The organism is Polaribacter aquimarinus, from assembly GCF_003129485.1.
Lineage (GTDB): Bacteria > Bacteroidota > Bacteroidia > Flavobacteriales > Flavobacteriaceae > Polaribacter > Polaribacter aquimarinus.
Window position 1 is genome coordinate 1 of record NZ_QFFG01000007.1, and the last position, 176,494, is coordinate 176,494.

A 176,494-nucleotide genomic window follows, 5' to 3' on the forward strand; every position below is an offset into this window, starting at 1 on the left:
AATTTTGTCCGTTTAAAGTAGTAAAATCTGAAGAAGTTGCTAAACCTTGAGAATATAATGCTGGATTAGTATCTATTTCATCTGTAAAATTACATTTATTTTCTTCTGTGTCTAAAATTCCATCATTGTCATCATCTAAGTCATCAGCATCTACAATACCATCGTTATCAGTATCAACACCTGGTACATCTCTATAATCTACATCACCACCAGTATTTATATCTCCATCTGAATCTGTAAAGTTGTCTGTTTGTGTGTTATCAAAAGATCCATTAGGGTCTGTATAATCATCTCCGTTGTCTAAAGAATTCACTAATCCATTTGTGCCAACAATAGTACCTCCTCCTAAATCGACTCTACCGTCTGCACCACCCGCTGTATCTGTTAATCCAGAACCAGATTCTGTAATATCAAAAATACCATCGTTATCAGAGTCTAAATCTAAATAATCTGGATTGTCTGTGTTGTCTGAATTTTGAGGTGTAATACCAATTGAACCTGTACCCGTAACTCCTCCAGTAGGAGTAGAGTCATAAGCATTATCTAAACCATCTTTATCTGAATCTAAACCTGTTGGGGCAACATAACCAGTTGTAGATTGTGCTTCGATGTTGTCTGGAATACCATCATTATCTGAATCTAAATCTAAATAATCGGGAACACCATCTCCATCTGTATCTCTTGAGGTAACACAATTTAAATCTACTGTATACTCTAAAGCAAAAGCTCCACTACCATCACTACAAAAATTACCCACACCAGCAGCTGTGGTTGCTTGTACGGTAATACCAGGTGTACCACCCCCTATATCTATAACAGTAAGATTTCTCTGTACAAAAGGGAAAGCGGCATCTAAAGTTGTATTACATTGTGTGCTCCTAACATAAAGACCACTATCTGTAGTGCTACCGTTAAAAGTTAAACTAAATGTTTCATTGGAAGCTGCACCTCCATCTATATCTCCTCTTGCTCGTACGTTACTTACAGAAACTAAGTCTCCAACAGAAAGTCCTAAAGATGAAACATCTATATTTTGAAGAGTTCCTGTAGCTCCATCAGCTACAGTAATTCTATCTGGAGTAGTTGTTAAAGCTACACCTGGACAAGCACCTTCTGTGATGTCTAAAATACCATCATTATCATTATCTATATCTACATTATCTGGTACTCCATCTCCATCTACATCATCAAAATTTTCGCAAAAGGTAAATCCAATCATTCCAGAACCATGTACACTTCCTACTGTACAAATATTACAATCTTGCCATTTAATGGTGATAGATTTTATTTTATCAGTATCAGAAAAATTAACCCCTACATTATCATCATCACCGGCAGTAGAGCCATTAGAAGCAGAATCTATAACTCCGGTAGCTTCATCTACAGTATACGTAGGATTTGGAGAAGTTGTAAATGTTGGGAAAATAGTGTTATTAAAGTTATCTGTAGCTGTTATTGTATATTTATCTCCACTACTCCCGTTACCATTTACATGAAATAAATCAAACCCAACAGAAAATACGGGTGAACTAAAGCTAATTGTTAAAGTAACACCATCTCCCGTAGAAAAACCACTTGTATAAAATTGTAAAACTTCTCCTGGGTCAGCATCTGTTCCTACTGCAGGTGAGTCTGTTGTACTAGTACTACTAGGCCATTGGGCTAAAGTACCTGTTTCTCCCGAGAAAGTATAAGTTATGTTAACACCGCTACCATCTACATTAGACATCGTTTTTGTAAGATCACCGTCCGTCCAATCAAAGTCGTTATTACTAGAGGGTGTTGTACTCCAAATAAAACTTGCAGCACCGTTGTCGCAACTGCTATGTAGATATTGCGAATAAGTATTAATTGAACACAGAAATATTAGTATATAACTAATATTTGTCAAACGAATTATTTCCCCAAATAAGTTCGTTTTTTTTTGACTTTTAATCATAAAAAAACATTTTAATTCCGGCAAAGATAAAAATTATTGCCAGTCATTCTGTAGTTTAAGACACAACTATCATTTAAAAGTCACATTTTTTAAAAGAACCTTTTCTTTGTAAAAACCATCATGATTACTTTTATTTGTAAACCTAAATAGTATAACTACTGCAAAAGAATTTTAAAGTTATCTAAAGTTGGAATTTTTGAACTTGTAGTTACTTTTGTCAGTAGAGATTCTGTAAAACGACAGGTAGTAGAATTATGTTGCTTTTTATAGGTTTATTGATAAGAAAGGGACTTTTTTAAACATTCTTTTTCTTATTTAAATAAGATGCAAGAATTCGCTGAACATCTCTATTGTCTTTTTTAGGTTGAACAAAAAACTGGTAATCTTCAGGAGAAGATAATTGTTCATCTTGAGAAGTGTCTAAGTATCCAAATCCTTTATAAATGCCATCTAAAATTAAGGCAAAACCAATTTCATATTTGATTCTTCCTTTTTCTTTGATGACTAAATTTTCTGCTCCAATTCCTATTGATTTTATTGCTTCTTTAACTCGTTTATTATAATCTTCTACAGATTCTTTATCACAACAAACTCCTTTACATTCTTTAATTTGATAATGAAAACAACTAGAAACATTGGTTTGTAAATGACAATATTTGGGGCATAACTCAAACTCTTTACACAAATATTCTAAGTGGTTTCTAACTTCAGCAACAGAATAATATTTGGTTAAAGCATTTGGGACAAGTTTTAATCTATTATATGCTAAATGTAAAATTCCTTTTTGGTCTTCATAAGAAAATAACCCTACTGCTTCTCCAGCTCTTCTTTGAGCTCTATTATATTTAGGGTAAATGTGTTTTATTTCTGAAGATTCTAACAACAAAGCCAGTAATTCACTACCAGTTTCCGTGTAAGAAATATCTGCAGTTTCCAAGCACATATTTTGCTCTTTTTTCTTTTTGTCGTAAAAATGACTGATAACTCGTTGTTTGATGTTGTTGGCTTTACCTACATAAATAACTTCTTTTGCTATGTTTTTAAAATAATACACACCAAAAGTTTCTGGTAAATTATCCACTACTTTTTTATCTAAAAGTGGAGGTAAAGTAGCTTGTCTAGAGCGTGGATTTAAAAATGAATTGATAATAAAATTATCATCTCTTTCAATTAATCTTCTAAATAGTTCTGTGGTTGCCTCTGCATCGCCTTTTGCTCTGTGTCTTCCATTTATAGGAATGTTTTCAAAAGTGCAAATATTACCTAAACTATAAGATTTTAAACCGGGAATAATTTTTCTAGACAAACGAACGGTACAGAGTTTTTTGCGTTTAAAATCAAACCCTAAACTTTTAAATTCATCTTTAATAATGTTGTAATCAAAGTTTACATTATGAGCTACAAAAATAGTGTCAGTGGTAATTTCTTCAATCTTTCTTGCTATCTCATAAAACTTTGGAGCATTTCTTACCATAGCATTTGTAATACCAGTAAGATTTGTAATAAAAGGAGGAATGTTTTGCTCTGGGTTTACTAAAGAAGTAAACTCATCAATAACAGTTTTTCCATCAAAAACAAAAATGGATATTTCGGTTATTTTCTGACCTCTATATCCATTTCCTGTGGTTTCTATGTCTACTACGCTGTACAATTATCCAACAATACTTTTTAAATCAGCAATAGTTGCAGTTGGATCTTCTGCACCAAAAACAAAACTACCAGCCACTAATACATTGGCACCTGCTTCTATTAAAGTATTGGCATTTTTGCTGGTTACACCTCCATCAATTTCTATTTGACAATCAGACTTAGCAAACTCAATTAAATGTCTTAATTGACTTACTTTCTTGTAGGTGTTTTCAATAAACGATTGTCCTCCAAAACCTGGATTTACACTCATAAGACAAACCATATCTAAATCTGCAATAATATCTTCTAAAACAGCAATAGGTGTGTGCGGATTTAATGCAACCCCAGCTTTCATTCCTGCTGCTTTTATGGCTTGGACAGTTCTGTGCAAATGAGTACAAGCCTCATAATGTACAGTTAAAATATCTGCACCTAAATCTGCAAATGTTTGAATGTATTGATCTGGATTTACAATCATTAAATGCACATCAATTGTTTTTTTTGCATGTTTTGTTATTGCTTTTAAAACGGGCATTCCAAAAGAAATATTGGGTACAAAAACACCATCCATAATATCAATATGAAACCAATCTGCTTCACTATTGTTTACCATTTCTACGTCTCTTTGTAAATTGGCAAAATCTGCCGCTAAAATTGATGGTGCAATTAAATTACTCATTTGTATGAAGTTGTGTTTTATTTTGATGCAAAAATAGGTATATAAAACAAAAAACTCTCGAAATTGTTTCGAGAGTTTTTATATTTTTATTTACAAATTCTTATCCAAGATAAGTCATTAAAATTTTACTCCTAGAAGTATGCTTTAATCTTCTAATTGCTTTTTCTTTAATTTGACGAACACGCTCTCTAGTTAAATCGAAAGTTTCTCCAATTTCTTCTAAAGTCATTGGTTGGTGTTCACCTAAACCAAAGTATAATTTTACAACATCAGCTTCACGTGGTGTTAATGTTTCTAGAGCTCTGTTGATTTCAATTCTTAAAGATTCGTGTAATAAAACACGATCGGGATTTGGAGATTCTCCAGAATTTAATACGTCGTATAAATTAGAATCTTCACCTTCTATTAATGGCGCATCCATAGATACGTGACGTCCAGAATTTTTCATAGATTCTTTTACGTCATTTACAGTCATATCTAATTTCTTAGCAATTTCTTCAGCACTTGGAGGGCGCTCATTTTCTTGCTCTAAGAAAGCATACATTTTATTGATTTTATTGATAGAACCAATTTTATTCAATGGCAAACGTACAATACGAGATTGTTCTGCTAAGGCTTGTAAGATAGATTGACGAATCCACCATACAGCGTAGGATATAAATTTAAAACCTCTAGTTTCATCAAAACGTTTTGCTGCTTTGATTAATCCTAAGTTTCCTTCGTTAATTAGGTCTGGTAGAGTTAATCCTTGATTTTGGTACTGTTTTGCAACCGATACAACAAATCTTAAATTGGCTTTTGTTAATTTTTCTAATGCTCTTTGATCGCCTGCTTTTATAAGCTGCGCTAATTCTACTTCTTCATCAGCTGTAATTAAGTCTACTTTTCCAATTTCTTGTAAGTATTTGTCTAACGATGCAGTTTCTCTGTTAGTAACCTGCTTTGTAATTTTAAGTTGTCTCATCTAATTCTATGTGAATTTTAAAGGATTAATTGTATTGCTACATTTTATTATACGCAAGAAAGTATGTTTATGTTACAAAAAGTTTTAATTTTTTTTAAAAGTGAATTTTTTACCACTCATCGACTAAAAATAACAACTAGTCTTTTTTTTTAATTTATGTGTGACTTATCAAGTTAATTTGTGTCAAAACAATAACTGAATTGAAAACAATTGATGTTAAATTTTTAAGTGATGAAGATTTAGTCTTTAAAATAGCAGAAACAAATAATACACATTTGTTCGCTGTTTTATATGACCGATTTTCTAAAGTTGTTTACAACAAGTGCTATGGTTTCTCAAAAAGTAAAGAAGAAGCCGAAGATTTAACTCACGATGTTTTTATCAGGTTATTTGTAAAATTAAAGACCTTTAAAGGTAACTCTAAGTTTTCTACTTGGTTGTATTCTTTTACTTATAATTTCTGTGTAAATTATGTACAAAGAAACACACATAAAAAGAAAGAAAAAGTTACGGTTGTTACAGATAATATAAAAGATGATGATTTTACGCAAGAAATTGATGATGCAACTCTTTTTGAGTTAAAATCGGAAAAATTAGCGAAAGCATTATCTTTAATTGATCCGGCAGACAAAATGATTCTTTTAATGAAATATCAAGACGATATGAGTATTAAAGAGATTCAGCAAGTTTTAGAAGTCGGAGAAAGTGCTGTTAAAATGCGCATTAAAAGAGCAAAACAGAAAGTTGTAAGAACGTATGAAGAGTTATAATTATGAACAATCCTTTCAAAAAAATCCTCATTAATCAAGAGGTGCCTAATACTCTTAAGAGTAAAGTTCTTGATGATATTGGTATGATAAAATTAACTTATGATATAGCCGATTTCTTTCTATTGAAATTCCCTGGAACTCTTTCCGACTTTTATATAAGAGAAGAATTGTTAAATGGTAAAAGTTAAATAATATATTTAGGATTGATAGAGAGTTGGGGGACAATCTGTCAAAGTGTGATTTAGCACACAAAGAAAGAGACCGTATTTACGGTCTCTTTTATTTTTAAGAATTTTATATTTTGTTAGAATAGACCATTTATCTGAGCATCTATTCTATCTATGATATATCCTAAATCTTCTTGATTGTCTACAAAATCTAGATTGTCAACATCGATAATTAATAGTTTTCCTTTTGTGTATTTAGAAATCCAAGCTTCATAACGTTCGTTTAACCTGCTCAGATAATCAATACTAATAGAGTTTTCATAATCTCTTCCTCTTTTGTGAATTTGTCCTACCAAAGTAGAAATATCTGCACGTAAATAAATTAATAGATCTGGTGGGGTTACCAGGTTTTCCATCAATTCAAACAAAGAACTATAATTGTTAAAATCTCTATTAGTCATTAAACCCATTGCGTGAAGGTTTGGTGCAAAAATATGAGCGTCTTCGTAAATGGTTCTATCTTGAATAATATTTTTGCCAGATTCTCTCAATTCTAAAATCTGTCGAAACCTGCTGTTTAAAAAATACACTTGAAGATTAAAAGACCAACGCTCCATTTCTGTATAAAAATCGTCTAAATATGGATTTTCATCAACAGATTCAAAATGTGGTTTCCATTTGTAATGTTTAGCTAATAATTTGGTTAGTGTGGTTTTACCAGCACCAATGTTTCCTGCAATTGCAACGTGCATATATTAATATTAAGAAGATTAAAAAGGATGCTAAAGGTAATAAAAAAACTAAAAACAGAAAGTAGTTAACAAATCAATTTATAACCAAAACCTCTACTGTTAATAATTTTGATGTTTGTGTCCTTTTTTAATTTTTTTCGAAGCTTACTAATAAAAACATCCATACTTCTTGCATTAAAAAAATCATCATTTCCCCATAGTTTATTTAAAATAAAGCTTCTATCTAAGATACTATTTTTCTTTTCAAAAAGATGATATAATAATTGCGATTCTCTATGTGTTAATTGCTGTGTGTATTCTAAAAAAGTAAGTGTTTGTTTTGTGTAATCAAAAAAATAATTACCTATTTGAATTTTCTCAAGATTTGGTTTTATTTCTATTCTATTGAGTAAAGATTTTATTCGAACAATCAATTCTTCCATAGAAAATGGTTTTTTTAAATAATCATTACCACCATTGTTAAAACCTTCTAATACATCACTTGTTTGAGATTTTGCTGTGAGAAAAATGATTGGAATATCCTTGTTTTTAATACGGATTTCTTTTGCTAAAGTAAATCCATCTTTAATTGGCATCATTACATCTAAGACTAAAATATCTGGTTTTTCGTTATCAAAAATAGTAAATGCCTCTTCACCATTTTTTGCATGAAGAACCATAAAATTTCTCGATTCTAAACTTTCTTTAACGATCATTCCTAAACTTTCTTCATCTTCAGCTAGAAGCACTTTTATCTTATTCATTAGGTATATCTATTTTAAAAACAGTTTTGTTTTTTGTTGATGATAGTTCTATGTTTCCTTGATGTTTTTCAATGATTTTTTTACAATAGTACAAGCCAATTCCAAAACCTTTTACATTATGAGTATTTCCTTTTTGTACTCGGTAAAATTTATCAAAAATCATTTCTTGTTGATTTTTTTCGATGCCAATTCCATTATCAGTAACCGTAATTTCTACTGCATTTGAAATTGAATTAATATTTACTTCTATATGATTTCCACCGTACTTTATAGCATTATCAATTAAATTAGAAATACAGTTTTCAAAGTGAAAAACATCTATATTTAAGAATATAGGTTTTAAATTATTAAGGAAAATAATTTCCTTACCTGTTTTTAATAATTGATGCTTTTGTACAATTTTAAAAATTATCTCAACAATATCTGTGCTTTCTTTTTTAAGCAATAAATCTTCGCTATCTAATGTGGCGGTTTCTAATAATTTTTCAACCATTAAGTGTAATTTTTTTAACTGAATAGTTGACATTGATAAATATTTTTTTGTTTTTTCTTTATCCTCTAAAACATTAAAGTTTTCGATAGCTTCGATAGCTGTAGATACTGTTGCTATTGGTGTTTTAAATTCGTGAGTTATGTTACTAATTAAATCGTTTTTAATATTTGCTAAATCTTTTTGTTGATTGATTATTTTTAATAAATAGAGTAAGCTAGAAATAACAACTAATGATAAAAAAAGTGATAATAATATCCCAAAATAACTTCTTTTTAAAGCTTCTGTTTTTGGATTGCTATAGTATAATTTAAAAGCTTCGTTTTTCTTAACATAGGTAGATTTTGAATTTAAATGATAGTTGCTTTTATCTAGTAAAGTATCTTTAATTCGGTGAAAAAGTGTATCGTTTTTTAAGTGATGAAAATTTGTTTTTAAGTTTAATTTCTTTCTGTTTAATTCATTCTTAATTAGAGAATCTATTTTTGAATATTCTATAGAATGATCTAAAAAAGAAATGAAAATTGGTTTTAAATTAGCGATTAATTTTAGACTATCTGCTGCTTTTTTTCCATTAAAAAACTTTATTCTAGTTTTAGTTCCATCGTTATTAAAAGTTTGGGTTTCTTTTTTGTTAGTATACTGAGTTACTAATTTTGTGTGATTAAAGATTGTTTTTTTTGCACTGTCTTGTTTTAATTTAAAGTCTCGTACAAATTTTTTAGTAGATTTTAATAGAGAATCTCTAGCTTCTTCAGAAATACTTTCGTCTGAAGTAATTTTAATATTATTTATTGTAACTCTAGAATTTTGATTTTTATCATTTATTAAAAATTTTCCTTGAGTTTTTGCATCAACAATTGTTATAAAATTACTTTTGGCAAGAGAGGTGTAATATTTTTCTATTGCGTTATCTAAACTTATTTGAATTTCATTAGTTACAAGCCTTTTGTTTTCTTCGTAATTTTTATAATTCCAATAGCACTGAATACTTATTGTTGCAAGTATAGTGGTAATTATAAAATAGAAAATCCATTTATGCTTTTGAATATCCATATCTCAAAAATAGTTTCTTTTTTTAACAAAATGTATTGGTTAACAAACGTTAACACAAGTTAACTAAGAAGAATATTAAATTATTTGATATTTGTAGTGAATCAAAATCATCAAAAATGAAAGTCAAATTATTTATTACAGTTTTCTTTTTCTCATTAATAAGTTATGCGCAAAATTTCTCAGGAAAAGCTACTTACAAAACCATTAGAAAAAGTAATTTTAAAATTAATTCCAAAAACTCAGATATTACTGAAAAGCAAGCAGAAGAGATTCAAAAAAGAATTCAGAAAATGAATCAAAAAACCTACATACTTCAGTTTGATAAAAATTCATCAATTTATAAACTAGATGCTAAAATAAATACTCCTAAACCTAAAATGGGCAACGGTAATAGGGTAATGGTAATGTCTTTTGGAGGTTCAGGAAATGGAGATGTTTATTACAAAAATATACAAGACAAAAGATTTGTAAATAAAACAGAAATTATGGGAAAATTATTTTTAGTTAAAGATTCTCTCAGAAATTTTGATTGGAAATTAACTTCAGAAACCAAAAATATAGGAGAATATACTTGTTATAAGGCAACTTTCGAAAATGAAGTGACAAATACAAAAGTGTCTATGGTTAATGGAGAATTAAAAGAACAAACAGAGCAAGTTAAAGTTGTAACTAATGCTTGGTATACACCACAAGTACCGATAAGTAATGGTCCAAAAGATTATTATGGTTTACCTGGATTAATTTTAGAAATAAATGATGGAACTAATACCATTGTTTGTACAGAAATTGTAATTGATCCTTCTCAAACTAAGGAAATTAAAGAACCAGTTAAAGGGAAAATTGTTAGTCAAAGAGAGTATCAAGAAATCAGTAGAAAAAAATCTAAAGAAATGATGGAACGTTTTAAAAGCAGAAAAGGGGTAAATATGGGCAATGGTGCCACAATTAAAATAGGTGGGTAATTGTTTTGTTTATTTTAAAATTAAACTTTTAAGTTTTTTTTAAGTCCAATAAGAAGTATTTAAGATTATTTTTGGATTTAAATTACAACTTATGAAATTAATATTTACCTTTCTAATCACTTTTTTTTTCCTGAGTATATCGGCTCAAAGTAATTTTCAGGGCAAAGCAACATATATGTCTAAAACTTCGATGGATATAAGTCGTTTTGGAAATAAAATGTCTGAGCAGCAAAAAAAACAGATGATGGCTCGTTTTAAAAATGCTTTAGAAAAGACCTACACACTAAATTTTAATAAAATTGAATCTTCTTTTAAAGAAAATGTAAAGTTAGATGCACCAGGAACTTCAGGTCCAAGATGGGCAAGAAGTAATGGTCAAGGTTCTGTTTATAAGAACCTAAAGGAAAAAGAGATGATTGAAGATGTAGAACAATTCAGTAAAAGATTTTTAATAAAAGAGAAAATGAATCAGCCCAAGTGGCAATTGGGTTCTGAGTCTAAGAAAATTGGAAAATATACTGCATACAAAGCGACTCTAGTTAAAATTGATAACACTATAGACTGGGCTAGTATTTTTAGAAGAAGGGGAGGAGAAAATAATAAAAAGAAAGATTCTGTCAGTCAGAATAAAAAGCAAAAGGTAACTACAAAAGAGATTAAAACGAAGTTAGTAACCGCATGGTATACACCACAAATTCCAGTAAGTTCTGGGCCAGCCGATTATTGGGGACTACCAGGTTTAATATTAGAAATCAATTCAGGAAGAACTACAATGTTGTGTACAGAAATTATCATTAATCCTGACGAGAAAGTAGAAATTAAGAAACCTAAAAAAGGAAAAGAAGTTACAAGAGAAGAATATACAAAAATTGTAAACGAAAAAACAGAAGAATTAAAAGAACGCTTTAAAAATAGAAGAAGAGGAAATAGAAGAGGCTTCTAATTGTATTTACATCTAATCAAATTTTAAATATGAAAAAAACATTACTTGTTGCCATTTTTTTAGCGACTTGGGTATCCAATGCGCAAATTAAATATTCAGGAACCATAAAAGATTCTATTGCTACTCCGCTTGAAATGGCAAATGTAATAGCCATAGATACCTTAACTAAAAGTATCGGCTCTTATGGTTTTTCTAATTCGAAAGGGGTGTTTAAATTAAACTTAAAAGCAAATACTACTTACAATATTCAAATTAGTTACATAGGCTTTAAAACTATCAGTAAATTTATTAAAACGAAACAAGGAGATATTTTAGAAAATTTTACAATGTTAGAAGATAAAATGCTCGATGAAATTCAAATTGTATCTAAAATGCCCGTAACCGTAAAAGGAGATACAATTATTTATAATGCAGATTCTTTTAAAAACGGAACAGAACGAAAGTTAGAAGATGTCGTTAAAAAAATTCCGGGAATGGAAATAAATGAAGCCGGAGAAATAGAAGTAGAAGGGCAAAAGGTAGAAAAAGTTATGATAGATGGAAAAGACTTTTTTGATGGTGATACAAAATTGGCGACCAAGAATATTCCGGCAAATGCAGTCGATAAAATTCAAGTTCTAAGAAATTATGGAGATATAAATCAATTAAAAAGTGTTCAAAATAATCAAGATAGAGTAGCTATAAATATCAAATTAAAAGAAGGAAAAAAGAATTTTTGGTTTGGAGATGTTACAGCAGGTGGAGGCTCTTCGCCAGATCAAGGTTTATATTTGTTTCAACCTAAATTATTTTATTACAGTCCAAAATACACTATAAATGTTATTGGAGATTTAAATAATTTAGGAGATGTTGTATTAAATAGAAGAGATGTCAGAAATTTTAGTGGAGGTTTTCGAAGCCAGAGTCCTTCTAATGGAACAAATTTGAGTATAGCAAGTGCTGGAATAGGATTTTTAAATGCTACTGCAAGAAATGCCAATAGAATAGAAACAAAATTATCGGCTTTTAACTTTAGTTATGCTCCAAATAAAAAGCTTGATTTAAGTGGTTTTTTAATTTGGTCCAGTAATAGCAATGGTCAAAGAAATGTAAACCAATTAGATTATAATGATCCAAATATTCCAGATGATGTTACAGATAATAGAACAGACCAAACCAGTAATACTGGGTTGTTTAAATTTAGTTCTATTTACAAGAAAGACTTTAATAATCAAATGAATTATGATGTTATTGGTCGTTTTTCTAATGAATTTAGAACGGATAATGCTAGCTCGCAGGTAATTGGAAATAATATTACAGAAGGAGAAAGAGCAACTCCTTTCAGAATTAATCAAAACTTAAGCTATTTTTATACTGCTAATGAAAACAATATTTTTGCGCTAGAAATGCAACACTTATTGCAAGATGAAGATCCTTTTTATGTAGCTTCTTTAGAAAACAATCCTAATAGCAATAATGATGGGTTTGATGATGCAGCCGATGTTTTAGGTTTAGATAAAACAGTAAATCAATATTTTTTAGAACAAGATAGGCGAGTAAAATCTAATCAGTTAGATGCAAAGTTAGATTATTACTATATTTTGAATCAGAAAAGTAATTTAAATTTTGTTGGAGGTACCATTTTAAGTAGACAAAATTTTGATTCGAGATTTTTTCAAATTTTAGACCCTAATACAGGAGCAACTTTAGATCCAAATCCTAATATTCAGGGAATTTCTAATCCAAGTACTACAAACGATACAGAATATAATTTTTCTGATGTTTATGCAGGAGTGAGGTACAGATTAAAATCTGGAATTTTTACATTTACTCCAGGTTTTACAGCGCATTCTTATGTTTCTAAAAATACTCAATTTGGAAATGAGTTTTTTAAAGATGCATTCCAAAAAATTCTACCAGAATTTGAAATGATTATGCAGTTTAAAAGAAGTGAAAGCTTAACTTTTTCATACAGACAAAGGGTTAATTTTACCGATGTAAATCAAATTGCTAGAGGAATTGTAGCAAACAGCTACCGCTCTTTCTTTACTGGAAATAATGATTTGTTAAACGGAACCATAGAAAACCTTAATTTAAGATATTCTAGTTTTAATCTATTTAATTATACAAATGTTTTTGCTAGAGTAAGTTATTCTAAAACAATGGATCCAATTGCAGGTGTAGCTAACTTTATACCAGGGTCTGTTGTTTCTACAAGAACAAATTTAAATGCTCCTTTTGATAACGAGAGTTTTAATGCTTTTGGAAGAATAGAGAAAACATTTAAAAAAATTAGGACTTCATATTTTAGCAGTTTTAATTATAGAAATGTTTATCAGTTTTTTAGCAATAATACCACTAGAAGCAAAACTAATTCTCATTCTCATAGAATTAGTGTAGGTACCAATTTTAACACAGCTCCTAATATAAGTCTAAGATATCAAGTTGCTTTTTCTGATCAAACAAATACAGATATTAATACAAATGTATCTAGAGAATTTAAAGGAGTAACACAAAGTCCATCTATTAATTTTGATGCCTATATTTGGAACTCTTTAACTTTTAAAACTAACTTTTCTTATACAGAGGTTAGACAAAATAGTAAGTTACAGAATTTATTTAAAATTTGGGACGCTACTTTTGCGTATCGAAAAAATAAAGATGCAAAGTGGGAGTATGAGTTAGAAGCAAGTAATTTGTTAGGAACTGGTTCTAGAGCATCAGTAAATACAGGGAATGTAGTAAATTCTATAAACGAAACTTTTATCTTACCTAGGTTAATTAGTTTTAGAGTTCGTTATCAATTATAATTTATTAAATTATTAATATAGAAATTCTCATGAAAAATTTTGGAGTTTTTTTATTTTAGCGGCATGAGTTTATTAGCATCAAAGTCTCCTTTATATGCAACAGGAAAAAGTTTGGGTCTGTTATTTCTATATCTTATTACTGGTCTATGGTTAGATAGTTATTATTTTATTAAATATACTGATAATGCACAATGGTATGCAAATATTGTAATGTTTATCATGTTTAGCATTGTGTTTATTAAAGTGACTAAAAGAGCTAGAGAGCAGATGATAACTGCAGTTTTAATAGCAATTATAGGCGAGTATTTATTTTCTATTGTTCTGGGGATGTACACTTATAGGTTAGGAAATGTACCTCATTATGTCCCTCCTGGTCACGCATTGGTTTATATTGCTGTTTTATATTTTTCTAAAGCTTCTTCGATTATAAAACACAAAGTTTCTGTAGAAAAGTTTTTTACAATTTTTATACTCATTTATGCGTTAGTATTTTTGATTGTTAAAAATGACATTTTTGGCTTTGTGATGACAGTAGCCACATTACTTATTTTAAGAAATAAACCTAGAGAAAGACTATTTTATTTAACTATGTACCTTACTGTTGCGTATTTAGAAATAGTAGGGACAAATTATTTATGTTGGAAATGGCCTTCTATAGCTTGGGGAGTTTTTGATTTTTTACCAAGTCATAATCCTCCAAGTGGTATTAGTTTTTTTTATTTCGGATTAGATTTAGGGAGTCTTTGGTTATACAAACAACGACATAAATTAACTTGGTCTAGAATGAAAAGTATTCGCAAAATTAGACAAGAAAAACAACTTACGGTAAACTAAAAAAAAGTATATTAGTTACAAATTGCATTCTGTAAAAATTAATAAATGTCTTTAAAAGTTTCATCGGTTTCTAAAAACTACAATACTCAAAAAGCTCTAAGTGAAGTTTCTTTTACTGTAGAAAGAGGACAAATCATTGGGTTTTTGGGACCAAATGGGGCAGGAAAGTCTACCATGATGAAAATCTTAACAGGATTTTTAAAACCAAACTCTGGAGATGTTTTTGTTGATAATATTGATGTATTAGAAAACGCTATAGAAGCTAAACAAAACATTGGTTATTTACCAGAACATAACCCTTTGTATCTAGATATGTATGTACGAGAATATTTGCAGTTTCAAGCAGGTATTTTTAAAGTTGATAAAGACCAAATAGAAACCTGTATTGTACAAGTTGGTTTACAATCTGAAGCGCATAAGAAAATCAATCAACTGTCCAAAGGATATCAGCAGAGAGTAGGTTTAGCTGCTGCTATTTTGCATAACCCTAAAGTTTTGATTTTAGATGAACCCACAACAGGTTTAGATCCTAATCAATTAGTAGAAATAAGAGAATTGATAAAAGAGTTAGGCAAAGACAAAACTGTATTATTCTCAACACACATTATGCAAGAAGTAGAAGCAGTTTGTGATCGAGTTATTATCATTAAAAAAGGTAAGATTTTAGTTGATAAAAAGCTGTCTGAACTCAAAGAGAATAATATACAAAACATAGAAGTTACGTTTGATTATAAAATTGAAGAACAATTTATAAAAAGACTACCAAATGTAGTCTCTTTTAAAAATAATTACGATACAACTTGGTATATCACATTTGAAAGTGAAGAAGATATGCGCCCAAAAATCTTCGATTTTGCGCAAGAAAATGGCCTAAAAATTCTTGGCTTAAATACACAAAATAAAAATTTAGAAACTTTATTTAGAGAAGTTACTGCTTAATACTTTTTAAATATTGATATGCTTCTAAAAGAGTTGGAAAAACAAATTGACTTCCAGCAGCTTTTAATTCTTCTTTAGAGTATTGTGTTAAAATTCCAATAGGAATCATACCTGCTAAATTTGCGGCATGAGTTCCCGTTAAACTGTCTTCGAAAACCCAAATATTATTAAAATCTTTTTTGGTGAAACCTAGTGCTTTTGCCAAAGTGATGTAAGCCTCTGGAGCAGGTTTTGGTTTTTTATAATCTTGAACTCCAAAGACTATTGGAAAATTTAAATTTAATTGTTGAATACTGTTTTTTAAAAATAATTTTGTAGCGTTGCTTGCTATTCCATATTTAATATTTTTGTCTGATAGAAAATTTGTAATATCTAAAACACCGGGTAAAATTTTGGGTTTTGTAAAGTAGATATCTAAATGTTTATCCTTTAGAAAAAATAATTCTTCAGCTTTATTTACTTTACCAATTACACTACAAAAATAATTTGCAATTATCATTGGAGATTTTCCTGCATAACTTTTAGGAAATGGAGCTATTTCCTTATCGAATAATTCTTTGAAAGCAGATGTCCAAGCTGAATAATGACTTATAAAACTATCTACAACTACGCCGTCAAAATCAAATAAAAAACCTTTAGGCAATTTCATTTACTACAACCTTTGCATTAACTAATTCGGTTAAATATGGATTTAAGAATTTATTAGTAGGATCTAATTTTTCTCTTAATTCTTTAAAGGCTTCCCATTTAGGATAAACTTTAGACAATTGGGGATCTTTTGCTGTAAAGCGTTTTCCCCAATGTGGTCGTCCTCCGTGTTTGATAAATATTTTTTCTACACTTTTAAAGGCTTCATAGGTATCTGCCGTAGCCGCATTTCGAGAAACACAACCCATAGTTACAGTATCTTGCCCATAAGCATAACTTAACCAACTTTTATCTTCATATACAAATCTGATATCCATTGGTATATGAATAAAAGACTTATTGCTCCATTTGTTGATTTCTGTTTTTAATTCTTGGAAAACTTTCGGAAATTTATCAAGTGCTATAGTCCATTCTGCCAATTCTAATGTAGAACCTCTAGATTTGGTAACTGTTGCCTGATACAAACTTCCTTTATGCTCTTTTTTAGAATTAAAAAATGCTTTTGCAATAATTTTATTGGCAATTGCCGTAATCCAAGGAAATTTGTGAGAATATTTATACAATATTTTAGAAACAGTTCTTCTATGTTTAAGATATTTTGGACCTTGATTTTCAACAATCTCTTTATTTGAATCTATTTTATCTCCAGTAATAACATATCCTGTATCTGTATGAGGTAACCATAAAATTCTTAAAAAATTGTGTTCTTTTAGCCTGCTTTTAATTTTAGGTAACCATTCTTTATCATTTTCAGGTTTTTCTTTAACATGTAAAATATATTCAGGTTCGCATTGGAACGTAACGGTAGACATCACTCCTAACATTCCTAAGGAAACTCTTACAGCATCCATTAATTTATTGTCTTTATCAATTGTTTTAATGCTTCCATCAGCGAGTATTAACCTACATTCAGTCATATATTCGCATAACAACTTTCCACTTGTACCATGTGTCCCAGTTGCTAAAGCGCCACCTATGGTAATGGTGTTAATATCTGGTAAACATGGTATACACCAACCTACAGATTCAATTGCTTCTAATAATTCGCTTAAAATTATACCCGCTTGAACTGTTATTGTTCTTCTATTGTAATCATATGAAACAATTTTGTTGTAAGAAGTCATATCAATCAGGGCATCTGTGCCAGCAGCAATATCTGCTGATGATTGTTTACTCCCAAAAAAACGAATCTTTTCATTACTTGCAATTACTTCTCGAAGTTCTTCTTCAGTACTAACACTATATATCTTTTCGTAATTATGCTTTAAATTTTCATTCCAGCTAATCCAAGTATTATTGTTATTTTGTTTCATGTAGTTTAATTTTTCTTAAACAAAATTAACAAATGATATTTACTGCTTAACCATTAAAAGTGTTAAGAAAAACCAAAATAGAGTTTCTGTAAAAAAGGATGTTAATTTTTAAGAATTTGATATTTAAAGAGGATTAAAAAGAGAATATAATATTTTTATGAAAAGCAACCTGTTATTTAAAGTTTGTTTAGTCTATGTTAAATGCAATACCAACTCCAGTTCTTAGACCAGACCAGCCTGTTTTTACGTCTTCTCCTGAATTATTTATAAGATGAGCTTCATTATTGTCTTTGAATTTTAATTTCCCACCCAAGACCACATCAAACCCAATATTAGCTCTTATAATAAAAAATGATAGTGGATATTCATAATTTAATTGAGCTCCGATACCAAAATCAAATGATTGAAAATCAATATTATCTTGTTGTATATTAGTTCCAATTTCTGAATAACTATTTAGATTTAAACTAGAATACATACCAAAACCTTTAAAGCCAATTTTAAAATCTTGTTTTTCTTTATTAAGATTTACATAGTAAATACCACCAAATGTAATTCCATTTAAAGATTCTTCTAATCTAACGATACCAGAATAATCTGAATAAGATAGTTTGCCTCCGCTTGAATTATAACTCAAAAATAAAGCAGTGTTTGAATCTAAAATCTCATAACCTAAAGTAAATCCAATATTTGCAGGAAAGTCATCTACAGTTTTAACAGGAATTGGGGCAATATCAGTTTTAAATTCTTCTTGAAAATTAGATAAAGAAGTATGCGAAAAAGTGTTGTAATTTGTTTCAAAAAAGATTTTTCCTTGTTGGGTGAAAACATTTATTGTACAAAAAAGTAATAAGATTATAGTATTTGTTTTCATTCTAAAAAAAATCTTTAATTAAAAATCCATATGGAGAAATTAAATAATTTTTTTCTGCTATATAAAGGTATTTATTATCTAATATTTCAATTTTTTTTTCAATTTTTTGTCCAGTCTTATAATCATATAAAACAAGAGGTAGGAATCTCCCATAGATTAAAATTTTATCAAGTATATCTATGTAACAAATATTTTTAATATTAGCAAAATCTTTATATGATTTTTCATTAAGGGTCAATAAATCTAATTCTCCAACAGTATAACCTCTTGCAAAAAAGATTTTATTTTTTGCAATAGCAAAATCGCTATGTAAATTTCTATAATACGGATCTTCATAAATTTTTTGTAATTCTATTCCAGTTTTTTTATAAATTTTATCTTGGATGACCATAAATTGACCATTCATAGAAATATTAAAATTTTTCAGGTTTTGTTCATATTTTAGTCTTTTTCTTGTAGGGATATCAAATATTTTAACAAAAGAAAAATTACTTAAGTTTTCAATTACAAATGTGTTTTTCCTAAATCTTACAATATTATTTAGATTAGTGGTCGATATATCAAAATCATTAATGTTATATTCTTCTATAATGTTAAATGAATTCTTATCAACTAAAATAGACTTTGAGTTTAAATCTATTATAATATTATTATTGTCATTAAAAGTAAAATCACCGTTTGAATTAGAAGAACGTGTAATGAAAATTTTGTTTTCTGAAGATAAGGTGTTAATATTTAATTTGTTAATATAAACATTGTTGTTGCTGTCAATTTCTAATGCATAGATTTGATTATTAGGTTTGTTGTAAGCAATTTTTTTATAATTGTCAGTTTCAAATTTTTGACCTAAATGAAAATCATCTGAGGAACTAATAATTTCTCCATAAGAAAAATTGTTATTATCATTACCCATTTGCACAGAATAGGAATAATTCTTACCAAAAACAACTGTTTTATATGGGATGATTTTTTCTTTATTATTATAATCTAAATTATATTGAGTAACATTACTGTTAAATCCATTTAGTCTAATAGACATTTTTGTAATATTATTGTAAAGAGGGTAATCAGTCCAATTAATTTTTAAAAAACCTTCGTTACTTAATGTCGCATATATCTTAAAGGTGTTTGTTACCTTAACTTTTTTTATGTCAGATTCTATTGATTGAAAATCATTTTTAATTTTTGTTCTATAATTAAAGTCAAGTGAAAGTGCATTTACATCGTTATAAACACCATTTTCAATTGATTCTTTTGTTAAAATAATCTCACGGTATAAAGTACGATTGTTTGATACTAATAATTTTGCTGATATAGATTCATCTATAAAACTTGTAAGTGAATAAGGTTTAAAATATATATAAATTGTTCCATTAGTATGTTCCACTCTATCTATTTCAAGTTTTAAAATAGATTTATCAACAGAAAAGTTAAATTCTTCAATTACCTTATAAGATTCACTTCCACTTATCTCAGCTAAACTGCCAGAGCTTGTTTTAAAAAAATACTCAACTTTTAAAATATGATTAGTATCTGATAGATTTGAGATGTCTAATAAAAAAGTATCATTAGAGTTTGTAAAACTTTCTACCAATTGATCATCAATAAAAAAGTTAATTTCATATAATCTATTTTTATTTGATGCTTGATAATTAAATTTAATACCCTTAGATTGCCTTATTGTTTCTCCATCAATAAAGTTTGTTAAACTTAAACTAACATTAGGTTTGCTAGTTACAATATCCTTATAATAGTCTTCAGAAAACTCAAAACCGCAAGTAGAAAAGATAATAATTGCCAAAAAAGGCAATAGATTAAAAAGCTTTTTCATTAATTCTTTTTTCTTGGCAAATATACTAATTCAATTTATACTGAATCTGCTGACTTTCTAAAGTTGCCAATAGTTCATTTGTAATATGAATTTTAGTATTCCTACTTGGTAAACTGACTTCTATTTTTTCTTTTTCGTCCCAAACTGTAAAATTTAGAGACTGTTTACCAGGTGAATTTTTTAATATGGTTTCTAAGTTTAAAATAGTATTTGCTGTAACTTCTTGTAAAGGAATTTGGATGGTTACTTTTTTACACAATTCGTCCATAATATCATGCAAGAGTTTCATTTCTGTAAATTTTAATCTTGGCTCACCAGTTACCCCTTCTTTATTTGTCCAACCAGGTTGTATTGTACAACGCACAAATAAGAATGAATTTGGTACTAAAAAGTGTTTCATTTTTAGGTAATCTTCACCAAAAATTCGAAACTCATTACTATCTCCATAATCTTCAATTGTAAACATTGCCCAACCTTTTCCAGCTTTAGAGACTCTATGTTGAACGTCGGTTATAATTCCCGCAAAAGCTAAATTCATACCCACATATTTTGCAAGATCACCTTTAAAATGCTTTAAAGTTGCGTTGCAAAACTTCAATTCATTTTTAAAATCGTCTAAAGGATGCGCAGAAATATAAATTCCGATAACTTCTTTTTCTTGAGATAATAACTCCATAGTTCCCCAAGTTTCACATTCAGGAATATCAGGTTCTGGAAATTGAACAGTTGATGCTTCTCCAAACATAGAAACTTGTGCAGAATTTTGGTTTTCTTGATGTTTGCTACCAAATTTCATAGCGCGTTCTAAAAAGGTCAAACCTTTTTCATCAGTAGCGAAGTATTGAGCTCTATGGGTATCCGTAAAAGAATCAAAAGCACCTGCTTTTATCAAGCTATCAAACGATTTTTTATTTGCAGCTCTTAAATCAACACGTTTTGCCAAATCAAAAATGGAAGAATAATTTCCATTTTCTTTTCGTTCTTTAATAATGGCTCTTACGGCTGCAGCCCCAACTCCTTTTACTGCTGCCATTCCAAAACGAACAGCACCTTCTTTATTTACAGAGAATTTTAAATAAGATTCATTTAAATCTGGCCCTAAAACTTCTAGTCCCATTCGTTTACATTCTTCCATAAAAAATGAAACTGATTTGATATCATTCATATTATTAGAAAGCACAGAAGCCATATACTCTGCAGGATAATGCGCTTTTAAATATGCTGTTTGGTAGGCGATCCACGCATAACAAGTAGAATGCGATTTGTTAAAAGCATAACTTGCAAAAGCTTCCCAGTCTTTCCAGATTTTTTCTAATTTATCAGCATCGTGACCATTTGCGGCAGCTTGTTCTATAAATTTTGGTTTCATTTTATCTAAAACCGCAATTTGCTTTTTACCCATTGCTTTACGTAAAACATCGGCTTCACCTTTGGTAAAATCTGCCAACTTTTGCGAGAGTAACATTACCTGCTCTTGGTAAACTGTAATTCCGTAAGTTTCTGCTAAATACTCTTCCATTGCTGGTAAATCGTATTCAATATCTTCTGTTCCGTGTTTTCTGTTGATAAAACTCGGAATGTATTCCATAGGTCCAGGTCTGTACAATGCATTCATTGCAATTAAATCTGCAAAAACCGTTGGTTTTAGAGAACGCATATGTTTTTGCATTCCTGGAGATTCATATTGAAAAATACCCACTGTTTCTCCTCTTTGGAATAACTCATATGTTTTTACATCATCTAAAGGAAAATTCTCTGGGTCTAAGGTTATATTGTGTCGTGCTTTTACAATTTTAACAGTGTCTTTAATTAAGGTTAAGGTTTTTAATCCTAAGAAATCCATTTTTAACAATCCTGCAGATTCTACAACAGAGTTGTCAAACTGAGTCACGTACATATCAGAATCCTTTGCCAAAGCAACAGGAACGTAATTGGTGATATCCCCAGGAGTAATGATAACTCCACAGGCGTGAATACCAGTGTTCCTAACAGAACCTTCTAAAATAGTAGCTTTATTAATGGTTTCTGAAGTCAAGTCTGTTCCATTAGCCATTGTTTGCAGCTCCTCAACCATTACTTTTTCTTCCGCTCGTAAACCTGCAATCTTACCTTTGCTTTTAGGATCATCACCAAAGATATTTTTCAGTTTTACCCCAGGAATTAATTTCGCAATTCTATCAGCTTCAAAAAGTGGTAAATCTAAAACTCTTGCAGTATCTCTAATGGATGATTTTGCGGCCATTGTTCCGTAAGTAATGATTTGCGCAACTTGATTCGCACCATATTTATCAATTACATAATCCATAACTCGACCACGACCTTCATCATCAAAATCGATGTCGATATCTGGCATAGAAACTCTTTCAGGATTTAAGAAACGCTCAAAAAGTAAATCGTATTTAATAGGGTCAATATTGGTAATCCAAAGACAGTAAGCAACTACAGAACCTGCTGCAGAACCACGACCGGGACCCACTGCAACATCCATATTTCTAGCTTCTCTGATAAAATCTTCTACAATTAAGAAGTAACCAGGATATCCTGTTTTTTCAATTACTTCTAATTCAAAATCAAGTCTTTCCTTTATAGATTCAGTGATTTCTCCGTAGCGTTTTTTAGCACCTTCATAAGTTAAATGACGTAAGAAATTGTTTTCTCCTCTTTTTCCTCCATCTTCTTCATCTTTTGGGTCTTTAAATTCATCAGGTATATCAAAAGCAGGTAATAAAACATCTCTTGCTAAAGTGAAAATCTCAATTTTATCTACAATTTCTTGAATGTTGATGATGGCTTCAGGCAAATCAGCAAATATGGTTTTCATTTCATCTGAAGATTTGAAATAATATTCCTCATTGGGTAAACCATATCGATATCCACGCCCTTTTCCTTTTGGTGTGGCTTGTTTTTCACCATCTTTTACACAGAGTAAAATATCGTGAGCATTAGCATCTTTTTTCTCTAAATAAAATGTGTTATTTGTAGCAACGATTTTAATATCGTGCTTTTTTGAAAATTTTAATAAAGTTTCATTTACAATAGTTTCATCTTGTTGATTGTGACGCATCAACTCAATGTAAAAATCATCTTGAAATTCCTCTTTCCACCATAACAACGCTTCTTCTGCTTGTTTTTCTCCAAGATTTAAAATTTTGCTTGGTACTTCACCATATAAATTACCCGTTAGAACGATAATGTCTTCCTTGTATTTTTTGATGACTTCTTTGTCAATTCTGGGTACATAATAGAAACCGTCAACAAAAGCAATCGAAGACATTTTTGCTAAATTGTGATATCCTTTTTTGTTTTTTGCCAATAAAACTACTTGATAACCATTGTCTTTTTGAGACTTATTGGTATGATCTTCACAAACATTAAATTCGCAACCAATAATTGGTTTTATTGGTGTTTCAGCATTTTTATTATGATTTAAAACGGCACTTACAAAATGGAACGAAGCCATCATATTTGCAGTATCTGTCATTGCCACAGCAGGCATATTATCTTTAGCTGCAGCTTTTACAATATTGCCAATTTGCATTGTAGATTGTAAAACAGAGAATTGAGTATGATTGTGTAAATGAGCAAATTTTACATCTTTTAATTCAGCTAAACCTTCAGAAGTTGATTTGGTTTCTTGTACGTCTTTTAATTTATCTAGACGTTTACGAATTTTATCACTTTCTTTTTTTAGGTTGATGTGTTTTAAACCAATTACCTGAATTGGTTTTGGGTTAGCTTCTGAGAAATTTTTAAAATAATCAGCATCAACATCTAATTCTTCTTTGGTAAATTCTCTTAATCTGATTAACTCTAAAAAACAACGTGTTGTTGCCTCGACATCTGCAGTTGCATTATGGGCTTCACCAAAGCCAACACCAAAAAGATGATTGTGTAACTCTGTTAAAGTGGGTAGTTTAAACTTTCCTCCACGACCTCCAGGAATTTGACATAATAAAGCTGTTTTTTCCGTACAAGTGTCTAAAAGTGGGAGAGAGGTCAAGTTGTTTTCTACACCTAATCTATGGAATTCACATCCCATAATATTAATATCGAAACCAACATTTTGACCCACTATAAATTTAGTTTTTTTAAGTGCTTCATTAAACAACTCCAAACCTTTGTTTAAAGCAATTCCTTGTTCTTGGGCTAATTCTGTAGAAATTCCGTGAATTCTTTCTGCGTCAAAAGGAATGTTAAATCCATCTGGTTGAATTAGAAAATCGTTATGTTCTAAAACAGTACCCATTTCATCATGCAATTGCCACGCAATCTGAATACACCTTGGCCAGTTGTCAGTATCTGTTATTGGTGCATTCCAGCTTTTGGGTAAACCTGTAGTTTCTGTATCGAAAATTAAGTACATAAATGGGTGTAAATGTTGAAGTGTTTATTATTCAAACGTGTTGTAAAAATACTTTTTTTTGATGAACTTTTCTATGGAAGTTATTAACTGAATGTTGACTTTTTTTAGTTTCAGAGTTTCAGAGTTTCAGAGTTTCAGAGTTTCAGAGTTTCAGAGTTATAGAGTTTTAGAGTATGAAGTAGGAAGATTGAAGTATGAAGTTTTTTTATTTTTGCTAACTGCTAACTGCTAACTGCTAACTGCTAACTGCTAACTGCTAACTGCTAACTGCTAACTGCTAACTGCTAATTGCTAACTGCTAACTGCTAATTGCTAACTGCTAACTGCGTTAGGGATTGAATGGTTTGTTTGAGCTCTTTTTGAAGAATGAAAAAAAGCGAGTAATGAAAGCCCGTTAAAACGCCATAAAAAATATTGAAAAAGAGTGTTTTAGATTGAAAAAGGTTTTGTATTTTTGCGCCCACTTATCACGAGATGATAAGATTTTTAATAACCAAGGTCGAGAACCTTAAAAAATTAACAAATTATGTCTGTAAAAATCAGATTACAAAGACACGGTAAAAAAGGGAAACCATTCTATTGGATTGTTGCCGCTGATGCACGTGCAAAAAGAGACGGTCGTTATTTAGAAAAAATAGGAACGTACAACCCAAATGTTAACCCTGCAGTTATTGATTTAGATGTTGATAAAGCTGTAGAATGGTTGCAAAATGGTGCACAACCTACTGATACGGCTAAAAATATCTTATCTTATAAAGGTGCTTTATTAAAGAATCATTTAGCTGGTGGTGTACGTAAAGGAGCTTTAACTCAAGAACAAGCAGATGCAAAATTTGCGGCTTGGTTAGAAGAAAAAGCAGGTAAAGTATCTACTAAAGAAGAAAAATTAGCAAAAGCTGATGCAGAAGCTAAAGCAAAAGCTTTAGAGGCTGAAAAAGCGGTTAACGAAGCAAGAATTGAAGCAGCTAAACCAGTTGTAGAAGAGGTTGCTGAAGAAGCTACAGAAGAAGTTGAAGCAGCAGCTGAAACTATTGATGAAGCAGCAGAAAAAGCAGCTGAATAAATTATAACTTTATTCGATTATGCGTAAAGAAGATTGTTTTTATTTAGGCAAAATCGTAACGAAATATAGTTTTAAGGGTGAGGTAGTTATCAAATTAGATACTGACGAGCCTGAGTTGTATAAAAATATGGAATCAGTTTATGTCGAATTTGGCAGTAATCTGGTTCCATTTTTTATTGAAAAAAGTTCACTTCATAAAGGAAATCAATTAAGAGTTCAGTTTGAAGATGTCTATTCTGAAGAGGAAGCAGATTCAATACTAAAATCTAATATATACTTGCCTTTAGATTTACTGCCAAAACTAGAAGGAGATAAATTTTATTTTCATGAAGTAATTGGTTTTACTGTTGTTGATGTTAATTTTGGTGAAGTTGGAGCAATTGTTCATATAAATGATAAAGCTGCTCAACCACTTTTTGAAATTGATAGAGAAGGTAAAGAAATCTTTATCCCAATGATAGATGATTTTATCAAAAAAGTGGATAGAAAAAATAAACAAATATACGTTGAAACCCCAGAAGGGTTGATAGAGTTGTATTTATAAAGAAAGGTGTCTGAGTGGTCGAAAGAGCTACCCTGGAAAGGTAGTATACTGGCAACGGTATCGAGGGTTCGAATCCCTTCCTTTCTGCAAAAAAAAATCCTTTGAAATTCTCAAAGGATTTTTTATTAGTTGACAATCAGTTTTTTTAGAATGGTTTTGTTTCTAGAAAAGATTTTTATAAAATACATACCTTTAGAAAGATTTTCTACATCGATAGTTTGGTTGGGTGTATAGTTTTTAGAAAATGTCTTTTGCCCTATATTGTTAAACAACTCTATTTTTTCTATTTTTTCGGTTGATTTTATTCTGAAAGATGTATTAGCAGGGTTAGGAAATAAGGAAAATTTATTACTAAAATTTTCATCTAAACCTGCAGTACTTGTATTTTGATATACTCTTACATAATCGATTACCATACTACTTTCGGTAAAACTACTACTAGGTGTTCCTGAAAAACCACCAATAGCTACATTTAATAATAAAAACTGTTCTTTGTTAAAGGGCCATGTTGCATCATTTTTTACTGAAGGTTTGTAAGTGTAATACACAACATTATCAATTAAAAAAGTAATTTGATTCGGAGACCAATTCATTGAGTAAATATGAAAATTATTAGTAACATCAGATAATAATTTTGTTGCCGTATTAACTGTAGCACCAGAACTTGAAGGTGTGTGTAATGCAGATGAAACCTCATTAGTTGCGTGTAACCCATGTTCCATAATATCTATTTCTCCACAAGCAGGCCAACCAGTTGTTCCATAACCTTGAGTTTGCCAATATGCTCCAGTTTCGCTAATGTTTTTTCCTAAGGTCCAAATTGCAGGCCAAGTACCATTTCCAAAAGGTAGTTTAGCTCTAACATCTACCCTTCCATAAGTAAATGCATATTTAGAGTTTAATCTTGCTGAGGTAAAATCTCTAGATACTCCATTTAAGACTTTAGTTTCTCTTTTTGCTACAATATGTAAATTCCCACCATCTGCAAAAGAATTTTTTTGATTATTTGTGTAATGTTGTAATTCTCCATTAAACCATCCACCACCATTTGGTCCAAAAGTTTGATGATGCCATTTGCTACCATCTACACTACCATTGCTATCAAATTCATCTGACCAAACCAAATCTTTATAAACCACATCTAGTTGGTTTGGATCAGTTGGTGTACTTCCATCGTTTATATTATTAAATAAGAAAGTACCAGGTGGTTTGTTAGCAACTCCTCCATCAATAAATATAGTAACTCTATTGTAGCTTCCATTTGCATTTATGGGTGATCCATCAGTACTTTTTTTGGCATTAGTATAATCAAATTGTATGTTGGTAATCCATTTTTGTGTAGTACTTGGGCCGTTATCAATGTTAAAAGAGACCTCTACATCTGGTTTGCTTCCTCCTTGTTCTAATTTTACTATAATTGTATGTGGTTTCCCATCGTATTTATAAAAATCAAGTGTAATAATTTTATTGTTATTGTCTAAATTTATTGGTTTTATTAAATCAATGTAAAAACCCTGCCAAGGATTTGAGTTTTTACCGTCAATAAAGAACCTTCCTACCATATCTGAACTATTTTCAGGGTTATTAAATATATCAAATTTATTAGGTGGATTATTATTGTTTATTTCACCAAAAACAATAAAATTATCTCTATTGTCTTCAAAATCTAATGGCATTTCTTGAGAGAAGCTGTTTGAAAAAATAAGTGTTACTAATAAAATTGTGAAGAATTTTTGAGTCATAATATTATTTTTCTCAAAAGTAATTGTATTGTATTTATAAATCGAAAATTTTACCAATACATAAACCATACAGTTTGTTAAAATGGAATTTTTTAATTGTATTTTTGGCATATGTCAAAAAAATTTCAGTTTAAAGAATTTACCATTCATCAAGAGAAAACTGCTATGAAAGTAGGTACAGATGGAGTTTTATTAGGAGCTTGGTGCTCTGTTGATGGTTTTCCTGATACGATTTTAGATATTGGTTCAGGAACAGGAGTAATTTCGTTAATGTTAGCTCAACGTTCTGATGCAATGACTATAGATGCTGTTGAACTTGATGAAAATGCTTACGAACAAACGGTTGAGAATTTTGAACAATCAGATTGGGGAGATCGTTTGTATTGCTATAATTCAAGTTTCCAAGAATTTGCAGTTGAAATAGCAGAAGAGGAGGAAGCTTATGATTTAATCGTTTCTAATCCACCTTTTTATACTGATGATTTTGAAACAGACGATTCAGCAAGGAACAAAGCACGTTTTACATCGTCATTATCATTTGAAGAATTGCTAGTTGGAGTTACTAAAATCTTATCAAAAAACGGAAGTTTTGCTGTTGTTGTTCCGTTTAAGGAAGAGCAAAATTTTGTTGATTTAGCAAATCAACAGCAATTATTTTTGAACAGCGTTTGTAGAGTTCAAGGCAATCCATCTTCAGAAATAAAAAGAAGTTTATTAGCTTTTTCTTTTATTCAAACAGAAATTAAAGAAGAGCATTTAGTTATTGAAACTTCACGTCATAATTATACTGACGAATACATCAATTTGACCAAAGATTTTTATATAAAAATGTAACTATCCAATTACGTTATTTGGATTATATCCGAAATACGGAACTTTCTTTTCAGTAAATTTAATTCCATATTCCTCTAATTCTTTTAAGATAGGTTCATATACTTCTTTAGAAATTGGTATTTGAACTCCAGGAGTTTTAATTTCTCCTGTTAGAATTTTTAAAGCTGCAATTCCAACTGGTAAACCCACTGTTTTTGCCATAGCTGTGTAAGTTTGATTTTCTCCAATAACCACTAAGCTACTTTCAATTTGATGTTTTTCTCCATTAATTTCATAACCAAAAAGGTGCTGCATCACAATCATATCTTTATCATTTTCTTGTAAAGTCCAAGAATCTGATAATATTTTTTGAAGTGCCTGTGCAGGTGTCGCATTTATAATTCCAATTTTCTTTTTATTGCTAAAAATATCTAACTCAATTAATTTTTCCCACATTACATCATCTTGGTCAATTTTTAAATAAGAACGTAATTTTAATTCTACAGAATCTGAAGGAGAATAGGCCAAAAATAGGTTTACAAAATCACGATAACTCATATGTTCTGAATTTTCGATGGTGTAAGAATCATCAGTCATTCCCAGTTGCACAAAAATGTTCCAAGCTCTAGAAAAGCCTACTTTTCTAATTGTACCTCTGTACATTGTAGGTATATCATCTAAACCATAAACGCTTCTGTATTTTAAGGAATCTCTGTTGGCATAGGCTTCAAATTTTCCACTTCCGTCGATTGTTAAAAACTCTGTTCTACGGAATAATTTATGATAAGGAATGTATTTATAAGTGCCTTCTTGAATAAACATTGCAGCTCCACCTTGTCCTGCTAATACTACGTTTCTTGGATTCCAAGTAAATTTGTAATTCCAAAGATTATCATCACTTTCAGGGGCAATTAATCCGCCAGTAAAAGATTCGAATAATAATATTTTTGCTTTATTATCTCGAATTTTATCAATTACTTGCATTGCACTCATATGGTCGATTCCAGGATCTACACCAATTTCGTTCATCAATATTAAACCTTTTTTTTTGGCGGCTTTATCCAAAGATTTCATCTCTTGAGAAACATATGAAGCGGTGACCATATTTTTATGATAAGTGATACAATCTTTTGCAACTTCTATATGCAATCTAGCTGGTAACATAGAAATTACAATATCAGATTTTTTGATAAACTTTTGACGTTTATCAGCGTTAAAAACATCCAAAACAACACTTTCTGCATTTGTATGATTATTAATGAGTTTATCTGTATTGTCTGTTGAAATATCACCAATAATTAGATGTAAATTTTCTTTGTCAGATTTATCTAAAAGATATTTAATCAAATAAGAACTTGATTTTCCAGCACCAATAATTAGAATGTTTTTCATTGATATTAATGTATTTTTGCAATGATACGAATATACTATTTTTGTTTAAAATTTAACAAAAAGCATAAAAAATGTTTAAAAATTTAATAGCTACTTGTTTTTTAGGATTGTCAGCAATTATTTTAGGGGCTTTTGGAGCACACGCTTTAAAAGAAGTTTTAACACCCCAAGAATTATTGAGCTTCGAAACAGGTGTGCGTTATCAAATGTATCATGTAATAGTATTGTTATTTGTTAATATTTATGATGGATTTACAAGAGCACAAAAAAATAGAATTAGTTATATTTTCTTCTTAGGGATTTTTCTCTTTTCAGGGTCAATTTTTGCAATTCATTTAACAGCAATAACAGCCAAAAATATTTGGTTTATAACACCTATTGGTGGAATAACATTGATAATTGGATGGTTATACATGGTTGCTGTATTCTTAAAAAAGATTGCTAATAATTAAATAAATCATAAAAATTAATCAAATTTAAGGCAGTTTTAAATTATTGTTTAATTTTGTCAGATATAAAACATCAAAAATATTGATATGGTAGATACAAATACGAAATCGATTTCGTTAAATAGTCTAGGAATCAAAAATGCCATAATTCGTTATCAACTAAGTTCAGACGAATTACATGGTGAAATTTTAAAAAAAGAACAAGGAATTGAATCAGATTTAGGTGCAATTGCAGTGAACACAGGTGAGTTTACAGGTAGATCTCCAAAAGATCGTTTTATTGTAAAAGATGAAGTAACAAAAAACAAGGTTTGGTGGAGTGATATCAACATTCCATTTGACCCTAATAAATTTGATGATTTATATGGTAAGGTAGTTGATTACTTGTCTGAAAAAGAAATTTTTGTAAGAGATAGTTATGCTTGTGCTGATGAAAATTATAAGTTAAACATTAGAGTTGTAAACGAATATCCTTGGAGCAATATGTTTGCTTACAATATGTTTTTACGTCCAACAGAAAAAGAATTAGAATCTTTTTCTCCAGAATGGACTGTTATAAACGCTCCTGGATTTATGGCAAATCCTGAAGTAGATGGAACTCGTCAACACAATTTTGCAATTTTAAATTTCAGTAAAAAGATTGCTTTGATAGGTGGAACAGGTTATACTGGAGAAATAAAAAAAGGAATTTTTTCTGCTTTAAATTTTATACTTCCTGTTTACAAAAAAACTTTACCAATGCATTGTTCTGCCAATGTAGGTAGAGAAGGTGATACAGCAATTTTCTTTGGATTATCGGGTACAGGTAAAACTACATTGTCTACAGACCCTGATAGAAGTTTAATTGGAGATGATGAACATGGTTGGACTGTAGAAAATACCGTGTTTAATTTTGAAGGAGGTTGTTATGCAAAAGTGATTAATTTATCACAAGAACAAGAGCCAGAAATTTTTGCAGCCATAAAAAAAGGAGCGATTCTTGAAAATGTAATTATGAATGAAAATGGAGTTGTTGATTTTTCTGATACCTCTATCACACAGAATACAAGAGTGAGTTATCCAATTCATCATATTGAGAATATAAAAGAGCCTTCAATAGGAAGAGATCCGAAGAATATTTTCTTTTTAACGGCAGATGCATTTGGGGTATTGCCTCCTATATCAAAGCTTACAGCAAGTCAAGCAGCATATCATTTTATTTCTGGTTATACAGCAAAAGTAGCAGGAACTGAAGCTGGTGTAACAGAACCAATGCCAAGTTTTTCAGCTTGCTTTGGTGCACCTTTTATGCCGCTACATCCTACAAGGTATGCTGAAATGTTGAGTAAAAAAATTACAAATGCAAAAGTAAATGTTTGGTTAATTAATACAGGTTGGTCTGGTGGTAGATATGGTGTTGGAAGAAGAATGCCATTAAAATATACTAGGGCAATGATTAATGCTGTTTTAGAAGGTAAATTAGGAGATTATACCTACGAAGATTATCATATTCATTCTGTGTTTGGAGTTGCACAACCAAGAACTTGTCCGGGTGTACCGTCTGAATTGCTAAGTCCAAGAGCAACTTGGAATAATGATGAAGCTTATTACTGTGAAGCTTTTAAATTATCCAATGCCTTTAGACATAATTTTAAAAAATATGAAGAGTTTGCTAGCGAGGAAATTCGAAGAGGAGGTCCACAACGTTATGCATTTTAGTAGTTTTTTGTTTTAATGAAAACACCTCTTTTTGAGGTGTTTTTTTGTTTAAAAAAAGTATCTTTATTCGAGGATTCTAAAAAATTCGTTTTTTATGATTAAAAGATGGTTTCAAAATATTGGTCCAGGAACTTTAGTGGCAGCTGCTTTTATTGGCCCAGGAACAGTTACGTTATGTACTTTGGCAGGAGTAAATTTTGGCTTTAATTTACTTTGGGCTATGTTACTTTCGGTAATTGCAACCATTGTTTTACAAGAAATGGCAGCTAGGTTAGGTGTCATCTCTCAAAAAGGACTTTCAGAGGTAATTAGAGAAGAAATTAAAAATCCTTTCTTTAAACAATTTATTACTTTTTTAATTTTAGCAGCCGTAGTTGTTGGAAATGCTTCTTATGAAGCTGGTAATATAAGTGGAGGAATTTTAGGGTTAGAAACTATTTTAGGAAAATTGATAGTAGAAATTGGCTCAATTTCTATTAATTTAATGAGTTTATTAATAGGAGTAATCGCCTTTATTCTGCTTTATATTGGTAATTACAAGTTTTTAGAAAAAGCATTGGTTACTTTAGTTTTATTGATGAGTGTCTCATTTTTAATCACAGCAATTGTTACAAAACCCAATATAATAGGTGTTTTAAAAGGAATGTTTGTTCCTAGATTTCCTGAAAAAAGTTTACTGACAATTATTGGTTTAATTGGTACAACAGTAGTTCCCTACAATTTGTTTTTACACGCTTCGTTAGTGAAAGAACGTTGGAATAAAAAAGAAGATTTATTATCTGCTAAAAAGGATACAATAATCTCTATTATTTTAGGTGGATTGGTTTCTATGGCAATTATTATTTCTGCAGCAGCTATTCAAATTCCAAATATTACCAATGCTGCTGATTTGGCAAAAGGATTAGCGCCTTTGTATGGTGAATTTGCGAAATACTTTTTAGCATTGGGTTTGTTTGCAGCAGGAATCACATCAGCAATAACAGCACCTTTGGCAGCAGCATATGTAGCAAAAGGGTGTTTAGGCTGGAAAATTGATTTAAAATCTAAAAAGTTTAGGTTGGTCTGGATAGTCATTTTGTTTTTAGGTGTTTTGTTTTCATCTATTGGAATAAAGCCTATTGAAATCATCAAATTTGCGCAAGTGGCTAACGGAATGTTGTTGCCAGTAATTGCAGGAATTTTATTGTGGATTATGAATAAAAAGTCGGTTTTAGGGAAGTTTGTGAATACTAAAACTCAAAATATGATTGGTTTTTTCATTTTAGCAATCACTATTTTTTTAGGTGCAAAAGGAATTTTAAAAGTTTTTAATTTGATTTAAAATGAAGATAGATATCAATTGTGATGTAGGCGAAGGTGTTATAAATGAACATTTATTAATGCCCTATATTTCTTCATGCAATATTGCTTGCGGAGGTCATTTTGGAGATGAAAGAACCATTGATAATACGATTAAATTAGCAATTACTAATGATGTAAAGATAGGCGTGCATCCCTCTTTTCCTGATAAAGAAAATTTTGGGAGAAAAGTCATGAATATTTCAAAAGATGAACTCCAGAAAAGTATTAGAAATCAAATGGATCTATTTTTAGAGAGATTAGAGAAATTTGACTGTAAGTTGCATCATGTTAAACCACACGGTGCTTTATATAACTTAATGTCTAAAGACGAAGTTGCTGCAGAAAACTTTGTAGAAGTTATTCAAGAATATACAAATAATGTGTTTTTGTATGTGCCTTATCGTTCAGAAATTGAACAAGTTGCACTGTGTAATAATATAAATATACAATACGAAGCTTTTGCAGATAGAAATTATAATGAAGATTTAAGTTTGGTTTCACGACAGTGTAAAAATGCCTTGATAAACAATCCTAACGAGGTTTATAAGCATATTTGCAAAATGGTATTTGAAGGGAAAGTTAAAACAATTAATGGAAATCAAAAAGAAATGACAGCTGATACATTTTGTATACATGGAGACAATGTTAATTCTTTGAAAATTTTAGAATTTTTGCATCAAGAATTAACTAAAAAAGGAGTTATAATTGGATAGAAATATTACTTACAAAGCTATCGGTAATAAGGTAATCTTAGTTGAATGGAAACCTATTATTAGTAAAAATATCTTAAACGATATTTTGCAGTTCAAATATAAGATAGAGTACCAAAAAGAAATTCAATGTGATGATATAATTGTTGCATATAATTCCTTAATGATCAAATACACTAAACCATTTTATAATTTTGACGTAGAAAAAGATTTTTTACAATTAGTTTACTTATCTAAAATTGAAGTTGAAAAACAGCAACGATTTTTATGGGAAATTCCTGTTTGTTATGATGAGAAATATGGATTAGATTTAAAAGAGATAGCATCAATAAAAGGAATGTCTAGTGCTAAAATTATTGAACTTCATGAAGAAACTATATATACTGTTTTTTTTATTGGGTTTTTACCTGGTTTCTTATACTTAGGAGGGTTAGATAAACAACTTTTTATAGATAGAAAACCAAAACCTAGATTAAGAGTAGAAACAGGTTCTGTTGCTATTGGTGGACAACAAACAGGGGTATACCCAATTGGTTCTCCAGGAGGTTGGAATATTATCGGCAAAACTCCTGTTCTTTTTTTTGATGCAAATACTAATAATCCATGTTTTGCAAAATCTGGAGATAAAGTCAGATTTAAGTCAATTTCTTTAAGCGAATACAAAGAAATTCAGAGAAAAGTTGAAAGAAAGTCATATCAAATCTCTAAAACTTTAATTGAATGATTAAAGTTTTAAAAGCTGGATTTTATACAACTGTTCAAGATATGGGCAGAATAGGTTTTGCTTCATTTGGAGTTCCTGTTTCAGGAGTAATGGATTCGTATTCTGCAAATATTGCCAATAGTATTTTAGATAATTCTATAGATAGTGCGTTATTAGAAATAACTTTTGGAGGAACTAAAATCCAATTTTTAGCTGATACTTTCATTGCAATTTCTGGAGCTGATTTTAGCCCAGTTTTAAATCAACAAAAAATAAAACATAATACAAGAATAAAAATTAATTCAGGAGATGTTTTATCTTTTGGTAAGTTGAATTTTGGGGTTCGAAGTTATTTGGCTGTAAAAGGCGGTATCCAAACACCAAAAGTTTTAAATAGTAGAAGTCAATATCAAAGTATTACTAAAAATTTTAGATTACAAAAAGGTGATATTTTAAAAATTGTGCCTTGTGTTGATGATACAAAATCAACAAATGCAACTGTAAAATTAAACCTACCCTACTTTACATCAACTGATGTAGAGTGTTTTGAAGGTCCAGAGTTTTATTTACTTTCTTTACAACAAAAAAAACAATTACTTAAAACTATGTTCAGAGTTTCTTCTGAAAATAGTAGAATGGGGTATCATTTAAAAGAAACTATTCGAAATAATTTTCCTTCCATTCTAACCTCGGGAGTTGTACCAGGAACTGTGCAGCTGACACCTTCAGGAAAACTAATTGTTTTAATGAGAGATTGCCAGGTTACAGGTGGGTATCCTAGAATTTTACAACTTACTGAAAAAGCAATCAATAAAATGGCACAAAAAACTTTAAACGCTCAATTTAAATTTAGGTTGATTAATGCTTAAGTTAAATTTTGGTCAAATTACTTTTTCGGTAAAAAAAAAGTTAACGTTATCACGCTAACTTTTTGTTTTATTTTTCTTGTTTTAGTTGCCATTTCCAAGCGGCTTCCAAAGCTTCATCTAAAGTTTTTTTAGTTTTCCAGCCCAATTCTTTATTGGCAATTGTAGTGTCCGCATAAGCAGCAGTTACATCTCCTTCTCTTCTACCAACAATTTTATATTTTAGAGGTTTTCCAGAAGCCTTTTCAAATGCTTTTATTACTTCTAAAACTGTGCTTCCAGTTCCGGAACCAACATTAAAAAACTCAAAGTTTATTTTATTTTTTTTATTAATTAGTCTTTTTAAAGCAGCGATATGAGCTTTAGCTAAATCTACAACATGAATATAATCACGAACAGCAGTACCATCTTTAGTTGGGTAATCATTTCCAAAAACAGATAACTCTTTTCTAATTCCGGCAGCAGTTTGAGTCACAAAAGGAATTAAATTTTGAGGAACACCTAGAGGTAATTCTCCAATTTTTACACTTTCATGTGCTCCAATTGGATTAAAATACCGCAGAGCTATAGCATTTAAGCCATAAGCTTTACAACTTTCTTGAATAATTTCTTCTCCAATTTGTTTTGTATTTCCGTAGGGAGATTCAGCTTTTTTTATTGGTGCATTTTCAGTGATTGGTAATTCATCAGCTTGTCCATAAACCGTACAAGAAGAAGAGAAAATAAAATTGTCTATATTTCGATTTCTCATTTCTTGTAAAAGGTAAATTAAACTGCCAATATTGTTCTCATAATAGTCAAGGGGTTTTCCAACACTTTCTCCAACTGCTTTATAAGCTGCAAAATGAATTATTCCATCTATAGTATTAGTATCAAAAAAGTGTTTTACCTCTTTTTTAATTTTTAAATCAATTTGATGGAAATCTGGTTTTATTCCAGTAATTTCTGTAATATTATCTAAAACATTAATTCTTGTATTAGATAAGTCGTCTATGATAACTACATCAAAACCTTCATTTTGTAATTCAACAACGGTATGAGAGCCTATAAATCCTAATCCTCCTGTTACTAATATTCTTTTCAAAGTTTTAATTTAAATATTCTAAAAGAGAGCTAGTAATGTGTTTTAATTGATCTTGAGTTAGTTCGGTTTGCATAGGTAAAGAAATTACGCTTGCGCATAGTTTTTCTGTCACAGGGAAATCTCCTTCTTTGTAGCGAGGATCAGTATATGCCTCTTGTAAGTGCAAAGGAATTGGGTAATATATCATTGCAGGAACCCCTTTTTCGGATAAAAAAGCTCTTAATTCATCTCTATTAACTCCATTTAACTGAAGTGTATATTGATGAAAAACATGATTTGAGTGAGAAACTCTTTTTGGAGTTTTCACTTTTGGATGATTAGCAAAAGCATTATCATAAAAATCAGCAGCTTTATTTCTTTCTGCAGAATAAGTGTCTAAATGCCTTAGTTTTATTCTTAAAATAGCAGCTTGGATAGAATCTAAACGAGAGTTAACACCAACTCTATCGTGAATATATTGTCTTGACTGTCCGTGGTTTGCTGTTTGCTTTAATTTTAGTGCTAGATCGTCATCATTGGTAAAAATTGCTCCTCCGTCACCATAACAACCTAAGTTTTTAGAAGGGAAAAAAGAAGTGCAACCAATAGTGCCAATTGTACCTACTTTTTGTGTTGATCCGTCTTTAAAAGTATAATCACATCCTATAGCCTGGGCAGTATCCTCAATGACATGTAAATTATGTTTTCGAGCCACCTCTGTTATAGCTTCCATATTTGCTGCCTGTCCGAATAAATGAACAGGAACAATCGCTTTGGTTTTAGGTGTAATGGCTCTTTCTATTGCCTCTATATCGATATCAAAAGTGTCTTCATAAACATCAACTAAAACAGGTTTTAATTTTAAAAGAGCAATAACTTCGGCCGTAGCTACATAAGTAAAATCAGCAGTGATAACCTCGTCTCCAGGTTGTAAATCTAAAGCCATCATAGCAATTTGAAGAGCATCAGTTCCATTAGCACATGGTATTACATGCTTAACGCCTAAGTAGTTTTCTAACTCTTTTTGAAAATTCTTAACTTCTGGGCCATTAATATATTGTGTAGATCTAATAACGTTTAAAACTGCAGCATCTATTTCTTCTTGAATTTTTTCATATTGACTCTTTAAGTCAACCATTTGTATTTTTTTCATAAGGACGATTTTGAGGTTCAAAAATACAAACTTCCTTTCATTTTTAATGTATGTATGCGTAAATAATAATTCTGTTATCTTTGATAAAAATCAATTTTTATGAAGTTTTTGAAGCGTTTTTTAAGAATACTATTAATTCTTGTTTTATTGATGTTTATTTTAGGTTGGTTATACAGCAAATATGCGGCACCAAAATATTCAGGCGAGTTGGAGTTAAAAAATATTTCAGATAAAGTAACGGTTTATTTTGATGAAATAGGTGTGCCACATATTAATGCTCAAAACGAAAAAGATGCTTATGTTGCTTTAGGTTATGTTCATGCACAAGACAGATTGTGGCAAATGGAATTGATGCGAAGGATTGCATCCGGAAGATTGTCAGAGATTTTTGGAAAAGACTTGGTAAGAGTAGATCAGTTTTTTGGTGGTTTAGGTATTGAAGAAGCTGCTAAAAAAACGATTAAGAAATTAGATACAACTTCGCAAGCTTATCTATTAAGTGAAGCCTATTTAAAAGGCGTGAATCAATTTTTAGAAGAAGGAAAAACACCTATAGAATTTTATATGGTTGGTGTGAAAAAAGAAAAATACACAATGAAAGATATTTACAATGTCTTTGGGTATATGTCTTTTAGTTTTGCAGTTGCGCACAAAACAGATCCTTTGTTAACTGAAATTAAAGAGAAACTAGGAAATGCTCATTTACAAGAATTGATGAGCACTTACAGTGAAAATTTAACCATTAACAAAACATATAATCCGAAAAAGATTGAAGCTACTTTTTCTAAAACTGTAAGTGCGATTATGAATGATTTACCTGTTTCTCCTTTTATAGGGAGTAATTCTTGGGTAATTGCACCAGGGAAAACCAAAAACGCAAAAGTAATCTTTTCTAACGATCCTCACATTGCGTTTGCACAACCTTCTGTATGGTATCAAAACCATATAAAAACTCCTGAGTACGAAATTTACGGATACAATATTGCGTTGATGCCTTTTCCTTTATTAGGTCATAATCGTGAGTATGCATACGGATTAACAATGTTAGCTAACGACGATTTAAATTTTTATATAGAAAAAGAAAACCCAGAAAATACTTTAGAATATCAAACTAAAGAAGGTTTAAAAAAATATGAAATCAGAAATAAAACCATAAAAATTAAAGGTGAAGCTGATACCACTTTTCAAGTAAAGGTAAGTAAACACGGGCCAATTATGAATGGTTTAATTGAGCATGTTATCGATGATCGTCCCATAGCAATGAATTGGATTTACACACAGTTGCCAAATGAAATGTTGGAGGTTTCTTACGGAATATCGCATTCTAAATCTTTGAGTGATTTTAAAACATCTGTTGCTAAAATTCATGCTCCAGGTTTAAACGTAATGTATGGAGATGCAAAAGATAATATTGGTTGGTTTTCATCAGCAAAACTCTATCAATTAAGAGATTCGTTATCATCTAAATTATATTTAGATGGAGCATCAGGAAAAGATGAAATTGTAGAGTTTTTACCTTTTAAAGAAAATCCACAAGCGATAAATCCTCCAAGTAATTTTGTGTATTCTGCAAATCATCAACCAGATTCTGTTAGAGGGAAATTGTATCCAGGATATTATCAACCGCAAGATAGATCTAAGAGAATAGTTGAATTATTAAAACCTAAAAACGATTTTACTAAAGAAGATGTTATGAAAATGATTTATGATGTAAAATCATCAACAGCATCAGAAATTGGTAGAAATTTGTTGAAAAGTGTTGATAAAAATTCTCTATCAGTTTCAGGTAGAAAAGCGTTTTCTATTTTAGAAAAATGGAATGGAACGCATTTAAAAACTTCTGTAGCACCAACCATTTATAACCGATTTTTATTTGAATTTTTAAAGAATACATATAAAGATGAGTTAGGTGGTAGTTTTGATTTGTTTATCAATTCGCAATTACAAGATCAAGTATTAGTCACGCAAGTTGAAAGAGAAAATTCAGTTTGGTGGGATGATATTTCGACCATAGATAAAGTGGAAACAAAAGAAGAGGTTATTAATACATCTTTTAAAAATACCATTTCTTTTTTACAAAATCAATTAGGAGAAAACATAGATAATTGGACTTGGAACAGAGTGATATCTATAGAATATGAACACGCAATAGGAAAAGCAGGAGGACTGTTGCGTAAATTGTTTAATGTGGGGCCTTTTGAAACTATTGGCGGAAATGAAGTCATCAATAACCAGATTTTTAAGTTGGATAGTACAGGAGTGTATAAAGTTACTGCAGGACCTTCAACAAGAAGAGTGATTGATTTTTCTGATATAGAAAACAGTGTATCTATTTTGCCTACAGGACAATCTGGAAATGTTTTTAGTGAATATTACAAAGATCAAACTCAAAAATATTTAAATGGCGAGTTTGTAAAAATGAAATTGAATCAAGTTGAAATTCAAAAAAGTGAGAATGTTTTGGTTTTGAAGCCTAAAAATTAGTTTTTTGGCATTTTAATTATAGGGAAATCAGGCTTTTTAAAAATATTGATATCTAACTTTTTTTGGACTACAGATATCAATTCTGTATAACTTTTGTAGTCCTCAACATCGGAAATTGAAATAATAGGAAGAGCTCCATTAGTTTTTTCTGTAAAAAAATCCCATAATCCCATTTTATGATTTTCAAAGGTTTTTGAGTCACATGTTAAGTCATTACTATAAAAATACTGATGAAAGCCTTTGTTGGTTTTAATTTCTAGTAATTTACATTTATACCCAAGAATGCTCTTCTTAGTTTTTTTAATTTTAAAAGAAATTATTTTTTCTTCTCTAACATTTGTTAAAGAATACATCAATGAGTTTATACCTTTCATTTTGGTAAAAAGAGTGTCTCTACCTTGGTAATAAGTTGTCATTTCTAATAAACCATTCAATTCTGATTTATAGTTTTTTCCTTTTAAGTAGTAGGTTTGTTGGTTACCCATATATTGTTCTGATTGTTTATCAGTTAGCTTTCCTGTCTTATCTTGAAACTTCATTTTGAAAGTTAAAATTCCTTCAAAATATTCTTGAGACTGTACTAAAAAGGAGTTGGATAAAAATAATATAGTTAAAAGGAGTTGGAATTTTTTCATTTTGAATTTTTTTGTAAAAGTATAAATTTTACACCTCTTTATATACTTCCTCAAAAGGAATTCGAAAACGTTCTCCGTAAACGCCTTTTTCGGTTCTAATGCCGCAAGAAACTATCATGTTAATTTCTGAACCAAAAGGCAAGCCTAATAAGTTTTTAACGCGCCAAGTATCAGAACCTTCCATTGGGCAAGTATCTAAACCTTCAGCCGCCATAGAAATCATAAAGTTTTGAGCGGCTAAACCACAGGTTTTATGAGCTACAATACGCATATCACTTTTTCTAACTTCTCTATACATAGGTTTAAAAAGCCCGATAGTAGAAACCATTAAATATTTTACAAAACCAAAAATTCCTAAAAATTCTGAATAAGCAAACGGAATGATTTTACCATAATAATTACGAGCCACTTTTTCTCTGCTACTTTGTGCTGATTTTGGATTGTTTTTTCCAAAAACGGAATCCATATAATCTAAATTCGATTTTGCTCTTTTCTTCCATAAATCTTTTCGAACTACAAATACCACCAATTGTTGCGCAGTTTTTGCTGCGTTTTGGTTGAAACAAAATGGCGCAATTTTATCAATAATATCTTTGGATGTAATATGATAAAATTCCCACAATTGCATATTACTACTGTTAGGTGCCAATGCTGCTTGTTCTAAGCATTTTTTTACAATGTTTTTATCAATGGGTTTTTCGGTATCAAAAACTCTAACTGATCTTCTGTAATGTATGGCTTCTGAAACTGTTTTTTCTTGACTCATTTAGTTAGAAAGTTTTTTAATTTTAGTATTCATCACCCAAAACCATAAAGGCGGAAAGAGTGAAAGCAACATCATTCCTGGGTAACCTGTGGGCATTTGCGGACTTTCAGGCAATGATTTTAATAATTGATAATGTTTTGCACCATTATAATGATGATCTGAATGACGTGATAAATTAAACAATAATGCTTGTCCAACTTGATGGTCGGAATTCCAAGAGTGATTTCGTTGCACACGTTCATATCGTCCGTTTTCTTTTTTGTTTCTCAATAAACCATAATGCTCTATATAGTTTACGGTTTCTAGTAAAACAATCCCAGTAATTGCGGTAGCAACAAATGCAAACAATACAAATTGTCCGTAGAAAAGGTAAATTAAGCCTAATAAAATAATATTGCAAAATGTGTAAATAATCATCCTATTTTGATGATGAAACCAACTTCTATTTTCATTTTTCATTCGTTTGTTTTCGAGTTTCCAAGCTTGGATGTAACTAGAAATATGAGAACGAATCCAAAAGAGATAAATAATTTCATTTTTTCTTGCCGTAGCTGCATCTTCAGGAGTAGCAACATTAAAATGATGGCCCGCATTATGATAAGGTAAAAAGTGGGTGTTTAAAGAAGTTAAGAGTAACATTTCACCTATAAATTCATCAACTCTGTTGTTTCTATGCCCTAATTCGTGACCAACATTTATTCCAATAACACCACATAATATTCCCATTGCTAAAATTCTTCCTGTAATCTCTGAATTCGTTAAGTTGGGTTCTTGAATACTTTCAAAAAACAATAGTAGAAATAGTATTTGAATAGGTAAAGTTGCATATAATAAATAGGTATACAACTTGTTCTCTTTTTCTTTTTTTTCTTCTTCTTTAGAGAAGTTGTTTTTATTGGGCTTGATAAAAAGTTCTAAAAAAGGGATAAAAATAAATACAAAAATGATTGGGATGTATGTCATCCATCCTTTACTAGTAAATGAAATGTATGCTATTACAGGTAATATTAAAACTGAGAAATATTTTAAAGCTTTCATTTAGAAAATTAATTTTCTAAAGATACCATTTAGTTACAAGCGTTCCAAATGACATCATTTGGAGTGGGAGCAATAATTTTGATAGTTTCTTTGCTCACAGGATGTGTAAATTGAATTTTTCTGGCATGTAAATGTATGCTGCCATCTTTATTACTTCTTGGAAAACCATATTTTAAATCGCCTTTAATAGTGCAACCAATAGATGATAGTTGTGTGCGAATTTGATGATGTCTTCCAGTTTCTAAATCAATTTCTAATAAAGAATAATTTTCTAATTTTTTGATTACTTGATAATGTAAAACAGCTCTCTTACTTCCGGTAATTTCTTTTTGAAAAGCGGATGATTTATTATTTTTTGGATTCTTTTTTAAAAAATTGATTAACGTATCTTTTTCTTTGTTAGGATGATTCTTTACAACCGCCCAATAGGTTTTGTGAATCGTTTTGTCACGCAACATCTTATTTAGACGTTCTAGAGCTTTAGAGGTTCTAGCAAAAATAATAATCCCAGAAGTAGGTCTGTCCAAACGATGTACAACGCCTATAAATACATTACCAGGTTTGTTGTATTTATTTTTAATGTATTCTTTTACAACGTCACTTAAAGGTTTGTCTCCAGTTTTATCACCTTGTGTAATGTCGCCAGCTCTTTTATTCACAATTATAATGTGATTATCTTCAAATAAAACCTGTAAATTTTCTTTGTTAGACTGCATCTGTCCTTAATTAATGAAGAAAAGTTATTTAAAATTATCTTTTACATCTTCATTAACACCATCAATAAAATTTAAAAACTCATCTCTACCAAAACCCGAAGAAGATGAGGTGATAAAAGAAGTTGGTAAAGACTCCCAATGTTGTAATAATTTCTTTTTGTAAGAAGTAATTTGTTTGTTTAATTTAGAGCTACTTAGCTTGTCTGCTTTAGTAAATACAATACAAAATGGAATTTGTTGTTCGCCTAAAAATTGCATAAATTCTAAATCTATTTTTTGAGGATCGTGCCTAGAATCTATCAAAACAAATGTGCAAACCAATTGCTGTCTTTCTTTAAAGTAGTTTTCTATAAAATACTGAAAAATGGTTCTTTTCTTTTTAGAAACTTGAGCGTATCCATAACCAGGTAAGTCTACTAAAAACCACTCATCATTAATTTTAAAGTGATTAATTAATTGGGTCTTTCCGGGTTTTCCAGAGATTTTTGCTAAATCTTTACGCTCCATTAACATATTGATTAATGATGATTTTCCGACATTAGAACGTCCAATAAAAGCGTATTCTGGTATTCTATCTTTTGGAGCTTTAGTAACATTACTATTACTCATTACAAACTCTGCGGATTTAATTTTCATAAAAATTTAGATATTTCGAGCTGTAAACCAATCGTGAAGAACTTTGTTGAATTCTTCAGGTTTTTCCATCATTGCTGCGTGTCCACATTTGTCAATCCAAAATAAATCTGAGTTTGGCATTAATTTATGAAAATCTTCAGCAGCTTCAGGAGGTGTAACTCCATCTTGCTTTCCCCAAATTAAACAAGTTGGGTGTTGCATATTTGGTAAATCATTCTTCATATTATGTCGAATGGCGCTTTTTGCAATCGATAACGTTTTTAAGGCTTTTACTCTATCGTTAACAGTGGCATATACATCATCTACCAATTCTTTTGTTGCAATTGCAGGGTCGTAAAATACATCTTTTGCTTTTTGTTCGATGTATTCATAATTCCCTCTTTTTGGAAAACTATCTCCCATAGCATTTTCATATAAACCAGAACTTCCAGTTAATACCAAAGCTATAACCTTTTCGGGGTAGTGTTTTGTGAAGTATAAAGCAATATGTCCGCCTAAAGAATTTCCAAGTAAAATGGCTTTGTCAATTTGTTTATACTCCATAAATTTTTTTAAAAATCGTGCTAGATTTTTAACATTAGTTTTAAGTAAAGGTAAAGTGTATAAAGGTAATTCAGGAATTAAAACTTTATAACCATTTTTTGAAAAGTGATTAAATGTAGGGTCAAAATTACTCAAAGCACCCATCAACCCGTGTAAAACAATGATTGCAGGTCCTTCTCCAGCTTCTGCGTAAGTAAATTCTCCTTCCTTTTTTAACTGATCAGTCATTGATTTTTCATTTCGCTTGAAAGCAAATGTAATTCTTTTTTATGAAATAGGTAACGTTTTGGTTAATCCTGATTTTCTAGAAAAAAAATGTTCAACTCGCAATGAATTGTTAATAAATACGTTATTTATTAACAAAGTGGTAAAAAGTGGTAAAAAGTGGTAAAATTTATATATTTTTGATTTCAATAAAACTAATTTTTAGTGATAAACCTAATTGGAACATACGAATGTAAAGCAGATGCTAAAGGGAGATTGATGTTTTCATCAGCCTTTAAAAAGCAGCTTGCGCCTGTGTTGCAGGAAGGTTTTGTGGTGAAAAGAGCTGTTTTTCAGCCTTGTTTAGAGTTGTATCCGATGAAAGAATGGAATTTGATGATGGAGAAAATTAACAAACTGAATAAGTTTAAAAAGAAAAATAACGATTTTATCAGAAGGTTTACTGCGGGAGTGAAAATGGTGGAGTTGGATGCGACTGGTAGAATTTTAATCCCTAAAGATTTATTTGCGTTTGCTGGTATTAAAAAACAAGTAGTTATGTCGTCATCAGTAAATATCATTGAGATTTGGGATAAGGAAAAGTATGAAAAAGCAATTGATGATGCGGCAGATGATTTTGCGGATTTGGCAGAAGAAGTAATGGGTAATACAGATTTCGATGAGTTACCATAATCCGGTTTTGCTTCAAGAAAGCGTTGATGCGCTTGCGATAAAAAAAGATGGTGTTTATGTAGATGTAACTTTTGGAGGAGGAGGTCATTCTAAAGAAATTTTAAAACGACTTGGAGGAAATGGGAAGTTATTTGGTTTTGATCAAGATCCTGATGCGCAAGGAAATGTAATTGATGATGAGCGTTTTGTGTTGATTCCTGAGAATTTTAGGTATATCTCAAGGTTTTTGAGGTTTTATGATGTTAGAAAAATTGATGGTGTATTGGCTGATTTAGGAGTTTCTTCTCATCAGTTTGATGAAGCAGATAGGGGTTTTTCTACTCGTTTTGATGGTGATTTGGATATGAGAATGAATCAGAAGTCGAAAACATCAGCAAAAGAGATTATCAATGATTATTCAGAAGAAAAATTAGCTGAAATATTGTTTTTGTATGGGGAATTAAGAAACTCTAGAAATATTGCAAAAACAATTGTTGGAAAAAGAGAAGAAGAAAAGATTGAGACAAGTTTGCAGTTAAGAAAAGTGTTGCAGAGGCACTTGCCAAAAGCAAAAGAACATAAGATTATAGCGCAAATATTTCAAGCAATTCGAATAGAGGTGAATGAGGAGTTAGATGTTTTAAAAGAGTTTTTAGAACAAATTCCAAATTTGTTAAATGAAGAAGGAAGGTTGAGTGTGATTTCGTATCACTCGTTAGAAGATAGATTGGTGAAAAGATTTATTAGAACAGGATTGTTTAGCGGCGAGCCCGTGAAAGATATTTTTGGTAACAGTAATGTGCCATTACAAAAGGTTGGAAAGTTAATAGTGCCTACCCCACAGGAAATTAAAATTAACAACAGGGCTCGCAGTGCTAAATTAAGAATAGCAACAATTAAACATTAAAATGCTAAAAGTAAAAAAGGGAGTTTATGATTTTTTAAGAGGGAGTTTTCTTACTGATGAATCTGCTTTTAAAAATTGGAGGATTATTATTTATATAGTTGTGTTGCTGCTGTTGATGATTACAAGTGCTCATAGGGCAGATAAAAAAGTGATTCAAATATCGGAACTAAATAAAAAGAAGCGAGAGTTAAGGGCTGAATACGTTGATACAGGTACTATTTTAATGCGAATGAAAATGGAATCTAATATTAAGGAAAAGGCAAAAGAAAGAGGTTTGAAGTCATTGCAATCTCCTCCCCAAAAAATAAAAGTAATTATAAAAGAATAATAAAATTGGCAACTCATAAAAAAAGCATTCTTACAAAATTCTACTTGGTAGCTGCTTTTCTGACGCTGTTTTTATTGGCTATTGTGTTTCGAGTTTTTTTTATTCAGTATTCAGAGGGTGATAAATACAAAAAACTTTCGACGGAGTTAACAATTAAGCAGGATACTATCTATGCTAATAAAGGTAATGTGTATGCTGCTGATGGAAATTTATTGGCTACTTCAATGTCGAAATTTACTATTAGAATGGATGTTGTTGCAGCTGTGAAAAGTGGGGTGTTTGAGAAAAATGTTGCGGGATTGTCGAAAGAGCTTTCTAAAATGTTAGGTAAACCCGTTGCTTACTATCAAAATAGACTGAGAAAGGCAAAAAATAAAAAAAGCAGGTATTTGTTAATAGCGAGAAATGTTGGTTATACAGATTATCTGAAAATGAAGCAATTTCCAATCTTTAATAAGGGAGTGTATAAGGGAGGTTTTATTGCGGAACATAAAACGGTTCGTGCGCATCCAATTGGTAAAATTGCTGAACGAACCATTGGGTATGATGACTATAGAGGTGGTGCAGGAATAGAAGGTGCTTTTGCAGATTATATGGAAGGAGAAAATGGATTGCGTTGGAAACAGAAAATTGCTAAAAATCAATGGAAGCCGATTAATGATGTAAACGAAAAAGAACCCGTAGATGGGCATGATATTATTACAACAATAGATGTGAATATTCAAGATGTTACGCATCATGCTTTGTTAAGTAAGCTCCAATATTTTGAGGCAGATCACGGTTGTGCAGTTGTTATGGAAACAGCAACAGGAGAAATAAAAGCAATTTCTAATTTAGGAAGAACCTCTAAAGGAACCTATTACGAAAAAAGAAATTATGCAGTTTGGGAAAGTCATGAACCGGGTTCTACTTTCAAATTGCCAAGTTTAATGATTGCACTAGATGATAAAGTAATTGATACTTCAACAGTTGTTGATACTGAAAAAGGTCGAATTTTTATACACCGAAAGAAAGTAGAGGATTCAAGAAGAGGTGGCTACGGTAAAATTTCTGCAGCAAGAGTTTTTGAGGTTTCTTCCAATGTTGGAATAGTAAAACTAATTAGAAAGCATTATGATGATAAGCCAGAAAAGTTTATTTCAAAACTTGAAGAATATGGTTTTACAAAGCCTATTGGTTTTCAAATAAAAGGTGAAGGAATGCCTTATGTGCCAAAGCCAACTGATAAAAGTTGGAATAAAATTTCTTTAGAATGGATGTCTTGGGGTTATGGGGTTTCTGTAACTGCAATGCAAACCTTAATGTTTTATAATGCTGTTGCTAATGATGGGGTTATGGTAAAACCTAGATTTATTAAGGAGTTAAGAAGAGAAGATAAAACTGAAAAAATATTTGAAACTGAAATTCTAAACCCAAAAATCGCTTCAGATGAGACTTTGAAAAAGATTAGGAAAGTGATGGAAAATGTGGTATTAAAAGGAACTGCAGATAATATTTATTCATCTAACTTTTCTATGGCTGGAAAAACAGGAACTGCTAAAAAATATATTCCAAGAACTAAAAATGCAAAAGGTGAATGGGAAGGTGGTTATTATTCTATGAAACATTATGTAGCATCATTTGCAGGTTTTTTTCCTGCGGATAAACCTAAATATACCTGTGTGGTTGTGATTCATGATCCGAAGAAAGAAAAAGGATATTATGGAGCTACAGTTGCTGCACCTGTGTTTAAAGAAATCGCTCAAAAAATTTATACTTCGACTCCTGTTGATAAACAAACTGTAGACGAAGAAATTCAGTTTGCTGCAATTGACAATCTATATCAAAAATTCGATAAAAGATTAAATAAAGATTATCAAAAAGTTCCTGATGTATGCGGAATGTCTGGAATGGACGCTTTGTCTTTATTAGAAAATATTGGGTTAAAAGTGAAATTATCTGGAGTAGGAAAAGTGAAGTCTCAATCACTTAAAAAAGGAGAAAAATTAGTTAAAGGAAAAACCATCATTTTAAAACTTTCGTAAACTGAAAAATTTAAAAGACATATTATATCAAGTTTCAATTCGTCAGGTGTTTGGAAGTACAGATGTTGATGTGAATGCTGTTGTTTTTGATTCAAGAAAAATTAAAAAGAATGATGTTTTTGTGGCTCAAAAAGGGGTAACTGTAGATGGTCATTTATATATAGATAAAGCAATATTATTAGGTGCGACTTCAGTTATTTGTGAATATTTTCCTGAAGATAAGAAAGAAGGCGTTACTTATGTGCAGGTAGATGATTCAGGTGCAGCTTTAGCAATTATGTCGTCAAACTTCTTTGATAATCCGTCTAAAAAGCTGCCACTTGTTGGTGTTACTGGTACTAATGGAAAAACAACAATTGCTTCACTTTTATATCAGCTGTTTAAAAAAGCAGGTTATAGAGTTGGTTTGTTGTCAACGGTTAAGATTTTAGTTGACGAAACTGAATTTAAAACAACACATACAACTCCAGATTCTGTAACCATAAATAGTTATTTAGATAAAATGGTTGAAGCTGGAGTAGATTATTGTTTTATGGAGGTGAGTTCTCACGGAATTCATCAAAAAAGAACAGAGGGGTTATTTTTTGCAGGTGGAATTTTCACCAATCTTTCTCATGATCATTTAGATTACCATGAAACATTTGCAGAATATAGAAACGTAAAAAAAACATTTTTTGATGGTTTGCCTAAATCAGCATTTGCATTGACAAATATCGATGATAAAAATGGTGGTTTTATGTTGCAAAATACAAAAGCCAAAAAGTATAGCTACGCTTTAAAAACAATAGCAGATTACAAAGCAAAAATTTTAGAAAAGCAATTTTCTGGAAGTTTGTTAAAAATTAATGAAATCGAGGTTTGGACAAAGCTTATTGGGGGTTTTAACGCCTATAATTTATTAGCAATTTATGCAGCATCAGAATTGTTGGGTTTGGAAAAACTTGAAACCTTAACCATTATTAGTAAGTTGGAAAATGTAAGTGGTCGTTTTGAATATGTTGTTTCAGATGAAAATGTTACGGCTATAGTAGATTATGCACATACGCCAGATGCTTTAAAAAATGTATTAGAAACCATTAATGATATTAGAGCTGGAAATGAACAACTGATAACTGTAGTTGGTTGTGGTGGAGATAGAGATAAAACAAAAAGACCAAAAATGGCACATATTGCATCGCAACTAAGTAATCAAACCATTTTTACTTCAGATAATCCAAGAACAGAAGATGCACAAGCTATTATTGATGAAATGGAAGCTGGAGTTACAGCAGAAAACTATAAAAAAACACTATCAATTTTAGATAGAAAACAAGCTATTAAAACGGCTTGTAAATTCTCTAAAAATGGAGATATCATTTTAATTGCTGGAAAAGGGCACGAAAATTATCAAGAAATAAATGGAATAAGAACGCATTTTGATGATTTAGAAGAAGTAAAAAACAGTTTTAATCAACTAAAAAAATAACTAAGATGCTGTATTATTTATTCGAATATTTAGAAAGTCAGTTTAGTTTTCCAGGAGCAAGTGTGTTTCAGTTCATTACATTTAGAGCAGCTGCGGCATTTATTTTATCGTTGTTAATCTCGGCAATTTATGGTAAACGTATTATTAATTTTTTAAGAAAACAACAAGTTGGAGAAACGGTTAGGGATTTAGGCTTAGAAGGTCAAAAACAAAAATCAGGAACCCCTACAATGGGTGGTGTAATTATCATTTTAGCCACTTTAATTCCTGCAATTTTATTGGCGAAATTAGATAATATTTATGTTATTATTTTAATAATTACTACAGTTTGGATGGGTTTGATTGGTTTTGTAGATGATTATATAAAAGTTTTCAAAAAAGATAAAGGTGGTTTAAAAGGGAAATTTAAGGTTTTAGGGCAAGTTGGTTTGGGTATTATTGTTGGCTCTATGTTGTATTTTAATGATGGAGTTACCATAAAAGAACAACTTCCAACACAGCAACAAGTGATGCAAGAAAACGGAAGAAAAAAAGTTTTTGGTGATGCACATAAATCTACAAAAACTACAGTTCCTTTCTTTAAAAATAATGAGTTAGATTATTCAAAAGCATTAAGTTTTTTAGGTGATGGATATGAAAAATACGGATGGATTGTCTTTATTTTTATAACCGTATTTATCGTTACTGGAATTTCTAATGGAGCTAACTTAACAGATGGAATTGATGGTTTAGCGGCAGGTTCTTCGGCAATTATAGTTATAACCTTGGCTGCTTTTGCTTGGATTTCTGGAAACATCATTTTTGCAGATTATTTAGATGTGATGTACATACCAAATTCTGGTGAAATGACAGTTTTTATTTTGGCTTTTGCAGGTGCTTTAATTGGTTTTCTTTGGTATAATACATATCCTGCACAAGTATTTATGGGAGATACTGGAAGTTTAACTATTGGCGGAATTATAGCGGTTATTGCAATTGCTATCCGTAAGGAATTATTGTTGCCCATTTTAGCAGGAGTCTTTGTCGTTGAAAATCTATCAGTGATTTTGCAAGTGTCTTGGTTTAAATACACTAAAAAGAAGTTCGGAGCTGGAAGAAGAATTTTTAAAATGTCTCCATTGCATCATCATTATCAAAAATTAAGTTATCACGAAAGTAAAATTGTAGTCCGTTTTTGGATTGTAGGAATTTTATTGGCAGTATTTGCTATAGTAACATTGAAATTGAGGTAAATGAAAAGGCTAGTGATTCTTGGAGGGGGTGAGAGTGGAGTAGGTACAGCACTTTTAGGAAAACAAAAAGGATACGAAGTTTTTGTGTCAGACAAAGGCGAAATATCAAAAAAATATAAAAAAGTTCTTTTACATCATAAGATAGATTTTGAGGAGAAAAATCATACTGAAAGCAAAATTTTAAATGCAGATGTTGTAATGAAAAGCCCTGGAATTCCTGATAAAGTTCCTTTAGTGGCTCAACTAAAAGAATTATCTATTCCTGTCATATCAGAAATGGAATTCGGAGCTCAATATACAGAAGCAACTATTGTAGGAATTACGGGTTCTAATGGTAAAACTACAACAACATTATTAACACATCATATTTTAAAAAGGGCAGCATTAAATGTAGGAGTTGCAGGTAATATTGGAGATAGTTTTGCAAAACAAGTTGTAGAGAATGATTATAAGAACTACGTGTTGGAAATAAGTAGTTTTCAGTTAGATGGAGTTGATAAGTTTAATAGTCATATTGCGATTTTAACGAATATTACTCCAGATCATTTAGATAGATATGATTATGATTTTAATAAATATATCGAATCAAAATTTAGAATAACAAAAAACCAAAAACCAACCGATTATTTAATTTATGATGCTGATGATGAAGCAATTAATAATTGGATGCAAAAGAATAAAACAGATGCAAAATTAGTTCCGTTTTCAGTTGAAAAAGAATTGAAATTTGGAGCTTTTTTAAAAGACAATAATATAATAATCAACATAAATAAAGACAAACTTATTATGCCGTTATCAGCTTTATCAATTAAAGGAAAACACAATGCAAAGAATGCAATGGCAGCAACAATGGCTGCACAATTATTAAAAGTTAGAAAAGAATCAATCAAAGAAAGTTTGTCAAACTTCGAAGGAGCAGAACATCGCTTAGAAAATGTAGCTAAGGTTAGAGGAGTAGAATATGTTAACGATTCAAAAGCGACCAATGTAAATGCAACATTTTACGCTTTAGAATGTATGGATAAAGCTACAGTTTGGATCGTTGGAGGTGTTGATAAAGGTAATGATTACAACGATTTGTTGCCTTTAGTACGCGAAAAAGTAAAAGCAATTATTTGTTTAGGTCTTGATAATGAAAAAATTAAAAGAACCTTTGGTAATGTTGTAGATATGATTATTGAGACAGCAGGAGCTGAAGAGGCAGTAAAAGTATCTCATAAATTGGCAGAAAAAGGAGATGTTGTTTTGTTATCGCCAGCATGTGCAAGTTTTGATTTGTTTGAAAATTATGAAGATAGAGGTCGCCAATTTAAAAAAGCGGTAAAAAGTCTTTAAAAGTATATGAAGTATTAATCTTAAAAATTCAATAGGTTAAAAAATTGAAAACCATTTTTCAACATATAAAAGGAGATAAAACCATTTGGGCAATTGTTGCTATTTTGGCTATTTTCTCATTTATGCCAGTGTATAGTGCAAGTACAAATTTGGTGTATGTTGTTGGTTCAGGTTCAACTTTAGGACACTTAGCAAAACATGTAGTTTTACTAATTATGGGTTTTGCAATTATTTATGGTGTTCATAAAATTCCTTATCGTTATTTTTCTGGCGGATCGGTTTTAATGTTGCCAGTTGTAATTGTTTTGCTCATTTTTACTTTAGCTCAGGGCACTACAATTGGAGGGGCAAATGCGAGCAGATGGATAAGAATTGGTGGTATTGGCTTTCAAACTTCAACCTTAGCAGGATTAGTATTAATGGTTTATGTTGCAAGGTATTTAGCTAAAAATAAAGAAAAGAAAATTCTTTTTAAAGAAAGTTTATGGCAACTTTGGTTACCGGTTGCTGCAGTTTTAATATTAATTTTACCCGCAAACTTTTCTACAACCGCAATTATTTTTGTAATGATTTTAATGGTAGCTTTTATTGGAGGCTACCCTTTAAAGTATATAGGATTTATTTTAAGCGCAGGAATTGTAGCATTATCTATTTTTGTTTTAATTGCCAAAGCATTTCCCGATGCAATGCCTAATAGAGTTCAGACTTGGCAGAGTAGAATAGAGAGTTTTTCTGATAAGAAAGGTAAAGAAGCGTATCAGGTAGAAAAAGCAAAAATAGCAATCGCTACTGGAGGAACATTAGGAGTAGGTCCTGGTAAGAGTGTGCAAAAGAATTTTTTACCTCAATCTACTTCTGATTTTATTTTTGCAATTATTGTTGAAGAATATGGGTTAGTTGGTGGCTTTTTAATTGTGTCGATTTACTTTATGTTGCTATTTAGAATTTTCGTAGTTATTAGGAAAACTACCACAATTTTTGCAACATTATTAGTGCTTGGAGTTGGTGTTCCAATTATTTTTCAAGCGACCATAAACATGGCTGTTGCTACCAATTTGTTTCCTGTTACTGGACAAACATTACCACTAATTAGTAGTGGAGGTACTTCTATTTGGATGACTTGTTTTGCGTTAGGAATGATTTTAAGTGTAAGCGCATCAAAAGAAGAAACAGAAGAAGATATTTTAGATGACAACCCTTTAGATATACTGCATGAAACAATCGATTAATATATTAATTTCTGGAGGAGGCACAGGAGGTCATATCTATCCTGCCATATCTATTGCTAACGAATTAAAATTGCGTTACCCAGATGCAAATTTTTTGTTTGTTGGTGCAAAAGATAAAATGGAAATGGAGAAAGTTCCGCAAGCTGGATATGAAATTAAAGGATTGTGGATTTCAGGGATTCAAAGAAAATTAACAATAGATAATTTATCTTTTCCTTTTAAGTTGATAAATAGCCTATGGAATGCATCTAAAATAATTAGAAAGTTTAAACCAGATATCGCTATTGGTACTGGAGGTTTTGCAAGTGGACCAGTGTTGATAATGGCGAGTCGAAAAGGAATTCCAACATTGATTCAAGAGCAGAATTCATATCCAGGAATTACGAATAAATTTTTAAGCAAAAAAGCACTTAAAATTTGTGTAGCGTATGACAATTTAGAACGATTTTTTCCGGTAGAAAAAATTGTAAAAACAGGAAATCCTGTTCGTCAAGATCTATTATCTATTTACTCTAAAACCGAAGAGGGAAAAGCATTTTTTAAACTAGAGAAAACTAAGAAAACAATTTTGGTTTTGGGAGGAAGTTTAGGTGCAAGAAAAATAAATCAATTGGTAGAAAACAACTTAGATTTCTTTGCAAATCAAGAAGTTCAAGTCATTTGGCAATGTGGTAAATTTTATATTGATGATTATAAAAAGTATGATAGTTTAAAGCACATACAAGTACGTCAATTTTTAAACAGAATGGATTTAGCTTACGCTGCTGCAGATATCATTATTTCGAGAGCAGGTGCAAGTTCGGTTTCTGAATTGTGTATTGTTGGTAAGCCTGTAATTTTTATTCCTTCTCCTAATGTAGCTGAAGATCATCAAACAAAAAATGCAAAATCTATTGCAGAACAACACGCAGCAATTTTATTAAGAGAAAGTGAATTAGATACTTTTCCTATTGTTTTTGAAACGTTGTTAAAAGATAAAGGGAAACAAGAACATTTGTCAGAAAATATTCATGAATTGGCATTACCTGGAGCAACAACAGCTATTGTCAATGAGGTTGAGAAGTTATTAAAAAAGTGAATTTAAAAAGTATACATAATGTTTATTTTGTCGGAATTGGAGGCATTGGTATGAGCGCAATAGCTCGATATTTCGCAGTCAATGGGAAACAAGTTGCTGGTTATGACAAAACACCTTCTTTAATCACATCAGATTTAGAGGGATTAGGAATAGAAATTCATTTTGATGATGCAATTAAAAATATTCCAATTTCTTTTTTGGAAAAGAATACAACGTTAGTGGTTTACACACCTGCCATTCCAAAAGAACATTTAGAATTAAACTACTTTTTTGAGAATGATTTTACAGTTTTAAAACGTTCTGAAATTTTAGGTAAAATTACAGAAACAACTTTTTGTTTAGCAGTTGCGGGAACACATGGAAAAACAACAACTTCTTCTATTTTAGGTCATATTATGGCGAAAGTAAATGCTACCTCCTTTTTAGGTGGAATTGCAGAAAACTATAACTCTAATCTCATTTTAGGAGAAGATAAAATTACTGTGGTAGAAGCAGATGAATTTGATCGTTCTTTTTTGAAATTAAGTCCGAATGTTGCTTGTGTAACTTCTATGGATGCTGATCATTTAGATATTTATGGAGTGCCTGAAGCTTTACAAGAATGTTTTGTAGAATTTACGAACAAAGTATCAGATACTTTAATTGTAGCAAAAGGATTGCCTTTAAGAGGTTTAACTTACGCTATTGATGAGGATGCAGATTACAAAGCTTTCAATTTAAAAATTGAAAGTGGGAAATACATTTTTGATGTAAAAACTCCGTCCAATGAGATTTTAGATATAACATTTAATTTACCAGGAAAACATAATGTAATGAATGCTATGGCTGCTTTGGCTATGGCAGATGTTTATGGAGTTTCTTTAGAAAATATTAAGGAAAGTTTAGGGACTTTTAAAGGTGTAAAACGTAGATTCTCTTACAAGATTAAAACAGAAGATTTTGTGTTGATTGATGATTATGCTCATCATCCAACAGAAATTAATGCTGTAGAAAAATCAATAAGAGAAATGTATCCGAATGAAAAAGTGTTGTTGGTTTTTCAGCCGCATTTATTTTCAAGAACTAAAGATTTTATTGATGATTTTGCCTCTGCTTTATCAAAGTTCGATGAAATTTTGTTGTTAGATATTTATCCAGCAAGAGAAAAATCAATTGCAGGAGTAAATTCTGAATGGTTATTAAGTAAAATGCATAATCAGCATAAAAAAATGACTCAAAAAAATAACATTGTAAAAGATATTAAAAATTCATCAGCAAAAGTGGTTGCAATGTTGGGGGCAGGTGATATCGGCGTGCTAATTAATGAGGTAACTAAAGAGCTTTTAAAAACGACAAAAAATGAAATTTAAAAAAATTTTAAAACATGTTGTATTCCTTTTATTAATAGGGGGGTTAGCTTTTTTATATAGTTTTTCCTTAGAAAGAAATGGAAATAGAAAAATTGTAGATTCTGTAGTAGAATTTCTGCCTGGTGTGAATAATTTTTTGACACATGAAATGGTTAATAAATTGTTAATACAAAATGGCACAACAGTGAAAAACCAAGCAAAAACTGTAATAGATTTATACAGTTTGGAAAATAAAGTGTCTAAAAATCCATATGTTGAAAAGGCTTCAGTGTTTTTAACCATTGATGGTACACTAAAATCAACTATAAAACAACGCACACCAGTTGCAAGAATTATTAACGATTCTTCATCTTATTACATTGATAAACAAGGGGTAGAAGTACCTTTGTCTGATGTTTATTCGGCAAGAGTAATGTTGATTTCGGGAGTTGATGATAATGAAGAAATTAAAGAAATATTGCCTTTAGTGTTTTTTATTTTAGATGATGATTTTTTACAAAAAGAAGTTGTTGGAATCAAAAAATCTGACAAAGGAGAATTCCAACTTTCAGTAAGAAGTGGAGATTATAAAATCGATTTTGGAAAATTAGCTGAAATGGATATAAAATTTAAGAAGTTAAAAGCGTTTTATAACAAAACATTTTTAGATAAAACGATTCAGAACTATAAAAAAATTAATTTAAAATATCACAACCAAGTTGTGTGCACAAAATAAATCAAAATGGAAAACAATAAAATAGCTGTTGGTTTAGATATTGGTACTACCAAGATTGTTGCAATGATTGGTCGTAAAAACGAATACGATAAGATTGAGGTTGTAGGTATTGGAAAAGCCAAAAGCTTGGGTGTAAAGCGTGGTGTTGTTAGCAATATTACTCAAACCATTCAATCTATTCAGCAAGCAGTTGATGAAGCAGAAAGTGTTTCTGGAATTAAAATCGAAGAGGTTGTGGTAGGTATAGCTGGTCAACACATCAGAAGTTTACATCATTCAGATTATATCACTAGAAATAATGCGGATGAAGTTATCGAAGACTCTGATATTGAAGATTTGGTGAATCAAGTGCACAAGTTAGTTATGTTGCCTGGTGAAGAAATAATTCATGTGTTGCCTCAAGAATTTAAGGTAGATTCTCAAGCAGATATTAAAGAACCAATTGGAATGTATGGTGGTCGTTTAGAAGCGAATTTTCACGTTGTGGTTGGCCAAGTATCTTCAATTAGAAATATTGGACGTTGTGTTAAAAGTGCAGGTCTAGGGTTAAGTGAAATTACTTTAGAACCGCTAGCATCTGCATCAGCTGTATTAAGTCAAGAAGAAAAAGAAGCTGGTGTAGCTTTGATTGATATAGGTGGTGGAACAACTGATTTAGCCATCTTTAAAGATGGAATTATCAGACATACAGCGGTAATTCCTTTTGGAGGAAATGTAATTACGGATGATATTAAAGAAGGATGTTCAATTATTGAGAAACAAGCAGAATTATTAAAAATTAAGTTTGGTTCTGCGTGGCCAGGAGAAAATAAAGAAACAGAAATTGTTTCAATTCCTGGTTTAAGAGGAAGAGAGCCCAAGGAAATTACACTAAAGAACTTATCTAAGATTATTCATGCTAGAGTTCAAGAAATTATAGAGCATGTGTATTTAGAAATAAAAAATTACGGACATGAAACTGCTAAAGGAAAATTAATTGCAGGAATTGTATTAACAGGTGGAGGTTCTCAACTAAAACATTTACGTCAATTGGTTGAATATATCACAGGGATGGATGCAAGAATCGGTTTTCCAAACGAGCATTTAGCAGGTGATTCTGATGAGACACTATCAAGTCCATCTTACGCTACTGCAGTTGGTTTGTTAATGGAAGGTTTAGAAAAAAGAGGTACAGATGAAATTGATGCAATAGAAAAAGTAGTAGACGAGATTACTGTTGATGAAGGGCAAGAGGCATCGACTGAAGAAACACCAATAGTTGAAGAATCACCAAAACCTAAAAAGAAGTCGTTTTTTGAAAAGTTTACAGAAGGATTAAAAGACTTTTTAGATAACGCAGAGTAGAAAAAGAAATAAAAAATATAATAAAACAATCAATTAAAAATAGAACGTTATTATGAGCGCAGAATTTGATAACATTTCATTTGATATGCCAAAAACACAATCCAACACTATAAAAGTAATTGGAGTTGGTGGTGGAGGTAGTAATGCTGTAAATCACATGTTTAAACAGCACATTAAAGGAGTAGACTTTGTAATCTGTAACACAGATGCACAGGCTTTAGAAAATAGCCCTATCCCTAATAAAATCCAGCTGGGTGCAAACCTTACTTCTGGATTAGGAGCAGGAGCAAATCCAGAAATTGGAGCACAAGCTGCTAAAGAAAGCATGCAGGAAATTCAGCAAATGCTAAATACCCAGACAAAAATGGTATTTATAACTGCTGGAATGGGTGGTGGTACAGGAACAGGTGCTGCACCAATTATTGCAAAAATTGCAAAAGATATGGATATTCTTACGGTTGGTATTGTAACTATGCCTTTTGCTTTTGAAGGAAGAATGCGTTCAAAACAAGCTCAATTAGGAATCGATCAACTGCGCCAAAATGTAGATTCATTAATTGTAATTAATAATAATAAATTAAGAGAAGTTTACGGAAACCTTGGTTTTAAAGCAGGTTTCTCTAAAGCAGATGAGGTTTTGTCTACAGCTTCTAAAGGAATTGCAGAAGTAATTACCCATCATTACAAGCAAAATATTGACTTACACGATGCTAAAACTGTCCTTTCTAACAGCGGTACAGCTATTATGGGTTCTGCCAGAGAAGAAGGAAACGATCGTGCTAAAAGTGCAATTGTAAAAGCTTTAGATTCTCCATTATTGAATGATAATAAAATTACCGGTGCTAAAAATGTATTGTTATTAATCGTATCTGGAACTAATGAAGTGACGTTAGATGAAATTGGTGAAATTAACGATTACATTCAAGATGAAGCAGGTTACGATGCTAATATTATTATGGGTATTGGTGAAGATGAAGAATTGGGTGATGCCATTTCGGTAACTATTGTTGCTACTGGTTTTGCTGCCGACCAACAAAGTACAATTACCAATACGGAGGTGAAGAAAATTGTTCATACATTAGAGGAAGAGCAAAAGGCTACTTATAGTTTTGGTGAACAAAAAATTACAAAATCGCCAACTTTAAATGAACCATTGACAAATAAAAATGAACAGAAAATTGTTCATGTTTTAGAGGATGATGTTGAGGAGATTAAACCAAAAATGGATTTGGTTAAGACAACAAATGATATTGCTAATATGAATGTGGTTTTTGAAGAAATGGGTATAGAAACTGTTTCTGAAGATGATTTTGTAATTACAGATGTTACCACTAAAAAAGTTGATGAGAAAATTGAAGAACCTCAACAATTAAAAGCAGATTTATTATTTGATTTGCCATTGAATTCTTACACAGAAGTTAAGGCTAATGACAATATTATTCATAATTTAAACCAAAATCAAGAAGTAAACGAAAATGAAATTGAGGTTTATGGAGCACAAGAAGTTGTTTTTGAGAGGAAAGAAGAAGTTGAAACACGTTATGTTTTAGAAGATTTTGATGTGCAACCTACCATTGGTAAAAGCTCTCTTATAGCAAAAGAAAAAGAAGTTGTAGAAGAAGAGGTTCAATTTGAATTAAAGACAACAACTCCAGAAGTAGAAATTAATGATATTGAAACAAAAAGTGAAGAAGTTTCTCCATTAGATCTAACAATTACTGAGTTGCAAAAAAGAGCAGAAGAACGACGTAAGAAGATGAAAGGTTTTAACTATAAATTTAATGATCAACTGAATAAGAATATTGATGAAATTGAGCGTCAACCAGCCTATAAGCGTTTAGGGGTAGATTTAGATACAAATGCTGCTATCAGTAAAACCAAAACAACAATTAAAAAAGATGAAGATGATTTAGGGTTAAAATCTAATAATTCTTTTTTGCATGATAATGTAGATTAACAAAATTACCAATAATAAAGCCCAATAAGAAGCCACATCAATTTGTTGATGTGGTTTTTTTATGAAAAACAGTTTGTCGTAAGAACCAATACCATTAATCGATACTTAAATGTTAAGCAAACAATATGAATAAAAAATAAAGTTTTATGAAATTACTTTTGTCTAAAATTAAATATAATGATACAAAAAGCACAAAATAAAAAGACAGTAGTTTTATCAATTTTTATTCTTTTAGTTGGTCTGTTTAGCTATGCACAAGAAGATCCTTTTAATTGTGATTACAATGCATATTTATTCCAATACAACGATATTTATGCACTAGATTTGTCTTCTGGTAACTCATATTTAGTTAAGGAAAATATAACTCCTGGCAATATAAATGCTGTAGGTTACAATCCTGCAGATGGTTATATCTGGGGTTCTTTATCTACACCATCTAAATCTATTGTTAGAATAGGGAAAAATTTTAGCACTCAAGTTTTTTACATTCCAGAATTACCAACTAGTAATAGATATGTAGGTGATGTTAGAGAAGACGGAGTGTATTATTTAAAACCTGGAGGGAGCACATACTATTTAATAGATGTGAATCCAAATTCTTCAAATTATGGTAAATTTCAAGCAACTAAGGTTCTATCACAAAATTTAAATATTCATGATTGGGCTTTTAATGCTGTAGATGGAATGTTGTACACTGTAGAAAAGAAAACTAATATTTTATACAGAATTGATCCAGAATCTGGAGTTGTTTTAAATTTAGGAATTGTACCTATTTTAGAAAACTTAAACTATACTTTTGGAGCAGTATATTTTGATGTAGAAGGTAGATTTTATGTTTCTGCAAATCAAACAGGAACTGTTTATGTAATAAACGATGTACAAAATTTAGAAAATGGTTCTTCAATAGTTTCAAATTTATTTGCTTTTGGGCCTTCAAGTAGTTTAAATGATGGCGCAAGATGTCCAACAGCTCCTGTTCCCCAGGAAGATTGTGTAAATGGTATTGATGATGATGGAGATGGCTTAACAGATTGTGATGATCCTGCATGCTCTGGTATAGCAGAATGCCCGACCATAGATTTAGAGGTATCAACTGGAAACAAAGGCGGATTAGAAAGTAATGATAGATTATCAGCTCTAATAAATAAAAGAAATTATTTAAGAAGTAAATCAAATTATAAGTTTAATAAAGCTTATGCAAAGAAAGTTGTAAAGACAAAGAGTTATAAAAAAACAGCTTCAAAATCTTCAGAATTTACATTAAAGAACTTAATTCCTTTAGACGTAATTCCAGGAACTTATGCTGTAGAATCTTCTCCTGCAGATTTAATTGAAATTACAAATGCTACAGAATTATTTTCAGTTGATTATATTAAAGATGATAAAACGGTAGCCGTAATATTAGCAACAAAAACAGAAAACGGAGTTTATGAACATACAAAATACATCTGTGACCGTTTGCTAGGTGCTGAGTTGTTATCTGTTTCTACCATAGAAATAAAAGGCCAAACATTTATCAAATCAATCATTAAAAATATTGATGGCTCAAAGGAATTTGTATTGAGTTTTTCTGGGAGATTATCTAATGATAATAAAAGTTTTTCTATAGAAAGTCATTGGAATATTGATAAATATACTGCAAATGAAACTTTTTATAATTTTCAAATATGGACTAATAAAGTTGATGACTTAATTACTTTAGGAGCAGAAGCTTTAGAGTTGTTTGAAGCTCAAAGAACAATTTTAGATTACCATAATTCAACACCACCTCCAGTTTTTGTGAAAAAGGGTAAATATATAGATGGTGCTTTAGAGTTAGAAATTATCAACACCAACAAAACTAAAAATATTGTTTTTGACGCCGGTTTTAAAAGAACAGAATCTTCTGAAACTGAATATTCAAATAAAAAAATAAATTTAGATGGGGATTACATTACAACGCTAAGAATTAATACAGGAAATATTTTTGATATTGGATTTAGAATTGAAAATGATAGCAATCAAACTCCAGACGATTTGTTTATGTCTGATGGACCTTGGGGCGTAGATGATTCTTCTGAAGATACAAATATTGAATCTTTTACAATTTCACAAAATAACCATATTTACAATGGAAATGGGTATAAAGTAGAAAGGAATATATCCTTAAAAGCGAAAACGAAATCTTATGTGGCAGCTTATAAAGCGTTTACTCCTAGATTTAATGCAGTAGATTTATCTGACTTTGATGCTTTGGAACTGGATGCTTATGGAACAGGGCAATTAGAAATAACAATTGTTAAGAAAGGAATTAAATTATGGAAAAATCAATTTAAAACCACAATTAAATTAACCGATACTGAAAAACATTATGCGATACCTTATGCTCATTTTGTTTCACCTTCTGGAGAAGTTTTAGAATTAAATGATGTTGTAACAATGGTATTTACAATGTCATCAGACGGAGTTGAGATCGTAGAAAAAGAAGTGAAAATTAGTAATATACAGTTTACACAACAAGTTTTAGGTGTTGATGATGGAGTAATAGCAGAAAACGAAGTTTTGTTATATCCTAATCCGATGAATACGACAACTGAGTTAAGTTTTTATTCTGAAATTAACACTTCAACTGAAATTGAGGTATATCATCTAACAGGAGCTTTAGTTAAAAGAATTAAAGAAAATACGATAATAGGGAATAATAGAATTACTTTATTAAGAGAAGGTTTAAAATCTGGTATGTACTTCTTGAAGATTAAAAATGATTTTAGAAATTATAAAACAATTAAGTTAATCGTGAATTAATATAAATTTTCAAAGTTTATAATTAGAAACCACATCAAAACTGATGTGGTTTTTTAATGAAATCAACTTTTTTTTTAATTTTTTTTGTGATTGTCGTAAACCATCAATACTGCAAGTAGCTGTTTTTTAGAGGTTTGTTTTCTTTTTTTAGTGTAACATTTTTTTTGTGATATCGTCTACTTTATATAATCAACAAAACTAAACATTATGAAATATTTACACACATCTACAGAAATTGAAAGAGGAATTTTAACTTCATCTTACAAAAAAGAGATTAAAAACCAATCTAAAATTGAGAAGTTTAAATCTTTATCTAAAATGAAATCGATGATTTTTAATCATCAAGAAAGGTTTGAAAGTCAAGCAGGAACCATTTTAAGAGTTTCCTTTTTTATGTTAGCTATTATCTTTATGGTTGCTTAATAAAAGATGAGCTTATAGTTTGTAAATTAGTTAACAAGCAAGCTTGCGTAAAGGATTGAAGTAAATGTTTGAGCTCTTTTGTGAAGAATAAACAAAAAGTGAGTCCGAAAATTCTGACCGAAAGGACAACGTCAAAACAAAAAAATCCATCTAAAAAAGATGGATTTTATAGTTATTAAGTTTGAGGTTTTAACTCAAAGCTTCTTTAATTCTTTTAATGGCTTCACGAATTTGTAACTCAGACGCTGCATATGAAATTCTAATACAGTTTGGTGCTCCAAAAGCATCTCCAGTTACGGTAGCAACATTCGCTTTTTCTAATATGAAAAGAGCAAAATCACTTGCGTTGTTTATAGTTACTCCCTGTATAGTTTTTCCAAAGAATGCAGAAACATCAGGAAAAACGTAAAAAGCACCATCAGGCACATTAATATTAAAACCATCAATTTCTTTTAATAAATCGATGATAATGCCTCTTCTGGTTTTAAATTCATCGACCATGTACTGAATTTTACTTATTGGTGCTAAAACAGCAGTAATAGCAGCTCTTTGAGCAATACAATTGGTACCTGATGTAATCTGACCTTGCATTTTAGTACAAGCTTTCGCAATCCACTCAGGAGCACCAATATAACCAATTCTCCATCCTGTCATCGCAAATGCTTTTGCCAAACCGTTTACGGTAATGGTTCTGTCATATAAACTTTCAATTGCCGCTAAACTAAAAGGTTTAATCTCATAATTAATATGTTCATAGATTTCATCAGACATGATATAAATCTGAGGATGTTTTTCCAAAACTTCAGCGAGTGCTCTATATTCAGCTTCTGTATAAATAACCCCACTTGGATTGTTAGGTGAGTTGAATAAAATTAACTTTGTTTTTGGAGTAATAGCAGCTTCTAATTGTGCTGGAGTAATCTTAAAATTTGTTTCTATAGAAGAAGGGATTTCAACTGATGTAGCTTCACATAGTGTTGCTATTGCAGAGTAACTAACCCAATAAGGACAAGGTAATAATACCTCATCTCCTGGGTTTAACAATACTTGCATTACATTTGCAATAGATTGTTTAGCACCTGTAGAAACTACAACTTGACTAGGTTTATATTCTATATTATTGTCTCGTTTAAATTTAGTACAAATAGCTTCTTTTAATTCTACATAACCATCTACTGGTGTGTAGGAATTATAGTTTTCATTTACGGCCTCAATAGCAGCTTCTTTAATAAAGTCTGGAGTATTAAAATCGGGTTCTCCTAAGCTTAAACCGATAATGTCTTTACCTTCTGCTCTTAATTCTCTTGCTTTTGCAGCCATAGCCAAAGTTGCTGACGCTGGCAGACTGTTAATTCTGTCCGATAATGGATGTGTCATTTTACTAATAGTTGTTGTCGTTGTTGTGTAATTTATTTACGCTAATTCTGGTTTTTTACCCAAAACACCTAAGTGTCTAAAATGCTCTATAATGGCTTTACGTGTTGTTTGATACTCATTATAAGGCAGGTTAAATTCCTTAGCTGTTTCTTTTACAATTTTAGCCAATTTACTGTAATGCACGTGAGAAATGTGTGGAAAAATATGATGTTCAACTTGATGATTTAACCCCCCTGTATAGAAGTTTACCAACCAGTTACTGGGCGCGAAGTTAGATGTAGTGTATAACTGGTGGACTGCCCAAGTGTGTTCTAAATTTCCATCTTTATCAGGCACTGGCATTTCCGTTTTTGGAACAATATGTGCCAATTGAAAAACGAGACTTAAAATCATACCTGCTGTGTAATGCATTACAAAAAAACCAATCAAAACTTTCCACCAAGCAACGTCTAACACTAAAATGGGTAAAACAATCCAAAGTGAATAATATGCGATTTTAGAAATAACCAGTTTAGTCCATTCAGTTGCAGGATTTGGAAATTCACCATAAGATAGTTTGCGTTTTAAATACCTACGCATTTGTTTTATATCTGTGGTAATTGCCCAATTGATAGTTAATAATCCATATAAGAAAATAGAATAATATTTTTGAAATTTGTGAAAATTAAACCATTTAGCATGTTGAGAAAATCGAATAACTCTACCAGCATCTATATCTTCATCGTGATCTTTTACATTGGTAAATGTGTGATGTAAAACATTGTGTTGTACTTTCCAGTTGTAAACATTACCAGCAAGAATATAAATACTACTTCCCATTAATTTATTAACCCATTTTCTTTTCGAAAAAGATTCGTGGTTTGCATCATGCATAACATTCATACCAACTCCAGCCATTCCAATTCCTGTAATTACCATTAGCAATACCATAACCCATTGAGGCATGGAAATCGTTAAAACTAAGATAAAGGGCACTAGAAACAAAGAAAACATTAGTATTGCTTTGGTATACAATTTCCAGTTTCCTGTTCTTTTGATGTTGTTTTCTTTAAAATAGGAGTTGACTCTTTTGTTTAAAGTTCTAAAAAACTTTGCCTTGTCTACTCTTGAGAAATTTAATGTTTTCATTTATTGCTTTGATAATAGATTGCAAAAATATACTATTTAGATTTGCTTTATATGATAAACGTCAGTTTTTGTTACTAATTGTTTATTTACAATAACTATTTTTGCATTTCTAAATTTTATACTTGATGGAAATAATACACAAATATTTTAAAAATTTATCAGAAACACAAGTTGCACAATTTTCTAAATTACAAGATTTGTATCAAGATTGGAATTTAAAAATTAATGTTGTTTCTAGAAAAGATATAGATGAGTTGTATTTGCGTCATGTTTTGCATTCTTTAGGAATTGCTAAAGTGATGCAATTTAAACCGGGTGCAAAAGTAATGGATGTTGGTACAGGAGGAGGTTTTCCTGGAATTCCGTTAGCCATTTTGTTTCCAGAAACACAATTTCATTTGGTAGATTCTATTGGTAAAAAGATAAAAGTAGTGAATGAAGTTGTATCTGGTTTAGGTTTAGAAAATGTAAAAACCACACATGGTAGAGTAGAAGAAGTAAAAGAAACGTATGATTTTATTGTAAGTAGAGCAGTAGCGCAAATGGAAACTTTTGTACGCTGGAATAAAGGCAAAATTGCTAAAAAACAAAACCACGATTTAAAAAACGGAATTCTCTATTTAAAAGGCGGTGATTTAACTGAAGAATTACAAAAATATACTTCTGCTACTATTTACGATTTACCTAATTATTTTGATGAACCTTTTTTTGAAACCAAAAAAGTAGTGCATTTAGGGATGAAGTTTAAAGGGTGATTTTTTTATTCGCTAACTTAAGACGATTATGTAACGTTTTAATGTTTTATAATCGGCGTTAGCGAAGTTATATTTTTATAATTTTAGAAACAAACTAAATTATTACATCTGCGTATCATAAATTACTGGATGTTGTTCTGGTATCTCATCATTTGTTTCTCCTAAATTTTGGCGTAAATCAATTTCTATTCCTCTTGCTATGGTTGAGATAGGTATATCATTAGCAGAACCTTCAAACGGATTTTCTCCTGTTCTTCCAATTTTTTCCATAGTGTGAAAAATCCAAGCTACAGCTACATAAAATGGAATAGCTAACCACATAAAAAACTTACCAACTGTAGCGTTTATTGAGCTAATTTCTAATCCTATTTCAGCAAATTGTGGTACAATTGCCAATGGTAAAACCATTACAAAAACCCACATAAAATAATGGTTTAAGGTGGCAAAATGTCTTGGGTAAGGAAAGTTTTTTATTCGTTCTGATTTTCCTTGTAGTGTAAATAATTCTTGAACTACAGTTTCTAGATTTAAGAATGCGAATTCCCAAATAATTCCTTTTTCTTTTAAGTTTCTTAAATGATGAGATTGAAGATACAACAAAGCAGTTTGCTTGTTGTTTTTACTCAAAACATAATTCATGTCTTCATATGATAAATAGGGTTTCAAATCGTCTTCCAGTTTCGTTTTCCATTCTGGAGGTTGCATCATTTTGCTCCAATCTTGGTTGGCTTTTTCCATCATAACCGTTTCCCAAGGTTTGTGAGCTCTCATGGAATGACGTAATGCATTCATCCAAGCAATATGTCTGTAGGTAAGTGTTTTAATTTCTTTTTTTAGTGCTTTATCTGTTTGCTTTTCCAGAGCGTGTTCGTTAGTAATCATGTCTTGCACAAACATTCCAAAAGTTCTAGATGTGTTTACAATACCTCCCCAAATTTTTCTGGCTTCCCATATTCTTCCATAAGCAGAATTGTTTTGAAAACCAATAACAAAAGCAACAGCAGTACCAATTAAAGCAATAGGAGTCCAAGGAATTTTAAGCCAATGTAAATCGAAAAAAAAGTAGATAGAAACTATTATAGTTGAAAAGATGATGAAAAACAAGGTCTCAAAACGAGTCCATTTTATCATATCAGTTGTCTTGTAAACCTTTTTAGTATACATTGCTTATTAATTTTGGTTGATTAGAATGATTAATGATACAAATTATTTTTGATATAATACAAGCATTGAAATCCCTGGAATTTTGATGTTTTTGGAGACACTTTTTTCTTTGTCTAAATAAAATGAATCTTTAAAGACTGCGATACTCCAAGTTTTATTTAGTTTATAATTGATGGTTTTCTTTTGAGCATTAAATATCACATAGATATTTTTCCAAGAATCGTTATTTGCATTGCTTTTTAGTTGATAAGAAATCAAACCATCTTCAGTTTTCATAAACTCTAAGTTTTCTTGAACCATTTTTGCAGTGGGCATTCTAAAAGCAGGATGCTCTTTTCTTAATTTGATGAGGTTTTTGTAATAAGCAACAACATCAGCATTATTCACTTTTAAATTCCAATCAATTTGATTGATGGAATCTGGAGATTTATATGAATTGTGTTCACCAAATTTTGTACGCATCATTTCTGAACCCGCATGTAAAAATGGCGTTCCTTGTGAAGTCAATACAATTGCAGTTGCTAATTTATGCATTGCTTTCATTTTATCTTTTGTAGCATTTGGTTTAGAAACCATTAATTTATCATACAACGTATGATTATCGTGACAAGAAACATAATTAATGGCTTGCCAAGGTTCATTTGTCCAAGGTGCATCAGAATAATTTACTGCCTTATAATCAATTTGAGAATGGTTGATTGAACCCACAATTCCGAATTTTATAGACTCTTCTTTGTTTTTTGCACCACTTACAAAACCTGTGCTTTTATCGTCAAAAACAGAACCTTTAATTCCGTCTCTAATATCATCAGAAAATGCAGCGATTTGTGGCATTTGATAGGTGTGTTTTTTCAAGGCTCTTTTTTCTTTTGGAAGTGGAGAGTCTGCTGCAGTCCAACCTTCACCATAAATGAGTGCATTTGGATTTATTTTTTTGACTTTTTCAGCCAATAAGTTCATTGTTTCTATATCGTGAATGCCCATCAAATCAAAACGAAAACCATCTAAATGATATTCTTTGGTCCAATATTTTACAGATTCAATCATAAATTTGCGCATCATTGTGCGTTCTGAAGCAGTTTCATTACCACAAGCAGCAGCATCAGAATAAGAACCGTCTTTTTTAAAACGGTAATAATATTCTGGATTTTCTAAATTAAAATTAGAAGTTTCTGTTTTTCCTGTATGATTGTAAACGACATCTAAAATAACACCAATTCCGGCATCGTGGAATGCTTTTACCATCGTTTTAAATTCTTTTATTCTTACACTTGCATCAAAAGGATTTGTTGAATATGACCCTTCTGGAACATTATAGTTTTTTGGGTCATAACCCCAATTGAATTGTGGTTTGTCTAAATTGGTTTCATCAATTGAATAATGATCGAAAGTAGGTAATAAATGAACGTGTGTAATTCCCATTTCTTTTATGTGGTCTATTGCAGTTGCAACATTTTCAGAACTTTTGGTTCCTTTTTCCACCAATCCTAAATATTTACCAGAATAAGAAGAATTGGCTTCTTTTTGAATGGTGATATCTCTAATATGTAATTCATAAATAATGGCATCATTTGGCGATTTTAAATCAACATACTTATCGTTTTTCCAGTTTGTAGGATTTGTAGCTTCAAAATCCAGAACCATTGCTCTGTTACCATTTACACCCACTGCTTTTGCATAAATTCCAGGGGTTTCAGCATTCCATTTCTCATTAATATAAGTTTGAAAAGTATAATAGGTTCCGTGTAAATCTCCTTGAATTGTTTTAGACCAAACCCCGTTTTCATCATCTTGCAAAGCAAAAGTTTCTATAACATCAGAGTCGTTTCCGGTATTGTAAAAGTTCAACTTTACTGCTGTTGCTCTTGGTGACCAAATAGAAAAAGTAGTTTGTTCTTTAGAATACTTTAGCCACAGATTTTTATTAGAAGTAGGGTATTTATCAAAAGAAGAAAATAGAGTTGGTCTTTTTGAACATGAAGTGATGAGCATAGAAAAAAGGAGATATAATAAAAGTTGACGAATTTTCATATCATTTGTTTTTGATTGAAAGTAGAAAGTTCATCATTTTTAATGAGACAAGCAAATTAAGTTTTGGTTATAAAAAAAGGAACTACATTTAAGTAATTCCTTTCATTCTATTCTTAAGTTTATGTTACTTACAAAGCTTCCACAAACAAACCTTCATCAGTTTTAGAAACTTTAGCAACTTCTTTCTTAGTTAAGCCTTTAATGGTTTTATCCCATTTTTTGTTTGATAAACCAGATTGTGTTTTCAATGCTGATAAATCAATTTTTTCTGCTTTTGTAATGATTTCTAAAACTGCTTTTTCTTCATCATTCAATTCTACAGAAGGAGCCTTTTTCTCTGGTCTCATTTGCGGAAAAAATAGCACTTCTTGTATAGATTGATTATTGGTTAAAAACATAATTAATCGGTCCATACCAATTCCCATTCCAGAAGTTGGAGGCATTCCGTATTCTAATGCACGTAAGAAATCTTCATCTATAAACTCAGTAGCTTCATCATCACCTTTTTGCGCTAATTTTAATTGATGCTCAAAACGCTCACGTTGGTCAATTGGGTCATTCAATTCAGAATATGCATTGGCAATTTCTTTCCCACAAACCATCAATTCAAAACGTTCTGTTAACTCTGGGTTTGTTCTGTGCTCCTTACAAAGTGGAGACATTTCCTTCGGATAATCAGTGATAAAAGTTGGTTGAATGTAGTTTCCTTCACATTTTTCACCAAAAATTTCATCAATCAATTTTCCTTTCCCCATAGTTTCATCAACTTCGATATTCATCGATTTTGCTGCAGCTCTAATTTCTTCTTCAGTTTTGTTGTAAATATCAAAACCTGTGAATTCTAAAATAGAATCACGCATTGAAATTCTCTTATAAGGCGCTTTAAAATTTATTTTATGTTCGCCAAAAGTAGCTTCTGAAGTTCCGTTTACTGCAGTTGCACAATGCTCTAACAAACGCTCACAGAAATCCATCATCCAGTTGTAATCTTTGTAAGAAACATAGATTTCCATTGCAGTAAATTCTGGATTGTGAGTCCTGTCCATTCCTTCATTTCTAAAGTTTTTAGAAAACTCATATACACCATCAAAACCACCAACTATTAAACGCTTTAAGTACAATTCGTTAGCAATTCTCATATATAAAGGAATGTCTAAAGAGTTATGATGCGTTATAAAAGGTCTAGCAGCTGCACCTCCAGGAATTGGTTGTAAAACAGGAGTTTCAACTTCAAAATAACCAGCATCATTGAAAAAAGAACGCATCGCATTAAACAGTTTTGTTCTTTTTACAAATACTTCTTTTACGTGCGGATTTACAACCAAATCTGCATAACGTTGTCTGTAACGCAATTCTGGGTCGTTAAATTCATCATAGGTATTTCCTTCTGTATCAGTTTTTGGTAATGGTAAAGGTTTTAAAGCTTTACTTAGCAATTTAAAATCTGTTACTTTTACTGTTTTTTCACCAACTTTAGTGGTGAATAGTTCACCTTCTAAACCAATAAAATCACCAATATCTAATAATTTTTTATAAATATCATTGTACAAAGTTTTGTCATCACCAGAACAAATTTCATCACGGTTAAAATATACCTGAATTCTCCCTTCACCATCTTGTAACTCAGCAAAAGAAGCTTTTCCTTGAATTCTACGAGACATTAATCTTCCTGCAATAATCACTTTTTTTCCTTCAGAAAAGTCCTGTTTTATTTCTTTTGAATTTGAATTGATTGGAAATAAATCTGCTGGATAAGGGTTAATGCCCAAATCTCTTAATTTTGATAACTTTTCTCTACGTACAACTTCTTGTTCTGATAATTGCATTTTATTCTATAAATTTCTAATGTTTATTAAAGTTTGCAAAGATACGATGCTTTGAAAGAATAAGCAATTGGGATAATTATAAAAAGAAATATATTTATTTGCGAATAATGAAAAACAATGTATATTTGCGCATCACTTTTTGTTAGAGTGATATTAGTTGTGTTGTTTTGGCACTTTCATAAAAGTGTCTTGGTTTTGTTAACCAATGGAAAGCTTCCCTTAGATGGGACGCTTTTTTTTTTGCTTTATTTTGAAGCTATTTCGAGCTTTTACTGCTTGCTGTCTCGTTCCTCAACGAGCTCAAACAAACCGTTAAATCTGAGATAAACTTGTTTGCCAGCTAAAAGAAATCTCCTTTAAACTTCCAAAATTTAATCATAAAAAGTACAACATAAACAATTGCAATTGAGAACTTAATGGTTGCAGAGGTTAAGAATCCTAAAAAAGCGCCAAAAGAAGCTTTTAACGCTCTATTGGTATCTTTGCTATCATATAAAAGCTCTCCAATTAAAGCACCAAAGAAAGCACCAATTAAAATTCCAAATGGAATAGGTGAAAATAAACCTACAATTAGTCCAATAGTTGTTCCGTAAACACCATATTTACTTCCCCCAAAACGTTTGGTACCCATGGCTGGAATAAAATAATCCAGAATCCAAATAAGAATTGCTACACCTAAAGTAATTCCTAGAAAAGTCCAATTCATTGGGATAATTGAAGTAAAATGCAATAGTAAAAGTCCAAACCAACCAGTTAACGGACCTGGAAGAATTGGTAAAAAAGAACCAATAATTCCTAATAACACAAAAATAAATCCAAGAAGTAATAAAAAAATATCCATAGTCAGTTTGCTTGTAAGACGAAGATATCGAATGATTGTTACAATTATTTTACTGAAAAAATAAGAGTAATAGACTAAGAAAAGTAATCTTACACTATAAAATTAAAGCGTTAGATGTATTAAATATGAAAAAAACTTTTTTATGAAGGGAGAAAAGAACTAGTCATTTATTTGAAATTTAGTACTTTCATGATTTCAAATAAAACAGCCCTTTTTAATGAAATCATCAGTACTCGTTTTTATTCTTTTTTTTACAGTTTTTACTTTTTTTTCTCAAGATAAAAATGAGCTTGCTGCTGTATATTTAAAAAGAGCTCAAAAAAGTTATTCAAGTAATAATTTTGAAAAATCGGAAAGATATCTTGAAAAAGCCAAGGTCTACTTCGAAAGTATAAAGACCAAAGAAATGGCTATTTTCGGATCTAAAATTTACTTCGAAAACGGAAAATATGTTAAGGCTAAAGAGTATTTAACCGCTTTTTTTAAACTAAATAAAGATAAAAACAATAAGGTTTATAATGATATGCTTTTGTTGTATACAGATACGCTAGATGCAATTGAAAACCCAGATTTATATAAGAAAAAAAAGAGAATGATATCTCCTAAAGTTATTTCTGAAGACAAGAATGTAATTAAAGTTGATGGAGATTCTGAAAAGACCAACGAAAACACGGATAAAGAAGAAATTGATAATGGTTCTAACGCCATTGTTTCATTTGCTGTTATTGAAAATGTGCCGGTTTTTCCTGGATGTAAGGGAGGGAATTTAGAATTGAAAGAATGTTTTAATAATATGGTGCAGGTTCATTTTTCATCTTATTTTGACGCAGATTTACCTAATACACTTGGTTTAACTCGAGGAAAGAAAAAAGTATTTATTGGTTTTTTAATAGATAAAGAAGGTGTAGTAAAAAGTATACTAGTTAGAGCTCCACATCCTTTACTAGAAAAAGAAGTAATAAGAGTTATGAGTCTTTTGCCCAAAATGAAACCAGGAACTCAAAGAGGAAAAAATGTTGGAGTAAAATATTCTATTCCATTTACTTTAATAGTCGATTAGTCCTTTTAAAAAAATGTAGTAAATTCACTTAAATTTAAATTGTATTTATGATAAAGCTAAAATATTTGATTTTATTTTTTGTTATAATTTCTTTGAGTTTTAATGCGCAAGAAAAAGAAATTACAACAGAAAGTAAGGTAATATCTTTTAAAGAGGTTGATGAAATTCCTGTTTTTCCAAAATGCGAAAATAAAGTTCTAAAAGAAGAGAAGGTAAAATGTTTTAATAGAGGAATTCAAAAACATTTTGCAATGAGATTTGATCCAAATTTGCTATCAAGTCTTAATTTAGAACCTGGGAAGAAAAGAATTTTTTTAGGTTTTAGAATTGACGAAAAAGGAATTGTCGATAATATTAGGGTTAGAGCTCCACACCTTAAGTTAGAGAAAGAGTGTAAGAAAGTATTATCTTCATTACCAAAAATGATACCAGCTAAATTAAATGGAAAACCAACGGCAACACTATATACTTTTCCATTTACATTAAATATTACGGAAACTGAAGCTCAGAAAAAAGCTAGGTTGAGAAAAGAAAAAAGAGAAAAAAAAAGACTTGAGAAAAGCAAAATATAAGATAACTAAAACTCATGATTTTACGCGTTCTATCTTTTTTTGTAGTATTGTTTTTGATCACATCATGTGATAAATTTTCATTTTCAAAAAACAAGAAAAAACAAACTATAGATACTATTGTAGATTTTTCTTCTGTAGATACATATCCATCTTTTCCAGCTTGTGATTCTATTATAGAGAAAAATAAAAAATCAAATTGCTTTAGAAATACAATTCATAAAAAAATAGCAGAAGAATTGCTAAAACATAAATTTATTGTTAAAGATTCTATAGACGAAATTGTAATCGTTGGATTAAAAATATTATCTGATGGAATGTTTGTTTTAGATACTGTACAATCTTCAGAAAATTTAAAGCAGCAATTACCAGAATTAGATAATATACTAAAAGTTTCAATTCTAAAACTACCTAAGGTATATCCAGCAATCAAAAGAGGTATTCCTGTAAAAACAAAATATAAATTACCCGTAAGAATTTTATTACAAGATAAATAGATTTTATATTATGGCATTAACAGAATCAAATGAATTTAAAACCGGAACAGAAGCTCCAGATTTTACCTTAATAAATACTATAGATGATAAACATTATGCATTAAGTCAACTAAAAGGAGAAAAAGGAACTGTAATTATGTTTATTTGCAATCATTGTCCGTTTGTAATTCATGTAAACGATGAGTTGGTAAAAATGGCAAATAAATACCAACAAAAAGGAATTAATTTTATAGCTATTAGTTCTAATGAAATAGAAAATTACCCACAAGATGCACCACATTTAATGAAAAAACTTGCATTAGATTTAAAGTATCCTTTTCCATATTTATATGACGAAACTCAAGAAGTTGCTAAAGCTTACGATGCTGCATGTACTCCAGATTTTTATGTTTTTGATACAGATTTAAAATCTATTTATCATGGACAATTAGACGACTCTAGACCAGGAAATGGTAAACTAGTTTCTGGTATAGATTTAAGAAATGTTCTAAATAATTTATTAGAGGGTAAACCTGTTTTAGAAAAACAGCATCCTAGTATGGGGTGTGGAATTAAATGGAAGTGATTTGAGGTAATTTGCTAAATTTATACTAGAAAAAGTTGTTTAGAGTCTTTTATTCTATAAGTTAACAAAAAGTATTTTTTTAAGTATAGATAAAAACAAATTAAGCAATTTCTCCACGATGTGGTTTTAGAGCATCTCTGTAAGTTTTCATATCCCTTTCATCAACAGTTATAAAAGCAGAAAATAACATTTCATTTTTCTCTTGAATGTCAATTTTATAAAAAACCAAGTTTTCTAAAGTTGCAAATTCTTTTAAATGGATGGTATGATGTTTGGCAGTTTCTTTTGCATCTGGACCTCTAAAATCCCATAGTAATTTAATTTTTTTTGTCATTTTTTTTTGATTTTTAACGATGGATAAAAATAAATATTTCTCCGCTTTTAAAAGAGATTTCTACTTTGTCTGTTGTAGCCGTATTTCTTGTTCCTATTCGTTTTCCAAAAGTTAAATTTTCATTATTTAATGAATATTTTAGTCCTTTCGTGTAAATATTTTTGGCTTCTGGAAAAGGAATTAAAGAAATCATTTTGTTTTTACAATTTGAAATAATTGTGGTTTTGTCTGCTAAAAAATAACGGCTATGATTATCAAAAAAAGTTAAATTTAATTTTTCTTTCCATAGAATAGAAGTGTGTAAATTACCTAAAAAATGATCTTGTTCTTTTCCGCTTGCGCCATAAATATCAATAGTGTTAAAACCTTTGTTATATAGAATTTGTAAAACTTTATCAAAATCTGTTAAATCTTGATTTGGAGTTTGAATAACTTCAATATTTTCTGGAATACTGTCCAAAGAATCAAAATCACCGCAAATAAAGTTTGGAGTAATATTGTGTTCTTTAAAAAATTGATAAGCACCATCTGTTGCACAAATCAAATGGTAATCAGATAATTGAGGAGGTGATTTTGGTTTTTCTCCGTTGAGTAATAAAAAAACTTTTTTGTCTTTCATTATAGCAAAAATACAAACAAAAACAGGAAAGAGTTTTTACTTCAAATAGTTTTATCTTTGTAACAAATTCTTATACTTTGGATACAGATCAGTTTTTAGTAAAATCGGACTTAAATTTTATTCCTAAAGCAACTTATACTTGGCAAACTCCGAGTAATATAGCGTTGGTAAAATATTGGGGGAAAAGTAATCCTCAGATTCCAAAAAACACCTCCATTAGTTTTACGCTAAACAATTGTAATACTATTACTACTATCGATTTTGAGAAAAAAGAAAAATCTACATATGTAGACTTTGATTTGTTTTTTGAAGGGAAACAAAAAGAAGAGTTTAAACCTAAAATTGCAGAATTTTTTAAAAGAGTTCAAGAATATTGTCCTTATGTTTTTGAATATAAAATGACAATACATTCAGAAAATTCGTTTCCACATTCAAGTGGAATAGCATCATCTGCAAGTGGTTTAAGTGCAATTGCAATGTGTTTAATGAGTTTAGAATCTGAAATTAATCCCGATTTATCAGAAAAAGATATCAATAAAAAAGCCTCTTTTTTAGCACGTTTAGGTTCTGGAAGTGCAAGTAGAAGTGTAGAAGGACCTCTAGTGGTTTGGGGAAATCACCCAGAAATTAATGGAAGCTCAGATTTATTTGGAGTTCAGTTTCCGTATAAAGTACATCCAATTTTCAATGATTATCAAGATGCTATTTTATTGGTAGATAAAGGAGAAAAACAAGTTTCAAGTACTGTAGGTCATAATTTAATGCATCATCATCCTTATGCAGAAAACCGTTTTCAACAAGCAAATGATAATTTGACTAAAATATCCAAAATCCTCCAAGAAGGAAACATCAAAGAGTTTGTCAAATTGGTAGAAAGTGAAGCCTTAACTTTGCACGCTATGATGCTAACAAGTAACCCCTATTTTATTTTGATGAAACCAAATACTTTAGAAATTATCAATAGAATTTGGCAATATCGCAATCAAAATGGTAGTAACATTTGTTTCACTTTAGATGCCGGAGCAAATGTACATGTTTTGTATCCGAAAAATGAAAAAGAAGCTGTAAATCAGTTTATTGAAAGTGAGTTGTCTAAGTACTGTCAGAAAAATCAATATATTTGCGATACTGTTGGTCTTGGAGCAATAAGATTATAATTAGTCAAATTTATTTTATGAAAATTAAACTCGTCTTTTTTTTATGTATTGTCGGACTGTCATTAAAAATGAATGCACAAGAAAAGATTTGGTTAGATGGTAATTTAAAAGAAACCAATCAATCGAGAAGTGTTTTTTACAAAATAGAAAAGTTAGCAGGCAAGAAATCTATCATTTATTTTAAAAACGGAAATATTTTTAGAAAATATTTTTCTGTAAATAAAAGAAAGAAAGGTAAGTTTGAAGAGTATTATAGTACTGGAGAGTTAAAAACAGTAGGAACCTTCGAAAATGATTTAGAGGAAGGTATTTGGAAGACTTATTATAAATCAGGGAAAATTAAAGAAAGAGGTAAATACAAAAACGGAGAAAAGGTTGGAGTTTGGAAGACTTTTTACAAGAATCTTTAATAACATTTGTTTAACAGAAAATTTCGTATTTTTGCATAACTATTGTAAAGAAAATGAAAGGACCACTTTTTTATGCTAAAATTCTTCTTTTCGGAGAATATGGAATTATCAAAGATTCTAAAGGTTTAGCAATTCCGTTTAATGCATATAGAGGTGCGTTAAAATCTTCATCAGAATTATCTGGTAAATCTAAATTTTCAAATGAAAATCTATTAAAGTTTTATAAATATTTAGCAAGTTTAAAAACAGATTTAGTTGTTTTCGATTTAGAACAATTAAAAGAAGATATAGATAGGGGTATGTACTTCGATTCTTCTATTCCGCAAGGTTATGGAGTTGGAAGTTCAGGTGCTTTAGTGGCTTCTATTTACGATAAATATGCAAACGATAAAATTACTGTTTTAGAAAATTTAACTAGAGATAAATTATTAAACTTAAAACAGATATTTTCTATAATGGAATCTTTTTTCCACGGTAAAAGTTCTGGATTAGACCCCTTAAATAGTTACTTAAGTTTACCAATTTTAATCAACTCTAAAGATAATGTAGAACCTGCTGGGATTCCATCACAAAAACAAGGAAAAGGAGCAGTTTTCTTATTGGATTCAGAACAAATTGGAGAGACAGAACCTATGGTGAACATCTTTATGAACAAGATGAAAAACGAAGGTTTTAGAAAAATGATTAGTAACGAATTTGCAACAACAACAGATGCTTGTATCGAAGATTTCTTACATGGAAATGTAAAATCGTTGTTTGGAAATGTAAAATCTCTTTCTAAAATTGTACTAAAAAACTTTAAACCTATGATCCCAGATGCTTTTCATAAAGTTTGGGAAAATGGTATTAAAACTAATGATTATTACCTAAAACTTTGTGGTTCTGGTGGTGGAGGTTATATTTTAGGTTTTACTGAAGACTTTGAAAAAGCTCAAAATAGTTTAAAAAACTACAAGTTAGAGTTGGTATACAGATTCTAATCTTATGCCTAGTTTTAAGCTCAAAAGAATTCTTTTTAAATTTTTAAGTTTAATCTCTGTAATTAGAGGTTATAACATTCTAGTCTTAATTGTAGCACAATATTTAGCTGCAATATTTATTTTTTCACCAAAAAAATCTCTTAGAAATATCCTTTTTGATGTTGATTTATTTTACATCGTTTTTGCAACAGTTTGTGTTGTTGCTGCTGGTTATATTATCAATAATTTTTATGATGTTAGGGTTGATCGAATCAATCGTCCTTTAAAATCGAACTTAGATAATTATGTAAAACAATCTACAAGATTAAACCTTTACTTTGCTCTTAATTTTTTAGGGTTTATTTTGGGTTGGTTGGTTTCTTGGAGAGCGGCATTGTTTTTTGCAGTTTATATTTTTGCCATTTGGTTTTATTCTCACAAACTAAAAAAATATCCATTAACAGGTCTAATTTCTGCTACCGTATTAACAATTCTTCCTTTTTTTGCAGTATTTATTTATTTTAAAAATTTTTCAAAAATAATATTTGTTCACGCTATTTTTTTGTTCTTAGTGATAATGGTTAGAGAGTTGATTAAGGATTTACAAAATATGAAAGGCGCAATTGTAAATAATTACGATACATTTCCTGTAAAATATGGTGAGTCAAAAACAAAGTATTTGTCAATTTCTTTATTGTTATTAACGTTGTTTCCTGTAGGTTTTTTATTGCAATATCCGGCTTTAAGTTATATGCAGTATTATTTTTATTTAGCATTAGTAACACTAATTTTTATTGGTTTTTACTTATGGAAATCAACAGAGAGAAATCAGTATAGAATGTTACACAATATTTTAAAACTCTTACTTTTAGTCGGGGTTTTGTCTTTAGTTTTTATTGATACTTCTTTACTTGTGGAAAAAGTGATAGACAGATTGAATTAAGGATTTTTATACCTATTTTTGCAAAAATTTTAAATAATGAAATCAAATAGAAACTCGTCGAGAGGACGACAAGAAGGAAAAAAAAATGCTCCTCTAAGTAGAAGAAATCCAAAAAAAGATACTCCGAAAAGTACTCCTTTAAGTAGAAAATCTCCTAAAAAAGAATTCAAAAAGATTAAAACTACACCTAAATCTGATGAATCATCAGGAATTCGTTTAAACAAATATATTGCCAATTCAGGAATTTGTTCTCGAAGAGAAGCAGATACTTATATAGAACATGGTAGTGTTCAAGTAAATGGGAAACTGGTTACTGAAATGGGATATAAAGTTCAGCCAAATGACGTTGTTCAATTTGATGGAACATCCATTACACCAGAACAGAAAAAATATATTCTTTTAAACAAACCAAAGAACTACATCACCACTATGGATGATGATCGTGGTCGAAAAACAGTAATGGAATTGATTGCAAATGCTTCTAAAGAGCGTATTTATCCCGTTGGACGTTTAGATAGAAATACTACTGGTTTATTGTTGTTTACCAATGATGGCGATTTGGCTAAGAAATTAACGCATCCAAAACATAATGTGCGTAAATTATATCACGCTTCTTTAGATAGAAAACTAGATTTAAAAGATTTAGAAAAACTTCGTGGAGAAGTAATTATTGAAGGTAGAAAAGTGTTTATTGATGCGGTTTCTTACATTAATGGAGAGCCAAAATCGGAAATTGGAATCGAAATTCATTCAGGTAGAAACAGAATTGTTCGTAAAATTTTTGAACACGTTGGTTATAAGGTGAATAAATTAGATAGAGTCATTTTTGCAGAACTAACCAAGAAAAATTTGCCAAGAGGTAGATGGAGAGAGTTAACAACTTTAGAGGTTGCGAATCTTCAAAAAATGAAATAAAATATGAATCCAGCTTTTAGCTGGATTTTTTTATGAATTACAAACTATAAAATCTACCAATCTTGCTGCTAATCTTGCTGTTGTGTTATCAATGTCATATTCAGGATTCATTTCTGCAATATCTACAGAAATCACTTTTTTACACTCCAATAAAAAAGACAAAACCGCAAATGCAAATTGTGAAGAAAAACCGAGTGGAGAAGGAGCACTTACACCAGGAGCGTAAGCAGATGAAAACCCATCCAAATCTATGGTAATGTATAGGTAATCTACTTTTTCTATAAATTGTGATAATTTCTTTTTTAAATCTTTGCTAAATGTTTCACTTTCAAAATTCGTAACATATTTTACATTCAATTTTTTAGCAATTTCAAACAATTCTTTGGTGTTTGCTTGTTGTTGAATACCAATAGCAAAATAATCTACATTCTTATTCTCGGATAAAATTTGATTGAAAGGTGTTCCTGAATTGGATACAGTTTCAACAGGACGTAAATCAAAATGAGCATCAAAATTGACAATTCCAATTTTTCGTTTAGCAGTTTGTTGAAGTGCTTTTTTAATACCATTAAAATTGGCATAAGCAATATCGTGTCCACCACCAATAGCAATAGGCAAAGTTTTATTTTGTATGATTTTAGCAATAGATTTTGAAAATGCTTCGTGGCAATCTTCTAAATAATTATCGACACAAATAATGTTGCCAAAATCAATAATATTTTTATTTTTAAAATGAGTTGCTACTTTCCCTAATTGATTTCTAATAGCTTTTGGTCCATTTTTTGTACCAATTCTTCCTTGATTTCTTTGTACACCTTCTTCGCAAACGTAACCGATAATTCCAATGTCAATATTTTTATTGAGTTTTTTAGATGCAATTGTTTCTACATTAATTTCTTGATACCAATATTGGTTTTCAAGTGTTGTTTTTCTCCCAGAATAATTTTCTAAACAACCGCTTTTATAATCTACTTTTAAATTTTCAAAGAAACTCATAATTGTTATTTTTGTACTTCCTTTCCTTTTAAAAATACTTTTTCAATTTGATGATTTCCAAATGAATAGGGAATAAATCCGTAAGAATTGATTGGTTTTGTTAAGATTAAATTTGCCAGTTTTCCTTTTGTTATAGAGCCTACTTCGTTTTCTAAATTCATTGCATAAGCACCATTTATGGTAGCTGCATTTATGGCTTCTGCTGGAGTCATTTTCATTTTAATGCAAGCTGTAGCAAGGACAAAATTCATATTTCCAGAAGGTGTAGAACCAGGGTTGTAGTCTGTAGCTAAAGCTAAAGGCAAACCAGAATCAATCATTTTTCTTGCTGGCGTATAAGGAATTCCTAAAAAATAAGAACAGCTTGGTAATGCAACAGGCATCGTTTTAGTGTTTTTTAAAACCTCAATATCATCAGTATCCATTACTTCTAAATGATCTACAGATAATGCTTTGTTTTCTACTCCAATTTTTACACCACCAAGAGCATTGAATTGATTTACGTGTATTTTTCCTTGCAAGTCAAATTGCTGTCCAGCTTCTAAAATTCGATTTGTATCATCGACCGAAAAATATCCTTTTTCACAAAAAACATCAATAAAATCGGCTAAATTTTCTTTAGCTATTTTTGGAAGTGTTTTTTTAATGAGTAGATCTAAATATCCATTTTTATCGTTTTTAAATTCATTCGGAATTGCGTGTGCTCCTAAAAATGTAGCTTTTATCGGAATTGGATAATTCTCCTTTAATCGTTTGATAACTCGAAGCATTTTTAACTCAGCATTTTCCGTTAATCCATAGCCCGATTTTATTTCTACTGCTCCAGTTCCTAATTGAATAATTTCTTCTAAACGTACTTCGCTTTGTTGGTACAAATCGTCTTCTGAAGTTTTTTGTAGTTTCTTTGCGGAGTTTAAAATTCCGCCACCATTATTGGCAATTTCTTCGTAAGTCAGACCATTAATTCTATCCACAAATTCGCTTTCTCGATTTCCGGCATAGACAATATGCGTATGAGAATCGCACCAAGAAGGTAGAATCATTTTTCCTGCAGCATCAATAGTTTCTGAAAAATGACCTTTTGGGCAATCTTTCATTAAACCATAATCGCAAATCAAGCCATTTTCAACTATTAAAAAAGCATTTTTTATGGTCGGTAGTGTTTTCATTTCTTTTCCAGAAACAAAAGCAATGTTTTTATCTCTAACTTGAATTAACTCTTTTATGTTTTTAAAAAGTAACTTCATTAAAATAAATTGTTCAATAAATTCTCTTCCACTAAATTAGGCAAAGTAATCTTTAAATTCGGTGTTCTTTCCATTTCTCTTTTAATGGCAAAAATTGCTTCGTCATTTCTTGCCCAACTTCTTCTTGCAATTCCATTATTTACATCATAAAAAAGCATATTCTTTAATTTTTCTTCGGCTTCTTTTGTTCCGTCTAATAGCATTCCAAAACCACCATTAATCACTTCTCCCCAACCAACACCACCACCATTATGGATGGAAACCCAAGTTGCACCTCTAAAACTATCACCAATTACGTTATGAATTGCCATATCTGCTGTAAATTTACTTCCATCGTAAATGTTAGATGTTTCTCGAAAAGGCGAATCTGTTCCACTAACATCGTGATGATCTCTACCTAAAATTACTGCGCCAATTTCATTATTAGCAATTGCATCATTAAAAGCTTTCGCAATTTTTATTCTACCTTCTGCATCTGCATATAAAATTCTGGCTTTCGATCCTACTACCATTTTATTAGCTTTCGCATTTTTTATCCAGGTGATGTTGTCTTGCATTTGCAATTGAATTTCCTCAGGAGCATTTTCCATTATTTCTTGCAAAACTTGAGCTGCGATTTCATCGGTTTTATCTAAATCTTCTTGTTTTCCTGATGCACAAACCCAACGAAATGGACCAAAACCATAATCAAAACACATAGGCCCTAATATATCTTGCACATACGAAGGGTATTTGAAATCGATATTGTTTTCTGCCATAATAGCTGCTCCCGCTCTTGATGCTTCTAATAAAAACGCATTTCCATAATCAAAAAAGTAGGTTCCTTTTTTGGTGTGTTTGTTTATTGAGTTTACTTGTCTTCTTAACGATTCTTGTACTTTTTCTTTGAATAATTCTGGATTTTCTTTGATTAAAATATTAGATTCATCAAAGGATAAATCAACAGGGTAATATCCGCCAGTTAAAGGAATATGCAGCGAAGTTTGATCTGAACCAATATGAATAAAAATGTTTTCTTTATCAAAACGTTCCCAAACATCTACAATGTTACCTATAAAGGCGATGGAAACTATGTCTTTGTTTTTCTGCGCTTCCAAGGTTCGTTTTACTAAAACATCAATATCATCAATTAAAATATCTACCCAACCTTGTTGATGTCTTTTTTTAGCAGCTTTAGGATTGATTTCTGCACAAATCGTAATGCAACCTGCAATATTTCCAGCTTTTGGTTGTGCTCCACTCATTCCGCCTAAACCCGCAGTTAAAAAGATTTTACCATTAGGATTTTCATTCTTTTTTAAAAATTTTCTGAAAGCGTTCATCACAGTAATTGTAGTTCCGTGTACAATTCCTTGTGGTCCAATATACATAAAAGAACCCGCTGTCATTTGTCCATATTGAGAAACACCTAAAGCGTTCATTTTTTCCCAATCGTTAGGTTTTGAGTAGTTTGGAATTACCATTCCGTTGGTTACAACAACTCTTGGAGCATTTTTTGAAGAAGGGAATAATCCCATTGGATGACCAGAATATAAATGCAGTGTTTGCTCATCTGTCATAGTTGCTAAATATTGCATAACCAAAAGATATTGTGCCCAGTTTTGAAACACAGCTCCATTGCCACCGTAAGTAATTAATTCTTCTGGATGTTGTGCTACATCAGGATTTAAGTTGTTTTGAATCATTAGCATAATGGCTGCAGCTTGTGTTGAATTTGCAGGATACTCACTAATATTTCTTGCGTAAATTTTGTAATCTGGTTTAAATCTAAACATATAAATTCTCCCAAATTCTTTTAATTCATTCGCAAATTCTTGGGAAAGTACTTTGTGCCATTTTTTTGGAAAATAGCGCAACGCATTTTTTATCGCCAATTTTTTTTCTTCTAAAGATAAAATGTCCTTTCTTTTTGGTGCACTGTTTGCATTTTTTGGATATGTTTTCTTTGTTGGAAGTTCATTTGGAATTCCTTGTAAAATTTGTGATGTAAAATTCATTTTCTTTTTTATTTTACAATTATTTCTTGTGTTTTTACCAATTGAATCATATTATTGATGTCATCTTTTAACAATCTGTCATCTTCTAATTTGTCAACTTTTTTTCTGATGATTTTATAATTTTCTTCTATGATTTCAGAAAAAGTGTTTGGTCTTCTAAATTCTAAGGATTGAGCAGCGTATAGTAACTCTATGGCAAGAATTTTTTCTAAATTTTCTAAAATTTGATTCAATTTTCTTCCAGAAATACTACCCATAGAAACGTGATCTTCTTGTCCTAAAGAAGTTGGAATACTATCTGCAGAAGGCGGAAAACACAAGGATTTATTTTCCGTTACCAAAGCAGCTGTAGTATATTGCGGAATCATAAAACCAGAATTTAATCCACCACTTTTAGTTAATAATCTTGGTAAACCGTATTTGCCTTCTAATAATAAATAGCAACGTCTGTCTGCAATGTTTCCTAATTCTGATGCTGCAATAGAGCAATAGTCTAAAGCCATTGCTAATGGTTGTCCGTGGAAATTCCCGCCAGAAATGGCTTCAGTTTCACTTAAAATAATTGGGTTGTCTGTTACAGAATTCATTTCTATTTCTGCCAATTCTTTTAGGTGATAAAATGCATTTCTTGAAGCTCCGTGAACTTGAGGAATACAACGCATTGAATAGGGATCTTGAACTCGCTCGCAATCTTCGTGAGAAGTAATATTTTGTGAATTTTTAAAGAGCATTCGCATTCTTTTGGCAACGTGTAAGCTTCCTTTAAAAGGTCTAATGCTGTGCAAAGCTTCTTTAAAAGGTGAAGCACTTCCTTTGTAACCTTCAATACTCATCGCACCTGAAACATCGGCTAAATCTAATAAATATTTCATTTTTGAAAGTCCTAAAATGGTATGTGCTAAAATAAATTGTGTTCCATTTATCAAACCCAAACCTTCTTTTGCGTGTAACTCTAAAGGTTCTAAATGATGTTCTTGTAAAATTTCTTTTGCAGGAATAATTTTGTCCCCAACCCAAAAATCTCCTTCACCTATCAACGGTAAAAAAAGATGAGAAAGTGGCGCTAAATCTCCAGAAGCACCTACAGAACCTTGTTTAGGAACTGTGGGAAGTAAGTCGTTTTCAATAAAATATAAAATGCGTTCAATCAACTTTAAACGAACACCCGAAAACCCTTGACATAAAGTGTGAACTTTACAAATCATCATAATTTTAGACAATTGTTTATCGATATTTTCGCCAACACCAACTGCGTGAGTTATCAATAGGTTTTTTTGAAGTAGATTGGTTTCTTCTGGTGATATTTGAACATCACATAAAGGGCCAAAACCAGTATTTATGCCATAAACAGCTTTGTTTTTCTGTATAATTGTGTTAACCCTTTTTCTTGAAGTAATAATTTTACTTTTTGCTTGATTATTAATAACAGCTTTTAGCTCATTATTTGCAATTTGTAAAACTTTTGTTAAGTCAAGATGATCTATTCCGTATTTGAAAGTCATTAGTAGTTAAATTGTTTTTATACAAAGTTATTATTACTTTTGATGCTTTATAATACTATTTATTATTCTAATTAATAACTATGAGTTATCAAATTGAAATAAGACATATCCGCTATTTTTTAGCAGTAGCCGAAGAATTACATTTTAGAAAAGCAGCAGAAAAGTTGTTTATTTCTCAACCTGGTTTGAGTAGGCAAATAAAATTTATAGAAGAAGAGTTGGATGTTGTTTTGTTTGAAAGACATAATAGAAAAGTTGTTTTAACGAAAGTTGGAGAATATTTAAAAGAAGAATTTACAAAACAACTAAAATCATTTAATAATACTTTAGACAATGCAAAATTATTGCAAAAAGGTAAAAAAGGAGAATTGAAAATTGGATATGTAGGTTCTGCTATGCAGAAAGTTATCCCCAATTTGTTGTTGAATTTTGAACAGTATAATCCAGATATTGTATTTAATTTAAAAGAAATTGACAATCAAAAACAAATAGAAGATTTGAGCTCTTTTTCTATTGATATTGGTTTTGTAAGATTGGAAAGAGTGCCAAGAAATTTGGAGATAAAAACCATTTTAAAAGAGAATTTTTGTTTGGTATTGCCAGAAAAGTACCACATTAACAGTAAAAATTTTGAGAATCTATCCCAGTTGAAATCTGCTTCATTTATTCTTTTTGATGCCAATTATAGTGCATCCTATTATGAGAAAGTAATGCAAATATTTGATGACTGTGGTTTTTCTCCTCTAGTTTCTCATAATACGATTCACTCTAGCTCAATTTTTAAATTGGTTGAAAATAACCTCGGAATCTCTATAGTTCCAAAATCATTAGCTAAAAAAAGAGGATATCACATACAATTTATTGAGTTAGATATGATTCCCCAGAAAACGACTTTATCTTTAGTTTGGAATTCAAAAAACAATAACCCTATTATGAATGATATATTAAATTTACTCTAGAATGAAAGCACAAAAAAAACCCGAACAAACGTTCGGGTTTTAAGTGGTACCTCCAGGAATCGAACCAGGGACACAAGGATTTTCAGTCCTTTGCTCTACCAACTGAGCTAAGGTACCATCGCCTTAGCGGATGCAAATATAAAATGTTTTTTTACATCTGCTAAATAAATTTTAAAAAAATGTGTTGTATTTTTGATGTCTAGTTTAAAATTGAATATGAATTTAATCATAGATATTGGAAATACAAGAGTTAAAGCAGCTGTTTTTGAGGGGAATAACGTTGTTGATTTAATTCTTTTTGACAAAAACAGAATTTTGTCAGAAATAAAAAAAATATTAAAAAAGTATTCAATTACTGAGGCAATCATGTCTAGTGTTGCAAAAATACCTGAAATAGAAAAAGTAAAAATTCAAAAATTAATTAAGTTACATGAGCTGTCTTACAGGACATTAGTCCCTTTTTTAAATTTATATAAAACTCCAAAAACTTTGGGTGTAGACCGAATAGCTTTGATTACAAATGCAGTTACTACATTTCCAAATCAAAATGTTTTAGTAATAGATGCTGGTAGTTGTATCACTTTTGATTTTGTAAATTCGAAAAAAGAATACCTAGGAGGGGCAATATCACCAGGAATAAATATGCGATTTAATTCCTTAAATAAATATACTGCGAATTTACCTTTATTAGAAAAAAAGTTACTTAAAGATTTTACCGGAAAGAATACAAAAGAGAGTATGAATTCTGGAGTTGTAAATGGTGTAATTCAAGAAATAGAAGGCGTTATTTACCAATATAAAAAGAAATATTTAGTTTTAACAGTTGTTTTAACAGGAGGAGATACAAATTTCTTGTCAAAACAATTAAAAAGTAGCATATTTGCCAATCAAAATTTTCTCCTAGAAGGATTAAATGAAGTATTGATATTTAACAAGAACCAATGATTAGAAAGATTTTAGTATTTTTTTTACTGATTACTTCTGCAAATTTAATAGCACAAACTAATAGTGCATCACCTTATTCTTTTTTTGGTATTGGGGATGAATTTAGCCCTAGGACGATAGAGCAAAACTCAATGGGAGGTATTGGTGTTGCCTTTAGTAATTATAAATACCTAAACTTTACTAACCCAGCAGCATACGCTAATTTACGATATACAACATATTCTTTTGGAACACTCCACAAAGAAATTACATTAAAAAACGGTGCAAATACCCAAAATGCAAATACTACAGGGTTAAGTTATTTTGCATTAGCTTTCCCAATAGGTAGCAAAGCAGGGTTTTCTTTAGGGTTACAACCCATTTCTTCAGTAGGATACTCTCTTTCTAATTCAGTAACAGACTCAACAGGAGGTATTACAGAGTTGACAGTGTTTAAAGGAAAAGGTGGTGTTAATAGATTTTATGCAACTTTTGGGATGAAAATTTTTAAAGATGTTTCTTTAGGAATTGAAGCAGAATACAGTTTTGGTAATATAGAAAATAGCATTTCTAATCAAAGAGCAAATGTAACATTATCAACAATGCATAAAGAAAGTTCTGATGTTAGAGGAGGAGGGATAACCTTAGGGGCTCAATATGAAACAACTACAAAAAAGGATTTGGTGCTTAATGCAGGGATCGCTTTAAAACTCGGTAATGATTTAAATGTTACTGGGAATCAATATTTGTACTCTCTTTCATTTAGCTCAACAGGAAGCGAAATTCCTAGAGATACTATTTCTAATACACTAATTTCGGGTAGTTACAACCTTCCATTAAAAACAACTTTTGGAGCAGGTTTAGGAAAATATAACAAATGGTATATAGCTGCTGAGTATGAAAATCAAAACGCTTATCAAACAAATGGTTTTTTGAATACAACTAATTCAGCATTTAAATATGGAAAATCAAATAGATTCTCTCTAGGAGGTTTTATTTTGCCAAAAATAAACTCTATTTCTAGTTATTTTGATAGAGTTACCTACAGAGCAGGTATAAGATTTGAGAAAACAGGTTTATTAATAGATGGTAGCGGAATAGGAGGGGATTTTTCTGAAGTTAATGACTTTGGCATATCTTTTGGTCTAGGATTACCAATGAAACAATTATCTTCTATTAATTTAGGATTTGAATATGGTAAAAGAGGTACAACTGCCAATAATTTAATACAAGAAAATTATTTTAATTTTAGAATAGGATTATCTCTAACAGATACGAATTGGTTTCAGAAAAGAAAGATTGATTAACAAAAACAAATAAAATGAAGAAATTTACGTTTTTATTAGCTGCAGCATTTTTTATAGTTACAGCAAAAACAAATGCACAGGACGATGCTAAAAGAGAGTGTACAATTAAGTACAATTTATTTAAAGGAGACTTTAAATCTAAAAAGTATGATGAGGCATATACAAATTGGATTTATTTAATGGATAATTGTAAAGATTTATCTGTTAATATCTATAAATTTGGGTCAGATTTGGCAGAAAAAGTTAGAAAAGATCCTGCTTTAGCAAAGAGGGTATACGAGCAAAGGTTACAGTATTTTCCTAATGCAAACCCTGCAAAAGTTCATAGTGATTATGCGACTTATTTATCAAAAAACAAATTAGCATCTGATGATGAAATTTTTACGATTTTAGAAAAAGGATACAGTATAGATCCTACTAAAATGGGAGTAAAAAACTTATACTTATATTTTCAAGGGGTAACAGATAGAAATAAAGATACAAACCCTCAAAAAGTATTTGATACTTATGATGATGTATTAGAAAATGTTACCAAAAAATTAGAAGGTTACGCTGCTAAATTAAAAGACTTAAAGAAAGATTCTGTAAACAACAAGAAATTAATAAGAGCATATTCTATTAATTCTAAAGCATTAGGTACTGTAGAGGGTGGATTAGATGCAATTATTGTAGAAATATCTACTTGTGAAAGATTGGTTCCTCTTTATACTAGAGATTTTGAAGCAAATAAAACGAATGCACAGTGGTTAAAAAGAGCCGTTTCAAGAATGTTTAATAAAGGATGCCAAACAGATCCTCTATTCGAAAAGCTAGTAAGAGCTTTTGCAGAAACTTCTCCTTCACCTGAAGCATACGCTTTTTTAGCTAATGTTTTAGAGGATAATGGAGATGCTTCTGGAGCAATGGCAATGAGACAAAAATCATTTGATTTAGAAACTGACCCTTTAAAAAAGGCAAAGTATAAATTAAAATTTGCGAAGGCAGCAAAAAGTAGAGGGCAAAAATCGAAGGCAAGAAGTTTAGCTAGAGAGGCACTTAGTTTTAACCCAAATTATGGAAAAGCTCATTTGTTTATCGCAAGATTATATCAATCTAGTGTGAATTCTTGTGGTAATAGTTTATTTGAAAAGAGAATGGTATATGTAGCTGCCTTAAATGAAGCTCAAAGAGCAGCACGGGTAGATCCAAGTATTGTTGGTGCTGCAGGTAAATATATTAGAAGTTATAGAGCTAATATACCTAGTAAAAAAGATGTTTTTACAGCTGGTGTTCAACCAGGAAGTAGCCATAAAATTGGATGTTGGATTGGTTTAACGGTAAAGGTTCCATCTAAATAGGTTTGTGAATTCACAAAAAAAAATAATATCTAAAAGCATTACTGTTCTTTTTGTAACAGTAATGCTTTTTTCGTGTATAAATAATGCTAATGAGGTTAGAGATTTTTTAGCTACTAAAAATTTACCAATAGGTAAAGCTACAAATGCTTTACACGTTTATAAAGACTCAGGTAGAATAACTTCAAAATTAATAACACCTTTACTATATGATTTCAGCAATAGAAAAGAACACCCTTATAATGAATTTCCTAAAGGGATTAAGCTTGTTAATTATGAAAGAAATCAAAAAGATTCTGTAACTATTGTTGGCGATTATGCACTTTCGTATTCTAAAACATCAGTTTCGGAAATTAAAGGAAATGTTGTGGTAATTAATCATTCAGAAAAATCTAAATTAGAAACGACTCAATTATTTTGGGATCAAAAAACTAAATATTTTTTTTCTGAAAAAGCTTTTACCTTAACCACACAAAAAGATACTATTTTTGGGGTAGGGTTTGAATGTAAAGAAGATTTAACAAAGCATTTAGCAAAAAAAACAATTGGAAGGTTAGAAGCCTCAGAAGAATAATATTATGAACAAAATATGGAAATTTTTTCAATACGGTTACTTAATGGTTGCTTTTATTTGTTTAATAGAAGGTATTGTGAGGTGGTCTTCAGATAGGAGCAGAAGTTATTTGTTTTTAGGTTTTTCTTTTTTTATTACTTTAGTTTTTTTCTTTAAGAGACATTTTAGAAAAAAAGTAGAGAAAAGAAATAATCAGAATAAGAACTAATAATTCTATTGTATCTACAAATAAAATTGTAATTTTCAAATTACTATGGAGGTAGAGCTTATAATTATACTCATATCTATTGTTTTTTCCGCTTTTTTTTCTGGGATGGAAATTGCATTTGTTTCTGCTAACAAGCTTCACATAGAGCTAGAGAAAAAGAGAGAAGGGTTTATCCCTAAAGTTTTAAACAGAATTACCCAAAAATCTTCCAAGTTTATTACTACAATGTTGGTGGGTAATAATATTTCTTTGGTAGTATATAGTTATTACATGGGGAAATTTTTGATAGACTTTCTACCGCTAAAAAATTATAACGAATTTTCTGTTTTACTAATTCAAACTATTATTTCTACAATCGTAATATTAATTACAGCTGAATTTTTACCAAAAGCCATTTTTAGAATTTACGCAAACGAGGTACTTAAAATTTTTGCGATACCTGCTTATATTTTTTATGTAATATTTCATTTTTTCTCAGAATTTATAACAATAATTTCTGATTTTTTTCTCAGAATATTTTTTAAAACGAATTCCGATGAACAGCAGACTGAATTTAGTAAAGAAGAATTAGGGAACTATATTTCCGAACAACTTGAAACAGGAAATGAACATGAGGAAATGGATTCTGAAATTCAAATTTTTCAGAATGCATTAGAGTTTCATAATTTAAAAGCAAGAGAAGTTATGGTTCCCAGAACAGAAATTTCTGCAATAGAAATTCATGAAACAGTTACCAATCTTAAAAATACATTTATAGAAACCGGACATTCTAAAGTTTTGGTTTATAAGACTTCTTTAGACGATGTTATAGGTTATGTAAATGCATTCGAATTATTTAAAAGGCCAAAAACAATTAAATCTATTTTACTTCCTGTAGAAATTGTTCCAGAATCAATGATGATAAATGATATTTTGAATATCTTAATGAAAAAAAGAAAAAGTGTAGCTATTGTTGTCGATGAATATGGCGGAACATCAGGAATGATCACTGTAGAAGATATCGTAGAAGAATTGTTTGGTGAAATTGAAGATGAACACGATTCTCAAGAATATTTAGACAAGAAAATTAATGACACCACTTTTCATTTTTCAGCAAGATTAGAAATCGATTATCTTAATGAAGAATATGAATTAAACATTCCTAAATCTGAAGCTTATGAAACCCTTGGAGGTTTTATTATCGAACAAACAGAAAATATTCCAGAAGAAAAAGAGGTGTTAGAAATTGAAGGTTTTGAAATAAAAATTCTTAAAATAAGTGGCGCAAAAATTGATGAAGTTTCTCTTGAATTTAAAGACAATCAAGACTAATATTTTATATTCTTCCTAAAACTCTGTAAACAACTATTCATTACTACTTAATAAGTAAAAAATCGGTTGCAGTTTTAAAACCCAAATCGTATATTCGCCAACTGAAATAAAATAAATGACGTATGGCAGTTTTATCAAAAATTAGAGAACGTTCAATGTTCTTAATCATTATAATTGGTTTAGCACTTTTTGCTTTTGTATTAGATCCCTCTACTTTGGGAGATTTTTTTAACTCAAATAAAGTTAATGAAATAGGCGAAGTTAATGGAGAATCTATCTCAAGGCAAGAATTTGCCGATGAATTAGAAAGTTATAAGCAACAAAGAGGAGGTAGAGTTTCTGAAATGCAAGCTGTAAAAGCAGTTTGGAATAATATTTTAAGACAAAAAATCTACAAAAACCAATTAGAAGAAGCTGGTATATCTGTAGGAGAGGCCGATGTTTGGAAAGAACTTATAAATGTGCCATCTGTAAAAAATAATCCTCAATACTTAAATGAAGCAGGTTTATTTGATGAAAGTAAATTCAAGCAATTTTTAGCTGATACTAAAGAAAATAATCCTCAATTATGGTCTGCTTGGTCTAACTACATGAATCAGATAAAAACGAATACCGAAAGGAATGCTTATGATAATTTGATTAATGCAGGTTTAGGAGCTTCTCTTAAAGAAGGTGAGGCTGATTATTTTATCAACAATACAAAACTTAATACTCAGTTTATTTTTATTCCTTATTCATCGATTGTAGATTCTTTAGTAAATGTAACCAAATCTGATATCGCGAATTACATAAAAGAGAATGAAGCTGATTTTAAAGTTGATGAATCTAGAGATATTTCTTATGTGAAATTTGACATAACAGCAACTCCAGAAGACGAAGCGGCAATTAAAGATGAAGTTTCTAAATTGTTAGAAGATTCAATAGACAGAAATAAGCAAACCGTAGTTGGCTTAAAAAATGCAACTAATTATAAAGAATTTTTAAATGAAAATGATTCTGACATTAATTTAGATGAAAACTTTAAATTTAAAAAAGATATTAGTAATGTAATTTCAGAAAAAGTTTTTGCAGGTTCTAAGGGTGATGTTTTTGGACCTTACAAAGATAAAGGTTTCTTTAAAATTTCTAAAATAACTGAGATTTCAAAAATGCCAGATTCTGTTAAAGCAAGTCATATTTTAATACCTTTTGTAGGGTCTCAAGCAGCAAATAATGAAACTACTAAAACTGAAGCTCAAGCAAAAAAGACAGTAGATAGTATTTTTAATTTAGTAAAAAGAAATAAGGCTAAATATACAGAGATTGCTAATGAAGTGAATCCTGACGGAACTAAAGGTAAAGGAGGAGATATTGGTTGGGTTAACTATACTGCTGCTTTTAGTCCAAACTTTGATGCTGATTTTGCGAACTACATGTTTAATAATAAAAAGGGAGACATAAATGTTGTTAAGACAAAATTTGGTTTCCATATAATTAGAATAGACGACCAAAAAAACGCACAGAAAGTTGTTAAGTTAGTTACTTTTGGGAGAAAAATTGTTGCCTCAGAAGCAACAGAAAATGCAGTTTTTCAAAAAGCAGAACAATTTGCTCTAGAGTTATCAAAAGAAAGAAGGTTTACAGAAGTTTCTAAAGAGAATAAATACTTAATAAGACCTGCAGTTGGATTAAAAGTATTAGATGAAAATGTACCTGGTCTAGGAAATCAAAGACAAATTGTAAGTTGGGCTTTTGGTGCAAATACAAAAGTTGGTACCTTTAAACGTTTTGATTTAGAAGGAAGCCATATTGTAGCTATAGTTTCATCTAAGGTAGATAAAGGTTTATCTCCTGTTAATAAAGCGTCAGCAAGAGTAAAACCAATTCTTAAGAATAGAAAAAAAGCAGAAATTATTAGAGCTAAATTAAATGGTAATACTTTACAAGAAATAGCAAATTCTAACAATACAGCTATAAAAACAGGTACTAATGTTACTTTAAAAAGTCCTACTCTTTCTGGAGCTGGTTCAGAGCCTAAAATTGTTGGAGCAATGTATAATGCAGAACTTAATAAAGTTTATAAAGGTATAGAGGGAAATAGAGGTGTTTATGCTTTTGTGGTAACTAAAAAAGAACTTCCAACAGCATTACCGAATTATGAAGCCTCAAGAAAAAGAATAGCACAATCAAGAAAAGGGCTTAATTATAGAATTTTCGAATCTATTAAAAAAGCTACAGAGGTTAAAGACTACAGAGCCAATATGTATGTATCTAACTAGACTTCTTGTTTTTATAATAATTAAGTTTAATAATAATTATAGAACCGTTCAATTTTTTTGAACGGTTTCTTTTTTAACTCTAATTTTATATAGAGTTGATAACTATTTTAGCGATTATTTATCAATTCTAATTTTTAAGTAACCATATTATTAAAGAGTTAATAAAGCAATAGCTCAATAAAGAAAAACCTCTTTGATTTCTCAAAGAGGTTTAAATATATTTAAAAAGATTTCCATCTATCCGTTCATAGAAATTAGAAACTCATCATTATTTTTAGAAAACTTAATTCTTTCGTTGATAAATTCCATGGCTTCTATAGGGTTCATATCTGCTAAGTATTTACGCAAAACCCACATTCTTTGTACGGTTTTCTCATCCAATAATAAATCATCACGTCTTGTTGAAGATTTAATTAAATCGATTGCAGGATAAATTCTACGATTAGAAATATTTCTATCTAATTGAAGTTCCATATTACCCGTTCCTTTAAACTCTTCAAAGATAACTTCGTCCATTTTCGAACCGGTTTCGGTAAGTGCAGTTGCAATAATTGTTAAAGAACCACCATTTTCTATGTTTCTTGCAGCTCCAAAGAAACGTTTTGGCTTGTGCAATGCGTTTGCATCGATACCTCCAGAAAGTATTTTTCCAGAAGCTGGTGCAACCGTATTGTATGCTCTTGCCAAACGTGTAATGGAATCTAGAAGAATAACAACATCATGCCCGCATTCCACTAAACGTTTTGCCTTTTCTAAAACTATATTGGCAACTCTTACATGCTTATCTGCTGGTTCATCAAATGTAGATGCAACAACTTCACCACGAACACTACGTTGCATGTCTGTAACTTCTTCTGGACGTTCGTCAATTAATAAAACAATTTGATATACTTCAGGATGGTTGTAAGCAATTGCTTTAGCAACGTCTTTTAAAAGCATTGTTTTACCTGTTTTCGGTTGAGCAACAATCATACCTCTTTGCCCTTTTCCTAAAGGAGAAAATAAATCTATAATTCTTGTAGATAAAGAACTTCCTTTTTCTGCTAAATTGAATTTTTCTTGAGGAAATAATGGTGTCAAATGCTCAAAAGAGACCCTATCTCTAACAATATTGGGGTTTAAACCATTAATTTTTGATACTCTGATTAAAGGAAAATATTTCTCACCTTCTTTAGGTGGACGTACATTTCCTCTTACAGTATCACCAGTTTTTAAACCGAATAATTTAATTTGAGATTGTGATACATATATATCATCTGGAGATGACAAATAATTGTAATCAGAAGAACGTAAAAAACCATAACCATCTGGCATCATTTCTAAAACTCCTTCGCTTTCAATAATTCCATCGAATTCAAAATCAGGATCTCTATATCTGTTTCCAGACTTGTGACCTCTATTAGAATTGTTTTTATCACGATTTTGGTTGTTCTGCTTGTTTTTATTATTTTGTTGATTGTTGTTCTGGTTATTTTGATTTTTGTGCTGAGACTTATTTTGTTGTGCTTTATTTTGATTATTTGCAGCAGGTTTAATTTGCTGTTTCTCGACTTTTTTTGGAGGATTAACCTCTTTACTTTCCTCGATTTTTTCAGTTGCCTCAACTTTTTTGGGTTGATTATCGTTGTCTTGTTTTTTTGCTACAGGATTACTAGACTGACTTTGAGGTGCCTTTATTACTCTTTTTCGTTTGGGTCTGTCTGCTTTTGGTTTTGCTTCAACTTCAACTTCAGAGGTTTTCGCTTTTGCAGGATTTGCAGCCTGTGTGTCTAAAATTTGATATACTAAATCTAATTTTTTAAGTTGACTAATTTTTTTTAAACCAATAGATTTGGCTATTTCTTGTAAGTCTGCAAGTTTTTTTGCTTTTAGTTCAGAAATTTCGAACATTCGTTATATATTAAGTTAAAATGTAAATCTTATAACGTGATAAGATTAATAATTATATTTTTTTGAATTTATTTAATTGTATATAGTACTATACAATAGTTTTGTGCGGTTATTATATTACAAATATATACTTTTTTTTTAAGTTTTTGGTTTTCTTTTTAAAAAAGAAATTTCTACTTTTGTGAATCTATTTTTTTAAGATGATTCAAAGAATACAAAGTATATATTTATTATTAGCATCGGTAGTTTCTGGTGGTCTAATAATGGTATTTAATTTATGGGAAAATCTTAAAAATGAAGTTTATGCTTTGGATTTATTTTTAAGAGAATCAATTCTTTTAAATATTATTCCATTGTTATTTCTACTTTCTGCTATAGTTAGTTTAGTTGCTATTTTTTTATTTAAAAATAGAAAATTACAATTTGTAGTAGGAAGAATATCAATTTTGATAAATCTTTTTTTATTAGGATTATTGATTTATGTATCTCTAACTTTACCTGGAGAAGTTTCGATTTCCGAGAAAGGTATTGGGATGTTCTTACCAATTTTAGCTATTTTGCTTATTGTTTTGGCAAATAAAGCCATTAAAAAGGATGAAGATCTTGTAAAATCTGTAGATAGATTGCGATAAACTTAACATCTTAGTATATTTAGTGCGAAAAAAACCGAGAATTTATTCTCGGTTTTTTATTTCTCCATATTTTAATGAAAAAAAATAATAGTATACTTTTACAAAAAAAACTATTTTTAATACAATCGAATATGTTTTTTTAGTTATAAGTAATTGTTTTTTAGTTTTTTACAATGTTGTTCTCACCATTTATGGTGATACATATCACCATAAATGGTGAGAAAAAAATTTCACTAAAAATGGGGATTGTGTAATCTTTAAATGTATTCTAAATTTGTAAAGTAAAAATGAAAGAAAAGATATACGTTCATGTAGCTGATGATCATAAAATACTAATCGAAGGTATCATCGCTGTAATAAATACTGATAAAGATATAGAAATTAAAGGATATTCTTTAACAGGACAAGAGGTAATAGATTGGTTTAATCAAAACGAAAACAAGGCTGATGTTCTAATATTAGATATTACAATGCCAATGTTAGATGGTTTTCAAGTCTTAAAATATTTTAAGAAAAAAAAGATTGATCAAAAAGTAATCATATTGTCAAGTTATGATGATCTAAAAATTGTTCAAGAGGTTTTAAACCTTGGCTGTAAAGGCTATATCTCTAAAAATAATGCTGGAGAGCATATAATTAATGCTATAAAAGCTGTAGCTAATGGAGAACAATATTTTAGTAATGATATACAAACCACATTACTAAAATCTATATCTGGACAAATGGTGCCTCAAGGAGAGTTGCCAAGCAAATATCTGTTAGAAAGTCTAACAGAGAGAGAATTAGATGTATTAAAATTAATTACTAAAGAGCATAGCACCAAAGAGATGGCAGATTTAATGAATCTTAGTGTTAATACAATAGATACATATAGAAAGAGTTTATTAAAAAAATTAAATGTAAAAAATGCAGTAGGTTTAGCAATGTATGCAGTAAAAAACAATATAGTATAGTCCTATCCCCAAATAAGACTGTTTTCAGGCTTTGATTTAAATATCTTCCCCCTAAAAAGTTTGTTAACTCTATCCCCCCAGTAAGTACACACATTGTTTTGCATACATTACTAATCTGCTAAAAAATAAATAGCCCCACCCCTAGTTAACCTAAATTAATATTATTAAACATTATTACCCATGAAAAATTTAAACTTACTAGTTTTAGTTGCGTCAATCACATTTGTATTTTCTTCTTGTTCATCAAATGAAACGATTCTTCCAGAAGAGCAATCTTTAGATTTATTAAAAACATATACCATAAAAAGAGACGCTAGTGGTGCGTATTCTCTTGATTTTGATTTAAATAATGGTGGTAAAGCAGAAAAAGTTTTAAATACAGAAACAAAAACTAATCAAATTTATTTATATTCGTCAGATGATCAGTCATCTAGTAGAGTAACCCAAGATCTTACAATTGAAGGAACTCAGTTAAAAGTAGGTTTTGTAGATACCACATCAGACAAATTACCACAAATTATGATTACTGATGACAATCCTAAATTATTAAGTAAAAATAACAACAAAAAACTTAATGATTATAGTATTACAAGTAACGGAGATGGAACTTATAGTTTAGATTTTAACGTTAAACGTAATGTAAAAGTTGACTTTGTGTATAATAATGAGTTAAGCGTTTATGAAGTTCATTTAGAAGATGGTAAAAGTAAAAGTACGAGTTTTACTAGAGTTTTAGAAAATGAAGATGGTAAGCCATTAAAAGTAGATTTTGTAAATCACAATAGAAATTCAAATAAAGGAGAAGAATCATTAGCATATTCAATTATAAGAAAGCCAAAAGTAACGGTAGGCGAAGGTTCAATATCATTATAATTATTTAGTTTAAAATATAATTTTTTGGGTAGGAAATATAAATTAATATACTTTTATCTTTTTTGTATAATTTTTTCCCTAACATACAATAAAATTTATCCTAATATAATAGAAGAGGTTTCAATTAAAGAAACTTCTTCTATTTTTGTCATAGAAAAAGATTCAATCTTTAAAAAAAGATATCAGGAATTATTAAGGAAAAGTAAAGAGAAAAAGTACATAGAGGCTTTAAATGAGGCTTTATTATTTTATGATGAAATAAAAGATAAAGAGTCTCTAAATCTAGTTGTGATTCTAATTGCAGATATTTATGATAAAACCAATGATCATAGAAAATCCTTGAAATATTATAAAGAATCTCTCTCATTACTTGAAACAAATAACTTAGATGAAAGTGATACTAAGCTATTTTCGAACAAATTATATGCTAAAACATTACTAAGTATAGGAGGCCAATACCAAAAATTATTTATTAAAGATAGCGCAAAGTATTTTTATTCAAAACTTGAGAATATTCCATCTTTCAATAAAGAAATTTTAAATCTTAAAGCAATATCATTTGGAAATTTATCTGGGATTTATGCCCAAGATTCACTTTTTGAGAAGGCAAAAGAATATGCAAATAGAGCTATAATTATTCATAAAGATAGGAATGATAAAGTAAACCAAGCCAGTGCAATAAATAATTTAGCTAATATATACTTAGGTTTAGAAGACTTTAATCATGCAAAAAAGTTATATCTAGAAGGTGTTGAATTGATAAAAAATGATAACAGCCCAAATGCTGTTAGGTTTAAAGCTAGTTTATATTATAATTTGGCTTGGGCAATGAGAAATTTAAAAGATTATAAAGCCTATGATTTTCAAGAGTTATCCTATGAGATTGAAGATGGTATGAGAGATAAGGAAATAAGGCGAATGATAGAGACAGTGACTGCAAAGAATAATGTTAGAAACGTAAAAAGAGAAGAAGAAAACAAAAGATTAAAAGCTCAAAGGACATTTTGGGTTTTTGGTATTGGAGGTTTAATTATAATTATTTCATTACTCTATTGGGTGAATTTTTATAAACTAAAACAAAAAAATTTAGGATTAGAGTTATCTCAAACTCAATTAATTCAAAATCAAAAAATAGAAAAAATAAAATCAGATTCTCAAATCAGAATTCTAAATGCTACTATAGATGGTAAAGAATCTGAAAGAAAACAAATAGCAGAAACTTTACACGATAGTGTTAGTGCCCTTTTATCTTCTGCTAACTTGCATTTACAAGCCACTAAAGGTCAATTTAATGGCGAAACACCTTTAGAAATTGATAAAACTCGACAAATTATAACTGAAGCATCTCAAAAAATTAGAGATTTGTCACATACATTAATTTCTTCTGTGTTATTAAAATTTGGTTTAGAATTTGCAATAAAAGACATGGCAAATAAATATTCTAATTCTCAAATAGAGTTTAAAACTGAAATTGGAAAAATTAAAAGATACCAACAAAGTTTCGAAATTAAAGTCTATAATATTATTCAAGAATTTGTAAATAATATTCTAAAACACAGTAATGCTAAAAATGCTACGATAATATTAGAAGAGAAAAACGATAGGCTATATTTAAAAATTATTGATGATGGTGTAGGTTTTGATAAAACAAAAATTACTGAGAAAGATGGTTTAGGAATTAATCAAATTGATGCCAGAATTCAAATGATGAAAGGGCATTTCTTTATAGATTCTGGAGAAAATAAAGGAACAACTATTGATGTAGAATTGCCAGTTTTAAGAAAAGAAACAACTAACCACGTTTAGCTAATTCTATAATTTCTAAATTCTTGATTTCTCCATTATCAAGATAAAAACGAAGCATTGTTCTTATTTTATGAAATCCATGGTTTCCTGCTGCACCTGGATTTAAATGCAACAAATTTAATTTTTTATCATACTGGATTTTTAAAATATGAGAATGTCCTGAGATAAATAGTTTTGGCGGATTCAATTTGATTTCCTCTCGTATTCTAGGGTAATATTTATTGGGGTAACCACCTATATGTGTCATCCAAACAGCAACATTTTCTAATTCAAATTTTTGATCTAATGGAAATTCTCTACGAGCATCCTTATCATCAATATTTCCAAAAACCCCTCGCAAAGGTTTTAACTTTTTTATATGATCTGTAACATCGAGATTACCAATATCTCCGGCATGCCAAACTTCATCGGCTTGTTTTACAAACTTTAATATTTGATCATCAATATAACCATGAGTGTCTGATAATAATAATATTTTATTCATAAAAAGAAATAGTAAGAAAAGTTTAACGTCTCTAAGTGATTCAAAAGTAACGATAACAAAATAAATTCCGTAATTTTGAAGTCTTCAAAAACGTATTTCTTGAGGTATTTTATAGAACTTTCTTATAATGGAAAAAATTATCATGGTTGGCAGATTCAACCAGATGTAGTTTCTGTACAAGAAAAAGTAAATCACGCAGTAAGTACAATTACTCAACAAAAGATTGAAGTTGTTGGAGCAGGAAGAACAGACACTGGTGTTCATGCATCCCAAATGTTTGCGCATTTTGATATAGAGAAAGAATTAATAGGTGATGTCCCTCATAAATTAAATTCTTTGTTGCCAAGAGATATTGTTGTTTATAATGTTTTTCAAGTTAATGATGAAAAACATGCTCGGTTTGATGCAATAAGCAGAAGCTATGAGTATAAAATCTGGTTAGGTAGAAATCCTTTTTTGTTGGATTTTTCTTGGCAAATTCATTCTCAAAAAATAGATATTGATTTGATGAATGATGCAGCTAAATTATTGTTAGAATTTACAGATTTTCAAACATTTTCTAAAGTAAAAACAGATGTCTATACTTATAATTGTGACATTACTGAAGCAGTCTGGAAACAGAAAGGAAACGAACTTACTTTTCATATCACAGCCAATCGTTTTTTAAGAAATATGGTAAGAGCCATTGTAGGTACTTTAATTGATGTTGGTTTAGAGAGAATTGATAAAGAGAATTTTAGAAAAATTATAGAGAGTAAAAATAGAAGCAATGCAGGATTATCAGTCCCAGCAAAAGGTTTATTTTTAACAAACATAAAATATTAAATTTTGGCAGATAAAACAGGTAAAGCTTTTGATTTACAGATTTTTTTAAGATTGATGGCTTTTGCAAAACGCTATAAACTTAACTTTTTTATTGCATCGGCATCTACCATCTTATTAGCATGTGTTTCTTTACTAAACCCTTATTTAATAAAAGAAACAGTAGATAAATATATTACAGAAAAAGATTCCCAAGGGCTCATCAATAATATTTTATTGATGTTTGGAGTCATTTTGTTGGAGGTTTTATTGCGCTTTACATTTATATATTTTGCAAATTGGGTTGGACAACACATTATAAGAGATATTAGAGCAAAAATATTTAGACATATTTTACAATTTAAAATGTCTTATTTTGATAAGAACTCTGTTGGTAAATTAGTTACAAGAGTGGTTTCTGATATCGAAACTATTGCTGCTTTTTTTAGTAGCGGTGTTTTTACCATTGTTAGTGATGTTTTGCAAATGTTTGCAGTTGCAGTATTAATGTTTTATTTTAATTGGAAACTAGCATTAATAGCATTAGCAGTTTTACCAATTTTAATTTATGCCACAAGAGTATTTCAACAAGCCATAAAAGCAACTTTTCAAGAAGTTAGAAATCAGGTAGCCAATTTAAATGGTTTTGTACAAGAAAGAGTTACAGGTATGAAAATTGTACAACTCTTTAATAGAGAAAAAATAGAGTATAATAACTTTATGAACATTAATAATAAGCATAAACAAGCTTATATAAAAACCATATGGTATTTCTCAATTTTCTTTCCAATAGCAGAAATTTTATCATCAATAGGTATTGGGTTAATTGTTTGGTTTGGTAGTAAACAAATTATTGGAGGTGAAGTTCCCGGTCCAGGAACAGTTATGGCATTTGTACAAATGGCACAAATGCTATTTAGACCTTTACGTCAGATTGCAGATAAATTCAATCAGTTACAAATGGGCATTGTTTCTGGAGAACGTGTTTTTAAAGTGATGGATACCCAAAGTAGTATTGTTAAAAACGGGACAATAAGAGCAGAAAATCTAAAAGGGAATATTTCTTTTAAAGATGTAAGATTTAGTTATGTTGAAAATGAAGAAGTTTTAAAAGGAATTTCTTTGGATGTAAAAAAAGGACAAACAATTGCTATTGTTGGTGCAACAGGAGCAGGTAAATCTACTATTATCAATCTAATCAATCGTTTTTATGAAATTGACAGCGGGATAATCTGTGTAGATGATATTCCTATCAATAAGTATACTTTAGAAAGTTTAAGAAATCAAGTTGCAGTTGTTTTACAAGATGTGTTTTTGTTTTCAGATTCTATTTTTAACAATATCACTTTAAAAGACAAAAACATTACTTTAGAAGAAGTTGAGAAAGCAGCAAAACAAATTGGAATTCATGATTTTATAATGACACTTCCAGATGGATATCAATATAATGTAAAAGAAAGAGGAGCAATGTTATCTTCAGGCCAAAGACAATTAATTGCTTTTTTAAGAGCCTATGTAAGCAAACCTAGTATTTTAATTTTAGATGAAGCCACTTCATCTGTAGATGCTAATGCAGAACAAATGATTCAGTATGCCACAGAAACGATTACAAAAGACAGAACATCAATTGTTATTGCGCATAGGTTAGCAACCATAAAGCAAGCAGATAAAATTATAGTAATGGATAAAGGCTTAATTGTAGAGGAAGGAACACATACACAATTGTTAGAAAAAGAAAATGGCTACTATAAAAATCTGTATGATAAACAATTTAGCTTAGAGGTCACGTCTTAACTTATCTATTGTTTGTGTTAGCTTATCTAACTAATTTATTAGTTAGTCTATATTTTTTGATTTATAGTCTTAAGTTTTTATAATTTTACTTTTCAAATAAACAGTAAATCAAAAAAGATGAAAAAAATTGTATTATCAGTTTTAGTAATTAGTGCATTAGTTTTTACTTCTTGTAAATCTGAAAAGAAAGAAGTTAAAGAACTAGAAAAAGAAGTTGTAAAAACTGAAAAAGTAGTAAAGAAAGAGGTTAAAGAAGTAGTTGAAGAGACAAAAAAAGATTTAACTTCTGCTATTGAGGGAATTACAATTCCTAACTTTTCTAATGAATCAGTTACTAAAAATTTAGTTGATTACGCCCAATATGCAAAAAACTATATTGATGCAAAAGGAAACATTGCTAAAATTAAAGGAATGACTGCACAAGGAGCTACTTTATTAATACAAGGAAAAGAATTAGCGTCTAAATTAGATACAAGTGAATTGACAAAATATAAATCTGTATTGTCTGAAATTCAATCTAAAATGGCGTCTTCTAACTAATTAGAAAAATTACGAAATTTAAAAAGGTTCTCTAATTTGGAGAACCTTTTGTTTTTTACATTAAGTCTTTTTTTAACTTTTCATTAAGCTCATCATAATTTGCAAATAACTCAAATCCACCATCTTTGATATAAGAGATTTCTCCTGTTTCTTCTGAAACAAGTAAACATACTGCATCTGTTTTTTCAGAAATTCCAATGGCAGCTCTATGTCTTAAACCAAATCTTGCAGGAATTTTTGCATTGTCAGAAATAGGTAAAACAACTCTTGTCGCTACAATAAAATTGTCTCTTATAATTAAGGCACCATCATGTAAAGGACTATTCTTATAAAAAATACTTTCTAACAAAACTTCATTAACAATAGCATTCATACTATCTCCAGTGTTTATTAAAAAATCTAAAGCATTTGTTCGTTCTATAACTATGAGTGCCCCAGTTTTTGTTTTAGACATTTTTTGACAAGCACTTATTATAGCTTCAGTATCAATTTCAGAACCAATTTCGGTTTGTAAAAATTTAAGTTGCTTTAAAAAACTACGTTTATTTGTAAAGTTTGTAGTTCCTATCATCAATAAAAATTTTCGAATTTCTTGTTGAAAAACAATGATTAGGGCAATAACTCCACCAGAAAGCAAATAGCCTAAAATACCACTTAGCATTTCCATTTTTAAAACTTGGGTAATTTTCCAAATCAAGAAAATAAAAGCAATACCAATAACAATGTTAATGGCAACAGTACCTTTTAATAATTTGTAAATGTAGTAGAGTAGTGTAGCTACTAACAAAATGTCTAGCACATCTAACAAAGAAAATTCAATAAAATCGAACATAAAAAGGTACTTGATTTTAGGCTAAAGTACTAATAAATTTGATGAAATCAATATCATTAATTTATTTCTGCATCCGAGAGTAATAATGGATATTTTTCTCGAATCAATGTAATTTTTTCTTGAACTTCTAAATTATTATTGTTTGATGACTTTAAATCTTCTAACAAACTTTCGTAATTCCTTTTGTATAATTTTATAGCTAATTTATTCCGTAAATGTGTGTAAGCAGAATTTAAAATATCTAATGTGGTTATATAGGTCTCGTAATTTGTCAATCTATGAGATTTAATAGAGATAATTGCTTTTGATGGATAATCTGAAGAGGTTTTATCTTTTAGACCTTCACACCAATCGCAAATGTTTTTGTTAATGTCTGTACCTGCACCATTTTCTATAAAGTTGATGGCAATTTGTTTTAATTCAGATAATTTAACTACGTTTCCATCTACAAATAACGCGTTATTCTTGTTAATGTTGACTTCTAAAATGTTTCTTTCATTGATATCTATTGGAGGTGTTTCTTGTTTCTTAGGAATTTTCCTTGCAATTCCTGCATCAACTTGCATAGTTGTTGTAACCAAAAAAAAGATTAATAATAAAAATGCGATGTCTGCCATTGAGCCAGCATTAATTTCTGGCAATTGTTTTCTACTCATAATACTTAGTTTTAAAAATTAATAATTGGTTTGAATCCGATTTTTTTTAAAAAAATCAGAATATGTATTAAAGTTTAGCTAAGTTGAGTTTTTGACGTTAACATTTCTTTAACAAGAACGATGCCAAAATTAAAAGAATTAATTTCATTGCGAACTTGCTTAATACAGGTTAATTGTTTGAGCTCTTTTTGAGGAACGAAAAAAGACGAATAGCGAAAGAAGGAAATAGCTTCTAATAAGAAATTTGCTCCACAATTTTAATAGTCTCCATAGCTTCTTTTACATCATGAACACGTAAAATATTTGCACCATTTAAGAGTGCAATTGTATTAGCAGAAGTTGTAGCATTTAAAGCTTCTTGTGCAGTAATGTCTAAGGTTTTATATAGCATTGATTTTCTAGAAATACCCGCTAAAATAGGTGCGTCTAAGCTTTTAAAAAGTGATAAGTTTTTCAAAATTTCAAAATTGTGAGGTATGGTTTTTCCAAAACCAAAACCAACATCAATAATAGCATCATTGAGTTTTAGTTGATGTAATTTGTGAATTTGTTCAGCAAAAAAGGAAATGATATCTTTAGTAACATCATCGTAAACAGGGTTTTTCTGCATATTTTGTGGCGTACCTAACATATGCATTAAAATATAAGGAACTTGCAATTTAGCAACTGTTTCAAACATTTTTGCATCCATGTTTCCACCCGAAATATCGTTAACGATAGCAGCTCCAGTCTCAATAGTTTCTGTAGCGATTTTACTTCGAAAAGTATCTACAGAAATTATAATTTCAGTAAATTCTTTAACTAATAAATTAATAACTGGTACAATTCTTTGTAGTTCTTCTTCTTCAGAAATATGTTTTGCTCCAGGTCTTGAAGAATACGCACCAACATCTATAAAAGTTGCACCTTCAGTCAACATTTTTTCAGTTTGAGAAAGAATATCAGATGTGTTTTTATATTTTCCACCATCATAAAAAGAATCTGGTGTAATATTTAAGATGCCCATCACTTTTGGTGATGATAGGTCTACTAATTTTCCTTTGCAATTGATTGTCATTAGCTTACAACTTTATTGATTACGTGACTCACTCTTGGCGGATCGTAATTGTTCATTTTTTGCATTAACTCTTCAACAGACTCAGCCACTAACAATAGTTTTCTGTTTTCAGGTTTTAAATAGCCGTCTACTACCATTCTGTCTAGCTGTTGTAATGTTGCATCAAAAAAACCCTTGATATTTAATAAGCCAACAGGTTTTTGTTCAATGTGTAATTGATTTAAGGTTAGAGCCTCAAAAAGTTCGTCTAAAGTTCCATAACCTCCAGGAAGTGTAATATAACCATCAATTAATTTGCTCATAATCACTTTACGTTCACTCATGTTTTTACAAACAATCATTTCTTCTACATCAGCATGTACAACTTCTTCTTTTTCTAATAATTTAGGTATTACACCAATAACTTCTCCTTTTTTAGCTAAAATTGTATCTGCTATTACACCCATCATTCCAATTTTTCCACCACCATAATCCAAACCAATATTGTTATTCACAAAATAGTTTCCTAATGCTATAGCTGCTTCTTTGTATATAGGATTAAATCCTAAGCTAGAACCACAAAAAACGACAATCTTTTTCATTATGATGGTTGATAAATTCATCGTAAAAATAAATGAAATGCTTTTAAGATTTACTACATTTGGAGAAATACTTTTTTAGAAAAATGCAAGATACCTCAAAACAATACGATGCTGTTATCGATGAATGTAGAAGTTTATTCATCAAAAAAATGTCTGATTATGGAAGTGCATGGAGAATTTTACGTTTACCATCGTTAACAGATCAAATTTTTATAAAGGCACAAAGAATTCGTCAGTTACAAGAAAACGAGGTTCGTAAAGTAGATGAAGGAGAAAAATCTGAATTTATTGGTATTATTAACTATTCAATTATGGCATTAATTCAGTTAGAAAACGGAGTTGTAGAGAACCCCGATTTGAATACTGAAGAAGCTACTATTTTGTATGATAAGCATAGTAAAATTACCAAAGAATTGATGATGAATAAGAATCACGATTATGGAGAAGCTTGGAGAGATATGCGTGTTTCTAGTTTAACAGATTTGATTTTGCAAAAATTATTACGTGTAAAACAAATAGAAGATAATAAAGGCAAAACATTAGTTTCTGAAGGTATTGATGCTAATTACCAAGATATGATTAATTATGCGGTTTTTGCGATGATTCATTTGGGAGAATAAGTAGCAAAGTTACAAAGTGTCAAAGTATAAAGTTTCTGTCACTTCGAATGATTTTCTGAAGAATGAAGAAAATTGTATCGAGAAGTCTAAAATAAAAAAATGAAAATACTAGTCCAACTTTCAAGAATCATAGTAGGAGCCTTATTTATTTTTTCGGGCTTTGTAAAATTGGTAGACCCTATTGGTTCTCAATATAAGTTTCAAGAATATTTTTCTGAATCCGTTTTAAATATGGAATTTTTAATTCCGTATGCATTACCATTTGCAATTCTATTAATAGTTGCAGAAATCCTTTTAGGGGTAATGATTTTAATTGGATACAAACCAAAAACTACAGTTTGGAGCTTGTTAATTCTTACTCTAATTTTCTTGTTTTTAACTTGGTATTCTGCTTATTATAACAAAGTAACCGATTGTGGTTGTTTTGGTGATGCAATTAAACTCACACCCTGGGAAACGTTCTATAAAAATGTAATTCTAATCTTTTTGATTATCATTTTATTGATAAAAGTTGAATTGATTAAACCCATTTTTAAGGGAAAAATCCCAAAGTTAATCACTTTGGTTTCTCTAGCGTTTTTTATGTTTATTGTGCAACATGTATTAACACATTTACCAATAATTGACTTTAGAGCCTATGCGGTTGGTAAAAACTTGGAAGAAGGAATGCAGTTTCCTGAAGATGGAAGTATTCCGCCAGTCCACGATTTTATGTTAGAAGATGAGCAAGCAGATTTGGCTCCTGAATTACTTAAAAAGGAAAAAGTAATGCTCATCATCATCTATAATTTAGATAAAGTTGATGTCAACGGATTTCCAGCCATTAAAGAAATTGCTTCAAAAGCAAAGCAAAAAGGATATACTGTTTATGGTGTCTCAGCATCTTTTACGGAAGATTTATTAGCGGCCAAAGAAAAATACAAGTTACCTTTTAATTTTTTGTTCTGTGATGAAACAACTTTAAAAACAATGATTCGTGCAAATCCTGGAGTCATAATTTTGAATAAAGGTACTGTTACTCAGAAGAAAAATTGGATAGATGTGAATGAAATAAAATTGTAGTTTTTATTAATTATCAAAATTTTTGATAACTTTATAACATCAATCAAAAACATATCTTATGAAAATTTTTAAAAAACTATTACTGTTTTTAGTAGTTGTAGTTGTGGCTGCTATTATTTACGCATCATTTCAACCTGCTGATTACGACGTTTCTCGTTCTAAAATTATCAAAGCTCCAGTTTCATCCGTTTTTAATACTGTAAACGATTTAAAAACTTGGGAAAAATGGGGTCCTTGGCATGATGAAGATTCAACAATTGTGGTTACATATGGAGACAAAACTGTTGGAGTAGGAGCAAGTGACTCTTGGACAAGTAAAGATGGACCTGGAAATATGAAAACTGTAAAAGTGGTTCCAAATAAACTCATAACACAAAAAATGCAGTTTGATGATTATGAACCTAGTGATATCATTTGGCATTTTGAAGAAGTTGAAGGAGGAACTAAGTTGACTTGGCAAATGAAAGAAACTCAAGCCCCATTTATGTTTAAAGCATTAGCAGCTTTTATGGGAGGTTGGGATAAATTTTTTGGAGGAATGATGGAAACCGGATTAGGAAATTTAGATAAAGTTGTTTTAGAGGAAGAAGCATTGGCAAATTCTTTTAGAGTTAGTGATATTAAATCTCAAAATTTTACTACTCAAAAATTTATTGGATATAAAGTTCAGATGAAAATTAACCATGAAGAAATGACTAAAGCGTTTCAAGAAAAAATGCCTTTAGCTGGAATGTATGCCATGAAAAGTGGTTTAAAATATGGTGAGTTTACGCCTGCAGCAGTGTATACAAAATATGATGAAGAGACTCAAGAAACTGAGTTTTACATCGGTTTGATTCTAAAGAAAGAATTAAAAGCAGGAGAAGGAATGACTGCAATTAATTTACCAGAAGGAAAAGGAGTGATGGTTTCTAAATTTGGAAACTATGGAAATGGAGATGAAGAAGCTCACATAAAAATTGCCAAATATTTAACAACAAATAAATTAGAGCAAAGGTGGCCAATTTGGGAAACGTATGTAAACGATCCAACAATGGTGAAACCTCAAGATATACAGACTGATATTTTTTACGCAGTTAAATAAATTGTAAATCACATTAGTTTAAAACTTATTAAATAAACCTCGTAGTTTTTGCTTCGAGGTTTTCTTATATTCGTAACATGAAACAATTACTGTTGGTTTTTATTGGTGGAGGTTTTGGAAGTGTTTTACGATATGCAATCGGAAAGTGGTTGAATAACACTGAAAATGGAATTCCTTTCGGGACTTTTGCCGCAAATATTTTAGGGAGCTTGCTTATTGGTGTTATTTTAGGATATGCTGCTAAAAACGAAACATTAAGTCAAAATCATACTTTATTATTGGCCACTGGTTTTTGTGGTGGTTTTACAACTTTTTCAACCTTTGCATATGAAAATCATGTGTTTTTAAAATCTGGCGATTTCACCAGTTTTGCTTTCTACACTATTGCCAGTTTTGTAGTTGGTTTTTTAGCTGTTTTTGCAGGAATGTATTTGGTGAAATTAATCTAAGATACTCATTGTCAGTTCTTTTTAATTTTTGAAGAATGAGAAAATTTGTATCGAGAACTAGTATAAAATAATTTAATTATGAACGAATTTGTAACTTATCAATCCGAAGAAAATTATGTAATTGTTGCCATTAAAAACGGAAAAGCAAATGCAATTTCTCATAATGTTATTGATGGAGTAAATGACTGTTTAGATAAAGCTGAACAAGAAAATAAAGTTGTTATTTTAACAGGACAAGTTGGAATTTTTTCTGCAGGTTTCGATTTAAAAGTGATGACAAAATCACCAGAAGCAGCAAAAGAATTGGTTACTAGAGGTTCTCAATTATCACATAAAATGCTGTCTTTTTCGCAACCAATTGTTATAGCTTGTTCAGGTCATGCAATTGCAAAAGGAGCTTTTTTATTGTTGTCCTCAGATTATAGAATTGGTACAGAAGGTGATTTTAAAATTGGCTTAAATGAAGTACAAATAGGAATGACGATGCATAATGCTGGTATAGTCATTGCTAAAGCACGTTTGTCTGAAGTGTATTTGAATAGAAGTGTTAATAACGCTGAAATATATAATCCAAAACAAGCAATAAATGCAGGTTTTTTAGATGTTATTGTTCCTGAAATACATTTATTACCCACAGCAATAAAAGCAGCAGAAATGTTTTCTAAGCTCAACAAAAAAGCACATGCTGAAACTAAATTGAAAGTTCGTAAACAACATTTGCAAGATTTAGAAGAAGCAATTCAATTGGATTTAGAAAGTGATATTTCTATTAATTCTTAATATTTTTTAAATGTTTTTATACCAGCTTTAATATTAACATTTAAATGATTTTTTCTAGGTGTTAGAGGGCAAGAATATCTGTCGTTATAGGCACAATAGGGGTTATAAGTGTTATTGAAATTTAAGACAGCAGTATTGTTCTCAGAAATATCTGTGGTCATCACATCCATATAACGTCCACCACCATAAGATTCATTTCCAGAAGTATCATCAGTAAAAGGTAAGAAAAGATAATCTTTGTACTTTTCATCACGTAAATCATCTTGACTTTGGTATATCGTTAATTCACATTCTGTACCTTTTAAGGTAAAATGTAACAAACCATATTCTTTATATAAAGGTTTTCTATCTGTAGTAGTTGCCATTTCAAAAGTAGGAGCGTTTTCTATTTTTGTAAATTTTGCAGTAACAATAAAAGTTGAATCGATAGGAAAAAAATCTAAGCCTTTAAAGTTCTTTAAATCTTTCTTTTTTAAAGGTGATTTTGACGCGTCCTTATAACTTGCATTTAATTTTTGTTGATAAGGAGTTTCTCCCATTAAAGGTCTTTTATCTTGAGAATTGCAAGAAGTAATAGTTAACAGAAGAAAAGTATATATAATTAGTTTAGTATTATTTAGCATGATTTTTTTTTATTGAATCTAAATACAAAGATAAATCTTTGTTATTTCTAATTAGAGAAATAAATTTATTTGTTCTTTTTCTTCTTCCTTCTTTATTTAAGTGGAATACACTATCAAAAAAATTATTGTCAGGAAAAGTAAAATCTTTAGGTGTATTTAAAATTTCAATATTAAGATTGTTTCTGATGTCTTTTTCAAGTTTTGAAATGGCTAATAGATTTTTTTTGTATTCAGATTCTGCATATGCAGGGTATGTAAAATATACTTTTACATCTTTGCTCCTTGCATAAGAACTAAATTTATTTATTAATTCTATTCCTTCCCAATATTTATACTCAAACACCATCTGACTTTTTAAGTTTTTTAATTTAGGTTTATTCAAATGTGATATTAAATCACCATAATTATTAAAACCATCTCTTCGGTATATTTTTAAAATAGAATCACTATTTTTATTGGTATTATTTTCTTCTTTATTAATTAAACGTTTAAAACTTTTCTCTGTTTTTTTTAGGTAATTTTTAAAATCTATAAAGTAATTATGAGAATAGAACTTATTTGCAGGTGGGTAAAAATTTGATGTTTTTTCTTTTAAATCATATTCACCTTCTCTTTCTAGAAAATATTCTATAGAAAGTATAACAATATCTCCTTGTTTTAAAATAGATTTAGTTTCTTCTAATATGAATGCCAATCCTAAACCTCCATGTAATCCTAAATTAATAATTGGAATTTTAAAATTATTGGATAACATTTCACTATCAATTCCAAAAGCTGTATTAGAGCCACCACTAAAAATTACTTTTGGTGTTTTAATATTTTTAGCTATGTTATGTTTGTCTATTATTGCAGACAAATAATTTGAAGGGTTCTTTACTTCTGGACTAGTTGTAATAATTAGAAAAGTAAGTAAATATAATATTATATAGAATAAGGACAGCTTTAGTAAAAACTTTTTCATAATATTAAAATTGAAAATATATATATTGCTGTGGACTCCCTTTAAAGTATAATATTAAGACTATAATAATTAAATAAATAGACCATCTTAAAAACAATAGTTTAACTTTTTTAATCATTTCAAAGGCATATAAGTGTTTCCTTCCATACCATTCAAAAATCATAAAGATAGAAATAATTAGGATTAATTTCAGAGGTCTAATTTCTGGAATACTAATTAAGGAATTTGAAAATATATTTTTAAAATATATTATTGCATCTTTTAAACTTTGAGATCTAAAAAGGATTAATAATAAAGTAAACAAGCTAAAAGTTATAATTCTTTTTATCGTATTTGTTATAGTGTTTATTGTATTATTATTTATTTGTGGAGAGTACTTTTCTAGATAAATAAAAAATAGTATAAATAAACCATTAAGTGCACCCCATACTATATATGTCCAGTTCGCTCCATGCCAAAACCCGGTAATTATAAAAACAACTAAAATATTTCTAAATTTTAAGATACTAGTAACTCTATTTCCTCCTAAAGGAATATAAACATAATCTCTAAACCAGGTAGTTAAAGATATATGCCATCTACGCCATAATTCTTGTAAACTACTTGCAAAAAAAGGAAAAGCAAAGTTTTGCTTTAAATTAAAACCAAATAATCTGGATGTTCCAATTGCTATATCTGAATATCCAGAAAAATCAGCATAAAGTTGAAATGAAAAAAATATTGAAACTAAGATTAAAGTACTACCTGAATAATCACCGATATTACTATATATTTCATTTACATGTACGGCACAATTATCAGCAATAACAATTTTCTTAAACAATCCAAAAAGTATTTGCCTCAGTCCGTCAATAGCTTTATTATAATTAAAAACTCTTTTATTTAAAAACTGAGGTAAGAGATCTTTTGCTCTTTCAATAGGACCAGCGACTAATTGGGGAAAAAAACAGACGAAAGCTGAAAATGCAATTAAGTTTTTTGTTGGAGTAATTTTTCTTTGATAAATATCTATTGTATAACTTAAAGTTTGAAAAGTGTAAAAACTAATACCAACAGGTAAAATTATGTTAAGTGAATTTGCGCTTAGTTTAACATTAAAAAAAGAGAAAGCTTCAATAAAATTATCTAAAAAAAAATTATAATATTTAAAAAAACCTAAGAAGCCTAAGTTAATAAATAAACTGATGTAAAGAAGAAGTTTTCTTTTTCGCTTAGCAGTTTCTTTAAAGATATATAATCCTATAGTGTAATCTAATAAAGTGCTTAATATGATTAAAAATAAAAATCTCCAATCCCACCAACCATAAAATATATAACTAGAAATAACTACAAGTAGATTCTGAATATTAGTGTTTTTTTTGGTAAAAAACCAATAAACAAAAAAGACAATAGTAACAAATATCGCAAAATCAACAGAGTTAAAAATCATCGTTATAACTTTGGTTTCTTGATTAATTTCATTTGCTAATAAACTTATTTTTAATTTGGATTAAACCCAGGAGTTTTTGGAGAAGTTTGGTAATTCTGAATTAATTTTTGAGATAAGTTTTCAAACTGATTGGTTTTAGTCAAATGCCTTAATCGGTTTGGGTCGAAATTACCTTTTAAATAGATAACACTGCTTTTTGCTAATGTTGTATTAAAAATAATGGCTTGAGAAACTAAATCACCATTTTCTTTTACAGAAATTATTTTTGTTTTTTCTTGAGTATTTGTTCTTAAAATATCAGTAAAATTATTATTGATAACTAAATTTATTTGTTCAATAAGTTTTTGTTGTTTTTCTTTTGTGATTTCTGAGAAAGTAATGAATTTAAAATCTTTAACATTGCCAAATAAATTATTAAGTTCAGGAGAAATGTTGGTTAATAAAGCTCTCATAAAATTGGGTACTTGAAAAGCAGTGACCCCCATATCTCTTTTATGATCATTAAAAAAGCTTTGAAATGATTTTCCTGTTGCACACGAAAAAAGAAATACTGATAAAAATATGAAAAGATATTTCTTCATTTTTATAAAAATTTTACCAAAAGTACAACATTCAAAAATTTTATGTAGCTTTGATGCTTATTTAATCATAAAATGAAAACTGTCAAAACATATAGCACCCAATTATCGTGTATTTCGCGAATATGTCGGTCTATTTATGTGTTTTGAAAATATCAATATAAAATCAAACAATTGTAAAAGTCCGACTATCTAGTCGGACTTTTTTTATTATATAAACATCAACTCAACCAATAATGAATTCACTTTTTAAAAATTACGTAGATACTTTTAGAGGGCTCTCTATCGAAGTTTGGTGGTTGTCATTAATCACTTTTATCAATAGGTCAGGTACAATGGTAATTCCTTTTTTATCACTGTATCTAAATAAAAATCTTAATTTTTCGATACCAGATGTTGGTTGGATTATGTCTTTCTTTGGTTTAGGTTCTGTTGTTGGAACTTGGATTGGTGGTAAATTAACGGATAGAATAGGGTACTATAAAGTGATGTTTGTAAGTTTATTTTTAACAGGATTTCTATTTGTTCTTTTGCAATATATAACTACTTTTCAAGGTTTTTGTATCGGAATATTTTTGGTAATGTTAGTTGCCGATGCTTTTAGGCCTGCTATGTTTGTAGCACTAAGTGCATACAGTAAACCCGAAAATAAGACCCGTTCGGTTACTTTAATTCGTTTGGCAATTAACTTAGGTTTTTCGGCAGGACCTGCAATAGGTGGATTAATAATTACAGGGATTGGTTACCAAGGATTGTTTTGGATGGATGGAATTACTTGTGCCTTAGCAGCAATATTATTGTTATTTGTTTTACATCCAAAAAAAGTAAATGTTTTGGATGAAGTAAAAGTGGAAAGTCCAGTTTCTGCTTATAAGGATAAGGCTTTTTGGATATTTTTTATAGGAATGTTTATATTCGGATTTGTATTTTTACAATACTTTTCTACCATACCGTTGTACTACAAAGACATTAGGTTTTTATCAGAATTTGAAATTGGATTATTGATGGGGTTTAACGGTTTTTTTATTTTTCTATTTGAAATGCCTTTGATTAAATGGTTGGAAGATTCAAAAAAATCGAAAGTAAAATTAATTACTTTAGGATTATTTCTAACTGCACTGAGTTTTCTAGTTTTAAACCTAACTGGTTGGATTGGTATTTTAATTATAGGGATGTTATTGATGACTATTGGAGAAATGATAGCTTTTCCATTTTCTAATGCTTTTGCAGTAGAACGAGCTAAAAAAGGAAACCAAGGAGAATATATGGCATTGTATAGTATTTCATTTTCTTTATCGCATATTTTTAGTCATAATTTGGGTATGCAAATGGTAAGTAAATTCGGTTTTGAAATGACTTGGTACGCAATTACCATTTTAGCTCTTTTTGGTGTTCTAATATTAGTGTTTTTGCTAAAAGTTTTAAAAAGTGAAAAATTAAAAATAAAATAGGGTGAATTTAAATCAAATTACCATACCATCTTTAGATGTAGAAAAGGCAACTGAGTTTTACAAAAAATTAGGGTTAATACTTATTGTTGATGCATTGCCAAGGTATGTCCGTTTCGAATTACCTGAGGGTGATGCCACATTCTCAATACAACAAGTTGATGAATTGCCAAAAGGAAATCGTATTGCAGTTTATTTTGAAAATGAAGAATTAGATAAAGTAGTTGAAGAATTACAGCAAAAAGGATTTCAATTTGATTTATTGCCTACAAATCAACCTTGGCTATGGAGAGAAGCAAGATTAAAAGATTTAGATGGGAATCCCATTATTTTATACAAAGCAGGAGGAAATAGAAAAAATCCGCCTTGGCGAATCAATTAGGTGTAAAAATGCTTTTTAATAATTCTGGATTTAACCATTTTAATGTAAAAAATAAAATTGTACCTATGATCAATATTACTAGAGTAAACAATGTAATAACTAATCCTAAAACCAATAAAAACTTTAAAAATTTAACAACAGATTTTATGAAAGAATGATTGTAAAGTCTACCAAAAGCAAATAGATAATAAATAAAATAAAGAAACATACTAGACATATAAACTAAAGGACTTGTATACATGCTAATAAAAAAAGTGATTAGAGAAATGTACATGGTAAAACCTTGTAGGTAAGCATTCATTACGATGTGTTCTCCATAATTATGAGGTTTTCTGTATGTCCATTTACTGGTTAACGCATAAAGCGGAAGGATTAAAAAAGTAATTAAGTTAAAATATTGCAAAAAGAACTTAAAGTAAGCTTCTTGTACTTTTAAACCTATCTTAGCAGAATGTTGCTTTTGTTGTAATCGAATAAACTCTTCTTTAGAGATGTTTTTAACTGTTGATAAATCTTTGTTGGCTAGGGCTTTCATTGCTCTACTTTGCTCAGTCTCAAAACCAGATTGCATTTTTATAAATTCATCTGAGAAAAAATTAAAAGTTAATAAAGACAATGCTGCACCAACAGCTAAAAAGGCAAAAGGGTTTACGTATCGTTTTCGAACTCCCGTCAAATATTCGTTTAAGACATCTTCTGGTGCTAAAAGCATTTTTTTTAAGGTTAAAAAAAACTTACTATCTACCCCAAAAACATCAGAAAATAACTGACCGATTAATAGTTTAAATGTAATTCTACTTGTTATTACTTTTGCACCACAGTTATCACAGAATAGTGCGTTTTTTTCTAACGGATCTTGACAGTTTTTACAATTCATACAGTTAGTTTTTGAGTTCTCTTTTTCTCATTGGCATACCATCAATTAACGCAAATAATTTTTCTAAAGATACTATTTTTGTTTGTCTCAGTTTTATCCCGCCATCTAAACCAACCAAAACAACTTCAAAGTTTTTAATTTTTGAATAATGTTTTTTAGGAAGTTTCTTGATAGGAAACCAATTTTGATTGAAATTGGTCGTGAAACTGTTTTTAACAAATTGATAAACTATTAATTTCCTTTCTTCTATACCTTTTTTATCTTTTGATAAAATATTGATTTGTTTTGTTAAATCATTCGAAGTTTTATCTTTAGAGAATACCAATAAAAGTCTATTTTTCCATTGATGTTGCTCTAAATCTTGACTTTTAATTGCTAGGTTAACTGTTAAAACCAGCATTAAAAATAAAACTCTTTTCATTTTAATCTGTGAATTTGTAGCCAGTTTCTATTTCAACACAGAAAACTCAATGCTAGAATCTGTAAAAACAGTATGAGTTTGAGTTTTAAAGTCTTTTTTATCTGCTTTATAGATATTATCTACATAGGTCTGTGGATTTAAATCGATTAAAGGAAACCAAGTACTTTGTACTTGAATTTGCAATTTGTGTCCTTTTTTAAAAGTATGAAATACGTCTTGTAGTTTTATATTTACAGCGGTTTTTTTGTTAGGTGTAAATGGCTCTGGAAATTCAAAACTATTTCTAAAACGACCTCGCATTACTTCACTTCTTACCATTAAATGATAATTACTCATTTTTAGATGATCTTGTAGTTTGTCATTATTTTCTTTTGCATCACTTGGGTGAACATCGATAACTTTAATAATCCAATCTGCGGCAGAACCGGTTGTAGCTACTTTTAATTTTGCCATAATTTCTCCTGCTAAGGTAAAATCTTCGGTTAAAATATCAGTTTCAAAAACCAAAACATCGGGTCTTCTTGCTGCAAAACGCTGGTCATCTGTCATGTATTTACGTGGTGTAAAAACTGTTTTTATATCTTCAGAATAAGGAACTGGACGTTTAATATCACTTATAAATTTTATAGCTTTTGGTTTTGTTTTTGATTTTACATTTGGGTCAGAATAATTTAATTTTTGACTTTCAGATAAAACCCAATCTTGTTTTATTATATTTTTGGGAGGCCAAGAATCATAAGATTTCCATTCTTTTCTACCAGAGTCATACACATAAGCTTCTGGTAAACCAGAATTTTTATCACCTTTCCCTTTCAAGAAATGATGAAAGAATTTTGTTTCGATTTCTGATTGATATTTTAATGAAATCGAATCACCAAAATAATAATTTCCTACAGCATTTCTAACACCAGAACTTGCCCAACGTCCATGATCCCAAGGACCAAAAACCAATGTATTATAATTATTTTTTCCATGTTTTTCGATGCCTTTGTAGGTTTCTAAAGGACCATATAAATCTTCAGCATCAAACCATCCTCCAACTATCATAGTGGCAACAGAAGAAGGGACTTTGTCCATATGTTGAATAATACCTTTGCTTTTCCAAACCTCATCATAATTAGGGTGTTCAACAATCTCTTTCCAGAAAAAATCATCAATTTTATCTTTTTTTGATGTTTCTGCAACATCTAATTTATCGTACTGAAAATATTCATTCAGGTTTGATAAAGGTCCTTTGTCTAAGAAGAATTGATATTGATCTTTTGTGTTCATTTTCGGAAACGAATACCAAGCAGAATCTGTTGGTGTGTCTTTGTATGTTCCGAATAAAGAAATTGCTCTAAAATAACTCAATAAAAAAGCACCGTTGTGATGAAAATCATCAAAGAAAAAATCGCCAATACACGCTTGAGGAGAAGCTGCTTTTAACGCAGGATGCGCATCTATTGTAGAAACGGTTGCGTAATGTCCAGGATATGAAATTCCCCAAGTTCCTACTTTACCGTTATTATTTTCAATATTTTTTACCAACCAATCGATGGTATCATAAGTATCAGAAACCTCATCAGATTCATTTTCTTTTTTATTCGGTATGTAAGCACGCATGTTGTCATAAACTCCTTCACTCATCCAACGTCCACGAACATCTTGATAAACAACAATATATTTGTCTTTCATTAAATGTTTGTTTGGGCCTATTCTAGTTTTCATTTTTCCTTCTCCATAAGGTCTTGAACTATATGGAGTTCTTTGCATTAAGATAGGATATTCCTTGCTTGTGTCTTTAGGGGAGTATATGGTAGTATGTAGCTTGATACCATCTCTCATTATAATATCAACTTCTTTTTTAGTATAATTATCTACTACATAAGTGTCTTTTTTGGGATCTGATATTTCTGCTTCTTTAAAGTTGTTTTTACAAGAGAAAATAAGTGAAATGCCAAAAAATAATAGTAAAAAATATTTTTTCATGAAGGTTAGTTTAGTGTTTGCTAAAATTACAAAACAAAAAAGAGTTAATAAAGAATGAATTGTTAAAATGATTTTAGATACATTTATACTCAAAATAATAGGTTTTATGCGAAATTTTTTTTTTATGCTATGTTTCTTATCAGTGATAAGTTGTGCACCTAAAGTTGATAATAAAGAAGTAATTAATAGGGTTCTTACAAAAGCTGAAAAAGTATTTCTGAAATTAGAAAAGAACAGATATAATGTTGCTTTTTTAATTATGGATGGAACTTTTAATACAGAACTTACAGCACCATACGATATTTTTCAGCATACTATTTTTAGAAAAAACATTAAAGCAATGAATGTATTTACGGTCGCAAATACTGATAATTCAATTGTTACTTTTGAAGGAATACGAATTCTACCAGACTTTAACTACCTGAAAGATTCTTTACCCAAAATTGATATTTTAGTAGTGCCATCAGCAGAACATCATTTAGATTCAGATTTAGAAGACAAGTCTATGATTGACTTTGTGAAGAAAGTAAGTAAAGAAGCCGATTATGTAACTTCTCATTGCGATGGTGCTTTTGTATTGGCAAAAGCTGGTTTGTTAGAAGGTAGAGTTTCAACAACATTTCCTTCTGATATTGATAAAATGAGAACCATGTTTCCAGAACTGGATATTAGAAAAGATGTGTTATTTGTACATGATGGAAAATATATTACTTCTGCTGGTGGCGCAAAATCTTTTGAAGCTGCTTTATATTTGTGTGAGTTTTTATATGGAAAAAAAATTGCGGAATCTTTAGCTGGTGGTTTGGTCATTGAATGGAACCTTGAAGCCATTCCGCATTTAGTTGTTAAATAAGTATTTTTTTAAACCTAAAATCTCGTATTTTTGCAAACTATGCAAGAAACGAATAAACATCAATTAACAGACTGGTTGCCAACAACAAACAAGGAAGTGAAAATCCGTGGTTGGGAGCAATTGGATGTTATTTTATTTAGTGGAGATGCATATGTAGATCATCCTTCATTTGGACCAGCAGTAATTGGAAGAATCTTAGAAAGTTATGGTTTAAAAGTGGCTATTGTACCACAACCAAGTGTAAATGATAACTTACAAGATTTTGAAAAATTAGGAAAACCAAGATTGTTTTTTGCGGCTACCGGTGGTTGTATGGATCCAATGGTTTCGAATTACACTGCCAGTAAGCGAAGAAGAGATAAAGATGCCTACACACCCAATGGAGATAAAGGTTTTAGACCTGATTACGCTACTTCAGTGTATTCTAAAATTTTAAAGGAAAAGTTTCCTGATGTTCCTGTTTTAATTGGAGGAATCGAAGCATCTCTAAGACGTGTAACCCATTACGATTATTGGTCTGATAAATTATTGCCCACTATTTTAGAAACTTCTAAAGCAGATATGTTGGTTTATGGAATGGGAGAACAGCCTTTGCGTGAAATTGTAGAATTGCTCCAAAAAGGAGTGCCTTTTTCTAGTTTAAAGAACATTAAACAAACTGCTGTTTTAATCGATGAAAAGGAAGAGAAAATTCCTGTTGTAAAAGATTGGGAAGATGTAGAAATCAATTCTCATGAAGATTGTTTAGCAGATAAAAAGACTTTTGCATCGAATTTTAAAACGATAGAACAAGAGTCTAATAAACTAAAAGCAAGACGCATTTTTCAAAAAGTAGGAGAGCGATTATTGATGATTAATCCACCTTTTCCTACAATGACAGAAGCCGAAATTGATGCTTCTTTTGATTTACCTTATACGAGATTACCACATCCAAAATATAACAAGCGAGGTCCAATACCTGCGTTTGAAATGATTAAGTTTTCTATTAATATTCATAGAGGTTGTTTTGGGGGATGTAGTTTTTGTACTATTTCTGCACATCAAGGAAAATTTATTGCAAGCAGAAGTCAAGAATCTGTTTTAAAAGAAGTAGATAAGGTCGCAAATATGTCTGATTTTAAAGGTTATTTATCGGATATTGGAGGTCCTTCTGCTAATATGTATCAGATGAAAGGAAAAGTGCAAGAAATCTGTGATAAGTGTGTTGCTCCAAGTTGCATATCGCCAGTAATTTGTTCTAATTTAGATACATCACATAAGCCTTTAACAGAATTATATCAAGCAGTTGATAAACATCCAAAGATTAAAAAATCGTTTATAGGAAGTGGGATTCGCCATGATATGTTGGTGCCAGAATTTAATAAAAATGCAGACCCAAAAGAGTTAGATGCCTACACAGAAGAGGTAATGACCAAACATGTGTCTGGACGATTAAAAGTAGCACCAGAACATACTTCTGACCCTGTTTTAAAGTTGATGCGTAAACCCTCTTTTAAATATTTTCACTTATTTAAAAAGCGTTTTGATAAGATAAATATTAAGAAGAGATTGAACTTGCAGTTGATTCCTTATTTTATATCAAGTCATCCTGCTAGTGAAGTAGAAGATATGGCAAATTTGGCTGCTGAAACCAAAGATATGGGTTTTCAGTTAGAACAAGTACAAGGTTTTACACCAACACCTATGACAGTAGCTACGGTTATTTATTATTCAGGTTATCATCCATATACTTTAAAACCAACGCGAACTCCCAAAACAAAGAAAGAGAAAGAAGATCAACATCGTTTTTTCTTTTGGTACAAAAAAGAAAATAAAGATTGGATAAAAAATACACTGAACAAAGTTGGAAGACAAGATTTATTAAAACGTTTGTTGCCTGAAAATAATTCTTGGCAAAAGAACAAGAAAGCAAAAGCAGCAAAACACACTTTTGATGATGCAATTCCTTTTAATAGGAGAAAAAAGAAAGTTAGCAGAACTTCTTCTAAAAAGAGAAGGAGGTAGACGTTTTTTTTGTTTAGCTAACGGTCACGTATATGAAACGTTTGGCATTTCGGAGAACCGACCTATCAAACCGTTAAAATTTTTAATAATTGTACAGACCTTCAAATTAGCACTTTCCGCCAAATGTTTTATATACTTTGTTGTGTTTTCGTGCTTTATTCTCTGCTGTCTGTCCGTGTGTTGGGGCAGCCATACTCTTTGGCAAGTTTTGGTCTGTGCGTCGGCTTTTTTGAGCGACTTGGCAATGTGTATGGATGCGAAGGGTTGGTTCATAGTTTTTTTACTTTTTCAATTATCTTTTTTCCATTTTTACCTTTTAAAGCTTTGGTCAGTTCTGGGAGAACGCCCGTTTTAAAATCATCTCTATTACTTTCAATTTTGCATTTATCTTCAATTATCTCTGAAATCTCTTGAGCAAATAAGTCAACTTCATCTGCCAATATTGATAACTGTTCTAAACCATAACTGATTTTCCTAATATCAAGATTTTTTGTCGTCTGTTTTAAAATCGGTCTGTATGTTTCAAATAATTTCTTTGCTATGGTCAGATGTTCATCTTTATCCAAATCAATAAGTCTTTTAATACCTTGTCCAAATGTTGATAGATTAATATTTTCTTTTTTAGATTCCTTTGCTTTGTCAATCAATATTGGTGTTAAATAATGCCTTGTCAATTCCTCACTAACAATCCAAGTTTGCTGAAACCCATTTAAAAATTTATCTATCTCGGTATTTCTTACTTTCCTTAAAAAAGTACTTGTTCTGTTTGTACAAAGTGTTTTTAGAATAGATTGCGTTTTGGTAGAAGCAACTTGATATTTATTTGAGTATTGCTTGTCTATTTTCACAAAGCTAAAAATTGCATGGCATACACCTTGAAAATATGTTCGATTTGAAGGCTTGATAAAATATTCGTTAGATAAAGAAGTATAAACTTTATGCCCCAATTCTAAATCTGCATCTATAAGCTTTGGTAATATTTGCTGTAAATGAGATATTCTAAAATCCTCATTTTTAGCAATACGCATAAAATTCGAAACAGAGAATTGATTTGATGAAAACACTTTAATTAAAACGTCTTTGTTTTTTCTGAATCCCGGAAGTGTTTTAGCGACTTTTGTTAAATCGGTTTCATTTAATAAAGCATCAACTGTTGATTCGGAAACAGTTTCAATCGATTCTTTCGATAAGTATAAATTATAGCTTTTTAGACATTGTTTAAATTCATGAAGACCATTCAAGTCTGTTAATTTCTCATTACTCAAAAATGATTCTGCATTGATAAGCTTTAATAGTATTTCTTTAGATGATTCAGAAGAAACCTTATTTAGGTTGTTAATAATTTGAGTTACTGAATATAAACTTTCCTTATCCTTTATTAACTTCTCTGCTATTTCATTCGATGTTCTGCTTGAAAATATGCTTTGTGCTACTTCTTTATTAATGTCATAGATATCGCTTAGAAAACGCGCAAAATCAGTTAAAGACAATTGGGATATCTTTCCATAAAATCTTTTATCTGCAATTAACATATTTAAGAGTTCGTCCAATTTTTGATTGTTATCGAAAGCTCTGAAATTTATTAATTCATTTAAGCTTTTGGAGATTTTTACAGGTTGGTTCTTATATTCTAATGCAGATTGCAAAAGCAAATCAACGCTCAGGTTTTTATAAATATCAAAAGCCAACTGTCTTGCAACATCAGTCTTTTTAAGCTCCGTTAAACAATTACCCAGCAAGCAAAAAGGTGCTGAATAGAACTTTTCCATCCAAAACGAAAAGTCTAATACAAAAAGCCTTTGAATTGTTAACTTCTGATTTTTCCTATCTTGATAAATACCTAATGTTAATTCGTTTATAGGTGTTTCTTTTACAAACGTTTTAATCTGAATATTATCAACTGATTGACCAATCTCAATTTCCATTTCTCCAAGTACTTCTTTGAAAGCAAGTATTTCATTTTTCAAATGATAACCATCTTGCTCAAATACTCTGATTTTATGAAATGGAATCATAGATTCAAAGTCTTCAAGAAATGCTTTTTTTGAGTTATGTTCTAATAGTTTATGCTCACGTAACAGTTTAAGAAGCTCTGTTTGTGAAGCATATGATTTTAAAGAGTAATATCTAACAACTCGTTTAGTAAATTCTCTGTCACTCAATAAGTCATTTAATAATGAATTATCTGTTAAACCTCCAAGTGTGATTAAAGTATTTGAAAAATTAAATGGTAATGGGTTTAGTTCTAAATAATATTCAAGTATTGAACTTTTAATATTAGGTGTATTAAATATTTCCGTAACTATTTTAGAATCCCCATTTTCAGAAAGGTTTTGAACTAAAGTTCCGAAATTCTCTGGAAGAGAATCGATTGCCGATAGGTAGTCAATTATTTGTTTCTTTTTAACCCCAGCTACACCTTTGCTTTTTAAGTCAGGAAATTGTGAAATTATTGATTGTGCAATTAAGTCAGCAAATGCTGTATGATGAAAAACAAAGAATTTATCTTCTTTAAAAAAAAGTCCTTTATCCTTTAATCGTTCAAAAACTGTTAGTCCGTTAGCATCAGAAAAAGGTAATTGTGGCTGAAATGGAATATTGTAACTATAAACAGAAGCGTATCTTAACGTTAGTTGAATCTCATGTTTATTTTTAAAGTCGTAGCTATTATAAAACCTTTCGTTTAAAATTTCATTGTCAAAATCTGACAATAAACCTCCGTCTTTGCCCCAGAAATGGAGCAAAATTGAAAGTTTTAATAGATTAAAATTTACAAGTTCAAGAACTTTGTTAAAATCTCCAATTTCAAATTCCTTATCAGGATGCTTTTGTGTATAGAAGCGTTTTCTGTTTTGAACAAGTTCTTTAATTCTATTCTCATCACAAGAAATATCATTATTATAACGCTTCTTCCAGACAAATTTTCGATGATAGATTTGACCATTAAATTCATCATCAATTAAGCTCGTATTTCGGCTAAGAAAAATGGTCTGTATTTGATTAAAATTCTTTAATTCTACAAATAGTTCATCACTGAAATTGATGTTATTTTGTATATCATCAATTATTAAGAAACTAAATTGATTATTAAGGATGCCAAGTTCCTTTTTAACATCAGATAATCTCGTTGCTTCTGTAACCTTTAAATAGAAACTTTTAATTAAAGTCTGTTTTGCCAGCATACTTGCGACAAAATAAGAAAAGGTTGTTTTTCCTGAACAGCTACTACCAACTAACAGATAGTTTTGTGCTCCCTCATAAAGATTAGACTTAGAATACCTTCGAATATTTTTAAATAATTGAAATTCTGGTTTTGATAGAACAATCCAATTATTTTCTATAAACTTTGAGTTTGAATAAAATTCATCCTCTCTATCGAAAGCTTGTTCAATGGGTTTAATATATGCAATACTCTGAACTCCTTCTTCTTGTGGAAAAAGCTCTTGTTTTAAAAAGCCATAAATATCAAGTTGCTGTTGATAGGTAAAATTTGATTGGATATGTGCTTTTAAAGAACTGGGTGTTAAAATATTTTTTTCGTTACTAAAATTTATGTCATTGTCATTAAAATCATTTTCTTTTTCTGACTTACTTAAATCTTCAAAAAAAGCAATGAATAAAGATTTGTAACCTTGTTTAACTTTTCGATTCTTAAATCCTTTTATCGTCCTTTCTATTTTTCCTTTCTTGTCGTCTTTTTGAGCGGTAACTTGAACAGTAATATTTCTGTCATAGGTAGCTAAGTCAATATCAGATTCATTTTTCTTATGATAATTTCTATTGTATAAATTCCATCCGTATACTTTATTAAGAAATCGGCAGTAGAAATCCTCAGCCTTCTTGTATGCATTAGTCCACCCATTATCAGCATCTTTCCTCAATTGAGAAAAATACGTTGTAATCAAACCCTCTATTTCTTGTGAAATTTCTCTCATATCTGCTCGCCGTGGGTTGGGTAAAAAATAGCTCTTTTGCAAGCTGAAGCATCAGCTTGTGCTTTGGAGCTTGCGAATGCGCTATTTGTGGGTTGGCTTTTCATTTTATGTTACTACGATTCTCTCTCTTTGCATGAAACACAACTCGTTTCGGATATTTCGAGTTTTAATTCGTCATATCCAGAGTTAGCTAAGTTCTAATTTTTTTAATTTAAAAACAAACTAAATTATTTTCTTACAGAAATCATCATATGAGGACTAAAAGGCAATAAATATTCATCGTTTTCGGTGAGTTTTTGCAATGTTTTTAAGGTTTTCGATTTCTTTTTGTCTAACATATTTGCAAAATATTCATTGTCTAACCATATCATACCTTCAACTGCAAAAAGATTGATAAACTTTAAATCTTGATCTAAAAATTCTTCTTTTAATTGTTGAGGTTTATGATAATAAGCATCTGCTAATAAAAAAGGAAAGTCTTTTGGTGTATTGTGTATGCCTGTGGTGAGTTCTTGCTTGCACATTTCAAAAAAAGAATTGGCGTGAATCATTCCGTTCATTAAACCTACTACCGTTGATGCTGTTGCGTTTATAGCAAAGCCTAAAATAATTCCGTCTTTTTTAAGAACTCTTTTGGCTTCTAAAATAGCAGCAATTCTATCTTCTTTTTTTTGAAGATGATATAAAGGGCCGTGTAAAATAACTAAATCAGCACTTTCGTTTTGATAAGGTAACTTTTGTGCAATACCTTTAGTAACAGAAAAAGGATTTTTTAATTTTTTAGCTCTTTTATCTGCAAGTTTTATATGTTTTAAAACAGGTTCAATTAATTGAACTTTGTGACCATTTTTTGCTAACCACTCACTGTATTTTCCCGTACCGCCACCAACATCAATAATTGTAGAATTAGGTTTAGAAATATGCTGTTGAATCAATTCTTTAATACGTTCAAACTCAAAAATTCCCATACCTTTTTCAAGACGAGTTTCTTCGGAAGCTATGTTGTAAAAATCTTCTAATTCTTTACTGATGCTGTTTTTATTGTTCTCTTTCATTTCCAAATCGATCTGTTTTACAACCACAATTCTTGCAAGTATTACCTCCCCAAAGTATTTCAGTCCAACCTTTAGGTTTTCTAATGTTGGGTTGTTCTATTCCGCATTTTGGGCAGTTTATCTTTTTAAGATTTACTTTAAACTTTAAGTGTTTAAAAATACCCATTAAAAAACTAACCTTATAAATGTTTATTAAAGAAATCAATGGTTCTTTTCCAAGATAAATCTGCGGCTTCTTTATCATATCTAGGAGTTGTATTGTTATGGAAACCATGATTTGCATTTGGATAAAAATGGGCTGTATGTGGTATGTTATTAGCCTTTAAAATTTTTTCATAAGCAGGCCAACCAGCATTTACTCTTTTGTCTAATTCTCCATACTGTAATAATAATGGAGCTTTTACTTTTGCAGCAAGTTCATCATTGGGTTGTCTACCATAGTAAGGAACTGCAGCACCTAAATCTGGAACTTGAACAGCCATCATATTAGAAATCCATCCACCGAAACAAAATCCAACTACACCGACATTTCCATTACATTTTTTGTGTTTTTTAAGGTAATTATAAGCTGCAATAAAATCTTCTAACATTTCCATTCTATCCCTTTTTCTTTGTAAGGTTCTTCCTTCATCATCATTTCCAGGATATCCGCCTAATGGAGTTAATGCATCTGGAGCTAAACTTATAAAACCTTCTATTGCAGTTCTTCTTCCAACATCTTTTATATATGGGTTTAAACCTCTATTTTCATGAACTACAACTACCCCGGGAAGTTTGCCTTTTTTGTCTTTAGGAATTGAAAGTAATCCATCAATTTTTTTGCCACCTTTTGGTGAGTTATAAGTAATCATTTTAGAATCTAATCTTGGGTCTTCTTCAGGTATAATTATGGAGTTTATATAATCTGGAGAAATAAAACTTAATAATGCAGGTAATGTAATTGCACCAACTGCATATAAAGATAGCTTTTCTAAAAATTCTTTCCGAGTTAATTTATTGTGAGCGTAGTCATCATATAAATCAAATACTTCTTGACTGATGTCTTCTTTTTTTAGTATTGCCATAATAAGTAAGTTTTAATAAGTAAAATTATTTCAACTAATATAGTTAAAAATGATGATTCATTATATAATTAAAGGCTCATACAATTGTATGAGCCTTTAATTTATTTTTCATTTTTTTTGAAACCGTAGAGGTTTTGATGTAAAAAATCTGTTGGAAATTTATCATCACCTTTAAAACCTATTTCTACAGTACCACTATCTTCTGGAATGTAATCGGTTTTAAAAATATAATCCCAAAGACTTAAACTAATTCCATAATTCATTCCGTATTTACCTTTAGGTAAAACATATGCATGATGATATAAGTGCATTACAGGATTGTTTAAAATGTATTTAAAAATACCCCAAGTTATTTTAATATTTGCATGATTAAGATGACCAATAGCTATGGTAATGAAGTGAACTATATAAGCTTGTTCTGGTTCAAAACCGCCAATTAACATAACACCAAAAGTTTTAAGTGGTTTGTATAGAACATTTTCCATCCAGTGATATCTTAAATGTGCCGCAAACCCCATTTCTTTTACGCTGTGATGTACTTTATGGAACCTCCATAAAAAGGCATATTTATGTAAAAGTACATGTGTAAACCATTGTACAAAATCTAGAATCACAAAAAACACTAACAATTGCAACCAAGGCTCCCAATTAGAAATATTAATTAAAGCTAAACTTTTTGCAGTTATGTTAAACTCTCCAAACAACAATCCAAGAACTTCATAAAAACCACTAATTACTATTGAGAAAATGAAGAAATTAAAAAACATATAAAAAGCATCTAACCAAAAATCTTTTCTAAAAATAGCTTGATTTTTTCTCCAAGGAAATGCAATTTCTAATACCCATACAATAAGAGAAATAACAGTTAACCCCCAAAAATAATTTGTATACCATGGCACATCAAAAATGATAGATTTCCATGTCCAATCTACTGTTCCAATAAAAGTATTTATAAAAGCGTCTAAATATTTTTCCATTTTTTTTAATTTATTATTTTAAAGTATACCAGTCTATATTGTTTAAATTTATTCTTCTTCCTTTTGATGTTGTAGGATAATTATTAACAAGATAGTTTACTATAATTTTTTGATTTTCTCCTAAATCCCAAAGGTTTTGTGTTTCTTGCATCCATTTAATAGTTGTATTCCAGCGTTCGGTATTCATTCTATTTTGGGTTATTATCTTAGCAGAATGACAATTTGTGCAATTGTTTACAACGGTCATTAAACCATCAGAATCAATTAAACCAGTTCTTACATGAATACCATTTTCAATTCTATCTTCATCGTCATTTTCTGAAGCAATTTTTTGAGTTTCATTTAAATTTTGATTATTAAAAATGGATAAAGTTGGATTGTAAATTACTAAAAGAAGTAAAATAGAAGCTAAAAAAGAAAAAAACAGAGCTATATAAGCTGTTTTTTCAGCTTTTTTAATTTTTATGTCAAATTCAGTATCCTTACTCATTATATAACTTTTACTGCAATTCTATGACAAGCATTATTTAAATACCCTTTAGGATTCCATCCAGGTAATAGCATTGGTTGTGAAACTCCGTTTCTATCACTTGCTTTTGCCCAAACTTCATAATATCCATTTTTAGGAAAAATTATTGAAGCAGAAAAACGTTGCCAAGCTAAACGGTTTATAGGTTTTTTAAGGGTACAAGTTTTCCAGGTAGCACCAAAATCAATGGAATATTCCATTTTACTAACCTCTAGTTCTCCAGCCCAAGCATGACCTCTTATATTTAACTTTCTTTCTTTTTTTATTGTAGCACCAGATTTTGGATAAGTGATTAAAGATTTTACAGGCATAGATTCTATAATACACATGTTTTCATCTTTTACTTTTTCACCGGGAGCAACTGGATTTTTAGGAACTCTATATGCTGTACCCATCATTTTAGTGCCATCATGTACTTTATCTCTAATGCTAATTCTATTTATCCATTTACCAGAAACAGATGCAGGCCATCCGCCTGCAACTAAACGTACGGGATAACCGTGAATTAAAGGTATTTCTTTTCCATTCATTTCAAATGCTAAAAGTGTTTCGTCTTGTAAAGCTTTAGAAATTGGGCAACCTCTAGATATGGGTTCTTTGCTAGGATCTCCACTTAAATGTGTATCAAAAGAATGATAACCAATATAAACGGCATCATTATTTATACCTACGTCTTCTAAAATATCTTTTAATCTTACACCAGTCCAAGAAGCACAATGAACAGCCCCTATTGTCCATTGATTTCCTTTTGCAGGAGGGTCAAACTCACTTCTTCCATTTCCTCCACATTCTAGTGTTAGTTGGTATGAGTGTTTTTTAAATTTAGTTTTTAAATCATTTAATGTATATGTTTTTTTTCTTTTTGCAGACTCTCCATCAATAGTTAAAACCCAATCTTTAGGATTCATTTTTTCTGGAGTTCTTCCATTATTTCTGATAAACATACTAGAGTTAGGAGTAACATCATCATCTAGTAAATGAGCTTGAGATTCAATATTCCAAGGTTTATCATTTAAAACTATCATTTCTTTGTTCTTATTGAAAAGTTTAAAAGGATCTACATTTTGAAGAGCAATAGGTGTGTACCCTTTTTCAATATTCGAACCAAAAACAATTTCAGTACCAATTAATGCAGTAAAAGAACTTAAGACAGTTTTTTTTATAAATAATCTTCTTTCCAATGGTTATAAAAGTTTAAATGAATTAAATAGTTGTCCAATATACATCTGCTATGTCTTTTGCAGTGTAACAAAAGTTACATATAAAAATTAAAAGTACTTATATATTGCGTAATTACTAAAAATCAATATAAAATTATGAGAATAATGGAAAAAAATTTTGAAACAAATTTTACAGGAGTAGCATTTGTTTTAGCAGCAATATTACTATGGGTGGGTTGGTTTCTGTCTCCTCATCAAATAGGAGAGTATATTGTAGCATCAGATTTTGCTAAAGTTGGAGAAAATGTTTGGTACTGGATATGGATGTATCGTATACATATATTTGGTTGGGTTACTATGGGAATATCAATGTTTTCTTTACTTTCTTTAACTTCTGGTAAACCTTATAATGTAGTTGTTTATCCTGGTATAGGAATGGTTGTTGTTGGTACTTTTACTTTAGCAATTGCAAATGCATTTTATTACAATTTTGGAGCTTGGGGAGTTGGTAAAACTGCTGGAATGAATGCAGCTGAAATAACTATTTTTATGGATAGTATTTTGTCTACCAATCAATATGTAACTTGTTTTATAAGGTTCGGAAGAATATTTTCTGGAGTTGGACTTGTTTTATTAGGGTTTGCTTTTGTTAAATGGAAGATGGTAGGCGTTTGGTTAGGTTGGATTACTGTTTTATTAGGTTTGTTAGCTATGTTAACTATTTTATTGATACCTGATAATTATGAAGTTTATAAACCCATTTTTCATGTAAAAGTTATATGGTTAATGCTAATGGGTTTTACTTTATTAAAACAAGGAATACATTTGCCACAGGTTAAAGAGTAAATTTAAAGATCTATAAAAGAGAAAAGATAAATCAAATCTTTTCTCTTTTTTTATTTTTAATTACAAACTTTACAATCTTTTTTATCTTGTATTTCACCTACTAAATTTCCTTTATTATTTAATACAAAACCACAGCAATCCATAAAACCTTGAGCAATTAATTTTCTTGCACGTTGTATTTGCGATTTAGTTGTGGGTAAACTTTGTTTTAATTGATTAGCTACTTCTTGTTGTTTTAATCCTTTTATGTCTGATAAAAATAAAGGGTCTCTATATTTTTTAGGAAGACTTTTTAAAATGCCTCGTAAACAATCTTTTTCTGTATGCATTGTTTCAGTAATTTCAGTTTCTTTCTCAAAATTTGCAATTTCAAAAGTTTGATTTGTAGATTTCCAATAATCTAAAATTGAATTTCTAGCAATGGTAAAACACCAAGACTTTAGCTTATTTATATCATTTAATGTGTGTAATTTTGTGTGAATTTTGATAAATGTATCCTGCAAAATATCATCAGCAACAGTACTATTTTTTACTTTGCTGATGATAAATCGTTTTAAATCTTCTGAATATTTTGTCCAGACTTGTTTAGTTGTCATAAGAATAAAATTCTAAGATGTATTTCTAGCAAAGTCAAAAAAATACGAAACCTTTAGACTGCACTTAAAATATTAGTTAACAATTACATGATGAACATGTACAGTTTTCACAAGTACAATTTTTGCAATTACCATTTTTACATTCTACACAAGTACATGAACATTGATTTTTATAATTTTTCATTTTGTTTGTTTTTATATTCATAGAATAGACTTAAAGTTATTAAAAAAGATGCATTTTGAGATGTGAATTTTTGTTTTTTTGAAATTAGACAAAGTATAATTATCCGTTTTTATGGGGATAAACACCTGATTTTTCATTTGTATTAAAATAGAATGACATTGATTAACTAAATTTAAATAATAATATAAAATTTCACAAAATGGCAGATCAAGTAAATTCTCAAATAACAGATGCAGTAACTCAATCTAATGTAAAAGTTGTTGGTGAAGCACCAGCAATGGCTATGGGTAATGTATATCAATCTTTAGCACATTCTATAGGTATTTTAATGGAGAATGCAGTAACTCAGCAACAACAGGCAAGTATACTTTCTCAGGCAGTAACTACTCAATGTGTAACAACAATTTTAAATTCTAAAGATGGAGGAAACAAGTAATAGTAAAGTAAATGCTCAAATTATTGACGCTATAAAACAAGTAAATGCTTTTCTTGGAGATAGTGACTTTAGTTTGGACTCAATTTCTAATCAATTGACAGCACAAGCAGTTGGAGTTGCTATGATGAATATTGTAAATCAACAACAACAATTGTATACTTTGCAAAATGCTGTTACTACAGCAGCAGCAAAATCTATGTTAAATTCTAGTCCGCAAGAAGCTATTCAGTTGATGAACGAGGTTGTTAAGGAAAACAATTTAACAAATTCATTAAAAGATTTAAAACAAATGATTGATGAAATAAAGAGTCCCCAAAATAATAAACAGGCTTAATTTATTTATTTTTCAATAATTATTGAAAGTTTAGAAAATTATTGTATATTTGTCTTATGAAATTAGATGAGGCAAAACATAAATACATTCAAACTTGGGGAAGTTTAGCTACTTCTTGGGGTATTAATAAAACAATGGCACAAGTACACGCATTGTTATTAGTATCTACAAAACCCTTATCAGCAGAAGACATTATGGATGCTTTACAAATTTCTCGTGGAAATGTAAATATGAATGTTCGCGCTTTAATTGATTGGGGAATTGTTCAAAAAGAATTTGTAGTAGGGGAGCGTAAAGAGTTTTTTGTGGCTGATAAAGACATTTGGGAGTTGTTTAAGCAAATAACTAAAGAACGTAAAAAAAGAGAAATTGAACCAGTTTTAAAAGTATTAGAAGATTTGCAGCAAGTTGATGATGTTACTGATGAAGGAGAAGAGTTTAAAAAAGTTTTAAGTGATTTATCTTCTGTAACTACAAAAGTGAACGGTTTATTAGAAAACGTTATAAAAGCTGATGAACATTGGTTATTATCTAATTTTACCAAAATAATGAAAAAGTAAAAAAAATTTGAACACAAACTTTCAAATATTTCTGAAAGTTTTAAATGTTATAAGTTATGACAACAAACATCTTAACAATGACATGGATTAATAGGGTTTTAATGATTCCTTTTATAATCACTTTAATGTTAGGGGTAATTGATTTTGGCTTTTTCTATTACTCTGCATTGATAGCACTTTTAATTGGTCCTTTTCAATTTTTTTCATTCCTTTTAACAACTATGTATTATAGAAAAGTAAAAAAAATAAATAGAGGTTATTTAGTAATTTATGGTTGTTTAGTAATTGTCTATTTCGTCTATAGTTACTTATTAATAGGCGTTTATGAACTTTTTGATAGAATAGATTTAATTAGGATAATTATCTGGACAACTCCAGTATTTCTATCTTTTTTTTGGACATATATTCTTGAATCAATAAAAAAAGAATTATGAATCAAATCACATACATACTGTACATTTTATTGTCAACTTTAATTGTAGTTCTTGTTGGAAACTGGTGTTACAAAAATGGCAAAGTGTATATATTAAATTATTTTTCCAAAGATGTAAGTTTTGGTAATGGAATCAATAAGTTACTAAGAACTGCTTATTATTTGTTAAACATAGGTTTGGCAATCTGGAGCTTGCATTCTATGAGAGAAATAAATACTTCTATTGAAGTGATTTTGGAAATCTGTAACAGATTAAGTTATATTTTATTAATCATTGCATCACTTCACTTTATTAATATATACGCAGTGTATTTAATTTATAAACATTATAATAATAATAAAAATGAAAATCAACATAGAACAAAACTGGCAAAAAATTAAAATGCATTTTAGCAAATCTTTTGGAGCAAATATGCACGTTTCAATTGCTTCTGTTAATAAAGATAATCAGCCAACTGTGACTCCAATTGGTTCTTTGTTTCTGAATGATAATCAAACAGGATTTTATTTTGAGAAGTTTGCAACAAAGCTAAATATAAATTACGAAACGAATAAAGACATCTGTGTTTTAGCAGTGAACAGTGGTACGTTATTTTGGTTAAAATCATTATTTAAAATGAAATTTCCTGAATATCCAGCTGTAAAATTATATGGAGAATTAGGAGTTAAAAGAGATGCCACAGATAAAGAATATAGAGCTTTTCAAAGAAGAATTAGACAAACTAAAAGATTAAAAGGCAGTAAGTATTTATGGCAAGATATGAGTATGGTAAGAGAAATAAAATTCACAAAAGCAGAGAAAATTAACTTAGGCGTAATGACTAAGGAACTATAAATTAATATTAAAACCAATAATTATGAACACTTCACTAGAATTAATCGCTTATATCATTTACTTGCCAATTGCTATTGGATTAACCACATTTGTTTCTCAGCATTTATTTAAGAATAGTAAAATTTTTATGTTAGATATTTTTAATCAAAAAGTAGAAATTGCTATGGCAACAAATAAACTTTTTAAAATCGGATTTTACCTTTTAAATATTGGTTTTGCTCTGAGAATTATATCAATTTATAGCTTGACAGGATATAAGGATTTGGTTGAAACGTTAAGCGCAAAAATTGGTGGTTTTTCAATTTATTTAGGAATTGTAATGATTCTTTTTATCATATTTTTTTTAAAAGGAAGAAAAGCTAGCAAAGAAAATAATTTGAGAATTAATAAAGAAAAAGTATAATGAAAATAGTAATTGCTGGTGGAACTGGATATTTAGGTAAGTTGCTTACCAGCCACTTTAAAAGAGATCAAAAAAATCAAATCTATATTTTAAGTAGGAAACAAAATGTAAATAGGGGTAATGTTTCTTATTTAAAATGGGATGGAAAAACAGAAGGTTACTGGTTAGCTTTTTTAGAAGGGACAGATGTTTTGATTAATTTAGTAGGTAAATCTGTAAATTGTAGATATACAATTAGTAACAAAGCTAAAATTTACAGTAGTAGAATTGAAAGTACAACTCTACTCTGCAAAATTGTTCAACAACTAGAGTTTCCACCAAGAGTATTTATTCAAACCTCATCAGCAACAATTTATAGATCTTCAGAAGATAAATTTATGACTGAAAAAAATGGAGAAATTGGAGCTGATTTTTCTATGGATGTTTGTAAGAAATGGGAAACCGTTTTTAATGCATACCCTTTGCCAAGAACTAATAAAATAATAACAAGAACATCAATTGTTTTGGGCAATAACGGAGGCGCATTGCCTATAATTAAAAGATTATCAAAATTTGGTTTTGGAGGGAAACAAGGTTCAGGGAAGCAATTTATAAGTTTTATTACTGAGAAAGATTATGTGAAAGCTATCGAATTTTTAATTAATCAAGAATCAGGAATTTATAACCTTTGCGTTCCGAATCCGATAAGAAATAAAGAATTTCAAAAAATAGTAAGAGAAAAGTTAAGATGCTTTTTGGGAATTCCTACCCCAAAATTTGTGTTAAATTTAGGAGCAATTTTTATAGGAACTGAATCAGAATTAATTTTAAAAAGTAGAAAAGTTTATCCAGAGAAATTATTAGAAAAAGGTTTCAATTTTACCACAAACAATTTTAGTAGTTTTGTATTCTAATTTTAAAATATATGAAAAGAAAAGTTTATTTGTTTTTAACACTATTTGTACTAGTTTTTAGTTTTACTTCCTGTAAGGTTTCAAAGAATTATGTAGCACATATTTCTAAAAAAGAAGAAATTGATGACCCAAAAACAAAGAAAGTTTTAATTTTTGCATCAGATGACGTTAGGGTAAATGAATTTAAAAAAACATTTCAGAAAAATTTCCCTGAGAAAAAAGATTTTTCAATGAACTACCTCGATGTTTTTTCAGAAAAATTGCATGCAAGTCAAGTTTTTTCTAAAGTTTATGTAGATTCTCTAAATACCACCTATACTTCAGTTAATAAAGAAAAAGTAGATTATGTTATTCATTTTTCAAATTTTGAAATAGCAAATAGAATTGAGTGGAATCATTCTGCAGGAATGAATATGAATGGAGTTGGAGGAATGAATACGACAACATCTGTAGAGTACTGTATAATCAATGTAAAAGTAGAGGTTTATGATGCTAAGACAAATAGAGAAATTTTAGATTTTGTTGCCATAGGTGAAGATTCTGTTTTCTTATTTAATTTTACAAAAACTCTTCATAAAGCAAAAGAAAGATCTATTTTACATATTATTAATTATTTAAAGTCAGGGAAAATTAGTTATAAGAAATATTAATTAAACATAAAATCCGCACAATTAGTGTGGATTTTATGTTTAATTAATGTTTTATTTACATATTCCTACGATACTGTCCACCAACTTTAAACAAAGCTTCTGTAATTTGTCCTAAAGAACAAACTTTGGTTGCTTCCATCAATTTTTCAAATAAGTTTTCATTTTGAATGGCAGCTTCTTGAAGTATTGCTAATTGTTGAGTAACATTTTCTTCATTTGCCTCATTAAGGCTTTCTTTTGTTTTAATCTGATTTAGTTTTTCTTCTTCAGTAGCACGTATTACTTCCGCAGGTAAAACAGTAGGTGAACCTTTAGAACTTAAAAAAGTATTGACACCAATAATTGGGAATTCCCCTGTGTGTTTTAAAGTTTCATAATACAAACTTTCTTCTTGAATTTTTGAGCGTTGATACATGGTTTCCATGGCTCCTAAAACACCACCTCTTTCTGTAATTCTATCAAATTCTTCTAAAACAGCTTCCTCAACCAAATCTGTTAGTTCTTCAATAATAAACGAACCTTGAATTGGATTTTCATTTTTTGTTAAACCTAATTCCTTATTTATAATTAACTGAATTGCCATAGCTCTTCTTACAGATTCTTCTGTTGGAGTCGTTATGGCTTCATCATAAGCGTTGGTGTGCAAAGAATTACAATTATCATAGATAGCATATAAAGCTTGTAGTGTTGTTCTAATATCATTAAAGTCAATTTCTTGGGCGTGTAAAGAGCGTCCAGAAGTTTGAATATGATACTTTAACATTTGCGCTCTTGGATTTGCTCCGTATTTTAATTTCATTGCTTTTGCCCAAATTTTACGAGCAACTCTACCAATAACTGCATACTCTGGGTCAATACCATTTGAAAAGAAAAACGACAAGTTTGGGCCAAATCTATTGATGTCCATTCCACGTGATAAATAATATTCCACGTAAGTAAATCCGTTTGCCAAGGTTAATGCCAATTGCGTAATTGGATTTGCGCCAGCTTCGGCAATATGATAACCAGAAATAGAAACAGAATAAAAGTTTCTCACTTGTTTTTCAATAAAATATTCTTGCACATCACCCATCAATCTTAATGCAAATTCAGTAGAAAAAATACAGGTATTTTGTGCTTGATCTTCCTTTAAAATATCTGCTTGTACAGTTCCTCTAACTTGCGTTAACGTGTCTTTTTTTATCTGTTGATAAACTTCAGAAGGTAATACCAAATCACCAGTAATTCCTAATAAAAGTAAACCTAAACCATTATTTCCTTCAGGTAAATCACCATAATATTTAGGTCTTTCCAAGCCTTTTTTATCATAGATTTCTGATAGTTTTTCTTCTACAAGATGTTCAAGATTATTTTCTTTAATGTATTTCTCACAATTTTGATCAATGGCAGCATTCATAAAAAAACCTAACAACATAGGTGCAGGCCCATTAATGGTCATAGAAACTGATGTCATATAATGACTCAAATCAAAACCAGAATAGAGTTTTTTAGCATCATCTAAACAACAAATAGAAACACCAGCATTACCTATTTTACCGTAAATATCTGGTCTGTGTCCAGGATCATTTCCATATAAAGTCACAGAATCAAAAGCGGTTGATAAACGTTTTGCATCCATACCTAAACTCACATAGTGAAAACGTCTATTGGTTCTTTCTGGTCCACCTTCACCTGCAAACATTCTTGTAGGGTCTTCACCTGTCCTTTTAAAAGGATATAAGCCTGAAGTATAAGGAAATTCTCCTGGAACATTTTCTTGTAAGTTCCATTTTAATAAATCTCCCCAAGCTTGATATTTTGGTAAAGCTACCTTTGGTATTCGAGAATGTGATAAAGATTCAGAGTGTGTTTCGATTTTGATTTCTTTATCACGTACTTTAAATGTATAAATAGGATTTTTATATTTCAGTACCTTTTCTTGCCAGTTTAAAATGATTTCCCAATTATATGGGTCTAAGTTGAGTTTTACTTTATCAAACTGAGCAAAGAGTAACTTAACGAATTCAGTATCGTCATTCTGAACTTGTTTGAGAATCTCATCTTCATTTAACCCCGTTTTAATAATATCAATTGATGAGTTTGTGATTGATTCTATTGTTTTGAAAATTCCAAACAGCTTTTGAGCAACCACAACTTGTTCTTCAACTTTATCATCATAGCTTCTATTACTCTCTGCAATCTCTGATAAATAACGCACTCTTTTAGGTGGAATTACAAATATCTTCTCAGACATTTCTTTGGTGATTTCCATATTAGACTGTAAATCAACATTCGTTTTTTCAACCAATTTATCCATAATCGCTTTGTAAAGCGAGTTCATTCCTGGATCATTAAATTGTGAAGCAATCGTTCCAAAAACGGGCATATCATCCATATGAATATCCCATAAATTGTTGTTACGCATGTATTGCTTTTTTACATCACGAATGGCATCTAATGCTCCTCTTTTATCAAATTTATTGATGGCAACCAAATCAGCAAAATCTAACATATCAATCTTTTCTAACTGAGTAGCTGCTCCAAATTCTGGAGTCATTACATATAATGAAGTATCAGAATGTTCAATAATTTCGGTGTCAGATTGTCCAATTCCAGAAGTTTCTAAAATGATTAAATCAAATTCAGCAGCTTTTAAAACTTGTACAGCTTCATTTACATATTTAGACAATGCTAAATTCGATTGACGAGTTGCTAATGAGCGCATATAAACTCTTGAGTTATTTATGGTATTCATCCGAATTCTATCACCTAACAAAGCACCACCAGTTTTTCTTTTAGAAGGATCAACAGAAATTAGCCCAACAGTTTTATTAGGAAAATCAATTAAAAAACGACGAACCAATTCATCAACCAAAGATGATTTTCCTGCACCACCTGTTCCTGTAATTCCTAGAACAGGAGTTTTTGAAGTTGAGTTTTTAGTGTGAATTTTATCTAAAGTAGCTTTTGCAATTTCTGGGAAGTTTTCTGCTGCGGAAATAACGCGTGCAATTTTACCAGCTTCTTTTTTTGATAAATCATCAATATTTACTTGTAAATTATCTCCAATTGCAAAGTCTGATTTTTCTACCAAATCATTAATCATACCTTGTAATCCAAGTTCTCTTCCATCATCAGGAGAATAAATACGTGTAATTCCATAATCCATCAAATCTTTAATTTCTTCAGGAAGAATTACACCACCTCCACCACCAAAAATCTTGATATGGCTAGCTCCTTTTTCTTGTAATAAATCATACATGTATTTAAAATACTCATTATGACCTCCTTGATAAGAGGTCATTGCAATGGCATTTACATCTTCTTGAATGGCGCAGTTAACCACTTCTTCTACAGACCTATCATGTCCTAAATGAATTACTTCAACTCCAGTAGATTGTATGATTCTGCGCATTATATTAATGGCAGCATCATGTCCATCAAAAAGAGAAGCAGCAGTTACAATTCTTACTTTATGTTTAGGTTTATAAGGAGTAATTTGTTCCATTCGTAATAAATGTTTAATTTTAGGTCTGCAATTTACGAAAATCTTAAAAAATATGCCGAATCTATGAGTTTTTTTAAAATTTTAGTAAGGTTTTTACTTGCTTAATTATTTTTAAAGTTTAACGGCATAGTATTTGTTGTTGTTAAAGCACTTTAAATTGATTTATTATGAAATATATAAAAGCACTATTACTATTTTTATTAATTGTATCATATTCTTGTCAAACCGTTAAAGTTGTTACAGATTATGATACTAAAGCAGATTTTTCAAAATATAAAACTTTTGCTTTTTATAAACCAGAAATAGATAAAGCTAAAATTTCAGATTTAGATAAAAAGCGAATTTTAAGAGCAATAGAATCAGAATTAATAGCAAAAGGATTTACAAAATCTAAAAACCCAGATATTTTAGTTGGTATTTTTACAAAATCTAGAGAAAAAGTAAATGTTAATCAGAATAATGGTTTAGGTTGGGGTTTTGGTTGGGGTTGGAATCCTTGGTGGGGAATGAACAATAATATTCAAGTAAATCAATTTACAGAGGGGACTTTATTTATAGATTTTATTGATAAAGAGAAAAAGGAATTAGTATGGCAAGGCGTAGGAACCGGAGCACTAAGACTACAAAATAGGGAAAAAAAAGAAGCACGAATAAAAGAGTTTGTGAAAGAAATTATATCAAGATTTCCTCCAGGAAAAGAAAAATAAAGTTTTAAAAAGCGTTCGTGAGAACGCTTTTTTTATGGATTAAAATAATATTTTTGTATTATGTACAACAAGAGAGTATCTTTAGAAGAAGGAGATTTTTATTTTAACGAACAAGGTTACCGAGTTTTTACAGAAAAATATCACCTTAAAAGAGGGTATTGCTGTAAAAGTGGTTGTAAACATTGTCCATACGGATATGATAAAAAAACAGATACTTTTAAATAGAAGTGACTTTTAAAAGAAATAGGTTTCTTAATAATAGATATAATAAAAAGATGATAAAAAGAATTTTGGTTTTAGTGGTTGCAATTCAATTAGTAGGATGTGCAGAATTACAAAAAGTAGTTAATAATTTACCTAACGGCGGTGCTTTAACTCAAGAACAAATTGGTAACGGATTACGTCAAGCATTAGATAATGGAATTAAAAACCAAGTTTCTAAATTAACTTCTAAAGACGGATTTTATAGAAATCAGTTGGTAAAAATTATGTTGCCTCAAGAATTACAAGCCGTAGATAAAGGTTTGCGTAAAATAGGTTTGGGTAATTTAGCTGATGAGGGTATTAAAGTTTTAAACAGAGCAGCTGAAGATGCTGTAAAAACAGCAACACCTATTTTTATAAATGCTGTTAAAGAAATTACTTTTAATGATGCTAAAAATATTTTATTAGGTGATCAAAATGCAGCTACGTCTTACTTACAAGGAAAAACAAATACTGCTTTATACAATAGTTTTAGTCCAGTTATTCAGAACTCGTTCTCTAAAGTTGGAGCAGATAAAGTTTGGAATAATTTAATTTCTAAATACAATTCTATTCCCTTTGTAAAGAAAGTAAATCCAGATTTAACACAATATGTAACAAACCAAGCTTTAAAGGGGGTTTTTACGATGATAGAAGTCGAGGAAAAAGGGATTAGAGAAAAAGTAGGGTTAAGAAATACAGCTTTATTAAAACAAGTGTTTGCTTTACAAGATAAGAAATAAACAAAAGTATTTACAAAGTATATAGAACCTGTATTTTACTAGAATACAGGTTTTTTTATGCTTAGTGATTTAGGTTGTTTCGATAAATTCCTTATATTTAAAGAATAAAGTAAATAAATGTCAAGAATAAATCAGCTTCAAACTTATAAAAAGCACTTAGAAGAAAGGTATTTTAGGTTGTTAGAAAAATCTAATGATTATCGTTTTGAAGATGAATCTAAAAGTGATACTGCTGCTTTTAAAGCGATGAAAGTTTTAGAAAAAATAAATCAAGTAAAATACTTGGATAGGGATTTACTAAATACGACTGCTTAAAATTTTCGACATTTCTTTTTGTAATTCTTTAGCTTTTAATTTAGATTTTTCTGTAAAATCTTCATCTTTTGAAGCGTAAATAATTCCTCTAGAAGAGTTAATTAATAAACCAATATTAGCAGATAAACCATATTTACAAACATCTTGTAAGTTTCCACCTTGAGCGCCAACACCAGGAACTAATAAAAAAGAATCAGGTACAATTTTTCTTATCTCAGCAAAATATTCCGCTTTTGTAGCACCCACAACATACATTAAGTTTTCAGAGTTTTTCCAGTTTTTAGAAGTCTCTAAAACTGCTTTATATAATTCCTTTTCTTCAACTTTTTTTGTTTGAAAATCAAATGCACCTTCATTAGAAGTTAAAGCTAACATAATGGTATGTTTATTTTCAAAAGCAAGAAAAGGTTCTATCGAGTCTTTTCCCATATATGGCGCAACGGTAACAGAGTCAAAAGCTAAATCTTCAAAAAAAGCTTTTGCATACATAGTTGAAGTGTTGCCAATATCTCCACGTTTAGCATCCGAAATTGTAAAGATTTCTGGATAGTTTGTGTTTAAGTATTGAATTGTTTTTTCTAAAGCTTTCCAACCTTTTAAACCGTAAGCTTCATAAAAAGCCGTGTTAGGTTTATAAGCAACACAAAGGTGGTGCGTCGCATCAATAATAGCTTTGTTAAACGCAAAAATTGGATCTTCTTCTTTTAAAAGATGAGGTGGGATTTTATTTAAATCTACATCTAGCCCAATGCATAAAAATGATTTCTTTTTCTTAATTTGAGCGACTAATTCTTGTGTTGTCATCAGATAATTATAAGTTCTACAAAAGTAGGTATTTTTGTTTTGATTTAAAGATCAGAATTGTAAGTAATATATAATTTTGAAGACAAAAATGAAAAATTAATTAATGTTCAAAAAAATATCAATTTTAGTTATCTTGGTTTTTATGAGTTGTAGTTTTGAAACTCCAACTAACTTTACACCAGAAGCTTTAAATGAAAAGGTTTATAGTTTAGACGAGTCTTCATCAACTTTTCAAGAAATATTAAATAAACATAAGGGAAATAAAATTTTAATAGATTTTTGGGCTTCTTGGTGTAGAGATTGTATAGAAGGGTTGTCAGAAGTTAAGAAATTGCAGAAAGAATTTCCAAAAATTACTTTTTTATTTTTATCAGTAGATACAAGGAAAAACTCTTGGAAAAGAGGAATACAGCGTTATAAAATTACTGGAGAACATTATAATTTACCAAAAGGAATGAAAGATGGTGCTTTGGTAGATTTTATTGGTTTAGGCTGGATTCCTAGATATATGGTTATTGATGAGTTCGGAAAAATAGCTCTATTTAAAGCAACCGACGCTTCTGATGATGAGATAATACAAGCTTTGAAAAAAGCTATATAAAACGTTTTAGTAACTATTTGTTTTTCTTTCTGTTTTTTGTTATTCCATTTCTTAAATTTACATCATCAAATAAATTAGAAATCGACCTTGTTTTTAAGGTAAAAAAAATAAAATTATGAGAACTAAAGTAGTTGCAGGAAACTGGAAAATGAATAATGATAAGAAAGAGAGCAAACAATTAATTAAAGATTTAAAAAAATCGATAAAAAAAGAGAAATTAAAAAACACTCGTGTTATTGTTGCGCCAACATTTGTAAACTTATCATCTTCAGTAAAAGCGGCTAAAAAATCTAAAATTGAAGTTGTTGCACAAAATATGCATCAGGCTAAAAACGGTGCTTACACTGGAGAAATTTCTGCAAATATGTTAAAAGCAATCGGAATAGAAACGGTTATTTTAGGGCATTCAGAAAGAAGAACTTACTTTAATGAAACTGATGAAACATTAGCTGCTAAAGTTGATGCTATTTTAGAAAATAAATTAGAAACTATTTTTTGTTTTGGTGAATTGTTAGAAGATAGAAAGTCTGATAATCATTTTGCAGTAGTAGAGAGTCAATTAAAAAATGCATTATTTCATTTAGAAGCTGATGCTTGGAAAAGCATCATTTTAGCATACGAACCAGTTTGGGCAATAGGTACAGGAGAAACTGCAAGTCCAGAACAGGCTCAAGAAATGCACGCTTTTATTAGAAATATTATAGAAAAGCAGTATAATAAAGAAGTAGCTGATGGAGTATCAATTTTATATGGAGGAAGTGTAAAACCAGCAAATGCAGAAGAGATTTTTTCTAAACCAGATGTAGATGGTGGTTTAATTGGTGGAGCAGCTTTAAAAGTAGAAGATTTTACTGCAATTATTAAAGCTATTTAAGAGAAGGACTTAAAAATATTTACAATAAATTTGCATCCAGATTTTTTAAATCTTGATGCATTTTTTTTTGATTTACAATTATGGATAATATATATATAGAATACAATTTTACAGTATCCCCAAAAGAACCAACTACAGAAATTCTAATCGCGGAATTAGGTAATGTTGGTTTTGAAAGTTTTGTAGAAACTGAAAACGGAGTTACTGCTTATATTCAAAAAGAAGATTGGAGCGAAGCTATTTTAGAGGATATTTATGTAATAAATTCTGATGAGTTTTCTATAGAATACAATCAAATGGAAGTAGCACAAACCAATTGGAATGCAGAATGGGAAAAGAATTTTGCACCTATTAAAGTGGATGATTTGGTAAGTATTCGTGCACCATTTCACGAAAACCCAAATTTAAAATATGATATTGTTATAGAACCAAAAATGAGTTTTGGTACAGGGCATCACGAAACTACTCATATGATGGTGCAACATTTATTACAATTAAATTTAGAAAATAAGAAAGTATTAGATATGGGATGTGGAACTGGAATTTTAGCAATTTTTGCAGAAATGAAAGGAGCAAATCCAACAGATGCCATTGATATTGATAATTGGTGTTATGAAAATTCTATAGAAAATGTTGAAAGAAATAACTGTAAGCATATTTCAGTTTATGAAGGAGATTCATCACTCTTAATCAATAAAAAATACGATGTGATTATTGCCAACATCAACAGAAATATTTTATTAATGGATATGAAGGTTTATACTAATTGTTTAAATGAAAAAGGTGTTCTACTGTTAAGTGGATTTTATCAAGAAGATATTCCTGTTATAGATACAGAAGTCTCTAAATATGGATTAAAGCTCGAAAAATATATAGAGCGTAACAATTGGGTGGCGTTAAAATACAATAAAGAGTAAAAAATATTCGTTATTTTTGCAGATATGAGTACAAAAGAAAAAATTCAGGAAGAAGTTGACGTTCTAGAACAAGAAACACATCAGCACGAAATTGTTTTACACAATGATGAAGTTAATACTTTCGACTTTGTAATTGAATCTTTAATTAATGTTTGCGATCATACTTTAGAGCAAGCAGAACAATGTACAATATTAGTGCATTATAAAGGAAAGTGTACCGTAAAATCCGGTGAGTATAAAGATTTAGAACCTAGATGTTCTAAATTATTACAATTAGGTTTATCTGCAGAATTGGTTTAAAGATGGAAAACATTTTTAAATATTACGAATTTTCTGATTTTATTGTTGATAAATCTCACACCTTTTCAGATAACGAGATTAGTTTTTCAGAATTAAACGATACTCATTTTTTAATTTTTGAAAAAAACGAAAATGCCTATAACTTATATGTTTCCAGATATCATCATATAAAAGATATTGGAACTAAACCACCAGAAATACTTGAATTACTAGTAGAAAACTACGATAAGAGTATTCCCGAACACCGACTAATGATTAAGCAATACCTTCATTAAGCGACCATTCATCGAAAACCATAAAAAAAATCTTACTTTTTTTATTTATTTGTAGTGACTTAGAGATAAAAAATGAGTCATATAAATATATAATAATTAAGGTGTTTAAAAGAATCATAATAATTGGGGTAATAATTATGTTTCCATTGATGGGGCTTTCACAAGTTGTGCCTCCACCCGTGCCACCTCCACCACCTCCTGGTTTACCAATAGATGGTATTACCGGAATGTTGTTTTTAGTAGGAATAATATACGGATCAAAAAAGATCCTTAAAGATAGTAGTAGTTAGTTTTTATACTAAGTTTGGTTAGACAAAAAGGCCTTGAATAAAATTCAAGGTCTTTTTCATTTTAATAAGTTTTTATTATCTATTATAAATAAAAAAACTCACCTTAAAAGATGAGTTTTTGTGACCATGGCAGGATTCAAACCTGCAACCTCTTGAGCCGTAATCAAGTGCGCTATTCAGTTGCGCCACATGGCCTTAAGCGGCTGCAAATATAATAGCATTTTTTGAAATTAGAAAGGCAAATTTCATTTTTTATGAATTTATTTCCTTTCTATATTTTTCAACTATAGGTTCAGCTTTTTGTTTGTCAGAACTTAAAATATGAACTTCAACAGCATTCATTTGTTCTCCAAAACCAGCTAATCTTGCAGATTCAAAATTATCTTTAATTATATAGTGGATTTTATTATCGTCTAATAAATTTTGTAATCCTCTAACTATAATAGAGGATCCTGAAAATATTTTAATGTGTTCTGTAGCCATAATATTTAGTTTTAATCTAATGAATTTAAAGTAACATAAGCTCTCCAACCAATTATTGCTAATTGGACTTTTGATGCTTTAGAAATATCCAATTCTTTTTTAGTAAAAGAAGGTAAGATCAATTTATTAATTTTAGCAAGTGTCTTGAAAACTTGTTTTTTCATTTGAAATATATTATAAATCAAATTTACTGAAAATAAACAACTCAATCTTTGACAAGAAAGAGTTGTTTGTTAACCAAGTTACTTTTTCTTTAACAATAAGAATATTTAACCTATAAACTAGAATAGGATTTGTAATATAATATCAGATAATGTTTTAATTGAGTCAAGTAAGATAATAATCATAATAGTGTGTTTTTTGAGTTAGTAATTTTAGTCAATTTCGAAATTGTTTTCTCAATATATAATGATTGAAATAGTAGTACCAAATAATTATTTAACTATTAATCTATTTGATTTAACTTTTGAAAGTCAAAATGCTATTTTAGTTTTAATATGTAATTATATTTTCTTTATATTAGTTACATAATGTAATAATTATGGTTTTTTGTTTTGAAAAGTGTTAGATTGTAAAGGGCTTGAAAATAAAGCTTTTTATAACTAAAGGAAATATCATTTTTAAAAGCCTCTTTTTGGGGCTTTCTATTTTTTCTTTTACTCTAAAGTGATAAAAATGTATCTTCGTCAAAAATTAAAATTGATGAATTTTTTATTAATAGTTGGTGGTCTAATATTGTTGATTTTAGGTGGTAATTGGTTGCTAAAATCGGCAGTTGCTTTATCATTAAAGTTAGATATTCCTAAAATAATTATTGGAATGACTGTGGTGTCTTTTGCAACATCAGCACCAGAATTAATAGTAAGTATAAATGCTGCTTTAAGCGGTTCTTCAGATTTAGCATTGGGAAATGTAATTGGCTCTAACATTGCAAATCTAGGTTTGGTTTTAGGAATCACATTATTATTGGGCACTATGAATGTTCAAAAAAGTTTTTATAAAATCGATTGGCCAGTAATGATGATAGCTTCTGTACTATTATTTCTTTTTTTAAATGGAGACAATATTATTAATCAAACTGAAGGAATTATTTTATTTTCTTTTTTAGTTGTTTTTCTAATTTACCTTTTACGTTTTCAAAAAACTGCCGTTGTAGATGAATTGCCAGAAGATGATGAACCCTTACCGTTATATAAAATAGTTTTATTTTTATTTATTGGAGGTTTAGGGTTGTGGAGTGGTTCGGAGTTGTTGATTAAAGGTGCGACTTCTTTAGCGCAAGAGTTTGGGGTAAGTGAGCGAGTAATTGGTGTAACAGTAGTTTCAATTGGAACAAGTATACCAGAACTAGCAGCATCAATAATAGCGGTATTAAAGAAAGAAAAAGCAATTTCTTTAGGGAATCTTATAGGATCTAATGTGTTTAATATTTTAGCTGTTTTAGGAATTACTTCTATGATCACTCCAGTTGCAGTCACAGACCAAGGTCTTTTAACGGATGATATTTTTTGGATGCTAGGAATTTCCTTTTTAATATTTCCTTTAGTGTTTTTTCCAAAGAAACTTCAATTAGGGTGGAGAGAAGGTTTAATCTTACTAACGGGATATTTAGTTTTTATATATGTAACCATATAAATAAAAATTTAAATTTGTTGTAATAAAAAAAGGTTCGCAAAATGCGAACCTTTTTAATATGTCAATTTTTCTGATTAAATTTTTGCAGACTTTACAGTCTTAATAATTCTACCAGCGATTTTGTATGGGTCACCATTAGAAGCAGGTCTTCTGTCTTCTAACCAACCTTTCCAACCTTTCTCAACTGCAATAATTGGAATACGGATTGAAGCACCTCTATCAGAAACTCCCCAAGAGAAATCAGTAATAGCAGCAGTTTCGTGTAAACCAGTTAAACGTTGGTCGTTAAACTCTCCGTAAACAGCAATATGCTCATCTACTACAGGTCTAAAAGCTTCACAAATTTTTCCGTAAATTTCTTCAGAACCACAAGTTCTTAAAGTAGTATTAGAGAAGTTTGCGTGCATACCAGAACCATTCCAGTCCATATCTTTACCTAATGGTTTTGGGTGGTAATCAATGTAGTATCCGTATTTTTCTGTTAATCTGTCTAATAAATAACGAGCAATCCAAATCTCATCACCAGCTTTTTTAGCTCCTTTAGCAAATAATTGGAATTCCCATTGTCCAGAAGCAACCTCTTGGTTAATTCCTTCAAAGTTTAATCCAGCATCAATACATAAGTCAGCATGCTCTTCAACTAAATCTCTACCGTGAGTGTTTTTACCACCTACAGAACAGTAGTACATACCTTGTGGAGCAGGATAACCACCTACAGGAAAACCTAAAGGTAATTGAGTTTTAGTATCCATGATAAAGTACTCTTGCTCAAAACCAAACCAGAAATCATTATCATTGTCATCAATAGTAGCTCTTCCGTTAGAAACGTGCGGAGTACCATCAGCATTTAAAACTTCAGTCATTACTAAATAACCATTTCTTCTTGCAGGATCTGGATAGATTGCTACAGGTTTTAATAAACAGTCAGAAGAACCTCCTTCAGCTTGTCTTGTTGATGAACCATCAAAAGACCAGTTATCTAATTCTTCTAAAGTTCCTTGAAAATTTTCATGCTCTTCAACTTTGGTTTTACTTCTCATATTCTGAGTTGGAAAATATCCATCTAACCAAATGTATTCTAATTTAATTTTTGCCATAATAAATTGTTTATGTGATGTTTCTGCTACAAAAATCAAATATTTTACCTTCATATCAAAAAAATGAGGGGTAAAATATTTAAAATCAATAAAAAATAATTTTATCCCTAATTTTGAAAGGGTATATTTGTGTAAAATTAAAAATAAGTTGTAAATATTAATAATATGTCAAGGATTAGATTCAATGCTTTGCAAGAAACGCTTCATAGAAGTCCTCTAAAAGTTGTTCAGAACGAGAAAAGATCAACACTTTTTGGGCAAAATGTCTTTAATAAACATGCTATGCAACAGTATCTTACACGTTCTGCTTATGAAAGTGTAATGAATGCAATTGAGCACGGAACAAAAATTGATAGAAAAATTGCTGACCAAGTTGCTGTGAGTATGAAAGATTGGGCAATGGCAAAAGGAGCTACTCACTATACACATTGGTTTCAACCACTTACAGGTGCAACAGCAGAAAAACATGATGCTTTTTTTGAGTCTATTAATGGTAGTTTGGCAATGGAAAAATTTGATGGAGAGCAATTGGTTCAACAAGAACCAGATGCTTCAAGTTTTCCTCATGGAGGGATTAGAAATACCTTTGAAGCAAGAGGATATACAGCTTGGGATCCTACTTCGCCTGCCTTTATTTATGAAACAACTTTATGTATTCCTACTATTTTTGTTGCTTACACAGGAGAAGCTTTAGATAATAAAACCCCATTGTTAAGAGCTTTACAAGCTATGGATACCCATGCAACAGCAGTTTGCAAGTATTTTGATAAAAACGCCAGTAAAGTAAGTGCTACTTTGGGTTGGGAACAAGAGTTTTTTTTAATTGATGATGCTTTGGCGCTTTCTAGACCAGATATTCAATTAACAGGCAGAACTTTATTGGGTCATACGCCGGCAAAAGGGCAACAACTAGATGATCATTATTTTGGTACCATTCCGTCTAGAGCGATGAGTTTTATGCAAGATTTAGAGCAAGAATGCATGCTGTTGGGTATCCCTGTGAAAACAAGACATAATGAAGTTGCACCCAATCAATTTGAAGTTGCTCCGATTTTTGAAGAAGCTAATTTAGCAGTAGACCACAATTCTTTATTAATGGATGTAATGCAAAAAGTTTCTAGAAGACATAAATTTAAAGTGCTTTTTCATGAAAAACCATTTATTGGAGTTAATGGTTCTGGGAAACATAACAACTGGTCATTAACATCAGATAATGGAACCAATTTGTTAAGTCCAGGTAAAACACCTATGAAAAACTTACAGTTTTTAACCTTTTTTGTGAATACTATAAAAGCAGTTTATAAGTACGAAGAATTATTAAGAGCATCAATTGCATCTGCTACAAACGAGCATAGATTAGGAGCAAATGAAGCTCCACCAGCAATTATTTCAGTTTTTATTGGTAGTCAGCTTTCTGCTGTTTTAGATGAACTAGAAAATGTAACAAAGGGGAAGTTATCTCCTCAAGAGAAAACAGATTTAAAGTTAAATATCATTGGTAAAATACCTGAGATTTTATTAGATAATACTGATAGAAATAGAACATCACCTTTTGCATTTACAGGAAATAAGTTTGAGTTTAGGGCAGTGGGTTCATCAACCAATTGTGCGATACCAATGACAGTTTTAAACACCATCGTTGCCAAACAATTAAAAGAATTTAAAATAGAAGTAGATGCTTTAATTGATAAAAAAGGATTAAAAAAAGATGAAGCTGTTTTTAATATTTTAAGAGAATATATAAAAGACTCTAAGGCTGTGCGTTTTGATGGGGACAGTTATGGAGAAGCTTGGGAAAAAGAAGCAAAAAAACGCGGATTAAGTAATAATAAAGCAACTCCAGAAGCACTAAAGGTTAAAGTTTCAAAAGACACAATAGATCTATTTGAAGAAATGGAAGTAATGAGTAAAATAGAAATCGAAGCTCGTTATGAAATTGATTTAGCCGCTTATACAAAAAAGGTGCAAATAGAAGCTCGTGTTTTAGGAGATATAGCAAGAAATCATATAGTGCCAACTGCAATTAACTATCAGAATACATTGCTAGAAAACACTAAAAACTTAAAAGAAATTTTTGGTGGAGACTATAAGAATATTGCTAAAGAACAAATAGAATTGATTATGACTATTTCCAATCATATCACCCAAATCAATGCTTTGGTTATTAAAATGGAGGAAGCTAAAATACAATCAAATAGAAGTATAGGTTTAAAACTTGCCGAAAATTATTCTAATAAAGTAAAACCATTTTTTAAAGAAATAAGATTTCATTGTGATCAGTTAGAAACTATGGTTGATGATAATTTATGGCCACTTACTAAATATAGAGAGTTATTGTTTACCAAGTAATATTTAAAAAACATACTACTTTACAGTAGGATTTTTTTTGTAAAAGACTAAATTTGCAGCTCACAACACAACAAAAATGAGTCAAGAAGTTTCTAAACGTTACGCACAAAGAGGTGTATCTGCATCCAAAGAAGATGTACACAATGCTATTAAGAATATAGACAAAGGTTTATTTCCGAAAGCATTTTGCAAAATTGTTCCTGATTATTTAACTAATGATGATCATTATTGCTTAATTATGCACGCAGATGGAGCAGGTACAAAATCTTCTTTAGCTTATATGTATTGGAAAGAAACAGGAGATATTTCTGTTTGGAAAGGTATTGCCCAAGATGCTTTAATTATGAATATTGACGATTTATTATGTGTAGGTGCAACCGATAATATTATGTTATCATCAACTATTGGACGTAATAAAAGCAAAATTCCTGGTGAAGTTTTATCTGCAATTATCAACGGAACTGAAGAATTGATTGAAGATTTAAAAAAATTCGGAGTTACCATACATTCTACAGGTGGTGAAACTGCAGATGTTGGTGATTTGGTGAGAACTATCATTGTAGATTCAACTGTAACTGCGCGTATGAAACGTACAGATGTTATTGATAATGCAAACATAAAAGCTGGTGATGTAATTGTAGGTTTAGAATCTTTTGGGCAAGCTACTTACGAAACCGAATATAATGGAGGTATGGGTTCAAACGGATTAACATCTGCAAGACACGATGTTTTTCATAAATATTTAGCAGATAAATATCCAGAAAGTTTTGATGCTGCTGTTCCTTATGATTTAGTGTATTCAGGTAATACAAAGCTGACAGATACTGTTGAAAATTCGCCAATAGATGCTGGTAAATTAGTATTATCACCTACAAGAACCTATGCACCAATTATAAAAGAAATTTTATCAAACTTTTCTTCTGATAAAGTACACGGAATGATTCACTGTTCTGGAGGTGCACAAACTAAAATCTTACATTTTGTAGATAATTTGCATATTGTAAAAGACAATATGTTTCCAATTCCGCCTTTATTTAAATTGATACAAGAGCAATCGAAAACTGATTGGAAAGAAATGTATCAAGTATTTAACTGCGGACATAGAATGGAAATTTACGTTTCCCCAGAAATTGCTGAAGATATTATTTCCATCTCTAAATCTTTTAATGTAGATGCTAAAATTATAGGAAGTGTACAAGCATCAGAAAGTAAGAAATTGACAATAAAAAGCGAGTTTGGAGTTTTTGAATACTAATGAAAACATCTGAATTTTAAATTCATTTATTTGTTAACTTTTTATTGTTGATAATTATTTAAACTCCTGATAAATAGGTTTTTAAATATTTTTCTCTGAAACCTTATGATAAATGTCAGTTTTTAAGTTTTGATTTTTAGTGAACTTACCTTCACTTTAAAATCAACTTAATAACAATATATCATAATGAATTCTAAAACCTTACTCTCACCCAAAAAAAAGGTGACAAGAGAAGAGGCGCTTCAAACGGCACTTACTTATTTTAAAAACGACGAATTAGCAGCAACTGTATGGCTAAATAAATATGCCCTCAAAGATTCTGAAGGGAACATTTACGAAAGCTCTCCTAACGATATGCATCGAAGAATAGCATCAGAAATTGCTAGAGTTGAAGATAAATATATAAACCCGCTTTCGGAATCAGAAATCTTTGAAGTTATTAAAAATTTTAAATATATTGTTCCTCAAGGAAGTCCAATGGCAGGAATTGGTAATCCGTTTCAAATAGCATCATTATCAAATTGTTTTGTGATTGGTAATAATGGTGAGTCAGATTCTTATGGCGGAATCTTAAAAATAGACCAAGAACAAGTTCAGTTGATGAAGCGTAGAGGTGGAGTTGGTCATGATTTGTCTCATATTCGTCCAAAAGGTTCACCAGTTAAAAATTCTGCTTTAACATCTACAGGGATAGTGCCTTTTATGGAACGTTATTCCAATTCAACAAGAGAAGTGGCACAAGATGGTAGAAGGGGAGCTTTAATGTTGTCTGTTTCTATAAATCATCCAGATGCAGAAGATTTTATTGATGCAAAATTAGAGCAAGGTAAGGTTACAGGTGCCAATGTATCTGTTAGAATTGATGATGCTTTTATGAAAGCTATAAAAGAAGGAAAAGAGTACACTCAAAAATATCCTGTTTTTAGTGAAAACCCTTTGTATAAAACTACTATAAATGCCAATGCAATTTGGAAAAAGATAGTACACAATGCATGGAAATCTGCAGAACCTGGAATTTTATTTTGGGATACAATCATCAATGAATCTGTTCCAGATTGTTACGCAGATTTAGGTTATAAAACGGTTTCTACAAATCCTTGTGGAGAAATACCTTTATGTCCTTATGATTCTTGTCGATTATTAGCTATAAATCTATTTTCTTATGTAGAAAATCCGTTTACAAAAGAAGCTGAATTCAATTTCCCATTATTCAAAAAACATATTGTTATTGCACAAAGAATGATGGATGATATCATAGATTTAGAGTTAGAAAAAATAGATAGAATATTAGAAAAAATAGATGTAGACCCAGAGTTAGATGATGTAAAATCCAACGAAAAAAATCTATGGTTAAACATCAGACAAAAAGCCTACGAAGGTAGAAGAACAGGTATTGGTATTACTGCAGAAGGTGATATGTTAGCGGCTTTGGACATTCGTTATGGAAGTGAAGAAGGAAATAAATTTTCTGCTGAAGTTCATAAAACGTTGGCTATTGCAACTTATAGAGCATCAGTAAATTTAGCAAAAGAAAGAGGGGCTTTTTCAATTTTTGATGCAGATAGAGAAAAAGAAAATCCTTTTATATTGCGACTTAAAGAAGCTGATAATAAGCTGTATTATGATATGTTAGAACACGGACGTAGAAATATTGCTTTATTAACTATTGCTCCAACAGGTACCACAAGTTTAATGACACAAACTTCATCAGGAATCGAACCTGTATTTATGCCAGTGTACAAACGTAGAAAAAAGGTGAACCCTAATGATAAAAATGTTCGAGTAGATTTTATTGATGAAGTAGGGGATTCTTGGGAAGAGTTTGTGGTTTTTCATCATCGATTTAAACAATGGATGGAAATTAATGGAATCGATACTAAAAATAATTATTCGCAAGAAGAATTGAATGATTTGGTGAAAAAATCACCTTATTTCAAAGCTACTTCTAATGATATTGATTGGTTGAGTAAAGTAACCATGCAAGGAGCTATTCAAAAATGGGTTGATCATTCTATTAGTGTTACCGTTAATTTACCTAATGATACAACAGAAGAATTGGTTGGTGAATTGTATTTAAAAGCTTGGGAAGTTGGCTGTAAAGGGGTTACTGTGTATAGAGATGGATCAAGATCTGGAGTTTTAATTGCTACAGATGATATAAAGAAAGATAAAAAAAATAACACTAATTTTCCTAAAAAAAGACCACTAGAATTAGAAGCAGATGTGGTTCGTTTTCAAAATCAGAAAGAAAAATGGATTGCTTTTGTAGGTATTTTTGATGATAATCCCTATGAAATTTTTACGGGTTTGGTTGATGATGAAGACGGGATTTTAATTCCGCGTTCAGTAGAAAAAGGGTTGATTATTAAAAGCAGAAATGAAGATGGAACTTCGCGTTATGATTTTCAATACAAAAATAAAAGAGACTATAAAACAACGATAGAAGGACTTTCTCACAAGTTCAATCCAGAATTTTGGAACTATGCAAAACTCATTTCAGGAACATTAAGACACGGAATGCCGATTAATAAAGTAATTGAGTTAATACAAAGTTTACAGTTAGATTCAGAATCGATAAACACTTGGAAAAATGGGGTACAAAGAGCCCTTAAACGTTATGTGGAAAATGGTACAAAAGCCAAAGGACAAACTTGTGATAATTGTAATTCTAGCGAGCTCATTTACCAAGAAGGATGCTTAACATGTAAAGATTGTGGTTCTTCTAAATGTGGATAAAATAAGTTTTGAAATGCTATAAAAAAATCTCCAATACAGAATTCTGTATTGGAGATTTTTTTATGTAGGAATTTACATGACGTTATCGTGTTTGTGTATGCTTTGTTGCATTGGTTTATCGAAATTTAGCAAATAAAAACTAAATAGAAAATCCGCGAGGATTTTCGTAAGTTGGATAAAAGAAAGCAATAAAATATACACGCTGTCAGGCACTGGCGTTTTGTTTATAATTTAATTAAATTTTTATTATTCATCTTTTTTTCCTTTTCTGTTCGATATTTGTTACTCTTTATTTCAGGAATTCCAAACTTAATGCTACTTTTAGCATTCTTATAGATGTCTTGCATAATTAGATTTGTAATAATTTCTTTGGTTTCTTTATAGCTCTTATTTCCCTTAATTTCATAATTAACACTATAATTAATTTTTCCATTAATATCTGTTTTTATTGATGTTAAATCAGTATTTGATTTAAAACTCTGATGAATATATTTAGTGAAATTAGCATTGCAGGACTTAAAAAATATTCCGTTTTTAACAATTATATTATCATTATTCAAATCAATTATTAGAGGATTTGTTGAATTCACATCTCCAATTTTTTTTCCATTTAAAAGAACTATGATATCAATTTTTCTAAATGTAATTTTCTCGTTAGAATTGTTAATTCTACCAATATTTTCAGAACTATCCCATTCACTTTCAAGTTTTTTCGATATTATAGATGATGTAAAAGAATTTCCAAAGTTAAATTTAACAAAGAAATAAATTCCGATAATTAAGTAAAGAATACTCGATGTTATTAAAACTTTTTTTTTCATTTATTAATTCAATTTTATCGAAATTGTTTGAGTTTTTATTCACTTTCATGTTTGTGCCTAGCTTTAATTATATGGCGAGTTCTAATTCGTTATATCTGACGATAATGAAGCTATCGATTTCTGATTTAAGAAAAAACTAAATTAATTAGATTAGTGCAATTTATCAAATACAAAATCAATTACAAAATCATCTGAAGATACAGTTGCTTTTAACTGTTTACGGTCTAAAATATATTTTATTTTTTTAGGAAATTCATTTATCGGGTTTTCACAAACAAAAGAAGTATCGGTTTGATTTGTAAACTTGAATAATGTCGGATTTTCATTTACCCCTTTTACCTCTAAATGTAAAGTGTCGTTAATTTTTACAATACTTAAAACTTCTTTAAAAGCAGTATCCTTATTTTTTAAAGTGTATCCTAAACCAGTGAAGTCAGATTTCCAAAATTCGTAAGTAATACTTTCTTTTTTGTTGTTGGTTCTAATCCATTCACCAATTAAAAATGAAGGGTTTTGAACTTCTTTTTTTTCTTCTTTGCAAGAAATTAAAATAAATAACAAACAAAACAATACAATCGATTTCATAAAAAGTAGTTAGGTATTCTCAAATATACCTATAAAAATTGTAAATTCGCAATCGAAGAAAAGATAGCAAATGTTAGATAAATTAAGAATTGTAAAGCAGCGTTATGACGAGGTTTCTGATTTAATCATCCAACCAGAAATCATTATGGATCAAAAGCGATATGCGCTATTAATGAAAGAATATAAAGATTTAGGTGATGTTGTAAAAAAGGGAGATGAATATCAATCTTTAGTAGGAAATATAGAGGAAGCTAAAGAGATTATTGCTGATGGTTCTGATGCTGAAATGGTAGAGATGGCCAAAATGGAAATAGAAGAAGCTAATACAAGAATACCAGAATTAGAAGAAGAGATTAAATTTTTATTAATACCAAAAGATCCAGAAGATTCTAAAAATGCAGTTGTAGAATTACGGGCTGGAACTGGAGGGGATGAAGCCAGTATATTTGCAGGAGATTTGTTTAGAATGTACACTAAATATTGTGAAAGTAAGGGGTGGAAAGTCTCTACAGTAGATTATTCAGAAGGTACGAATGGCGGATTTAAAGAAATTCAATTTGAAGTTTCTGGAAATGATGTTTATGGTACTTTAAAATTTGAAGCTGGTGTGCATCGTGTACAACGTGTTCCTCAAACCGAAACTCAAGGTCGTGTGCATACATCGGCAGCTACATGTATGGTTTTCCCTGAGGCTGAAGAGTTTGATGTAGAAATTAATCCCAAAGATGTTCGTATAGACTTTTTCTGTTCTTCTGGTCCCGGAGGTCAGTCTGTAAATACAACATATTCAGCTGTACGTTTAACGCATATTCCAACAGGTTTGGTTGCACAGTGTCAAGATCAAAAAAGTCAACATAAAAATAAAGAGAAGGCTTTTAAGGTGTTACGTTCTCGTTTGTACGATCTAGAATTGGCTAAAAAACAAGCTGAAGATGCAGCAAAAAGAGGTTCTATGGTTACTTCTGGAGATAGAAGTGCTAAGATTAGAACCTATAATTATCCTCAAGGACGTGTTACTGACCATAGAATTAATTTAACATTGTATGATTTATCAAATATTGTAAATGGTGATATTCAGAAAATTATTGATGAATTGATGTTAGCAGAAAATACAGAAAAATTAAAAGAATTAGGTGATGGTATTTAATATCTTTTGTTAAGAATAAATTTTAAAACCTCAAAATTAATTTTTTGAGGTTTTTTATTAAAATATATGTATTAAAAAAGCGATTAAAGTTTAGGGGACCTATTAATCGCTTTTTGTTTTAAACAAAGATTTAAGAAATCTTAAACATCTTATTCTTGGGGATAAGAATTATATCACAAATATATAACTGTAATAAATTTCTTACAATACCCATTTATGGGGTTTTTTTTACCTCACCAAAAGCAGTTAGATTTATCACTGTTTTTGGTGAGGAGAATGAAAAGAGGTGTCTAAAATTTGGGTATAAAAAAAAGCGATTAAAGTTTAGGGGACCTATTAATCGCTTTTTGTGTTAAACAAATATCTAAGAAATCTTAAATATCTTATTCTTGGGGTAAGAATTATATCACAAATATATAACTGTAATAAATTTCTTACAATACCCATTTATGGGGTATTTTTTTTATCACCATTTTTGGTGAGATGGCTCACCAAAAACGGTTAGATTTTTAATTATTTACTAAATAAATGTAGTTCTGTAAACTCTTTATCAATAGTGATAGATTGAGTTCCTCCATTTTGAATGTTGTCTAAAGAAATTTCCACATTATCTACTTGTACAGATGTTATTGTAAATGGTAAATTATGTAAAACTACGTTAAACTTTTTATAGGCAGCATCAAATTTACCTTGTTTGTGCTGTTGCAGAATAAATTCATTTTTCTTTCCTGTTAATTTAAAAGTACGTAAACTATATCTTCCTTTTTTATAATCATAACCATCATGAGCATCATCATACAATTGAGATTTTTCTTTACCTTCTTTGTAATATACATCTAAAGAAATTTCATCAAAATCTTTTTCACCAACATATTGTTGTACAGGATATTTAGGAATTACTGCTCCTTCTTTAATAAAGATTGGCATGCTGTCTAATTCTGCATCTACCCACATTTCTTTTCCACCTTCAACGACTTCATCTGTCCAGAAGTTATACCATTTTCCTCTTGGAATATACATTCTTCTTCCTTTAGCATTGGGTTCTTGAATTGGACAAACTAAAATATGTTCTCCATAAACAAACTCATCACTTCTGTAATGTGTATGCTGATCCTCTTGATCAAATAAAACTAAAGATTTTAAGATGGGTGTTGCATTATTAATATGATTCCAAAATGCTGTATATAAATAAGGTAATAGTTGGTATCTGATTTCAACAAACTTTCTTACAATATCTGTAATTTCATCACCAAAAACCCAAGGTTCTTGATCTCCATGGTCTCCAGAAGAATGAACTCTACAGAAAACATGGAAAATTCCTAGTTGAATCCAGCGTGCAAATAACTCGCCTTGTGGTTGCTCTGCAAACCCTCCAATATCAGATCCTGCAAAAGAAAAACCAGACATAGCCATTCTTTGTGCTTGATTGTTAGCAATTGCTAAATGCTCCCAAGTAGCAACATTATCACCAAACCAAGTAGATGTGTAACGTTGAGTACCAGAATAAGCTGCTCTTGTAATAACAAATGGACGTTTTGGATAAGAGTATTTTTTTAAACCATGATATGTTGCGCGTGCCATTTGCATTCCGTAAACATTGTGAGCTTTTCTATGAGAACAACGGTTTCCATCATAATCATGACGAACGTCATCTGGAAAAGATTTATTAGGAACATCCATTACAGCTGGTTCATTCATATCATTCCATACTCCTTTTACTCCAATGTCCTCTATTAACTCTTGAAAAAGACCAGACCACCATTCTCTAACTTCTGGTTTGGTAAAATCAGGGAAATAACACTCACCCGGCCAAACTTTTCCTTTCATATAAGGTCCGTCTGCACGTTTACAAAAATAATCTTTATCTAAAGCTTCCTTAAAAACATCGTATTCTAAATCAATTTTAATTCCTGGATCGATAATAACTACCGTTTTAAAACCATCGTCTTCCAATTCCTTAACCATTCTTTTTGGGTCAGGGAAGTAGTTTTTATCCCAAGTAAAGCACCTAAATCCATCCATATAATCAATATCTAGATAGATAGCATCACATGGAATTTGTAAATCTCTAAATGTTTTTGTTACTTCTTTAACATTGCTTTCAGGGTAGTAACTCCATTTACATTGATGAAAACCTAAGGCCCATAATGGAGGTAAAGCATGAGGTTTCCCTGTTAAATCTGTATAATTGGCAACTACATCTTCCATTTTTGGACCATAGATGAAATAATAATTCATTTCTCCACCCTGGGCCCAAAAACTAGTTACATTTCTTCTTTCTTGTGCGAAATCGAAATGTGTTTTAAAAGTATTATCAAAGAAAATACCATAAGATTTATTATGATGTATTGAGGTGTAGAATGGAATTGCTTTATAAATTGGATCTGTATCTTTACCAAAAGCATAAGAATCTGTTACCCAATTTTCAAATCGTTTACCTTTTAAGTTTACATCAACAGGTTTGTCTCCTAAACCATAGTAACTTTCTGCTTTTTGAGAAATTTTACTCATTTTTACGATGTCTCCACCATACTCATAACTCTCTTCCCAATGAAAACCAATTTCATCTTGGTTTATTAAGATTCCATCTTTAGCATCATATAGACTAACTTGTAAACTTGCTTTTTCAACTTTACAAATTAATTTTGATGTTGTAATAATATAATTTGTTTTATCTTCTGTAACTTCTAAAAAGTTATATCCTCTTGAAGCATGAATGGTTACACCATAAGAAAAGTCATTATCAAATTTACCGGTAGTAGAATACCTAAATCTAATTACACTATCTCTAACCACTGTTAGTTGTAAAACAACATTATTTTTTGTAGTAAAAAAAAGCGTATCTACATCTTTCTTATAATTTATAATTTCTGATGGAAATAAATTTCCTTTTTGTTCTAATTCTGTATTAACAATCATTGTTTCGGTTGTTTGTTTTGTGAGGTAAAAATCGTAAATCTTTACCAAAGCGTTAACTTTAAAACTCTTTTTTTACGATAACGTATTCGTCTAAATATAGAGCAAAAATATTGCTTATTTATTTAAAAATTAAGGAATTGATAATTGTTTTGAAAGATTTTTTAAAGTCTTAAAATAGACTAAGTATTTTGTGAAGTATAAAAAAAACAGCCTTCTTTTTTGTTATATTGATAGTGAATATATTAAAAAAAAAGGCTAATTATTAATTTTATTTGTATTTGAAAGTAAGCATACCTAAAGGAGGTAAATTTAACTCAATAGAATCTTCTCTATTATTCCAACTTTTTTTATCAGAAATTAGTTTTGTGTTTTTATAGTTCCCGGTACCGTTAAATTTTTTATCATCACTATTAAAAATTTGTGATAAGGTTCCTGCTTTTGGTAAACCTATTCTATAGTTTTCTCTTGGTACAGGAGTCAAATTTAATACAACTATAATATTATCTTTTTCCTCTGTTCCTTTTCTGATGTAAGACATTACTGAGTTTTGGTGATCGCCATGATCTATCCATTCAAATCCTTCGTGAGAAAATTGTTTTTGATGTAGAGCGGGTTCTTTTTTGTATAATTTATTTAAATCTTTTACTAAATTTTGTGCACCTTTATGCACATCATACTCTAGTAGGTGCCAATCTAAGCTGCCTTGAAAATTCCACTCACTTGTTTGTCCAAACTCTCCTCCTTGAAATAATAGTTTTGTTCCTGGATGTGTATACATTAAACTATATAGCAATCTTAAATTAGCAAATTTTTGCCATTCATCACCTGGCATTTTATCTACAATTGCTTTTTTACCATAGACAACTTCATCATGAGAAAGTGGTAACATAAAGTTTTCAGTAAAAGCATAATTTAAACTAAATGTTAAATCATTTTGATGATGTTTTCTATAAATAGGTTCTTTTTCAAAATAGTCTAAAGTATCGTGCATCCATCCCATCATCCATTTCATACCAAAACCTAAACCTCCATCATAAATAGGTCTTGATACTTTAGGAAAAGAAGTAGATTCTTCTGCAATGGTTTGAACATCTGGGAATGATTCATATACAGCAGCATTCATTTCTTTAATAAAATCGATGGCTTCTAGATATTCATTTCCACCAAACATATTTGGCTCCCATTCACCATCTTTTCTTGAATAGTCTAAGAATAGCATTGATGCAACAGCATCTACTCTTAAACCGTCTGCATGATATTGGTCTAGCCAAAAAATAGCATTACTGATTAAAAACGATTTAATTTCGTTTCTGCCATAGTTAAAAATTAAACTTTTCCAGTCTTGATGATATCCTTTTCTTCTGTCTGGATGTTCGTATAAATGCGAGCCATCAAAGAAACCTAATCCATGATCATCTGAAGGAAAATGAGATGGAACCCAATCTAACAAGACTCCAATTCCTTTTTCGTGAAATTTATCAACTAAATATTTAAATTCATCGGGGTATCCAAAACGCGAAGTTGGCGCAAAATATCCTGTTAATTGATATCCCCAACTTGGGTCATAAGGATATTCCATAATAGGCATAAATTCTACGTGAGTAAAATTCATTTCATCAACGTAGTTTACTAAATCGTCGGCTAATTCTCTATAGCTTAAAAAACGGTTTTCTTCTATTTGTTTTTTCCAAGAACCTAAATGAACTTCATATACAGAAAATGGAGCATCAAGTGCATTGTTCTTTTTTCTATTTTTCATCCATTTTTTGTCTTTCCACTTATAATCATCTTCCCAAACTTCTGATGCTGTTTTTGGAGGATGTTCACATCTTCTAGCAAATGGATCTGCTTTTTCAGTACTTACATCGTTGTTGGCGCTTTGAATTTTATATTTATAAGTAGCTCCTTTATCAACTCCAGGAATAAAACCTTCCCAGATTCCACTTCCGTCCCAACGAACATTAAGTTGATGTTCTCCTTCTAACCAAAAATTGAAATCTCCTATAACAGAAACCATTTTAGCACTTGGAGCCCAAACAGCAAAATAAGTTCCCTTTTCTCCGTCTACTGTAATAATGTGAGAACCAAATTTTTCGTATAAACGATAGTGTTTACCTGCTTGAAAAAGGCTGATATCGAATTCTGAGAAAAGACTGTGTACTTTTGTTTGTGCCATAATTTTATGAGTTCAAAATGTTTGCAATACCCTTTAGCGGAATAATTGTCCATTTGGGTCTAGAGTTAAGCTCGTAGCCTAACTCGTAAATTGCTTTTTCTAATAAGCAATATTTTAATAAATAAATTCTTTCTTTAGTGTAACCTATAGAAAGGTTAGCTTCTTGTGTTTTGGTCCTATATATTTCTAAAAATACAGAAACCAAGTATTTATATAATAATTCTCCATATTCAAAAAGTTCTTCTTGAGTTTTAGAATAATTTTCTTGATGTGTAAAAATAGTAGAATAAATTGCATAATGAAAAGATCTAAATAAACCAGCTACATCTTTTAATGGTGGTTGTTTAACCTTTCTATCTCTGATAGTACTCTCTGGCTCTCCTTCAAAATCTAAGATGCAGAAATCTTCATTTTGTACTAAAATTTGCCCTAAATGATAATCACCATGAATTCTAATACGTTCTCCTTTTAATTTTGTCCAATCAAAGTTAACCAATCGTTTTCTAATTTCATTTTTATTGTCTAAAAACTCTTGAGCTAATTTAAAAGAATTTCCTTCTAATTTGTGTAAATTATTTTCGGTTAAATTTAACCTGTTTTGAAATTGATATGTTAATCTATTTTTTAACCAAACTGTATAGTCGCCATTAAAACGAGTAGGTGTAAATGCTGTTTCTTCGAATTCAGAACCTAACGCTATATGCATCTCAGCTGTTCTTTGCGCTAAAAGTTGAATTTTATTGAAAAGGTTTAATCCCAACCAATCAACAATTTGAGGAGGAAGTTCTACTATTTTTCTCCTTTTAAACATTTCGATTTCTGGTAAGTCTTTAAATTGAATCTTCTTTTTGTCTATAGAAGCAAAAATCATCTGCAATTCTTTTAAAAAGTATTCCCAAGCATCACCATTATTAGGTACTAATTTTTGCATTAAAGCAATAGTAATGTTAGTGTTTTCGGAGTCGATAATATTCATGCTTCCCAAATATGGAGGAGTATTTTTAAAATCTTTTTTATCAGATAAAAAACGACTCATCTCATAATCAGGGTTTTTGTCAGCATAAATTCTTCTAAAAAACTTTAAGATAAAAGCATCATTATAAATAATAGAAGTATTACTTTGTTCTACCCCCATAAATCGTGAAGATTCGTATTTGGGGAAACTAAACGCTTCAGTTTTATGATATTGAACAGGTGTTTTATCAACTGGTAAAGCAGAACTAATTCTTTGATAAACTACTTTTCGAAAGGCTTCTAGATGCATAGCATCAATAATATAACCTTCTTGATTCTTTAATTTTATGGGTAGAATTCTACCTTCTTTAGCATATTTCTTATCTGTAATAAAAGCTATTGGTAAAAAATAATGATGATAAAAGGCTTCTACAAAATTAACTTCTAAAATTAAACCAAAATAAACTTCTCCTGTTTGTTGAATTCTAAAATACTCGCTAAGTTCTACATATTTAAGTTTGCTAGATTTTCCACCATACCAACGTTGTTTAAGAATATAATCCTCTAAGACATCTGATAAAAAAACGTTTACAAAATCTTTATCTTTGATTAATTCTTCCCATTTACTTTCTGATGAAAATAGCATAGAATTAGATTTTGAGTTTGTTTTTTCTATCATCAATGATTATTTATTGATTTTAAAAATGTGAAAAGGTAATGTAGCATGCAATTGTACATAATTCCATTCATTGTACCAATTATAGCTATTTCTAGTAACTAAATCAACAACTTCAATTTTATGACCGTGATGAATCCCTAAATCTTGTAATGGTAATTGAACAGAACCAGACTGAGCGTTCCATGCATCTAAACTTATTATTGTTAACGTTTCGTTAGTCTTGTCATTATTCCATTTGTAAAATGCAATTAATTGGTCATTACCTGTTTCTAAAAACTTAATATTATTGGTTTGTTGAAAAGATTCGTTTTCCTTTCTAATCTGATTAATTTTAGAGATAATCGTTGTTACTTTATTTTCTTTAAACCAGTCGTAATGACAAAGTTGAAATTTTTCCGACATATAATATTCCTCTTTACCAGGAATAGGTTCGCTAATCATTTGTTCAAATACAGGACCATAAATTCCAATACTTGAGCTTAATGTTGCTGCCAAAGCATAACGTTGCAAATATTTACTCTCTGGAGCACCTTGCAAATGATAGGGATTTATATCAGGTGTATTAGGCCAGAAATTTGGTTGCATATATTCTTTTTGTTCAGTTTGAGTTAAATCTTTCATGTACTCAATTAACTCATGTTTAGAATCTCTCCAAGTAAAATAAGTATACGATTGTGTATAACCTTGCTTTGCTAGTTGTTGCATTACTTTAGGTTTTGTAAAGGCCTCAGCTAAAAAGATAATGTCTGGGTGTTGTTTTTTTACTTCAGTAATTACCCAATTCCAGAAATAATAAGGTTTTGTATGAGGATTGTCTACTCTAAAAACTTTAATACCTAAGTCAATCCAATATAAAAGTGTGTCTAAGCATTCTTGCCATAGATTTTTATAATCTTTACTTTCCCAATAAATGGGTAGAATATCTTGGTATTTTTTAGGTGGATTTTCTGCATATTGTACAGTCCCATCAGGTCTCCATTTAAACCAATCTGGATGTTCTGTAACCCAAGGATGATCTGGAGCTGCTTGTAATGCATAATCCATAGCGATTTCTATACCTTGTTTTTGTGCTTCAAATATTAAGTTTTTAAAATCTTCTACACTTCCTAATTCTGGGTGTAAATCTTTATGACCTCCATATTTTGATCCAATTCCCCATGCAGATCCAACATCTCCATCTTGAGCAACAGTGGTATTGTTTTTACCTTTTCTATTAACTTCTCCAATAGGATGAACAGGAGGGAAGTATAAAGTGTCGAACCCCATTTTTGCAATTCTAGGTAGTAAACGGTGGCAATCATTAAATGTACCGTGTCTACCTTTTTGTTCTGAAGCAGAACGAGGGAAAAATTCGTACCAAGTACTAAACCTTGCTTTTTTTCTATCTACATATACTTGATATTCTTTAGAAGAATCTGTTAAAAATTTTTCTGGATAAGATTTAAAAATAGAAGTTAGTTTTTCTGAAACCGCCTCTTTAATAGCTTCTGCGTAAGTTTCATTATTTTTAAAAATGTATACTAAATGTAATAAGTAATCTTTTTCATCATTAGAAACCTTATCAATTATCGAAGATATTAATTCAGCACCTTCTAAAAGTTCAGAGTTAACGTGCTGATAATCGTCAATTTTTCTTTCTATACCATGTTGCCAATTCAAAAGATAATCCACCCAACCTTCAACTTTGTAAGAGTAAAAGCCTTGTTTTGATGTATAAAAACTAGCAGTATATTCATCATTAAAAGTTGGATACATTCTTATTTCTGTCCAACTTTTATCACTTTCATGTTTGTAGAGAACACTAGCCTGTAGAATATCATGACCATCTACTAAAACATCTGCTGTTACATTAACAATTTCATCAACGACTCTTTTAATATATACATTTCCACAATTTATTTGTGGAGTAACATTTTCTACTACAATTCTACTTTGATTTTGCATTAATTTAGTTAATTTTTGAAAATAAAAATGAAAAAATAATTACCCTATTATAGTTCCTTTTGCAATGGTTGCATCTTTTTTGATGACTACAATACCATCTTTTACCATATAAGTATCAGTTTCAATATCTTCAATATGTGGTCCTCCATTAATTCTTACATCATCGCCAATTCTACAGTTTTTGTCAACAATACAATTGTGTATATAGCATCGATCACCGATACCCATCATTATTTCGATTTTTTCTTCAGCAACTTGTTCTAATGTTTCATAAAAATCGTTACCCATCATGTAGGTATTGGAAATCAAACTATTTTTACCAATTCTAGAACGAATCCCAATTACAGATCGTTCAATTTTTTCTGCCTGAATTATACAACCATCACCAATTACAGCTTTATTTAAGATTGAACCAGAAATTTTTGATGTAGGTAAAATACGAGCTCTTGTATAGACACCTTTTTCATTATATAAATCAAATTGAGGAACATCATCTGTTAAACCTAAATTAGCTTCAAAGAAAGAATCTATATTTCCAATATCTTCCCAGTAACCTTCATATTGATAGCTTAATGTTTTGTGTTTTTCAATGGCTTGAGGTATTATTTCACCTCCAAAATCATTGGTGTCAGGGTTTTCCATTAGTTTTACTAAGAGTTCTCTATTAAAAATATAGATTCCCATAGAAGCTAAGTAGTCTCTACCTTGTGCTTTCATTTCATCACCAACATCAGAAGTCCAATTTGGCAATAATTCTGCACCTGGTTTTTCTATAAAAGATGTAATTGTGTTTTCTTCATTAGTTTTTAAAAGTCCAAATGAAGTAGCATCTTTTGCATTTACAGGATAGGTTGCAATCGAAATTTCTGCGCCACTTTCTTCGTGTTTTTGAATCATATCATTAAAATCCATTTGATATAATTGGTCTCCAGAAAGTATTAAAGCGTATTCAAAATCATTTTGTAAAAAGTGATGCATACTCTGTCTTACGGCATCTGCTGTTCCTTGAAACCACTTATCACTATGTATGGTTTGTTCTGCAGCTAAAACATCAACAAAAGCAGAACTAAAAAAACTAAAGTGATATGTATTTTTAATATGTGCGTTTAAAGAAGCAGAATTAAACTGAGTTAATACATACATCCTTTTAATATCTGAATTGATACAATTTGAAATAGGAATATCTACTAATCTGTATTTACCAGCAATAGGTACGGCAGGTTTAGATCTGTCTTTTGTTAATGGGTATAATCTTGATCCTTGGCCTCCACCTAAGATAATTCCGAGTACTTTATTGTTAATCATTTGGTTATTTTTTTAAGGATTTGTATAGTTCTTCTACTTGTTTTGCAATTGAAACCCAATCAAAATATTCTTCAACTCTCTGTCTACCTTTAGTTGCCATTGACTCTCTAAGTTCTTTATTATTGATTAGTTTGTTTACTCCGTTAGCTAAATCTTTAGCAAATTTATCTGGGTTAACTGGCTCAAAAGGAGCCGAATCTTGTTGCTCAACAGGGACTAAAATACCAGTTTCTCCATTAACAACAACTTCTTTAATTCCTCCAACAGCACTTGCAACAACTGCTGTGTTACATGCCATAGCTTCTATGTTTATGATTCCAAATGGTTCATAAATTGATGGGCAGCAAAAAACGTCAGCATGAGAATATAATTGAATAATTTCTTCTTTTGTGACCATTTTATCAATCCAAATTACATTTTCGCGAGTCTTTTTAACTTCATTAACAGCATTTTCCATTTCGACACCAATTTCTTTAGTATCTGGAGCGCCTGCGCAAAGAACAATCTGAGTGTCAGAATCTATATATTTTATGGCATTTACTAAATGGATTATTCCTTTTTGTCTTGTAATTCTTCCAACAAAAAGTACATAAGGTTTGTTTTTGTCAATACCATATGAATCTAAGGTAGAAGTTTCAGATGTTGTTACATATTGTTGTAAATTAATACCATTGTATATAACTTTCACCTTGTTTTCATCAACATTAAAATGTTTTAAAACATCTTCTTTTGTTTCTTCAGAAACAGCAATTAATGCGTCTGCCATTTCGATTGCTGTTTTTTCAACCCAAGAGGATGCATCGTAACCACGACCCAATTGTTCTCTTTTCCAGGGTCTTAAAGGTTCTAATGAGTGGGTTGTGATTACTAAAGGAATACCATAACACAATTTAGCAACAATTCCAGCAAAATGTGCATACCAAGTATGGCAATGTACTACATCTGCATCGATTGGAGCTGCATTCATATGAAGTCCAGTACTTAATGTTTTAAAAACTGCTTTTAGTTTATCATCAGCATTATCAAAAACAGGATTTTCGTAAGGAAACCCTTTTACATTTAAATTTTTGCTATTATCATTTTGATCTCCAAAACAGCGAACATCAATATTAATAAGCTTTGCTAGTTCTTCTGCAAGATACTCAACATGAACTCCTGCACCGCCATAAACATATGGAGGGAATTCTCTTGTAAAGAAAAGGGCTTTCATAAATTATTTGTAGTTTTTAGTTAGTTTGTTTCAGTTTATTAAGATATAAAACAGCTACAAAACTACAAAATAAAAGAGAGATTATTTTTTGTAAAAATATTATTATCAGTATGATAATATTAGGTTCTTAAATATTAAAATTACTGATGATTTTATAGTAAGATAACAAGAGAATAAAGGATTTAACAATAGCCAAATTATTTAAAGTTAAGCATTTCGTTGTTTATTAATTTCATCTTGAAGTTGTCTCCTTAACTTTTGTTCTCTTTCTAGTGATTTTTTTCTGTGCTGTTCAAACTCTTCTTCAACATTAATTAAATTTCCTTGAGCTTCTTTTGTTAGAATATTACTCCTAAAAAACTTAAATATAAAGTATAATAAACTTATAATAAGAATGATTATAATCCCCCAAAGTAAAATATTATATGTTGTTTTACTTAACTCTATTCCTAAAAGAGAAATTGAGTTTTCTTTTTGGTTAGCAATTTTTAAATCTAATTGTGTTTTAGATAATTTTGTTTTTATTTTTTCAATATTTTCTCTTTCAGTTTTTAATAAGCTTTCTTTTTTAGAAATCAGCTCTCTGTAGATAGTAATAGAATCTAAAATATTAGATTTTAAATCTTCGTAACTCTTAATATTTATTACTTTATACCTTTTGGGTGTGTCTTTAGGATTATATGTAGTAGAGGTTCTATAGACTTTGTTAAACTGGCCTTCTATAGTTTTATTTTTATCTTCTATTGCCTGCTGACCAAAAGTTATAGATGAAACGAAAAAGAATAAAATCAATAAATGTAATCTCATTAGATAGTTTTTTAAGGATACGTAAATTAAAAAAAAAATCCCAAACTAAAAAGTTTGGGATTTAATTATAAGCAAGTATTATTATTTATTTTATTTTTTCTACAACTGCCTTAAAAGCTTCTGGGTTGTTTACAGCTAAATCGGCTAAAACCTTACGGTTTAATTCGATGTTGTTTGCTTTAACTTTACCCATAAACTGAGAGTAAGACATTCCGTGTAAACGAGCTGCTGCGTTAATACGAACAATCCATAAAGAACGGAAGTTTCTCTTATTGTTTTTACGGTCTCTATATGCATAAAGCATACCTTTTTCAACCGCATTTTTTGCTACTGTATAAACGTTTTTTCTACGTCCAAAGTAACCTTTTGCTGCCTTCAAGATTTTTTTTCTTCTATTTCTTGAGGCTACTGAATTTACTGATCTTGGCATAATTTCAATGTGTTTTGTAATGAGCGACGAATCTTCGTACTTTTAATTAAAAATAAATTTAATTGCTACATTCCATGGTTAATAATTAAATTCCCTTTTTAAACTATTTTAAGTTTAATTGTTGCTTAATGTTAGCTTCATCAGACTTGTGTACTAAAGTGTCATGAGTTAACTTTAATTTACGTTTTTTAGACTTCTTTGTTAAGATGTGGCTTTTAAACGCGTGCTTTCTTTTTAGTTTACCAGAACCAGTAACTTTAAATCGTTTCTTAGCGCTGGATTTTGTTTTCATTTTAGGCATCTCTCCTTCGTTTTTAACTTGCTTAATATTATTGAAAAACTATTTTGTTTTTTTAGGAGCAATAAACATAATCATACGTTTACCTTCTAATTTAGGTAATTGCTCGACTTTACCATATTCTTCTAATTCCTGAGCTAATTTTAAAAGTAAAATTTGTCCCTGCTCTTTAAAGATAATTGATCGACCTTTAAAGAATACAAACGCTTTTAACTTTGCTCCATCTTGTAGAAACTTAATGGCATGTTTCTTTTTAAATTCATAGTCATGCTCATCAGTTTGAGGTCCAAAACGAATCTCTTTAATTGTGACTTTGGTGGCTTTCGATTTTAGAGCTTTTTCACGTTTCTTTTGCTCATACAAGAATTTCTTGTAATCAATAATTTTACAAACAGGAGGTTTTGCTTTTGGTGAAATTTCAACCAAATCTAACTCTTGTTCTCTGGCCATTGCTTTAGCTTTTGCTAAAGGGTAAACCCCAACTTCAACGTTTTCACCAACTACACGAACTTCATCGACATACTTTATTTTGTCGTTAATCCTGTGTTGATCTTCTTTGATTACTCTTAATGGTCTTCTCGACCTGCTTCTACGTATTGCTATGACTTATAAATTTAAATTTAACTTAAAACTGATGATCAGTCTTTTATTTTCTTTGACGAAATTCAAATTTAATTAAAATTTCTTCAATGTTTTGTTTTCTTCGTTTTTAATTAGAGATATAAATTCTTCAATTGTAAAAGTTCCTATATCTCCTTCACCGTGCTTTCTTACAGAAACTGTAGTATTTTCTTCTTCTTTTTCTCCAATAATCACCATAAATGGTACTTTACTCACTTCAGCGTCACGAATCTTACGACCTGTTTTCTCACTTCGGTTATCTACGAGGGCGCGAATTTCGGAATTTTCTAACGATTCTAAAACTTTTTTGGTATATTTTTGATATTTCTCACTGATTGGCAATATAATAACTTGATCTGGAGTTAGCCAAAGTGGAAAATTTCCTCCGGTATGTTCTAATAAAACAGCAATAAAACGTTCCATAGAACCAAATGGTGCTCTGTGAATCATTACTGGTCTATGTAATCCGTTATCAGACCCTTTGTAGGTTAAATCAAAACGTTTAGGGAGGTTGTAATCAACCTGAATTGTTCCTAATTGCCAACTTCTACCTAAAGCATCTTTTACCATAAAATCTAATTTTGGTCCATAAAAAGCAGCTTCACCTTCTTCAATCACAAAATCTAAACCTTTGTCTTTTGCTGCAGAAATTATTGCATTTTCTGCAATTTCCCAAGTTTCTACATCTCCTATATACTTATCTAAGCTATCCATATCTCTTATGGATACTTGGGCTGTAAAATCTTCAAAACCTAATGAACCAAATACGTATAGTACTAAATCAATAACTTCTTTAAATTCTTGATCTAATTGTTCTGGTGTACAGAAAATATGAGCATCATCTTGTGTAAAACCTCTCACACGGGTTAATCCATGTAGTTCTCCACTTTGCTCGTATCTATATACAGTGCCAAATTCAGCAAAACGTTTTGGTAAATCTTTGTAAGAGTAAGGTTTAAAATTATAAACTTCACAATGATGAGGGCAGTTCATGGGCTTTAATAAAAACTCTTCGTCCATTTTCGGAGTTTTTATAGCCTGAAAACTGTCTTCTCCATATTTCTCATAATGTCCAGAAGTAACATACAATTCTTTCTGACCAATATGAGGCGTCATTACCATTTCATACCCTGCTTTTTTCTGAGCAGCTTTCAAAAAATTTTCTAAACGAGAACGTAAAGCAGCTCCTTTAGGTAACCATAAAGGTAAACCTTGACCTACTTTTTGAGAGAAGGTGAATAATTCTAATTCTTTCCCTAGCTTTCTATGATCACGTTTTTTAGCTTCTTCTAAAAGTTCTAAATATTCTTTTAACATTTTTTGTTTAGGGAAACTAATACCGTAAACACGTGTCAATTGGTTGTTTTTCTCGTCACCACGCCAATAAGCACCAGCAACGTTCATAATTTTAACCGCTTTTATAATTCCTGTATTAGGTATATGTCCTCCTCTACATAAATCTGTAAAATTACTGTGGTCACAAAACGTAATATCACCATCAGTTAAATTTTCAATCAACTCAACTTTATAAGGATTATTTTCCTCTTTGTATAATGACAAAGCATCAGCTTTAGAAACTTCACGCATTTTAAACTCGTGTTTACCACGTGCTATTTCTAAGAATTTTTTTTCAATCTCAGTAAAATCTTTCTCAGAAATTGTTTCATCACCTAAATCCAAGTCATAATAAAATCCATTATCAATGGCAGGTCCTATAGTAAGTTTTGCGTTCGGATGAAAACTTAAAATAGCTTCTGCTAAAACATGGGCAGAACTATGCCAGAAAGCTTTTTTACCTCCTGCGTCATTAAAAGTAAATAAAACTAACGATCCATCTGTGGTAAGTGGGGTGGTGGTTTCAACAGTAGTTCCGTTAAAACTTGCAGAAATCACGTTTCTTGCTAATCCTTCACTGATGCTTTTAGCAACATCGATAGGAGTACTATTTTTAATAAACTCCTTAACACTTCCGTCAGGTAAAGTAATTTTAATCATTTAATGTATAATATATTTTGATGCGCAAAGATATTAGAAAACAATTTTTCATACAATATATATATGTACTTATTATAGATGTTTTTTTTTACTAGAGTTCCTTTTTTTTAAGTGAATATTAAAATGCTTTTGGCTTTGATTTTGGTTGGGGTGTTCTTATAGATGTTTTTTGATAAAAAAAAGGTCGGGTTTTCCACTATATCTTTTGTTCGTTCCTCACAAAAGGATGTCGTTTCAATCCCTAACATGAGCTTCTAGTGTTTTTAAAGATTAATAGAATAATTAAAATATCATATTAATTTTTTAAA

The 176,494-nt window shown here is 30.1% G+C and carries 162 protein-coding genes, 3 tRNA genes and 1 pseudogene; 91 read left to right on the forward strand and 75 right to left on the reverse strand.

Annotated features, from left to right (window positions below; genetic code table 11):
• The 4 genes and pseudogenes from DIS07_RS13900 to DIS07_RS13915 form a co-directional block, all read right to left on the reverse strand.
• Nucleotides 1-1,939: pseudogene (locus tag DIS07_RS13900) on the reverse strand (hypothetical protein); the annotation flags it as partial.
• A gap of 295 nt (nt 1,940-2,234) precedes the next feature.
• Entirely contained in the window at nt 2,235-3,590 is a 1,356-nt protein-coding gene (locus tag DIS07_RS13905) for an exonuclease domain-containing protein (RefSeq protein ID WP_109405878.1), read from the reverse strand.
• Nucleotides 3,591-4,247: a ribulose-phosphate 3-epimerase gene (gene rpe, locus DIS07_RS13910; RefSeq protein ID WP_109405879.1), complete on the reverse strand. Its 657-nt coding sequence runs from the start codon at nt 4,245-4,247 to the stop codon at nt 3,591-3,593.
• A 100-nt stretch (nt 4,248-4,347) separates the two neighbouring features.
• Entirely contained in the window at nt 4,348-5,211 is an 864-nt protein-coding gene (locus tag DIS07_RS13915) for a sigma-70 family RNA polymerase sigma factor (protein ID WP_018942691.1), read from the reverse strand.
• A gap of 200 nt (nt 5,212-5,411) precedes the next feature.
• Between DIS07_RS13915 and DIS07_RS13920 the strand changes: the two genes are divergently transcribed.
• Together DIS07_RS13920 and DIS07_RS13925 are read left to right on the forward strand one after the other, a co-directional pair.
• Nucleotides 5,412-5,981, forward strand: a complete 570-nt coding sequence (locus tag DIS07_RS13920) for an RNA polymerase sigma factor (RefSeq protein ID WP_109405880.1) — start codon at nt 5,412-5,414, stop codon at nt 5,979-5,981.
• Nucleotides 5,982-5,983: 2 nt separating this feature from the next.
• Nucleotides 5,984-6,169 (forward strand): hypothetical protein, encoded by a 186-nt coding sequence (locus tag DIS07_RS13925; RefSeq protein WP_109405881.1) that lies wholly within the window; start codon nt 5,984-5,986, stop codon nt 6,167-6,169.
• Nucleotides 6,170-6,285: 116 nt separating this feature from the next.
• Here the strand turns inward: DIS07_RS13925 and DIS07_RS13930 are convergent, their stop codons facing one another.
• The 3 genes from DIS07_RS13930 to DIS07_RS13940 form a co-directional block, all read right to left on the reverse strand.
• Nucleotides 6,286-6,900 carry a deoxynucleoside kinase gene (locus tag DIS07_RS13930; protein ID WP_109405882.1) on the reverse strand — a complete coding sequence of 205 codons (615 nt, stop codon included), beginning with the start codon at nt 6,898-6,900 and terminating at the stop codon, nt 6,286-6,288.
• 65 nt (nt 6,901-6,965) lie between these two features.
• Nucleotides 6,966-7,643, reverse strand: coding sequence for a response regulator transcription factor (locus DIS07_RS13935; RefSeq protein ID WP_109405883.1), 678 nt, complete (start codon nt 7,641-7,643; stop codon nt 6,966-6,968).
• Entirely contained in the window at nt 7,636-9,189 is a 1,554-nt protein-coding gene (locus tag DIS07_RS13940) for a sensor histidine kinase (RefSeq protein WP_109405884.1), read from the reverse strand. The genes DIS07_RS13935 and DIS07_RS13940 overlap by 8 nt, the downstream gene beginning before the upstream one ends.
• 116 nt (nt 9,190-9,305) lie before the next feature.
• Here DIS07_RS13940 and DIS07_RS13945 point away from each other — a divergent pair, with 116 nt between their 5' ends.
• The 5 genes from DIS07_RS13945 (at nt 9,306) to gldA (ending at nt 15,656) form a co-directional block, all read left to right on the forward strand.
• Complete coding sequence (locus DIS07_RS13945) at nt 9,306-10,151, forward strand: GLPGLI family protein (protein ID WP_109405885.1); 846 nt, start codon at nt 9,306-9,308, stop codon at nt 10,149-10,151.
• A 91-nt stretch (nt 10,152-10,242) separates the two neighbouring features.
• Nucleotides 10,243-11,094, forward strand: a complete 852-nt coding sequence (locus tag DIS07_RS13950; RefSeq protein WP_109405886.1) for a GLPGLI family protein — start codon at nt 10,243-10,245, stop codon at nt 11,092-11,094.
• A gap of 29 nt (nt 11,095-11,123) precedes the next feature.
• The gene (locus DIS07_RS13955) at nt 11,124-13,883 is read left to right on the forward strand and encodes a carboxypeptidase-like regulatory domain-containing protein (RefSeq protein ID WP_109405887.1); all 2,760 of its coding nucleotides are present in this window, start codon (nt 11,124-11,126) and stop codon (nt 13,881-13,883) included.
• 63 nt (nt 13,884-13,946) lie between these two features.
• The gene (locus DIS07_RS13960) at nt 13,947-14,717 is read left to right on the forward strand and encodes a hypothetical protein (protein WP_109405888.1); all 771 of its coding nucleotides are present in this window, start codon (nt 13,947-13,949) and stop codon (nt 14,715-14,717) included.
• A gap of 45 nt (nt 14,718-14,762) precedes the next feature.
• The gene (gene gldA / locus DIS07_RS13965) at nt 14,763-15,656 is read left to right on the forward strand and encodes a gliding motility-associated ABC transporter ATP-binding subunit GldA (protein WP_109405889.1); all 894 of its coding nucleotides are present in this window, start codon (nt 14,763-14,765) and stop codon (nt 15,654-15,656) included.
• On the opposite strand, the gene DIS07_RS13970 is transcribed toward gldA, so the two are convergent.
• The 5 genes from DIS07_RS13970 to dnaE form a co-directional block, all read right to left on the reverse strand.
• Entirely contained in the window at nt 15,646-16,305 is a 660-nt protein-coding gene (locus tag DIS07_RS13970; protein ID WP_109405890.1) for an HAD family hydrolase, read from the reverse strand. The two genes, gldA and DIS07_RS13970, sit on opposite strands and share 11 nt — an antisense overlap.
• Nucleotides 16,292-17,617 carry a D-arabinono-1,4-lactone oxidase gene (locus DIS07_RS13975; protein WP_109405891.1) on the reverse strand — a complete coding sequence of 442 codons (1,326 nt, stop codon included), beginning with the start codon at nt 17,615-17,617 and terminating at the stop codon, nt 16,292-16,294. Before DIS07_RS13975 ends, DIS07_RS13970 begins: the two co-directional genes overlap by 14 nt.
• Nucleotides 17,618-17,804: 187 nt before the next feature.
• On the reverse strand, nt 17,805-18,491 hold the full coding sequence (locus tag DIS07_RS13980; RefSeq protein ID WP_109405892.1) for a hypothetical protein: 687 nt from the start codon (nt 18,489-18,491) through the stop codon (nt 17,805-17,807).
• 1 nt (nt 18,492) lies between these two features.
• On the reverse strand, nt 18,493-20,322 hold the full coding sequence (locus tag DIS07_RS13985) for a hypothetical protein (protein ID WP_109405893.1): 1,830 nt from the start codon (nt 20,320-20,322) through the stop codon (nt 18,493-18,495).
• A 25-nt stretch (nt 20,323-20,347) separates the two neighbouring features.
• Entirely contained in the window at nt 20,348-24,685 is a 4,338-nt protein-coding gene (gene dnaE / locus DIS07_RS13990; RefSeq protein WP_109405894.1) for a DNA polymerase III subunit alpha, read from the reverse strand.
• A gap of 526 nt (nt 24,686-25,211) precedes the next feature.
• Between dnaE and DIS07_RS13995 the strand changes: the two genes are divergently transcribed.
• The 3 genes from DIS07_RS13995 (at nt 25,212) to DIS07_RS14005 (ending at nt 26,379) form a co-directional block, all read left to right on the forward strand.
• Entirely contained in the window at nt 25,212-25,748 is a 537-nt protein-coding gene (locus tag DIS07_RS13995) for a 30S ribosomal protein S16 (protein ID WP_109405895.1), read from the forward strand.
• Between the two features lie 19 nt (nt 25,749-25,767).
• Nucleotides 25,768-26,292, forward strand: coding sequence for a ribosome maturation factor RimM (gene rimM, locus DIS07_RS14000; RefSeq protein WP_109405896.1), 525 nt, complete (start codon nt 25,768-25,770; stop codon nt 26,290-26,292).
• A tRNA-Ser gene (locus DIS07_RS14005) sits at nt 26,293-26,379 on the forward strand.
• Nucleotides 26,380-26,417: 38 nt separating this feature from the next.
• On the opposite strand, the gene DIS07_RS14010 is transcribed toward DIS07_RS14005, so the two are convergent.
• Nucleotides 26,418-28,145 (reverse strand): family 16 glycosylhydrolase, encoded by a 1,728-nt coding sequence (locus tag DIS07_RS14010; protein ID WP_235869151.1) that lies wholly within the window; start codon nt 28,143-28,145, stop codon nt 26,418-26,420.
• On the opposite strand from DIS07_RS14010, the gene DIS07_RS14015 reads away from it, so the two are divergent.
• On the forward strand, nt 28,146-28,868 hold the full coding sequence (locus DIS07_RS14015; protein ID WP_109405897.1) for a tRNA1(Val) (adenine(37)-N6)-methyltransferase: 723 nt from the start codon (nt 28,146-28,148) through the stop codon (nt 28,866-28,868).
• On the opposite strand, the gene DIS07_RS14020 is transcribed toward DIS07_RS14015, so the two are convergent.
• Nucleotides 28,869-30,239, reverse strand: a complete 1,371-nt coding sequence (locus DIS07_RS14020; protein ID WP_109405898.1) for a saccharopine dehydrogenase family protein — start codon at nt 30,237-30,239, stop codon at nt 28,869-28,871. It lies immediately after the preceding gene.
• Nucleotides 30,240-30,310: 71 nt separating this feature from the next.
• Between DIS07_RS14020 and DIS07_RS14025 the strand changes: the two genes are divergently transcribed.
• The 6 genes from DIS07_RS14025 (at nt 30,311) to DIS07_RS14050 (ending at nt 36,009) form a co-directional block, all read left to right on the forward strand.
• Entirely contained in the window at nt 30,311-30,691 is a 381-nt protein-coding gene (locus DIS07_RS14025; protein ID WP_109405899.1) for a DUF423 domain-containing protein, read from the forward strand.
• Nucleotides 30,692-30,775: 84 nt separating this feature from the next.
• Nucleotides 30,776-32,386 carry a phosphoenolpyruvate carboxykinase (ATP) gene (gene pckA / locus DIS07_RS14030; RefSeq protein ID WP_109405900.1) on the forward strand — a complete coding sequence of 537 codons (1,611 nt, stop codon included), beginning with the start codon at nt 30,776-30,778 and terminating at the stop codon, nt 32,384-32,386.
• A gap of 94 nt (nt 32,387-32,480) precedes the next feature.
• A complete protein-coding gene (locus tag DIS07_RS14035; RefSeq protein WP_109405901.1) occupies nt 32,481-33,707 on the forward strand; it encodes an Nramp family divalent metal transporter in 1,227 nt (408 codons plus the stop codon).
• Between the two features lies 1 nt (nt 33,708).
• Complete coding sequence (gene pxpA, locus DIS07_RS14040) at nt 33,709-34,440, forward strand: 5-oxoprolinase subunit PxpA (RefSeq protein ID WP_109405902.1); 732 nt, start codon at nt 33,709-33,711, stop codon at nt 34,438-34,440.
• Entirely contained in the window at nt 34,433-35,161 is a 729-nt protein-coding gene (gene pxpB / locus DIS07_RS14045) for a 5-oxoprolinase subunit PxpB (RefSeq protein ID WP_109405903.1), read from the forward strand. Before pxpA ends, pxpB begins: the two co-directional genes overlap by 8 nt.
• The gene (locus tag DIS07_RS14050) at nt 35,158-36,009 is read left to right on the forward strand and encodes a 5-oxoprolinase subunit C family protein (protein WP_109405904.1); all 852 of its coding nucleotides are present in this window, start codon (nt 35,158-35,160) and stop codon (nt 36,007-36,009) included. Before pxpB ends, DIS07_RS14050 begins: the two co-directional genes overlap by 4 nt.
• 67 nt (nt 36,010-36,076) lie before the next feature.
• On the opposite strand, the gene galE is transcribed toward DIS07_RS14050, so the two are convergent.
• Nucleotides 36,077-37,090, reverse strand: a complete 1,014-nt coding sequence (gene galE, locus DIS07_RS14055) for a UDP-glucose 4-epimerase GalE (RefSeq protein ID WP_109405905.1) — start codon at nt 37,088-37,090, stop codon at nt 36,077-36,079.
• Nucleotides 37,091-37,094: 4 nt separating this feature from the next.
• Nucleotides 37,095-38,222 (reverse strand): DegT/DnrJ/EryC1/StrS family aminotransferase, encoded by a 1,128-nt coding sequence (locus DIS07_RS14060; protein WP_109405906.1) that lies wholly within the window; start codon nt 38,220-38,222, stop codon nt 37,095-37,097.
• 99 nt (nt 38,223-38,321) lie between these two features.
• Here DIS07_RS14060 and DIS07_RS14065 point away from each other — a divergent pair, with 99 nt between their 5' ends.
• Complete coding sequence (locus tag DIS07_RS14065; RefSeq protein ID WP_109405907.1) at nt 38,322-40,706, forward strand: penicillin acylase family protein; 2,385 nt, start codon at nt 38,322-38,324, stop codon at nt 40,704-40,706.
• Here DIS07_RS14065 and DIS07_RS14070 read toward each other — a convergent pair.
• The 6 genes from DIS07_RS14070 to DIS07_RS14095 are packed head-to-tail and all read right to left on the reverse strand — an operon-like array spanning nt 40,703 to nt 45,268.
• The gene (locus DIS07_RS14070) at nt 40,703-41,341 is read right to left on the reverse strand and encodes a hypothetical protein (RefSeq protein ID WP_109405908.1); all 639 of its coding nucleotides are present in this window, start codon (nt 41,339-41,341) and stop codon (nt 40,703-40,705) included. The genes DIS07_RS14065 and DIS07_RS14070 overlap by 4 nt on opposite strands.
• A 28-nt stretch (nt 41,342-41,369) precedes the next feature.
• A complete protein-coding gene (locus DIS07_RS14075) occupies nt 41,370-42,107 on the reverse strand; it encodes a nitroreductase family protein (protein ID WP_109405909.1) in 738 nt (245 codons plus the stop codon).
• A complete protein-coding gene (locus DIS07_RS14080) occupies nt 42,108-43,145 on the reverse strand; it encodes an alkane 1-monooxygenase (RefSeq protein WP_109405910.1) in 1,038 nt (345 codons plus the stop codon). It abuts the gene before it with no gap.
• 29 nt (nt 43,146-43,174) lie between these two features.
• The gene (locus DIS07_RS14085) at nt 43,175-43,861 is read right to left on the reverse strand and encodes an RluA family pseudouridine synthase (protein WP_109405911.1); all 687 of its coding nucleotides are present in this window, start codon (nt 43,859-43,861) and stop codon (nt 43,175-43,177) included.
• A gap of 24 nt (nt 43,862-43,885) precedes the next feature.
• Nucleotides 43,886-44,497, reverse strand: a complete 612-nt coding sequence (yihA, locus tag DIS07_RS14090; RefSeq protein ID WP_109405912.1) for a ribosome biogenesis GTP-binding protein YihA/YsxC — start codon at nt 44,495-44,497, stop codon at nt 43,886-43,888.
• Nucleotides 44,498-44,503: 6 nt separating this feature from the next.
• Complete coding sequence (locus DIS07_RS14095) at nt 44,504-45,268, reverse strand: alpha/beta fold hydrolase (RefSeq protein ID WP_109405913.1); 765 nt, start codon at nt 45,266-45,268, stop codon at nt 44,504-44,506.
• Between the two features lie 201 nt (nt 45,269-45,469).
• On the opposite strand from DIS07_RS14095, the gene mraZ reads away from it, so the two are divergent.
• From mraZ to DIS07_RS14170, 15 genes are all read left to right on the forward strand, one after another.
• Complete coding sequence (gene mraZ, locus DIS07_RS14100; protein WP_109405914.1) at nt 45,470-45,937, forward strand: division/cell wall cluster transcriptional repressor MraZ; 468 nt, start codon at nt 45,470-45,472, stop codon at nt 45,935-45,937.
• Nucleotides 45,924-46,823, forward strand: a complete 900-nt coding sequence (gene rsmH, locus DIS07_RS14105) for a 16S rRNA (cytosine(1402)-N(4))-methyltransferase RsmH (RefSeq protein ID WP_109405915.1) — start codon at nt 45,924-45,926, stop codon at nt 46,821-46,823. The genes mraZ and rsmH overlap by 14 nt, the downstream gene beginning before the upstream one ends.
• A 1-nt stretch (nt 46,824) precedes the next feature.
• Entirely contained in the window at nt 46,825-47,151 is a 327-nt protein-coding gene (locus DIS07_RS14110; RefSeq protein ID WP_109405916.1) for an FtsL-like putative cell division protein, read from the forward strand.
• A 5-nt stretch (nt 47,152-47,156) separates the two neighbouring features.
• Nucleotides 47,157-49,175: a penicillin-binding protein gene (locus DIS07_RS14115; protein WP_181374613.1), complete on the forward strand. Its 2,019-nt coding sequence runs from the start codon at nt 47,157-47,159 to the stop codon at nt 49,173-49,175.
• Between the two features lies 1 nt (nt 49,176).
• Nucleotides 49,177-50,640, forward strand: a complete 1,464-nt coding sequence (locus DIS07_RS14120) for a UDP-N-acetylmuramoyl-L-alanyl-D-glutamate--2,6-diaminopimelate ligase (protein WP_109405917.1) — start codon at nt 49,177-49,179, stop codon at nt 50,638-50,640.
• Between the two features lie 5 nt (nt 50,641-50,645).
• Nucleotides 50,646-51,872 (forward strand): phospho-N-acetylmuramoyl-pentapeptide-transferase, encoded by a 1,227-nt coding sequence (gene mraY, locus DIS07_RS14125; RefSeq protein ID WP_109405918.1) that lies wholly within the window; start codon nt 50,646-50,648, stop codon nt 51,870-51,872.
• On the forward strand, nt 51,873-53,207 hold the full coding sequence (murD, locus tag DIS07_RS14130; protein WP_109405919.1) for a UDP-N-acetylmuramoyl-L-alanine--D-glutamate ligase: 1,335 nt from the start codon (nt 51,873-51,875) through the stop codon (nt 53,205-53,207).
• Nucleotides 53,208-53,251: 44 nt separating this feature from the next.
• The gene (locus DIS07_RS14135) at nt 53,252-54,436 is read left to right on the forward strand and encodes an FtsW/RodA/SpoVE family cell cycle protein (protein ID WP_109405920.1); all 1,185 of its coding nucleotides are present in this window, start codon (nt 53,252-53,254) and stop codon (nt 54,434-54,436) included.
• On the forward strand, nt 54,420-55,514 hold the full coding sequence (gene murG, locus DIS07_RS14140; protein WP_109405921.1) for an undecaprenyldiphospho-muramoylpentapeptide beta-N-acetylglucosaminyltransferase: 1,095 nt from the start codon (nt 54,420-54,422) through the stop codon (nt 55,512-55,514). The genes DIS07_RS14135 and murG overlap by 17 nt, the downstream gene beginning before the upstream one ends.
• Nucleotides 55,511-56,863 carry a UDP-N-acetylmuramate--L-alanine ligase gene (murC, locus tag DIS07_RS14145; protein WP_109405922.1) on the forward strand — a complete coding sequence of 451 codons (1,353 nt, stop codon included), beginning with the start codon at nt 55,511-55,513 and terminating at the stop codon, nt 56,861-56,863. Before murG ends, murC begins: the two co-directional genes overlap by 4 nt.
• The gene (locus DIS07_RS14150; protein WP_109405923.1) at nt 56,853-57,578 is read left to right on the forward strand and encodes a cell division protein FtsQ/DivIB; all 726 of its coding nucleotides are present in this window, start codon (nt 56,853-56,855) and stop codon (nt 57,576-57,578) included. The genes murC and DIS07_RS14150 overlap by 11 nt, the downstream gene beginning before the upstream one ends.
• A gap of 6 nt (nt 57,579-57,584) precedes the next feature.
• Nucleotides 57,585-58,922 (forward strand): cell division protein FtsA, encoded by a 1,338-nt coding sequence (ftsA, locus tag DIS07_RS14155; RefSeq protein WP_109405924.1) that lies wholly within the window; start codon nt 57,585-57,587, stop codon nt 58,920-58,922.
• A 52-nt stretch (nt 58,923-58,974) separates the two neighbouring features.
• Nucleotides 58,975-60,879, forward strand: a complete 1,905-nt coding sequence (gene ftsZ, locus DIS07_RS14160) for a cell division protein FtsZ (RefSeq protein ID WP_109405925.1) — start codon at nt 58,975-58,977, stop codon at nt 60,877-60,879.
• A 177-nt stretch (nt 60,880-61,056) separates the two neighbouring features.
• A complete protein-coding gene (locus tag DIS07_RS14165; protein WP_109405926.1) occupies nt 61,057-63,663 on the forward strand; it encodes a DUF6923 family protein in 2,607 nt (868 codons plus the stop codon).
• A 207-nt stretch (nt 63,664-63,870) separates the two neighbouring features.
• Complete coding sequence (locus DIS07_RS14170; RefSeq protein WP_109405927.1) at nt 63,871-64,086, forward strand: hypothetical protein; 216 nt, start codon at nt 63,871-63,873, stop codon at nt 64,084-64,086.
• 189 nt (nt 64,087-64,275) lie between these two features.
• Here the strand turns inward: DIS07_RS14170 and DIS07_RS14175 are convergent, their stop codons facing one another.
• Both DIS07_RS14175 and DIS07_RS14180 read right to left on the reverse strand, forming a co-directional pair.
• Complete coding sequence (locus tag DIS07_RS14175) at nt 64,276-65,463, reverse strand: pyridoxal phosphate-dependent aminotransferase (protein ID WP_181374614.1); 1,188 nt, start codon at nt 65,461-65,463, stop codon at nt 64,276-64,278.
• 36 nt (nt 65,464-65,499) lie between these two features.
• The gene (locus DIS07_RS14180; RefSeq protein WP_109405928.1) at nt 65,500-66,591 is read right to left on the reverse strand and encodes a fatty acid desaturase family protein; all 1,092 of its coding nucleotides are present in this window, start codon (nt 66,589-66,591) and stop codon (nt 65,500-65,502) included.
• Nucleotides 66,592-66,716: 125 nt separating this feature from the next.
• Here DIS07_RS14180 and rsmG point away from each other — a divergent pair, with 125 nt between their 5' ends.
• Nucleotides 66,717-67,346, forward strand: coding sequence for a 16S rRNA (guanine(527)-N(7))-methyltransferase RsmG (gene rsmG, locus DIS07_RS14185; protein ID WP_109405929.1), 630 nt, complete (start codon nt 66,717-66,719; stop codon nt 67,344-67,346).
• 102 nt (nt 67,347-67,448) lie between these two features.
• On the opposite strand, the gene DIS07_RS14190 is transcribed toward rsmG, so the two are convergent.
• From DIS07_RS14190 to DIS07_RS14205, 4 genes are all read right to left on the reverse strand, one after another.
• Nucleotides 67,449-68,510, reverse strand: coding sequence for a bestrophin family protein (locus DIS07_RS14190; RefSeq protein WP_109405930.1), 1,062 nt, complete (start codon nt 68,508-68,510; stop codon nt 67,449-67,451).
• A gap of 42 nt (nt 68,511-68,552) precedes the next feature.
• Entirely contained in the window at nt 68,553-70,541 is a 1,989-nt protein-coding gene (gene pulA / locus DIS07_RS14195; RefSeq protein ID WP_109405931.1) for a type I pullulanase, read from the reverse strand.
• 128 nt (nt 70,542-70,669) lie between these two features.
• Complete coding sequence (lysS, locus tag DIS07_RS14200; RefSeq protein ID WP_109405932.1) at nt 70,670-72,367, reverse strand: lysine--tRNA ligase; 1,698 nt, start codon at nt 72,365-72,367, stop codon at nt 70,670-70,672.
• Nucleotides 72,368-72,707: 340 nt separating this feature from the next.
• Nucleotides 72,708-73,208, reverse strand: a complete 501-nt coding sequence (locus tag DIS07_RS14205; RefSeq protein WP_109405933.1) for a DUF456 domain-containing protein — start codon at nt 73,206-73,208, stop codon at nt 72,708-72,710.
• A gap of 217 nt (nt 73,209-73,425) precedes the next feature.
• Between DIS07_RS14205 and DIS07_RS14210 the strand changes: the two genes are divergently transcribed.
• Genes DIS07_RS14210 through DIS07_RS14225 form a run of 4 tightly spaced genes read left to right on the forward strand, consistent with a single transcriptional unit; the run spans nt 73,426 to nt 75,899 of the window.
• A complete protein-coding gene (locus DIS07_RS14210) occupies nt 73,426-74,268 on the forward strand; it encodes an energy transducer TonB (RefSeq protein ID WP_235869152.1) in 843 nt (280 codons plus the stop codon).
• Nucleotides 74,269-74,315: 47 nt separating this feature from the next.
• A complete protein-coding gene (locus tag DIS07_RS14215; protein ID WP_109405934.1) occupies nt 74,316-74,840 on the forward strand; it encodes an energy transducer TonB in 525 nt (174 codons plus the stop codon).
• 14 nt (nt 74,841-74,854) lie between these two features.
• Nucleotides 74,855-75,334: a hypothetical protein gene (locus DIS07_RS14220; RefSeq protein WP_109405935.1), complete on the forward strand. Its 480-nt coding sequence runs from the start codon at nt 74,855-74,857 to the stop codon at nt 75,332-75,334.
• A gap of 10 nt (nt 75,335-75,344) precedes the next feature.
• On the forward strand, nt 75,345-75,899 hold the full coding sequence (locus DIS07_RS14225) for a thioredoxin family protein (protein ID WP_109405936.1): 555 nt from the start codon (nt 75,345-75,347) through the stop codon (nt 75,897-75,899).
• A 100-nt stretch (nt 75,900-75,999) separates the two neighbouring features.
• Here the strand turns inward: DIS07_RS14225 and DIS07_RS14230 are convergent, their stop codons facing one another.
• Together DIS07_RS14230 and DIS07_RS14235 are read right to left on the reverse strand one after the other, a co-directional pair.
• Nucleotides 76,000-76,233, reverse strand: coding sequence for a hypothetical protein (locus DIS07_RS14230; protein ID WP_109405937.1), 234 nt, complete (start codon nt 76,231-76,233; stop codon nt 76,000-76,002).
• Nucleotides 76,234-76,246: 13 nt separating this feature from the next.
• On the reverse strand, nt 76,247-76,852 hold the full coding sequence (locus DIS07_RS14235; RefSeq protein WP_109405938.1) for a thiamine diphosphokinase: 606 nt from the start codon (nt 76,850-76,852) through the stop codon (nt 76,247-76,249).
• Nucleotides 76,853-76,929: 77 nt separating this feature from the next.
• Between DIS07_RS14235 and DIS07_RS14240 the strand changes: the two genes are divergently transcribed.
• The 5 genes from DIS07_RS14240 to DIS07_RS14260 are packed head-to-tail and all read left to right on the forward strand — an operon-like array spanning nt 76,930 to nt 81,236.
• Complete coding sequence (locus DIS07_RS14240; RefSeq protein ID WP_109405939.1) at nt 76,930-78,009, forward strand: diphosphomevalonate/mevalonate 3,5-bisphosphate decarboxylase family protein; 1,080 nt, start codon at nt 76,930-76,932, stop codon at nt 78,007-78,009.
• Nucleotides 78,010-78,026: 17 nt separating this feature from the next.
• Nucleotides 78,027-78,419, forward strand: coding sequence for a toxin-antitoxin system YwqK family antitoxin (locus DIS07_RS14245; RefSeq protein WP_109405940.1), 393 nt, complete (start codon nt 78,027-78,029; stop codon nt 78,417-78,419).
• A 53-nt stretch (nt 78,420-78,472) separates the two neighbouring features.
• Nucleotides 78,473-79,399, forward strand: coding sequence for a mevalonate kinase family protein (locus DIS07_RS14250; RefSeq protein ID WP_109405941.1), 927 nt, complete (start codon nt 78,473-78,475; stop codon nt 79,397-79,399).
• 4 nt (nt 79,400-79,403) lie between these two features.
• The gene (locus tag DIS07_RS14255) at nt 79,404-80,321 is read left to right on the forward strand and encodes a geranylgeranylglycerol-phosphate geranylgeranyltransferase (protein WP_109405942.1); all 918 of its coding nucleotides are present in this window, start codon (nt 79,404-79,406) and stop codon (nt 80,319-80,321) included.
• A gap of 36 nt (nt 80,322-80,357) precedes the next feature.
• A complete protein-coding gene (locus DIS07_RS14260) occupies nt 80,358-81,236 on the forward strand; it encodes a pseudouridine synthase (RefSeq protein WP_109405943.1) in 879 nt (292 codons plus the stop codon).
• A 30-nt stretch (nt 81,237-81,266) separates the two neighbouring features.
• Here the strand turns inward: DIS07_RS14260 and hutG are convergent, their stop codons facing one another.
• The 4 genes from hutG to hutH are packed head-to-tail and all read right to left on the reverse strand — an operon-like array spanning nt 81,267 to nt 86,978.
• Nucleotides 81,267-82,232 carry a formimidoylglutamase gene (gene hutG, locus DIS07_RS14265; protein WP_109405944.1) on the reverse strand — a complete coding sequence of 322 codons (966 nt, stop codon included), beginning with the start codon at nt 82,230-82,232 and terminating at the stop codon, nt 81,267-81,269.
• Between the two features lie 5 nt (nt 82,233-82,237).
• A complete protein-coding gene (gene hutI, locus DIS07_RS14270) occupies nt 82,238-83,479 on the reverse strand; it encodes an imidazolonepropionase (RefSeq protein ID WP_109405945.1) in 1,242 nt (413 codons plus the stop codon).
• Nucleotides 83,479-85,476, reverse strand: a complete 1,998-nt coding sequence (locus DIS07_RS14275) for a urocanate hydratase (RefSeq protein WP_109405946.1) — start codon at nt 85,474-85,476, stop codon at nt 83,479-83,481. The genes hutI and DIS07_RS14275 overlap by 1 nt, the downstream gene beginning before the upstream one ends.
• Before the next feature lie 8 nt (nt 85,477-85,484).
• Nucleotides 85,485-86,978 carry a histidine ammonia-lyase gene (gene hutH, locus DIS07_RS14280; RefSeq protein WP_109405947.1) on the reverse strand — a complete coding sequence of 498 codons (1,494 nt, stop codon included), beginning with the start codon at nt 86,976-86,978 and terminating at the stop codon, nt 85,485-85,487.
• Nucleotides 86,979-87,058: 80 nt separating this feature from the next.
• On the opposite strand from hutH, the gene DIS07_RS14285 reads away from it, so the two are divergent.
• A complete protein-coding gene (locus DIS07_RS14285; RefSeq protein ID WP_109405948.1) occupies nt 87,059-87,937 on the forward strand; it encodes a LysR substrate-binding domain-containing protein in 879 nt (292 codons plus the stop codon).
• A gap of 44 nt (nt 87,938-87,981) precedes the next feature.
• On the opposite strand, the gene DIS07_RS14290 is transcribed toward DIS07_RS14285, so the two are convergent.
• Nucleotides 87,982-88,054: transfer RNA gene (locus DIS07_RS14290), tRNA-Phe, on the reverse strand.
• 99 nt (nt 88,055-88,153) lie between these two features.
• Here DIS07_RS14290 and DIS07_RS14295 point away from each other — a divergent pair.
• From DIS07_RS14295 to DIS07_RS14325, 6 genes are all read left to right on the forward strand, one after another.
• Entirely contained in the window at nt 88,154-88,882 is a 729-nt protein-coding gene (locus DIS07_RS14295) for a type III pantothenate kinase (RefSeq protein ID WP_109405949.1), read from the forward strand.
• Nucleotides 88,879-90,168: a hypothetical protein gene (locus tag DIS07_RS14300; RefSeq protein ID WP_109405950.1), complete on the forward strand. Its 1,290-nt coding sequence runs from the start codon at nt 88,879-88,881 to the stop codon at nt 90,166-90,168. The genes DIS07_RS14295 and DIS07_RS14300 overlap by 4 nt, the downstream gene beginning before the upstream one ends.
• Nucleotides 90,169-90,182: 14 nt before the next feature.
• A complete protein-coding gene (locus DIS07_RS14305; protein ID WP_109405951.1) occupies nt 90,183-91,505 on the forward strand; it encodes a tetratricopeptide repeat protein in 1,323 nt (440 codons plus the stop codon).
• A gap of 4 nt (nt 91,506-91,509) precedes the next feature.
• Nucleotides 91,510-92,076, forward strand: coding sequence for an LPS export ABC transporter periplasmic protein LptC (lptC, locus tag DIS07_RS14310; protein WP_235869153.1), 567 nt, complete (start codon nt 91,510-91,512; stop codon nt 92,074-92,076).
• Nucleotides 92,077-92,329: 253 nt separating this feature from the next.
• The gene (locus DIS07_RS14320) at nt 92,330-93,595 is read left to right on the forward strand and encodes a hemolysin family protein (RefSeq protein ID WP_109405954.1); all 1,266 of its coding nucleotides are present in this window, start codon (nt 92,330-92,332) and stop codon (nt 93,593-93,595) included.
• Between the two features lie 122 nt (nt 93,596-93,717).
• The gene (locus DIS07_RS14325; RefSeq protein WP_109405955.1) at nt 93,718-95,853 is read left to right on the forward strand and encodes a peptidylprolyl isomerase; all 2,136 of its coding nucleotides are present in this window, start codon (nt 93,718-93,720) and stop codon (nt 95,851-95,853) included.
• A gap of 237 nt (nt 95,854-96,090) precedes the next feature.
• Here DIS07_RS14325 and rho read toward each other — a convergent pair whose 3' ends face one another.
• On the reverse strand, nt 96,091-97,743 hold the full coding sequence (rho, locus tag DIS07_RS14330; protein WP_109405956.1) for a transcription termination factor Rho: 1,653 nt from the start codon (nt 97,741-97,743) through the stop codon (nt 96,091-96,093).
• A 200-nt stretch (nt 97,744-97,943) separates the two neighbouring features.
• Between rho and DIS07_RS14335 the strand changes: the two genes are divergently transcribed.
• The 4 genes from DIS07_RS14335 to DIS07_RS14350 all read left to right on the forward strand — a co-directional run bounded on the left by DIS07_RS14335 (nt 97,944) and on the right by DIS07_RS14350 (nt 102,007).
• Nucleotides 97,944-98,375 (forward strand): DUF4293 domain-containing protein, encoded by a 432-nt coding sequence (locus tag DIS07_RS14335; RefSeq protein ID WP_109405957.1) that lies wholly within the window; start codon nt 97,944-97,946, stop codon nt 98,373-98,375.
• 287 nt (nt 98,376-98,662) lie between these two features.
• Nucleotides 98,663-99,328, forward strand: coding sequence for a response regulator (locus tag DIS07_RS14340; protein ID WP_109405958.1), 666 nt, complete (start codon nt 98,663-98,665; stop codon nt 99,326-99,328).
• A gap of 180 nt (nt 99,329-99,508) precedes the next feature.
• Nucleotides 99,509-100,201 (forward strand): hypothetical protein, encoded by a 693-nt coding sequence (locus DIS07_RS14345; protein WP_109405959.1) that lies wholly within the window; start codon nt 99,509-99,511, stop codon nt 100,199-100,201.
• 24 nt (nt 100,202-100,225) lie between these two features.
• Entirely contained in the window at nt 100,226-102,007 is a 1,782-nt protein-coding gene (locus DIS07_RS14350; RefSeq protein ID WP_109405960.1) for a tetratricopeptide repeat-containing sensor histidine kinase, read from the forward strand.
• Here the strand turns inward: DIS07_RS14350 and DIS07_RS14355 are convergent.
• Entirely contained in the window at nt 101,994-102,491 is a 498-nt protein-coding gene (locus DIS07_RS14355) for a metallophosphoesterase family protein (RefSeq protein WP_109405961.1), read from the reverse strand. The two genes, DIS07_RS14350 and DIS07_RS14355, sit on opposite strands and share 14 nt — an antisense overlap.
• A 99-nt stretch (nt 102,492-102,590) precedes the next feature.
• Between DIS07_RS14355 and truA the strand changes: the two genes are divergently transcribed.
• The 3 genes from truA to DIS07_RS14370 all read left to right on the forward strand — a co-directional run bounded on the left by truA (nt 102,591) and on the right by DIS07_RS14370 (nt 105,626).
• Nucleotides 102,591-103,316 (forward strand): tRNA pseudouridine(38-40) synthase TruA, encoded by a 726-nt coding sequence (gene truA / locus DIS07_RS14360; RefSeq protein ID WP_109405962.1) that lies wholly within the window; start codon nt 102,591-102,593, stop codon nt 103,314-103,316.
• A 3-nt stretch (nt 103,317-103,319) separates the two neighbouring features.
• Nucleotides 103,320-105,086, forward strand: a complete 1,767-nt coding sequence (locus DIS07_RS14365) for an ABC transporter ATP-binding protein (protein ID WP_109405963.1) — start codon at nt 103,320-103,322, stop codon at nt 105,084-105,086.
• Nucleotides 105,087-105,203: 117 nt separating this feature from the next.
• Nucleotides 105,204-105,626, forward strand: a complete 423-nt coding sequence (locus DIS07_RS14370; RefSeq protein WP_109405964.1) for a hypothetical protein — start codon at nt 105,204-105,206, stop codon at nt 105,624-105,626.
• Nucleotides 105,627-105,681: 55 nt separating this feature from the next.
• On the opposite strand, the gene cdaA is transcribed toward DIS07_RS14370, so the two are convergent.
• From cdaA to DIS07_RS14390, 4 genes are all read right to left on the reverse strand, one after another.
• Nucleotides 105,682-106,458 carry a diadenylate cyclase CdaA gene (gene cdaA, locus DIS07_RS14375; RefSeq protein ID WP_109405965.1) on the reverse strand — a complete coding sequence of 259 codons (777 nt, stop codon included), beginning with the start codon at nt 106,456-106,458 and terminating at the stop codon, nt 105,682-105,684.
• Nucleotides 106,459-106,514: 56 nt separating this feature from the next.
• The gene (locus DIS07_RS14380; RefSeq protein WP_109405966.1) at nt 106,515-107,114 is read right to left on the reverse strand and encodes an ExbD/TolR family protein; all 600 of its coding nucleotides are present in this window, start codon (nt 107,112-107,114) and stop codon (nt 106,515-106,517) included.
• Nucleotides 107,115-107,346: 232 nt separating this feature from the next.
• Entirely contained in the window at nt 107,347-108,171 is an 825-nt protein-coding gene (gene folP, locus DIS07_RS14385; RefSeq protein ID WP_109405967.1) for a dihydropteroate synthase, read from the reverse strand.
• On the reverse strand, nt 108,171-108,752 hold the full coding sequence (locus DIS07_RS14390; RefSeq protein ID WP_109405968.1) for an LOG family protein: 582 nt from the start codon (nt 108,750-108,752) through the stop codon (nt 108,171-108,173). Before DIS07_RS14390 ends, folP begins: the two co-directional genes overlap by 1 nt.
• An 83-nt stretch (nt 108,753-108,835) precedes the next feature.
• On the opposite strand from DIS07_RS14390, the gene DIS07_RS14395 reads away from it, so the two are divergent.
• From DIS07_RS14395 to DIS07_RS14415, 5 genes are all read left to right on the forward strand, one after another.
• Nucleotides 108,836-109,372, forward strand: a complete 537-nt coding sequence (locus DIS07_RS14395; protein ID WP_109405969.1) for a DUF1599 domain-containing protein — start codon at nt 108,836-108,838, stop codon at nt 109,370-109,372.
• 99 nt (nt 109,373-109,471) lie between these two features.
• Nucleotides 109,472-110,434 carry a BT_3928 family protein gene (locus tag DIS07_RS14400; protein WP_109405970.1) on the forward strand — a complete coding sequence of 321 codons (963 nt, stop codon included), beginning with the start codon at nt 109,472-109,474 and terminating at the stop codon, nt 110,432-110,434.
• A gap of 58 nt (nt 110,435-110,492) precedes the next feature.
• Nucleotides 110,493-111,518 (forward strand): SRPBCC family protein, encoded by a 1,026-nt coding sequence (locus DIS07_RS14405; protein ID WP_109405971.1) that lies wholly within the window; start codon nt 110,493-110,495, stop codon nt 111,516-111,518.
• A gap of 77 nt (nt 111,519-111,595) precedes the next feature.
• A complete protein-coding gene (gene crcB, locus DIS07_RS14410) occupies nt 111,596-111,967 on the forward strand; it encodes a fluoride efflux transporter CrcB (RefSeq protein WP_109405972.1) in 372 nt (123 codons plus the stop codon).
• Between the two features lie 78 nt (nt 111,968-112,045).
• Nucleotides 112,046-112,747, forward strand: coding sequence for a crotonase/enoyl-CoA hydratase family protein (locus DIS07_RS14415; RefSeq protein WP_109405973.1), 702 nt, complete (start codon nt 112,046-112,048; stop codon nt 112,745-112,747).
• On the opposite strand, the gene DIS07_RS14420 is transcribed toward DIS07_RS14415, so the two are convergent.
• The 4 genes from DIS07_RS14420 to DIS07_RS14435 are packed head-to-tail and all read right to left on the reverse strand — an operon-like array spanning nt 112,744 to nt 116,341.
• Nucleotides 112,744-113,370, reverse strand: a complete 627-nt coding sequence (locus tag DIS07_RS14420) for a DUF1684 domain-containing protein (protein ID WP_109405974.1) — start codon at nt 113,368-113,370, stop codon at nt 112,744-112,746. The genes DIS07_RS14415 and DIS07_RS14420 overlap by 4 nt on opposite strands.
• The gene (locus DIS07_RS14425) at nt 113,360-114,331 is read right to left on the reverse strand and encodes a hypothetical protein (protein WP_109405975.1); all 972 of its coding nucleotides are present in this window, start codon (nt 114,329-114,331) and stop codon (nt 113,360-113,362) included. The genes DIS07_RS14420 and DIS07_RS14425 overlap by 11 nt, the downstream gene beginning before the upstream one ends.
• Before the next feature lie 4 nt (nt 114,332-114,335).
• Nucleotides 114,336-115,760, reverse strand: coding sequence for an MBOAT family O-acyltransferase (locus DIS07_RS14430; protein ID WP_109405976.1), 1,425 nt, complete (start codon nt 115,758-115,760; stop codon nt 114,336-114,338).
• Nucleotides 115,761-115,810: 50 nt separating this feature from the next.
• A complete protein-coding gene (locus DIS07_RS14435; protein ID WP_109405977.1) occupies nt 115,811-116,341 on the reverse strand; it encodes a DUF4252 domain-containing protein in 531 nt (176 codons plus the stop codon).
• A gap of 233 nt (nt 116,342-116,574) precedes the next feature.
• Between DIS07_RS14435 and DIS07_RS14440 the strand changes: the two genes are divergently transcribed.
• Together DIS07_RS14440 and DIS07_RS14445 are read left to right on the forward strand one after the other, a co-directional pair.
• Nucleotides 116,575-117,789 (forward strand): MFS transporter, encoded by a 1,215-nt coding sequence (locus DIS07_RS14440; protein WP_109405978.1) that lies wholly within the window; start codon nt 116,575-116,577, stop codon nt 117,787-117,789.
• 1 nt (nt 117,790) lies between these two features.
• A complete protein-coding gene (locus DIS07_RS14445; RefSeq protein ID WP_109405979.1) occupies nt 117,791-118,168 on the forward strand; it encodes a VOC family protein in 378 nt (125 codons plus the stop codon).
• Here the strand turns inward: DIS07_RS14445 and DIS07_RS14450 are convergent.
• From DIS07_RS14450 to DIS07_RS14460, 3 genes are read right to left on the reverse strand one after another with little or no spacing between them, the layout of a single operon-like run.
• Nucleotides 118,161-119,045, reverse strand: coding sequence for a DUF3667 domain-containing protein (locus DIS07_RS14450; protein WP_109405980.1), 885 nt, complete (start codon nt 119,043-119,045; stop codon nt 118,161-118,163). The two genes, DIS07_RS14445 and DIS07_RS14450, sit on opposite strands and share 8 nt — an antisense overlap.
• Before the next feature lie 4 nt (nt 119,046-119,049).
• Entirely contained in the window at nt 119,050-119,466 is a 417-nt protein-coding gene (locus DIS07_RS14455; RefSeq protein ID WP_109405981.1) for a DUF4174 domain-containing protein, read from the reverse strand.
• Nucleotides 119,467-119,493: 27 nt separating this feature from the next.
• Entirely contained in the window at nt 119,494-121,437 is a 1,944-nt protein-coding gene (locus DIS07_RS14460) for a CocE/NonD family hydrolase (protein WP_109406032.1), read from the reverse strand.
• Between the two features lie 124 nt (nt 121,438-121,561).
• On the opposite strand from DIS07_RS14460, the gene DIS07_RS14465 reads away from it, so the two are divergent.
• Together DIS07_RS14465 and DIS07_RS14470 are read left to right on the forward strand one after the other, a co-directional pair.
• Nucleotides 121,562-122,290: a DJ-1/PfpI family protein gene (locus DIS07_RS14465; protein WP_219930529.1), complete on the forward strand. Its 729-nt coding sequence runs from the start codon at nt 121,562-121,564 to the stop codon at nt 122,288-122,290.
• Between the two features lie 39 nt (nt 122,291-122,329).
• Nucleotides 122,330-124,294, forward strand: coding sequence for a YgiQ family radical SAM protein (locus DIS07_RS14470; RefSeq protein WP_109405982.1), 1,965 nt, complete (start codon nt 122,330-122,332; stop codon nt 124,292-124,294).
• 269 nt (nt 124,295-124,563) lie between these two features.
• Here the strand turns inward: DIS07_RS14470 and DIS07_RS14475 are convergent, their stop codons facing one another.
• The 7 genes from DIS07_RS14475 to DIS07_RS14505 all read right to left on the reverse strand — a co-directional run bounded on the left by DIS07_RS14475 (nt 124,564) and on the right by DIS07_RS14505 (nt 133,035).
• Nucleotides 124,564-128,229 (reverse strand): SMEK domain-containing protein, encoded by a 3,666-nt coding sequence (locus DIS07_RS14475; protein ID WP_109405983.1) that lies wholly within the window; start codon nt 128,227-128,229, stop codon nt 124,564-124,566.
• 227 nt (nt 128,230-128,456) lie between these two features.
• Complete coding sequence (locus DIS07_RS14480) at nt 128,457-129,284, reverse strand: class I SAM-dependent methyltransferase (RefSeq protein WP_109405984.1); 828 nt, start codon at nt 129,282-129,284, stop codon at nt 128,457-128,459.
• Complete coding sequence (locus DIS07_RS14485; protein ID WP_146190740.1) at nt 129,268-129,450, reverse strand: hypothetical protein; 183 nt, start codon at nt 129,448-129,450, stop codon at nt 129,268-129,270. The genes DIS07_RS14480 and DIS07_RS14485 overlap by 17 nt, the downstream gene beginning before the upstream one ends.
• Before the next feature lie 13 nt (nt 129,451-129,463).
• Nucleotides 129,464-130,348 carry a dienelactone hydrolase family protein gene (locus DIS07_RS14490; RefSeq protein ID WP_109405986.1) on the reverse strand — a complete coding sequence of 295 codons (885 nt, stop codon included), beginning with the start codon at nt 130,346-130,348 and terminating at the stop codon, nt 129,464-129,466.
• Between the two features lie 101 nt (nt 130,349-130,449).
• Nucleotides 130,450-131,325 carry a sterol desaturase family protein gene (locus tag DIS07_RS14495; RefSeq protein WP_109405987.1) on the reverse strand — a complete coding sequence of 292 codons (876 nt, stop codon included), beginning with the start codon at nt 131,323-131,325 and terminating at the stop codon, nt 130,450-130,452.
• A gap of 13 nt (nt 131,326-131,338) precedes the next feature.
• On the reverse strand, nt 131,339-131,815 hold the full coding sequence (locus tag DIS07_RS14500) for a monoheme cytochrome C (protein WP_109405988.1): 477 nt from the start codon (nt 131,813-131,815) through the stop codon (nt 131,339-131,341).
• Nucleotides 131,815-133,035: a sulfite oxidase gene (locus DIS07_RS14505; RefSeq protein ID WP_109405989.1), complete on the reverse strand. Its 1,221-nt coding sequence runs from the start codon at nt 133,033-133,035 to the stop codon at nt 131,815-131,817. Before DIS07_RS14505 ends, DIS07_RS14500 begins: the two co-directional genes overlap by 1 nt.
• A 144-nt stretch (nt 133,036-133,179) precedes the next feature.
• On the opposite strand from DIS07_RS14505, the gene DIS07_RS14510 reads away from it, so the two are divergent.
• Nucleotides 133,180-133,860 (forward strand): hypothetical protein, encoded by a 681-nt coding sequence (locus DIS07_RS14510; RefSeq protein ID WP_109406034.1) that lies wholly within the window; start codon nt 133,180-133,182, stop codon nt 133,858-133,860.
• Between the two features lie 56 nt (nt 133,861-133,916).
• On the opposite strand, the gene DIS07_RS14515 is transcribed toward DIS07_RS14510, so the two are convergent.
• Nucleotides 133,917-134,456, reverse strand: coding sequence for a sigma-70 family RNA polymerase sigma factor (locus DIS07_RS14515; protein ID WP_109405990.1), 540 nt, complete (start codon nt 134,454-134,456; stop codon nt 133,917-133,919).
• Between the two features lie 383 nt (nt 134,457-134,839).
• Between DIS07_RS14515 and DIS07_RS14520 the strand changes: the two genes are divergently transcribed.
• From DIS07_RS14520 to DIS07_RS14560, 9 genes are read left to right on the forward strand one after another with little or no spacing between them, the layout of a single operon-like run.
• Nucleotides 134,840-135,076: a RebB family R body protein gene (locus DIS07_RS14520; RefSeq protein WP_109405991.1), complete on the forward strand. Its 237-nt coding sequence runs from the start codon at nt 134,840-134,842 to the stop codon at nt 135,074-135,076.
• Nucleotides 135,060-135,410, forward strand: coding sequence for a RebB family R body protein (locus DIS07_RS14525; RefSeq protein WP_109405992.1), 351 nt, complete (start codon nt 135,060-135,062; stop codon nt 135,408-135,410). Before DIS07_RS14520 ends, DIS07_RS14525 begins: the two co-directional genes overlap by 17 nt.
• A 56-nt stretch (nt 135,411-135,466) precedes the next feature.
• Entirely contained in the window at nt 135,467-135,970 is a 504-nt protein-coding gene (locus DIS07_RS14530; RefSeq protein WP_109405993.1) for a GbsR/MarR family transcriptional regulator, read from the forward strand.
• A 56-nt stretch (nt 135,971-136,026) separates the two neighbouring features.
• Nucleotides 136,027-136,404, forward strand: a complete 378-nt coding sequence (locus DIS07_RS14535; RefSeq protein WP_146190741.1) for a hypothetical protein — start codon at nt 136,027-136,029, stop codon at nt 136,402-136,404.
• Nucleotides 136,401-136,784 carry a hypothetical protein gene (locus tag DIS07_RS14540; protein WP_109405995.1) on the forward strand — a complete coding sequence of 128 codons (384 nt, stop codon included), beginning with the start codon at nt 136,401-136,403 and terminating at the stop codon, nt 136,782-136,784. Before DIS07_RS14535 ends, DIS07_RS14540 begins: the two co-directional genes overlap by 4 nt.
• On the forward strand, nt 136,747-137,238 hold the full coding sequence (locus DIS07_RS14545) for a pyridoxamine 5'-phosphate oxidase (protein WP_109405996.1): 492 nt from the start codon (nt 136,747-136,749) through the stop codon (nt 137,236-137,238). Before DIS07_RS14540 ends, DIS07_RS14545 begins: the two co-directional genes overlap by 38 nt.
• Nucleotides 137,239-137,260: 22 nt before the next feature.
• Entirely contained in the window at nt 137,261-137,641 is a 381-nt protein-coding gene (locus DIS07_RS14550) for a hypothetical protein (protein WP_109405997.1), read from the forward strand.
• Nucleotides 137,641-138,534: a TIGR01777 family oxidoreductase gene (locus DIS07_RS14555; RefSeq protein ID WP_235869155.1), complete on the forward strand. Its 894-nt coding sequence runs from the start codon at nt 137,641-137,643 to the stop codon at nt 138,532-138,534. The genes DIS07_RS14550 and DIS07_RS14555 overlap by 1 nt, the downstream gene beginning before the upstream one ends.
• A gap of 11 nt (nt 138,535-138,545) precedes the next feature.
• On the forward strand, nt 138,546-139,184 hold the full coding sequence (locus DIS07_RS14560; RefSeq protein WP_109405999.1) for a hypothetical protein: 639 nt from the start codon (nt 138,546-138,548) through the stop codon (nt 139,182-139,184).
• 55 nt (nt 139,185-139,239) lie between these two features.
• Here the strand turns inward: DIS07_RS14560 and DIS07_RS14565 are convergent, their stop codons facing one another.
• Nucleotides 139,240-142,671, reverse strand: a complete 3,432-nt coding sequence (locus DIS07_RS14565; RefSeq protein WP_109406000.1) for a methylmalonyl-CoA mutase family protein — start codon at nt 142,669-142,671, stop codon at nt 139,240-139,242.
• 167 nt (nt 142,672-142,838) lie between these two features.
• On the opposite strand from DIS07_RS14565, the gene DIS07_RS14570 reads away from it, so the two are divergent.
• The 4 genes from DIS07_RS14570 (at nt 142,839) to DIS07_RS14580 (ending at nt 144,679) form a co-directional block, all read left to right on the forward strand.
• A complete protein-coding gene (locus tag DIS07_RS14570; RefSeq protein WP_109406001.1) occupies nt 142,839-143,378 on the forward strand; it encodes a DUF4136 domain-containing protein in 540 nt (179 codons plus the stop codon).
• Between the two features lie 60 nt (nt 143,379-143,438).
• Entirely contained in the window at nt 143,439-143,603 is a 165-nt protein-coding gene (locus DIS07_RS15120) for a DUF5522 domain-containing protein (RefSeq protein ID WP_181374615.1), read from the forward strand.
• Between the two features lie 50 nt (nt 143,604-143,653).
• Entirely contained in the window at nt 143,654-144,364 is a 711-nt protein-coding gene (locus DIS07_RS14575) for a DUF4197 domain-containing protein (RefSeq protein ID WP_109406002.1), read from the forward strand.
• A 117-nt stretch (nt 144,365-144,481) separates the two neighbouring features.
• The gene (locus DIS07_RS14580; RefSeq protein WP_109406003.1) at nt 144,482-144,679 is read left to right on the forward strand and encodes a Lacal_2735 family protein; all 198 of its coding nucleotides are present in this window, start codon (nt 144,482-144,484) and stop codon (nt 144,677-144,679) included.
• On the opposite strand, the gene pyrF is transcribed toward DIS07_RS14580, so the two are convergent.
• The gene (gene pyrF / locus DIS07_RS14585) at nt 144,662-145,483 is read right to left on the reverse strand and encodes an orotidine-5'-phosphate decarboxylase (RefSeq protein ID WP_109406004.1); all 822 of its coding nucleotides are present in this window, start codon (nt 145,481-145,483) and stop codon (nt 144,662-144,664) included. The genes DIS07_RS14580 and pyrF overlap by 18 nt on opposite strands.
• A gap of 103 nt (nt 145,484-145,586) precedes the next feature.
• Here pyrF and DIS07_RS14590 point away from each other — a divergent pair, with 103 nt between their 5' ends.
• From DIS07_RS14590 to DIS07_RS15000, 6 genes are all read left to right on the forward strand, one after another.
• Nucleotides 145,587-146,084: a TlpA family protein disulfide reductase gene (locus DIS07_RS14590; protein ID WP_109406005.1), complete on the forward strand. Its 498-nt coding sequence runs from the start codon at nt 145,587-145,589 to the stop codon at nt 146,082-146,084.
• 115 nt (nt 146,085-146,199) lie between these two features.
• On the forward strand, nt 146,200-146,958 hold the full coding sequence (gene tpiA, locus DIS07_RS14595) for a triose-phosphate isomerase (protein ID WP_109406006.1): 759 nt from the start codon (nt 146,200-146,202) through the stop codon (nt 146,956-146,958).
• A gap of 80 nt (nt 146,959-147,038) precedes the next feature.
• Entirely contained in the window at nt 147,039-147,875 is an 837-nt protein-coding gene (gene prmA / locus DIS07_RS14600; protein ID WP_109406007.1) for a 50S ribosomal protein L11 methyltransferase, read from the forward strand.
• Nucleotides 147,876-147,899: 24 nt separating this feature from the next.
• Nucleotides 147,900-148,175, forward strand: a complete 276-nt coding sequence (locus DIS07_RS14605; protein ID WP_109406008.1) for an ATP-dependent Clp protease adaptor ClpS — start codon at nt 147,900-147,902, stop codon at nt 148,173-148,175.
• A gap of 2 nt (nt 148,176-148,177) precedes the next feature.
• Entirely contained in the window at nt 148,178-148,450 is a 273-nt protein-coding gene (locus DIS07_RS14610) for a hypothetical protein (RefSeq protein ID WP_109406009.1), read from the forward strand.
• A gap of 101 nt (nt 148,451-148,551) precedes the next feature.
• Nucleotides 148,552-148,740, forward strand: coding sequence for a PID-CTERM protein-sorting domain-containing protein (locus tag DIS07_RS15000; protein ID WP_146190742.1), 189 nt, complete (start codon nt 148,552-148,554; stop codon nt 148,738-148,740).
• Nucleotides 148,741-148,861: 121 nt separating this feature from the next.
• Here the strand turns inward: DIS07_RS15000 and DIS07_RS14615 are convergent.
• From DIS07_RS14615 to DIS07_RS14625, 3 genes are all read right to left on the reverse strand, one after another.
• Nucleotides 148,862-148,935: transfer RNA gene (locus DIS07_RS14615), tRNA-Arg, on the reverse strand.
• Nucleotides 148,936-148,992: 57 nt separating this feature from the next.
• A complete protein-coding gene (locus tag DIS07_RS14620; RefSeq protein WP_109406010.1) occupies nt 148,993-149,223 on the reverse strand; it encodes a putative signal transducing protein in 231 nt (76 codons plus the stop codon).
• 11 nt (nt 149,224-149,234) lie between these two features.
• Entirely contained in the window at nt 149,235-149,387 is a 153-nt protein-coding gene (locus tag DIS07_RS14625) for an SsrA-binding protein (protein WP_181374616.1), read from the reverse strand.
• Nucleotides 149,388-149,925: 538 nt separating this feature from the next.
• On the opposite strand from DIS07_RS14625, the gene DIS07_RS14630 reads away from it, so the two are divergent.
• On the forward strand, nt 149,926-150,858 hold the full coding sequence (locus DIS07_RS14630) for a calcium/sodium antiporter (RefSeq protein WP_109406036.1): 933 nt from the start codon (nt 149,926-149,928) through the stop codon (nt 150,856-150,858).
• Between the two features lie 74 nt (nt 150,859-150,932).
• Here the strand turns inward: DIS07_RS14630 and DIS07_RS14635 are convergent, their stop codons facing one another.
• Nucleotides 150,933-151,955, reverse strand: coding sequence for a glutamine synthetase beta-grasp domain-containing protein (locus DIS07_RS14635; protein WP_109406037.1), 1,023 nt, complete (start codon nt 151,953-151,955; stop codon nt 150,933-150,935).
• Nucleotides 151,956-152,120: 165 nt separating this feature from the next.
• Between DIS07_RS14635 and DIS07_RS14640 the strand changes: the two genes are divergently transcribed.
• The 3 genes from DIS07_RS14640 to DIS07_RS14650 all read left to right on the forward strand — a co-directional run bounded on the left by DIS07_RS14640 (nt 152,121) and on the right by DIS07_RS14650 (nt 158,295).
• Complete coding sequence (locus DIS07_RS14640) at nt 152,121-154,304, forward strand: glutamine synthetase III family protein (RefSeq protein ID WP_109406011.1); 2,184 nt, start codon at nt 152,121-152,123, stop codon at nt 154,302-154,304.
• Between the two features lie 76 nt (nt 154,305-154,380).
• Nucleotides 154,381-155,559 (forward strand): AIR synthase related protein, encoded by a 1,179-nt coding sequence (locus DIS07_RS14645; protein ID WP_109406012.1) that lies wholly within the window; start codon nt 154,381-154,383, stop codon nt 155,557-155,559.
• A gap of 186 nt (nt 155,560-155,745) precedes the next feature.
• Entirely contained in the window at nt 155,746-158,295 is a 2,550-nt protein-coding gene (locus tag DIS07_RS14650; protein ID WP_109406013.1) for an adenosylcobalamin-dependent ribonucleoside-diphosphate reductase, read from the forward strand.
• 224 nt (nt 158,296-158,519) lie between these two features.
• Here the strand turns inward: DIS07_RS14650 and DIS07_RS14655 are convergent, their stop codons facing one another.
• Both DIS07_RS14655 and DIS07_RS14660 read right to left on the reverse strand, forming a co-directional pair.
• A complete protein-coding gene (locus DIS07_RS14655; RefSeq protein ID WP_109406014.1) occupies nt 158,520-159,116 on the reverse strand; it encodes a hypothetical protein in 597 nt (198 codons plus the stop codon).
• A gap of 150 nt (nt 159,117-159,266) precedes the next feature.
• Nucleotides 159,267-159,701, reverse strand: coding sequence for a hypothetical protein (locus DIS07_RS14660; RefSeq protein WP_109406015.1), 435 nt, complete (start codon nt 159,699-159,701; stop codon nt 159,267-159,269).
• A gap of 70 nt (nt 159,702-159,771) precedes the next feature.
• Here DIS07_RS14660 and prfA point away from each other — a divergent pair, with 70 nt between their 5' ends.
• Complete coding sequence (prfA, locus tag DIS07_RS14665; protein WP_109406016.1) at nt 159,772-160,848, forward strand: peptide chain release factor 1; 1,077 nt, start codon at nt 159,772-159,774, stop codon at nt 160,846-160,848.
• A gap of 513 nt (nt 160,849-161,361) precedes the next feature.
• Here the strand turns inward: prfA and DIS07_RS14670 are convergent.
• The 11 genes from DIS07_RS14670 to thrS form a co-directional block, all read right to left on the reverse strand.
• Complete coding sequence (locus DIS07_RS14670) at nt 161,362-163,767, reverse strand: glycoside hydrolase family 31 protein (protein ID WP_109406017.1); 2,406 nt, start codon at nt 163,765-163,767, stop codon at nt 161,362-161,364.
• Between the two features lie 268 nt (nt 163,768-164,035).
• Nucleotides 164,036-165,943 carry a 1,4-alpha-glucan branching protein GlgB gene (gene glgB / locus DIS07_RS14675; protein ID WP_109406018.1) on the reverse strand — a complete coding sequence of 636 codons (1,908 nt, stop codon included), beginning with the start codon at nt 165,941-165,943 and terminating at the stop codon, nt 164,036-164,038.
• 4 nt (nt 165,944-165,947) lie between these two features.
• Entirely contained in the window at nt 165,948-167,576 is a 1,629-nt protein-coding gene (locus tag DIS07_RS14680; protein ID WP_109406019.1) for a trehalose synthase, read from the reverse strand.
• Nucleotides 167,577-167,582: 6 nt separating this feature from the next.
• Nucleotides 167,583-169,520, reverse strand: coding sequence for an alpha-1,4-glucan--maltose-1-phosphate maltosyltransferase (locus DIS07_RS14685; RefSeq protein ID WP_109406020.1), 1,938 nt, complete (start codon nt 169,518-169,520; stop codon nt 167,583-167,585).
• Between the two features lie 39 nt (nt 169,521-169,559).
• Complete coding sequence (locus tag DIS07_RS14690; protein WP_109406021.1) at nt 169,560-170,825, reverse strand: glucose-1-phosphate adenylyltransferase; 1,266 nt, start codon at nt 170,823-170,825, stop codon at nt 169,560-169,562.
• A gap of 4 nt (nt 170,826-170,829) precedes the next feature.
• A complete protein-coding gene (gene glgA, locus DIS07_RS14695) occupies nt 170,830-172,035 on the reverse strand; it encodes a glycogen synthase (RefSeq protein ID WP_109406022.1) in 1,206 nt (401 codons plus the stop codon).
• Between the two features lie 207 nt (nt 172,036-172,242).
• Nucleotides 172,243-172,842: a hypothetical protein gene (locus DIS07_RS14700; RefSeq protein ID WP_109406023.1), complete on the reverse strand. Its 600-nt coding sequence runs from the start codon at nt 172,840-172,842 to the stop codon at nt 172,243-172,245.
• 85 nt (nt 172,843-172,927) lie between these two features.
• Nucleotides 172,928-173,272 (reverse strand): 50S ribosomal protein L20, encoded by a 345-nt coding sequence (gene rplT, locus DIS07_RS14705; RefSeq protein ID WP_109406024.1) that lies wholly within the window; start codon nt 173,270-173,272, stop codon nt 172,928-172,930.
• Between the two features lie 103 nt (nt 173,273-173,375).
• On the reverse strand, nt 173,376-173,573 hold the full coding sequence (rpmI, locus tag DIS07_RS14710) for a 50S ribosomal protein L35 (RefSeq protein WP_109406025.1): 198 nt from the start codon (nt 173,571-173,573) through the stop codon (nt 173,376-173,378).
• 39 nt (nt 173,574-173,612) lie between these two features.
• Nucleotides 173,613-174,131 (reverse strand): translation initiation factor IF-3, encoded by a 519-nt coding sequence (infC, locus tag DIS07_RS14715; RefSeq protein ID WP_262503150.1) that lies wholly within the window; start codon nt 174,129-174,131, stop codon nt 173,613-173,615.
• A 114-nt stretch (nt 174,132-174,245) separates the two neighbouring features.
• Entirely contained in the window at nt 174,246-176,186 is a 1,941-nt protein-coding gene (gene thrS, locus DIS07_RS14720; RefSeq protein WP_109406027.1) for a threonine--tRNA ligase, read from the reverse strand.
• Between the last annotated feature and the right edge of the window lie 308 nt (nt 176,187-176,494).

Bases quoted from the DNA above. Each gene is read 5' to 3' on its own strand.
- mraY (WP_109405918.1), top strand. From the start codon at position 50,646: ATGCTGTATTATTTATTCGAATATTTAGAAAGTCAGTTTAGTTTTCCA.
- DIS07_RS14165 (WP_109405926.1), top strand. From the start codon at position 61,057: ATGATACAAAAAGCACAAAATAAAAAGACAGTAGTTTTATCAATTTTT.
- DIS07_RS14500 (WP_109405988.1), bottom strand. From the start codon at position 131,815: ATGAGTAAGGATACTGAATTTGACATAAAAATTAAAAAAGCTGAAAAA.
- DIS07_RS14340 (WP_109405958.1), top strand. From the start codon at position 98,663: ATGAAAGAAAAGATATACGTTCATGTAGCTGATGATCATAAAATACTA.
- DIS07_RS14205 (WP_109405933.1), bottom strand. From the start codon at position 73,208: ATGGATATTTTTTTATTACTTCTTGGATTTATTTTTGTGTTATTAGGA.
- DIS07_RS14590 (WP_109406005.1), top strand. From the start codon at position 145,587: ATGTTCAAAAAAATATCAATTTTAGTTATCTTGGTTTTTATGAGTTGT.
- rsmG (WP_109405929.1), top strand. From the start codon at position 66,717: ATGGAAATAATACACAAATATTTTAAAAATTTATCAGAAACACAAGTT.
- DIS07_RS14580 (WP_109406003.1), top strand. From the start codon at position 144,482: ATGTCAAGAATAAATCAGCTTCAAACTTATAAAAAGCACTTAGAAGAA.
- DIS07_RS14690 (WP_109406021.1), bottom strand. From the start codon at position 170,825: ATGATTAACAATAAAGTACTCGGAATTATCTTAGGTGGAGGCCAAGGA.
- DIS07_RS13950 (WP_109405886.1), top strand. From the start codon at position 10,243: ATGAAATTAATATTTACCTTTCTAATCACTTTTTTTTTCCTGAGTATA.
- DIS07_RS13930 (WP_109405882.1), bottom strand. From the start codon at position 6,900: ATGCACGTTGCAATTGCAGGAAACATTGGTGCTGGTAAAACCACACTA.
- murD (WP_109405919.1), top strand. From the start codon at position 51,873: ATGAAAAGGCTAGTGATTCTTGGAGGGGGTGAGAGTGGAGTAGGTACA.
- DIS07_RS13960 (WP_109405888.1), top strand. From the start codon at position 13,947: ATGAGTTTATTAGCATCAAAGTCTCCTTTATATGCAACAGGAAAAAGT.
- DIS07_RS14465 (WP_219930529.1), top strand. From the start codon at position 121,562: ATGCTATGTTTCTTATCAGTGATAAGTTGTGCACCTAAAGTTGATAAT.
- DIS07_RS14260 (WP_109405943.1), top strand. From the start codon at position 80,358: ATGAAATCAAATAGAAACTCGTCGAGAGGACGACAAGAAGGAAAAAAA.
- DIS07_RS14415 (WP_109405973.1), top strand. From the start codon at position 112,046: ATGAACGAATTTGTAACTTATCAATCCGAAGAAAATTATGTAATTGTT.
- DIS07_RS14525 (WP_109405992.1), top strand. From the start codon at position 135,060: ATGGAGGAAACAAGTAATAGTAAAGTAAATGCTCAAATTATTGACGCT.
- DIS07_RS14480 (WP_109405984.1), bottom strand. From the start codon at position 129,284: ATGAAAGAGAACAATAAAAACAGCATCAGTAAAGAATTAGAAGATTTT.
- DIS07_RS14245 (WP_109405940.1), top strand. From the start codon at position 78,027: ATGAAAATTAAACTCGTCTTTTTTTTATGTATTGTCGGACTGTCATTA.
- DIS07_RS14515 (WP_109405990.1), bottom strand. From the start codon at position 134,456: ATGACAACTAAACAAGTCTGGACAAAATATTCAGAAGATTTAAAACGA.
- DIS07_RS14560 (WP_109405999.1), top strand. From the start codon at position 138,546: ATGAAAAGAAAAGTTTATTTGTTTTTAACACTATTTGTACTAGTTTTT.
- DIS07_RS14390 (WP_109405968.1), bottom strand. From the start codon at position 108,752: ATGAAAAAGATTGTCGTTTTTTGTGGTTCTAGCTTAGGATTTAATCCT.
- rpmI (WP_109406025.1), bottom strand. From the start codon at position 173,573: ATGCCTAAAATGAAAACAAAATCCAGCGCTAAGAAACGATTTAAAGTT.
- cdaA (WP_109405965.1), bottom strand. From the start codon at position 106,458: ATGTTCGATTTTATTGAATTTTCTTTGTTAGATGTGCTAGACATTTTG.
- DIS07_RS14070 (WP_109405908.1), bottom strand. From the start codon at position 41,341: ATGAAAAAATTCCAACTCCTTTTAACTATATTATTTTTATCCAACTCC.
- DIS07_RS14640 (WP_109406011.1), top strand. From the start codon at position 152,121: ATGTCAAGGATTAGATTCAATGCTTTGCAAGAAACGCTTCATAGAAGT.
- glgB (WP_109406018.1), bottom strand. From the start codon at position 165,943: ATGGCACAAACAAAAGTACACAGTCTTTTCTCAGAATTCGATATCAGC.
- DIS07_RS14230 (WP_109405937.1), bottom strand. From the start codon at position 76,233: ATGACAAAAAAAATTAAATTACTATGGGATTTTAGAGGTCCAGATGCA.
- pxpA (WP_109405902.1), top strand. From the start codon at position 33,709: ATGAAGATAGATATCAATTGTGATGTAGGCGAAGGTGTTATAAATGAA.
- DIS07_RS14455 (WP_109405981.1), bottom strand. From the start codon at position 119,466: ATGAAAAGAGTTTTATTTTTAATGCTGGTTTTAACAGTTAACCTAGCA.
- DIS07_RS13970 (WP_109405890.1), bottom strand. From the start codon at position 16,305: ATGAAATTGCCTAAAGGTTTTTTATTTGATTTTGACGGCGTAGTTGTA.
- tpiA (WP_109406006.1), top strand. From the start codon at position 146,200: ATGAGAACTAAAGTAGTTGCAGGAAACTGGAAAATGAATAATGATAAG.
- pckA (WP_109405900.1), top strand. From the start codon at position 30,776: ATGGTAGATACAAATACGAAATCGATTTCGTTAAATAGTCTAGGAATC.
- rho (WP_109405956.1), bottom strand. From the start codon at position 97,743: ATGTTCGAAATTTCTGAACTAAAAGCAAAAAAACTTGCAGACTTACAA.
- DIS07_RS14610 (WP_109406009.1), top strand. From the start codon at position 148,178: ATGGAAAACATTTTTAAATATTACGAATTTTCTGATTTTATTGTTGAT.
- DIS07_RS14320 (WP_109405954.1), top strand. From the start codon at position 92,330: ATGGAGGTAGAGCTTATAATTATACTCATATCTATTGTTTTTTCCGCT.
- rimM (WP_109405896.1), top strand. From the start codon at position 25,768: ATGCGTAAAGAAGATTGTTTTTATTTAGGCAAAATCGTAACGAAATAT.
- DIS07_RS14060 (WP_109405906.1), bottom strand. From the start codon at position 38,222: ATGAAAAAAATACAAATGGTTGACTTAAAGAGTCAATATGAAAAAATT.
- DIS07_RS14475 (WP_109405983.1), bottom strand. From the start codon at position 128,229: ATGAGAGAAATTTCACAAGAAATAGAGGGTTTGATTACAACGTATTTT.
- DIS07_RS14700 (WP_109406023.1), bottom strand. From the start codon at position 172,842: ATGAGATTACATTTATTGATTTTATTCTTTTTCGTTTCATCTATAACT.
- DIS07_RS14300 (WP_109405950.1), top strand. From the start codon at position 88,879: ATGATTAGAAAGATTTTAGTATTTTTTTTACTGATTACTTCTGCAAAT.
- DIS07_RS14150 (WP_109405923.1), top strand. From the start codon at position 56,853: ATGAAATTTAAAAAAATTTTAAAACATGTTGTATTCCTTTTATTAATA.
- DIS07_RS13955 (WP_109405887.1), top strand. From the start codon at position 11,124: ATGAAAAAAACATTACTTGTTGCCATTTTTTTAGCGACTTGGGTATCC.
- rpe (WP_109405879.1), bottom strand. From the start codon at position 4,247: ATGAGTAATTTAATTGCACCATCAATTTTAGCGGCAGATTTTGCCAAT.
- DIS07_RS14420 (WP_109405974.1), bottom strand. From the start codon at position 113,370: ATGCTAAATAATACTAAACTAATTATATATACTTTTCTTCTGTTAACT.
- DIS07_RS14485 (WP_146190740.1), bottom strand. From the start codon at position 129,450: ATGGGTATTTTTAAACACTTAAAGTTTAAAGTAAATCTTAAAAAGATA.
- DIS07_RS14275 (WP_109405946.1), bottom strand. From the start codon at position 85,476: ATGAATTTTACATCACAAATTTTACAAGGAATTCCAAATGAACTTCCA.
- DIS07_RS14435 (WP_109405977.1), bottom strand. From the start codon at position 116,341: ATGAAGAAATATCTTTTCATATTTTTATCAGTATTTCTTTTTTCGTGT.
- DIS07_RS14555 (WP_235869155.1), top strand. From the start codon at position 137,641: ATGAAAATAGTAATTGCTGGTGGAACTGGATATTTAGGTAAGTTGCTT.
- DIS07_RS14020 (WP_109405898.1), bottom strand. From the start codon at position 30,239: ATGAAAAACATTCTAATTATTGGTGCTGGAAAATCAAGTTCTTATTTG.
- DIS07_RS14235 (WP_109405938.1), bottom strand. From the start codon at position 76,852: ATGAAAGACAAAAAAGTTTTTTTATTACTCAACGGAGAAAAACCAAAA.
- DIS07_RS14380 (WP_109405966.1), bottom strand. From the start codon at position 107,114: ATGAGTAGAAAACAATTGCCAGAAATTAATGCTGGCTCAATGGCAGAC.
- DIS07_RS13975 (WP_109405891.1), bottom strand. From the start codon at position 17,617: ATGAAACAAAATAACAATAATACTTGGATTAGCTGGAATGAAAATTTA.
- pyrF (WP_109406004.1), bottom strand. From the start codon at position 145,483: ATGACAACACAAGAATTAGTCGCTCAAATTAAGAAAAAGAAATCATTT.
- DIS07_RS14250 (WP_109405941.1), top strand. From the start codon at position 78,473: ATGAAAGGACCACTTTTTTATGCTAAAATTCTTCTTTTCGGAGAATAT.
- DIS07_RS14210 (WP_235869152.1), top strand. From the start codon at position 73,426: ATGAAATCATCAGTACTCGTTTTTATTCTTTTTTTTACAGTTTTTACT.
- DIS07_RS14670 (WP_109406017.1), bottom strand. From the start codon at position 163,767: ATGATTGTTAATACAGAATTAGAACAAAAAGGAAATTTATTTCCATCA.
- DIS07_RS14530 (WP_109405993.1), top strand. From the start codon at position 135,467: ATGAAATTAGATGAGGCAAAACATAAATACATTCAAACTTGGGGAAGT.
- ftsA (WP_109405924.1), top strand. From the start codon at position 57,585: ATGGAAAACAATAAAATAGCTGTTGGTTTAGATATTGGTACTACCAAG.
- DIS07_RS14075 (WP_109405909.1), bottom strand. From the start codon at position 42,107: ATGAGTCAAGAAAAAACAGTTTCAGAAGCCATACATTACAGAAGATCA.
- DIS07_RS14095 (WP_109405913.1), bottom strand. From the start codon at position 45,268: ATGACTGATCAGTTAAAAAAGGAAGGAGAATTTACTTACGCAGAAGCT.
- DIS07_RS14180 (WP_109405928.1), bottom strand. From the start codon at position 66,591: ATGAAAACATTAAATTTCTCAAGAGTAGACAAGGCAAAGTTTTTTAGA.
- DIS07_RS13935 (WP_109405883.1), bottom strand. From the start codon at position 7,643: ATGAATAAGATAAAAGTGCTTCTAGCTGAAGATGAAGAAAGTTTAGGA.
- DIS07_RS13915 (WP_018942691.1), bottom strand. From the start codon at position 5,211: ATGAGACAACTTAAAATTACAAAGCAGGTTACTAACAGAGAAACTGCA.
- murG (WP_109405921.1), top strand. From the start codon at position 54,420: ATGAAACAATCGATTAATATATTAATTTCTGGAGGAGGCACAGGAGGT.
- DIS07_RS14010 (WP_235869151.1), bottom strand. From the start codon at position 28,145: ATGCCAAAAATACAATTAAAAAATTCCATTTTAACAAACTGTATGGTT.
- DIS07_RS14685 (WP_109406020.1), bottom strand. From the start codon at position 169,520: ATGCAAAATCAAAGTAGAATTGTAGTAGAAAATGTTACTCCACAAATA.
- DIS07_RS13995 (WP_109405895.1), top strand. From the start codon at position 25,212: ATGTCTGTAAAAATCAGATTACAAAGACACGGTAAAAAAGGGAAACCA.
- DIS07_RS14650 (WP_109406013.1), top strand. From the start codon at position 155,746: ATGAATTCTAAAACCTTACTCTCACCCAAAAAAAAGGTGACAAGAGAA.
- DIS07_RS14170 (WP_109405927.1), top strand. From the start codon at position 63,871: ATGAAATATTTACACACATCTACAGAAATTGAAAGAGGAATTTTAACT.
- DIS07_RS13945 (WP_109405885.1), top strand. From the start codon at position 9,306: ATGAAAGTCAAATTATTTATTACAGTTTTCTTTTTCTCATTAATAAGT.
- DIS07_RS14215 (WP_109405934.1), top strand. From the start codon at position 74,316: ATGATAAAGCTAAAATATTTGATTTTATTTTTTGTTATAATTTCTTTG.
- rsmH (WP_109405915.1), top strand. From the start codon at position 45,924: ATGAGTTACCATAATCCGGTTTTGCTTCAAGAAAGCGTTGATGCGCTT.
- DIS07_RS14405 (WP_109405971.1), top strand. From the start codon at position 110,493: ATGAAAATTTTTAAAAAACTATTACTGTTTTTAGTAGTTGTAGTTGTG.
- dnaE (WP_109405894.1), bottom strand. From the start codon at position 24,685: ATGTACTTAATTTTCGATACAGAAACTACAGGTTTACCCAAAAGCTGG.
- DIS07_RS14565 (WP_109406000.1), bottom strand. From the start codon at position 142,671: ATGGAACAAATTACTCCTTATAAACCTAAACATAAAGTAAGAATTGTA.
- DIS07_RS14540 (WP_109405995.1), top strand. From the start codon at position 136,401: ATGAATCAAATCACATACATACTGTACATTTTATTGTCAACTTTAATT.
- DIS07_RS14085 (WP_109405911.1), bottom strand. From the start codon at position 43,861: ATGCAGTCTAACAAAGAAAATTTACAGGTTTTATTTGAAGATAATCAC.
- DIS07_RS14190 (WP_109405930.1), bottom strand. From the start codon at position 68,510: ATGTATACTAAAAAGGTTTACAAGACAACTGATATGATAAAATGGACT.
- DIS07_RS14015 (WP_109405897.1), top strand. From the start codon at position 28,146: ATGTCAAAAAAATTTCAGTTTAAAGAATTTACCATTCATCAAGAGAAA.
- yihA (WP_109405912.1), bottom strand. From the start codon at position 44,497: ATGAAAATTAAATCCGCAGAGTTTGTAATGAGTAATAGTAATGTTACT.
- DIS07_RS14255 (WP_109405942.1), top strand. From the start codon at position 79,404: ATGCCTAGTTTTAAGCTCAAAAGAATTCTTTTTAAATTTTTAAGTTTA.
- DIS07_RS14400 (WP_109405970.1), top strand. From the start codon at position 109,472: ATGAAAATACTAGTCCAACTTTCAAGAATCATAGTAGGAGCCTTATTT.
- DIS07_RS14450 (WP_109405980.1), bottom strand. From the start codon at position 119,045: ATGAATTGTAAAAACTGTCAAGATCCGTTAGAAAAAAACGCACTATTC.
- DIS07_RS14545 (WP_109405996.1), top strand. From the start codon at position 136,747: ATGAAAATCAACATAGAACAAAACTGGCAAAAAATTAAAATGCATTTT.
- DIS07_RS14550 (WP_109405997.1), top strand. From the start codon at position 137,261: ATGAACACTTCACTAGAATTAATCGCTTATATCATTTACTTGCCAATT.
- DIS07_RS14035 (WP_109405901.1), top strand. From the start codon at position 32,481: ATGATTAAAAGATGGTTTCAAAATATTGGTCCAGGAACTTTAGTGGCA.
- DIS07_RS14355 (WP_109405961.1), bottom strand. From the start codon at position 102,491: ATGAATAAAATATTATTATTATCAGACACTCATGGTTATATTGATGAT.
- DIS07_RS14660 (WP_109406015.1), bottom strand. From the start codon at position 159,701: ATGAAATCGATTGTATTGTTTTGTTTGTTATTTATTTTAATTTCTTGC.
- rplT (WP_109406024.1), bottom strand. From the start codon at position 173,272: ATGCCAAGATCAGTAAATTCAGTAGCCTCAAGAAATAGAAGAAAAAAA.
- DIS07_RS14490 (WP_109405986.1), bottom strand. From the start codon at position 130,348: ATGGCAATACTAAAAAAAGAAGACATCAGTCAAGAAGTATTTGATTTA.
- DIS07_RS14575 (WP_109406002.1), top strand. From the start codon at position 143,654: ATGATAAAAAGAATTTTGGTTTTAGTGGTTGCAATTCAATTAGTAGGA.
- DIS07_RS14225 (WP_109405936.1), top strand. From the start codon at position 75,345: ATGGCATTAACAGAATCAAATGAATTTAAAACCGGAACAGAAGCTCCA.
- hutI (WP_109405945.1), bottom strand. From the start codon at position 83,479: ATGAAGTTACTTTTTAAAAACATAAAAGAGTTAATTCAAGTTAGAGAT.
- DIS07_RS14370 (WP_109405964.1), top strand. From the start codon at position 105,204: ATGAAAAAAATTGTATTATCAGTTTTAGTAATTAGTGCATTAGTTTTT.
- prmA (WP_109406007.1), top strand. From the start codon at position 147,039: ATGGATAATATATATATAGAATACAATTTTACAGTATCCCCAAAAGAA.
- crcB (WP_109405972.1), top strand. From the start codon at position 111,596: ATGAAACAATTACTGTTGGTTTTTATTGGTGGAGGTTTTGGAAGTGTT.
- DIS07_RS13980 (WP_109405892.1), bottom strand. From the start codon at position 18,491: ATGAAAACAAATACTATAATCTTATTACTTTTTTGTACAATAAATGTT.
- DIS07_RS14440 (WP_109405978.1), top strand. From the start codon at position 116,575: ATGAATTCACTTTTTAAAAATTACGTAGATACTTTTAGAGGGCTCTCT.
- DIS07_RS14495 (WP_109405987.1), bottom strand. From the start codon at position 131,325: ATGGAAAAATATTTAGACGCTTTTATAAATACTTTTATTGGAACAGTA.
- DIS07_RS14430 (WP_109405976.1), bottom strand. From the start codon at position 115,760: ATGATTTTTAACTCTGTTGATTTTGCGATATTTGTTACTATTGTCTTT.
- gldA (WP_109405889.1), top strand. From the start codon at position 14,763: ATGTCTTTAAAAGTTTCATCGGTTTCTAAAAACTACAATACTCAAAAA.
- DIS07_RS14630 (WP_109406036.1), top strand. From the start codon at position 149,926: ATGAATTTTTTATTAATAGTTGGTGGTCTAATATTGTTGATTTTAGGT.
- DIS07_RS14680 (WP_109406019.1), bottom strand. From the start codon at position 167,576: ATGATAGAAAAAACAAACTCAAAATCTAATTCTATGCTATTTTCATCA.
- DIS07_RS14050 (WP_109405904.1), top strand. From the start codon at position 35,158: ATGATTAAAGTTTTAAAAGCTGGATTTTATACAACTGTTCAAGATATG.
- DIS07_RS14025 (WP_109405899.1), top strand. From the start codon at position 30,311: ATGTTTAAAAATTTAATAGCTACTTGTTTTTTAGGATTGTCAGCAATT.
- DIS07_RS14645 (WP_109406012.1), top strand. From the start codon at position 154,381: ATGAGTCAAGAAGTTTCTAAACGTTACGCACAAAGAGGTGTATCTGCA.
- DIS07_RS14460 (WP_109406032.1), bottom strand. From the start codon at position 121,437: ATGAAAAAATATTTTTTACTATTATTTTTTGGCATTTCACTTATTTTC.
- DIS07_RS14080 (WP_109405910.1), bottom strand. From the start codon at position 43,145: ATGAAAGCTTTAAAATATTTCTCAGTTTTAATATTACCTGTAATAGCA.
- thrS (WP_109406027.1), bottom strand. From the start codon at position 176,186: ATGATTAAAATTACTTTACCTGACGGAAGTGTTAAGGAGTTTATTAAA.
- hutG (WP_109405944.1), bottom strand. From the start codon at position 82,232: ATGAGTTTCTTTGAAAATTTAAAAGTAGATTATAAAAGCGGTTGTTTA.
- hutH (WP_109405947.1), bottom strand. From the start codon at position 86,978: ATGACTTTCAAATACGGAATAGATCATCTTGACTTAACAAAAGTTTTA.
- glgA (WP_109406022.1), bottom strand. From the start codon at position 172,035: ATGAAAGCCCTTTTCTTTACAAGAGAATTCCCTCCATATGTTTATGGC.
- ftsZ (WP_109405925.1), top strand. From the start codon at position 58,975: ATGAGCGCAGAATTTGATAACATTTCATTTGATATGCCAAAAACACAA.
- DIS07_RS14325 (WP_109405955.1), top strand. From the start codon at position 93,718: ATGGCAGTTTTATCAAAAATTAGAGAACGTTCAATGTTCTTAATCATT.
- DIS07_RS14285 (WP_109405948.1), top strand. From the start codon at position 87,059: ATGAGTTATCAAATTGAAATAAGACATATCCGCTATTTTTTAGCAGTA.
- prfA (WP_109406016.1), top strand. From the start codon at position 159,772: ATGTTAGATAAATTAAGAATTGTAAAGCAGCGTTATGACGAGGTTTCT.
- DIS07_RS14535 (WP_146190741.1), top strand. From the start codon at position 136,027: ATGACAACAAACATCTTAACAATGACATGGATTAATAGGGTTTTAATG.
- DIS07_RS14655 (WP_109406014.1), bottom strand. From the start codon at position 159,116: ATGAAAAAAAAAGTTTTAATAACATCGAGTATTCTTTACTTAATTATC.
- DIS07_RS14470 (WP_109405982.1), top strand. From the start codon at position 122,330: ATGCAAGAAACGAATAAACATCAATTAACAGACTGGTTGCCAACAACA.
- DIS07_RS14625 (WP_181374616.1), bottom strand. From the start codon at position 149,387: ATGAAAAAACAAGTTTTCAAGACACTTGCTAAAATTAATAAATTGATC.
- DIS07_RS14620 (WP_109406010.1), bottom strand. From the start codon at position 149,223: ATGGCTACAGAACACATTAAAATATTTTCAGGATCCTCTATTATAGTT.
- pulA (WP_109405931.1), bottom strand. From the start codon at position 70,541: ATGAAAATTCGTCAACTTTTATTATATCTCCTTTTTTCTATGCTCATC.
- DIS07_RS13925 (WP_109405881.1), top strand. From the start codon at position 5,984: ATGAACAATCCTTTCAAAAAAATCCTCATTAATCAAGAGGTGCCTAAT.
- DIS07_RS14635 (WP_109406037.1), bottom strand. From the start codon at position 151,955: ATGGCAAAAATTAAATTAGAATACATTTGGTTAGATGGATATTTTCCA.
- DIS07_RS14345 (WP_109405959.1), top strand. From the start codon at position 99,509: ATGAAAAATTTAAACTTACTAGTTTTAGTTGCGTCAATCACATTTGTA.
- DIS07_RS14520 (WP_109405991.1), top strand. From the start codon at position 134,840: ATGGCAGATCAAGTAAATTCTCAAATAACAGATGCAGTAACTCAATCT.
- DIS07_RS14295 (WP_109405949.1), top strand. From the start codon at position 88,154: ATGAATTTAATCATAGATATTGGAAATACAAGAGTTAAAGCAGCTGTT.
- DIS07_RS14065 (WP_109405907.1), top strand. From the start codon at position 38,322: ATGAAGTTTTTGAAGCGTTTTTTAAGAATACTATTAATTCTTGTTTTA.
- lysS (WP_109405932.1), bottom strand. From the start codon at position 72,367: ATGCAATTATCAGAACAAGAAGTTGTACGTAGAGAAAAGTTATCAAAA.
- DIS07_RS14605 (WP_109406008.1), top strand. From the start codon at position 147,900: ATGAGTACAAAAGAAAAAATTCAGGAAGAAGTTGACGTTCTAGAACAA.
- DIS07_RS13985 (WP_109405893.1), bottom strand. From the start codon at position 20,322: ATGAAAAAGCTTTTTAATCTATTGCCTTTTTTGGCAATTATTATCTTT.
- DIS07_RS14335 (WP_109405957.1), top strand. From the start codon at position 97,944: ATGATTCAAAGAATACAAAGTATATATTTATTATTAGCATCGGTAGTT.
- DIS07_RS13940 (WP_109405884.1), bottom strand. From the start codon at position 9,189: ATGGATATTCAAAAGCATAAATGGATTTTCTATTTTATAATTACCACT.
- DIS07_RS14305 (WP_109405951.1), top strand. From the start codon at position 90,183: ATGAAGAAATTTACGTTTTTATTAGCTGCAGCATTTTTTATAGTTACA.
- DIS07_RS14175 (WP_181374614.1), bottom strand. From the start codon at position 65,463: ATGACACATCCATTATCGGACAGAATTAACAGTCTGCCAGCGTCAGCA.
- folP (WP_109405967.1), bottom strand. From the start codon at position 108,171: ATGACAATCAATTGCAAAGGAAAATTAGTAGACCTATCATCACCAAAA.
- DIS07_RS14425 (WP_109405975.1), bottom strand. From the start codon at position 114,331: ATGAAAAAGTTTTTACTAAAGCTGTCCTTATTCTATATAATATTATAT.
- DIS07_RS14570 (WP_109406001.1), top strand. From the start codon at position 142,839: ATGAAATATATAAAAGCACTATTACTATTTTTATTAATTGTATCATAT.
- DIS07_RS15120 (WP_181374615.1), top strand. From the start codon at position 143,439: ATGTACAACAAGAGAGTATCTTTAGAAGAAGGAGATTTTTATTTTAAC.
- DIS07_RS14510 (WP_109406034.1), top strand. From the start codon at position 133,180: ATGGAAAAAAATTTTGAAACAAATTTTACAGGAGTAGCATTTGTTTTA.
- DIS07_RS14110 (WP_109405916.1), top strand. From the start codon at position 46,825: ATGCTAAAAGTAAAAAAGGGAGTTTATGATTTTTTAAGAGGGAGTTTT.
- DIS07_RS14395 (WP_109405969.1), top strand. From the start codon at position 108,836: ATGCAAGATACCTCAAAACAATACGATGCTGTTATCGATGAATGTAGA.
- DIS07_RS14220 (WP_109405935.1), top strand. From the start codon at position 74,855: ATGATTTTACGCGTTCTATCTTTTTTTGTAGTATTGTTTTTGATCACA.